This window comes from Corallococcus silvisoli (genome assembly GCF_009909145.1).
In the GTDB taxonomy this organism is placed as follows: Bacteria; Myxococcota; Myxococcia; order Myxococcales; family Myxococcaceae; genus Corallococcus; species Corallococcus silvisoli.
This window is the reverse complement of the sequence record NZ_JAAAPJ010000017.1, coordinates 57,672-248,097: the sequence shown is the minus strand read 5'-3', so window position 1 is coordinate 248,097 and position 190,426 is coordinate 57,672. Positions and strand designations below refer to the sequence as shown.

164 protein-coding genes (1 of these 164 running past the window's edge) are annotated in these 190,426 nt (G+C 69.3%); 104 read left to right on the top strand and 60 right to left on the bottom strand.

Annotation, left to right across the window (positions count from 1 at the left end; translation table 11 throughout):
- From GTY96_RS29705 to rplQ, 31 genes are all read left to right on the top strand, one after another.
- The coding region (locus tag GTY96_RS29705) for an EF-Tu C-terminal domain-related protein (protein WP_455423666.1) at nt 1-135 on the top strand (135 nt) is incomplete at its 5' end.
- 193 nt (nt 136-328) lie between these two features.
- The gene (gene rpsJ / locus GTY96_RS29700; RefSeq protein ID WP_002633608.1) at nt 329-637 is read left to right on the top strand and encodes a 30S ribosomal protein S10; all 309 of its coding nucleotides are present in this window, start codon (nt 329-331) and stop codon (nt 635-637) included.
- 51 nt (nt 638-688) lie between these two features.
- Nucleotides 689-1,312: a 50S ribosomal protein L4 gene (gene rplD / locus GTY96_RS29695; protein WP_143905909.1), complete on the top strand. Its 624-nt coding sequence runs from the start codon at nt 689-691 to the stop codon at nt 1,310-1,312.
- Nucleotides 1,309-1,602, top strand: coding sequence for a 50S ribosomal protein L23 (locus tag GTY96_RS29690; RefSeq protein WP_120523548.1), 294 nt, complete (start codon nt 1,309-1,311; stop codon nt 1,600-1,602). Before rplD ends, GTY96_RS29690 begins: the two co-directional genes overlap by 4 nt.
- 40 nt (nt 1,603-1,642) lie before the next feature.
- Nucleotides 1,643-2,488 (top strand): 50S ribosomal protein L2, encoded by an 846-nt coding sequence (gene rplB / locus GTY96_RS29685; protein WP_143905911.1) that lies wholly within the window; start codon nt 1,643-1,645, stop codon nt 2,486-2,488.
- A gap of 13 nt (nt 2,489-2,501) precedes the next feature.
- Nucleotides 2,502-2,789, top strand: coding sequence for a 30S ribosomal protein S19 (gene rpsS, locus GTY96_RS29680; RefSeq protein ID WP_014395864.1), 288 nt, complete (start codon nt 2,502-2,504; stop codon nt 2,787-2,789).
- A 35-nt stretch (nt 2,790-2,824) separates the two neighbouring features.
- On the top strand, nt 2,825-3,169 hold the full coding sequence (rplV, locus tag GTY96_RS29675) for a 50S ribosomal protein L22 (RefSeq protein WP_014395865.1): 345 nt from the start codon (nt 2,825-2,827) through the stop codon (nt 3,167-3,169).
- Between the two features lie 41 nt (nt 3,170-3,210).
- Nucleotides 3,211-3,873 (top strand): 30S ribosomal protein S3, encoded by a 663-nt coding sequence (rpsC, locus tag GTY96_RS29670; RefSeq protein ID WP_120523546.1) that lies wholly within the window; start codon nt 3,211-3,213, stop codon nt 3,871-3,873.
- Between the two features lie 63 nt (nt 3,874-3,936).
- Nucleotides 3,937-4,356, top strand: coding sequence for a 50S ribosomal protein L16 (gene rplP, locus GTY96_RS29665; RefSeq protein WP_014395867.1), 420 nt, complete (start codon nt 3,937-3,939; stop codon nt 4,354-4,356).
- 74 nt (nt 4,357-4,430) lie between these two features.
- Nucleotides 4,431-4,637, top strand: coding sequence for a 50S ribosomal protein L29 (rpmC, locus tag GTY96_RS29660; RefSeq protein ID WP_014395868.1), 207 nt, complete (start codon nt 4,431-4,433; stop codon nt 4,635-4,637).
- 83 nt (nt 4,638-4,720) lie between these two features.
- Nucleotides 4,721-5,047: a 30S ribosomal protein S17 gene (gene rpsQ / locus GTY96_RS29655; protein WP_169821648.1), complete on the top strand. Its 327-nt coding sequence runs from the start codon at nt 4,721-4,723 to the stop codon at nt 5,045-5,047.
- 65 nt (nt 5,048-5,112) lie between these two features.
- On the top strand, nt 5,113-5,481 hold the full coding sequence (gene rplN, locus GTY96_RS29650) for a 50S ribosomal protein L14 (protein ID WP_014395870.1): 369 nt from the start codon (nt 5,113-5,115) through the stop codon (nt 5,479-5,481).
- 42 nt (nt 5,482-5,523) lie between these two features.
- Nucleotides 5,524-5,853, top strand: a complete 330-nt coding sequence (gene rplX, locus GTY96_RS29645) for a 50S ribosomal protein L24 (RefSeq protein ID WP_120523543.1) — start codon at nt 5,524-5,526, stop codon at nt 5,851-5,853.
- Between the two features lie 176 nt (nt 5,854-6,029).
- The gene (gene rplE, locus GTY96_RS29640) at nt 6,030-6,683 is read left to right on the top strand and encodes a 50S ribosomal protein L5 (RefSeq protein ID WP_143905913.1); all 654 of its coding nucleotides are present in this window, start codon (nt 6,030-6,032) and stop codon (nt 6,681-6,683) included.
- A gap of 26 nt (nt 6,684-6,709) precedes the next feature.
- A complete protein-coding gene (locus GTY96_RS29635) occupies nt 6,710-6,895 on the top strand; it encodes a type Z 30S ribosomal protein S14 (protein ID WP_014395873.1) in 186 nt (61 codons plus the stop codon).
- A 169-nt stretch (nt 6,896-7,064) separates the two neighbouring features.
- Entirely contained in the window at nt 7,065-7,463 is a 399-nt protein-coding gene (gene rpsH, locus GTY96_RS29630) for a 30S ribosomal protein S8 (protein ID WP_143905915.1), read from the top strand.
- A gap of 64 nt (nt 7,464-7,527) precedes the next feature.
- Nucleotides 7,528-8,094, top strand: a complete 567-nt coding sequence (gene rplF / locus GTY96_RS29625; protein WP_143905917.1) for a 50S ribosomal protein L6 — start codon at nt 7,528-7,530, stop codon at nt 8,092-8,094.
- A gap of 108 nt (nt 8,095-8,202) precedes the next feature.
- Nucleotides 8,203-8,559, top strand: a complete 357-nt coding sequence (rplR, locus tag GTY96_RS29620) for a 50S ribosomal protein L18 (RefSeq protein ID WP_143905919.1) — start codon at nt 8,203-8,205, stop codon at nt 8,557-8,559.
- 22 nt (nt 8,560-8,581) lie between these two features.
- Nucleotides 8,582-9,103 carry a 30S ribosomal protein S5 gene (rpsE, locus tag GTY96_RS29615; RefSeq protein WP_014395877.1) on the top strand — a complete coding sequence of 174 codons (522 nt, stop codon included), beginning with the start codon at nt 8,582-8,584 and terminating at the stop codon, nt 9,101-9,103.
- A 3-nt stretch (nt 9,104-9,106) separates the two neighbouring features.
- Entirely contained in the window at nt 9,107-9,376 is a 270-nt protein-coding gene (gene rpmD / locus GTY96_RS29610; RefSeq protein ID WP_161666487.1) for a 50S ribosomal protein L30, read from the top strand.
- 16 nt (nt 9,377-9,392) lie between these two features.
- Complete coding sequence (rplO, locus tag GTY96_RS29605) at nt 9,393-9,920, top strand: 50S ribosomal protein L15 (RefSeq protein ID WP_143905923.1); 528 nt, start codon at nt 9,393-9,395, stop codon at nt 9,918-9,920.
- 131 nt (nt 9,921-10,051) lie between these two features.
- On the top strand, nt 10,052-11,398 hold the full coding sequence (gene secY, locus GTY96_RS29600; protein ID WP_143905925.1) for a preprotein translocase subunit SecY: 1,347 nt from the start codon (nt 10,052-10,054) through the stop codon (nt 11,396-11,398).
- Nucleotides 11,399-11,488: 90 nt separating this feature from the next.
- Nucleotides 11,489-12,139, top strand: a complete 651-nt coding sequence (locus GTY96_RS29595; RefSeq protein ID WP_143905927.1) for an adenylate kinase — start codon at nt 11,489-11,491, stop codon at nt 12,137-12,139.
- A gap of 87 nt (nt 12,140-12,226) precedes the next feature.
- On the top strand, nt 12,227-12,985 hold the full coding sequence (map, locus tag GTY96_RS29590) for a type I methionyl aminopeptidase (protein ID WP_161666486.1): 759 nt from the start codon (nt 12,227-12,229) through the stop codon (nt 12,983-12,985).
- A 149-nt stretch (nt 12,986-13,134) separates the two neighbouring features.
- The gene (infA, locus tag GTY96_RS29585; RefSeq protein ID WP_002614803.1) at nt 13,135-13,353 is read left to right on the top strand and encodes a translation initiation factor IF-1; all 219 of its coding nucleotides are present in this window, start codon (nt 13,135-13,137) and stop codon (nt 13,351-13,353) included.
- A 67-nt stretch (nt 13,354-13,420) separates the two neighbouring features.
- Nucleotides 13,421-13,537: a 50S ribosomal protein L36 gene (rpmJ, locus tag GTY96_RS29580; RefSeq protein ID WP_002633586.1), complete on the top strand. Its 117-nt coding sequence runs from the start codon at nt 13,421-13,423 to the stop codon at nt 13,535-13,537.
- A gap of 57 nt (nt 13,538-13,594) precedes the next feature.
- Nucleotides 13,595-13,978 (top strand): 30S ribosomal protein S13, encoded by a 384-nt coding sequence (gene rpsM / locus GTY96_RS29575; protein WP_014395883.1) that lies wholly within the window; start codon nt 13,595-13,597, stop codon nt 13,976-13,978.
- A gap of 72 nt (nt 13,979-14,050) precedes the next feature.
- On the top strand, nt 14,051-14,491 hold the full coding sequence (rpsK, locus tag GTY96_RS29570) for a 30S ribosomal protein S11 (protein ID WP_120523531.1): 441 nt from the start codon (nt 14,051-14,053) through the stop codon (nt 14,489-14,491).
- 69 nt (nt 14,492-14,560) lie between these two features.
- On the top strand, nt 14,561-15,187 hold the full coding sequence (gene rpsD / locus GTY96_RS29565; RefSeq protein WP_120523530.1) for a 30S ribosomal protein S4: 627 nt from the start codon (nt 14,561-14,563) through the stop codon (nt 15,185-15,187).
- A gap of 203 nt (nt 15,188-15,390) precedes the next feature.
- Nucleotides 15,391-16,413: a DNA-directed RNA polymerase subunit alpha gene (locus GTY96_RS29560; RefSeq protein WP_120523529.1), complete on the top strand. Its 1,023-nt coding sequence runs from the start codon at nt 15,391-15,393 to the stop codon at nt 16,411-16,413.
- A 189-nt stretch (nt 16,414-16,602) separates the two neighbouring features.
- Nucleotides 16,603-17,019 carry a 50S ribosomal protein L17 gene (gene rplQ, locus GTY96_RS29555; protein ID WP_143905930.1) on the top strand — a complete coding sequence of 139 codons (417 nt, stop codon included), beginning with the start codon at nt 16,603-16,605 and terminating at the stop codon, nt 17,017-17,019.
- A gap of 135 nt (nt 17,020-17,154) precedes the next feature.
- On the opposite strand, the gene GTY96_RS29550 is transcribed toward rplQ, so the two are convergent.
- From GTY96_RS29550 to GTY96_RS29540, 3 genes are all read right to left on the bottom strand, one after another.
- The gene (locus GTY96_RS29550) at nt 17,155-17,715 is read right to left on the bottom strand and encodes a hypothetical protein (RefSeq protein ID WP_235685959.1); all 561 of its coding nucleotides are present in this window, start codon (nt 17,713-17,715) and stop codon (nt 17,155-17,157) included.
- Nucleotides 17,716-17,847: 132 nt separating this feature from the next.
- A complete protein-coding gene (locus GTY96_RS29545; protein ID WP_235685974.1) occupies nt 17,848-19,233 on the bottom strand; it encodes a tetratricopeptide repeat protein in 1,386 nt (461 codons plus the stop codon).
- A gap of 16 nt (nt 19,234-19,249) precedes the next feature.
- Entirely contained in the window at nt 19,250-20,050 is an 801-nt protein-coding gene (locus GTY96_RS29540) for a lysophospholipid acyltransferase family protein (RefSeq protein WP_186002081.1), read from the bottom strand.
- 214 nt (nt 20,051-20,264) lie between these two features.
- On the opposite strand from GTY96_RS29540, the gene GTY96_RS29535 reads away from it, so the two are divergent.
- The 3 genes from GTY96_RS29535 to GTY96_RS29525 are packed head-to-tail and all read left to right on the top strand — an operon-like array spanning nt 20,265 to nt 23,843.
- Complete coding sequence (locus GTY96_RS29535; RefSeq protein WP_143905933.1) at nt 20,265-20,879, top strand: deoxynucleoside kinase; 615 nt, start codon at nt 20,265-20,267, stop codon at nt 20,877-20,879.
- Nucleotides 20,876-22,051 carry a DUF2314 domain-containing protein gene (locus GTY96_RS29530; protein WP_143905935.1) on the top strand — a complete coding sequence of 392 codons (1,176 nt, stop codon included), beginning with the start codon at nt 20,876-20,878 and terminating at the stop codon, nt 22,049-22,051. The genes GTY96_RS29535 and GTY96_RS29530 overlap by 4 nt, the downstream gene beginning before the upstream one ends.
- Nucleotides 22,052-22,103: 52 nt before the next feature.
- Nucleotides 22,104-23,843, top strand: coding sequence for an FHA domain-containing protein (locus tag GTY96_RS29525; RefSeq protein WP_161666484.1), 1,740 nt, complete (start codon nt 22,104-22,106; stop codon nt 23,841-23,843).
- Here the strand turns inward: GTY96_RS29525 and GTY96_RS29520 are convergent.
- The gene (locus GTY96_RS29520) at nt 23,840-24,766 is read right to left on the bottom strand and encodes a DMT family transporter (RefSeq protein WP_143905939.1); all 927 of its coding nucleotides are present in this window, start codon (nt 24,764-24,766) and stop codon (nt 23,840-23,842) included. The two genes, GTY96_RS29525 and GTY96_RS29520, sit on opposite strands and share 4 nt — an antisense overlap.
- A 173-nt stretch (nt 24,767-24,939) precedes the next feature.
- On the opposite strand from GTY96_RS29520, the gene GTY96_RS29515 reads away from it, so the two are divergent.
- Complete coding sequence (locus GTY96_RS29515) at nt 24,940-25,857, top strand: pseudouridine-5'-phosphate glycosidase (protein ID WP_161666483.1); 918 nt, start codon at nt 24,940-24,942, stop codon at nt 25,855-25,857.
- A gap of 14 nt (nt 25,858-25,871) precedes the next feature.
- Here GTY96_RS29515 and GTY96_RS29510 read toward each other — a convergent pair whose 3' ends face one another.
- On the bottom strand, nt 25,872-26,366 hold the full coding sequence (locus tag GTY96_RS29510; RefSeq protein ID WP_143905943.1) for a GAF domain-containing protein: 495 nt from the start codon (nt 26,364-26,366) through the stop codon (nt 25,872-25,874).
- A gap of 69 nt (nt 26,367-26,435) precedes the next feature.
- Between GTY96_RS29510 and GTY96_RS29505 the strand changes: the two genes are divergently transcribed.
- The gene (locus GTY96_RS29505) at nt 26,436-27,167 is read left to right on the top strand and encodes an SIR2 family NAD-dependent protein deacylase (RefSeq protein WP_143905945.1); all 732 of its coding nucleotides are present in this window, start codon (nt 26,436-26,438) and stop codon (nt 27,165-27,167) included.
- Nucleotides 27,168-27,199: 32 nt separating this feature from the next.
- On the opposite strand, the gene GTY96_RS29500 is transcribed toward GTY96_RS29505, so the two are convergent.
- Complete coding sequence (locus tag GTY96_RS29500) at nt 27,200-28,450, bottom strand: hypothetical protein (protein ID WP_235685958.1); 1,251 nt, start codon at nt 28,448-28,450, stop codon at nt 27,200-27,202.
- 446 nt (nt 28,451-28,896) lie between these two features.
- Here GTY96_RS29500 and GTY96_RS29495 point away from each other — a divergent pair, with 446 nt between their 5' ends.
- Complete coding sequence (locus GTY96_RS29495; protein WP_161666482.1) at nt 28,897-31,986, top strand: poly(A) polymerase; 3,090 nt, start codon at nt 28,897-28,899, stop codon at nt 31,984-31,986.
- A 10-nt stretch (nt 31,987-31,996) separates the two neighbouring features.
- On the opposite strand, the gene GTY96_RS29490 is transcribed toward GTY96_RS29495, so the two are convergent.
- Nucleotides 31,997-33,175, bottom strand: a complete 1,179-nt coding sequence (locus GTY96_RS29490; RefSeq protein WP_328701049.1) for a DUF6068 family protein — start codon at nt 33,173-33,175, stop codon at nt 31,997-31,999.
- Nucleotides 33,176-33,557: 382 nt separating this feature from the next.
- Between GTY96_RS29490 and GTY96_RS29485 the strand changes: the two genes are divergently transcribed.
- Together GTY96_RS29485 and GTY96_RS29480 are read left to right on the top strand one after the other, a co-directional pair.
- Nucleotides 33,558-34,328, top strand: coding sequence for a zinc-dependent metalloprotease (locus GTY96_RS29485; protein WP_161666480.1), 771 nt, complete (start codon nt 33,558-33,560; stop codon nt 34,326-34,328).
- A gap of 1 nt (nt 34,329) precedes the next feature.
- A complete protein-coding gene (locus GTY96_RS29480) occupies nt 34,330-35,127 on the top strand; it encodes a trypsin-like serine peptidase (protein WP_161666479.1) in 798 nt (265 codons plus the stop codon).
- A 179-nt stretch (nt 35,128-35,306) separates the two neighbouring features.
- On the opposite strand, the gene GTY96_RS29475 is transcribed toward GTY96_RS29480, so the two are convergent.
- The 3 genes from GTY96_RS29475 to GTY96_RS29465 all read right to left on the bottom strand — a co-directional run bounded on the left by GTY96_RS29475 (nt 35,307) and on the right by GTY96_RS29465 (nt 38,581).
- Entirely contained in the window at nt 35,307-36,614 is a 1,308-nt protein-coding gene (locus GTY96_RS29475; RefSeq protein WP_235685956.1) for a glycerophosphodiester phosphodiesterase family protein, read from the bottom strand.
- Nucleotides 36,615-36,790: 176 nt separating this feature from the next.
- Entirely contained in the window at nt 36,791-37,795 is a 1,005-nt protein-coding gene (locus GTY96_RS29470; protein WP_161666478.1) for a hypothetical protein, read from the bottom strand.
- A 114-nt stretch (nt 37,796-37,909) separates the two neighbouring features.
- Nucleotides 37,910-38,581, bottom strand: a complete 672-nt coding sequence (locus GTY96_RS29465; RefSeq protein WP_255442710.1) for a TetR/AcrR family transcriptional regulator — start codon at nt 38,579-38,581, stop codon at nt 37,910-37,912.
- A 59-nt stretch (nt 38,582-38,640) separates the two neighbouring features.
- Between GTY96_RS29465 and GTY96_RS29460 the strand changes: the two genes are divergently transcribed.
- The 5 genes from GTY96_RS29460 to GTY96_RS29440 are packed head-to-tail and all read left to right on the top strand — an operon-like array spanning nt 38,641 to nt 46,064.
- On the top strand, nt 38,641-40,335 hold the full coding sequence (locus GTY96_RS29460) for an acyclic terpene utilization AtuA family protein (protein ID WP_143905961.1): 1,695 nt from the start codon (nt 38,641-38,643) through the stop codon (nt 40,333-40,335).
- Nucleotides 40,336-40,364: 29 nt separating this feature from the next.
- Complete coding sequence (locus GTY96_RS29455; protein WP_161666477.1) at nt 40,365-41,531, top strand: acyl-CoA dehydrogenase family protein; 1,167 nt, start codon at nt 40,365-40,367, stop codon at nt 41,529-41,531.
- 12 nt (nt 41,532-41,543) lie between these two features.
- A complete protein-coding gene (locus tag GTY96_RS29450) occupies nt 41,544-42,422 on the top strand; it encodes an SDR family oxidoreductase (RefSeq protein WP_143905965.1) in 879 nt (292 codons plus the stop codon).
- Nucleotide 42,423: 1 nt separating this feature from the next.
- Nucleotides 42,424-44,040 (top strand): acyl-CoA carboxylase subunit beta, encoded by a 1,617-nt coding sequence (locus GTY96_RS29445; protein ID WP_161666476.1) that lies wholly within the window; start codon nt 42,424-42,426, stop codon nt 44,038-44,040.
- Between the two features lie 11 nt (nt 44,041-44,051).
- Nucleotides 44,052-46,064 (top strand): acetyl/propionyl/methylcrotonyl-CoA carboxylase subunit alpha, encoded by a 2,013-nt coding sequence (locus tag GTY96_RS29440; protein ID WP_161666475.1) that lies wholly within the window; start codon nt 44,052-44,054, stop codon nt 46,062-46,064.
- A gap of 305 nt (nt 46,065-46,369) precedes the next feature.
- Here the strand turns inward: GTY96_RS29440 and GTY96_RS29435 are convergent, their stop codons facing one another.
- Both GTY96_RS29435 and GTY96_RS29430 read right to left on the bottom strand, forming a co-directional pair.
- Nucleotides 46,370-47,959: an amidohydrolase family protein gene (locus GTY96_RS29435; protein WP_143905971.1), complete on the bottom strand. Its 1,590-nt coding sequence runs from the start codon at nt 47,957-47,959 to the stop codon at nt 46,370-46,372.
- A gap of 146 nt (nt 47,960-48,105) precedes the next feature.
- Nucleotides 48,106-49,533, bottom strand: coding sequence for a hypothetical protein (locus GTY96_RS29430; protein WP_161666474.1), 1,428 nt, complete (start codon nt 49,531-49,533; stop codon nt 48,106-48,108).
- A 219-nt stretch (nt 49,534-49,752) separates the two neighbouring features.
- Here GTY96_RS29430 and GTY96_RS29425 point away from each other — a divergent pair, with 219 nt between their 5' ends.
- From GTY96_RS29425 to GTY96_RS29415, 3 genes are all read left to right on the top strand, one after another.
- Nucleotides 49,753-50,310, top strand: a complete 558-nt coding sequence (locus GTY96_RS29425) for a biotin transporter BioY (protein ID WP_255442711.1) — start codon at nt 49,753-49,755, stop codon at nt 50,308-50,310.
- 182 nt (nt 50,311-50,492) lie between these two features.
- Nucleotides 50,493-51,755, top strand: a complete 1,263-nt coding sequence (locus GTY96_RS29420) for a PQQ-dependent sugar dehydrogenase (protein WP_186002082.1) — start codon at nt 50,493-50,495, stop codon at nt 51,753-51,755.
- 151 nt (nt 51,756-51,906) lie between these two features.
- Nucleotides 51,907-54,591 carry a galactose oxidase-like domain-containing protein gene (locus GTY96_RS29415; protein WP_235685955.1) on the top strand — a complete coding sequence of 895 codons (2,685 nt, stop codon included), beginning with the start codon at nt 51,907-51,909 and terminating at the stop codon, nt 54,589-54,591.
- A gap of 73 nt (nt 54,592-54,664) precedes the next feature.
- On the opposite strand, the gene GTY96_RS29410 is transcribed toward GTY96_RS29415, so the two are convergent.
- Nucleotides 54,665-55,816: a TIGR03118 family protein gene (locus GTY96_RS29410; protein ID WP_161666472.1), complete on the bottom strand. Its 1,152-nt coding sequence runs from the start codon at nt 55,814-55,816 to the stop codon at nt 54,665-54,667.
- Between the two features lie 402 nt (nt 55,817-56,218).
- Between GTY96_RS29410 and GTY96_RS29405 the strand changes: the two genes are divergently transcribed.
- Nucleotides 56,219-57,727 (top strand): EGF domain-containing protein, encoded by a 1,509-nt coding sequence (locus GTY96_RS29405; protein ID WP_161666471.1) that lies wholly within the window; start codon nt 56,219-56,221, stop codon nt 57,725-57,727.
- A gap of 93 nt (nt 57,728-57,820) precedes the next feature.
- Here the strand turns inward: GTY96_RS29405 and GTY96_RS29400 are convergent, their stop codons facing one another.
- Nucleotides 57,821-60,247, bottom strand: coding sequence for a PAS domain S-box protein (locus GTY96_RS29400; protein ID WP_201756502.1), 2,427 nt, complete (start codon nt 60,245-60,247; stop codon nt 57,821-57,823).
- Between the two features lie 254 nt (nt 60,248-60,501).
- On the opposite strand from GTY96_RS29400, the gene GTY96_RS29395 reads away from it, so the two are divergent.
- Complete coding sequence (locus GTY96_RS29395) at nt 60,502-61,638, top strand: hypothetical protein (RefSeq protein ID WP_161666469.1); 1,137 nt, start codon at nt 60,502-60,504, stop codon at nt 61,636-61,638.
- Nucleotides 61,639-61,674: 36 nt separating this feature from the next.
- Here the strand turns inward: GTY96_RS29395 and GTY96_RS29390 are convergent, their stop codons facing one another.
- Nucleotides 61,675-62,919, bottom strand: a complete 1,245-nt coding sequence (locus tag GTY96_RS29390; protein WP_143905985.1) for a hypothetical protein — start codon at nt 62,917-62,919, stop codon at nt 61,675-61,677.
- Between the two features lie 133 nt (nt 62,920-63,052).
- Between GTY96_RS29390 and GTY96_RS29385 the strand changes: the two genes are divergently transcribed.
- The 5 genes from GTY96_RS29385 to GTY96_RS29365 all read left to right on the top strand — a co-directional run bounded on the left by GTY96_RS29385 (nt 63,053) and on the right by GTY96_RS29365 (nt 68,882).
- Nucleotides 63,053-64,840: a Vps62-related protein gene (locus GTY96_RS29385; RefSeq protein ID WP_161666468.1), complete on the top strand. Its 1,788-nt coding sequence runs from the start codon at nt 63,053-63,055 to the stop codon at nt 64,838-64,840.
- A 356-nt stretch (nt 64,841-65,196) separates the two neighbouring features.
- Nucleotides 65,197-66,396, top strand: coding sequence for a class I SAM-dependent methyltransferase (locus tag GTY96_RS29380; RefSeq protein WP_143905989.1), 1,200 nt, complete (start codon nt 65,197-65,199; stop codon nt 66,394-66,396).
- Nucleotides 66,393-67,268, top strand: a complete 876-nt coding sequence (locus GTY96_RS29375; protein ID WP_161666467.1) for a fatty acid desaturase CarF family protein — start codon at nt 66,393-66,395, stop codon at nt 67,266-67,268. The genes GTY96_RS29380 and GTY96_RS29375 overlap by 4 nt, the downstream gene beginning before the upstream one ends.
- Nucleotides 67,265-67,699, top strand: coding sequence for a PaaI family thioesterase (locus GTY96_RS29370; protein ID WP_161666466.1), 435 nt, complete (start codon nt 67,265-67,267; stop codon nt 67,697-67,699). Before GTY96_RS29375 ends, GTY96_RS29370 begins: the two co-directional genes overlap by 4 nt.
- A gap of 4 nt (nt 67,700-67,703) precedes the next feature.
- Nucleotides 67,704-68,882 (top strand): fatty acid desaturase, encoded by a 1,179-nt coding sequence (locus GTY96_RS29365; protein ID WP_161666465.1) that lies wholly within the window; start codon nt 67,704-67,706, stop codon nt 68,880-68,882.
- A gap of 11 nt (nt 68,883-68,893) precedes the next feature.
- On the opposite strand, the gene GTY96_RS29360 is transcribed toward GTY96_RS29365, so the two are convergent.
- Entirely contained in the window at nt 68,894-69,343 is a 450-nt protein-coding gene (locus GTY96_RS29360; protein ID WP_161666464.1) for a hypothetical protein, read from the bottom strand.
- A gap of 101 nt (nt 69,344-69,444) precedes the next feature.
- Nucleotides 69,445-70,515 (bottom strand): hypothetical protein, encoded by a 1,071-nt coding sequence (locus GTY96_RS29355; protein WP_161666463.1) that lies wholly within the window; start codon nt 70,513-70,515, stop codon nt 69,445-69,447.
- Between the two features lie 377 nt (nt 70,516-70,892).
- Between GTY96_RS29355 and GTY96_RS29350 the strand changes: the two genes are divergently transcribed.
- Nucleotides 70,893-72,200, top strand: a complete 1,308-nt coding sequence (locus GTY96_RS29350; protein ID WP_161666462.1) for a hypothetical protein — start codon at nt 70,893-70,895, stop codon at nt 72,198-72,200.
- A gap of 164 nt (nt 72,201-72,364) precedes the next feature.
- Nucleotides 72,365-73,276 carry an RluA family pseudouridine synthase gene (locus GTY96_RS29345; RefSeq protein ID WP_328701046.1) on the top strand — a complete coding sequence of 304 codons (912 nt, stop codon included), beginning with the start codon at nt 72,365-72,367 and terminating at the stop codon, nt 73,274-73,276.
- Nucleotides 73,277-74,196: 920 nt separating this feature from the next.
- Here GTY96_RS29345 and GTY96_RS29340 read toward each other — a convergent pair.
- The 7 genes from GTY96_RS29340 to GTY96_RS29310 form a co-directional block, all read right to left on the bottom strand.
- Nucleotides 74,197-75,603: a cytochrome c peroxidase gene (locus tag GTY96_RS29340; RefSeq protein ID WP_235685953.1), complete on the bottom strand. Its 1,407-nt coding sequence runs from the start codon at nt 75,601-75,603 to the stop codon at nt 74,197-74,199.
- A gap of 977 nt (nt 75,604-76,580) precedes the next feature.
- On the bottom strand, nt 76,581-78,719 hold the full coding sequence (locus GTY96_RS29335) for a caspase family protein (RefSeq protein ID WP_186002085.1): 2,139 nt from the start codon (nt 78,717-78,719) through the stop codon (nt 76,581-76,583).
- Nucleotides 78,720-78,826: 107 nt separating this feature from the next.
- Nucleotides 78,827-79,750: a hypothetical protein gene (locus GTY96_RS29330; protein ID WP_161666460.1), complete on the bottom strand. Its 924-nt coding sequence runs from the start codon at nt 79,748-79,750 to the stop codon at nt 78,827-78,829.
- 1 nt (nt 79,751) lies between these two features.
- Nucleotides 79,752-82,472, bottom strand: coding sequence for a TonB family protein (locus tag GTY96_RS29325; RefSeq protein WP_161666459.1), 2,721 nt, complete (start codon nt 82,470-82,472; stop codon nt 79,752-79,754).
- 49 nt (nt 82,473-82,521) lie between these two features.
- Nucleotides 82,522-83,316, bottom strand: a complete 795-nt coding sequence (locus tag GTY96_RS29320) for an energy transducer TonB (RefSeq protein WP_161666458.1) — start codon at nt 83,314-83,316, stop codon at nt 82,522-82,524.
- A gap of 10 nt (nt 83,317-83,326) precedes the next feature.
- The gene (locus GTY96_RS29315; protein WP_143906014.1) at nt 83,327-83,755 is read right to left on the bottom strand and encodes an ExbD/TolR family protein; all 429 of its coding nucleotides are present in this window, start codon (nt 83,753-83,755) and stop codon (nt 83,327-83,329) included.
- Nucleotides 83,756-83,757: 2 nt separating this feature from the next.
- Nucleotides 83,758-84,429: a MotA/TolQ/ExbB proton channel family protein gene (locus GTY96_RS29310; RefSeq protein WP_143906016.1), complete on the bottom strand. Its 672-nt coding sequence runs from the start codon at nt 84,427-84,429 to the stop codon at nt 83,758-83,760.
- A 341-nt stretch (nt 84,430-84,770) separates the two neighbouring features.
- Here GTY96_RS29310 and GTY96_RS29305 point away from each other — a divergent pair, with 341 nt between their 5' ends.
- From GTY96_RS29305 to GTY96_RS29295, 3 genes are all read left to right on the top strand, one after another.
- Entirely contained in the window at nt 84,771-86,207 is a 1,437-nt protein-coding gene (locus GTY96_RS29305; RefSeq protein WP_235685952.1) for an aldehyde dehydrogenase family protein, read from the top strand.
- 274 nt (nt 86,208-86,481) lie between these two features.
- Complete coding sequence (locus GTY96_RS29300; protein WP_161666456.1) at nt 86,482-87,333, top strand: endonuclease/exonuclease/phosphatase family protein; 852 nt, start codon at nt 86,482-86,484, stop codon at nt 87,331-87,333.
- Nucleotides 87,334-87,371: 38 nt separating this feature from the next.
- The gene (locus tag GTY96_RS29295) at nt 87,372-88,001 is read left to right on the top strand and encodes a hypothetical protein (protein WP_235685951.1); all 630 of its coding nucleotides are present in this window, start codon (nt 87,372-87,374) and stop codon (nt 87,999-88,001) included.
- Nucleotides 88,002-88,022: 21 nt separating this feature from the next.
- Here the strand turns inward: GTY96_RS29295 and GTY96_RS29290 are convergent, their stop codons facing one another.
- The 3 genes from GTY96_RS29290 to GTY96_RS29280 all read right to left on the bottom strand — a co-directional run bounded on the left by GTY96_RS29290 (nt 88,023) and on the right by GTY96_RS29280 (nt 91,806).
- A complete protein-coding gene (locus GTY96_RS29290; protein ID WP_235685950.1) occupies nt 88,023-89,648 on the bottom strand; it encodes a hypothetical protein in 1,626 nt (541 codons plus the stop codon).
- 91 nt (nt 89,649-89,739) lie between these two features.
- Entirely contained in the window at nt 89,740-90,159 is a 420-nt protein-coding gene (locus GTY96_RS29285; RefSeq protein WP_143906024.1) for a BrxA/BrxB family bacilliredoxin, read from the bottom strand.
- Between the two features lie 141 nt (nt 90,160-90,300).
- Nucleotides 90,301-91,806: an FAD-dependent monooxygenase gene (locus GTY96_RS29280; protein ID WP_161666455.1), complete on the bottom strand. Its 1,506-nt coding sequence runs from the start codon at nt 91,804-91,806 to the stop codon at nt 90,301-90,303.
- A gap of 62 nt (nt 91,807-91,868) precedes the next feature.
- On the opposite strand from GTY96_RS29280, the gene GTY96_RS29275 reads away from it, so the two are divergent.
- Complete coding sequence (locus tag GTY96_RS29275; RefSeq protein ID WP_143906028.1) at nt 91,869-92,534, top strand: TetR family transcriptional regulator; 666 nt, start codon at nt 91,869-91,871, stop codon at nt 92,532-92,534.
- Nucleotides 92,535-92,634: 100 nt separating this feature from the next.
- Here the strand turns inward: GTY96_RS29275 and GTY96_RS29270 are convergent, their stop codons facing one another.
- The 5 genes from GTY96_RS29270 to GTY96_RS29250 form a co-directional block, all read right to left on the bottom strand.
- Entirely contained in the window at nt 92,635-92,916 is a 282-nt protein-coding gene (locus GTY96_RS29270) for a hypothetical protein (RefSeq protein WP_143906030.1), read from the bottom strand.
- Nucleotides 92,917-93,602: 686 nt separating this feature from the next.
- Complete coding sequence (locus GTY96_RS29265; RefSeq protein WP_161666454.1) at nt 93,603-94,103, bottom strand: hypothetical protein; 501 nt, start codon at nt 94,101-94,103, stop codon at nt 93,603-93,605.
- A 26-nt stretch (nt 94,104-94,129) separates the two neighbouring features.
- On the bottom strand, nt 94,130-95,296 hold the full coding sequence (locus GTY96_RS29260) for a LamG domain-containing protein (RefSeq protein ID WP_143906036.1): 1,167 nt from the start codon (nt 95,294-95,296) through the stop codon (nt 94,130-94,132).
- Nucleotides 95,297-95,517: 221 nt separating this feature from the next.
- Nucleotides 95,518-95,820: a hypothetical protein gene (locus GTY96_RS29255; protein ID WP_143906038.1), complete on the bottom strand. Its 303-nt coding sequence runs from the start codon at nt 95,818-95,820 to the stop codon at nt 95,518-95,520.
- A gap of 227 nt (nt 95,821-96,047) precedes the next feature.
- Complete coding sequence (locus GTY96_RS29250) at nt 96,048-97,814, bottom strand: serine/threonine protein kinase (protein ID WP_143906039.1); 1,767 nt, start codon at nt 97,812-97,814, stop codon at nt 96,048-96,050.
- A gap of 123 nt (nt 97,815-97,937) precedes the next feature.
- Here GTY96_RS29250 and GTY96_RS29245 point away from each other — a divergent pair, with 123 nt between their 5' ends.
- A complete protein-coding gene (locus GTY96_RS29245) occupies nt 97,938-99,899 on the top strand; it encodes an ABC-F family ATP-binding cassette domain-containing protein (protein WP_161666453.1) in 1,962 nt (653 codons plus the stop codon).
- 5 nt (nt 99,900-99,904) lie between these two features.
- Here the strand turns inward: GTY96_RS29245 and gspC are convergent, their stop codons facing one another.
- From gspC to GTY96_RS29225, 4 genes are all read right to left on the bottom strand, one after another.
- Nucleotides 99,905-100,768: a type II secretion system protein GspC gene (gene gspC / locus GTY96_RS29240; RefSeq protein WP_328701044.1), complete on the bottom strand. Its 864-nt coding sequence runs from the start codon at nt 100,766-100,768 to the stop codon at nt 99,905-99,907.
- Between the two features lie 186 nt (nt 100,769-100,954).
- Nucleotides 100,955-102,496, bottom strand: a complete 1,542-nt coding sequence (locus GTY96_RS29235; RefSeq protein ID WP_161666451.1) for a M35 family metallo-endopeptidase — start codon at nt 102,494-102,496, stop codon at nt 100,955-100,957.
- 137 nt (nt 102,497-102,633) lie between these two features.
- Nucleotides 102,634-103,335 carry a TFIIB-type zinc ribbon-containing protein gene (locus GTY96_RS29230; RefSeq protein WP_235685969.1) on the bottom strand — a complete coding sequence of 234 codons (702 nt, stop codon included), beginning with the start codon at nt 103,333-103,335 and terminating at the stop codon, nt 102,634-102,636.
- Nucleotides 103,336-103,398: 63 nt separating this feature from the next.
- Entirely contained in the window at nt 103,399-105,645 is a 2,247-nt protein-coding gene (locus GTY96_RS29225) for a GAF domain-containing sensor histidine kinase (RefSeq protein ID WP_143906044.1), read from the bottom strand.
- Nucleotides 105,646-105,755: 110 nt separating this feature from the next.
- Between GTY96_RS29225 and GTY96_RS29220 the strand changes: the two genes are divergently transcribed.
- The 10 genes from GTY96_RS29220 to GTY96_RS29175 all read left to right on the top strand — a co-directional run bounded on the left by GTY96_RS29220 (nt 105,756) and on the right by GTY96_RS29175 (nt 117,472).
- Complete coding sequence (locus tag GTY96_RS29220; protein WP_161666450.1) at nt 105,756-108,227, top strand: transglycosylase SLT domain-containing protein; 2,472 nt, start codon at nt 105,756-105,758, stop codon at nt 108,225-108,227.
- Between the two features lie 177 nt (nt 108,228-108,404).
- Nucleotides 108,405-109,550, top strand: coding sequence for an oxygen-binding di-iron domain-containing protein (locus GTY96_RS29215; RefSeq protein ID WP_143908990.1), 1,146 nt, complete (start codon nt 108,405-108,407; stop codon nt 109,548-109,550).
- A gap of 12 nt (nt 109,551-109,562) precedes the next feature.
- The gene (locus tag GTY96_RS29210) at nt 109,563-110,585 is read left to right on the top strand and encodes a serine/threonine-protein kinase (protein ID WP_143908992.1); all 1,023 of its coding nucleotides are present in this window, start codon (nt 109,563-109,565) and stop codon (nt 110,583-110,585) included.
- A gap of 27 nt (nt 110,586-110,612) precedes the next feature.
- Nucleotides 110,613-110,993, top strand: coding sequence for a VOC family protein (locus GTY96_RS29205; RefSeq protein WP_143908994.1), 381 nt, complete (start codon nt 110,613-110,615; stop codon nt 110,991-110,993).
- Between the two features lie 127 nt (nt 110,994-111,120).
- Nucleotides 111,121-112,515 carry an L-seryl-tRNA(Sec) selenium transferase gene (gene selA / locus GTY96_RS29200; RefSeq protein WP_161666449.1) on the top strand — a complete coding sequence of 465 codons (1,395 nt, stop codon included), beginning with the start codon at nt 111,121-111,123 and terminating at the stop codon, nt 112,513-112,515.
- On the top strand, nt 112,512-113,105 hold the full coding sequence (locus tag GTY96_RS29195) for an HNH endonuclease (protein ID WP_143908998.1): 594 nt from the start codon (nt 112,512-112,514) through the stop codon (nt 113,103-113,105). Before selA ends, GTY96_RS29195 begins: the two co-directional genes overlap by 4 nt.
- A gap of 119 nt (nt 113,106-113,224) precedes the next feature.
- A complete protein-coding gene (locus tag GTY96_RS29190) occupies nt 113,225-114,280 on the top strand; it encodes a MinD/ParA family ATP-binding protein (RefSeq protein ID WP_235685949.1) in 1,056 nt (351 codons plus the stop codon).
- Entirely contained in the window at nt 114,277-116,112 is a 1,836-nt protein-coding gene (locus GTY96_RS29185; protein ID WP_161666448.1) for a helix-turn-helix domain-containing protein, read from the top strand. The genes GTY96_RS29190 and GTY96_RS29185 overlap by 4 nt, the downstream gene beginning before the upstream one ends.
- Nucleotides 116,113-116,189: 77 nt before the next feature.
- Entirely contained in the window at nt 116,190-116,453 is a 264-nt protein-coding gene (locus tag GTY96_RS29180) for a hypothetical protein (protein ID WP_120526362.1), read from the top strand.
- Nucleotides 116,454-116,464: 11 nt separating this feature from the next.
- Entirely contained in the window at nt 116,465-117,472 is a 1,008-nt protein-coding gene (locus GTY96_RS29175; protein ID WP_143909002.1) for an RluA family pseudouridine synthase, read from the top strand.
- Here GTY96_RS29175 and GTY96_RS29170 read toward each other — a convergent pair.
- Both GTY96_RS29170 and GTY96_RS29165 read right to left on the bottom strand, forming a co-directional pair.
- Nucleotides 117,453-118,763 (bottom strand): HD-GYP domain-containing protein, encoded by a 1,311-nt coding sequence (locus GTY96_RS29170; protein WP_143909004.1) that lies wholly within the window; start codon nt 118,761-118,763, stop codon nt 117,453-117,455. The two genes, GTY96_RS29175 and GTY96_RS29170, sit on opposite strands and share 20 nt — an antisense overlap.
- Nucleotides 118,764-118,767: 4 nt before the next feature.
- On the bottom strand, nt 118,768-120,534 hold the full coding sequence (locus GTY96_RS29165) for a HEAT repeat domain-containing protein (protein ID WP_143909006.1): 1,767 nt from the start codon (nt 120,532-120,534) through the stop codon (nt 118,768-118,770).
- 200 nt (nt 120,535-120,734) lie between these two features.
- Between GTY96_RS29165 and GTY96_RS29160 the strand changes: the two genes are divergently transcribed.
- A complete protein-coding gene (locus tag GTY96_RS29160; protein WP_143909009.1) occupies nt 120,735-121,064 on the top strand; it encodes a hypothetical protein in 330 nt (109 codons plus the stop codon).
- Nucleotides 121,065-121,120: 56 nt separating this feature from the next.
- On the opposite strand, the gene GTY96_RS29155 is transcribed toward GTY96_RS29160, so the two are convergent.
- The 7 genes from GTY96_RS29155 to GTY96_RS29125 all read right to left on the bottom strand — a co-directional run bounded on the left by GTY96_RS29155 (nt 121,121) and on the right by GTY96_RS29125 (nt 130,519).
- On the bottom strand, nt 121,121-123,586 hold the full coding sequence (locus tag GTY96_RS29155; protein WP_143909011.1) for an OPT family oligopeptide transporter: 2,466 nt from the start codon (nt 123,584-123,586) through the stop codon (nt 121,121-121,123).
- Between the two features lie 187 nt (nt 123,587-123,773).
- A complete protein-coding gene (locus GTY96_RS29150; RefSeq protein WP_014396039.1) occupies nt 123,774-124,661 on the bottom strand; it encodes an RNA polymerase factor sigma-32 in 888 nt (295 codons plus the stop codon).
- A 421-nt stretch (nt 124,662-125,082) separates the two neighbouring features.
- Nucleotides 125,083-127,152, bottom strand: coding sequence for a transglutaminase TgpA family protein (locus GTY96_RS29145; RefSeq protein ID WP_161666447.1), 2,070 nt, complete (start codon nt 127,150-127,152; stop codon nt 125,083-125,085).
- Entirely contained in the window at nt 127,149-128,117 is a 969-nt protein-coding gene (locus GTY96_RS29140; RefSeq protein WP_161666446.1) for a DUF58 domain-containing protein, read from the bottom strand. The genes GTY96_RS29145 and GTY96_RS29140 overlap by 4 nt, the downstream gene beginning before the upstream one ends.
- A complete protein-coding gene (locus GTY96_RS29135; RefSeq protein WP_143909018.1) occupies nt 128,114-129,094 on the bottom strand; it encodes an AAA family ATPase in 981 nt (326 codons plus the stop codon). Before GTY96_RS29135 ends, GTY96_RS29140 begins: the two co-directional genes overlap by 4 nt.
- Nucleotides 129,095-129,235: 141 nt before the next feature.
- Entirely contained in the window at nt 129,236-129,559 is a 324-nt protein-coding gene (locus GTY96_RS29130) for an STAS domain-containing protein (RefSeq protein WP_143909020.1), read from the bottom strand.
- A gap of 222 nt (nt 129,560-129,781) precedes the next feature.
- Nucleotides 129,782-130,519: a lytic transglycosylase domain-containing protein gene (locus GTY96_RS29125; RefSeq protein WP_143909022.1), complete on the bottom strand. Its 738-nt coding sequence runs from the start codon at nt 130,517-130,519 to the stop codon at nt 129,782-129,784.
- A 291-nt stretch (nt 130,520-130,810) separates the two neighbouring features.
- Here GTY96_RS29125 and GTY96_RS29120 point away from each other — a divergent pair, with 291 nt between their 5' ends.
- From GTY96_RS29120 to cglE, 14 genes are all read left to right on the top strand, one after another.
- Nucleotides 130,811-130,969 (top strand): lmo0937 family membrane protein, encoded by a 159-nt coding sequence (locus tag GTY96_RS29120; RefSeq protein WP_143909024.1) that lies wholly within the window; start codon nt 130,811-130,813, stop codon nt 130,967-130,969.
- Entirely contained in the window at nt 130,966-131,535 is a 570-nt protein-coding gene (locus tag GTY96_RS29115) for a hypothetical protein (RefSeq protein ID WP_255443003.1), read from the top strand. The genes GTY96_RS29120 and GTY96_RS29115 overlap by 4 nt, the downstream gene beginning before the upstream one ends.
- A 53-nt stretch (nt 131,536-131,588) precedes the next feature.
- Nucleotides 131,589-132,677 (top strand): HupE/UreJ family protein, encoded by a 1,089-nt coding sequence (locus GTY96_RS29110; RefSeq protein WP_235685948.1) that lies wholly within the window; start codon nt 131,589-131,591, stop codon nt 132,675-132,677.
- A gap of 55 nt (nt 132,678-132,732) precedes the next feature.
- Entirely contained in the window at nt 132,733-133,203 is a 471-nt protein-coding gene (locus tag GTY96_RS29105) for a hypothetical protein (protein WP_143909026.1), read from the top strand.
- A gap of 71 nt (nt 133,204-133,274) precedes the next feature.
- Complete coding sequence (locus GTY96_RS29100) at nt 133,275-134,045, top strand: hypothetical protein (RefSeq protein ID WP_143909028.1); 771 nt, start codon at nt 133,275-133,277, stop codon at nt 134,043-134,045.
- A gap of 143 nt (nt 134,046-134,188) precedes the next feature.
- Complete coding sequence (gene rplC / locus GTY96_RS29095) at nt 134,189-134,857, top strand: 50S ribosomal protein L3 (RefSeq protein ID WP_143909030.1); 669 nt, start codon at nt 134,189-134,191, stop codon at nt 134,855-134,857.
- A 325-nt stretch (nt 134,858-135,182) separates the two neighbouring features.
- A complete protein-coding gene (locus tag GTY96_RS29090) occupies nt 135,183-136,001 on the top strand; it encodes an outer membrane beta-barrel domain-containing protein (RefSeq protein ID WP_161666445.1) in 819 nt (272 codons plus the stop codon).
- 8 nt (nt 136,002-136,009) lie between these two features.
- Nucleotides 136,010-137,230 (top strand): outer membrane beta-barrel domain-containing protein, encoded by a 1,221-nt coding sequence (locus tag GTY96_RS29085; protein ID WP_161666444.1) that lies wholly within the window; start codon nt 136,010-136,012, stop codon nt 137,228-137,230.
- A 2-nt stretch (nt 137,231-137,232) separates the two neighbouring features.
- On the top strand, nt 137,233-138,771 hold the full coding sequence (locus tag GTY96_RS29080) for a tetratricopeptide repeat protein (protein ID WP_143909036.1): 1,539 nt from the start codon (nt 137,233-137,235) through the stop codon (nt 138,769-138,771).
- Nucleotides 138,772-139,036: 265 nt separating this feature from the next.
- The gene (locus GTY96_RS29075) at nt 139,037-142,690 is read left to right on the top strand and encodes a tetratricopeptide repeat protein (protein ID WP_161666443.1); all 3,654 of its coding nucleotides are present in this window, start codon (nt 139,037-139,039) and stop codon (nt 142,688-142,690) included.
- The gene (locus tag GTY96_RS29070) at nt 142,687-144,129 is read left to right on the top strand and encodes a tetratricopeptide repeat protein (RefSeq protein WP_143909040.1); all 1,443 of its coding nucleotides are present in this window, start codon (nt 142,687-142,689) and stop codon (nt 144,127-144,129) included. Before GTY96_RS29075 ends, GTY96_RS29070 begins: the two co-directional genes overlap by 4 nt.
- A 158-nt stretch (nt 144,130-144,287) precedes the next feature.
- Complete coding sequence (locus GTY96_RS29065; protein ID WP_161666442.1) at nt 144,288-144,572, top strand: hypothetical protein; 285 nt, start codon at nt 144,288-144,290, stop codon at nt 144,570-144,572.
- 56 nt (nt 144,573-144,628) lie between these two features.
- A complete protein-coding gene (locus tag GTY96_RS29060) occupies nt 144,629-146,677 on the top strand; it encodes a TonB family protein (protein WP_161666441.1) in 2,049 nt (682 codons plus the stop codon).
- A gap of 164 nt (nt 146,678-146,841) precedes the next feature.
- Entirely contained in the window at nt 146,842-147,441 is a 600-nt protein-coding gene (gene cglE / locus GTY96_RS29055) for an adventurous gliding motility protein CglE (RefSeq protein ID WP_143909082.1), read from the top strand.
- Between the two features lie 22 nt (nt 147,442-147,463).
- On the opposite strand, the gene GTY96_RS29050 is transcribed toward cglE, so the two are convergent.
- Nucleotides 147,464-148,306 (bottom strand): AraC family transcriptional regulator, encoded by an 843-nt coding sequence (locus tag GTY96_RS29050; protein WP_161666440.1) that lies wholly within the window; start codon nt 148,304-148,306, stop codon nt 147,464-147,466.
- A gap of 254 nt (nt 148,307-148,560) precedes the next feature.
- Between GTY96_RS29050 and GTY96_RS29045 the strand changes: the two genes are divergently transcribed.
- Both GTY96_RS29045 and GTY96_RS29040 read left to right on the top strand, forming a co-directional pair.
- The gene (locus tag GTY96_RS29045) at nt 148,561-149,361 is read left to right on the top strand and encodes a hypothetical protein (protein ID WP_143909048.1); all 801 of its coding nucleotides are present in this window, start codon (nt 148,561-148,563) and stop codon (nt 149,359-149,361) included.
- Between the two features lie 6 nt (nt 149,362-149,367).
- The gene (locus GTY96_RS29040) at nt 149,368-150,633 is read left to right on the top strand and encodes a PKD domain-containing protein (RefSeq protein ID WP_161666439.1); all 1,266 of its coding nucleotides are present in this window, start codon (nt 149,368-149,370) and stop codon (nt 150,631-150,633) included.
- A 69-nt stretch (nt 150,634-150,702) separates the two neighbouring features.
- Here the strand turns inward: GTY96_RS29040 and typA are convergent, their stop codons facing one another.
- From typA to GTY96_RS29025, 3 genes are all read right to left on the bottom strand, one after another.
- Nucleotides 150,703-152,553, bottom strand: coding sequence for a translational GTPase TypA (typA, locus tag GTY96_RS29035; protein WP_143909052.1), 1,851 nt, complete (start codon nt 152,551-152,553; stop codon nt 150,703-150,705).
- 165 nt (nt 152,554-152,718) lie between these two features.
- Nucleotides 152,719-153,639, bottom strand: a complete 921-nt coding sequence (locus tag GTY96_RS29030) for an alpha/beta fold hydrolase (protein WP_143909054.1) — start codon at nt 153,637-153,639, stop codon at nt 152,719-152,721.
- Nucleotides 153,636-155,225, bottom strand: coding sequence for a sigma 54-interacting transcriptional regulator (locus GTY96_RS29025; RefSeq protein ID WP_161666438.1), 1,590 nt, complete (start codon nt 155,223-155,225; stop codon nt 153,636-153,638). The genes GTY96_RS29030 and GTY96_RS29025 overlap by 4 nt, the downstream gene beginning before the upstream one ends.
- A gap of 113 nt (nt 155,226-155,338) precedes the next feature.
- Here GTY96_RS29025 and GTY96_RS29020 point away from each other — a divergent pair, with 113 nt between their 5' ends.
- The 5 genes from GTY96_RS29020 to GTY96_RS29000 all read left to right on the top strand — a co-directional run bounded on the left by GTY96_RS29020 (nt 155,339) and on the right by GTY96_RS29000 (nt 159,785).
- Nucleotides 155,339-156,334, top strand: a complete 996-nt coding sequence (locus tag GTY96_RS29020; RefSeq protein WP_143909059.1) for a cation diffusion facilitator family transporter — start codon at nt 155,339-155,341, stop codon at nt 156,332-156,334.
- Nucleotides 156,335-156,380: 46 nt separating this feature from the next.
- Complete coding sequence (locus tag GTY96_RS29015) at nt 156,381-157,424, top strand: hypothetical protein (protein ID WP_143909061.1); 1,044 nt, start codon at nt 156,381-156,383, stop codon at nt 157,422-157,424.
- Nucleotides 157,425-157,434: 10 nt separating this feature from the next.
- Nucleotides 157,435-157,992 carry a 16S rRNA (guanine(966)-N(2))-methyltransferase RsmD gene (gene rsmD / locus GTY96_RS29010; protein WP_143909063.1) on the top strand — a complete coding sequence of 186 codons (558 nt, stop codon included), beginning with the start codon at nt 157,435-157,437 and terminating at the stop codon, nt 157,990-157,992.
- 47 nt (nt 157,993-158,039) lie between these two features.
- Nucleotides 158,040-158,522, top strand: a complete 483-nt coding sequence (gene coaD / locus GTY96_RS29005; RefSeq protein ID WP_143909065.1) for a pantetheine-phosphate adenylyltransferase — start codon at nt 158,040-158,042, stop codon at nt 158,520-158,522.
- A 69-nt stretch (nt 158,523-158,591) separates the two neighbouring features.
- Complete coding sequence (locus GTY96_RS29000; RefSeq protein WP_161666437.1) at nt 158,592-159,785, top strand: pyridoxal phosphate-dependent aminotransferase; 1,194 nt, start codon at nt 158,592-158,594, stop codon at nt 159,783-159,785.
- A gap of 60 nt (nt 159,786-159,845) precedes the next feature.
- On the opposite strand, the gene GTY96_RS28995 is transcribed toward GTY96_RS29000, so the two are convergent.
- Nucleotides 159,846-160,649, bottom strand: coding sequence for a hypothetical protein (locus tag GTY96_RS28995; protein WP_161666436.1), 804 nt, complete (start codon nt 160,647-160,649; stop codon nt 159,846-159,848).
- Nucleotides 160,650-160,788: 139 nt separating this feature from the next.
- Here GTY96_RS28995 and carB point away from each other — a divergent pair, with 139 nt between their 5' ends.
- The 4 genes from carB (at nt 160,789) to GTY96_RS28975 (ending at nt 168,101) form a co-directional block, all read left to right on the top strand.
- Nucleotides 160,789-164,040, top strand: a complete 3,252-nt coding sequence (carB, locus tag GTY96_RS28990) for a carbamoyl-phosphate synthase large subunit (RefSeq protein WP_161666435.1) — start codon at nt 160,789-160,791, stop codon at nt 164,038-164,040.
- Between the two features lie 559 nt (nt 164,041-164,599).
- Nucleotides 164,600-164,893 (top strand): hypothetical protein, encoded by a 294-nt coding sequence (locus GTY96_RS28985; RefSeq protein ID WP_161666434.1) that lies wholly within the window; start codon nt 164,600-164,602, stop codon nt 164,891-164,893.
- Nucleotides 164,894-165,125: 232 nt separating this feature from the next.
- On the top strand, nt 165,126-167,135 hold the full coding sequence (locus GTY96_RS28980; protein WP_161666433.1) for a rhomboid family intramembrane serine protease: 2,010 nt from the start codon (nt 165,126-165,128) through the stop codon (nt 167,133-167,135).
- 303 nt (nt 167,136-167,438) lie between these two features.
- A complete protein-coding gene (locus tag GTY96_RS28975) occupies nt 167,439-168,101 on the top strand; it encodes a pentapeptide repeat-containing protein (protein WP_161666432.1) in 663 nt (220 codons plus the stop codon).
- A gap of 23 nt (nt 168,102-168,124) precedes the next feature.
- Here GTY96_RS28975 and GTY96_RS28970 read toward each other — a convergent pair whose 3' ends face one another.
- Genes GTY96_RS28970 through tssK form a run of 9 tightly spaced genes read right to left on the bottom strand, consistent with a single transcriptional unit; the run spans nt 168,125 to nt 183,481 of the window.
- A complete protein-coding gene (locus GTY96_RS28970) occupies nt 168,125-169,978 on the bottom strand; it encodes a lipase family protein (protein ID WP_161666431.1) in 1,854 nt (617 codons plus the stop codon).
- Nucleotides 169,979-170,003: 25 nt separating this feature from the next.
- The gene (locus tag GTY96_RS28965; protein ID WP_161666430.1) at nt 170,004-170,990 is read right to left on the bottom strand and encodes a hypothetical protein; all 987 of its coding nucleotides are present in this window, start codon (nt 170,988-170,990) and stop codon (nt 170,004-170,006) included.
- A 46-nt stretch (nt 170,991-171,036) separates the two neighbouring features.
- On the bottom strand, nt 171,037-176,409 hold the full coding sequence (locus GTY96_RS28960) for a choice-of-anchor D domain-containing protein (protein WP_161666429.1): 5,373 nt from the start codon (nt 176,407-176,409) through the stop codon (nt 171,037-171,039).
- Between the two features lie 8 nt (nt 176,410-176,417).
- The gene (locus GTY96_RS28955) at nt 176,418-176,936 is read right to left on the bottom strand and encodes a hypothetical protein (RefSeq protein ID WP_161666428.1); all 519 of its coding nucleotides are present in this window, start codon (nt 176,934-176,936) and stop codon (nt 176,418-176,420) included.
- Nucleotides 176,933-180,631, bottom strand: a complete 3,699-nt coding sequence (locus GTY96_RS38430; protein WP_161666427.1) for a type VI secretion system membrane subunit TssM — start codon at nt 180,629-180,631, stop codon at nt 176,933-176,935. The genes GTY96_RS28955 and GTY96_RS38430 overlap by 4 nt, the downstream gene beginning before the upstream one ends.
- Before the next feature lie 3 nt (nt 180,632-180,634).
- Complete coding sequence (locus tag GTY96_RS28945; protein WP_143904820.1) at nt 180,635-180,958, bottom strand: hypothetical protein; 324 nt, start codon at nt 180,956-180,958, stop codon at nt 180,635-180,637.
- Complete coding sequence (locus GTY96_RS28940; protein ID WP_143904821.1) at nt 180,955-181,593, bottom strand: DotU family type IV/VI secretion system protein; 639 nt, start codon at nt 181,591-181,593, stop codon at nt 180,955-180,957. The genes GTY96_RS28945 and GTY96_RS28940 overlap by 4 nt, the downstream gene beginning before the upstream one ends.
- Before the next feature lie 9 nt (nt 181,594-181,602).
- Nucleotides 181,603-182,202 carry a hypothetical protein gene (locus tag GTY96_RS28935; RefSeq protein WP_143904822.1) on the bottom strand — a complete coding sequence of 200 codons (600 nt, stop codon included), beginning with the start codon at nt 182,200-182,202 and terminating at the stop codon, nt 181,603-181,605.
- Nucleotides 182,203-182,227: 25 nt separating this feature from the next.
- Nucleotides 182,228-183,481 carry a type VI secretion system baseplate subunit TssK gene (tssK, locus tag GTY96_RS28930; RefSeq protein ID WP_143904823.1) on the bottom strand — a complete coding sequence of 418 codons (1,254 nt, stop codon included), beginning with the start codon at nt 183,479-183,481 and terminating at the stop codon, nt 182,228-182,230.
- Nucleotides 183,482-183,787: 306 nt separating this feature from the next.
- On the opposite strand from tssK, the gene tssB reads away from it, so the two are divergent.
- The 3 genes from tssB to GTY96_RS28915 are packed head-to-tail and all read left to right on the top strand — an operon-like array spanning nt 183,788 to nt 186,606.
- Nucleotides 183,788-184,351, top strand: coding sequence for a type VI secretion system contractile sheath small subunit (tssB, locus tag GTY96_RS28925; protein WP_143904824.1), 564 nt, complete (start codon nt 183,788-183,790; stop codon nt 184,349-184,351).
- 51 nt (nt 184,352-184,402) lie between these two features.
- Nucleotides 184,403-185,926 (top strand): type VI secretion system contractile sheath large subunit, encoded by a 1,524-nt coding sequence (gene tssC / locus GTY96_RS28920; protein ID WP_143904825.1) that lies wholly within the window; start codon nt 184,403-184,405, stop codon nt 185,924-185,926.
- 32 nt (nt 185,927-185,958) lie between these two features.
- On the top strand, nt 185,959-186,606 hold the full coding sequence (locus GTY96_RS28915; RefSeq protein WP_143904826.1) for a hypothetical protein: 648 nt from the start codon (nt 185,959-185,961) through the stop codon (nt 186,604-186,606).
- A gap of 48 nt (nt 186,607-186,654) precedes the next feature.
- On the opposite strand, the gene GTY96_RS28910 is transcribed toward GTY96_RS28915, so the two are convergent.
- The gene (locus GTY96_RS28910; RefSeq protein ID WP_143904827.1) at nt 186,655-187,254 is read right to left on the bottom strand and encodes a hypothetical protein; all 600 of its coding nucleotides are present in this window, start codon (nt 187,252-187,254) and stop codon (nt 186,655-186,657) included.
- Nucleotides 187,255-187,308: 54 nt separating this feature from the next.
- Between GTY96_RS28910 and GTY96_RS37315 the strand changes: the two genes are divergently transcribed.
- The 4 genes in view from GTY96_RS37315 to GTY96_RS28890 are tightly spaced (at most 13 nt apart) and all read left to right on the top strand, a layout consistent with a single transcriptional unit that may run on beyond the window.
- Nucleotides 187,309-188,274 carry a type VI secretion system protein IglI family protein gene (locus GTY96_RS37315; RefSeq protein WP_186002027.1) on the top strand — a complete coding sequence of 322 codons (966 nt, stop codon included), beginning with the start codon at nt 187,309-187,311 and terminating at the stop codon, nt 188,272-188,274.
- Nucleotides 188,275-188,287: 13 nt separating this feature from the next.
- Entirely contained in the window at nt 188,288-189,232 is a 945-nt protein-coding gene (locus GTY96_RS28900) for a type VI secretion system baseplate subunit TssG (protein ID WP_161666426.1), read from the top strand.
- Between the two features lie 12 nt (nt 189,233-189,244).
- Complete coding sequence (locus GTY96_RS38425) at nt 189,245-189,631, top strand: GPW/gp25 family protein (protein ID WP_143904829.1); 387 nt, start codon at nt 189,245-189,247, stop codon at nt 189,629-189,631.
- A protein-coding gene (locus tag GTY96_RS28890; protein ID WP_143904830.1) for a hypothetical protein crosses the window boundary here: on the top strand, nt 189,628-190,426 show its beginning. 836 nt of this gene lie beyond the right edge of the window; only the first 799 of its 1,635 coding nucleotides appear in the window; the start codon lies at nt 189,628-189,630; its stop codon lies off the right edge, out of view. Before GTY96_RS38425 ends, GTY96_RS28890 begins: the two co-directional genes overlap by 4 nt.

Sequence of the window (190,426 nt, the reverse complement as noted above, 5' to 3'; positions counted from 1 at the left end):
GTCATGCCGGGCGACAACATCGCCATCGAGGTGGAGCTGATCACCCCGGTCGCGATGGAGAAGGAGCTCCGGTTCGCTGTTCGTGAAGGCGGCCGCACGGTGGGCGCGGGCGTCGTGGCTGAAATCATCGCGTAGCTCTCAGGCCACCGGCTCTCCGGAGGGCCCTTTGGGGGTCGTTCCGGGGAGCAGGTGGAAATCCAGTTGCAACCCCTGGGGTGTGGTGGTACACACCGCGCCCCTTCGTTCCGAAGAAACGGTTCTCTGAAATCCAGGCGTTGACGGGCGTACCGCCTCACGGTTCAGAGGTCGTTCAAAGAGGTTCTTGCGAATGGCGACACAGAAGATCCGCATCCGGCTGAAGGCGTACGACTCGAAGCTCCTGGACCAGAGTGCTGGGGAGATCGTCGAGACGGCCAAGCGCACGGGCGCCAAGGTGGCCGGTCCGATCCCCCTGCCGACGCGCATCAACAAGTTCACCGTGTTGCGTTCGCCGCACGTGGACAAGAAGAGCCGCGAGCAGTTTGAGATCCGCACGCACAAGCGCCTGCTCGATATCCTCGAGCCGACCCAGCAGACGCTGGACGCGCTGATGAAGCTGGATCTGTCTGCCGGCGTTGACGTCGAGATCAAGTCCTAGGAAGCGGGATGGCGTCGGAGTGGTTTCACTCTGACCCCCGAGGAAAGTGCCATGGCGAAGTTTGACGTAGTCGACCTGGATTTGAAGAAGGTGTCGGAGATCGAGCTCTCCGACGAGATCTTCGCTGCCGAGCAGAACAATCACCTGTTCTACGAAGTGGCCAAGATGCAGCAGATCAACCGGCGCCGCGGCACGGTCGGGGTGAAGAACACCTCGCTCGTCAGCGGTGGCGGCAAGAAGCCCTGGAAGCAGAAGGGCACCGGCCGCGCCCGTCAGGGCTCGATCCGCGCTTCCCACTGGGTGGGCGGCGGCAAGGCGATGGCCCCCAAGGCCCGTGACTACTTCTACCGGCCGCCCCGCAAGGTCCGCCGCGGTGCCCTGCGCGCCGTGCTGTCCCTGCGCGCCAAGGAGAAGCAGCTCATCATCCTGGACGGCTTCAAGCTGGACGCCCCGAAGTCGAAGCAGGCCTTCGAGGTGCTCACCCGGCGCCTGAAGCTCCAGAACGCGCTGGTCGTCGACGAGCGCGGTAACACCAACCTGCACCGCAGCGTGCGCAACCTGGCGAAGTTCGACGTGCTGCCGCCCGAGGGCTTCAACCTCGAGTCCGTGCTCAAGCACTCGCACCTCGTCCTGACTTCCGCCGCCGCGAAGGCGCTCGAGGGGTCCCTGTCATGAACCTGAACGACGTCATCAAGGGCCCGCTCATCACGGAGAAGCTGGACAAGGCCCGGGAGAAGTTCCGCCAGTACTCGTTCATCGTGGACCGCAAGGCCACGAAGCACGACGTGTCCCGCGCGGTCCAGTCCCTGTTCAAGGTCACGGTGGAGGGTGTTCGCACCAACATCGTGCGTGGCAAGACGAAGCGGGTGGGCAAGAGCATCGGCCAGCGCCCCAACTTCAAGAAGGCGGTCGTCACCCTCAAGGAAGGTGACAAGATCGAACTCTTCGAAGGGGGGGCGGTCTGACGCCACTGGCGACAGATCAGCCTGAGACGAGGAACACACCATGGGCATCAAGAAGTACAAGCCGACCAGCGCCGCCCGCCGTCTGATGACGGTGTCCGACTTCGCGGACATCACCAAGGACTCGCCGGAGAAGTCTCTCACCGAGCCGCTCAAGCGCTCCGGTGGCCGCAACGTCCACGGCCACATCACCCGTCGTCACCAGGGTGGTGGGCACAAGCGTCGTTACCGCACCATCGACTTCAAGCGCCGGGACAAGGATGGCGTGCCGGCCAAGGTCGTCGCGGTCGAGTACGACCCGAACCGCACCGCCAACATCGCCCTCCTGCACTACGCGGACGGCGAGAAGCGCTACATCCTGGCCCCCGTGGGCCTGAGCGTGGGCGACACCGTGTTCGCCGGCGCCACCGCCGACATCCGGCCGGGCAACAGCCTTCCGCTGCAGAACATCCCGGTGGGTACGGTCATCCACAACGTGGAGCTGAAGCCGGGCCGTGGCGCCCAGGTCATCCGCTCCGCGGGCACCTCCGGCCAGCTGATGGCGAAGGAGGAGCGCTACGCCCAGGTCCGTATGCCCTCGGGCGCCGTGCGCAAGGTGCTCATCGAGTGCCGCGCCACCGTGGGTCAGGTGGGCAACATCGAGCACGAAATCATCCGTATCGGCAAGGCGGGTAAGAGCCGCTGGCTGGGCATTCGTCCCACCGTCCGCGGTCTGGCGATGAACCCTGTTGACCACCCGCACGGCGGTGGTGAGGGTAAGTCCGGCCAGGGTAACCCGCACCCGGTGTCTCCGTGGGGCAAGAAGACCAAGGGCCTCACCACGCGCACCAACAAGCGCACCGACAAGTTCATCGTGAGCGGCCGCCGCCAGGGCGCGCGCAGCCAGTAAGAGGATTTGAAACATGGCTCGTTCGATCAAGAAGGGTCCGTTCGTTGACGATCACCTCCTCAAGAAGATCGAGGGGATGATCGCCGCGAACAAGAAGGCGGTCGTCAAGACCTGGTCCCGGCGCTCCACGATTCTCCCTGAGTTCGTGGGTCACACCTTCGCCGTTCACAACGGCAAGAAGTTCATTCCGGTGTTCGTCACGGAGAACATGGTGGGCCACAAGCTCGGCGAGTTCGCCCCGACGCGTACCTTCGGTGGGCACTCGGCGGAGAAGAAGGTCGCCAAGGCCCCGGGCAAGTAGCCCGCACGCACGCCTGAGAGCCTGAGGAGATGACCATGGAGTCGACTGCACATCTGCGTCACCTGCGCATGAGCCCGCGCAAGCTGTCCCTCGTCGCGGCGCTCATCCGGGGCAAGCCTGTCGAGGCCGCCCTGAACATCCTGAAGTTCACCCCGCGCGCTGCCGCGCGGCCGGTGGAGAAGCTCATCAAGAGCGCCGTCGCTAACGCGACGGACCTGTCCAAGGGGCAGGTCGACGTGGATACCCTCTACGTCAAGACCATCTCCGTGGACCAGGCCGCCACCCAGCGCCGGTTCATGCCGCGCGCCATGGGGCGCGCGACGCCCATCCAGAAGAAGTCTGCCCACGTCCACGTCGTGCTGGCCGAGGCCAAGAAGTAGGACCCGTCGGGCCCCGCCCGGACGCACCAAGGAGAATCAGTTTGGGACAGAAAGTACATCCGATCGGGTTCCGGCTCGGCGTCATCAAGACCTGGGACTCCAAGTGGTTCGAGCACAAGAACTACGCCCAGTGGCTCCACGAAGACATTCGCATCCGCGAGTTCGTGAAGAAGTCGCTGAACCACGCGGGCGTCTCGAAGGTGGAGATTGAGCGCGCCGCCAACAAGGTGAAGGTCAACGTCCACACCGCGCGTCCGGGCATCGTCATCGGCAAGCGCGGCGCTGGCATCGAGACCGTCAAGAAGGACCTGCAGCAGTTCACCAAGAACGAGGTCTTCCTGAACATCGTCGAGGTCCGCAAGGCCGAGACCGACGCGCAGCTCGTGGCGGAGAACATCGCCACGCAGCTCGAGCGCCGCATCGCCTTCCGCCGCGCCATGAAGAAGGCGCTGCAGACCGCGATGAAGTTCGGGGCCAAGGGCATCCGCGTCGCCTGCTCGGGCCGTCTGGGTGGCGCCGAGATGGCCCGCTACGAGTGGTACCGCGAGGGCCGCGTGCCCCTGCACACCCTCCGCGCGGACATCGACTTCGGCTTCGCCGAGGCCAAGACGACCTACGGCAAGATTGGCTGCAAGGTCTGGATCTGCAAGGGCGAGGTCCTCCCGGGCAAGGGTGGCCAGGCCCCCATGCCCACCAACCGGTAAGACGCCCCCTGCGGGGCGGGTCTAAAAGCCCGCCCTGCACGCGAGGCACGAAGGACTGCGACGATGCTTCAGCCTGCTCGAACCAAATACCGAAAGATGCAGAAGGGCCGCATGTTCGGCTCGGCCCACCGCGGCAGCGACCTCACCTACGGTGAGTTCGGCCTGGTGAGCCTCCAGCCGGGCTGGATCACCTCGCGCCAGATCGAGGCGGCTCGTATCGCGATGACCCGTCACGTGAAGCGCGGCGGCAAGATCTGGATCCGGATCTTCCCGGACAAGCCCATCACGAAGAAGCCCGCCGAAACCCGTATGGGTACCGGTAAGGGCGGCGTGGAGTACTACGTCGCGGTGGTGAAGCCGGGACGCGTCCTCTACGAGATGGAGGGCATGACGCAGGAGATCGCCACCGGTGCGCTGAAGCTGGCGCAGGCGAAGCTGCCGGTGCTCACCAAGATCGTGCGCCGCAGCGAGCTCTCGCTGTAGTCACGCACCGCCGGGACGGGCGCTCCACCTGGTGACAGGGGAGGGCGCCCGCATCCCGCGCCGAGGAGACCAAGATGGCGACTGCGAAGGAACTGAAGGAACTGTCGACGGACGACCTGCAGAATCGCGCGAAGGAGCTGCGCGACACGCTGGTCCAGGATCGGCTCAAGCGTCGGACCGGCTCGCTGGACAGCCCCGCCGAGGGCGTGCAGCACCGCCGCGATCTGGCCCGCATCCTCACCGTCCTGGGGGAGAAGGCCCGGGCGGCCAAGGCGGGGTAGTTGTAGAAGTGCATCCGCGGGCATCCGGGCTCACCCGGGTGTCCGTGGCCATCCGGGCAGAGGGCCCGGGTGCATGACAGACAGTGAGAACCAACATGGCTGAAGCGACCGAAACGCCCGCTGCCGAGACCTCCACCCGGGGTCGTCCCAAGACCCGCGTGGGCATCGTCACCTCCAACAAGATGCAGAAGACGGTGGTCGTCACCGTCCAGCGTCGTGCTCCCCACCCGAAGTACGGGAAGATCATGAGCCTGCGCGAGAAGTACAAGGCGCACGTCGAGGATCACGACTACCCGAAGAAGGTCACCATCAACGAAGGTGACCGGGTGCGCATCGCCGAGACCAAGCCCGCTTCGAAGGACAAGCGTTGGCGCGTGGTCGAGGTGTTGGAGAAGAGCAAGAACGTCTAGGTAGGCCACACCGCGTCCGTGCGCCATGAAGCGCGTGGACGGGTTCGAGCAAGAGGAGACTTCACATGATTCAGATGCAGAGTGTGCTCGATGTGGCCGACAACTCGGGCGCCAAGAAGGTGTTTTGCATCAAGGTTCTCGGCGGCTCCAAGCGCAAGTACGCCTCCATCGGCGACGTGATCGTCGTGTCGATCCGCGAGGCCCTGCCCAACTCCAAGGTGAAGAAGGGTGACGTCGCGAAGGCCGTCATCGTCCGCACCCGTCGCGAGGTGGGTCGTGCGGATGGCAGCTACATCAAGTTCGACGGCAACTCGGCGGTCCTCATCAACAAGGACCTGGAGCCCATCGGGACGCGCATCTTTGGGCCGGTCGCCCGTGAGCTGCGTGCCCGCAAGTTCATGAAGATCATCTCGCTGGCGCCCGAGGTCCTCTAAGAGGACGCAGGCCTGACGGCGAACAGCCAGAGTGAGGAAGCCATGCAGAAGCTGAAAGTCGGTGACACGATCCAGGTCATCTCCGGGTCCGAGCGCTCGGAGAAGACGCCGGCGACGAAGCGCGGCAAGGTGCTGAAGGTTGACCGCGAGGCGGGCCGGGTGACGGTCGAAGGCCTGCGCCTGGTCAAGCGCCACATGCGCAAGACGCCGCAGAGCCCCGAGGGCGGCATCATCGAGAAGCCGGGCACCATCGCGCTCTCGAACGTCCAGGTGGTGTGCGCCAAGTGTGACAAGCCGACCCGCGTCGGCATCCGCAAGGAGGGGGAGTCCTCCAAGCGGTTCTGCAAGCAGTGTGACGCCCTGATTGACTAGGGGTCCAGGTTCGGGCATGTATGCGCGCCCCTTGCCCCACCCAGTGGTGGGGCAAGCGGGCGTGCACGTCCAGAGGGCTGAAATGGTTGAGCCCTCCGGGTGTTTCCACGTTCTAGACGCAGGACTGATCGGACGCGCTGGGTCCATGACGGCGCCCCGAAGCAGGGGAATGACAGATGGCTGACGAGAAGAAGGCCGAGCAGAAGGAAAAGAAGAGCAAGAAGCGCGGCAAGGAAGAAGCCAAGAAGGTTGGCTTCGCCGCGAACATCGAGGAGGGCCTGAAGGCCCGCTCGGCGCGCCTCAAGGACCGCTTCCGTGCTGAAGGCGTCCCCGCGCTCATGAAGGAACTGGGGCTCAAGAACCCCATGGAAGTGCCGCGGCTGGAGAAGATCGTCGTCAACATGGGTCTGGGCGAGGCGCTCGCCAACAACAAGATCCTGGAGTCGGCGGTGGACCAGCTGGCTGCCATCACCGGTCAGAAGCCGGTCGTGACGCGCGCGCGCAAGTCCATCGCGAACTTCAAGCTGCGCCAGGGCCAGGCCATCGGTGCCGCGGTCACGCTGCGCGGCGACCGCATGTTCGAGTTCATGGACCGCCTCATCACCGTCGCGCTGCCGCGCGTGCGTGACTTCAAGGGCGTGTCCCCGAAGGCTTTTGACGGGAAGGGCAACTACACGCTCGGCGTGCGCGAGCAGATCATCTTCCCTGAAATCAACTACGATCAGATCGAGAAGGTGAAGGGGCTCAACATCAGCTTCGTCACCACCGCCCCGAACGACGAGCAGGGACTGGCGCTGATGCGTCACTTCGGCATGCCGTTCCGTCAGTAGGACCGAGCCCAGGACTCCCATCGATCATGGCCAAGCTCTCCAAGATTGCCCAGGCGAAGCGCAAGCTGAAGTTCCCCGTGCGTCAGTACAACCGCTGCGGTCTGTGCGGTCGTCCTCGCGCCTTCCTGCGCAAGTTCAAGATGTGCCGCATCTGCCTGCGCCACCGCGCGCTGCGCGGTGAGATCACCGGCGTCACCAAGTCGTCCTGGTAGACGCTGGATCCGGGACGCTGTCCCTGCCTTGAAGAGGGCAGGGCGGCGGCTCCGCTGAAGTAGAAGGGAAGTGGCAGTCACCGCGAACCCCCGGGATGGGCCCGGCAGGCGTGGTGGTTGCGAACGCGGGTCACCCGGAAGGGGACGCCGCTTTGCTTGAAGGTGCTTCATGCCGGTCAATGATCCCGTCGGCGACATGCTGACCCGCCTGCGCAACGCCTCGCGTGCGCGGCACGACAAGGTCGTCATCCCCCACTCGAAGCTCAAGGTGGAGATCATCAAGGTCCTCAAGGACGAGGGCTACATCGGGGATTTCGCCATTCACGAGGTCGCGCCGCAGAACGAGATCACCGTTCAGCTGAAGTACGGCCCGGATCGCAGCCCCGCCATCACCGGCCTGCGCCGCGTGTCCAAGCCCGGCCTGCGCCGCTATGTCGCGGTTCGCGACATCCAGCCGGTGCTCGGCGGCATGGGCATCTCCATTCTCTCCACCTCGCGCGGCATCCTGGTGGACACCGAGGCCCGGAAGCAGAAGGTCGGCGGCGAGCTGCTCTGCACGGTCTACTAGCCAGGAGCCCGGGTGAAGCGCCCCGCGAGGAGCGCGCCCCGAGCGACGACAGCACGAGGCAATCATGAGTCGGATTGGAAAACTGGCGATCAAGCTTGGCGACAAGACGAAGGTGAACGTCGCCAACCAGCAGGTCAACTTCGATGGGCCCAAGGGCAAGCTGTCCGTCAAGCTCCCCGCCAAGGTGAAGGTGGAGGTGAAGGACGGCCAGGTGACGGTGCAGCGCGAGGATGACTCTCGCGAGGCCCGCAGCCTCCACGGCCTGACGCGCACCATCCTCGCGAACGCCGCGAAGGGTGTGTCCACGGGCTTCGAGAAGCGCCTGGACATCCGCGGCGTCGGTTTCCGCGCGGAAGTGAAGGGCAAGGCCATCCACTTCTCGCTCGGCTACTCCCACCCGGTGGTGTTCAACCTGCCGGAGGGCGTGACGGCGGAAGTCGACAAGACCTCCCGTACCGAGGACAGCCTTCCCACGGTGGGGCTCACGCTCCGCTCGGCGGACAAGGAAGTCCTGGGCGCCACGGCGGTCAACATCCGCTCGCTGCGTCCGCCGGAGCCCTACAAGGGCAAGGGCATCAAGTACGCCGAGGAGCGCATCCGTCGCAAGGAGGGCAAGACCGGTACGACCTAGTCGTCGCCGCGTCTTCGCCGAGCATTCAACCCCGCCGGGCCTTGATGCCTGGCGGACTCATCCGGCGGCGGAAGGCCGCATCGCCGCCGGACGGAAAAGGAAGCAGCCATGTCCAAGACTGTCGATCAGCGCCTCAAGAGGAAGAACCGCATCCGCAAGAAGCTCTCGGGAACCACCGAGCGCCCGCGGCTTACGGTGTACAAGAGCCTCAAGCACATCTACGCGCAGGTGGTGGACGACTCCACCGGCCGCACGCTGGCGTATGCGTCGTCCCTGTCCAAGGAGCTGAAGGGCAAGGACGAGGGCGACAAGAAGGCCGACGCGAAGCGCGTGGGCTCCCTCATCGCGGAGAAGTGCAAGGCCGCCAACGTCGATGCGGTGGTGTTCGACCGCAACGGCTTCCCCTACCATGGGCGCATCGCTGCCGTGGCTGACGCCGCGCGCGAGGCCGGCCTGAAGTTCTAGGTACCAGAAAGGAATTCCTCAAGTGGCAACTCCGATCAATCCGAACGATCTGGACCTGACCGACCGCGTGGTGAACATCAACCGCGTGGCCAAGGTGGTGAAGGGTGGCCGCCGTTTCTCGTTCGCCGCGCTCGTCGTGGTGGGCGATGGCAACGGGCACGTGGGCGTGGGCCTGGGCAAGGCCAACGAAGTCCCCGAGGCCATCCGCAAGGGCGGCGAGAACGCGAAGAAGAACCTGTTCCGCGTTCCGCGCATGGGTCACACCATTCCGCATGAGATCCTGGGGCACTTCGGTGCCGGCTGGGTGCTCCTGAAGCCGGCCAGCGAAGGTACGGGCGTCATCGCCGGTGGTGCGGTGCGCGCGGTCCTGGAGGCGGCGGGCATCCGCAACATCCTGACCAAGAGCCAGGGGTCGCGGAATCCGCACAACGTGCTGAAGGCCACGGTCGCGGGCCTGAAGCTCCTGCGCAGCGCGGAGCAGGTCGCTCGGCTGCGTGGCAAGGACGTCGAGACCCAGAAGCTCGCGGGCGAGGCGAGGGGCTAAGTCATGGCGCTCAAGGTTAAGCTGACGAAGAGCTTCTCGGGTTCTTCCGAGGACATGCTGGCCACCATCAAGGGCCTCGGTCTGAAGAAGTTCGGCGACGAGCGGCTGTTGAAGGACACCCCGGCGGTGCGCGGCATGGTGTTCAAGGTGAAGCACCTGGTCTCCCTGGAGACGGTCAGCCAGGAGGCCCCGGCGCCCAAGCGCCGCAAGCCCCGGAAGATTGTCGCCCGGGACCGCGCCCTGGAGCGCCTGGCCGCCAAGGCCCAGGCCTGAGGAACGAGGATCCAACATGAGCATCCTGACAAACCTGAAGCGTCCCCAGGGCTCCTGGCACCGCAAGAAGCGCGTTGGCCGTGGCCAGGGTAGCGGCCTGGGCAAGACGGCCGGTCGCGGTGGCAAGGGCCAGAAGGCCCGCTCTGGCAACATGCGGTTCGAGGGCTTCGAAGGCGGTCAGAGCCCGCTGCAGCGTCGCCTGCCGAAGTTCGGCTTCAATCCGCCCAACCGCACCACCTACGCGGTGGTGAACCTGGGCGACCTGGAGCACCTGTTCGACGCGGGTGCCACGGTGGACGAGGCCGCGCTGAAGGATGCGGGCCTGGTCAAGGGCCGTTATGACGGCGTGAAGGTTCTGGCCCACGGGGAGCTCGCCAAGAAGCTCACCGTGCGCGTGAACAAGGTGTCCGCGGCGGCTCGCGAGAACATCGAGAAGGCGGGCGGCTCGGTGGAAGAGCTTCCGCTGGTGGCGCACAAGCCGGAGTCGGCCTCCAAGGCCCACGCCGGCAAGGGCGTCAAGGCTCCTCGCCAGCCCCGGGCGTAGGCGTGAACGGCGCGCATCACGGCGATGTGGTGCGCGCCCCCAGCCTTGTGTAGGCTTCCGCGCCCCTTTCCGGAACCGGAGAGGGGCGTTTGTTGTTGCTGGCAGAACCTCTTGAAGAGGATGGCATTACCGTGGCCTTGAACGCCTTCGCCAACGTCTTCCGCATCGCGGAGCTGCGCAGCCGGCTTGCGTACACGCTCGTGCTGCTGTCCGTCTACCGTATCGGCATCTTCATCAACACGCCGGGCGTGGACCGCTCCGCGATGAACGCGTTCATGGACGCCCAGAAACAATCGGGCGGCCTGGTGTCGCTGTTCAATCTCTTCTCCGGCGGCGCGCTGGAGCAGATGTCCATTTTCGGTCTGGGCATCATGCCGTACGTGAGCGCCTCCATCATCATCCAGCTCCTGGCGGTGGTGGTGCCCAGCCTGGAGCGCCTGCAGAAGGAAGGCGCCGCGGGCCGCCAGAAGATCAACCAATACACGCGCTATGGCAGCATCGTGCTGTCGGTCGTGCAGGGCGTGGGCATCTCGCGGTGGCTGGCCTCGCTGGGCCGCTCGGACGCGGGGCAGGGCGGCTTCAACCAGGTCGTCGTGCCCAACGACAACGTCTGGTTCACCTTCATGACGGTGGTCAGCCTGACGGCGGGCACGGCCTTCATCATGTGGCTGGGTGAGCGCATCACCGAGCGCGGCATCGGCAACGGCATCTCGCTCATCATCTTCGCGGGCATCGTGGCGCGAGTGCTGCCCGGCGCGAAGACGCTCCTGGACCTGACGACGCAGGAAGTGGTGAACGTGGCGGCGGTGCTGGGCCTGCTGTTCTTCATGCTCCTCATCATCGGGGTGGTGGTCTACGTGGAGCGGGGCATGCGGCGTGTGCCCATCCAGTACGCCAAGCGCATGGCGGGCCGGCGCATGTTCGCGGGCCAGGCGACCTACTTCCCCATGAAGGTGAACGCCTCGGGCGTGATTCCCCCCATCTTCGCCGGCGCGGTGCTGTCGTTCCCCGCGACGCTGGGCGCGTGGTTCCCGTTCCTGCAGGGCTTCCAGCGCAGCATCGAGGGCAACCTCTGGGTCTACAACGGGCTCTTCGTGCTGCTGGTGGTGTTCTTCTCCTACTTCTACACGGCGTTGACCTTCCGGCCGGATGACGTGGCGGACAACATCAAGAAGCAGGGCGGCTACATCCCGGGCATTCGTCCGGGCCGCCAGACGGCGGAGTTCATCGAGCGCGTGCTCAACCGCCTCACGTTCGGTGGCGCCATCTACCTGGCCATCATCTGCGTGATTCCGTCGGTCATCAGCAGCGTGCTGGGTGTGCGCTTCACCTTCGGTGGCACGGCGCTGCTCATCGTGGTGGGTGTGGCGCTGGACACGGTGCAGCAGATCGAGGGTCACCTCATCAGCCGCAACTACGAAGGCTTCGCGGGTCCGCGCGGTCCGCGCATCCGCGGTCGGGTTCGTGTGGCGGCCTGACGTGGATCGGTAGTGTTCCGGGCGCCTCTCCCCAATGGTGGGGAGGGGCGCCTCGTCGTTCAAGGGTGGACGCAGGTGCAAAGGAGCGACATGAACCTCATCCTCTTGGGGCCGCCGAACGCCGGGAAGGGAACCCAGGCGAAGAAGCTCTACGCGGACTTCCAGATCCCGCAGATCTCCACCGGGGACATTCTGCGCAAGGCCGTGAAGGATGGCACGCCGCTGGGCAAGGTGGCGGGTCCCTTGATGGCCGCGGGACAGTATGTTCCCGACGACGTCGTCATCGGCATCGTGGAGGAGCGGCTGAAGGAGCCGGACGTGGCCAAGGGCTTCGTCCTGGACGGCTTCCCGCGCACCCCGGGCCAGGCGGACGCGCTGGACCAGATGCTCACCCGGTTGGGCCGCCAACTGGATGCGGTGGTCTCGCTGGAGGTGCCGCACTCGACGCTCGTGGAGCGTGGGTCGGGCCGCCGCGTGTGCCCCAATGACGGGTCCGTGTACCACGTCACCCAGAGCCCCCCGAAGCGCGCGGGTCTCTGCGACAAGTGCGGTGCCGAGCTCGTCCAGCGCGACGACGACAAGCCCGACGTCATCGAGCGGCGCCTGCAGAAGTACGACGCGGAGACGTCACCGCTGAAGGACTTCTACGGGAAGAAGGGGCTGCTCAAGAGCGTGGATGGCGTGGGTTCTCCCGAGGGCATCTACGAGGAGATCAAGAAGGCCGCTGGCCGTCCTGCCTGAGTCCGCGGCAGGCCGCGGGACAGGGGCGGTGCGGACTGCCGCCCCTCCGGTCGCGAGTTCCCGAAGCAGCAGACCGGCAGGGGGCGCATGAATCCGCTGGAGATCAAGAGCCCGGATGAGATCGCCCTGATGCGGGAAGCGGGGCGGATCGTCTGTGAGATACTGGACGCATTGGAGAAGGCCGTGGCGCCTGGGGTGTCCACCTGGGAGCTCGACGCGCTGGCGGAGAAGCTGATCGCTCAGAAGGGGGCCCGGCCGGCGTTCAAGGGCTACCACGGCTTCCCGGCCGTCCTCTGTGCTTCGGTGAACCACGAGGTCGTCCACGGCCTCCCCGACCGGAAGCGCCGGTTGGTGGACGGCGACCTGCTGAAGCTGGACTTCGGGGTGGCTTACCGGGGCTATTTCGGGGACTCGGCGCGGACAGTGACGGTGGGGAAGGTGGCTCCCGAAGCCCAGGCCCTGGTGGATGCCACCCGGCAGTCCCTGGAGAAGGCCATCCGGGTGATGCGGCCGGGCAACCGGATTGGCGACATTGGTCATGCCGTGCAGAGCCACGTGGAGGCCCGGGGCTTCTCCGTGGTCCGGGATTTCGTGGGACACGGCATCGGACGGAAGCTGCATGAACCCCCTCAGGTGCCCAACTACGGACAGGCAGGGGCGGGGATGAAGCTGCGGCCGGGCATGGTCCTGGCGGTGGAACCGATGGTGAACCTGGGGACGGCGGACGTGGAGGTGCTGGAGGACGAGTGGACGGCCGTCACCGTGGACGGCAAGTTGTCCGCGCACTTCGAGCACACCATCCTGATCTCCGAGCGGGGACCGGAAGTCTTGACTCGGTGCTCCTGAGGGCCCAAGACCCGGGGTGAAATAGGGTGATGTCAGAGGGTGTTGATAGAGGTCCAGATTTCAGATCGCGCGGCGCTTGCTACTTACGGACCAAAGTGTTATCCCGCCGCGCTTCCAGAAGGTTCGTGGTCCGGGAAGAAGGTTGACGCTTGCCGAAGGATGATTCCATCGAAGTCGAGGGGACCGTTATGGAGCCCCTACCGAACGCGATGTTCCGCGTGGTGCTGGACAACGGCCACAAGGTCCTCGCGCACATCTCGGGCAAGATGCGGATGCACTTCATCCGTATCCTCCCGGGCGACAAGGTGAAGGTCGAGTTGTCGCCGTATGACCTGACCCGTGGACGGATCACGTACCGGGCCAAGTAATTCGGGCCGGCCGCCTGTGCGGTCCGGCTGTTGTGCTTTTCTCCGCTGAAGGAAGGAAGTTCGCTCCATGAAGGTTCGGGCGTCCGTCAAGAAGATCTGCGACAAGTGCAAGGTTGTCCGCCGTAAGGGTATCGTGCGCGTCATTTGCGCTTCCAACCCCCGGCACAAGCAGCGCCAGGGCTGAGAGTCCCCAGGGACTCTCTAAGCCTCAGACCAACTCCACAACGAAGGAAGACCGAAGATGGCTCGTATCGCCGGCATCGATCTGCCGCCCAACAAGCGTGCGGTGATCTCGCTCCAGTACATCTACGGGATCGGTAACAAGACCGCGCACGACATCATCGAGGCGGCGGGCATCGATCTCACCACCCGGACCAAGGACCTCACCGAGGACCAGGCTCGAAAGATCCGCGAGATCATCGAGGCCAACTACAAGGTCGAGGGTGACCTCCGGCGCGAAGTGACCATGAACATCAAGCGGTTGATGGACCTGGGTTGCTACCGGGGCCTGCGTCACCGCAAGGGTCTTCCGGTCCGCGGTCAGCGCACCCACACCAACGCGCGTACCCGCAAGGGTCCCAAGCGCGGCATCGTTCGCGCGAAGCCGGCCGCTCCGGCCCGCTAAACCCTCTGGCGCCCGCCGCCTCATCGCTGAGGCGCGGGCGTTGATCACCTACTCCCAGGAGCAGCGATTCACATGGCTGACGAGATCAATACCGCCGCGGCGCCGGCCGGTGCCGAGGGTGGCGAGACCCCTGCGGCGAAGAAGAACAAGCGCAAGGGCAAGAAGAACATCCTCAACGGCGTGGTCCACATCCAGTCCACGTTCAACAACACCATCATCACGATCACGGACGTGTCCGGGAACGTGATCTCCTGGTCGTCGGCCGGGGCGCGCGGCTTCAAGGGCAGCCGCAAGTCCACGCCGTTCGCGGCGCAGGTGGCCGCTGGCGACGCCGCGGCGAAGGCGATGGAGCACGGCCTGAAGACCGTGACGGTGTTCGTGAAGGGCCCGGGCGCGGGCCGTGAGTCGGCTCTGCGCGCGCTGGCCGCCGCCGGTCTGAAGATCAGCCTCATCCGCGACGTGACGCCCATCCCGCACAACGGCTGCCGTCAGCCCAAGCGCCGCCGCGTCTAATCACCGCTTCGGGCCGGGGCCTCGCGTCTTCGCGGGCCCGGCTCCAGACCATCTGCAAGGAGAGTTTCCGTGGCTCGTTATACCGCGAGCGCCTGCCGTATCTGCCGGCGCGAGAACCTGAAGATGTACCTCAAGGGCGACCGTTGCTATACGGACAAGTGCGCCATCGAGCGCCGCCCCTATCCCCCCGGTCAGCACGGCCAGGGCCGCGTGAAGTTCTCCGGCTACGGCGTGCAGCTGCGCGAGAAGCAGAAGGTCAAGCGCATGTACGGCCTGCTCGAGAACCAGTTCCGCGGGTACTACCACCGCGCGTCCGCGGCTAAGGGCAAGACGGGTGAGAACCTGCTGCAGCAGCTGGAGCTCCGCCTGGACAACGTGGTGTTCCGCATGGGTTTCGCGGACACGCGCAACGAGGCGCGCCAGCTGGTGCGTCACGGTCACTTCCAGGTCAACGGTCGCCGGGTGAACATCCCGTCGTTCTCCGTGAAGCCGGGCAGCGCCGTGGAAGTGGTGGAGAAGAGCCGCAAGGTGCTGCGCATCTCCGAGGCGCTGGAGACCGTGGATCGCCGTGGCGTTCCGCAGTGGATCGACCTGGACAAGAAGGCGTTCAAGGGCACGGTGAAGACAGTCCCGAACCGCGAGGACCTGACCATGCCGATCCAGGAGCAGCTGATCGTCGAGTTGTACTCGAAGTAGTCCTGGGTGCCGGGCCCGCTTCGCGCGGGCTCCTCCCGCAGTGGACGCCCTGGCCGACGAGGCCGGGGCGTCGTTGCTTTGTCGTCTGGAGGGCGCGTCCTGCGCGCACCGGGCGGCGGTGTTACGCAGTTCCCCGCGTGCCCGTCCTCCCGCCACTTTGGCGGGGATGTGGGTGATGGCGCACGCTCCGAGGAGCAGTCCCCATGGCCGACACGTTTGTTGCGAAGAACTGGCGCGACCTCATCAAGCCGCGCCGCATGGAAGTGGACCAGGACTCGCTGAGCCCCACGTACGGCAAGTTCGTGGCGGAGCCGCTGGAGCGCGGCTTCGGGACGACGCTGGGCAACTCGCTGCGGCGGGTGCTGCTGTCGTCGCTGCAGGGCGCGGCCATCACCTCCGTGAAGATTGAAGGCGTGGACCACGAGTTCACGACCATCCCCGAGGTGGCCGAGGACGTCACGGACGTCGTGTTGAACCTGAAGGAGGTCCTCCTCCGGATGCACACGAACGAGACGAAGACGCTTCGCATCGAGGTGGAAGGGCCCAAGGAAGTGAAGGCGGGCGACCTCATCGCGGACCAGGACGTGGAGATCCTCAACCCGGGTCACCACATCTGCACCGTGTCCGAGGGTGGCAAGGTGCGCATGGAGCTGACGTGCCGCCGCGGCCGGGGCTACGTGCCGGCGTCCACCAACAAGGTGGCGGGCGCGCCCATCGGGACCATCCCCATCGACTCGCTGTTCTCGCCCATCCGCAAGGTGAACTACCAGGTCACCAACGCGCGCGTCGGCCAGGTCACGGACTTCGACAAGCTGTCGCTCGAGGTCTGGACGGACGGCTCCGTGGTGCCGCAGGACGCGGTGGCGTACGCGGCGAAGATCATCAAGGAGCAGCTCACGGTGTTCGTGAACTTCGACGAGACCGAGGAGCCGGTCGTCGCCGAGGCGCCGAAGGAAGAGGCGAAGCTCAACGAGAACCTGTTCCGTTCGGTGGACGAGCTGGAGCTGTCGGTGCGTTCGGCCAACTGCCTGCAGCAGGCGAACATCAAGTCCATCGGTGACCTGGTTCAGCGCACCGAAGCGGAGATGCTCAAGACGAAGAACTTCGGCCGCAAGTCCTTGAAGGAGATCAAGGAGATCCTCGCGGAGATGGGGCTCTCGCTGGGCATGAAGCTGGAGAACTGGCCGCCGAAGAACGCGCCGGCTCCCGCCGCTCCGAAGGCCTAGCCTTCCCGTTGTCCCCGCAGCACCTGCCTCGCATCCCACCGACACGGCTTCACGGTGGCGCGAGGCAGGGGGCCCTGGTACACAGGGCCCGATTCAACGGCGGCCCCTGGTGTCGGGGCCGTCCTTCCCACCCGGTACCTGATACGGCCGGAGTGGTGGGGTTCTCATCAGAGGCCCCGGAGCACGCGCATGCGCCACAAGGTCGGACAAAGGAAGCTGCACCGCACCACGAGCCACCGGCTCGCGATGCTCAACAACATGGTCACGTCGCTCCTGGAGCACGGGGCCATCCGCACCACCGTTCCCAAGGCGAAGGAAGTCCGTCCGCTGGCGGAGCGCATCATCACGCTGGCCAAGCGCGGTGGGCTGTCCAACGTGCGCCTTGCTGCTCGCACCGTGAAGGACCGCACGGTCCTCCAGAAGGTGTTCAGCGAGTACAAGGAGCGTTACGCCGCCCGTCCGGGTGGCTACACCCGCATCGTGCGCCTGGGCTTCCGTCGGGGCGACGCCGCGGAGATGGCCCTCATCGAGCTGGTGGATCGGCCCGCGAAGGCTCCGGCCGCCGCTGAGACCGAGGCTCCCGCCGAGGCGAAGTCCGAGGGTTGAGCCGTTCCCCTGAGCGGGCCTCTCCTGTGGGGGAGGCCCGGTCGGGCTGAAGCAGCACCCAGGGCGCCTTCCCGCAGGGGATGGCGCCCTTCGTGTTTCCTGGGGCCGCAGGAGGCCCCTAGGTGGAAGCCGGGGCTACTTCTTCGGCGCGAGCAGCCGCTGCCACTCCTCCTGGAGGGAGGGCGTGAGGTCGGCGTTGTCGCTTGGGCTTCGCATCTTCAGCGACTGGAAGCGCAGGTCCGCCGGCGCGGTGACGCCGTCCGCGCCCAGCAGCTGCTTGGGGGTGATGGTGACGAAGTTCCCCGGCTGCACCTCCGCCACCGCCGCCCGGTACTGCTCGTTCACGATGATGGTGACGTCGCGCCAGACGTCCTTGCTCTCGTTCCAGATGGTCACGGAGGGCCGGTCCAGCTTGTCGCTGAGCACCAGGCGCGCGTCCATGTCACCTGTCTCCAGCGAGCGTCCGGGACATGCGATGGCGAAACTGGCGACGGACAGCACCACCCAGCCCGCGACGATGCCGGCCTTGTACTTGAAGAAGCGGTTGCTCGCGCGGAAGTCCGCCAGCTGCTCCTTGAGGATGGAGAAGGTGTTGAGCAGGACGTTGGAGGTCTCCGCCGCGACGCGCTTGCCCAGCGGGCCCTCCACCTTCGGCTTCTCCAAGGGGGCCGTGCGCGCGGCGCTCACGGCGCGCATGCCAGAACTCGTGGCCGCGCGGGGCTGGGGGCCGGGATTGGACGGCGCCCTGGGCTGCGAGGTGCTCGGGGGGGCGGGTTTGCGTGCGTCGCTCATCGGAAGCGGAGTGTAGAAGGCGCGGTGCTCCGGTGGCTACTGGCCCTTGAGGACCTGCAGCGCCTTGCTGGCCACCGCGTTGTCGGGCTGGGTCTCCAGCACCTTGCCCAGCCAGCGCTCCGCCTCGTTCGCGGCCTTCTGGCGCTCCTCGGGGCGGCGGGCCTTCTGGGCCTCGTCGGTGTAGAGCAGACCCAGGCGGAGGGCGAACTCGGTGTTCTCCGGGTCCTTCTCCGCCACGATCTTCAGCTCCCGCTGCGCGGCCGCGAAGTCACCTTCCAACTGGTAAACGAGCGACAGCTTGCCCCGGGCGGGCGCCGAGTCCGGCTGCAGCGTCACCGCCACCCGGAAGGCGTCCTTCGCGGTGGCCAGCTCGCGGGCGTCGAGGCGCAGGTCACCCAGGCGGAACCAGGCGAGATCCAACAGCGGGTTGAGCGCCACGGCCTTCTCGAAGGCGGCGCGCGCCGCGTCCGTGCGCTGGCGCGATATGTACAGCTCGCCCAGGTAGAGCTGGTTCTTGCCGTCCCGGGGGGCGCGTTCGATGGCCTGCTTGAACTCGTCCACGGCGCGGCCGGCGTCGTCCAGGCGCTGGTAGGCCAGCCCCAGCAGGGCGTGCACCACCGCCAGGTCCGGGTAGTCGTGGAGGATCTCCTCGAAGGCGATGAGCGCATGCTGGGGCGCGTCCAGCTCGTGCAGGTAGCGCATGCCCTCCTCGAGCTTCGCGCTCGCCACCTTGGGGAAGTCCTGGAAGGGGTCCGCCAGCTGGTTCATCAGCGCGCGCGCGGTAGCGACCTCCCCCTGGGTGGGGTTGCCGCGCACGACGGTGCCCAGGGCCTCCACGGCGCCCGGTGCATCTCCGGTGCGGGCCAGGGCCTTGGCGAGCGGCAGCTTCCAGCCCGCGCGCTCCGGGGCCAGCTCCGCGGCCTTGCGCAGCGGGCCCAGCGCGGCGGCGTACTGCTCCGACTCCAGGCGCGCGACGCCCAGCCGGTAGTGGAACTCAGCGGTGGTGGGGGACATGACGATGGCGCGCTCGAAGGCCGCCACCGTGGGGGCGCCCGCGTCCCGTGCCCTCGAGAAGAGCGTCAGGCCCAGCATGTACTGGTCCACCGCCCGCTCGTTCTTGGCGATGGCCTGGCGCAGCTCCTCCGTCCAGGCGTCCGCGTGGCCCGCCTTCACCTGGGCCTCCGTGAGGGCCCGGGCCACGTCCACGTCGTCCGGCGTCCGCGCGTGCAGCTGCCTCAGGAGCGTCACCGCCTCCTCCGGCTGGTTCCCATCCAGGTAGGCGCGGGCCTGGGCCTGGGGCGACAGCGCGGGGGCCGAGGCGTTGCCGTGGCCGCAGCCAGTGGCGAGCAGTCCCAGTCCGAGCCCCAGGAGGACGGCGGAGGCGCGGCGGAGCTTGGAGAGGCGCTTCAGGGGCGGCGTCAGCAGGGGCACGGGGAGCTCAGGAGGCCTTGGAGGAGATGGAGGCGTCGTGCCGCGCGGCGCCCTCGCGGTGGGGCGCGGCGACGGCCAGGTCCGGGTCGCCGCCCTTGCCGCCCAGGGAGAGGCTGTCGGCGAGGATCTGCGCGCGGACGGCGCGAGCCAGGCCCTCCCGGTCATTGTCCGCGAAGCCGGTGGTGTCGATGGGGCGGCCAATCTTCACGCGCACCGGGCCCGGCCTGATGTTCCACGAGTTCTTGGGCATGACGGTGGAGGTGCCCTCGATGGTGACGGGGCAGATGGGGACCCGCGCCTTGAGCGCGAGCGCGAAGGGGCCCTTCTTGAAGGGCAGCACGCTGCCGTCCTCGGAGCGCGTGCCCTCCGGGTACAGGAAGATGCTGGTGCCCGAGCGGATCTTCCGGGCGGCTTTCTCCAGCGAGGCGATGGCGGAGGAGCGGTCCCCTCGGTCGATGAAGATGTGGCCCGCCAGCCAGAGATACCAGCCGATGAGGGGCACGAAGCGCAGCTGGCTCTTGGCGACGAAGCGGAAGTCCACCGCCACGGCCACGAAGTGCGCCGGGATGTCCAGCGTGGACTGGTGGTTGCCCACGTAGATGGTGGGCCGCTTCGGATCCACGTTCTCCCCGCCGATGACCTCCAGCTGCGCGCCACCGGCCCACAACAGGACGGGCGACCAGAGCGTCCGGACGACCCACACGGAGCGCGAGGAGTTGAGCGTCACCAGCATGGCGAGGATGGCGAGGGGGAAACAGACCGCCGACCACACCGTGACCACGACAATGCACCACAGCTTGCGCAGCATGCGTCGCCTTTCCTCCTACCGGGGGGCTCGAGCGCCGGACAGGCCCCGGGGGTGCCTCCCACCGGTCGGGCAGCAGCCAGGCAGCGCGGCGACGGCGGCGGCGCGGGCTCCTGGACGTGCGGACCGGGGCGGGGGCATGCACTTTATCTACCATGGCTCCCCTCGCCATTGTTTCTGGTGAATGCCGCTCGCTGGGGTTACAAGCAAGGGTGGCGTGGCCAGGAAAAAGTTCATCGCCATCGCGGGCAACATCGGGGCCGGAAAGACGGAGCTCACGTCCTTCCTGTGCCGGAAGTACGGCCTCACGCCGTCCTTCGAGCCCAATGACCAGAACCCCTATCTCGCGGATTTCTACAAGGACATGAAGACGTGGGCGTTCCGCTCGCAGCTCTTCTTCCTGACGCACAAGTTCCGCCTGCAGCGGGAACTGGAGCGCACGCCGGGCACGGTGCTCCAGGATCGCACGCTCTACGAGGACGCGGAGATCTTCGCCAAGAACCTCCACCGGCAGCGGCTCATCGACAAGCGCGACTGGGGGACCTACTGGGAGCTGTATCAGACCCTGTCCCAGTCGCTCACGCCGCCGGACCTGATGATCTACCTGCGGTGTCCGGTGGCCACGCTCAAGGAGCGCATCCGCCTGCGGGGCCGGTCCATGGAGAAGGACATCCCGACCGCGTACCTCAAGCGCCTCAACGCCCTCTACGAGGAGTGGTTCGAGGGCTACTCGCTGTCGCCGGTGCTGGTGCTGGGGACGGACAAGCTGGACTACCTCACCAACCTGGTGGACCGCGTGGACCTGTTCCGGCAGATCGAGAAGCACCTGTGAAGGAGGTCTACGTCCTGGCCACCGAGCCGCCGGAGCCGCCATCGCTGGAGACCCTGCGGGCGGCGTTCGCGACGGACGAGGTGGAGTTCGTGCCGCACGAGGGCGCCTGGGGCTTCACCGTGCGCGCGGATGGTTCGGAAGTGAAGGTGGTGCTCAAGCCCCTGAGCGACGGCCGTCCGCGCGTGAACCCGGAGCTGTTCAGCGGCAGCCCGGAGGCCTTCGCGCGCGTGGAGAAGGCCCAGGCCTGCTACGCCTTCCTGCTGGAGCCGGGGGGCACGCAGCCCACGCTGCCCGTCTTCGAGGCGCTGTGGACCGTGCGCACGCTGATGGAGCAGACGCAGGGCGTGCTCGTGGACGTGACGGCGTTCAAGCTGCACGAACCCGAGGACGTGGTCGAAATCACCGAGCTGGACTTCGACATCCGCGACCACGTGCACCTGCACGCGATTGAACTGGCCGAGGGTGAGACTCCACTGTGGGTGCACTCGCACGGCATGGAGAAGTTCGGCGCACGCGACGTGGAGATCTTCCACCTGGGCGAGGGCGACCTGCTGGCCGCGGAGAGCTTCCTTCACGAGCTGTGCACGGACCTGGCGTTCGCGCAGGGGCCGGCGCTGCGCGCGGAGGTGTCCACCAGCGAGGGTCAGAGCTTCACGCTGGTGCCGTCCGAGGAGGCTCGCGCCAACCTGCTGGGCGTGCCGCTGGACGCCTTCGAGGGCCACGAGGGGCTGTTCCTCACCGTGGTGTCGCCGCTGGGTCGGCACAACACGGCGGAGTTGCTGGCGACGTACCGGGAGCGGTTCGCCAAGGAGCCCGCGGAGCAGACCCAGGCCATGCACGAGGAGGCGCAGGCGCTGCTGCCGGCGTTCCTGGCGCGCTTCCAGCGCAAGGGGTTGATGGAGCCCCTGACGTTCCTGGTGCGCGCCCCCTTCGAGACGCACCCGGAGGGCGAGGTGGTGGTGGAGAACCTGTGGCTGGAGGCGGTGGCCCGGGATGAGGGATCCGTGGTGGGCCGCCTGGTCGATGGCGCGGTGCACACCACGGAGTGGCGCAAGGGCGCCCACGTGGAGGTCGAGGAGAAGCAGATCAACGCCCTGGCCATCGCCCGGGAAGGCCGCGCGCTCAACGAAGGCGAGCTGCGGGCCCTGCTGACCGCCGAACGCCCCATGTAGCCGCCCGCGTCTTGCGGGCGCCCCGAGGGGCGCTGCTAGGCTTGCGGTCCGCATGCCGGCACTCCTGCTGCTCACGGGCCCGTCCGCGGGGCGCCGGTACGACGTCGTCTCTCAGCTGACCCTCGGGCGCAGCCCCTCGTGTGACATCCCGCTGGAAGACGACCAGGTGTCGCGCCGGCACGCGCAGGTGTTCCTGGACACGCTCGCGGGGCAGGTGCGGCTGCGCGACCTGGGCTCCACCAACGGCACGCTGCTCAACGGCCAGCGGCTGGCGCTCCAGGAAGAGGCGGTGCTGCGGCCGGGCGACCGGATGCGCGTGGGCGGCACCATCGCGGTGTTCGAGCCGCCGCCGGTGTCCATCGTCGACGAGCCCTCCGGCGCGTCCGCCCAGGAGCCACCGGGACACGTCCCCATCGAAGAGGTGCTGCCGCACGTGGGCGCGGCCGCGGCGATGTACTCGGCGGGGACGGCGTTGCTGGGGGCCACCAGCGAGGCGATGGTGCTTCGGCGCCTGGCGGAGGAGACCGCGCACGCGCTCAACGCGGATCGCTCCGCGGCGCTGTTGAGCGGACCGGAGGGGCTGCGCACGGCGGCGGTGTCCGGGGCCGCGTCCGTGGAGGTGCCTCGCGCGCTGTTGCAGGTCGCGCTGGAGCGCAAGGAGCTGGGACGCACGGACACGGCGATGTGCTCGCCGCTGGTGGCGTCGGGTGGCATGCCCTTCGGCGTGCTGTACGTGGAGCGCGAGGAGTCGCCGTTCACCGAGGGCGAGGGCCAGCTGCTCGCGTCGCTGGGGCGCCTGGGAGGCGAGGCCTATACGGCGGTGCGCTCGCGTGGCGAGGCGGAGGCCGCGGAGCTCCCGTGGGTGGCGCCGCTGGGCACCTCCCGCGGGTTTCGCGGCGTGCTGGACGAGGCGCGGCGGGCGGCGGGCAGTGCCGCGCCGGTGGTCCTCCATGGCGAGCCGGGGACGGGCAAGGCGCTGCTGTCGCACCATCTCCATGGCCGTTCACCGCGCGCGCTGGGGCCCTGGGTGGTGGTGGAGTGCCGCCAGCCCCTGGAGGCGGTGGAGGTGGCGCTCTTCGGCCGCGCCGGGGCGCCCGGACAGCCTCCGGTGACGTCCGCGGTGCTGCGCGCGGATGCGGGCACGCTGCTCTTGCGCCACGTCGATGCACTCCCGAAGCCCGCGGCGGAGCGGCTGGCGCGGATGCTCGCTCGGCGTGCGGCGCCGGCCCGGCAGGGAGGCGAGGAGCCCGTGGATGTGCGGATCGTCGCGACCAGCGCCGCGCCGGTGTCCCGGCTGATGGCCCGAGGGGAGTTCGACGCCGCGCTCGCGCGGGGGCTCGCGGGCTTCGAGATGGAGGTTCCTCCGTTGCGCGAGCGCCGAGGCGATGTGCCGGTGTTGCTGGAGCACTTCGCGTTGCGTGGCGCCCGGCAATGCGGGCGGGAGGCGCCGGTGCTGGGACCGGAGGCCCGGCGCCTGCTGGCGGAGTACCCGTGGCCGCAGAACGTGCGCGAGCTGGAGCTGGTCGCGGAGCGGCTGGGGCGCGTCTACGCGGCGGGGCACGTGGGCATCCCGCAGCTTCCGCCGGAGGTCCGCGAGGGCGCGGTGGGGCGGGCGCCGCGCACGCTGCAGGAGCAGGTGGCCCGGCTGGAGCGCGACGCCATCGCGGAGGCGCTGCGCGAGTCCGGCTGGAAGAAGGTCCGCGCGGCGGAGCTCCTGGGCATCAGCCGGCCCACGCTCGACCGGAAGATGGAGGAGTACGGGCTGACGCTGGAGCGGGGGGGCCGAGGTTAGGCCTTGGTGATGGCCGCGTCCTTGCGGCGGCTGAGCAGCACGCCCGCGAGGATGAGCGCCGTTCCGAGCGCCTGGAGCAGGGTGGGGCGCTCGCCCCGGACGGCCCAGGCGGTGAGGGCCGCGACCACGGGGATGCCGGTGCCGTAGAGCGTCGTGCGGTTGGTGCCCACCTGCTGCACGCTGCGGAACCAGACGAAGTACGCGAGCACCAGCGGCACCAGCGCCGAATACACGAGCGCCAGCCAGCCCGCGGCGCTCACTCGGGATGCGTCCATCGCGATGACCTGGGAGGCCCCCGCCAGCACCACGCCCGGCGCTCCCGTGAGCATGGTGATGGCGGTGATGCGCAGCGGGGAGACCTCCGCGCCCACCGCTCGCGTCCCCACCGTGTAGATGGACCAGCACAGCGAGCTTCCGACGATCAGCGCGTTGCCCGTCCACGTCGCCGCGCCCAGGTCCGGGCCCCGCGCTCCCACCACCAGCAGCGTCCCCACCACCGCGAGCGAGAGCCCGATCACGACCGGGCGCCGCAGCCGTTCGATGCCCAGCGCCGCGCCCAGGGCCGCCGTCACCACCGGGCTCACCGCGGTGAGCATGCCGCTGTTGGCCGCGGTCGTCCGCGCGAGGCCTTCGATGAAGCACAGCTGGTACAGCGTGTTGCCCACGAACCCCAGCGCGGTGAGTCGCAGGAACACTTTCCACGGCAGCGGCTTGTGACCCTCCACCGCCCAGAGCACTCCGCCCATCGCGAGCGCCGCGAGCGCGAAGCGCAACGCCATGAAGGCCCGGGGCGGCATGCCGTCCAGTGCGTCCTTCACGAGGGTGTAGTTGGTCCCCCAGATGACGACCACGGCGATCATCGCCAGGTCGGAGGCGGACAGGAGACGGGCAGGCGCTGCGACCGCGGGCGACGAGGTGCTCACGGCCGCGGGGCATAGGGCGGCGCGACTCCGGATGCAACCGGCGGGGCTGCAACGAAGGGAGAGGAGCCGGGCGGGCGCGGAGCTCCTGCCCCTGGCTCGGGCGGAGACCCTGGCGACGTTTCCCCACGCCCGCGCTTGTCCGGGCGCCCCGCCCATGGCGTAAATGCCTGCCCATGGACTTCCGCTATTCGGACGAGGTGCGGCGCGCGAAGGACTCCGGGCAGCCGCTGGTGGCGCTGGAGACGAGCGTCGTCGCGCAAGGCCTGCCGTACCCCAACAACCTGGCCGCGGCTCGCGCCTGCGAGGAGGCGGTGCGCCGCGCGGGCGCCGTGCCCGCGCCCATCGCCGTCGTGGATGGCGAGGTGTGGATCGGCCTGGAGGACGCGACGCTGCGCCGGCTGGCCGAGGGCAAGGAGAAGCTGCTCAAGCTGGGCTCGCGCGACCTGGCCGTGGCGGTGGCCACGCGCGCCAGCGGCGGCACCACCGTGAGCGCCACCTGCGAGCTGGCCGCGGCGGCGGGCATCCGCGTCTTCTCCACGGGCGGCATCGGCGGCGTGCACCGCGGGGCCTCCGAGCACTGGGACATCTCCCAGGACATCGCCGCGCTGTCGCGCTACCCCGTCGCCGTGGTCTGCGCCGGCGCCAAGTCCGTGTTGGATCTGCCCAAGACGATGGAGCTGCTGGAGACGGCGGGTGTGCCCGTCATCGGCGTGGGCACCCACGAGCTCCCGTCCTTCTACAGCCGCGAGTCCGGCCTCTCGCTGGAGCACCGCGCGGATGACGCGGAGGCCGCCGCGCGCATCGCGCACGCTCGCTTCGAGACGCTGGGCCAGGGCGGAGTGCTCTACACCGTGCCGCCGCCGGTGGAGGCCGCGCTGCCGCGCAATGACGTGGAGCTGCACATCGCCTCGGCGCTCGCGGACGCGGAGCGGCAGGGCGTGCGTGGCAAGGCCGTGACGCCGTTCCTGCTGGGGGAGATGGCGAAGCGCACGGGCGGCAAGAGCCTCCAGACGAACCTGGCGCTGCTGGAGAACAACGCGCGCTTCGCGGGGGCGCTGGCCGCGGCCTACGCCCGGCTCGCGAAGCGCTGAGGTCCGAGCCCTGCTCAGGATGCGCGGTGCTGGAACCAGGTCATCAGGTCCTCCAGCGCCGCGCGGTCCACGTCGTCGAAGGTGTTCTTGTGCTCGGAGTCGATGTCGAGCACGGCGAGCAGCTCGCGGTCGCGGCCGTACACCGGCACGACGATCTCCGACGCGGAGCGGCCGTCGCAGGTGATGTGGCCCGGGAAGGCGTGCACGTCCGGCACCACCACCGTCTCACCCTTGGCGGCGGACGTGCCGCACACGCCCTTGCCGAAGGTGATCTCCAGGCACCCGAGCGTCCCCTGGTAGGGGCCCACGCGCAGCAGCTTTCCGGGCGTCACCACCCGGTAGAAGCCGGTCCACAGGTGGCCGAAGGCGTTGTGCAAGAGGCAGCTCATCGTCGCCATCGCGCAGATGTCGTCGTCCACGCCTTCGAGGATGGCGAGGGCGTGCGTTTTCAACTCGGCGTACGCGTCGGTCTTGGGCTGACCGCGCAGATCCAGGGTGACTTCCGCCATGATGGGGACCTCGGTGGGGATTTCCCGCCCCTTCTAACAACCCTGGTGCCGGATGGCACAGGAGGCTGTGTGGAACCGCTCGTCCTGGATTCGCGAACCCGCCTGCTCGTGCTCACCGGCGCCGGAGTCTCCGCTGAAAGCGGTGTCCCCACCTTCCGGGGCATGAACGGCCTGTGGGAGAACCACCCCGTGGAGGCGGTGGCGTCTCCCCAGGGCTTCGAGGCGAACCCCGCGCTCGTGTGGCGCTTCTATTCACAGCGCCGCTCGGGCGCGGCGGACGTGAAGCCCAACCCGGGTCACGACGCGCTGGTGCGCTGGGAAGCGCACCTGGGAGACCGCTTCCTGCTGGCCACCCAGAACGTGGACGGACTGCATACGCGCGCGGGCAGCCAGCGCGTGGTGGACATGCACGGCAACCTCTTCCGCACGAAGTGCGCGGACTGCCGGCGGGCGCCCTTCGCGGACACCACCGTGCATCCGTCGGGCACGGTGCCTGTGTGCGATAGCTGCGGTGGGCGCTTGCGGCCTGACATCGTCTGGTTCGGCGAGTCGCTGGCCTCCGCGGACCTGGAGCGCATCGGGGAGTTCATCACGCGCGCTGACGGCACCCGCCTGGTGTTCCTGGCCGCGGGCACCTCCGGCGCGGTGTGGCCCGCGGCGGGCATCGTGGACGAGGTGCGCGCCGCGCGAGGGGACACGTGGCTCGTCAACTACGAGTCCGCCGCCAACACGGAGCGCTTCCACCACTTCGTGCAGGGCCTGAGCGGCGAGGTGCTGCCCGCGCTGGCGAAGCTCTCCTGAGAAAGGCGCTTCGCCAGGCGCGGTGCCCGGGCCTACGGGCCTCGGAGGACGGTCAGCCCCTGGTTGGTGAGGACGAGCAGCATGCTCGGCGTCACGGTGGGCTCGTAGACGAGCTGCAGGACGCGTTGCCCGGCGACCTGCTTCACGGGGCTCAGCGTCGTGCCATCTGGCTCCAGCCGCCAGAGGCCCGCGCCATTCGTGCCGATGTAGAGCGCCCCATCGTCCGTCGCCTTGAGGGCCTGGATGTGATTCGTCGGCAGCCCCGCGAGCTTCGACCAGCTCCCTGTCGAGCGCGACTTCAGCGTCATCGCCCAGACGCCGAACTCCGCGCTCCCCAGGTAGTAGCGGCCGGAGGCGCTCTGCTCGAAGGCACGCCAGTAGTCATCGGAGGCCAGCCCGTTGATGAGTTCATTGAAGCTCTTGAACTTCCAGGGCGTGGGGCCCTCCCAGGTGTTCTCGCGGTCCCACTCCTCCAGCTTGGGGCTGGGCGCGAGGATCCCGACCATCTGCTCGTTGGCGACGAGGACGTCGCCATTCGGCGCGATGCCCAGTCCGTGCATCGGCGGGCATTGCAGCGATCCCCATTCCGAACCGTTCTCGTAGAGGTACCAGCCCGGGTGGCGGTGGCTGTTGTAGGTGAGCCCCTGGATGCGGGTCACGCCGTGGTTGGTCGTGATGTAGAGGTCCCCGCGATCCCGACCGCGCGTCACCCGGGCGCAGCTGATGACGGTGCGGTCCTCCTCGTAGTGGAAGTCATTGGTGTTGTGGATGCCCAGCTGCCGGCCCGCGTTCGCAGCGCCGGTGGTGCGCCAGATGTGCTCCTCGAGCTTGACGGTCCCATCCGGCTGGAGGCGGACCGCATCGAGGTCTCCCTTCTGGTACTCGGCGAAGCGCTCCGGCGAGTAGCCCGCCTGGCCTGGGCTGGGGATGTACGTGCGCTGCGTGATTCCCTCCGCGCGCTTCATCTCGTTGGCCAGGTAGCCCACGTAGGCGCGCCCGGCTTCGCCGCCGCAGATGACCGTCGAGTCGATGGCGAGCGAATCCGGGCCGAACGGCTTGCTCGCTTGACCGATGCCGCGGGTCCACGTGGGGGCGGAGTCGCCGGGGCGCAGGACGCCAATGCGGGTGCCGTCGAGCAGCCAGAGGTTCAGCCCTTCATCGAGCCCGACGCTCCTCGGCGTGCCAACGCCAAACGAGCGCGAGTAGTCGAGCACCGCATCCACGGGCCACGGCCCCGCATCGGCGGTGGCGCCGCCGTCGGGCGAGGACCCGCCGTCGGGCAAGTCGCCGGCATCGGGCGTCGTGCCCCCATCGTCCTCCGGTGGGAACGTGCCCCCATCCGGAGAGGAATCCGGAGGGGGAGGGGAGGGAACTTCGTTTCCATCGGAGGGAGGGGGCGCCGGGTCATCACCCGGCTCGATTGTCCGGTCCTGGTTGGTGCAACCCACTGACAACAAAGAGAGGACCGCCAGCCCCGCTCCCACCACGCCTATGCGAATGCCCATCCTGCGTTCCTCCGTTGGCGGAGGCTCATGGCAAATCCTGGGCCGGGCCCTCGCGTGCCGCACGGCGCGGGGCCAAGGGCCACACGCCTCATGCCGTGGACTGTCAGCTGTGCGCGGGCCGTAGCGTCAGCGGCGGCGCGTGCTCGGCCCTTCTTGGGGTGCGCGGCATTGCATCCCGGGACACGGGCGTGTCATCCGGGTCCCCGCGCCCACGGAGCCTCGCCATGTCACAGGACCGATTCACGACCAGCCGCGAGGTGTATCACCGCATCCGGTGGGACCCCCGGCTCGATGCCCGCGAGTTCGTCGTCGGCTACGACGCGCATCGCGGAGCGCTGGAGGAGATGCCCTTCGAGGCGTTCGTCCCCGATGGGGAGATCCCCTGGCACCGCGTCTGGTACTTCAAGCGCGGCCGTCAGGTGGTGTGGGACCGCAAGGCGCGCGTCGACCTGCTGAGCAACACCGGCACCGCCGAGGAGCCCACGCCATCCCAGCCCCTCGCGGTTCCCGGCTTCTCGCCGCTGTCCGCGTGGCGCTACGACGCGCGCTCGGGCTCATGGTCCGAGGCCCCCCGCGACACGGGCCATGCGCTCACCCCGTCCGCGTCGCTCACCGTCGCCACCTTCAACGTCCTCTTCGACCTGTACGACGCGGAGCTGCTGGCGACCGAGCGCAGGACCCCGGCGACCCTCGCGCTGCTGCGGGACACCGACGCGGATGTCATCGCACTCCAGGAGGTCACCCCTCCCTTTCTCAGGGCACTGCTCGCCGAACCCTGGGTGCGCGAACACTACTGGCTGACGGAGGGCCCCGGCGCGACCACCGTGGTTCCGTATGGCCAGGTCCTGCTGTCGCGCATCCCGCTCGCCTCCGTCTGGCAGCGCGGCTTCTCCCGGGACAAACGCCTCGTCGCCGCCGAGCTCCGCTTCTCCGACGCCACGCTGTGGGTGGCCACGCCGCACCTGACGAGCAACCGGGACGCCTCCGGCGCCGCCGCGCGCACCGTCCAGGTGCAGGCCCTCCTCGACTGGGCCCGTGCACTGGAGGGCACGAGCCCTTCCGAGTCCCCGGACCTGATGCTGGCCGGTGACTTCAACTTTGGCGATGGCGCTCCCGAAGCGGAGGCCTTCGCGCGCGCGGGCTTCTTGGACGCGTGGTCCGCGCTGCGGCCTTCGGAAGCGGGGGAGACCTTCAACCCCCGGCTGAACCCGCTGGCGGCGCTCACCACCGTTTCGGGGCGGCTCCAGCGGTTGGACCGAATCCTGGTGGCGTCGCCGTCGGGCCGGTTCGCTCCGGAGGCCATCGGCCTCTTCGGGGAAGCGCCCGTGAAGGGGCCGCCCGCACCAACGGGGGAACCCCTCTTCGCTTCCGACCACTTCGGCGTGCGCTGCGTCCTGCGCCGCGAAGCGGTGGCCTCTCCGTTGACGCTCGCCTCGCCGTCCTCGGCGGCGCGGGTCCACCACACGGCCCTGGTGCTCATCCCTCCCGAGGAGGCGTGGGCCCCCATCCAGGCGCTGCGCAAGAAGCACGACGCGAAGTTCCAGCGGTGGATGCCCCACATCACGCTGTTCCACCCCTTCGTTCCCGAGGAGGATTTCGAGACGGCGGAGGCGCTCCTCGTGGACGCCCTCCACGGCTTCGAACCCTTCGACGTGATGCTCTCCGCGTTCGACCGCTTCGAGCACCGCGCCAACGCGACGGCGTGGCTTCGGCCGGACGATCAGCCAGCGGGCGCCCTCACGGCCCTGCACGCGAGGCTCGTCGCGGCCCTCCCCGAATGCGCGTCGCCTGCCCTTGTCGGCTTCACGCCCCACCTCTCCGTGGGCCAGCTCGCGCTCACGGAGGATGGGGAGGTCGCCCGGACGCTCGCCATGTGGCAGCGGAGCTGGAGGCCGCTGAGGTTCCGCGTGGGGGAGCTGTGTCTCGTCCGGCGGAAGGGGGACACTCCCTTTGAAGTCGTCCGGCGCATCCCTCTGACGGGCCGCGCGCCTCGGACGCATGGGACCCTCCCAGCGCATGACGACCGTTCCCTGCGAGAGGTGCTGGCCTCGCTCGGCGCCGTCGATTCACGGGAGGGACACGCCGCGAGGACCTCGGCGGTGGAACAGCTGCGCGGGCACTGCGAGCGGGTGGGAGCCTCACTGCATCCCTATGGCTCGTATCTGCTGGACACGGACGGCGTGGGCAGTGACGTGGATGCGGTCGCCATCGGCCCGGCGACGCTGTCTCGCGAGGACTTCGCGCGAGCACTCCTCCAGGAACTGGCCACGTCCCCTTCAGCCCCCGCTCGCTATGTGGCGGACGCCGCCATCCCCTTGGTGAAGCTGTGCCTGGACGGCGTGAGCTTCGATCTGGCCTATGCGAGCCGTCCCGCGGGCGTGCCTCCCGAAGCACCCCTGACGTTGCTGGAGCGTCATGGCTCCCAGCTCGACGTCGCGGGGCTTCGCTCCATCCTGGGGTTGGCGGACACGCTGGGACTGCGCGCCGCCGTCGCCCCGGAGGGTGGACGGACCGACCGGTTCCCGTCCCTGGTTCGAGCGGTCAAGGCCTGGGCCCGGGCCCGGGGCATCTACTCGCATGCCCTGGGGTATCTCGGCGGGTTGTCGTGGACGCTGCTCGCGGCCTGGGCCTGCACCCGCGCGCCCTCGGACGCCGTGACCTCCGACGCGTCGCTGCTCGCGCACTTCTTCGAGACCTTCGCGGCCTGGCCGTGGCCCCAGCCCGTGACGCTCACGCCCGAGACAGCGCGCTACCACCCCGAAGGCAAGCGCGACCTCCTGCCCGTCATTGCTCCAGCGCTTCCGGCTCGAAACACCGCGCGCAACGTGTCGCGCTCCACGTTCCGCGTCCTGCGGGAGGAGCTGCTCCGCGCCCGCGAACTCGTGGCCAGCGCCCGCGCCTCGCGCACCGCCTCCGCGTGGGCCGCGCTCTTCCAGCCCCTGGACGCGGAACACGACCTGCCGACATTCCTGCGGCTGTCCGTCGACGCCCCCACCCCCGAGGCCCGCGAGGCAGTCGCGGGTTGGGTCCTGGGTCATCTCACGGCCCTGGTGTACCGGCTGGAAGGAGACCGGCGCCTCTTCGTGCGTCCGCTCCAGCCGCCGCGGGCCGGAGGAACCTTGCTCATCGGGCTGGAGGTCCACGAGGCTCGGGACGGGGATGCCTTGTCCTGGCAGCCGCACGGCCCGCTATTCACGGCCGTGGAGGCGTTTCGCGGGGCCTTCCACGAATGGGTGAACAGCCCCGACGGCGCCGCGCTTCACGTCGACCTCGTGCGTGGCGACCCGCCGCGCGCTTCGAGGCCGACGTCCTGAGGGACTTGCGTCACTTCGGGCTCACGAGCCACGAGCCCCACCGCACGAGCCGCGTGCCGCCCTCCGACTCACGCTTGCCTCCGGCGACCACGCGCTCGGTGCCGCTGGCGAGCGGCTGGAAGCGCGCCTCGTAGGGCAGGCCCGCGAGTCCCGGGGCCCACGGCTCGGCCGCGTAGGTCTCGGAGAAGACGCGCTGGACGCCCTCGACGTTCTCGCTGCTCTGCGCGATGAGCGCGGGCACGCTGTGGCCCTCCGCGGTGAAGGTGCCTCGCGTGGAGGACGCCGCGGCGGGAGGCCAGTCCCCGGAGGCCAGCGCCTCCGAGGGCAGGTTCAGCAGGAGCTCCTCGAGCGCCTCCGGCTCCGCCTGCGAGAAGTCCGCGCAGGGGGCGGCCTGGGCGCCGTCGACGGGGCCCTCCGTCCGCAGCAGGTAGCCACGCTCCGCGGCGAAGCACACGCGCTGCACACCCGGCGCGGGGCCCACGTCCACATCCCGCTCGTAGTAGGCGCCCGGGCCCAGGGGCCGCTCCAGCGCCGGCACCGGGGCGCTGGCCTCGGCCGAGCCCTCGCGGAACTCGCGCAGCGTCAGCTCGACTCCGCCCGGGATGCGGAAGCCCGCCGACACGGTGCTCGCGTCAATCAACCCGTGGGTGAGGTAGAGCGGGCCCGGTACGTTGGCGTAGACGCGCGTGCGCAAGGGGCCGTCGAACGAGCGCTGGTCGGTGACGTAGCGCACGGCCTCCCAGGTGCGGCCCGCGCTGGAGGTCTTCTCGGCGGTGGCCTGGCCTCCATGGGGCACGTCGAACGGGCGCGTCGCCTCCGCGCGCACGGGGAGGAGGAGGTCGGTCGCCAGCCGCGGCTGGGCCAGCGGCTTGCCGGACGCGTCCGTGAACGCCACGCGCACCCAGACCCAGGGCTGCCGCACCGCCACCACCTCCAGCGTCAGCTGGCCGGCCACGGTGCGCGCGGTGCCGCCACCCCGGGGCTCGGGGCCATGCGTCGCGGAGAAGGCATAGGTGACGCGGTCGCCCACGCGGGCGCGGCTCCAGGCGTCATCGGCCGCGAGGGACGCGGGCTCCTGGGTTCGCGTGTCCGTGGGAGAGGGGGCACTGGACTTCGTGCTCTCGCAGCCCGGGAGGAACGACAGGGTCGCGCTCAGCAGCGCGGCGAAGGGGAGGGCGGTAGGGCGCATTGGCATCGAAGACGGGATACACCGGGAGCCCATTCACGCCCATTCGCTCGTCGGCGCCGCGTCCTCTCCCCGTGTTCACGGGTGAATACGACCCCAGGGTCAGTGACTGAATCAAAGACACCACTGTCCGGAAATTGTGAGATTCAGTCTTAGGCTTGAAAACCACTGTAACGGCAACCTCTTGGAACCATGGACGTCACGTGACTTTACTCTTACATTCTTGAAATCTGGAGTGTCGGTGCTCCATGAATTCCTGGAAGGGTCGCCAATCCCCTCTGGCGTGTCGCATGGCCCGACAGTTGCTCTGTCGCCGGGCAAGCTGTCCGTGGCTGACGGGAAGGTCAGGCGGCAGCGGATCTCCCCCGAACCAGAGGAACGACGAATGTTCAAGAAGGCGGCAGTCCTCGTTGCGAGCTGTGGCGCGCTGTTGTCTGGCTGCGGTACCGACCTGGAGAGCGAGAACCAGGAGATTGTCTCCAACCTGGTGCAGGCGGGCTTCCCGGCCAACGACATCATGGTCGTTGATGGTGCCGTGTACGTGGGCCGCGACGCCCAGGTGTCCCTCGAGGCGTCCCGCGAGATGCTCCAGCCCGGCAAGGAGAGCGCCGAGCAGTACCGGACGACCAACCTGGTCAGCACCAGCGTGAAGAAGATCTGCATCAACCCCACGTCCACGTTCAACACCTACACCCGCCTGAGCCAGGGCCTCGATCTGGCGATCGGCAACTACAACAGCCTGGGCCTCACGTTCACCATGGCGCGCGGCCCGACCACGGGTTGCAACGCGAACATCACCGCGACCATCACGTCGGGCGCCGGCGGCTCCTCGGGCTTCCCCTCGGGCGGCCTGCCCTACGGCACCATCAACATCGGCACCGGCCTGCAGAGCTACAGCGTTGACGTGAACGAGCACGTCATCACGCACGAGATCGGCCACACGATCGGCTTCCGTCACTCGGACTACTACAACCGCGCCATCAGCTGTGGTGGCTCCGCCTCCAACGAGGGCACCGCGGGCGTGGGCGCCATCCTCATCTCGGGCACGCCGAGCACGGCCACGGTCGGCGGTTCGATCATGAACTCCTGCTTCCGGTCCACCGAGACCGGCGAGTGGACCAGCTCCGACATCACCGCGCTGACCACCATCTACTGAGATGCGCTCCAGGCCCCCAGGGATGTCCATGTCGCACTGGGGGCCGCTTCTCGCGGGCACCTCCTTCCTGGGCCTCGCGGCCTGTGGAACGGGGGGGCCCGGGGATCCTCCGGGCACCGGCCTCGTCGAGGTTCCCTCCGTCTGCGCGAGCGTGAAGAAGCCGGAGGTGCGCGGCCTCTCTCAGTGCGGCCCGCTCCGCGAATTCATCCCCATCAACCGCTACCAGGGCGAGTTCTCCGACGTCGTCCAGGACCGCGAGGACGCGGTCGTGCTGATTGACGGGCGCTGCACTGGAACCTTGATTGAAGCAAGCGCGGGTCCCGTGGTCGTGACCGCCGGGCACTGTGCCAGGCTCGGCGACCGGGCGCTGCTGGTCTTCAACTTCGAGGAGGCCCCCGACGGCGACCCGCTGGTCACCGAGGGCACCGTCATCGAGCAGTCGCTCGAACCCGACTATGCGCTCATCCAGTTGGATGTGCTGCCCGCGGTCAGGCCCGTCCTGCTGACGACCCGGCCCACCGAGCGGCTGGCCATCATCCAGCATCCCCGCGGCTTGCCCAAGGTCATCGCCGAAGGCCGCTTCGTGGCTTCATGTGACCGGCAGCTCTACTACTCGGACCTGGACACCCTGGTCGGGAGCTCCGGCGCGGGCGTGCTCAACCGCCAGGGCTACCTGCTGGGCATCCACACGGACGGCGACTGCGACTCCTTCGGCCGCGGGACCAACCGGGGTTGGACCCTGGAGTCGATTGTCGAAGCGTCCTCGTACCTTCAGCGCGACGACATCGCCGAACGCTGAGCGGATGCGGGCCTTGGGCCGCCCCGGTGTTCGCGGTTGTCCCGGAGGCAACACGCCACTCCCTCCGCGGGCTCCACCTTGTTCCACCCGGTCCGTGGGGCTGCTCGTCCTGTTCGCGCGAAGACCCGGAGCGGGCGGCCCGTGAAGGCCGGCCCGCCCGGGCATCGCCGTTCGCGAGGTTAGAGCCCCATGCAGTTCGCGTAGTACGTCACCGTGCCGGGCCAGTCGCTGAAGACGCCGATGACTCCGACGTGCCGGGCGAGCACGTCGAGCGCGACCAGCATGTCGCCATCGTTGTTGATGGCCGGAGCGACGGACTGGAAGTAGAAGCCGCCGCCATTCTTCAGCAGGCCGTCGCGCTCGAACGACCAGGTGATGATGTCCAGGCCCGCCGCCCGCGCCGCCTTCGCATACGCGGACGGGACGATCTTCCCCTGCGCGTCCAGCGTGAGCAGCACGTAGATGGGCGGCGCGATGACCTTCACGCCCGAGTCCACCAGCTCGTCCATGCTGGGGACCCAGGTGGTCGGGTTGTTCGGGTCGAAGCGGGTGCCGGGGATCTCATAGCGGCCATCGAGGTACACCGCCTGCTTGCCGAACCGGGGCTCGTGCTGGATCCAATACAGCACGTCGTCGCGGTCGAAGGACTGCGGCCAGACATCGCTCGGGGAGACCCGGGCCTGCTTGTACTCGTCGATCATCTGCTGCGCGTACTGCTGCTGCGTGTACTCGCCCTGGAAGGGCATGGGGACGCTGGGGGCCTTGAGCTCGGGGGTGAACTTCGTGCCCAGCTTCTTGAACAGCTCGATGCTCTCCCGGTGGGAGAGGACGGTGCCGCAGGTGGCGTACAGATCCGTGCGCCACTTCGCCGTGCCGTCCAGGTACTGGGCGACGGTGGTCGCGGCAGGGTTGGCGGCATCCATCTTTCCGCAGAGCTGCTTGAACTCGGCGAGCGTGATGTCGCTGGTGCAGCAGAGCGCCGACGCGGGGCGCCCCACCGCCGGGTTCGCCGGCTGGAAGGGCTGCGTGCACTTCGCCGCCAGGGAGGGGATGGAGAGGATGTTCGTGGTGGTGTGGAGGTCACACTGCGAATGGCGGCACACGAGCTGCCGGTCCTTCGTGAAGGTCACGTCGCACTCGAGGATGCCGGCGCCCATGCGGGCCGCGGCCTCGTAGGACTCCTTCGTATGTTCGGGGAACTGGAGCGGAGCGCCCCGGTGGCCGATGGAGAACTCCGTCTTGGAGAACGGGCCCTCGGAGCATTGCTGGAGCTTCCACTTGAGGGGGCTCTCGTCCATGTCCTCGACCAGGTAGTACGGGCGGGGTCCTACCTGGACGTTGAGCCGGCGCGAACTCCCGCGTCCGGAGGACTCCGAACTCCGCCCGACCGCCGCGGAGTCATCATCCCTGGCGAAGGCGATGGAGGGGACGGCAAGACAACTGGCGATGGTCACGACGGCGAGTGACATCAACCTCGTCGGGGTCATGGGCGCGCGGCTCCTGACAGGAGTTCGGGGGAGTGAAACCGCGCGCACCTTGCACCGGGGGGCTGTTCCTCTGCGTCACGAGTCGGACACGTTTTACAGGCAAAGCGGTTACGACATTTTCGGCAAGGAAAGCCTGATTGGGGCAGGGGCCTCGACCGTGAGGTCAGGGACTCGCGCTAGCGGACCTGTCCCTGGCTGTTGGCGATTCCCGAGGCGCGCAGCGCGGTGACCAGGGAGGTCTTCCCGTCCACGAGCGTGACGGGGATCCGCTGGCCGCCCATGGGGACGGAGCCCAGCCCCGCGATGCCCGTTGGCAGCTTGAGGCCGCTGGGCCGGGCACCCTCGAGCTGCATCATCTTGTCGAAGGTCGCCTGGGACGTGCAGACCATCCCCTTCAGGTTGTTGGTGAGGGGGACCTTCTGCCAGTGGAGCTGCTCGTTCTGCTCCTTGGGGGCCGTGCCCGCCACGGTCCGGTTGAAGTTGTCGTTGCGGGACGCCTCGGACTGCTTCCCCCAGAGGGGCTTCGTGCGCTGGAGCGGGTTTCCATCCTTCGCGAGCTGAGCCTGGTCGTGCTTCGTCGCGCCCGGCACGAGCCCCATGTTGTCCGTGGAGGAGGCGCGCCAGGAGTGGCCGGGCCTGGTCAGCACCTCGGGGCTGAGGATCATCTGCACCTTGTCGTCGTTGCTGCCGACGCCGAGGCCCTTGGACGGCCAGTCCTTCTGCTCGGTGCCCACCGCGCGGGTGTAGACCGCGAGGGCGCCTCCGCCGTTCTTGTCGGCAGGCCGGCTGTACTTCGCCTCGGGGCCCAGCCGGTTGTAGGCGGAGCGGAGCTGACGGCCACGGAGCGCGCTGTCGACGAACTCCGGGCTGATGCCGTGGGTGAGGCAGGAGGCCTGCTCCAGGTTGAGCGCGGGCGCATCCTTCTTGTTCGGAGCCATCGCGGGGGCTGCGCCCTGCGTGAAGCCGACAGCGTGGGAGGGAGGCTGGGCGTGGTGGGCACCGGCCACCGGCGTGGAGAAGGCGCTCGTCCCCTGGTGGGTGTTCGTCCCGGTCGCCTGGTTTGGCGCGGCCGTGTTCGTCGCGGGCGGGATGACCGCCGGCGCGGGCCGCGGCGCCTCCGACCGGGCTTTGACGAGGTGGGTGGGCGGCGGGTTGATAGGCTTTGGGATCCGGGTCGGCATGGCGGCTCTCCATCTCCAATCGGTGGACGCCAGCAATGCCTATCACCCCGTCCGCTCAAGGACGAGACGACGGGCGGGCCCATGTGTGTGCTGCCCTACAGCTCGCATCGCGCCTCAGCCGGCCTGGGGGGAGCGCTTGGGCGTGAGCTGTGCTTCGAGCGTCCGCGCCCAGTGGGCAATCACCTTGCGGCGCCGGGCGGTATCGTCGTGGAGCAGGTTCGCGAGCGCCAGACCGCGCAGAAGGTCGAGCGTCGCGCGCACCGCCTCACGGACGTCGCGGTCTCGCTCATCGAGGCCGAGCAGCTCGACGGTGATCCGGTGCACCTCCCGGCCGACGTGCGTCTCGAGCGGCAGCAGCATCGCCTTCAGCTCCTCATCCGCCACGGCCGCCACCCAGAGGTGCGTCGCGGCCGTGAAGAGCGGACCGGCGTAGACGTCATGCAGCAGGTTCAACAGGGGCTCGATGCGTCGCCGGCTCTCCGGCAGGCCCTTCGCGCGTCGCGCGAGCTCTTCAATCTGCTGGTGGAAGACGTGCTCGACGGCCGCCGCGACGAGGGCCGTCCGCGTCGGGAAGTGGTGCTGACAGGCGCCCCGCGACACCCCCGCCCGCTCGGCGATGGCGCCGGTCGTCGCCCCGGCCCAGCCCTTCTCCACGAGCACCTCGATGGCGGCCGTCATCAGCTTCTGCCGCGTCACCCGGCTGCGCTCCTGCTCCTGCCTCGTCGTGCCGCTGGCCGTGCCGCTCATGTCCCCACCCTGTTGCGCGGCCTGGAAAAAAGCAATCACGATTGCTTTCTTTCGGAGCGAGGGGTACAGACTCAACACCCACGGTCACGGGAGGAACGATGGACGCTCGCTCGTTGCGCATCGGCAATGCATCCGGCTTCTACGGCGACCGCTTCTCCGCGTTCCAGGAGATGCTGGAGGGGGGGCCGCTGGACGTCCTCACCGGCGACTACCTGGCGGAGCTGACGATGCTCATCCTGGGCCGCGACCGGCTGAAGAACCCGGCGGGCGGCTACGCCAGGACGTTCCTGCGCCAGCTGGAGCAGACGCTGGGCCTCGCGGTCGAGAAGAAGGTCCGCATCGTCGCGAACGCGGGCGGCCTCAACCCGGCGGGGCTCGCGGCCGACCTGCGTGCGCTCGCCGCGAAGCTGGGCCTGGCCGTCCGCGTCGCGCACGTCGAAGGGGATGACCTGGTCGGGCGCGCGGAGGAGCTGGGGTTCGACCAGCCCCTCACGGCGAACGCGTACCTGGGGGGCTGGGGCATCGCGGCGTGCCTGGACGCGGGCGCGGAGGTCGTCGTCACGGGGCGTGTGACGGATGCCTCGCTCGTGGTCGGCCCCGCGGCCTCGCACTTCGGCTGGAAGCGCCATGACTGGGATCGGCTCGCGGGCGCCATGGCCGCCGGCCACGTCCTGGAGTGTGGAGCCCAGGCGACCGGCGGCAACTTCGCGTCCTTCAGCGAGTTCGACGCGCGCCTGCCCGGCTTCCCGCTCGCGGAGATCTTCGCGGACGGCTCCAGCATCATCACCAAGCACCCAGGCTGCGGTGGCGCCGTCACCGTCGACACCGTCAAGGCCCAGCTCGTCTACGAGATCACCGGCGCCCGCTATGCCGGACCCGACGCCACCGCGCGCTTCGACACCATCGCGGTCGAGTCCGCGGGCCCGGACCGGGTGCGCCTGTCGGGCGTGCGCGGTGAGCCGCCTCCTCCTGACGTCAAGGTGTGCCTCAACCGGCTGGGGGGCTTCCGCAGCGAGGCCAGCTTCGTGCTCGTCGGACTGGACATCGAGGAGAAGGCCGCGCGCGTGCGTGCGCAGCTGGAGGCCACGCTCGACCCGCGGCCGGCCGAGCTCGTCTACACGCTCGCGCGCACCGACCACGCCGACGCACCCACGGAGGAGCAGGCCGCCGCGACGCTGCGGGTCGCCGTGAAGGATGCCGACGCGAAGGTCGTGGGCCGCCACTTCAGCAGCGCCGTGGTGGAGCTCGCGCTGTCCAGCTACCCCGGCTTCTTCCTGCCCACGCTGCCCGGCGACGGCGCTCCCTTTGGCGTCTACACGCCGGCCTTCGTCGATGCGCGGAAGGTGCCGCATGTCGCGGTGCTCCCGGATGGGGCGCGCGTCGACGTGGCGCCGCCAAACGAGACGCGCGGGCTCGAAGCGGCCCCCGTGCCGGCGCTGCCGGCGCCACTGGCCCCGGGGCCCACCCGCCGCGTGCCGCTCGGTCAGGTGGCCCTGGCCCGCAGCGGGGACAAGGGCGGGGACGCGAACATCGGCGTGTGGGTCCGCACGGAGGCGGCCTGGCACTGGCTCGTGCATGCCCTCACGGAGGAGCGGCTGCGGGAGCTGTTGCCGGAGACGCGCGGGCTCACCGTCCACCGGCACGTGCTCCCGAACCTGCGCGCCCTGAACTTCGTCGTCGAGGGCCTGCTCGGAGAGGGCGTCTCGTCGTCCACCCGCTTCGATCCGCAGGGCAAGGCGCTTGGCGAGTGGCTGCGCGCGCGCCACGTCGACGTACCCGAAACGCTTCTCTGACCCTTCTCCCGCGCGCACCGAGGAAACCCATGCCGCAGACCCAGGAACACCGCGCCATCCGCCAGACCGTCCGCAAGTTCGTCGAACAGGAGCTGAACCCGCACGTCGATGCCTGGGAGGCCGCGGAGATCTTCCCGGCGCGAGAGGTGTTCGGGAAGCTGGGGGAGCTGGGGCTGCTCGGCATCACCAAGCCGGCGGAGTTCGGCGGGCTGGGGCTCGACGCATCGTTCTCGGTCGCCTTCGCCGAAGAGCTGGGCCACTGCACCTGCGGCGCGCTGCCCATGGCGATCGGCGTCGTCACCGACATGGCGACGCCCGCGCTCGCCCGCTTCGGCAGCGATGCGCTGCGGCGGGAGTTCCTGGCGCCGACGCTCGCTGGCGAGCGCGTCTGCTCCATCGCGGTGAGCGAGCCCGGCGCGGGCTCCGACGTCGCGGCGGTGACCACCACCGCGCGCCGCGACGGTGACGACTACGTCATCGACGGCAGCAAGATGTGGATCACCAACGGCATGCAGGCGGACTGGATCTGCCTGCTCGCCAACACGGGTGACGGGCCGGCGCACGCGAACAAGTCGCTCATCATCGTGCCAATGGACAGCCCCGGCATCACGCGCTCGAAGATCCGCAAGCTGGGCATGTGGGCCTCCGACACGGCGCAGCTCTTCTTCGACGGCGTGCGCGTGCCGGTGCGCTTCCGCGTCGGCGACGAGGGGCGCGGCTTCGTGATGCAGATGCAGCAGTTCCAGGAGGAGCGGCTCTTCGTGGCGGCCAGCACCCTGGCCACCTTCGACCGGCTCATCGCGCAGACGGCCGACTACACGCGGCAGCGCAAGGCCTTCGGACAGTCGATCCTCGACAACCAGACCGTGCACTTCAAGCTCGCGGAACTCCAGACGGAGGTCGAGGCGCTCCGAGCCCTCATCTACCGGACCGTCGACCTGTACATCGAGAACAAGGACGACCCGGAGGTCGTGAAGCTCGCTTCGATGTGCAAGCTCAAGTCGGGCCGGCTCGCCCGGGAGCTCGCGGATGGGTGCCTTCAGTTCTGGGGCGGCATGGGCTTCACCTGGGACAACGACGTCGCGCGGGCCTACCGCGACCTGCGCCTCGGCTCCATTGGCGGCGGAGCCGACGAGGTGATGCTGGGGATCATCAGCAAGGCCATGGGCACCCTGCCGCGCAAGGCGCGGGGCTGAGGAGAACGCACGATGGGATACCGTTCAGTCTTCGCCCCGGATGCCTTCGCGGGCCGCACCATCCTCGTCACCGGCGCTGGAAGTGGCATCGGGCGGTGCACGGCGCATGAGCTCGCTTCGCTCGGCGCGCACGTCGTCCTCGTCGGCCGCAAGCCGGAGAAGCTTGCTCGCGTCGCCGGAGAGCTCTCCGCCGAAGGCCATGCGTCCACGCAGCACGCCGTCGACATCCGCGACGAGGCCGCGGTGCGCGCGATGGTGGCCGCCGTCGTCGAGGCTCGCGGCCGGATCCACGGGCTGGTGAACAACGCGGGCGGCCAGTTCCCCTCGCCGCTCTCGCAGATCTCCAAGAAGGGCTTCGAGGCGGTCGTCGCGACGAACCTCACCGGGGGCTTCCTGGTCGCGCGCGAGGTCTTCACGCAGTCCATGAGCGAGCATGGCGGCGCCATCGTGAACATGCTTGCGGACGCCTGGAACGGCATGCCGGGCATGGGGCACTCGGGCGCGGCGCGCGCCGGCATGTTCAACCTCACGCAGACCGCCGCCGTCGAGTGGGCCTCCTCCGGGGTCCGCGTGAACGCCGTGGCGCCCGGCTGGGTCGCCTCCAGTGGCCTCGACACGTACGAGGACCCGGGGGTCCGCGCGCTCATCCCCCTGCTGCGTCGGCAGGTCCCCCTGCACCGGCTCGCCACCGAGGCGGAGGTGAGCGGCGCCATCGTGTTCCTCCTCTCCGACGTGGCGGCGTTCATCACCGGCGAGGTCATCCGCATCGACGGGGGCGCGTCCTGCAACACGAAGGTGTTCCCGCTGGAAGAGCACTCGAAGTCGAAGCCGTATGACGGTTTCCACCTCGCCGCCGCGCCGAGCATCCTCGACGGCCCGAAGGAGCAGTGACGTGCCGACGCTCGTCTCCCGCATCGACCCGGCCTCCGCCACCTTCACCTCGCAGCGCAAGGAGCTGCTCGACCGGGTGGCCGAGCTGCGCGCCATCGAGCAGAAGTCGCGCGACACCGAACAGCTGGCTCGCGAGAAGTTCAAGCAGCGCGGGCAGGTCCTGCCGCGGGAGCGCCTGGCGCTCCTGCTCGACCGGGGCTCGCCCTTCCTCGAGCTCTCCACGCTCTGTGGCTACAAGCACCACGACGACAGCGACGGCTCGCTGGCCGGGGGCAACACCGTCATTGGCATCGGCTTCGTCTCCGGTGTGCGCTGCCTCGTGTTCGTCAGCAACTCCGCGGTGAAGGGGGGCACCGCGACGCCCTGGGGTGTCCAGAAGGCGCTGCGCGCGCAGGAGATCGCGCTCGAGAACCGGCTGCCGGTCGTGTCGCTCGTGGAGAGCGGCGGCGCGAACCTGCTCTACCAGCAGGAGATCTTCATCCCGGGCGGGGAGACCTTCTACAACCAGGCGAAGCTGTCCGCGGCGGGCATCCCTCAGGTCACGGTCGTCCACGGCTCCAGCACGGCCGGGGGCGCGTACATCCCGGGGCTCTCCGACCACGTCGTCATGGTCCGGGGGAAGGCGAAGGTGTTCCTGGCCGGCCCGCCGCTGCTGCTCGCGGCCACGGGCGAGGTCGCCACGGACGAGGAGCTGGGCGGCGCGGAGATGCACGCGACCGTGGCTGGCACCGCGGACCACCTCGCCGAGGACGACGCCGACGGCATCCGCATCGCGCGGGAGATCGTCGCGTCGCTCGGATGGAATGACGCACAACCCCCGCCCACGCGCTCCTCCTTCGAGCCTCCCCGCTACGCGGCGGAGGAGCTCTGCGGCGTCGTGCCCGGCGACCACCGGCGGCCCTACGACTGCCGCGAGGTCATCGCGCGGCTCGTGGATGGTTCGGACTTCGCCCCCTTCAAGGACGACTACGACGCGCTCACCGTGTGCGGCTGGGCGCGCATCGAGGGCCGGGCGATGGGCATCATCGGCAACAACGGGCCCATCACGCCGAGGGGCGCGACGAAGGCGGGGCAGTTCATCCAGCTCTGCTGCCAGGCGCGGACGCCCATCGTCTACCTCCAGAACACGACCGGCTACATGGTGGGCACCCAGTCGGAGCAGGGGGGCATCGTGAAGCACGGCGCGAAGATGTTGCAGGCCGTCGCCAACGCGACCGTGCCCCAGGTCACGATCCTGCTGGGCGGTGCTTTCGGCGCGGGCAACTACGGGATGTGTGGCCGGGCCTTCCACCCGCGCTTCATCTTCGCCTGGCCGAACGCGCGCACGGCGGTGATGGGCGGCGAGCAGGCCGCGAAGGTGCTGTCCATCGTCTCCGCCGAGAAGGCCCGGCGCGCGGGCCAGCCTTTCGACGAGGAGGCGATGCGCGAGTTCTCGCGGCCGCTCGTGGAGCAGTTCGAGCGCGAGTCGGATGCCTTCAACTGCAGCGCGCGACTGTTCGATGACGGCGTCATCGACCCTCGGGACACGCGGCGGGTGCTGGGGTTCGTCCTGGCCACGTGCGAGGAGTCCTCGCGCCGCGCGCTCTCACCCAACACCTTCGGCGTCGCCCGGTTGTAGGGAAGGGAACCATGAAGCGCATTCACAAGGTGCTGGTGGCGAACCGGGGAGAGATCGCCGTGCGCGTGCTGCGGACGTGCCGCCGGCTCGGCCTGCGCACGGTCGCCGTCTTCTCCGACGCGGACCGGGACGCCCCCCACGTGCGGCTCGCCGACGAGGCGGTGCGCCTGGGGCCCGCGCCCGTGCGGGAGTCGTATCTCTCCATCGAGCGGGTGCTCGCCGCGGCGAAGGCGTCCGGGGCCAACGCCATCCACCCCGGCTACGGCTTCCTCTCCGAGAACGAGGACTTCGCGCGCGCGTGCGCGGAGGCGGGCCTCGTGTTCATCGGGCCGCCCGCGGAGGCCATCGAGCTGATGGGGAACAAGCGGCAGGCGAAGCTGCGCATGCAGGCCGCCGACGTGCCGTGCATTCCCGGCTACGAAGCGGCCCGCCCCGGCGAATCGCTCGACGACGAGGCCCTGGTCCGCGAGGGCCAGCGCATCGGCTTCCCGGTCATGGTGAAGGCGGCGGCGGGCGGCGGTGGGCGCGGCATGCGCCTCGTCCGCGAGCCGGGGGCGCTGCTGGACGCCATCCGCTCCGCGCGCTCGGAAGCCACGAACGCCTTCGGCAACGGCGAGCTCATCCTGGAGCGGGCCATCGAGGGGGCGCGCCACGTCGAGGTGCAGGTCTTCGCGGACGCGCACGGCAACGCGGTGCACCTGGGGGAGCGGGACTGCTCCATCCAGCGGCGTCACCAGAAGGTGGTCGAGGAGAGTCCGTCTCCGGCCGTCACGGCGGCGCTGCGCGAGCGCATGGGGGCCGTGGCGGTGCAGGCGGCCCGCGCCATCGGCTATCGCGGCGCAGGCACCATCGAGTTCCTGCTCGCGCCGAACGGCGACTTCTTCTTCATGGAGATGAACACCCGCCTCCAGGTCGAGCACCCGGTGACGGAGCTCGTGACGGGGTTGGACCTGGTGGAGTGGCAGCTGCGGGTCGCCGACGGCGATGCGCTCCCGCTGACGCAGCCGGAAGTGACCTTCCGTGGCCATGCCATCGAGGTGCGCCTGTGCGCGGAGGATCCCGCCAACGGGTTCTTTCCCCAGACGGGGCGGCTGCTCGCGTGGGTTCCCCCGGCGGGGGAGGGCGTCCGCGTCGACCACGGCGTCCGCGAAGGCCAGGACATCACGCCGTTCTACGACTCCATGCAGGCGAAGCTCATCGCGCATGGGCCGGACCGCGAGACGGCGCGTGAACGGCTGGCCGCGGCCCTGCGGGAGCTGACGGCCTTCGGCGTCACGACGAATGGAACCTTCCTCCAGCACATCCTGGCGCATGAGGTGTTCCGCTCCGGCCGGTACGACACGGGCTTCGTCGGCGCGCACATGCCCCCGGAGACGCTGCGCGCGCAGGGACAGGCGTCCTCGGAGGAGCAGGCCGTCCTGGCCTCCTTGCTCTTCCACGACGACGCGATGGCGCTCGCGGAGCGCGGAGGCTTCGACGCGACGCTCGCGGGCTGGAGCAGCTCCCAGGCCCTGCCGGTGCCGGTCGTGTTGAATGACGGGGCAGGGGAGTTCCGCGCTTCGGTGCGGCCTGTCGCGCCAGAGCAGTACGAGGTCCGCGTCGGCGATGCCGGCGTCACGCTCGCCCTGCGCTGGCTCTCCGCCGGAAGCGCCGAGGTCGAAGTGGCGGGGAGGCGCCGCGCGCTCGGGTACCGGCGCGCGGGAGGCACCTTGTGGTGCTCGCTCGATGGCGTCACGCGCCATCTCCGCGACGTCTCCTTCCGGCCCCCCTCCGAGCGCGAGCGGGCCAGCGATGGCCGCCTGCGCGCGCCGATGGACGGCCGCATCATCCGGGTGAGCGCCGAGGTCGGCGCGACCGTGAAGCGGGGCGACGTGCTGGTGGTGCTCGAAGCGATGAAGATGGAGTCGTCGCTCGTCGCGCCGACCGATGGCGTCGTCACGGCGCTGAACGTCACGGTCGGGGCGCAGGTGCCCGCACGTCACGTCGTCGCGGTGGTCTCGCCGGAAGGAAACGAGGCCGCGTGACGAGAAGCCCGCTGCCCCGGCCTGGCGCGGGACTCTCTGGAAGGCCCACCCGGCTCACCCCCACGCCCTGACGGGCGGAGCGGCGCGCACGATGCCTCCGACCCAGGAGGAGACATCATTCATCGTTCGGCCCTTCGCTGGCCGGAGCGGACAGCGCTCGTCGGCGGAGCGCTGGAGTCTCGGCACTTCGAGGACGTGGGCAGGGGAGGGGAGCGGCGAGGGGCGTCCCTCGCGAGCTCCAGGCCCGGCCCGCTCCTGGGGCCACTGCCTTCGCGCCCCCGGAGTGGAGGCGCGAAGGCGCTGCCTTACGGGGCGATGCCGCGCTCGAAGGTGGCCAGCTGGAGCTCCAGCTTCCACTGCAACGCGGCGCGCTTGTTGGCGGCGAGGAAGCTCTCGCAACGGGCGGAGGCCGTGCCCTGCTCCGGCTTGTCGGCGACGCAGGCCTCCACGGTCTTGGTGAAGGTGTCCCGGGCGGCCCAGAGGCTGTCGCCCTCAGCGAACGCGTGCTCCAGGCTGGCGCGCGCCATCTGCTTGAGCGTCTTGTAGTCGAGCCGCTGGTCGGTGGCGGCGGCGACGTACTCCTGGGTGATGTCGCCGCGCAGGATGCCCGAGTCGTCGGTCGACAGGGCGACCGGCACGTTGTTCTTCAGGTACGCGGCCAGCGGGTGCGCCTCACCCGACATGCCCAGCAGCACGCGGTTGGAGGTCAGGCAGATCTCCACCATCACGCCCGCGTCGTGCATGTCACGCAGCAGGTCCGCGGCGCCGTCACCGGCCGTCTCGCCCAGCACGTCCGCGCCGTGGCCGATGCGCTCCGCGTGGGCCTTCTCCACGGCCTCCCGGATGTGGAAGTTCAGGTGCTGCTGGTCCTGCGCCGTGAGCACCGCCGGGATGAGCTCCCCGGCGTGCAGCGAGACGTGGACCAGCTTGCGGCCGACCTCCTGGTCGTTGAAGTCGTCGAGCGTGCCCAGGGCGAACATCTCATCCTGGTAGAAGGCCAGGGAGTTGGCGTTCTCCTCCGGCGACACGAGGTTCACGCCGACGATCTCAGGCACCTTCTGGGCCAGCTCATAGGCATACACCCACTGCCCGAAGACGTTCGTCCGGTCCGCGGTGCGGTTGGCGGAGACGATGAGGCGCACCTCCACGCCGCAGCCCGGGTCTGGCTGGGCCGTATCGCAGCCCATCAGGAGGCGGGCGCCCTTCAGCGTGTTCGCGATGCTGGTGGTCTGCGCCGTCAGCGCGCTCTGGAAGTCCGGCAGCGCGATGAGCTGCTGACGCTTGGCCAGCAGGGTCGGCTTGTCCCAGACGTCCGTGGACGTGAAGAGCGGCGTGGCCAGGCTGCCACCCCGGCCCGCGCCAAAGCCTTGCATCAGCTCCACGTAGATCTGGTGGTGCTTGCCCGCGCGCGACAGGATGTCCGCGTAGCTGTCGTCATTGCGGGAGTCGAGCTGCACGGCGCCGTACTTGCCGAAGGCGTCGAAGAAGTGCTGGTGCGCGGCGAGCAGGGGTCCGGGGTGGTTCTCCATGGACCAGGCGCTCATCACGGCGTCGCGGAGGGCGCGGTCGCTCTCCGTCTGGGAAAGGGGCACCGAGCCGGCCGCGCACGGGTTGCTGGCGACGTAGGTCGTCGTGTCCACGCAGGCGCCGTCCTCCGCGCCCCACGCGATCAGCTTCTCGGTGGTGATGGCGCCGGAGGTGTGGCTGTGCAGGTCTCCGCCCTTGGGCATGTCGAACAGGAAGGTCCCGAGCGCCGTGGCGTCGCCGCGCAGCGACTCCATGTGCTCATTGACCCGCTCCTCTCGCGTCTTCTCAACAGGCGGGAGGGGATCCTCTTCACTGCAAGCGCTCAGGCCGAGCGCGGCGACGATGGCGAAAGTGGAAAACCGGATCATGGCGGAAGTGGCAATCCTTGTGAGGGTGCGGGGGCGCTCCGTACAGGTTGCCAAGGAGAACGTGAAGATATTTTCTGCTCTATCCAATTTTTCTCGAATGCGTATGAGAATGGATTCAAGAGAGACCCAGGTCCAGTTGCGTCAGGTCAGCGCTTGCCCAGGAGGCCCGAAGGGCTCCACTCCAGGACCTTCAAGTCGAACCCGGCCTGCCGCTTCCCGGCGATCCAGTCCTCCAGCGCGCTCCGCGCCGAGGCCTCGTCGCCGAAGCGCTCTTGCGAACCGTCGCGGGTGATCAGGGTCGCCCCTTGCACGATGGCGGACGTGTACTCCGCCTTGGGCCCGCCGTGCTTCGCGAACTCCCGTTCGAGCGGCCCCCGGCCGGGAATCTCAGACGTGACGCGCAGGAAGTCTCCCTCGTAGCGGGCCTCCAGCCGTCGCAGCTCGAGCACGGCCGCGTCGGCGGTGCCGAAGGCGAAGCGGAACGTCCTCATCGACCCGTTGTTGGTGCCCGCGTGCAGTTGGATGACGGCGCCGAAGCGCTCGAGCTCCAGGAAGAGGTCGCCCCGCTTGCGCCAGAAGGTGGCGCGCTCCGAGGCGCGTTGCTTCACGTCGAGGGCTGGCGGCGCGTCCTTCCCGAAGAACTGCTTGCCGTCGAAGATCTGCAGGGGGAAGTTGCCCGGGCTCAGCAGCCACACCTCGCCGGTCTTCCGCTGCGCGTAGATGACATGCTTCGCCCGTGCCTTCTTCGACGCCTGGGCCGCGATCCCTTCGATGTCGAGGCCCTCCAGCTCTTCGGCGGTGGGGGCGTCCGGCTCGCGCGTCTGCCGGGGCTGGGGCGCGTCCGTGAAGGCAGGCTCGCTTCGTCGGATGCGCTCGAAGAGTGCGTCGTGGTGGATCTCTCCAAGGTCCAGGTCCCAGAGCGCGGGGAGGAGGAAGGTGGACGCGAGCGAGGCGGCGTCGTCCCCGGAGCGTCCATTCTCCAGGTGATGCTCGGCGTGGACCTGCCCGTAACAGGCCACCTCGTGATCATTCTCATCGAGGAAGCGCGTGCTGAGGTCGCCCGCCACCACGAGGCTGTCGTCGTTGTAGACGCCCTGGATGACATCCCGGACCTGGAGGTCCCCGAGGACCAGGACGTTGCCCGACGTCTGGAGCCCCCACGCTGAACAACGGCCGAGGACCACGAGGGTCGAGTCCGGCCCTTGGTCCTCCAGGACGCCCGCGACCTCCAGGTCGCCGAGCACGATGAGAGGGCGGGTGACGAGCAGCGAGCCAGGCGCCCGCGCGTTGCCCGTGACGACCCGGGTCTCCGAGACGGAACCGTCGAGCACCGCGTCCTCGGGCGCCAGGACCTCGCGCAGCACCAGGGCCGCGAGGCCAACGGGCGAGAGGGGACCGGGGCAGAGCGCCTGGATGAGCGACGCGGGCGTCAGCGAATCCTCCTCGTCAAAGACCTGGGCGAGCGATTCGACCGTGGGCTCGCCATGGTGCGAGAGCGCGTCGAGGACGGCCCCGTCAAGGCGGGTGAGGGTGGCCTCCGCGCGGGGAAGAAACTCGGTCTGGGTCAGAGGCATGCGCGCATCCTAGCTGCGCGAAACACAGTCAGGGCGTCCCCCGTGCGGTGCTTCTTGTCCCGGAGGGGCCACGGACGCCTCACTGGCGGGGTCTCGCGCCTTGCAACGGACCTCGTCCTCGCTGAGCATCGGTCCGTGTTTTCACTTCCCCCGGCGTCGTCACGCGACTCGAGCGCGAGCGCCAGTCCTCCACCCCCTCGCGTCCTGGCCGACGCCTTCGTGCGCACGCGCGTTCACGAGGGCGCGCTCGTGCTTGGCGCGGCGCTCTGCACCGCGGTGCTCGCGCAGGTCGCCATCGCGGTGCCGGGCTCACCGGTGCCCATCACGGGACAGACGCTCGCGGTCGTGCTCACGGCCGCGGCGCTCGGGCCCGGGCGAGGCATGGCCGCGCAGCTCGTCTATCTCCTGCTGGGGGCGGTGGGTCTGCCGTTCTACGCGAAGGCGGCCAGCGGTTGGGGCTCGCTCGTCGGACCGACGGGGGGCTACCTGGTGGCCTTCCTGCCCGCGGCCTGGCTCGTGGGCCTCGCCGCGCGCCGCGGGCTCGACCGGCGGCCGTGGACGGCGGTGGCCGTCTTCCTCGTGGGGCAGCTCGTCATCCTGTGCATCGGCATGGGCTGGCTCCAGGTGGCGGCCTCGCTCGATCTCGCGACCGCCTTCCACAAGGGCTTCCTGCCCTTCGTTCCAGGAGGGGTGCTCAAGGCCGCCATCGCCGCGCTGAGCACGTCCCTCGCATGGCGGCTCGCACGGGCTCGCGCTTCTCGCGCCATGGCTCGGTGAACCCAGGTCCAGGGCGCGCTCTTGACAGTGAACACTGTCGGGGAGCGCCCCCTCCCTCCAGGGCGGCTCCCCGGCTCGCGCGTGTTCGGACACGCACAGCGGCATGAGGCCTTGGGCCGCGCGTCGCGCTCGCGGTGATTAGCTGCCGCGCGATCCACCAGCCGCCCCCAGAGGAGAGCCCCATGCGCCTGCGCGCCGCCCTGATGACCCTTGCCTTCATGTCCCTCCTGTCCTTCGCGGGGCCAGCGCGAGGACAGGAGTCCGTGGCGCCCACGGACCCGAGCGGCGCTCCGGTCCCGGGTCCAGCCGAGGGCGCCTCGCCACAAGCCTCTCCCACGGCGTCCCAGTTCCCCCCGGCCTTCCCCGGCCAGACGAACGCCCCCGCCGTCACGTCACAGACCCGCTATCAGGTCACGGAGGTGGCCTCGGGCTTCAACTACCCCTGGGCCGTCGCCTTCCTGCCCGACCGGCGGATGCTGGTGACGGAGAAGCACACCGGCAACCTCTTCATCGTCACGCCCGAGGGCGTGAAGTCCCCGCCCATCGCCGGCCTGCCCCCCGTGGATGGCAGGGATCAAGGCGGCCTGCTGGACGTGGAGGTCTCGCCCGACTTCGCCACGAGCCGCCTCATCTTCTGGACCTATTACGAGCCTCGCGCGGCCGGCAACGGGCTCGCGGTGGGGCGCGGGAAGCTCAAGGAAGGCGCACAGCCCCGCATTGAAGCCTTGCGGATCATCTTCCGCATGAAGCCCACGCTCGACTCGACGATGCACGCGGGGGGGCGCCTGGTGTTCCATCCCGACGGCACCTTGTTCGTCACCCTGGGGGAGCGCTCCATCCTCCCGGGCCGCGTCCAGGCTCGAAAGCTGAACAGCCACTTCGGGAAGACGGTCCGCATCAACCCTGACGGCACGGTGCCCGCGAACAACCCCTTCGTGAATCGCAGCGACGCACGGCCGGAGATCTACTCCCTGGGCCACCGCAACGTCCTGGCCGCCGCGCTCGACAGCCAGAACCGCCTCTGGGAGGTGGAGATGGGGCCGCTTGGCGGCGACGAGCTCAACCTCATTGGCGCGGGCAAGGACTATGGCTGGCCCACCATCGGTTACGGCAGGGAGTACTCCGGCGCGCCCATCCATCAGAGCGCCCAGGGCCCGGGCATGGAGCAGCCGGTCTACTTCTGGGATCCGGTCATCGCTCCCTCCGGGATGACCATCTACTCCGGGAACCTCTTCCCGGAGTGGAAGGGCAACTTCTTCATTGGCGGGCTGGCCGGTCACGCCCTGGTGCGGCTGGTGATGAAGAACGACCGGGTGCAAGGCGAGGAGCGGATGCACCCCGCGGGGAACGCCCGCATCCGCGACGTCGTGCAGGGCCCCGAAGGCGCGCTCTATCTGCTCACGGACGATCCGAACGGCCGACTGCTCAAGATCACGCCGCGCTGAACGTCCTCCGCCGCGTCACTGTCCGCCCGGCGTCGTTGCTCCTGCCTGGAGAGCCGATGGTGTACGCAGTGCGCTTGTCTACGATGGCTCGCACTCGCAACCAATACACGGGGGGTGGACTGTGCTGTTCCGTGCGTGGCGTTTCGCAGTCATGGCTGTATGGGCATTCACGGCGACGGCCGGGGCACAGTCCCTGGACCCGGCGGTCGCGGGTCAATGGACGCCCGTCCAGAACTGGCCCTATTCCGCGGTGCACACCCACCTGCTGCCAACCGGCAAGGTGATGTTCTTCTCCGAGTTCGCGGACGGTGACAACCCGACGCTGTGGGACCCGCAGACCAACGTCATCACGGCCCTCCCCAAGGCGGGCTACAACATCTTCTGCGCGGGGCATGCCTTCCTGCCGGACGGCCGCCTGCTCGTGGCGGGGGGGCACATCACGGACGACTCGGGGCTCCCCTACGCCACCATCTTCAACCCCTTCACCAACACCTGGACGCGGCTGCCGAACATGAACGCCGGCCGCTGGTACCCCACCGTCACCACGCTCCCCAACGGGGAGATGCTGGTCATCGGAGGCGCCAAGGAGGACACGAGCAAGAACCTGATTCCCCAGGTCTGGCAGCCGTCGAAGAACGCGTGGCGCAACCTGACCGGCGCGAGCCTCGAGCTCATGTACTACCCGTGGATGTTCGCCGCGCCCAACGGCAAACAGTTGATGGCGGGCTACTGGAAGCCCGCGCGCTTCCTGTCCACCGACGGCACGGGTTCGTGGACCACCGGGCCTCGCACCCAGTACGCGAACAGCCGCAACGCGGGGAGCGCGGCCATGTATGACGAGGGGAAGGTCATCATCACCGGCGGTGACAATCCCCCGACGAACAACGTGGAGGTCATCGACCTCAACGCGGCGAATCCCGTCTGGCGCACGGTGGCCCCCATGAAATACGTGCGCCGCCAGCACAACTCCACGCTCCTTCCCGACGGGACCGTGCTCGTCACCGGCGGCCACAGCGGCCCGGGGGTCGACAACCCCCGGTTCCCCCGCTTCGAAACCGAGCTGTGGAACCCCACCACCGAGACCTGGTCCGAGCTCGCTCCCAGCTCCGCCTATCGCGGGTATCACTCCACGACCCTGCTCCTGCCGGATGGGCGGGTGCTCTCCGCGGGCAGCCGCGGCATCCGCACCATGCAGGTGTTCTCTCCGCCGTATCTCTTCAAGGGCACCCGACCCACCATCACCGCCGCGCCCGCGTCCGTGGCCTACGGCGAGAAGTTCCAGGTCACGACGCCCAACGCCGCGGCCATCTCCAAGGTGTCCTGGATCCGGCTGGGCTCCGTCACCCACGCGTTCGATGAGAACCAGCGCTTCCAGTGGCTGAAGTTCACGGCCGGCAACGGCGTGCTCACCGTCACCGCGCCCACCAGCGCGAACGGGGCCCCGCCGGGCCACTACATGCTGTTCCTGCTCAACGCCAATCGCGTCCCCTCGGTGTCGAAGATCATCCGCATTGGCGGAGGCACCTCGACGTCGGACCCCACGGACCCGCCGCCCAACTCCGGGTTCACCGCGGTGGCCTTCGGCGCGGAGTGGAAGTACGACGACCGCAACGTGGACCCGGGGCCCGGATGGACCTCGCCCACCTTCGATGATTCCTCCTGGAAGAAGGGGCCGGGGCAGCTCGGCTACGGCGACGGTGACGAGGCGACGGTGCTGACCGCGACGACGCCGCGCCAGCCCAGCGTGTATTTCCGCCACAAGTTCATGCTGCACGGCATGGTGGACGCGGCCACGCTCAAGGTGCTGTATGACGATGGCGTCGTGGTCTGGCTCAACGGCACCCAGGTGTTCTCCAAGCTGGTGGACAACATCGCGCACAGCGCCTACGCCCAGGGCTCCAGCGTCGACAACGCGATCAGCGAAGGCCCCATCCCCGGCGCTCGCTTCGTGATGGGGGAGAACACGCTGGCCGTCATGGTGAAACAGGCGAACGCGACATCCAGCGACATCTCCTTCGACCTGGAGCTCAAGGTCGTCACCGAGGAGGATGCCCACTCCTCGCTCCTCCTGGAGAGCCCCAACGGCGGAGAGACGCTGCGCCCTGGAAACGTCCAGACGCTGCAATGGATGACCCACGGCGCGGGCATCAACACCGTGCAGCTCCAGTTCTCGCCCAACAACGGGAAGGACTGGACGACCGTCAAGACGGGCATCCCCAACACCGGCTTCTATGACTGGACGGTGCCGCATACGGAGACGTCCGCGGGCCTGCTGCGGATCGCGGACTCGGCGCGGTCGGACGTCTCCGACCAGACCGACGGGGTCTTCACCATCTCCGCGAGCCCGAAGTTCCAGGCCATCGCCTTCGGTGAGTACTGGAAGTTCGATGACCGCAACGTGGACCCAGGCAGCGCCTGGACGTCGCTGGCCTTCAACGACAGCGCGTGGCGTTCGGGCCCTGGCAAGCTTGGCTACGGGGTGGGGGACGAGCACACGATGCTCAACAAGACGAACCCCAGTCAGCCGACCCTGTACTTCCGCAAGAAGCTCACCCTGGTGGACGCCATCCGCTCCGCCAGCATCCGCGTGACGCATGACGATGGCGTGGCGATCTGGGTGAACGGAAAGCCCGTGTACTCCCGGTACATGGACAACGGCTTCGCCCACGGGGTCTTCGCGAGTGGCATCTTGAAGGACCCCATCACCAGCACGGCCACCTTCGACGGCGCTCCCTTCGTGGTGGGCGAGAACATCATCGCGGTGATGGTGAAGCAGGCGAACGGGGAGTCACACGACGCGGCGTTCGACCTGGAGCTGAACCTGGAGGCGAAGTAGCAACGCCGGATGCGCCCGGGACGTGACTCCCCGGGCGCATCCGCTGGACTCCCCCCTGACGCGACCGCGCGGCTCAGCGCTTGGGACGGAAGGGGACGCGGGTCGAGGTCGTGGTGGTCACGTCGAGGCGACCGTACAGGCCGTGGCTCTCCATCCCCGGGCCCGCCGTGAAGAACAGCGTGTCGATGGGCTGGTTCTGGAGGCCATTGCCGAAGCTGAGCGCCCAGAGACCATCAATCGCGATCGGCTTCCCGCTGCTGTCCTGGAGCTGGGCGTCGAAGGTCCCCGTCGCGGCGTCGAAGGCGTTGATGGTCCCGTCGCCGAAGTTGCCCACCAGCAGGCGCCCGGCGAACCGCCCGAAGCTGGCCGGCGCCACGGCCATGCCCCACGGCGCGTTCAGGTTGCCCGCGGAGACCAGGCGGCGGATCAGGTTGCCGTTCGGGTCGAAGACGTTGACGTAGCCCAGGCCCGCGCCCGACACGTTGTCACGCATCTGCTCGTCCTGCTGCGCGTAGCTCACGTAGAGGTCGCCGTTGATGTTCTGGATGCCGAACGGCGCGAAGCCGGCGGGCAGGTTCGGGTCGGTGAAGTTTCCGCCGAGCGTGGCCGGCGCGAACGTGTTGTCGAACACATCCACCTGCCCGTTGTGGAAGTCGGTCGCGTAGAGATAGGACGCCGTGCCGTTGTTCGCCACGGCGACGCCCTTGTAGACCGAGTTCTTCCCGGAGTTGTCCACCGTGAGGATGGCGTTGGCCGGAGCGGCCAGCGGCGACCAGGCCGCCACGATGCCCTGCTCCGTCACGAAGATGAAGCGGGCAGCCCCACTGGCGGTCCCCTGGGAGACCACGAAACCATCGGAGCCGTTGTAGGCGACGCCGGTGGGGCTCGAGGGCGCCGTGGCGCCCGTGGGCACCGGGATGGTGACCACGAGCGGCTGCGCGTTCCCATCGCCGTCATAGAGCGTCGCCACGCCCGTCCCGTTGTCGGCCACCCACGCCACGCCGAACGGATTGAAGGCGAGCCCCCAGCTGTTGATCAGATTGGGATCGGTGTGGTCCGCGGCGGCGGCACCGTCGGAGACGAGGTTCTTCTGGGTATAGGCGTTGGGAAGGTCAGTGGGTGCCTGGGCGTACGCCGCTCCAGGAAGTCCCACGACGGCAAGCGACAGCCCCAGCACATACCCGCCATACCGCAGCCCCAGTTCGCGAATCGACGTTGTCCTCATGGTTCCCCCCTCGAGATGTCGTGCTGCTGCGAACTTCTCTTCTGGTTGAAAGCTGAGAAGGGTGGGCCCACGCCGCAATCGGCCCTGTTGCGCCGAGAAATGATTGCCAGTGCGTATTGCCCACCACTCAACGCGCTGAAGGGGGGTCGAAGCCCGCTCCGAAACACATTCCGGCGCGCGCCGTATCAGGGGGCCTTCATGTCCAGGTGGGGTGTCGCCTGGAATTCTCCGCGGCGATACCTGACGCAATGCCTGTCGGATGGCGGACCCGTTTCAGGTCAGCCCGGCTCGCCCTCGATGCATGGTTGGTTATTCGTGCATTCCATGGATGCCGGCGGTCCCTGCGACAAAAGGTATTTCGCCGGGCCGCCGGCTCGCGAGTCGAGCGGAATGGAGCGGAACATGAAGGTGAATCGAGTGGCCACGGTGTGGCGTTTACTAAGTGCGGCGCTGGCGTGCGCGGTCCTGAGCGCGTGCGGAACCGGTCCCGAAGAGAAGGAGTCCTCCACCGACAAAGCGGTGGCGGATTCGGAAGAGTCCCTGTCGCAGCGGGCGGTGGCGGATCCGTACGCGGACGCGGTGATCGCCAGCGGCGTCATTGGCGTCCTCAATCCGAATAACGCCGTTGGCCCGCCGGATGGACAGACGGCCAACTTCCTGGCCGTGCTGGGCGGCGCGCTGACGCTGGACATGGGCGCGGGAGAAGAGGGCACCGGGCCGCTGCGCATCTACTACCGGGGGCTTTCGCTGGCGGTGGTCGCGCAGGTGGACTTCCTGCGCGCGGACATGAGCGTCATCAGCACGGGGCAGGCGAACCTCGTCGAGCTGGGCCTCGGCACCTATACGGCGCTCGTCCCCTATACCAGCACCACCCCGTACCGCTACGTGAGGCTGCGGGGCGGTATCGCCGCCCTCTACAACGTGGACGCCGTGGAGGCGACCGGGCCGCTCTGTGGTGACGGGAAGGTGAGCCCCGGCGAGCAATGTGACGACGGTAACCGCACGTCGGGCGATGGCTGTAGCAGCACCTGCTCGGTGGAGTCTGGCTATACCTGCACGGGGCAGCCCAGCGTCTGCACGGACATCAACGAGTGCACCAACGGCACCGCGCAGTGCTCCACGAACGCGACGTGCACGAACACCCCGGGCAGCTACTCCTGCACGTGCAAGGCCGGCTACACGGGCAACGGAAAGACCTGCACGGACATCAACGAGTGCACCAACGGCACCGCGCAGTGCTCCGTGAACGCGACCTGCACGAACACCGCGGGCAGCTACACCTGCGCGTGCAAGGTGGGCTACACGGGCAACGGGAAGACCTGCACGGACATCAACGAGTGCACCAACGGGACCCACACCTGTCTGCCGAGCCAGCGGTGTGTGAACCAGCCGGGCGGCTTCGACTGCATCCCCGGCAGCTGCCCGCCTCCTCAGGTGAAGTGCGGCTCGCTGTGCGTGAACGCGTTCACGGACACGCGCAACTGCGGCTGCTGCGGCAACACCTGCGCCGCGGGGAAGAGCTGCTCGTCAGGGGTCTGCGGTGCCGGCTTCACCGTGGAGATCAACGCGACGTGGTCTCGTGACAGTGACGAGGACCTGGTGGTGCGGGCGCCCACGGGCGAGATCATCGTCTACGACAACCGCGGCATCGACCCGAACGCCCTGGAGCATCGCGGCGCGCTGCCCGAGGGGGGGGCGCCTCCGAGCGGCACCTATGACGTCTGCATCAAGACCGCGAGCGTCCCGCTGATGCCCAACAGCTTGAGCCCGGCCCCGTACACCGCGACGCTGAAGCGGCCGGGCCAGGGGGACCGTCTGATGACCGGTGTGGTCGTCGACGCCGAGGCGGGAATCGACTGCCGTCCGGGTGATCCTTCCTACATCGGGTCCATCACCCCGGCCGGAAACTAGACGGGCGCTCTCGCTTCGAGAGCGCCATGCCGTGGCTGGGGCCGGACCTCCGGCTCCAGCCGCGGTGAACAGCGTCGTCCTCCAGGTCCGCGCTCAATGCTCCGGGGGGAATGGCGGTAGATCGACGATGAACTTCGCACCCAGGCCGGGCGCGCTCTCCACGAAGATGCGGCCGCCGTGCGCGTCGATGATCTGTCGCGTGATGAAGAGCCCCAGCCCCAGGCCTCCATAGTTGCGCGAGGCCGCGCGCTCGAAGCGCTCGAAGATGCGGCCCTGGGCCTCCGGTGGGATGCCCATGCCGTGGTCCTCGATGCTCAGCCGCGCCCTCCCCGCGTGGAGCACCACCTCCATCCGGATGGGGCGCCCCGCGCCATACTTCATCGCGTTCGTCAGCAGGTTGAGCATGACCTGCTCCAGGCGCAGCCGGTCCCACCGCCCCCACACCGGCGTCGGGGCCACCAGCTCGAAGGCGCAGCCGGTCTTCTCGAACTGCTCGGTCAGGTGGCTGACCACGTCGCGCGTCACCGCCACCAGGTCCATCTCCTCCAGCCGCAGATCCAGCCGCCGCTCGTTGATCCGCGACACGTCGAGCAGGTGATCCACCAGATGCGACAGGCGCATCAGCTGGTCCTCGAAGACCTCCAGCATCCTGGACACCCTCTCCACGGGCAGCGGTCCCGGGCGCGAGAGGGTGGACTCCATCTGCTGCACGCGCAGCTTCATGGAGGTCAGCGGGGTCTTCAGCTCATGGGAGGCGATGGACAGGAACTCATCCCGCGCGCGGATGGACTCCTGCGCTGACGTGTAGAGCTGGGCGTTGTCGATGGCGAAGGCCGCTCGACGGCCGAGCTCCTCCGCCAGCGCCAGCTCCGCTGGCGAGTACGCGTGCCCCGGCCGGGTGGAGATGAGGTACAGCGCGCCCAGGGTCCGGCCTCGGGCCTGGAGGGGGACACCGAGCGACGGCCGGCCCTGGAGCGTCTGGATCGCCGCCCACCGCTCCTGCGTCAGGGCGGTTGGATCCAGCAGACCCTTCGACGCTCCCAAGGCCTCGGACCTCCCCGTGGACAGGACCCACGCCGGGCCGTGCGGGGAGCCCGAGGCAGGCGGGTGGCGCTGGAGGAACTCCCGGACGTCCCTGGCGCGAGCCGGCACGCTGTCCGCCACCGCCACGGGTTGCAGGGACGCCCCTTCGGTCCGCACGAAGACGACACACAGGTTCGCGAGGTTGGGCACCGCCTGCTCGGCGACGCGCTGAAGCGTGGTCTCGTAGTCCAGCGAGGTCACCAGCTCCCGGCTCGCCTCGGCCAGGAAGCGCTGTGACGCCTCCATCCGCTTCTGCTCGGTGATGTCGGTGGCGATTCCACAGAGCGCATAGGCCTTCCCGCTGGAGTCGAGGAGCGGGAACTTCTGCGTGAGGTGGATGTGGGGCCCATCATCCTGGGGGATCTGCTCCTCCCTCTCCACGGAGGACACGGTCCGGAAGGCGTCCTCGTTGGTCTGGTGCAGGGCTTCGGCTGTCTCTCGGGGGAAGACGTCGAACACGGTGCGCCCGGCGACCTCCTGACGGCTTCGGTGGAACAGCCGCTCCCACTGGCGGTTCACGAAGATGTAGCGCTCCTGCGTATCCAGCAGGAAGAACACCGTGGGCGCGTTGTCCAGGATGGCCCGCAGCCGCATGTCGCTCTCGCGCAGCGCCTCCTCCGCGCGCTTCCGCTCGGTCACGTCGATGAGCACCGCGAGCGAACGGGCCACGCCGCCGGCGGGGTCCCGCTCCGCGATGGCGGACAAGAGGACGTCGATGGGTTGCCCGTCCTTTCGCACGATCTGGTACGGCACGTCCCGGCAGAAGCCCGTCCGGAAGTAGTCGGGGAGGATGACCTCGCTGGCGTAGCGCCGGGACTCCGGCGTCAGGAACTCCACCGAGTCCCGCCCGATGACCTCCGCGCGCTCATAGCCCAAGGTGTCCAGCCAGTAGTCGCTGACGCTGATGATCCGCCCCTCGCGGTCGATGGAGTGCATCATCACGGGGGTGTTGTTGTAGAGGGAGCGGTACTTCTCCTCGCCGGCGCGCATCGCATCCTCCGCCCCCTTGAGGTCGGTGATGTCGTTGAAGACGGCGACCCCCCCGTGAAGCACGCCCTCCTCGTCGAGGACCGGGCTGGAGCTCACGAGCAGCCAGGCCCCCGCCGGCCTCGCGGCGTTGCGCACGAAGACCTCCGTGCGGCTCACGGACTCGCCCCGGATGGCACGGGCGATGGGCAGGCGCTCGGAGGGATAGCGCGTGACCTGATCCGGCAGATAGAGGCCGTAGCGCTCCGACCACTGGCTGACGGGCACGTCCGGGGGGCCCATGCCCAGGATGTGTTCCGCCGCCGGGTTCATGAACACGAACCGCTGGTGCTCGTCCGCCACGATCACCCCTTCGCCCATGCTGGCGAAGACGGATTCAAGGACGCGGCTGTGCCTCGAAGGAGTCCCATCTGGGGTCGGAGGTGATGGGCTGTCGTGCAGGCGAGCCATGGGTCGGGGCAGGGGAGGAGCGTCCCCACTTCGAGGAGAGCCCCCTCTTCCCTCAATGATGGTGGCTCCCTCCTTGCCGCCAAGCCGTCCGCCAGGCGTCATCGCCCCGGCTGTCGCTTGGCCGCGCGCTGCTGGGCCCGATGCAGGGGAGGGGGCCGCACCTGCGCGCGGCCTCCTCGAAGCCCTCGGCGGCGGCCAGGCCCGCTCGTCTCCGGCGCATCGCCGCTCTACACTGCCGGCCTCCTGGAGGCTGGATGCACTCGAAGAGACTTCACCGGTCGCGCGCGACCGCGGTGTTCTCGCTGGCCGCGGGGGTCGTGCTGGCCTGCGCGGCGGGCTGCTCGGGCGATGACGGGGCGGACGTGGACGTGCCCAACCCGTTGACCAACCCCAAGGACGGTCCGCCCGCTGGAAATCCGAACGCGGAGGCCACGTGCGGCGTGCCCGCCGAGGCAGGCCTCGCTGATGTCTCCAGGCCCACCACCGTCGTCGGGACGGGGACGCCCGCGAGCTGTACCTCCGACGCCTTCGTCGAAGCCGTGGCCCGGGGAGGCGTCATCACCTTCGACTGTGGACCCGAGCCCGTCACCCTCACGCTGGACAGGACCGCGAAGGTCTTCAACGACAAGGGGCCGGACATCGTCATCGACGGCAAGGGGCTGGTGACGCTCAGCGGCGCGGGCAAGCACCGCATCCTGTACATGAACACCTGCGACTCGAATCAGGTGTGGACGACCTCCCACTGCCAGAACCAGGACCACCCACGGCTGACGCTCCAGAACCTCACGTTCGTGGACGCCAGCTCCAAGAGCGAGAAGGAGTTCGACGGAGGCGGGGCGGTCTGGGTGCGGGGAGGGCGGGTGAAGGTCATCAACTCCCGCTTCTTCAACAACGCCTGCGCCGACGCCGGGCCCGACGTCGGAGGCGGCGCGCTCCGGGTGTTCAGCCAGTACGACGGGCTGCCTGTCTACGTGGTGAACACGACCTTCGGAGGCAAGCAGGGCTACGGCGGGGTCTGCTCCAACGGCGGCGGCATCAGCAGCATCGGGGTGTCGTGGACGGTCATCAACAGCCTGTTCTCCTACAACCGGGCCATCGGCAACGGCGCGAATCCCGCCAGCCCGGGCACTCCGGGCGGGGGCAGCGGCGGGGCCATCTACAACGACGGCAACACGATGACGCTGTCCCTCTGCGGCACGCGGATCGAGCACAACGAAGTCAACGCCCACGGCAGCGCCATCTTCTTCGTCAGCAACGACCACTCGGGCGACATCCGCATCGACCGCTCGGTCATCCAGCACAACGTGGGGGGCTCCTGGTACGCGACCTATCCCCAGATATCGAACCACCCGGATACGCCCATCAAGGTCACCAACTCCACGATCGAGTGACGGGCACGCCCCCCGCGCCGGGGGCGCCTCACCGCGTCAGAGGTTGCTCTCGTCGGTGTCGGGGTCGAGGCGGACCAGGTAGGGCGGGACGGTCCACTTCATGGCCTGCTCGACGTCCCCCTGCCGGCTCTTGCCGAAGAGCATGACGCGGGAGAGCGCCATGCCGCTGATGAGGCCCTTGTTCTTGAGGATGGCCTTGCGGAACTCGACGATGGTGTCCTTGAGGTGGGTGGTGTTGGGGCGCGACGCGATCAGCGCGTTCAGCATGCCCGCGGCGAGCATTCCCTTCTCGACCAGCGCGGAGAGCGCCTCCATGTACCCGTCGTATTCCTCCTTCGTGAGCAGGGGCCGGCGGCGGATCTTCTTGAGGAAGCGGAGCTTCGGGATCATCGGATCGGACTGATCGCGCAGCAGGCTGCCCATGAGCGGCACCTCGCCGTTCGGGTCGTTGTGGAAATAGGTCTGCGTGAGGTCCATGTCTCCCAGGGAGATGTCGACATCCATGTGGATGCCTCCCACGAAGTTGAGGTAAAGCAGCCGCGCGAGGTCGGAGAAGTACTTGACCTCATCCCAGTTGCGCTGCACCGCGGCGCCCCCGACGAGCGTCGCGAGCTCCGAGAGCCAGTTGCTGGAGTCGTCGAGCTTTTCGATGGGCACCACCCGGAAGCCCGCCAGCTCCAACCTGCGCCGTTGGTTGGTGCGCGTCGGCCGCTTGTCCACGGGCTTCGGAGGGCGCTTCGAGAAGATGAAGATGCCCTCGGTCTTCTTGATCTCCCCGTCGAGGTGTCCATCCAGCACCCGCTCGACTTCGGCGGAGTACCACAGGTAGCAGGTCCAACCCGCCTGCTTGGCCCGCGCGCCGTCGGAGACCAGGTCGTCGACGACCGCCGGGCTCATCGGTCCGCCCGTCCAGAAGCGATGGATGTTCTTCGGGATCGCGTGCTGCGTGCCCATGGGCGACTTGAGGAGCCGCGAGATGATCAGCGCCTCGTCCGACTGGCTCGGATTCCAATACGTCCGGTCCTCCATGCCGCTCAGGATTCCCCGACGTGGCGTCGACGACACCTCCGTCAGCGAAACCGAGGTGCTGGTGGAGCGGAGCGACCTCTTGACGTCGAAGAGGGGGATGATCGTCTCGCCGACCGGCGGCCCCGAGGCGCCGTGAATCAGGCAGATCCCCAACGTGCAGAGCTCGCACGTGTCGCGCACCCACTCGCGGAGCAGCGCCTGACTTCGATGCCCGGGGTCGTGACAGATTCCCAGATCACAGAACGTACACATGGTCCGCGCCCTCGTGCGGTGGTCGAGCGGTGGACTCTCGCACTTCCCGCTCGGGATGGAAGCCCCCACGCGGAGCGGCGGAGGTCCCCTCCGACGGGGTAGGGTCCTGGGTTCCTCATTTCCCAAGGTTTCCATGACCTTCCGGCAATGCTTCCTCGCGCTCGCCGCGACCACGTTCCTGACGAGTCCAGCCCAGGCCAACACCGTGTATGGCGCCTGGCAGGGGTCGGGTGGGCAGAGCGCGTCCAGTCCGGGCAACCGGGCGTTCCTACTGGAGGTGTCGGCCGCATCCCCGCCCATGACCTTCACGCTGACGTCCTCCGTGGACGCATGGCTGTACCTGCTGGACGCGAACGGCACGGTGCTGGCCCAGGACGACAATGGAGCGGGCGGCACGGACTCGCGGCTGGCCGTCTCGCTGCCGTCGGGGAGCTACAAGCTGGTCGCGGCGACCGCGCTTTCGGGGCAGAGCGCGGAGTTCACCCTGAGCGCGGACGCGGCGGTGTTGCGCCATCCCAAGGCGCTGGAGGTCCAACCCACGAGCCGGTTCTCGTGGATCTACGATGATCACGGCACCGGGGCGAAGACCGACATCTCCGTCTGGTGTCCGGACCTCTCCCAGTCGCCGGGGTTCTTCTCGTTGGGGGATGTCGCGATGCCCAAGCGGGGGCAGGCTCCCGCGACCACGTTCGTGGTGCGGGGCGAGGGCGACCTGCTGGCGCGGCCGTCCAACTACAACCGGACCTGGACCGACGCCGGCTCGGGAGGAACGCACGACGTCTCCTTCTGGGAGCCGGTCGCGCCCGCGGGCTACACCTGCCTGGGCCACGTCGCGGTGCTGGGCTACTCCAAGCCCTCCACGGACCTCATCCGCTGCGTGAGGAGCGAGTACGTGCTCGCCGCCAACCCGGCCTGGGTCTGGGACGACAGCGGCTCTGGCGCGAAGGAAGACATCGGGGTGTGGCAGGCGGTGGCGCGCGACCATCGGGGCCTGCCCGCCTCCACCTTCATCTCCCGTCCCAGCCACGGCGACACGGGGGGAAGCCGCTACTGGGTGCTCAACAAGAGCGCCACGTCCAACGCGGAGCTGCGGGGGCTGCCGGTGGATGCGTGGACGGTGGCGGCCTTCGCGCCGCGCGTGTGGCTGCACCCGGACGAGGCCTACTTCCCGTCCTCCACGGAGTTCCATCTGGCCAACGTCCACGAGGAGAACGGCCACCTGGTGACGAACCAGGCGCTGGGCTGTGATTCCTGCACGGATCCGCGGTTCCTTGACGGGCAGCGTCCCAACCAGACGCCGGTCCCGGTCTACGCGCAGATCATCCCGCGCACCCAGGGAGGCCAGCCGACGAACGTGACGGACGTGCTGTATTGGACCTTCTACCCCTACAACAATGGCAAGCGGGTGTGCATTGGCTGGTATTCCCCCTGGGGGTGCGTGGGGGGCTATTCCACCTTTGGCAACCACGTGGGGGACTGGGAACACCTCACGGTGCGCTTCGTCGACGGGCGCCCCGCGCAGGTCTACCTGAGCCAGCACGCCAATGGTCAGACCTTCGCGTTCGGGGACAAGCCGGTCTTCCTCACCGGTTGGCATCCGGAGGTCTTCTCCGCCCAGGGTTCCCACGGGCTCTACCCAGACGCGGCCCGCCACATCTACGAAACCCTCTTCAACGGGGACTTCCTGGCGGACGACACCGGGGCCGGGCTCGCGTGGGACACCTGGAACCGCATCGTGGCCATCCCCTGGCAGCCGGCGGGCAGCTACACGGGCTCGCTGTCCTGGATGAACCTCACGGCGTACTGGGGCAACCCGGAGGGCGGCTGTGACAACCCCACGGGCTACTGCGTGAACAGCGGTGGTCCCTCGGCGCTGAGGAACCGGGCGGTATCTCAGCCGGAGTACATGACCCTGGAATAGCGCACAGGCTCCCGAGGCGGATGCGGCGCCGCTCAAGGACTCCCAGAATCTTGATCTGAGCGGTGCAAGCAGTCCCCCTTCCTTGTCAGACAGGGCGGCTACGACCCTGGTCCTGGATGCTTGACAAATTTCTGCCATTCTATTCCACTTCAATCAAGAACAAACCCGTGTAAGGGCATGGGGCGGCCCAGACTGTGAATGGCAAGCATCGCGCGTCAGCGCGCGGCTTCCGCCACGGGCATGCCCTTGCGACGACCCTGCAGTCATCCAGGAGGCTTCTCTTGACCACCACCGTCGGAGTGAAAGGCAGCGCGCCAGAGCTGTCGTCAAAACCCTCGGCAATCAATGAGCAAAGAGTGCGCGGCTTCTGGTCGGAGCTGGAGGTGCGCTACGGGAAGCTCCAGGCCACGGGCAGACCGCTGCGCCCGCTGGCCATCCGTTTGCCCAACGGGAGCGAACGGGTCTTCGGTGGTAGCGCCCCTCCTGTGTGCGTCGTGGATTTGAAGTCCGAGGCGGCCTTCGAGGCGTTCGCCTCCATGGACGAACTCACCATTGGCGAAGCGTACATGGCGGGTGACATCAGCGCGACCGGCGACATCCTCGAGCTCTTCAAGCTCCGGGACATCATGACCGACCGGCGCCCGCTCCAGTACGTCTGGACCAACCACGTCCGGCCCAGGCTCTTCGGTCAGGTCAAGGGTGACGTCGAGTTCATCGGCAGCCACTACGACGAACCCCCTGAGTTCTTCGAGCTGTGGTTGGACAAGGACATCCGCAGCTACTCCCACGGCTTCTTCGAGCGCGACGACGAGGCGCTCGAGGTCGGCATGAAGCGCAAGTTCCAGTATGCGATCGATGCCATCGGAGCCAAGCCTGGAGACCGCGTGCTGGACATTGGCGGAGGGTGGGGGTCTTTCGTCCAGTATGCCGGCGAGCAAGGCATCCACGTCCACTCCGTGACCATCTCGGATGAGTCAGAGGCCTACATCCGCAAGGTCATCGCCAACCGGGGCCTGTCGAACTGCCGGGTCGACAAGGTCCACCTCCTGGAGTTCTCGGCCAGGCCTTTCGACGGCATCGTCAACCTTGGCGTCACCGAGCACCTGCCGGACTACAAGCGCACCATCGCCAAGTATTGCGAGCTGCTGGCGCCGGGAGGACGCATCTACCTGGACGCTTACTCTGGCGACAAGTTCGGCATGAGCACCTTCGTGATGAAGTGGGTCTTCCAGAGCAACACCTCGCCCCTGTGCCTCCCCGACTACCTGAAGGAGGTCGAGCGCAGCAGCCTGGAGCTGCTCCAGGTCCAGAGCGACCGGCACAACTACTTCCTGAGCTGCAAGAAATGGGCGGAGAACCTGGACGCCCATCGTGAGGAGATCAGCGCCCGCTGGGGGGAGTTCCTCTGGCGGCGGTTCCACCTCTACCTGTGGTCCTCGGCGTTCGCCTTCCAGGACGGCATCCTCGGCGCGCATCGCCTCGTGATGGAGCAGTCGAAGGACTCGCATGGCCGCGCCATGCGCAATCCCAACGGGCAGCGGAGACGGCTTGTATGAAGGCCCCCCTGTCGGCGGCAGGTGAGCCGGACATCGAGGTCCTGAGCGAACAGCGCTCGGGATACCCTCGGGCCACGCCGCTCGGCTGGGACAACATCCTGTTCCATTTCGTCGGCGCCGCCGCGCTCCTCGGGCTGCTCGGCTGGGCGTCCTGGTGGTTGGCGCGGGCGGTGTTCGAGCTGGGCCTCGCGGCCGCCCTGCTCGCGCTCGGGCTGGGCACCGTGGTCGGCCTGTTCGTCGCCGACCTGCTCTCAGGGATCGCCCACTGGGCGTTCGACACCTGGTTCGACGAGCACCATCCGATCTTCCACCGGATGGTGCTCGTTGTCCGGGAGCACCACATCGCCCCTCAGGAGATGTTTCGCTACCCCTTCTACAACGACACGGGGCAGCTCTCCGTCATCGCGCTCCTGCTCACGGCGCCGGTCCTGCTCCCGGTCACCCTGTGGGCGCCCGCGTCGGTGCCCGCGGTCGCGGGGGTCTGGGCCTGCGTGCTCTTCGCGGTCTGCTTCGTGTTCATGCTGGAGTTCCACAAGAGCGGCCACCGTCGGCCCGTCCGCGGTGTCACCCGCGTGCTCCAGGGCTGTCACCTGCTGCTCAGTCCCCGACATCACTGGCAGCACCACTCCGGCGCCTACGACACGCACTATTGCCTCATCAACGGCTGGGCCGACCACGTCATGGACGCCATGGGAGGCTGGCGTACCCTCGAGCGCGTCATTCAGCGTTGGACCGGCGCGGTCCCCCGCTCGAACGACGACGTGTGGCTGGAGACCTGGTTGCCGCCCCGGCGCAGGGCCTTGTGGTCCGAGGCGAGGGGCGACAAGAGTGATGTGGGGCGCGTGACTTCGACGCGCAAGGAGAGTCCATGACGAGGGCATTGACGGTGCGGAACTACGTTGACCAATGGCTGTCTGGGGAGGCCTCCCCGCCACCGGTCGTCGAGTTGATTGGCATTCGTCTGATCGGCTACACCGAAGGGGAGGGCAAGGCCGCGCTCCCGGCGGGCAAACGCCATCACAACGCCATGGGCACGGTCCACGGCGGAGTGCTCTGCGACCTCGCGGATGTCGCCATTGGCGGCGCGGTGGTCTCGACCCTGAATGAGGGCGAGAGCTTCACCACCCTGGGCCTCCAGATTGAGTACTACCACGGGGTGGTGGAGTCGCTGCTGACCGCCACGGCGAAGGTCGTCAAGCGGGGCTCGTCGGTCGTCTTCTGTTCGTGCCGCATCGAGGACGCGGAGGGGAACCACGTCGCGCAGATGAACTCCACGTGCCTCATCCGGAAGCCGAGGAGCTAGGGTCATGGATGGATCGAGACTCGCCGGCGCGAGGACGCTGCTCGGGTTGGCCGTTGACGTCGCGCTGCGCGGTCTCTATCCGCTCCTGGCCCTGGGCGCCGTGTGGGGCGTCCTCCTCTGGGGCCCCTGGCCCTCCGCCGTGGGCTTCTTCGCGGTGTTCCACGTGCTGAGATACGCGGAGCAGCACTTCGGTGCCGCCCGGCCGCTGCCGCCCGAGCGACGGCTGCGGCGGACCCGCCTGCTGGCCCACCCGGAGGACATCCACGTCGTCGTCTACATGCTGCTGTACTGGGCCGGGCTCGCCAGCGCCTTCGCCATCTACCTGGGCCCGGAGAGCGGAGCCTGGACCCCGGCCGACCGCGTGGGGTTCTGTCTGGCGGCGGGCCTCTGGCTGGGATTGGCTGGCGCCGTGAATACCGGCATCAACTATCACAGCCATACCCACCGCGGCATCTTCAAGAGCCGCTGGCTCAACCGCTGGGTGGGGCGCGTGTGGACGATTCCGGGCGGCTTCCCGGCCTTCTTCTGGAGCTACAAACATCTGGTCGTGCACCACAAGCACCTGCATGAGCAGGCCGATTGGGTCCAGCCGAAGCGTGCGGAAGACGGCCGCTACGAGAACCTCTATCGGTACATCCTGCTCTACTGGCCCTGGCGCTGGGCGCGTCACTTCTACGTCGACTTCTCCAGGGCGAAGCCCGCGGTGCGACGCAGGGCGATTCGGGAGCTGGTGTTCTTCCTGGTCTGCTGGTCCCTCCCTTTCTTCGTTGACGTGACGCTGGGCCTGGGCATCTGGTTCTTCCACCAGTGGGTGAGCAACGTCGGGGTCATGGGGCCTGGCATGTATGCCCAGCACGCGGGGGGGACGAACGAGCGGCGGCTCAGCCACTCCAACACCTTCCTGTGCGCGTTCTTCAACAAGACCATGTTCAACGCCGGCTTCCACATCGAGCACACCGCGCGCCCCGGCGTGCACTGGAGTGAGCTGCCCGCGCTGCATGAGTCCATGAAGGACGAGCTGATCGCAGACGGGGCGCATGTCCTGCCCTACGGAATCTTCAAGGGCGCGGGGTTGCTGAGCTCCGTGTTCAACCCCGACGCTGGCTATGAGCAGTTCATGCGGGGCGAGCCGGACAGCGGTCGCCCGGAGGAGTCCCCCCGCGTGATGGGCAGCGCGGGGTAGCCGCGCGGGTGTCAGCGCCGCGCCGTGGCCGGGCGCGCCTGAGGAAGCGCCCTCACGAGCACCCAGGTGATGACGAACCCTCCCAGGGGCTGCTCGACCAGCAGGTGCCAGGAGAGGTCCAGGGCAATCCCCACCGGCGTCGCCTCCCGCACGGCGAAGATCATCACGGACATGGGCGCCACCGCGACCATGCCCATCACAAACCCGAATCGCAGCCCGGCGAGCCCGACGCGTTGGTCCGGAGCAGGGCGGGGCGCGACCCAGGCCATGGAGAGCCCCAGCAGCAGATACCCCAGGAAGAGCAGCGGCACGCTCACCTGGGAGAAGCCGTTCCCTGGAAAGAGGTTCTGGACGTAGAACTCGGAGAGCAGCAGGTGATGCCACCCGAAGGCGGCGATCCACATGGCCAGGGTGCCCGCGCCTCCCGCCAGCAGGGTGCTCCGGTAGTCAGCGGCAATCATCGTGGTCGGGTCCGTTCCACCAAAGGAAGACGTGGACCCGAGCGTGGCAGATTCCCCGCACCGCAACCAGTCCTGCGCGCGCGGGCGTGACGGCAGGGGCTCTACTCCTCCTTGTCCTTGAGCCGCAGGGTGTCCGCCTCTTCATACATCTGGACCAGCGCCTTGGCGGCCCCCGTCGGGTCGCCATCGATGTATGCGTACATCCCTTGCAGCGCTTCGAGCAAGGAGTGGCGATCCGGGGTCAGGATTCCGCCGCGAATCCACGAAGCGTCGTTCAAGTACTTGTCGAGCCAGTGCATGGCCACGCTGTAGCCGACGAACATCCGCTCGTTCTGATCCAGCCCGAGGGTCTCGCAGAACTTGAGCACCTTCATGATGGTCGCGGAGGCCCCAAACATGGTCGTTGGCGCGTAGTAGTCCTTCTCCCCGTATTTGACGACGGCGTGCCTGTCCCACGGAGAGATCCGGATGAGGGCGCTGTGGATGAAGTCCCCCACGCCGGTCGGGAACGAGAAGGTCGTGGCCAGCTGACCGACCTTCCACGTGAAGCGAGACAGCTCCTCATTCGTCTTGGACTTCATGCGCTGCTCTTTTTTGTTGTTCTCCTTGAAATGCTTCCGGATGTCGTCCTTGTACGACTCAGCGCAGATGATGAAGGATCCGCCCAGCAGGCAGATCGCCTGATCCGTCCAGCCCATCTCCAGCCCGACATTCTTCTTCACGAGCGCGAAGGCCTGGTCGGGAGTGTGCGTCCGCTTGGAGGAGTCGAACACCGCCAGCGTCCCGCTGTATGGGTGGATCTTCGACGTCGGGTGCTTGTCGATGTAGTCTTCGAGGACGGTGTATGCCTTCGTGAGCGCCGTGGACGTTGTCTCGACGGATTTCTTGAGCTGGGTATCCAGTGCGATCCGGTCCCACGTCCACTTGCGAATGACGTGCTTGGCGGTTCTGGGCCACGGGAAGACATCCCATTGGGACCGCATGTCGAATTTGTCGACGTCTGACTTGAGGATGAGGCTGTTCTTCTCCGAGCTTGACAGTCTTCCGTAGTGGCCCCGGTATCGCGTCGTGTAGACAAAGGCGAGGAAGTAGAGCCCCAGCAGAAAGAGGCCGCCGGCGCCGGGGATGCCCGAGAGCCAGGCCATGACGAGCAACAGGAAGTACTTGAACATGGTCGCACCGACGAACGCGCTTGGGGGGAGGGAAGGCTTGCGGGCCAGCCGAGGATGAACCCATGGGCGTTTGTTTGAGTCAATTCCCCAAGGGGATGCATGTGTTTCACGGGTCCCGGGAGGTTGGGTCCGCTGTGAACCCCTGGGGAGATGAGACGTCCCGGAGGGCCGGGGCTCCTGCCGGTCGGGGACTCTGTTCGGTGGCTCGCGCTCGCGCCTGCCCAGCCCTGTGAGCGCACGCTGGGCGGCATGCGTCAACACCCGCGCTGGACCGGGGCCCCGTACCTGAGAAGGGCCTGCGTCTCCATCCATCCGCCTCGTGCGGCAGGGACTCTCCGCACCTGCCGTTCCACCCGTAGCACTCGAGAGGTCACTCAATGAGCCAGGAACAGTTCTCCGCGCAGGGGCAGCAGCTGTTTGGCGAAGCCCTCAAGGCCCGCATCGTCGACACCGTGCACGAGCGCGTCGTGTCCGGACTGGAGGAGCGGATCGGCATGGAGCTTCGCGACCGCGTCGGCGACGCGGTCCGCAGCGCGTTGAGTGAGCGGATGATGAACATGCATCCGGGGAGCGGTGGGGGGCAGCCGTTCGACGCGGACCTGCTCGCGGAGGCCGTCCATCACCGCCTCACCGACATCATCCGTGACCGCGTCCAGAGCGGCGTGCATGAGCGCGCTCGCGAGGTGCTCCGGGAGCGGATGGGAGAGGCGCTGCGGGGGGCCCTGTCCGAGAACTGGATGAGCATCCAGCAGGGCCACGGGCAGTTCGACACCCACCGCATCGCGGAGCGCGTGCGCACCCGGCTGGAGGACTCCCTGCGCGACAAGATCGGCTCCGTCGTGCGCGAGCGCGTCCGCGACGTCATGCGTGAGCGGCTGGGCGAGGCGCTGCGCACCGCGATGATGGAGAGGAGGATGGGCATGGAGGGCTTCGCGCCGATGGACCCCGAGCGCATCGCCGAGGCCATCCGCGTCCAGCTCGCCGACAGCGTGTCCGAGCGGATCCACGCCATCGTGCGCGAGCGCGTCCGCGACGCGCTGAAGGAGCGCATGGGGGACGCCCTCCGCTCCGCGCTGTTCGAGCGCAGGATGCAGGGCTTCGGGCAGATCGACCCGGAGCGCATCGCGGAAACCCTCCGCGAGCGCGTCGCGGACAGCATCCGCGAGCGTGTCCAGAACGGCCTGCGTGAGCGCGTGCGCGACGTGCTGCGCGAGCGCCTGGGCGACGAGCTGCGCACCCGGATGGGCGAGCGCCACATGGGCTTCCAGCCGCAGGGCTTCGCGCCGATGGACCCCGAGCGCATCGCCGATGTGCTCCGGGCGCGTCTCGTCGAGACCCTCCACGAGCGGCTGGCCAGCAACCTCCGTGAGCACCTCCAGGACGTGCTGAGGGATCGGCTGGGGGACGCCATCCGCGAGTCCATGGGCTCCATGGGTCCGATGGGGCAGATGGGCCCGATGGGCCCGATGGGGCCCACGATGCGCGGCGGGTTCGGTGAGCCGCACATGGGGGGCTTCCATTCTCACGGCCCCGTCCAGGTCGACACCGAGAGCATCGTGGCCGCGGTCCGCGAGCGCGTGGGCGAGGACCTTCGGGAGCGCATGGCCGACGTCGTCCGTGAGCGCGTCAGCGAGGCGGTGCGCAAGGAGCTGAAGAACGGCGTCGTCACCCAGCCCCTGGCCTGACGGGCGCCGCATTCAGGGGCGGGCAACGGCCCCATGGACGGAGGCCCTGGATTTCCGCGTTCGCGGAGGTCCGGGGTCCTCTTCCGTGAGGAGCGCTGGGGTCGCCGGTCCGGCGGGAAGGCGATAGGGGGGATGCGCCCTGGGGGGCCTGATAGGGTGCGCGGGTGACGCCCAAGACCGGCCTGAATGACGGCTATGTGTACCGCGAGCGGATTGGGGCCGCCGCCGGGCGCAGTGTGCTTGCCTACCTCACGGACACGTACCGGCACTCCACCGAAGCGGAGTGGCGCGCCCGCTTCCTGCGCGGTGAGGTGCAACTGGACGGTGTCACGGCGACCGGCGCTGAGCTGCTCCGCGCCCGCCAGGAGCTGTGCTGGCACCGCCCCCCGTGGCAGGAGGCGGAGACGCCGGACAGCTTCGAGCTGGTGCACGAGGACGAGGCCCTGCTCGCGGTCATCAAGCCGAGTGGGTTGCCGACGATCCCCTCGGGCGGCTTCCTCAAGAACACGCTGCTCGCGTTCGTGAGGAGGCGCTGGCCGGAGGCGTCGGCGCTGCACCGCCTGGGGCGGGCGACGTCGGGGCTCGTGCTCTTCTCCCGCACGCACGAGGCGGCCGCGCGCCTCTCCCACGGCTGGCGCGAGGGCGACGTGGAGAAGCGCTACCGCGCGCTTTCAGAGGGAGTCGCGACCCAGGAGCACTACGACATCCGCGCGCCCATCGGGTTGGTGCCGCATCCCCAGCTGGGCGCGGTTCACGGGGCGAACCCCCAGGGCAAGGCATCCAGCAGCAGCGCCCGGGTGCTGGAGCGGCGTGCCAGCCAGACGCTCTTCGAGGTGCACATCCACACGGGGCGTCCCGAGCAGATCCGCATCCACCTGGCGTTCATCGGCCACCCGCTCGCCGGAGACCCGCTGTTCGCCGTGGGGGGGCTGCCGCGTGAGCACTCGCCCGGCCTGCCCGGAGACGGCGGCTACCTGCTCCACGCGGAGACGCTGGCCTTCACACACCCGCTGTCGGGGGAGCGCCTGCGGTTGCACGCGCCGCCGCCCCCAGGGCTGAGGAACGCTGGGAACTGACGGCTGACGGCGTCCAGCGCATGTCTGCACGGCCGCCTGCGCGCGAAGCCCGGCGACAAGGGCTTCTGCAGCTCCGCCACCAACGGGTTGCCGCGGTCGCGCACGAACAGCCGGCCCTCCACGTCCTCCGCCACCGTCAGCCGGGTGCCCGGTCGCGCAGGTCGGTGAGCACCGGGTCGCCACTTCAGGCGAGAATGACCTGGATAATCCAGCAGCCCCTTTCTGCAATGCCAAAGGTCCCTTGGATGCTTCACGGAACCTGTGCTCGGCCAGGGATGACGTTGATGCGCTTGAAGTGCCTTGTGTGATGGCTTTGAGCCGAGACGCCAGCGAGGGCTGCCTCCTCCACCAGCGGCATCTGGAGGCGGATGAAGTGCTTTGCTCGCTCCAATCACAGGGCGATGAGATTCGTATGCGGAGCGAGGCCGGTGGCAGCGCTGAACGAACAGATGACCTGTGTCTCGGAGACTCCCACCTCGGCAGCCAACTCCGCGAGGCTGATGCTTTCCGAGAGTCTGTCGTGGAGGAGTTGCCTGACCCTCGATACGGTCCTGGAGGCAGGCAAGCGTCGTGAGTTCACCGAGGTTGCGGCATGTCGCGTGAGTAGTTCGCGGAGGAACATGCGCGTGCGGCTCGCTCGCTCCAGCAGAGCCTCGGCGCCTTGAGAGGCGCGATGGAGGGCTTCGAGCTGTCGATACAGTGAGCCGTCCAGCAGCACATGCCCATTGAATGATGGGGTCGCCCTGTGGGTTCCGAGTGCGCGAAGGACCCGCGTTGGGGAGGGGTAGAACATTCGCTAGCGCCAGCCACTTGCGACGCCGCCGCGTCCTGCCGTGTCCGCCTACTCCCCAGAGGGGAACCACACGAAGTGCGTGAGCGCCGCGGACCCGTGCGGCTCCCATTCGTGGCGCGGCCCGCTGTTAGAGTCGCTGGAGGAACCGGAGCAGTTCCTGTTTCTGCGTAGGACTGAAGGACTCGGGGGGGCTGCCGGGAGTCTCCGGCGGATGAACGGGCGGCAGGTTCAGGGGGGCTGTGACGGGCAGGACGAACTGGCTGTAGAGGTCGATGACGTCCTCGAGGTTCTCGGCGCTGTTGTCGTGAAAGTAGGGCGCCGTCCGCGCGACGCCACGCAGCGTGGGGATGTCGAAGGCTTCGAAGTCCAGGGGGTTGCCGGTGATGAGCGCCCGGCCTGGATCCGTGGTGAACCACTGAGGGAAGAGGTTGGGCCCGACGATGGGCGCGCCACTCTCATCCAGCGCGGGAGTGGGATCGTACGGCTCCCCGCTGGCCGTCACCGGGATGGGCGGAAGGTCGGTCACCTGCTGCTGGCGTGTGCCGTCCGCATAGAAGCGGAATCGGTAGCGAGGCAGCTCGACGTCCGCGTTGAACAGCGCGGGGAGCAGACCCATCTGCCCCAGGTAGGAGAGGCTTGCGAACCCGATGTTCAGGATGTCCGGTGGTGAGCGCGGCTCCAGCACCGGCACGGGGCCCACCCCGGGGACATGGGTGAACAGGACATTGCCATCAGGTCGGGTCACCGGGAACTGGGAGGCGGCCTCCCGCATGGCCGGCGTTGAAATCCGGCTCAGCGTCGGGCCGCCATGGCAGGGCTCGCAGCCGACCTTGAAGACCTCGCGGCCCCGTCGCTCCTCGGGCGTGAGCCACATGAAGTCCTCGGGCAGAGGAATCTGAGCAAGCGGGACCCCAGCGTTGCTCAAGTCCGAGACGAACCGAGCGCGTGCCGACGTGAACTCGCCGCGCTGGAAGTCCGCCACCTGGCGAAGCTGCGCGCGAGGGATGGAGCCTCCCTCGCTGTGGCTCGTGATGGCGGATTGGGCCTGATCCTCCAGGTTCGACTCGCGGCCGTCGAACTGGAAGAACGGTCCGGTGAGGGCGACGTCCAGGATGCTCGGAACGCCTCTCCAGACGGCGACCTTCCGGTCCGGTGGCGTGATGACGTGACCCTGCGCGTCGATGACGTCCATGTTGGCGGGGAGGGGGAGGACGACTCGGATGAGGCCCTTTTTCAGGTGCTCATAGGTGGGCACCGCCGCGTTCGGGTCATCCGCGTCGATGCGATTGAACAGCGGATCCGTCGGATTCGAAACGAGACGGCCTTGGACGTTCCCCGGCCGCAGGGCCGTACTCTCGTCGAGCACATGGCATGTGGCGCAGGAGCGTCCATTGGTGTTCGGGAAGGCCTGGCTGAACAGCCGTTTGCCGGTGGCGCCGGACTGTAAGGGTGCCTCGAGCCCGGTCGTCTCGGGGGCAACGCTCTTCGCGAGGTCGACCGTGTCCTGCTCCGGGGCTGCTGGGGTGCAATGCATCAGTCCGCCCAGTGCGAAAGCACTGGCGAGAGATGCAACGAAGCGCGTCGGGAGCATGGGAATGTCTCCGGTGAGAGGGTTTCCCACGAAACACCCGTGGCCTTCGCAGGAGTTACTCGGTTGTCGTCGTCCGGTCCGGAACTCGATGTGCCCGTGTAGGCACCCCAGGAGCTGCCCACGCTCGCGAGGTTGGCGCCGAGCGCCACCTGGAGCCGCACCTCGGGGGGCGCCTTGAGGGGGATGCGCGACGGGGCATCGTCCTCCGGCTCCGCGTGGGCGAGTTCATCATCCAGGGGTCTGCGGAGGTGTTTCACCGGACGAAGGCCGTGCCGCATGAGCAGGACTTGAAACTTGAATCAAACCCAGCCGGTTGTTTGACGGGCGGCCCCACCTGCTGCCCAGCAGAACGCGTGTCTCGAGCAGTTCCACGCCGACGGGCCACCGCGTGGCGGCGCGAGGAGCCGGAGTCCATTCCGCCGCCGCGCGAGCCTGGGGCGTCAGGTCCAGGCTGGAGCGATACTCCTCCCCTGACTTCCACAAGGGGAAGCCCGCGCAAGGCGGACTCCCAGGAGCAGGGGCGGTCCGGTTCGTGGGGGCGGTTGCCGCGCAAGCGTCGAACCGTGACCGCGGCATCGAGCCCAGCAGGGACAGATCGCGCGCGTCGCCTCGGACCTGCCACTCCCACCTCTGGAGTCGCGGGAGCCATGCGTATGGCCGAGGCAGCGAGGCCGCGAAGGGCGCTCCCGGAGTGGAGACCTGACGGAAGGCGAGGAGCGCCTCCGCCGGATCCTGGGGCCAGACCTGGACATCCCGCAGGGTGGCCTGCACTTCCACGTCCTCGGGGCCCAGGCGGACCGCCCGTTCAACCTCGCGGGGCGCCGCCGGACACCCGCGGAGGAGCAGGGCGAGCACCACGGCCACGCATCGAGGGACGTGCCCTCATCCCCATGACCGTCGTCGAAGGGCTTGAAGGGGCTTCAGATGCGAACTCCCAGGATGAAGCCGGGCCAGAGCCGGTCCGGCTCCGGGCCCGAGCCCACGACGAACTGGGGCAGATAGCTGACGCCCCGGTCCTCGTCCTCGCGGGGGGCGTCGTAGTGGTTCACGGTCAGGCCGCCGAAGAGGGCGAACCTCCGTCGCAGCTCCCAGGCCGCGGTGACTCGCAGGCGGTACAGGTGATTGCTGGGGGCGCCGCCGAAGAAGTTCCGCTGCCAGCTTCCGTAGGACACATCCGTGTCGAGCGAATAGCGCTCCTCGTCGTCCAGCGGGAAGTGCACCCCCATGCCCACCATCGTGAAGAGGCGGAAGCTCCCCGCCCACGACGTGCCCAGGGCGCTGGTCGCGAGCACATACACGCGCTGGCTGCCGTACTTGATGCCCACGCTCACCGGGTGCGTGTCGTCGGTGGAGAGCTCCACCGCCAGGCGCCCGCGCTTGACGATGCTCAACAGGCCAATGGGGACCGTCACGTCATCCGCGATGTTGAGGAGGCCCAGCTGGAGCCCCCGCACGACGCCGCCCACGTTCACCAGCCCCACCTGCGTGCCGGTCACGTCGTCGGACAGGTTCAAGAGTCCAACCTGCAGGCCCGTCATCCGCTGCGCGACGTTGACGCCCAGGGCGCCCTGCATGCCGGTGAGCTCCGCCTCCACCCGGTTGGCGGCCGCGGAGAGCTGGACCCCGCGGTACGCGCCCCGCGCGCTGTTGACCAGCCCCGCGACCTGCATGCCCTGGGCATCCTCGAACGCGAGGTTGGCGCCGAGCGCCACCTGGAGCCCCCGGAGCTCGCCTCCCGCCATGTTGGCGAGCCCCGAGACCTGGACCCCCTGCGTCGTTCCGTCCACCCAGCCCAGGCCACCCGCGAGCCCCACGCCACGAAGCTCCCCGGAGCGCACCGCGAGCACGCCGAGCGCCACGGTGTTGGCGCTGCGCCCCGGTGTCAGCGCCGAGGTGGACAGCGGGGGCAGGAGCGACAGGTTGAGCGGCACGCGGGGCGCGTCGTCCATCCTCGACGCGACCTCGGGGGCGGAGCCTCCTCGCGACGCCGTGCGGATCAGCGTGACGGGGACGAAGTCGTCCGCGCGCAGCACGCCGCCACCCTTGGAGGTCACCGTCAGCTCGGCCTCGAAGCGCCGCGCGCGCTGCTCCAGCACGGCGTGGTAGCGGCCCGCCTCCAGGCCCAGCACGAGGCGCCGGCCCGCGGACTTCTGCAGCTCCGCCACCAGCTGGTTGCCCCAGTTGCGCACGAACAGCCGGCCCTCCACGTCCTCCGCCACCGTCAGCCGGGTGCCGCGGTCGCGCAGGTCGGTGAGCACCAGGTCGCCGCTGCCCGCGAGCTGGATGTCGTACTCCGCGTGCTGCGCGCCTCCCTGGGAGCGCTCCGTGCGCGCGAGCGTTTCGTGGAACGCGAACTGGTAGGCCTCGTGCAGCGTGACGCGCCCGTCGCCGCTGGTGTCCGCCGCGCCGCGCAGCCCGGTCACCAGGAAGTGGGTGAAGAAGGAAGCGCCGATGCTGTCCGACTCCTGGGCCACCTCGTCCGCGGAGCTGGAGGCGAGGTACGCATGGCCCCGCACCCGCGTGGACAGGTCCTCCATGAACGCGGCCCTCTTGACGCCTCCCTTCGAGCGGGTGAGCGCTCCCGAGCCGCACGAGTCGAGGATGGCCAGCCGCACGTCCACCGGCACCTCGCCCATCAGGCGCCGCAGCTCCTCGTAGGACAGGCGCTCGCCCCGGGGCAGCAGCCCCTCCGAGTCCGAGTGCCCGGAGTAGTACAGCACCAGCTCACGCCGCACGCCGTCCTCGGGGACTCCGTCCGCCAGGGTCCGCATGCGCGCGAGCGCCGCCACCAGGTCCTCGCGGCTCGCCTCCAACAGCAGCACCGCGTCCGTGGGGGCGACGCCTCCCAGGTCCCCCAGCACCCGCGACATGGCGAGCGCGTCCGTGCCCGCGTAGCGCAACCGCTCACGCCCGGTGCCGCCCTCGCTGGAGCCGACGATGAGCGCGAAGCGGCGCAGGGTGGCCTTGCCCTCGTCGTCTGGAGGCGCCGCGTCCGCCACGCATACCGCCAGCAGACACGCGCACACGGCCATGAACGTGGCCCCGTGGCTTCCTCCCATCCCCCATGTCCTGGCGCCCATCGTCGTATCCCAGACCCCCACGCCACTCCGGCCGAGCCGCGCGGAGGACCCTGCATATCGCTTCTCGCGGCCCGAGCGTGAGTCCGTCAGGGCGCCCAGCGCGCCCGCCGGCTCACCCAGGACTGGCCGCCGCGTCCGTCGCGCACCACCGCCCAGAAGAGGACCTCCCTCGCCTCACCGCCTTCTTCGGGGGGCTCCCACTCCGTGCGGTGCTTGCCCGCTTCCCCTCCGGGGTTCGCGCCGCCCGTCTCTTCGACGTTGAACTTCCCGAACGACGCGTGCCAGGACACCTTCCAGGCCTCGGTGAGGTGCACCGCCTCCTGGCGCAGCCCCGGCACCACGTAGGCCTCCTGCCGGTCCGTCAGGTCGTCCAGCGTCACCACGAAGGGACCCAGGCCGCGCGGCTCGGGGACGCTCTCCGCGGTCCAGGGCACCCCGTCCAGGTTCAGGCCCGGGAGCACCGGGTTCTGGTTGGCCTTCATGCCTGGCACCAGGGGGCACGAGAACACCATCAGCTTCTGCGCGTACACCTGCTCACCGCCCGCGGTCGCGTGGAGCACCAGGGGCATGCGCAGGCCGCCCAGGCCCTGGTACGGGTCCTTCTGGCGGACGCGCTCCAGCAGCGGCGTGCCATCCGCCACGCGGGCGTCACCCGGGTGGAGGGGAAGCGACAGCTCTCCCTCCTGCGTGGAGCCCTGGGCCAGCAGCACGCGCTGGGCGCCGTCCGCGCAGGTCTCGTCGTTGACGTCGGCGCAGGCCCAGAGCGTGTAGTCGATGGCGCGCCCCTCGCCGGCGGGGTCCACCATCAGGGCGCGGAACGTCACGGGCGCGGTGAGCGCCGCCTCGGTCTCCGGCGAGGTGTCGCACGCGGGGGCCATCAGCTCCGGCGGCTCCATGGCGAGGCCGAGCACGCGGAAGTCGTGCACGTGCGAGGGCGTGTCCTCGGGGTCCACGCAGGCGACGGCGCACAGGGCCAGCAGGAGGCTGGCGTGCAGGTGCAGGGTCTTCATGTCAGAAGCTGCCTTTCACGCCCAGGACGGGGAGGATGGGGATGCCCGGTATGTCGTACTGCTTGCGGAAGCGGTAGTCGTCGAAGGTGAACTCGACGTTCTTGGCGGCGTAGATGTTCTGCACGTCCAGGTAGCCGGTGAGCGTCCAGTTCGCGAAGCGCCAGCTCTTGTCCACGCGCAGGTCCAGCTGGTGGAAGGCCGCGGTGCGCGTGGAGAAATACGAGCCCCACGTGGGCTGGAAGCTGTTGCCGTCCGCGCCGTAGATGTCCGCGGAGTGCATGAGCGGCGTCGTCGGTCGGCCCGCGGTGTAGCGGAAGCGCCCGCCCAGCTCCCACCCGTTGCCCAACTGGTAGCCCGAAACCAGCGTGAGGATGTGCGTCTGATCCCACGGGCTCAGGCCGTAGGCGGTGTCGCCCACCTGCGAGCCGCCGAAGCCGCCCCCCAGGTCCGGCGGCAGGGCGCCCGCGCGGCCGTCCTCGGCGTGGCTGAGCGTATAGGACACCCACCCCTGCCAACGGTCGTTCGCGTGGGCCCGCTCCTTCTTCAGCATCACCTCCACGCCGTAGGCCCGCCCGATGCCGTTGTTGCTGAAGCGCTGCTGCAGCAGGCCGCCCCCCGCCTGGGACACGATGGCCCCGGGCGAGACGACGTTGAGGTAGCGCCGGTTGAAGAAGCCCGTCACGTCCGCGTGGAGGGCGTCCATGAAGCGGTGCTCGACGCCCAGGCTGGCCTGGAAGGCGCGCTCGTAGCCCAGGGCCGGGTTGCCATAGGGCAGCGGCAGGAACTGGAAGGTGCTCGCGGGCTGGCTGTAGAGGCCCGCGGAGCCCTTGATGGCGGTGCGCTCACCGGCCGCGTACTTGAGCCACAGCCGCGGATCCAACGCGACGTTGCGCGTGCCGCCCACCCGCTGGAAGTTCGCGCGGACGCCCGGCGTGACGGTGAACGGGCCCGCCTTCACGTCGCCTTCCAGGAAGAGCGCGCCGTCGAAGCCGTTGATGCTGCGGTTCTCGTGGATGAGCTCCGCCTGGGGCTCCGCGCCGGGGAAGGGCACGTACTCGAAGCCGCCGGGAGCGGGCGCCTCCGCGTCCACGGTCGCGTGCTCGAAGTACACGTCCATGCCGGTGCGCAGCGTGAACGCGCGCGACAGCTCCAGGGCCAGCGTCTCACGCGCGCCCAGGGAGGAGACGCGATCGTGCTCCAGATAGCTGCCCATCGAGATGTCGAAGGTGTCCAGGCCCACGTAGGGCGTGAACACGGATGTCAGCGGCCCATCGCGGTAGGTCCAATCTCCCTTGATGCGGTGGAAGTTGGTGTGCGTGCCGAGCGTGATCTGCTGGGCCTGCGACTCACCGGAGGACACCAGCGTGAGCCGGTCATCCGCGCCGAACGCCATCACGTAGCCCGTGCTGCGCCCCCCCGTCGACGAGGGAGCCGCTTCGCCCGGCTTGCTCCGCGCGCCGAAGTCCACGCGCAGCTGGTAGTCCCAGTAGCGCGGCGCCACGGTGAGGGTGCGGCCCTCCTCCTTGGGGAGCACGGCGGGCAGGAGCGCGTCGATGTACGAGCGCCGGGCCGCGGCCGCCACGCTGACGCCCTCGGTCACGGGCGCCTCCAGGAAGAAGCCCGCGTCCAGCAGGTCCACCTTCACCGAGCCGTGCAGCGTGTCGGTGGCGCCCTTGCGCGTGGTGACGTCCACCACGCCGCCCACCGCGCGGCCGTACTGGGTTCCGTAGCCGCCCGGGTAGAAGTCCAGCGAGTCGAGCAGCTCGCCATTGACCACCGACGGGCCGCCCAGCAGGTGGAAGAGGAGCGGGATGCGGACCCCGTCCATCAGGGTGGCCGTCTGGCCGGGGTTGGAGCCGCGCACCAGCAGCTCGCCGGAGATGAAGGGCGCGCGGGCCACGCCGGGCAGGGTCTGGATGACGCGGATGGGGTCGCCGAAGGTGCCGGGCGTCTTCTGCGCCTCCTCACGGGAGACGGTGCGCCGGACGACCTCCTTCTTGGGGCGCTCGGAGCGCACGACCGTCTCGAACGCGCCGCCGGTGGGCACCAGGTAGAAGACGACCTCCGTCGTCTCATGGGGCTTGAGCGTTTCGGTCGTCTGGTAGCGCGCGAAGCCGGAGGCGATCACTCGCACCGCGCACTCGCCCGGTGACACCTGGAGCGTGAAGCGGCCCTCCGCGTCGGTGACGGCCTCGGGGGCTTCCGGGTCATCCCCGCAGCGGACGGTGGCGCCCGCCACTCGCGAACGGCTGCCGCGTGAGATGAGCGTGCCCGTGAGCGTGGCCGGCGCTGGCGCCGCTTCGGGCGTGCCGGGCTCCGGGGGCGGCGGGGCGGAGAGGGTGAAGTGGTAGACGTACTCGACCTGCACCGGGGCCGGGACGCCGTCGACCTCCGCGGGCGTGAAGACGAACTGGCGCACGGCGGCGAGCGCGGCCTCGTCGAAGCCGTGGCCCACCGGTTCGGCGAGCGTCACGTCGGAGAGGGTGCCGTCCGCGGCGATGGTGATGAGCATCCGCACGTCGGCGGTGAGGCCCTGGGCGGCGGCCTCCGGCGGGTAGGCCGCCTCCACGGACTTGACGAGCGCGGGCTCCTTCGTGAGGCGCGGCGCGGGTGCCGCCGGTGACTCCTGTTGCGCGGGTGGGGGCTGCTGCGCGGGCGACGGCGTGCCCGCCAGCAGCGAGGCGGCGAGGAGCACTCCTCGGGCATTCCTGTTCGAGGGCATGGTGGAATCGGCGCTGCGGGAGACGGGGTGGGACCGAGCGTGCCGGTGCTCAGTCGAGAAGGAACGTGTAGGCGTACTTCAGCTCGGTGGAGACGGCCTCTCCACCCTTGAAGGCCGGAGTGAAGCGGAAGCGGCGGATGGCGTCGCGGGCTGCCTCGTCCAGACCGGAGCCCGGCCCCGACAGCACGCGCACGTTCACGACACGGCCCTCCGTGTCGATGGTGAGCGCGAGCGTCACCGTGCCCTCGACGCCGGCGCGGCGGGCTTCCTCGGGGTAGGGGATCTTCACCTCGCTGGCGAGCTGGGGCTCGCGGTCCACCTGGTAGATGGGCGTGTACTTCGGCGCACCGTAGCCCTTCACGTCCTTGGGCGCGACGGCCTTGTCCCCGGTCTTCCCGTACAGCGTGTTGCCCACGGGGGCCGCGAAGCCTCCGCCCGCGGTGGTGGAGGACAGCGAGAGGCCCACCACCAGCGGTGCGGTCTTCGTGGGCGCGGGCGTGTCGTTGGGCGGTGGGGGCGCGGCGTCGGGAGGCGGCGGTGGGCGCGCGGCCTCGGCGACCTTCACGGGAGGAGGCGGCACGGGACGGGCCCGGGGTGGGGGAGGCGCGGGCTTCGGCGCTTCCTTCACTTCGGGTGGGGGCGGAGGGGGCGGCTTCGCGACCTCCACCATCACCAGCTCCACGGGCGGTCGCGGCGCGGGGCGCGCGTCCCGGTGGGAGTGGAGGACGGCCAGCGCGCCGCCATGCAGCGCGAGCGAGCCGGCCATGAAGGCCAGCAGCCACGCGCCGCTGCCGCGCCGGGGCAGGCGCGCCGGTCCGCTGATGTCGAGAACGCTCTGGCTCATGCGGTCACCGTCAGGGAGAAGAGGACGGAGGCGCCACGTCCTTCTCGATGTTGAGGGCGAACTTCGCGATGCCCTGGCCCTTCACCACGTCGATGAGCCGCATCACGCGCCCATACGCGATGGACTGGTCGGCGCTGATGATGGCGCGCGTGTCCTTGTCCTTGGCGACGGCCTCCGTCACGCGGCGGGACAGGTCCGCGTCCGTCACCTCCGCGCCGTCGAAGTAGAGCTTGCCCTCCTTGTCGAGCACGACGTTGACCAGGCCCTGCACCGTCTCTCCTCCGTTGGCGGCGCGGGGCAGATCCACCTCCACCGTCTCTCGGACGATGAAGTTCGCGGTGACCATGAAGATGATGAGGAGCACCAGCACCACGTCCACCAGCGGGGTGACGTTGATGCCGGAGATCTCCTCGTCGCTGTCGGAAGCGCCGCCGGCCATGGTCAGCGAGCCTCCGCGCGCAGGCTGCCCACGAGCGCGTGGCCCAGGGCCTGGGTGCGGCTGGTGAGCGTCTTGAGCTGGCGGTTGAAGACGTTGAAGGCCACCACGGCCGGGATGGCGACCGCGAGGCCCACCGCGGTGGCGACGAGCGCCTCGGAGATGCCGGCCATCACCGTCTGCTGCATGGCGCCGCCCTTGGCGGTGAGCGACCCCAGGTCATTGAAGGCCTTGATGATGCCGAGCACCGTCCCGAACAGGCCGATGAACGGGGCGTTGTTGCCCAGCGTGCCCAGGAACGAGAGGAAGCGCTCGTACTGGGGGCGCTCACGGGCGACGGTGGAGGCGATGACCTGCTCCACGGTGTCTGCGCCCTGGGCCGCGGAGGCCAGGGCCTCTCGGATGACGGCGGCCTCCATTCCCCGGTGACGCGCCGCCGCCACTCGGACCGCCTCCAGTTCGCCGCGCGCGAGCCGCACCGCCAGCAGCTCCGAGTCGGGGAGCCGGTTGCGCGCGAAGTAGACGGCGCGCTCCAGCATGACGGCGATGGACAGCACGGACAGGACGACAAGGACCCACAGCACCCACTCGGCGCTGGTGAGCGTCACCCCCAGCAGCTTGCCGCTGAGCCACCCCAGGTGCTCGGCGGGAACCTGCGCGGGTACGAACAAAGACATGGTGAATTCCCCTCAGGAAATGCTGCGCGCGAAGGGAACACCGCACCCGCAAGGAAGTGTCACCGGGAACACTTTCGAGGCCGCGCGGGCGGCGCTTCCGGGGCATCCCATCCCCGGCGCCGGGCCCTGAGCACCGTCCCGACGGGCCCTCGGCTCCCCGCCCAGACAGATGGGGCGCGCATGACGATATTCAGCCCATGCCGCGGCTCGTCATGGGCCGGGTTTTCCCTGATTCGGAGTGAATCCGACGCGCGAGGAGGTGCGCACCCGTGCTGAATACCGAACTCGTTGCCGAGCCCCTTCTTCATCTTGAGATCCGACGCCTGCTGGCCCAAGCCCGGATGGCTGTCCCGGAAGCCTTCGACGCCCAGGGCCGGCTGCTCTCGCCCATCGCGGGCGGCTGGGCCCGGCCGCCCGCATGGTTCAACGCCGTCTCGCCCATCGACGGAAGTGTCATCGCGGAGCTGCCGCTGCTGGGCGCCGCCCAGGTCGCCGAGGGCGTCGAGCAGGCAGCGGCGGAGTTCGCGCCCTGGGCGGCCCGTCCGCTCGAGGAGCGCGCCCGGGCCGTCGTGAAGGCGGTGGCGTTGCTCCAGTCGCACCGGGACCTGCTCGTCCGCATCCTGGCGTGGGACATCGGCAAGACGCTGCCCACGGCCTACAACGACGTGGACCGGTGTCTGGCGGGCATCGAGTGGTACCTGGAGCGGATGGGCCCGATGCTCGACGGCCGCGAGCCGCTCGGCCTGGTGTCGAACATCGCGTCCTGGAACTACCCCTTCTCCGTGCTGCTGCTCAACGTGCTCGTGCAGTCGCTCGCGGGCAACTCGGTCATCGCGAAGATTCCGACCCAGGGCGGCGGGGTGTCACTCACCATCGCCTTCGCGCTGCTGCGTCGCGCGGGCCTTCCGGTCTCGCTCGTCGGCGGGCGCGGCAGGGATCTCTCCGAGGCGTTGGTGGGGCACGCGCGCATCGCGGGCGTCGCCTTCATCGGCGGGCGGGCCAACGGCGCCGAGGTCCACCGGCGCCTGCGCGCCACGGACAAGCGCTATGCGCTGGAGATGGAGGGTGTGAACGCCTATGCGATCACGCACTTCACGGACTGGGATTCGCTCGGGAGGCAGATCCGCGCGGGCTTCGACTTCGGCAAGCAGCGTTGCACCGCCTACACCCGCTGGGTCGTCGAACGGTCGCTCGTCCCGAAGTTCGTCCGGACGTATGTCGACACGGTCTCGACGTTGCGTGTCGGCAACCCGGTCCTGGGCGCGCACGTGGACTTCGGGCCCCTCATCTCGCCCAGCAAGGCCGAGGAGCTCCGGACCCTCATCGCCGAGGCGCGCGAGCTGGGCACGGCGGTGCTGCATCAGGGGGCGCTCGCGGAGGACGCCTTCACCGCGCGGCAGGAGCGCGGCGCGTATCTCCCGCCCGTCCTGCTCTTCGGCATCCCGCGCGACAGCGAGCTCTACCTGCGCGAGCCCTTCGGCCCCGTCGACGTCCTGGTGTCGGTGGACTCCGAGGAGGAGCTGATCCGCGAGGCCAACGTCTCCAACGGCGCGCTCGTGGCTTCGGTGGCGACGGATGACCCCGAGCTCGCCGAGCGCATCGCGGGGCGGCTCCACGCCTACAAGGTCGGCATCAACGCGCTGCGCTCGCGAGGCGACCGCGAGGAGTCCTTCGGCGGCAAGGGGGGCTCGTGGGCGGGCGCCTTCGTTGGCGGCACCCATCTGGTGCGTGCCTTCACGGGGGGCCCTCATCCCATGGAAGGCAACTGGCCGGACTGAGTCATCCCTCGCGTCGCGAGGCGCCGTCCCCCCAGCGTCGAGACGCGGGGGGACGGCGTGCGCTCCTCTTTCGGCACTTCCCCCAGTCGAGGGAGCGGCGAATTCGTTGATGCCGCCGCGAATGGAATCTTCGGTGTTTTTCACCGTTCGTGTGCGCAATGAGTCAGTCATTGCGGTTCAGCCCGGCGAGGGCGTCCTCGCGGAGCAGGGGCCTTGTGCCCCAGAGGGCGGCTGGTAGCTCGGTAGGGGCGCGGCCCGCGGAAGTCCCAGGGCCATGAGCCCCCCCTGGCGGAAGGGCCCGCGCGTCGCGCCGTCGTGGGCGCTCCTCATCCTCGCGCTCCTGACCGGGTGCCCGATCGCGGAGAACTACAGCGACGCGGACGGGCCGAGATACAGCGGCGACTATCGGCCTGTCGACGCCGTCCCCGCGGCGCCTCCTGCTTCGCTCACTGTCGTGACGTTCAACCTCGCGTTCGCCGAGCACGTCACGGAGGCCATCACAGCCCTCTCGAGATCTCCGCTCGTCGAGGCGGACGTGATCCTGATGCAGGAGATGGACGCGCCCTCCGTGGACAGGATCGCGAAGGAGCTGGGGCTGGCCTATGTCTACTATCCCGCCTCCGTGCAGGTGGATGGCGATGACTTCGGGAACGCCATCTTGAGCCGGTGGCCGATCAGCGCGGATCGGAAGATCAACCTCCCGCATGATGACCCATACCATCAGCAGCACCGTGCCGCCGTCGTCGGGACGCTGGACATCCAAGGGACCCCCGTCCAGGTGGTCTCCGTGCACAACGCCACGCCCATCGTCGGGCTGGGCGGACGGCTTGATCAGGCGGAGACGATCATCAACGCGGTGGATGGCGCGGAGCCGTTGCAAGTCATCGCCGGCGACTTCAACACGTCCGACCCGGGAAGCCTCACGCAGACCGTGAAGCTGTTCTCGGGGCGGGGGTTCCAATGGGCCTCGGGAGGCGTGGGGGACACCGTGGACTCCGCCATCGGGGGCCTGCCGCTCGATTCGGTGTTCACCCGGGGGCTCTCTCCCGTGGATCGCGGCGTGGACAGGCGTCCCGCTGGGAGTGATCACCATCCGGTCTGGGTGCGCTTCGCGTGGCCCCCATGACGCCACGGCGTGCCATGCGGGCCCTGGGAGCGAGCGGGATGCTCCTCCTGACCTCCGGCTGTCTGAGCGGAGCGAGGAACCTTGGTGCGGCGACGACGCCTGTCGGGACGACCGAGATCGGCGTTTCATTGAACGGGCTCGCCTTCGAGCGAGGCCGGGAACGGGCGTATCTGCCCAACCCCGAGCTCACCTTCCGCAAGGGGGCCGGCGAGAACTGGGACTGGGGCGGTCGCCTCACCCTCCTGGGGCTGGAGCTGGGGACGCGGCATCGGCTCCTCGAGCGGTCGCCCTGGACGTTCTCGGTCGCCCCGAGCGCGGGAGTCTGGTTCGTGCCCGTGACCAACAACTCCACGGAGCCGGTCAACTTCCGTCTCGGGGCGCAGGCGCTGCTCGACTATCGGCTCAGTCGAACGGTGACCCTCACGGGGGGCGCCTCGCTGATGGGGGCCTTCGCGGGGCCGCTCACCGTCTTTCAAGGCAGATTCAACGGCTCGCACCTGCTGGCCTCACCGGGCGGTTCGCTGGGCGTCGCGTTCCGCCTGAAGCCGTCCGTGGAGCTGCGTGTCGAGGGCGGTCTCGAGTTTCCGTTCGAGCTGAGCGAGGGCCGGCGTCAGCCGACCGGCCATGCCGGACTGACGCTCCGCTGGGGACGCACCGACCGTCGGTGACGGCCCGCGCCCGGCGGGTGCTCAGGGTGCGGCGGTTGGCGACGACCGCCAGATGCGCACCGTGACGGAGGAGAACACCTCGACGCTCTTCCCGGCCTCCTGGACGAAGCTGCTCGTGTAGCCCACCGGCTTGACGAAGAGGCCGGTCACTTCGCGCTCATTGGTGGATTTGGCGCTGAACCGCGCCATCTGCATCGTCCCCATGGCCATGCCCGTGCAGCCCACGCAGGTGGGCGCGCGGTACACGAACACCGTCCCGCCCTCGATCTGATTCGAGCCATTGGTGCGCGGCTTCGGCACGGCGATGAACAGCCGCTGTTCGCCGCCGGGAAGCTCCCAGACCGCGCCCAGCGGGAGGTTGCTGGTGCTGTCGGCGTTGGTTCCCACCGGGCGAAGGGTGACGTCGATGGAGCCACCGTTGTCGATGGCCGAGTTGACCTTGACCAGCTCCTCCTTCTTCGTCCACCCCAGCCAGTGGAGCTGCGGGAGGTTGTAGTTGTCCGACGCATTGGTGCCCATGTACGTGCTCGAGTCACCGGACGAGGTGATCTTGCCCGTCGTGAAATCCCGCACGTCGCCGTGCTTGAGGCCGAGGACGTGACCGGTCTCGTGGGCGTAGTCTCGGAACAGGTTGCCTTTGAGGAAGACGCTGCGCGAGCCGGCGTTCGAGGTGGAGCACATGCCGCTGGGCAGCATGAACACGGTCACGAAAGCGTTCGAGCTGACCTTCTGGCTGGCCTGGCTCTTCGCCGTCTTGCAGTTGGCGCTCGTCACCTGCACGGTCTGCGAGCCGATGATCTCCAGGCTCACCTGGTTTCGAGACGCGACGGAGAAGTAATCCGACAGGTCGCGGATGCTGTCCCGGATGGTCGCCAACGAGGGCGTGGTCCTGCCATCGAGCGTCATGCGGACGACCCTGACGGTGTTCTTCTGATTGATGGCGCCCAGCCTGTTGTTGAAGTTCGTGACACACGTCGACTCCGCCTCGCCGCAGTCGTAGCGGTGCGCCGAGGGTGGCGCCTCGACGTCCTGGATCCGGAACGAGCGCACCTGGTCGTTCGCGTTCGCGCCGCTCTCGAAAGAGGTCTCGCAGAGGTTCGTGTCGGTTTCGACGGTGACCGAGTCGCCGGTGCAGTCCGCGCCCGCATGGAGCGTCACGGCCTTGCCGATGGGCACGTCGACATAGGAGGCACCCGCGGCTCCCTTGAGCGTGTAGCAGCCGTTGGAGCCAGCCTCTTGAATCACCGGGGAGCTGCTGCCACAGCTCTCGCGCACGCGGACGAGCGGAGGGCGAGGGGTGATGAGCTGCTCGCGCAGCGCGGTCCAGTTGTCCGCCGTGCAGTTTCCGGACTGAACCTCATCGAGGAAGACGCCGTCCTCGAGCTCCGGGTGCTCGTAGGTCTGGCACGTCTCCCACAGCTCGCTCCAGTGTTCCCAGTCGCAGGTCCCGGCGTTGGCGTACGTCGCGATACATGAGAGCGACGCGTCGAGCGAGGGGGAGACGACCGCCTGGCTGGACGACGCGACGGACACCTCGGTGCCGGTGCCGTCAGGCTGTTCGTGGGTGGGTGGCTCCCCGTCGACTCCATTGCACCCTGACATCAGTGCTCCGCACAGCAGGACGACCGTCATGGAAAACTTCCGCATGTTTCTCCCTCTCGCGGCTCGAGGCCGCGCGTCACGGCTGGCCCGGCAAGCCCCGTCTCGCTCGGGACGGGGCTTGCCGGAGATAAGCGGTCTACGTGCAGTATTCCTCGAACACGCCGATGAGGTCGTTCGCCACCTGGTCGGCGGATCTGCCTTCGATGCGATGCCTTGGCACGAAGTAGACGAGCTCGCCGTCCTTGAAGATCGCTATCGAAGGAGAGGACGGGGGGATGTCTGGGAAATAGCCACGCGCGCGCGCCGTGGCTTCAAGGTCGTGCTCATCGAAGACCGTCCCCAGCCGGGTCGGCTTGACCTTGTTCTCGAGCGCCATGCGAACGGCGGGGCGCGCCATGCCCGCCGCGGCGCCGGTCACCGAGTTCACGACCAGGAGCGCCGTGCCAGTCGGGTTCTTCATCCAGGCGTCGACCTGCGCCGGGGTCACCAGGTCTTCAAAGCCGATGCTGGTGAGCTCCTCTTTCATCGGTTTGATCAACAGGGGACTGTATGGCATTGACTGCCTCCAGATACGTGAGAGTGCGCGACCCGGCTCCATGCTTGACCGTCAAGCCCTTCGAGTGTGCCCCGCACCTCATATCATGTGGCAATCGGGAATTAATGCATGTCGTGAAGTAGTGGACGAGGCGGAGAACCCTCAGGGCGCCGAGAACCAGCGCTCCAGGGCGGGGCGCAGTCCGCCGTCGCGTCCGGCCCACGCGATACAGCCATCGGGGCGTATCAACATCGAGCGCGCCCCGGGGGCCTTCACCCCGCGCACGCGCGATGCCCACGCGGCCCCTTGAGTGGCGGCCACGCCATCGCCATCGACGAGGAGCCCCCGGCCGTCGCGCATCAGCGAGAACAGGCGTGTGGCCCCTCCGTCAATCGTCAGTTCGAGGTCGGCGACGAAGCGCCCGACGAGCGGATCGTCGTCGCCGAGGTCGTAGCGCAGGGTGACGCTGCTCATCAGCTCGCCGAAGTAGCGGTTGACGTCGGGGTGGGTGGTCATCAAGTCGGCCACGATCCGCCGCATCGCGGTCGTCTGCGGGTCGGGGCGCATGAGCGCGATCTGGGCGAGCGTGTTTTCGAGCGCGCGCGCCGCCATCGGGTGGCACTCGGCGGTGTAGGTGTCGAGCAGGCCGTCGGGGGCGCGCCCCTGCACCGTGGCGGCCAGCTTCCAGCCGAGGTTGACCGCGTCGACCAGACCGACGTTCAGTCCCTGTCCTCCGAAGGGTGGGTGGACGTGAGCGGCGTCGCCCGCCAACAGCACGCGACCCCGCCGGTAGCTCGACGCCTGGCGCGCGTTGTCGGTGAAGCGCGTCGCCGAGTGCAGGGCGGTGATGCGCACGTCGGCCCCGCTGACGCGCCGCAGGCTTCGCTCCACCTCGGCGGCCGTCACGGGGGTCTCGCGGTCGGCGGGCGGCCCGTCGAACTCGATGAGGCCCACGCGCCCTGGCGTCGGACCGTAGGACATCATCCCCACCGCGGTGCGCCGCCAGCCGAGCGGCAGGAGGCGCTCGGGGTGATCGAACTCGGCGAGGGCCTGATGACCGGTGAGGGTCGGGGCCGTCCCGGGGAAGTCGAAGCCGGCTTGCTTGCGCACCGTGCTCCGGCCTCCATCGCAGCCCACCAGGAACGCCGCCTCGAGCTGGCGCGACCCTCCGGGGCTTCGTGCCTCGACCTTCACCCGCTCACCGGTGTCGTCGAACGACTCGACGGTGTGCTCGCGCCAGACCTCGACCCCGAGTGAGGCAGCGTGCTCGGCCAGGATGCGCTCGAGTGACTGTTGCTGGACCCCGCGCATCCTCCGGCCGGGCTCGCGTTGCAGGGTCTGGTCGATCAGGCGCAGTCCCGCGAAGTGTCCCCCCACGCGGCGGATGCCACCCGCTGGCGGGCCGTCCCGCACCCCCAGCGACTTCTTCATCGCGTTCATCCCCTCGACCGCGGCGGCCTCCTCGGCGTCGAGCGCCGGTCCGAGCCCCCGCCGTTCGAGCGCCTCGCTGGCCAGCGCCCCGATGCCTCCCGCCTTGATCGTCGAATCGGGCTCGGCGCGCCGCTCGAGCACCACCACCCGTACCCCCCTCAGTGCCAGCTCGCTCGCCAGCATCAACCCCGTGGGCCCCGCTCCCGCCACCAGCACGTCCACCGTGTCCTTGTCCATGCCGGCGAAGGTGTCAGAATTTTGTACCGGATACAAATTCGTATTCGACCTACAGTTGCTCCATGTCCGAATCCGACCGCCGACCGAGCGACCCGGCCGCCAAACCCGAGGGGCTGCGTGAGCGCAAGAAGAGGGCGACGCGCCAGCTCATCTCGAACATCGCCACGAAGCTCTTCACCGAGCGCGGCTTCGAGCACGTGACCATCGACGACGTGGCGGCCGCGTCCAACGTGTCGAAGATGACGGTGTTCAACTACTTTCCCCGCAAGGAGGATCTCTTCTTCGACCGGAGCGACGAGGCGCAGACGCTCGTGCGCGACGCGCTCGCCAGCCGCGGTCGCCGCTCCCCGGTGGCGGCGCTGCGAGCGTTGGTTCACGAGCTGGTCGAGCAGCAACACGCGTTCGTGAAGGTGACCCCTGTCGTCTCCGGCTTCTGGAAGGTCGTGGCCGACAGCCCCGCGCTCCGGGCCTACACCCGCGAGCTGACCGAGGAGCTGGAGCGCGACATCGGCAGGCTGCTCGCCGAGAGCGTGGGGGCACCGGTCGGCGATCCCATCGCGCGTTTGGTCGCCGCGCTGCTGGTCGGGGCCTACCGCGTGGCCTTCCGCGAGGCCCTGCGCGGCAAGCGCTCAGGCAGTGCCGCCGCCAACCGCGAGGTGTTCGTCGAGCTGATGGACCGCGGCTTCACCGCCGCCAGCGCCGCGGCCCGTGGCAGCCCGTACGTGTGACCGCGCCCCAAGGCAATCGCTGCCCGTGGCTGATGCGAGCCGCGGGGATGAGGGGGCTGGGGGCCGGGGGCTCCCGGGAGGGGGAGTCCCACGTCGCCGCTCAGAAGGTGACGCCCAGACGCAGGACGTCGAGGTTGAGGTCCACGATGCGTCCACTCCTGCGTGTGTCGCCCCAGGGCAGAAGGTACTGCCCCCCGATGTCCAGCTCCTTGCGCCGCTGGTTCCAGCTGTACCCCGCGCCCGCGCCGATCAGCGCGGCGAGATAGGCGCCCGAGCGCGCGGTCGTCTTCCGGTATCCCAGGTCGAGGCCCAGGGTGAGCTGCCCTCCCGTGATGCTTCGGTCCGCGGGGGCTCCTACGTTGGCCTCATCCCTGTCCGTCATGGTGCTCACCATCCCGCTCAGCTTTGGCTGGATGAAGAAGCCGTCCCCCCGCGCGCGTGGCCACGGTGTCCAGGCCACACCGGTGGAGACCGTGAGGGCCCGCATCGTGCCGCAGCGGGGGACCGGATCAGTGCAGGGGCGGCGCGAGAATCTGGGCGTGACTTCAATGACGAGGTCCGTCCGGTCCGACACCTGGAGATTCATGCCGACCGGGAGCGCCAGATGAAGCAAGCCGGCCACGAGGGGGCCCGACATCATGAGCGAGCCGTGGACCACGGGCGATATCCAGAGCGCATGGGCGGGTCGCACGCCCACGGAGCGCCGCTGCTCCGTCGCCTCCGGGGCCTGTGCCCGTGCCTGGGTCGTACTGAGAAGAAGGAGGACTGAAATCAGAATCGCGTTGTTCAAGCGCATGTCTCCGACCGCGGGAACTCCCTCCTGGAGCAAGGGGTGTTCCAGGCGCTGTCGGGAGCACCGCTCAGAGGGAGTTCCACGCCGCGCATGACATGGCTGTCAGGGTTTCCGCGTCGGAGGACAAGACACGGAAGTCACGGCGTTGCCTGTCCAATCCATTCTCATCGGGTGATAGCGACCGCGAGGAACGGCCAGGATGTCCATGTCGCATCCCCCGGGGGACCGCGGGCCCTGGAGTGGGGAGGGCCCGCGGTCGTGGGACCGCGCCGGGGTTACTTCGCGGTGCGGATGACCGACAGCTCGACGTCGCCAATCACCTGCTGCTTACGGCCCAGGTCGAGCAGCCACGCTTCGAGTCCCGCGGCGTCGCGGGACACCGTGCCCGACGCGGGCGCGAGGGCCGCCTGGTCGGGGGCTGCCTTCTCCCGCAGGACATCGCCCTTCAGCACCAGCGGCGCGCTGCCCCGGCTCGCGTCACCCAGACGCTCGATCTGGATGCCCGTGTAGCCCAGGACGGCGGGGGACTCGGCCACCGAGGTACGCTGCCCGTTCGCCTGCGCCCGGGCGAGCTGTTCCTCGATGGCGCGCACCTGGGCGGGGTCGGTCACGAGCACGCTCGGGTTGGGGCGGCCCGAGTACAGCAGGAAGGTCACACGCAGCCCCTGCTGGGGCTGCTCGGCCTGGAGGTCCGACGCGGAGGCCGTCAGCGACCCGGCGACACCCAGTCCCAGCACACCGCACACGACGAACGCACGAAACGAAAGACGCGACATGGAAGGTTCTCCGTGGAAAGGGGGGACTAGTTGATGAACTCGTGGCCGTAGCCTTCGGCGATGTCCGACCAGAGCATGAAGAAGCCGCAGAACTGGGTGTAAGGGCCACGGTTGGCGGTGCGAGGATCCGTGATGACCTGGCCCGCGTTGTCCAGGTTCGTCGCGCGCGTCCCGCCCGGCTTGTGGGACCAGGTGCCGTTCTCGTCGAGTCGGTACCAGTGGTAGTCGTAGCCCGGGGCCACCACCAGCGCGGCGCTCGTCTTGAAGTTGAGGAAGCTGCTCGGATAGTCGGGGATGGGCTCCAGGCCGTCATTGATGGCGGCCTGCCGCACCAGGGCGCAATCCATGTACGACGCCTGCGCGCCGGTGGCCCGGCCCGGCTGGGCGAACGTGTTGGTGGCCTTGTTGTTGGCGTAGTTGTAGCAGTTGTTCTGGCCCTGCCGGCTGTTGTCATTCCAGTAGGACGGCGTGTAGTAGGGCCGTCCCGGGTTCAGCACGTTCCAGATTTCGTAGTTGGGCAGGGCGCGGTTGAAGACGAACACCTCATCCAGGCGGTCGGAGAACCGATACCAGGCGCTGTCCTTGTGGCCGCCGATGTAGAACGGGTTGTTGGTGTTGTTGATGTTGCCCATCTTGGGCGTGGCCAGGCCGGCGTCGTACCCATCGACGTAGAAGGAGATGTTCACTGGCCACGAGGTGCGGTTGACGCTCACCGCCACGTGATGCCAGCGATTGGGCACCAGATAGGGTGACGAAGTGTAGTTGAGCCAGCCCGTCTCGTCCGCCAACTGGAGCAGCAGCTTGTTGCCTTCGGTGACCGCGAACGAATAGCCGCGCCCGTCGGTGCCCCGGTTGTCGATGATGGTCTTGTTGTAGCGGCTGGTGTCCGACATGCGGATCCACGCCGTCAAGGTGAAGCTGCCGGTGCCGAAGTTCAGGTAGGGCGAGTTGGCCACCTGGAGGTACCGGTCACCCACCAGATCCATGCCGTTGTCCCACCAGCCCCAGGACTGCACCTTCGAGCCCACGACCGTCGCGGTCTGTCCCAAGCCACTCGTATCAAGGGCCCGCTCGGGGAAGAATGGCGACGTGATGGTGCTCTTCCATTCGCCGACCAGGCCATTGGTGACCCGGTTGGGCACGGCCTCGCTCGTCGCGACGGGCGCGATGACCACGAGGGCGGCGCTCAACATCCACGTGAATCCTTTCACACTGACTCCTTTGACGGGGGAAAGAGGTGAGCGCCGACATAGTAGATCAGCCTGACAAACATGCCCACCAGGGCTGCCACGCCGTGGCCCTCCGCTTGACGTGTCTGGCTTGAGGTGGACTCCGAGCGCGTCACGAAGCGCTCCATCTACCTCCAGCCTTCTCTCCAGTTGCCTGCGATTCGTCCCTGGGTTCCTTGGCACTGCTATTTGATCTTGCAGTTGCCGCTCGCGCAAACGCCTCTCACCCTGAAAAAGAGCGGGCGCTCAAGACGCCAGCGGTGGCACACAGCGCCGTCGTCCAGGGTGATGCGTCTTGTCTTGCCGTCGCTCCCCTTGCACTGGAGGTTGGAGCAGATCCCAAGGTCCGTCAGCTCTCCGCCAGGGATGAATTCGACGCCGCCTTGTCCTCGACAAGCAGCATCGGCGGCCCTCCGCCACTCAATGCCCACGTCTTCGGCCCTCGCGATGCCTGGCGAGAGGGCCAGCAAGACCGCCGCGACTGCCATGGGACGCGCATTCATTGACTCACTCCTGAGGAGGGATCGATGACTGTGATGCATCCACAGTACCCGACCCTCAAGGAATGCGTTGCGCCGCTCGCGGCGGGCGCCTCCCTCTTGACCCCATCCCCTGGAGCGCAGGGGGGCGGGGGAGGTCGAACGCGGACCTCGCGCATCGTGGCTCGGGGCGGTCCCGGACCCGAGTCGTACGTCGGGCCGGCCTGGACCCGCGCCTACTCGAAGACGCCGATGCCCGGGTCGCTGCCGTTGGGCTTCGGGGGCTTCGTGGGCCGGGTCGGGGCCGCGGTGCGCACCGGCTCCAGCCGCACGTTCACGTGCTGATCCGCCGTGTCCGCGAGCCGGCTGTAGTCCAGCGTCCGTTCCTCATCCTGGTGCCCGCCGAGCCGGAAGCGCAGCACGGAGGCCTTCGAGCGGGGCAGCACCAGCTTCGTGGGCGTGGTGCCGATCTGCGCCTCGCCGTCGTAGATGGCCGCGCCGGACGGCGTGGAGGTGAACTCCACCGTCACGTCCTGGGGCCGGGCGGCCGGCTGGGGCGTCGTCGGCGCCGGGTCCTGCACCCGCGTGGGAGGCGGCTCCACGGGCGCCTTCGGGGTCGTCGCCGCCACGGGGGGCGGCGTCACGGGCGCCTCATTGCCACCGCCGCGAGTCATCACCACGGCCACGCCCGCGCCGATGAGCAGCAGCGGTACGGCGATGATCGCGGCCTTCACCCCCCCCGACATGCCCTGGGGTGGCGGCGGGGCCTCGGGCTCCGCGCGGGGGGCGGGCGGACGGGCGCGGTTGGCGGGGGAGAGCGGCGGGTTGGCCGCGCTGGTCGTGGCCCGCGGCGCGGCCTGCGCTCCGGCGGGCGTGGTGCCCCGAGGCTGCGAGGCCAGCCCCACGCGTGAGCCCGTCTTCGCCGCGCCCGTTCCCGGAGCACGGCCCGCACGGCTGCCGGAGCCCAGCTTGCTGCCGGAGCCCGCGCGGCTGCTGGAGCCCGCGCCCGGACGGCTGCGGCTGCCGGTGCCCCGCTCGGCGCCGGGGGCACCCCCCGTGGGATGGGCGTCCAGCTCCTCCTGTGACAGGCCCTCCACCGCGTCGAGCAGCGAGTCAATGAACTCCTGCGCGTTCTGGTAGCGGTCCTCCTTCTCCGGCGCGAGCGCCTTGGCGAAGAAGGCGTCCAGCTCCGGCGGCACCGGCGCTCCCTGGCGCTTGCTGTTCACCGGCGGGACTGGCTGGGTGAGCGAGGCGGTGAGCGCCTTGCGCACGGTGTTCGCGCCGTAGGGCGAGCTGCCCGTGAGGCAGAAGTAGAGCACGCCCGCCATGGAGTACAGGTCGGAGCGCTGGTCCACGGACTCGCCACCAGCCTGCTCGGGCGGCATGTACTGCGGGGTGCCCAGCACCTGGCCGGTGGAGGTGAGCTGCTCCTCCTCGTCCTGCTCCAGGGCCTTCACCAGGCCGAAGTCCAGCACCTTGACGAAGTCCTTCCCGTCGAGCGCCTGGACCATGATGTTGTGGGGCTTCAGGTCGCGGTGGACGCAGCCCTCCTCGTGCGCGTGCGCGAGCCCCAGCGTGGCCTGCTCCAGCAGGTTCACCGCGCGGCGGAGGGTCATGGGGCCCTCGCGCTTCACCAGCTCCTTGAGGCTTTCGCCCTTGAGGAGCTCCATCACGTAGTAGCAGGTGCCGTCCGCGGCCCGGCCGAAGTCGAAGATGGTGATGACGTTCGGGTGGCGCAGGCGGCTGGCGATCTCCGCCTCGCGGCGGAAGCGCTCGAAGAACTGGGGCGCCGCGGCCAGCGACGGGTTGAGCGTCTTCACCGCCACGGGGCGCTGCACGGACGTCTGCGTGGCCCGGAAGACCATGCCCATGCCGCCCTGGCCCAGGACGCTTTCAATCTTGTAGCGGCCGTCCAGGACCTGGCCCAGCAGTTGGAGACTCTGCGCCGCGCACAGGTGGTCGAGTCCGTCGGTACTTCCGCAGTGGGGGCAGGGGGCGGCCATGGGTGGCGGGAGTATAGGCAAGCCCTGGCTAACGCCCAACCGGGGAGATGTGCCCCCTGGGCGGTCAGGCAGGCATCAGGACCGTTCCCGTGGGGCTCCCCGGCTGGTATCTCCCCCTCCGCCATGAGCCTCGTCATCGCCCAGGACATCAGCCTCGCCTACGGAAAGAAGGTCCTCTTCGATGAGGACAATTTCACACTCGGTCCCAGGGACCGGGTGGGCCTGGTGGGGGCGAACGGGACGGGGAAGTCCTCCCTGATGAAGATCATCGCCGGGGCGAGCCTGCCGGACGGGGGGACCGTCCAGTACAGCCGCCGGGCCCGGGCGGGCTACCTGCCCCAGGAGATCGCCGGCCTGCCGGAGGGGACGGTGGTGGAGGCGGTGATGAGCACCGTGCCCGGCCGGGATGCGCTGGAGTCGCGCCTGAAGGACACGGAGGCCGCGCTCGCCCAGGCCACGGACGAGGAGGAGCAGCTGGAGCTGGCCCAGACCCTGGCGGACCTCCACGCGGAGCTGGACGACTTCGAGAACCGCTACGGCAAGCACCACGCGGAGCGCATCCTCAAGGGCCTGGGCTTCAAGGACGCGGACCTGTCCAAGCCCACCCAGGCGCTGTCGGGCGGCTGGCGCATGCGGGCCGCGCTCGCGGGGTTGCTGCTCCAGGACCCGGACCTGCTGCTCCTGGACGAGCCCACCAACCACCTGGATGTGCCCACGCTCGCCTGGTTCGACGGGTTCCTGCGCCGCTCCAACAAGGCGATGGTGCTCATCTCCCACGACCGCGACTTCCTCAACCGGCAGATCAACCGGGTGGTGTCGCTGGAGATGGAGGGCGTGCGCGAGTACGCCGGCAACTACGAGGACTACAAGCGCCAGCGCGCGGAGGAGATGGTGCTCCTGCAGGCGCGCGCGGAGAAGGTGGAGCAGCGCCGCGCGGAGCTCCAGGGCTTCATCGACCGGTTCGGCGCCAAGGCCACCAAGGCGAAGCAGGCGCAGAGCCGCGCCAAGATGCTGGCCAAGCTGGAGAAGGTCCAGGTCCTGGAAGAGCGCCAGACGATGAAGTTCCGCTTCCCGGAAGTGGAGCGCAGCGGCCGGGACGTGGTGCTGATGGAGGGCATCACCAAGCGCTATGGCGCGCTCACCGTCTACAACGGGCTGGACGCGCGCCTGGAGCGGGGCCAGCGCATCGCGGTGGTCGGCGCCAACGGCGCGGGCAAGACGACGCTCCTAAAGATGGTGGCGGGGGAGCTGGCGCCGGACAGCGGGAAGGTGACGCTGGGGCACAACGTGGTGGTGGGCTATTACGCGCAGCACCACGCGGACAAGCTGGACCGCCACAACACCATCATCGAAGAGGTGCGCCCGCTGGCCGCGGACAAGCCGGAGAGCTACGTGCGCGGCGTGCTGGGGGCGTTCCTCTTCAGCGGCGATGACGTGGAGAAGCCCATCGGCGTGCTGAGCGGAGGCGAGCGCGCGCGCGTGGCGCTGGCGAAGCTGCTCCTGGTGCCGTCCAACTTCCTGCTGATGGACGAGCCGACGAACCACCTGGACCTGGACTCGTCGGAGATGCTGATTGAAGCGCTGAAGCTGTACGGCGGCACGCTCCTGTTCGTGAGCCACAACCGCAGCTTCATCAACGGCCTGTGCACGCACGTCTGGGAGGTGGCGGACGGCAAGCTCACGTCGCACCCGGGCAACCTGGACGAATACCTCTACCACCAGGAGCAGGCGCGGCTGGCGGCGGAGGGCGCGGAGTCCGGCGCGTCGAACGGGAAGGGCGCCGCGGCGGGCAGTGGCCCGGTGTCGGAGAAGGAGCGCAAGCGGCTGGAGGCGGAGGCGCGCCAGCGCCGCTCGGTGGTGGAGGGCCCCATCAAGAAGGAGATCGCGAAGCTGGAGGAGCGCATCGCGAAGGTGGAGGCCGAGCAGAAGGACCGCGAGGGGCAGCTGGCGGACCCGGTGCTCTACAACGACTTCGCCCGGGCGAAGCCGCTGATGGACGCGCACCGCGCGGGCAAGGAGGAGCTGGAAGACCTCTATGCCCGGTGGGAGCTCGCGCAGGAGAAGCTGGCGGCGGCGCAGGCGTAGCGGGGCTACTGGACGTCGAAGACCCTCCGGGCGGGGGCGCCCCCGCGCTCGAGCTGAAGCTCGATGCGCCGCGCGTCGCGCAGCTTCGTGAAGGCCTCCAGCGCCTTGTCGGGGCTGTCCAGGTCCAGGCCGTTGATGCGCTGGAGCACGTCTCCATTGCGCAGCCCGAGCCGGGAGTAGAGCGAGCCGTCCTGGATGGAGAAGAGCTTGAAGCCCACGGCGCGGCCGTCGCGGAAGGCGGGCACGATGCGGGCCTGCATCGACAGTTCATTCAAGTGCGTGATCGCCTCGGTGACGTCCTCACGGGGAATCGAATAGGTGTCCGTGCCCGTCTCCCGGATGCCCCGGCCCAGGCCGGAGCCTCCTGGCATCACCGCACCCGGATGGACATTCACAGGCACGGGGGCCACGGTCGCTGAGCCGTCGATGTATTCGACCCGTCCGTCCACCATGAGCAGGATGCGCTCCCGCTCGATGGCGAAGACGCGGGCGCCCTGGATGATGTCGCTGACCATCAGGCTGTGCGCGCTGCCGCCTGGCAGCTCATGGACCGAAGCCATGGACCACCGGGGATCCTGCGCCACCAGGGTCCCGAGCAGGCGAAGGCCCATCATGCTCCGGGAAAGGGCCAGGGGCTGGGCCGGAGCCGTGGGTATCTCGTCGCGGAGGGAGAGGCCCGTCAGCCGCGCGAGCTGGTTCGCCTCCAGTGCCGCCACCGTGGGGCCGCTCGTGGGCCTGTGCGCCGCGGGCGGTGTCTCGCGGGGGCCAGGGGTTACGACCGCCTCGAATCCTTGATTCACGATCAGCGCCGCCGCCAGGGCGCAGGAAAAGACAATCAAGACGAACAGTCCCTGAAGGGACCTGTGCACTCCACGGTTCACCGAAGCCTCCCAGGTTGGAACCCGGAGGCCCAAGAGCAAGACCAGGGCCAGTGGGCTCCTGCCTCTGGAGGGGGAGTCAGGAGCCCACGGGCCCCGGTGCCGTGAAGGACCCCTTGTCACGCGGCGCCGTGCGGGCCGGGACAAGGCGTCAAGACACGATGTCCGGTGCCATCGTCAGTGGCTGTAATAGAACGACGAACCCCACACGGAGGCCGTCCGGCTGGCGGGCGCCGTCCCGAGATAGCAATGCTCGCTGTCGAAGCTGCCCATGGGGCAGTGGGGCGTGGGCGTGATGTAGAGGTTGTTCGCGAACTTGAACGGCGTCGAACCCCAGGGCAGCGGCATGACGAAGCAGTTGGCCCCGTCGAACGACGACGGCGCGGGGCAGGCATTGCCCGGTCCCGGCGTCAGATACAGATTCCCCGACCAGACGAAGTAGGTGGTGCTCCAGGACGGGTAGGGGAGGACGTAGCAGTTCGCCGTGTCGTACGACGACGGTGCCGGGCATGAGGTGCCGGGCACGGCGTTGATGTAGTAGCTGTTGTTGTAGACGAACGGTCCCGAGCCTGCGGGCACCGTCATCACGTAACAGTTCACCCCGTCCCAGGTCGCGGAGATCGGCGCGCCCGTATGGGAGGTGACGGTCGGGGCACAGGGGTTGTAGGGACTGTACGGCGTGGCTTCCGCGAAATATTCGTGGGAGTCCGCGTTCCTGACGGCATTGCCAGGGTTCGAGAGAGCAAGGCTCGCCGCGGCCGTGTGTCCATAGGCCAGGTCATCCGTCTCGGCGACCACCCGGAAGTGGCTGACTTCATGAACCAGCGTTCCCGCCTTCGAATCCGTCCCTGTCATCGGCGCGGACCAGAACGCAGGGCAGAGGTGGATCTTGTATTCCTTCTTGGGGCGGACGAAGGCGTAGACGCCGGACTTGTTGCAGTTGCAGTAGTACTGGAAGGAGGCGTTGTCCACGGCGTTCCGGATCTTCCGGAAGTGCTCGCGGACGGTGCTGTAGCGAGAGGAGTCGTTGGCGCCGAACCAGGTGGTGTAGCGGGACGTCACGGTCCCGGCCACCAGATAGTCATAGGCGTCATCCGCGTAGTTGAGCGCATGCTCCCGGGCATTGATGAGGTCGTTCTTCTCCGAGGTGCTGCACGACTTGAACTTCCCATTGGTGCCGTCGACGATCTTGGTGACCGGCTCCTCGTCGTCCGCGTCATCCGGATCGAGCGGGGGCTCGCGACCCTCGATGTCGAGCAAGAGGACGTTGGAGAACGCCTCGAGCGATGCTCCGCCCTTGCTGGTTCCCTGGCTGAGGACTTCGGTCCGGTACTGGACCGCATACGTCCCCGAGCCGGAGAGGTCGTAGTTGTCCCAGAGCGAGGCGATGCCCGAGACGCTCTCTCCTGGCTTGAGGGTCAGGAAGTCCCGGTCGGAGGGGACCACGCGCTTGTAGAGCCGGCCAATGTATTCCACCGGCTTCCTGTCCCGGGAGACGGAGAGGATGTCGGCCTCAATCCCTTCCACCACGGGGGTCTGGTAGTTGAGGATCCGCACCGGGCTGTCGGAGATGTTCGTGAAGGTGACGACCAGGTCGACGGGCATGTCCGCCGGATACTTCGTCGTCTTGGAGGCGAGCTTGATCTCAATGGCCTCCTTGGCGTTCGCGTGGATGGGAATGAAGACAAGCGCGGCCAAGATGAGACATGTCAGTTTCATGCAGCTTCCCTGGGTGGGTGTTCTTGCCCGGACAGGGTGCACCAGCCTGGGTGAAATATTCAATGTGACAAAGGCGTCGTGCGAGGCGCTGATTTGTAACCAGAACCGTTACAGGCGCGGCCTCTCGTGACGCGTGTCTATTTGAAGATCTTCGACAGCAACCACACGACAGCGGACTCGGCGGCGCTGTTGTTGAGGTGCCGGGCGCGGCGGCCATAGGTTTCGCTGGGCCGGGCCTTGGTCAGCTCGTCCGTGTACGGGGCGGAGCCCTCCGGCGCGCAGCTGCCGCAGAACAGGCGCTCCTCCCAGACGAAGCCGTAGCGCGGGTCGATGCGCCTCCCGCACGTCACGCAGGCGGGCACGTCGCCCAGGTGCACCTTGGGCAGCAGGCTCAGCCCCCGCGGGTCGTCGTACTCGTGCTCGAAGTCCACGGGGCCCGGCATCGGCTCCCGGCGGGGCTCGGGCTCCGCCGCCTTCTGGAGCCGGGCCAGCTCCTCCGAGTCCAGCGCCACGCCCCGGCACTTCACGCAGACGTCCACCGCGACGTCCCGGAGGTCGACGGCGGGGAGGGGCGCGCCGCCGCACGTAGGGCAGGTCGGCGCCTGACGCCCGCAGGAAGGACAGCCGGGGACGTACTGGAGGGACGCCTCGCACCCCTTGCACCGCCCGGGCTTCCCCTTGGCCTGCTCGAAGACGGACTCCAGCGTGGGGCCACCGATGAGCTTCGCCAGCATCTCCGCTTCGAGCCAGGCGGCGCCGCACGCTCCACACTCGTCACGCACCACGCCCCGGGCGTAGGTGCTGCGCATCGTCGTCTGACAGAAGGGGCACGCCCGCATGGAGGGCACCAGCCTACCGGGTCTTCTTCGGAAACGGGACCCGGAGGCCCCCTGGCGCGTGACTCAGCCCGCGCGGCGGCGCTTTTCCTTCTTCGGCTTCGGCTCCGGGGGCTTCGCGGGGGCGGGGGCGGGCTCGCGCAGCTCCTCGGGGACGGGCAGGGCGGACTGGGAGGGGCGGGTGGGGGGCGCGGGCGTGCCCTCCGGCAGCGCGCCTTCCACCGGCTCCGACGGCAGCGCCGGCAGCCGGATGACGAACGTGGTGCCTTCGCTCATCTTGCTCTGCACGCTGATGCTGCCGCCGTGGTTCTTCACGATGCGCTGGCAGATGGCCAGCCCCAGGCCCGTGCCCTTCTGCTTCGTCGTGAAGAAGGGGATGAAGATGTGCGGCTGCTGATCCGCCGGGATGCCCGGCCCGTTGTCGGAGACGCGCACCTCCACGAACTCGCCGGCCGCGCTGCGGAAGTCCCCGAAGCGCTCCGGCTTCTCCGTGCGCACCGTGATGCAGCCCTTCTGGGGCCCCAGCGCCTGCACGGCGTTCTGCACCAGGTTGATCAACACCTGCTTGAGCTGCTCCGCGTCACCCTCCGTGCGCGGCAGGCGCAGGTCCAGCTCCACCGCCAGCTCCGCGGTGGCCGGCATGTCGTTCTGGATGAGCCGCATCGTGCGCGTCACCACCTCGTTGAGGTCGGTGGGCCCGAAGTTCTGCTTCAGCGGACGCGAGTAGTCGAGGAACGCCGTCACCACGCCGTTGAGCCGGTTGACCTCCTCCACGATGACGTCCAGGAACTCGCCGTCCTCGCCCGGCAGGCGCTTGGGGTCCAGGCACTGCGCCGCGCCCTTGATGGCGCCCAGCGGGTTGCGGATCTCATGCGCGAGGCCCGCCGCCATCTCACCCAGCGCGGCCAGGCGGTCGCGCTCGCGGATCTTCTCGTACAGCTTGGAGTTCTCCAGCACCGTCGCCATCCGCTCGGAGACCTCCAGGATGAGGGCGATCTCGTCGGACGCGTACGCCTCCGGGACCCGCTCGTCCCAGAGGTTCAGGAAGCCGATCACGCGGTCATTGCCCATCAGCGGGACGCTGATGCCGGCCTTCATCTGGAGCAGCGCGGCGCGCGTGTCATTGAGCCGCTTCAGCTCGTCGCGGAAGCGCTTGCCCTCCACCGCCTGCACCCGCATCACGGAGATGCGCCGCTCGATGTTCTCCAGCAGCACCGCCTTCTGCCCGCTGGCCACCGCGAACAGCACGCCGCGCGCGGCGGCCGTGTCCAGCAGCGCCACCGGCAGCGGGCCCCGCGAATCCAGCAGCCGGTAGCCGGGCCGGTCCTCCGCCATCAGGTACACCGACGCGTGCGTCACGCGCCCCGTCTCGTGCAGGGCATCCAGCACCACGCGCGCCAGCTCCGAGATCTCGATGACGGACGCCATCCGCACGCGCAGCGCGCCCAGCGTGCCCAGCAGGGCGAAGCGCTCGCGGAAGAAGATGCGCACCACCATCTCCTCCACCTTGGTGCGCAGCGGATCCAACAGGATGAGGATGACGAACGCGGCCACCACCGTGTTGAAGACGAACAGCGACGTGTTCTCGTCCACCCACGCGGTGAGCACCGTGAAGACCGCCGCCAGGATGATGGCCAGCACCGTCTGCGAGGCGATCTTCCCCAGCAGCTCGTGCAGGTCCATCAGCCGCAGCCGCAGCAGCGTCTGCGCGAGGAAGAACAGGTAGAGCGTCGCGAAGACGGGCCCCAGCGTGGGGAACGGGATGTCGAAGCGGCTCAGGAAGTCCAGGCCGTTGAAGAGCACCGCCGCGCCCGCGCCAATGGCCAGGTACGCCAGCCGGAACTGCTCGATGCGCGATTCCGTCGTGCGCACCCGGTGCACCAGCAGCGACACGGACGTGAACAGGGTGCCCAGCACCCAGGTCCCCATCGCCACCCGGGCCCATGTTTTGTCCGCCAACGGAGTGACGGCGACCGTGAGCCCCAGCACGGCGGACAGGAGGGCGAGCCGCCGGCCGACCAGGTGGGCGCCCTTGCTGACCCCCAAGAACTCAAGGAAGAAGGAGACCGCCGCTCCAGGGACCAGGGAGACGACGGCGATGGTGGCCCCGAGGGCGATGCGGGACACCCAGGGGTAGTCCTGGGCGGGGAAGATGCTGTGGAAGAAGAGGCTGAGGTAGTACCCGGCGACCGTCAGGGTGAAGACGGAGTAGAGGGTGAGGACCCGGGGCCGCCCGGGGCGCAACAACATGGACACGCCCAGCGCCAGGCCGATGATGGATGCAAGCAGTGCGCTCTGGGTGCGGATATCCATGTGCAGGCGGACAGTCTAACCTCTGTCGGGGGCTGGAAATTTTCCATCCATCCCCAGTTGTCCTCGGGCGTGCCCGAGCGCATCACCCAGGGTCCCCGAGGCCCCCGCGAATGAAAGTGTCCCTCCAGCATCTGGCCCTCCTCGCCTCCGCGACGCTCCTGTCGGCGCAGGCTCCCGCCCCTTCCGACGCCTCCACCGCCCCGGTGACGCCGGCCGCCACGGCACCGGCCCCCACGCCCGTGGGGCCCAAGGGCCTCCTGGGCGCGGCGTCCACGGAGGAGACGGATCAGGCCCCCGCGTCGCGCACGGACAGCGCGCCGTCGGAGGCGCAGCTGACGCCGCCGCCGGACGCGGACAAGGCGCCGCTGCCGGGGGGCTACGTGCAGGTCTTCAACCCGGCCTTCCCGGGGCTCGTGCCGCCCACGCCGGTGGTGCACCGCGGGCGCCGCTATGGGCTGGAGGACCTGGCGCCGTACTTCGCCGACGGGAAGAAGCGGGACGCGAAGGACGCGTTCGACAAGGGGCAGTACACCCGGGCGCGCGCGCTGCTGGAGGCCGAGGGTGACAGCCCGCCGGTGCGCTACCTGCGCGCGCTGTCGGCGGTGCGCGCCGGGGACGACAAGGCGGCGGCGGTGGAGATGGCGGCGCTGGCCAACGACTACCCGGCGCTGAGGGACCGCTGCCTCACGCACGCGGGCGTGGCGCTGGAGTCCCAGGGCCAGCTGGACGCTGCGGCGGAGAGCTTCAAGCAGGTGCCGGAGGGCTCGCGGATGTACGTGGACGCGCGCCTGGGGCTGGCGCGGGTGCTGCGCAAGAAGAAGGACTACGACGGCGCGATGGCGGCGCTCACGCCCCTCACCCAGCGCACGATGACGGGCTGGGGCCGCAACGTGGGCGCGGAGGCGCTGATCGCGACGGCGGACCTGGCGGTGGAGAAGAAGGACAAGGCCGCCGAGCGCGCCGCGCTGTGGCGCCTGTGGGCGAGCCAGCCCCTGTCGCCCATCGTCAAGCAGGTGGAGAAGCGCCTCAAGGGCCAGACGCCGCCGGTGGAGGCGAAGGTGGGCCGCGCGGAGGCGCTGATCGAGGCGCACCGCAACAAGCAGGGCATGGCCATCCTGGAGCCGATGCTGGCGACGATGAAGCTGCCGGACGCGCTCGCGTGCCGGGCGCACTTCGCCTTCGGCAAGGGGCAGCGCAAGGAGCGCCAGCACACGCGCGCCATCCAGGTGCTCACGCCGGTGGTGGACCAGTGCAAGGACCGCGACCTGCTGGCCCGCGCGCTGTACGTGCTGGGCTCGTCGCGCTCCATCGTGGATCAGCAGCGCGGGACGGAGACGTACGAGCGGCTGGCGCGCGAGTTCCCGGACCACTCGTTCGCGGACGACGCGCTCTTCTACGCGGCGGACCTGTACGTGAAGACGAACCGCCCCCAGGACGCGATGGCGCGCCTGGACGAGGTAGCGCGGCTGTACCCCAAGGGTGACTTCCTGGGCGAGGCGCTCTTCAAGGCGTTCTGGGTGGCGCGCACGTCGAAGGTGGAGGACGGCGGCTTCGCCTTCCTGGACCGCATCGAGGAGCAGTTCGCCAACGCGGACGAGTCCTACGACGTGGAGCGCGCGCGCTACTGGCGGGCGCGCACGCTGGAGGAGCGCGGCAACATCCAGGGCGCCGCGGAGCTGATGGAGGCGCTCGCGGTGGAGCACCCGGCCACGTACTACGGCCTGATGGCGCGCTCGAAGCTGGGCGAGCTGGACGCGAAGCGGCTGGAGCGCGCCTCGTCGAAGATCTTCGACGTGCCGGAGTCCGCCAGCCCCTGGCCGATGTTCGCGGGCCCCATGGGCGAGGATCCGCACTTCCGCGCGGGCGTGGAGCTGCTTCGCCTGGGCTTCGCGGACTCCGTGTCGTCGGAGCTGATGCTGGTGAACCGCTCGAGCCAGCCGCCGGAGTCCATGCGGCTGCTGGTGATGGTGCTGTCGCAGTCCGGGGACATGCGGTCGGCGCACGCCATCGCGCGGCTCGCGCTGCGCAAGGACCTGAGCGGGCGCATCACCGCGCAGACGCGGCCGGTGTGGGAGGTGGCCTATCCCAACGCCTTCCGCGACCTCATCGAGAAGCACACCGTGCCCGCGGGCGTGGAGCCGGACCTGCTCCAGGCGCTGATGCGCGAGGAGAGCGCGTTGGACCCCAAGGCCCTGTCCTGGGCCGGCGCGCTGGGCCTCACGCAGCTGATGCCGTCCACGGCGAAGGGCGTGGCGCGCGACCTCAAGGTGAAGCACTTCACCGTGGACTCGCTGCTCCAGCCGGAGCTGAACATCCGCTTCGGCGCGCACTACCTGGGCGGTCTCATCAAGCAGTTCAAGGGCCACACGCCCTACGCGGTCGGCAGCTACAACGCGGGCTCCGGCGCGGTGAACCGCTGGCGCGCGGCCAGCCCGGACCTGCCGCTGGACGCGTGGGTGGAGGAGATCCCCATCGCGGAGACGCGCGGCTACATCAAGCGCGTGCTGCGCTCGTACAACACCTACCAGCTCCTCTATGGCCGCGTGCCCAAGGTGCCGGTGATGCCCAGCGCCTCGCGCTAGCGCAAGCCTCGCCGACGCCTGAATCCGGTCATTCTCCGTTGACCGGCGGGTGGGCAGCGAGAAGCGGGGCTCATGCCCTCCGGTCCGTCACCACTGGAAGGGGCTCGGGAGGAGCGAGGGGGCTGATACTGTCGGTGGGCCGTTCCACCCCCTCGTTTGCGTGAAGGACAACACGCCATGAGCCACACCGACGCCCCCGCCCCGCAGATAGACCTCAACCGCACCGCCGTGGAGATCGCCCCCGAGACCTTCTGGGTCGGGAAGCGCGAGCCCGGCGGCATCTTCTTCGCCAATCCCTACCTGCGGCGCTTTCGCGGCACGGACGCGCGCACGAAGAAGGCCGCGGAGTTCAATCTCCTCATCGACCCCGGGTCGAGCAGCGACTTCTCCACCATCCACACCAAGGTGGTGTCGCTGATTGGCGGGATGGACCGGCTGTCCGCGCTCTTCATCAACCACCAGGATCCGGACGTGGGCTCGTCGGCGAACATCATCTCCGCGCGCTACTCGCCGCGCGCGAGCATCCTGTGCTCCGAGGACACCTGGCGGCTCATCGTCCACTTCAACCTGCCGCGCAACCGCTTCATCCCGACGGAGAAGTTCTCCCAGGGGCTGAGCGTGCCCACCGGGCACCGGTTGTTGCCGGTGCCGTCGCCCTTCTGCCACTTCCGGGGGGCGGTGATGCTCTACGACCCGCAGACGCGGGTGCTCTTCACGGGCGACCTCTTCGGCGGCCTCACGGACAGCAAGGCCCAGGGCCTGTGGGCGGACGAGTCCGACTGGACGGGCATCCGGGCGTTCCACCAAATCTACATGCCGGTGAACTCGGCGTTGGTGCGCGCGGTGGCGGCCATCCGGAAGCTGACGCCCGCGGTGGAGATGATCGCCCCCCAGCACGGCCGCGTCATCCGGGGCAAGCTCGTGCAGCAGTTCCTGGAGCGCATGGAGCGGCTGCAGGTGGGCCTGGACATCATCGACGAGGCGCAGGACCGCACGCACCTGCAGGCGTGGAACTCGGTGGTGGACCGGGTGCTGACGCTGGCGCGCGGCTACCTGGGGGACTCGGTGGAGGCGAAGCTCACCGCGAGCGACCAGCTGTCGGACACGGCGAAGTTCAATGGCAAGCGGCTGGAGGTGAGCCGGATGGGCAAGTGGACGCTGGAGCACGTGGTGGAATTGCTCTGCCAGGGCGAGCCCACGGAGATCTCCGGCCCCATCATGGTGGAGGCCACCATCGCCGCCGCCGAGTACAACCTGCCCACGCCCCACCTGGACATCGAGGGCGCGGGCGCACCGGCCCCCGTCTCGCTGTTGGAGTCGTGAGGGGAGGGCGGGGTGCATTCCAAGGACGATGACGCAGGAGCCGTGGCGTACCTGGGCCCGGACGCGCTGCGGGAGCAGGCCCCGGCCGGGGACGGCCTGGAGCCGACCTTGCCCCAGGTGCGGACGCCCGTGTCTCCAGGGGGCACGCTGATCCAGGGCGCGGTGACGCCGCAGCCCGCGCCGGTGAACCGGGGGCTCGTCCCCGGGCAGGTGGTGGCGGGCCGCTACCGGGTGGAGAAGTGGCTGGGCGTGGGGGGGACGTCGGCGGTGTACCAGGCGCTGGACCTGAAGAACCAGCAGCGCCTGGCGCTCAAGGTGCTAGCGGTGCCGCACGCGGACGAGGCCCTGGTCACGCGCTTCCGCCAGGAGGTGGAGCACGCCAAGGCGTTGGAGCACATCAACATCCTGCATGTCTTCGACGTGGGCATGGATGGCGACCGGCACTACCTGACGGTGGAGCTGCTGGAGGGCAGCGACCTGCGGCAGGTGATGCTGGAGGGGCGCCCCACGCTCGCCAATGCCTTGCGGTGGTTGATGCACGCCTCGGTGGCGCTGGAGCACGCGCACGCGCGCGGGGTGCTGCACCGGGACGTGAAGCCGGGCAACCTGTTCATCACGCGCACGGGCGTGTTGAAGCTGATGGACTTCGGGCTCGCCAAGAGCGCGCACGTGATGGGCAACACGGCGCAGGGAGCGACGCTGGGGACTCCGGAGTACATGGCGCCCGAGCAGGTCACGGGCGCGGCCGTGTCACCGGCCACGGACCTGTATGCTCTGGGCGTGGTGGCGTACGAGCTGCTCACGGGGCGGCTTCCGTTCCGCCATGCCCAGCCCGTGCCGCTGATGCTCATGCACGTGCAGGAGACGCCTGTTCCCCTGCGGAAGGTGCGTCCGGAGCTGCCGGAGGCGTTCGAGCGGATTGTGTTGAAGTTGATGCGCAAGCGGCCCGAGGAGCGCCAGGGGAGCGCGACCGTGCTGCGCAGTGAACTGGCGGGGTTGTGGCCCCTGGTGCTCAATCACACCCGCGAAGTATAGGGAGGGGTCTCGGCAAGGAGCCCCTCCATGTCTGTCCGGTTCAACCACACCATCATCGCCGCGAAGGACAAGGTGGCGTCCGCGCATTTCCTGGCGGAGCTGCTGGGGCTCCCCGAGCCCCAGCCCTTCGGACACTTCCAGGTGGTCAAGCTGTCGGACGGGGCATCGCTCGACTTCGCCAACAGCGAGGAGGAGATTCGCTCGCAGCACTATGCCTTCCTCGTCTCGGAGGAGGTGTTCGATTCGCTGATCGCGAAGATCCGCGACCGGAAGCTCCAGCACTGGGCCGACCCGCGCGGTCAGCGCGTGAATGAGATCAACACCCATGACGGCGGGCGCGGCGTGTATTTCCAGGACCCGTCCGGGCACTTCATGGAGGCCATCACGGTGCCGTACGGTGGTTGGTGACGGATTGTTTGTCTGGGATTGAGGGCGCCCGCTGCTGTCGCCGCCGCCTCGATGTCGCCATCAATTCGTGACATCGAGGGCCCGGTCGCAGCCCGTCGCGGGTGGAAATCAGGTAGGCTGCCGGGACATGGGCGCTGCGTCGAACCCTTCGGAAGGAAAGAACGCGCTGCTTCGCGGCCTTCCCTCCATCGAGCAACTGCTGCGGCGGCCGTCGCTGGAGCCCCGACTCGCGAACCTCCCCCATGCCCGCGCGGTCGCGGCCCTGCGGCTCGCCGTCGAACGCGTGCGCTCCCGGCTCCTCGCCGGTGACTCGCGCCCCTTCGAGGACGCGGACGTGGAAGCCGCCCTCACGTCCCTGGCCACGCCGAACCTGCGGCCGGTGCTCAACGCGACCGGCGTCGTGCTCCACACGAACCTGGGCCGCGCGCCGCTCGCGCCCGAGGCCGTGGAGGCCGTCGTCGCCGTGGCGCGGGGCTACTCCAACCTGGAATACGACCTGGACGAAGGCGAACGCGGCAGCCGCTATGCCCCGCTCGTCGGCCTGCTGCGCGCGCTCACGGGCGCGGAGGATGCCATCGTCGTCAACAACTGCGCGGGGGCCGTGTTGCTCGTCCTCGCGGCGCTTGCCTCGGGCCGCGAGTGCGTCGTCTCTCGCGGAGAGCTCGTCGAAATTGGCGGCGGCTTTCGCATCCCGGACGTCATGCGCCAGTCCGGCGCGAAGCTCGTGGAGGTGGGCACCACGAACCGCACCCGCCGCGCGGACTACGCCAACGCGCTGGGCCCGGACACGGGCCTCATCGTGAAGGTCCACCGCTCCAACTTCGCGCTCGTCGGCTTCACGGAAGAGGCCTCGCTCGCGGAGCTGACGGACCTGGGCCGCTCCCGGGGCGTGCCCGTGTTCCAGGACCTGGGCTCCGGCGCGCTGGTGCCCCTGTCCGGTCCTGGCCTCACACCCGAACCCACCGTCGCCCAGGCCATCAGCGCCGGGGCGGAGGTCGTCGCCTTCTCCGGAGACAAGCTCCTGGGGGGGCCCCAGGCCGGTGTCATCGTCGGCCGGGCGGACCTGCTCCAGCGCATCAAGTCCCACCCGCTCACACGTGCCTTGCGTGTCGACAAGATGACGGTCGCGGCCCTGGAGGCGACGCTCGCGCTCTATCGGGACGGCCGCCCGGGCGCGGTCCCCACCCAAGGCCTGCTCACCCAGCAACCAGCGGTCTTGCAGGCCCGCGCACAGCGGCTGGCGGCCCTGCTCGCGGCACGCGGCGTCGAGGGCCGGGTGCTGTCGGTGGATGGACAGGTGGGAGGCGGAGCCATGCCGCTGTCCCGGTTGCCTTCCTACGCTTGCAGCCTCACCGTAGGAGCGCCGAAACTATTCCTGGAACGCCTGCGCGAAGGCGAGGTGCCGGTTATTGGCAGGATTGCGGATGACGAGATCGTTCTCGACGTCCGATGTCTCTCAGAGGAGGACCTGGGGCAGGTCGCGCAGGCTGTGGCGGCCGCCCATTCGGGAAGCCAGCCATGATCAACAGCGCCGTGCTCGTTTTAAACCGGTACTACCAACCGGTTCACGTGACGTCGGTTAAACGGGCTTTTTCCCTGCTGTATCAGGGCGTCGCCAAGGCCATCGACGAGCAGTACCGCTTGTATGAGTTCGAGGACTGGGCCGCGCTCAGCGCCACCCAGGACAGCATCACCACCATCGACCGCACCATCCGCGTCCCCCGAGTGCTCGTGCTGGGTGCGTATGATCACCTGCCGCGCGCCAAGGTGCGCTTCTCGCGCCTCAACATCTACGCGCGCGACAACGACACCTGCCAGTACTGCGCGAAGCAGCTGCCCCGCAGCGACCTCAACCTGGATCACGTCAACCCGCGCACCCAGGGCGGCAAGACGACGTGGGAGAACGTCGTGTGCTCCTGCGTGCCCTGCAATCTGAAGAAGGGTGGACGCACGCCGGAGCAGGCCGGGATGCGGCTGCTCAAGAAGCCCGTGCGCCCGCGCTGGACGCCGCTGTTCCGCGGGGCCGTCCGCAAGGTCACATACCGTGAGTGGCTGCCGTTCCTGCACCTCGCGGACCTGTCGTACTGGAACGTCGAGCTGCTCGACGAGTGAGTGTCACCGGCCGTCCCCCCGGCCGCCTGCCCCCAGAGCCTCCTGGCGAAGGGGGGCCGGCGGCCGTGGGACGGCCGTGAAATGGCGGGGTGTCGACTCGGGCGGTAGGACGGGCTTTGATGCGAGCCTTCGTGAAGCCCGCCCCTTCGTCGCCAGCGGTCCCTGCCTTGCTCACCAGTGCGTCGCCGCGTGCCGTGGGGGCCCCGGCGACGGGCGTGTCGCCCGCGGGGCCCGCGGGCCTGACGCGGCGGGCGCGCTCGCGGCGGATCATCGCGGTGGGCGGCGGCAAGGGCGGCATCGGCAAGTCGATGGTGTCCGCGAACCTGGGCGTCGCGCTCGCGCAAGCCGGCCACAAGGTGCTGCTCGTGGACGCGGACCTGGGCGGGGCCAACCTGCACACCTGCCTGGGCGTGGGGCCTCCGGAGGCCACGCTGTCGGACTTCCTTCGGCGCGGGAAGGCGGACCTCGAGGACGTGATGGTCGCCACGGGCGTGCCGGGCCTGTCGTTGATCGCCGGCGCGCAGGACTCGCTGGACGCGGCGAACCTCAAGTATGCCCAGAAGCAGAAGCTGCTGCGCACGCTGCTGTCGCAGACGGCGGACTACCTCATCCTGGACCTGGGCGCGGGCACCAGCTTCAACACGCTCGACTTCTTCCTGATCGCGGATCACGGCCTGCTGGTGGTGCTGCCGGAGCCCACGTCCGTGGAGAACGCGTACCGCTTCGTCAAGGCGGCCTTCTTCCGGAAGCTCCAGCAGACGGAGGCGCGCTACGGCATCCAGGACCTCGTCGAGGGCGCGCTGTCCACGCGCGAGGGGGCGCTCCGGACGCTGCACGACGTGGTCGAGCAGGTGCGGCGCAAGGCCCCGTCGGACGCGGAGCGGCTGGAGCGGGAGCTGGCGGCGTTCCGGGTGCGGCTGGTCGTGAACCAGGCGCGCACCGACGCGGACGCGAACGTGGGCGCCGCGATGGTGTCCGCGTGGAAGAAGTTCTTTGGCATCGACATGGATGATCTGGGCGCCCTGCGCTACGACGACGAGGCGTGGCGCGCGGTGCGCAAGCGCAAGCCGGTGCTCATCGAGCGGCCCGACTCGCCCGTGTCCCAGGGCCTCCAGCGCATCGCCGCGCGGCTGCTCTCTCTCGACGGCCTTTCCCCCGAGTCCGCCATTCCATGAAGCCCTTCGCGCAGCAGACCTACTACGAAATCCTGGAGGTGCCGCCCACGGCCTCCGACGCGGAGATCCGCGCGGCCCACCAGCGCCTGATGGAGCTGTATTCGCCCGACTCCATCGCGGTGTACGCGCTGGGGGATCCGGATCAGGTGGAGGCGCTGCGTGCGCAGATGACCGAAGCGATGGAGATGCTCACCGACGCGGACCTGCGCGTCGAATATGACCGCTCCATCGGGCTGTCCACGGATCAGCTCGCGAAGGCCGCCGCCGCGGTGGGGGCCCCGGACAAGGTGGATTCGGCCACGCGGGTCGCGGAGGCCCTGGCGACCGCCGCCGCGGCGCTCGCCAAGGCCGCGGGGGCCGTGGATGCTGAGAGGCTGGAGGCGGAGTCGCGGCTGAAGGCCGCGTCGTCCGTGAACGAGGATGCGGTGGAGGCGCCGCGCGCGAGCGGTACGCCCGGAAAGAGCGAGGATCGGATGCGCGGTGAGGAGTCGAAGCGGCAGGAGTCCTCGGGGATGGACGCGCCGGGCGCGGCCCCCGAACCGGTGATGGTGGGAGGCGTGGCGGTGGTGGAGGCCTTCCGGGCCTCGTTCACCCGGAGCCTGTCGTTCGTCTACGTCCCCGCGGGGCCGCTGCGCGGACAGGGCAAGGGGGCCGTCACCGAAGGCCTGGGGGCGTCACCAGGCCCCACCGTGGAGGCGAAGGAGTCGGTGGCCGCCGAGCCCGCGAGCGAAGCGGCGTCCGCGTCGAGGCCTGCCGCCGCGCCGGCCGAAGCCGCGACCGTGGCGCCACCGGACCCCGCGCCGAAGTCGGGCGAGGCTGCTTCGGGGGGCGGGACCTCCGCCGCGTCCGCGCCAGACTCCCAGGGCCCCTCCGCGAACACCGCCGGAGCCTCGGCCGTGGAGCAATCCAGCGCCACGGCCTCGGCGCCCTCCCGGGCCGAGCAGGACGCGGCGCCCGCACCGTCGGCGGGTGCGGACCTCACCGCCCCCGCGTCAGGGGAGCACGCGGGGGCGTCCGTCGAGGCCGCTGCTCCAGCGTCCGTGGCCTCCACGTCGGACGGCGCGGTGGCTCCGGGAGTGGATGCTCCGAAGGTCGCCACCGCCGTTTCGGACCGCGAGCCGACCCCGGAGGCCGGTGCTCCGGACCGCGCCGAAGCGGCTTCCTCGGAAGCCAGCTCGGTGTCTCCGGAGGCCGGCGCCGCGAGCCCCCTCGCCCCGGCGGTCCCGGATGAGGCCGCCCGGACGGCGGCCGTGGACAGCGCCTCGGTCGCGACGACGACCCAGGGTGAGTCGTCTCCGAACCCCGCTCCGACCCCGGACGCGACGCCCAGCGCGTTGGCCCGGACCCCGGCCACCGGGGCTTCGCGCGCCGCCGTGCGACCGCTGACGTCACGCCCCATCGACTCTCGGCCCGCCACGGGACCTGGCGCATCGAAGAGCCCCACCGTCCGGAAGCTCGGGGACGCCCAGGTGCTGGCGCAGGATTCGGCCATCGCGACGGCGGAGTCCGCGCTGGCGCAGGTGGCCGCCAAGGTGCGCGAGGCGCGGCCTCGGGGCGTGGACATCCCCGCGGACGCCGAGTTCAACGGCGAACTGCTCCGCCGCGTCCGCGAGGCCCGGGGCCTGTCCATCCAGCAGCTCGCCGACCGCACCCGCATCTCCGTGCGTCACCTGGAGAACGTGGAGGCGGACCGCTACACCGCGCTGCCCACCACCGTGTACCTGCGCGGCATCCTCATGAACCTCGCCCGCGAGCTGGGCCTGGACCCCCTGCGCGTGTCCAAGAGCTATCTGGCGCTGTTCTCAGAGAAACCCGCCAGGTCGGGCCGCTGACGCCGAGGCGGCCGGGCACCCTCCCATGCAACCGGAAAAGTTGACTCGCACGGGGTGGGTGCCTAAGTAGTGGCACGATGACGGAAGAGGAAAAGGTCAAGGCGATGCGACTCGCCCGCGCGATCGCCTCCGATATTTCGCTCTACAACGAGCAGAAGATCATCAAGGGCATCGAGCAGGACAACCTTTTCGAGGTCCTCAAGGAGGAACTGGAAGAGGGGCGCGCGCTCTACAAGAGCCGCGTGAGCGCTGAAATCAGCACCCAGGCGAACTTCTTCGAGCGCGCCATCAACGACATCGTGTTGCGCTCCAAGGCGCACGTGAAGTCGAAGATCTGGTAGCTCCTTCCGCCGTGGCCTCACCCGACACGCGCGAGCACCGCGCCCTCCCCGAAGCCAGGGGCGAGCGCCTGGACCAATACCTCGCGCGCGCGTTCCCGGACCTCACGCGCTCCCGGCTCCAGGGCCTCATCGCGGACGGCCATGTGCTGTCCGACGGCAAGCCGGGCAAGGTCGCCCAGCGCCTGCGTGGGGGCGAGCTCCTCACCGTCCACATCCCCGCGCCCGTCGCCGCCATTCCCCAGGCCGAGGCGCTGCCCGTGTCCGTGCTGCACGAGGACCGCGACCTCGTCGTCGTGGACAAGGCCGCCGGCATGGTGGTGCACCCGGGCGCGGGCCACGCCTCCGGGACGCTGGTCAACGCCCTCCTGCACCGCGTGAAGGACCTGGCGGGCGTGGGCGGCGAGCTGCGCCCCGGCATCGTCCACCGGCTGGACAAGGACACCACCGGCTGCCTCGTCGTCGCCAAGCACGAGAAGGCCCTGGTGGCCCTCCAGAAGGCCTTCAAGACGCGCGAAGTGCAGAAGACGTACCTCGCGCTGGTGCACGGCGTGCCGCCCGCGGAGGGGCGCATCGAGACGCTCTATGGCCGTCACCCCATCCACCGCCAGCGCTTCACCGGCAAGGTGAAGGAGGGCAAGCCCGCCATCACCGTGTTCCGCGTGCGCGAGGCGTTCGAGGGCGCGGCGCTGGTGGAGGTGGACCTGCTCACTGGCCGCACGCATCAGATCCGCGTCCACCTGGCGGAGGCCGGACACCCGCTGCTGTGCGACGCGCTCTATGGCGGCGGCCGCAAGGCGAAGGGCGCGGTGGAGAAGGCGCAGGAGGCGCTGGGCCGTCAGGCGCTGCACGCGTGGCGCCTGGCCTTCGAGCACCCGCGCACGCACAAGGCGCTGACGCTGGAGGCGCCCCTGCCGGAGGACTTCACCAAGGCCCTGGGCCTGCTGCGCGAGGCCGGCCTTCCGGCGGGGCCGCCCGCCCCGAAGAAGCCGGCCCCGAAGGCTAGAGTCCGGAAACGCTGAGCTGCTGCTGGCGGCGGGAGAGGACCTTGATGGGCTGGATGGCCATCACCCGCATGAAGACGGACAGCAGCTCCGGGTCGAACTTCTGGCGCATCTCCGTCCACATCAGCATCAGCGCCACCTCCGGGCCGTACGCGTCCCGGTACGGCCGGCGCGAGGTGAGCGCGTCGTAGGCGTCGCAGATGGCGATGACCTTCGCGTACACCCCCAGGTTCGTCTTGGGGATGATCATCTGGATGTTGCCGCGCGCGTCGCGCACCGCGGTGCCGTAGTCCGTCTTGTGCTCGAACGTCGTCACCACGCGAAGCAGCGTGGAGCGGCTGAAGCCCTTCTCCAGCAGGATGTTGCGCACGCTGATGAGCGGCGCGCGGGCCACCGTCGTCTTCTCATCCGCGGTGAGCGCCCCGCGCTTGGTGGACAGCTCCTCCGGCAGCGTCGTCATGCCCGCGTCGTGGAAGAGCGCGATGTAGCCCAGGTCGCGCAGCTGCGGCTTCGTGAGGCCCAGCTCGGCGCCGAACACGATGCACATCAGCGCCACGTTGACCTGGTGGTAGACGAGGTAGTCCTCCTCGCGCTTCTGCGTCGTCATCCCCAGGAAGTGGGTGCGCTGATCGAAGGAGATGTCCACGAAGTCCTGCACCAGCCGCAGCGCCCGCGAGGAGCCAATGGGCTTCCCCGCGCGCACGGACTCCAGGTACTTCTGAAGGAAGAACACGGCACGCGCGTACACGGTCATCGCGTACTTCTTGCGGTCGACCTTCTGGTCGCCCGGCGTGTCCATGTCCTTGTTCATCTTCTCCTTGAGCTTGGAGAACTTGGCCACGCGCATGTTGAGGAGCTTGCGCCCCTGCAGCCCGTCCTCTTCCGCCGCGGTGGACTGCTCCTTGCTGAAGATCCAGACGAAGTTCTTCAGCTCCTGCACCGTGACGGGCTTGGTCAGCGTGATGCCGCCCACGTCCTTGGCGCGCATCTCCGACAGCAGGTAGCGCTGGTTCTCGATGGAGTTGAGGTCCACCTTCACCAGCATGCCGTTCAGGTAGTACGAGTCCTTGACGCCCGTCAGCTCCAGCCGGCCTTCCTTGCCGATGATCTGGTTGATGATGTCCTGGAGCTGGTGCAGCGGCTTCTCGAAGACCGCGTTCTCCGGGTCATACATCTTCACCGAGCGCACGAGCATGTAGAGGCCCGCGAGCATGGAGCGCGACAGGCCCTGGAGCTTCTCGTTGTGCTCGCGCCCGTACTCCCCCAGGTTCTCGTCCTGGGTCTGATTGATCTTCAGGTTGTCGGCCATGGTGTCAGCTCGCCTCTTCCGGAAGCGCCGAGTCCCCGAACAGGGCCTTGCGCGTCTGGTACATCGCCTTGCGGGCCGCGGTGAGGATCTCCACGGGCTGCGTCTTGTCCTCCACCACGGCCTGCAGCAACTTGTAGGACTGGATGGAGCCCGCGCCCCCCAGGCCGGTGACGGCCAGCAGCTTGTCCTCCATCACCCGCCGCTTGTTGAGCAGCGACGGCTTCACCGTCAGCAGCTGCTGCATCATGGACAGCGCGGCGGGGAGGTTCGTCGCCCCGATGGCCGCGTAGATGGCGGACTTCTCATCCGACGTCTTCTTGTCCCAGCCGGAGTCGCGCACCAGCTTCACCAGGTCCGTGAACGCGCGGTCGCGGTCGAACTCCGGCAGCAGCTTCGCGGCCAGCATGCGCACCTGGGAGACGCCGTCGGTGAGCGCTTCCTGGATGATGCGCCGGGCCTCGGCCGTGCGGCCGCGCCCGATGATCTGCATCACCTCCAGCTTCACCACCAGGTTGGGGCTCTTCATGACCTGGGAGAACATCTTCACCCGCTCCGGGTGGTTGCTCTTCTCCAGGATGTAGACCATGTCGCGCACCGTCTGGGGCCGGTCCGACAGCAGGCGCGCCACGAACGGCTCCGGCAGCTCGCGCGCGAAGGTGCCCAGCACGTCGCCCAGGATCGAACGGTTCTCCGGCAGCTCGATGGACTCCAGCACGTTGAGCAGCGGCAGCACCGAGTCCACGCCCAGCGCCTGCAGGTAGCGCGTCACGTCCTGGGGGTTCTTCGCGCGCGTCGTCTTGAGCGACTCGCCCAGCCGCGTGAGGCGCTGCTCCTCGCCCATCTTGTGGAGGAAGGACTGGAGCATGCGCCCCAGCTCCTCGCCGCCCTCGCGCTGGGAGAGCGCGCGCAGCTTGAGGACGATCTGGTTCACCGTGCCGAAGTCGTCCTGCAGCAGGAGCATGTCCAGCAGCTGCAGGAAGATCTCCTCCAGCAGCGCCACGTCGTCCACGCCGCCTTCCACCACCTGGAACACCGCGCCCACCAGCTTGGGGAACAGGCGCGCGTTCTCCTCCTCCGTGATCTCCCGCTGCAGCCGGGCCTTCAGGTCATCCGTGGCGTGCCGGCCGCCCACGACGAGGCCGCGGATCTGCTCCACGCCGTCCAGCTTCGCGTCCAGGTCCTCCGCGGACACGCGCGCGAAGCGCAGGAAGTCATCCGAGTTCGTCTGGAGGCGGGAGTAGAGGTAGCCCACCACCTTGTCCACCTCCACCTGGACCTCGTCCTCGGAGGCGCCCTCCATGGAGAAGCCCTCCACCACCACGTACTCCACCTGCTGCATGCCCGCGCGCCACAGCTGCGCGAGCACGTCGTCCGCGCCGCGCTCCGGCTCCGACAGCGCGATGAGCGTGAGCGTGACCAGCTCCTCCAGCGGCAGGCCCGGCCGGAAGATGAGCTGGCGGATGCCGTCGCGGAAGAACTTGTAGGGGAGCGGCGACTCTTCCGAGAAGAGCGGCTCGTTGTAGAGCATGAAGTTCTGCTGCTCCACCTTCAGCGAGAGCGGTCCGAACTTCTCCGTGTACGCGGAGATGGACTCCAGCGCCTTCGAGAGGAACTCCGGGAAGCGCGCCTCGTTGTGGCGGTACATGCCGATCTGCTTGATGCCCTTGAGCAGGTGGAACGCGAACGTGCGCGCCAGCTCCACCTTCTCGCGGACCTCCGGTGACTGCTCCGCCTCCGCGTTGGCGTCCGTGACTTTCTGGGGCTGTGCCATGAAACCTGGAAGAATCCGGATGGGGCGGAAGGCCCCGGTTGAGGGGCCTTCGATTGTACTCCCGTCCCGGGCCGGGTCCCAATCCGAGAACCGCCCAGAATCCAGGGGGTTGAAGTGACACCTGAACAACACGGGACAGGCTGGCGGGGAATCCCCGGTGTGTTAGGCAAGGGGCCCCTTCGAGCCTGGAGTCCCCGCCGATGAAGCGATTGGCCGCGTCCGCCCTCGTCCTGGCGTCCCTGACAGGGTGCTTCCGCATGAGCGTGCGCAGCCCGGCGCCGCGCGACGGGGCCCCGGAAGGGCAGCTGGGCGCGAGCTTCGTGGCGGGCCTGACGACGTCCAACGTGGCCGCGGCGGAGTGCCGGCATGGCCTGTCGCGGGTGGACGTGTACTGGCCGTGGTGGAGCCCGTTCGTCTACGTCTTCACGTTCGGCGTCGTGGCGCCGCTGCGCGCCGAGTACGTCTGCGCGAAGGAGCCGGACGCGAGCGGCGGCGACCCGAGCGTGCCGCCGTCGATGCCCGCGCTGTAGCGCCCCCCTCCCCGCGCGGTGAGGCGAGCGGGGGAGGGTGGCCGTGACGGGGGGCGTCAGTGCGACGGCGGCGGGGCCTCGGCGCCGCTCTTGCCCTTGAGGGCGGAGCGGAAGAGGACCGCGGTGAGGACGGTGAAGAACGCCAGGCCCCAGACGTTGGACCACGTCGGGTGCGCCAGCTCGCTCTCGCCCACGGCGTTGAGGAACGCGCCGAACGCGCCCTCGTGCCCGAAGAGGGCGGGCAGGTTGATGGCGCGCGTCCAGGCGCCGTCGCTGGCGATCTCCAGGAACGCGATGAGCACGCCCGCGATGGAGCCGCCCGCGATGTAGCCGGACGACATCAGCGTGCCGGGGGAGAACTCCGACTCCGCCGCGCTGCCGCCGCGCAGCTTGTCCACGAAGTGGCGCACCATGCCGCCCACGAAGATGGGGGCGCTGCTGCTGATGGGCAGGTACACGCCCACCGCGAAGGGCAGCGAGGACACGCCGCACAGCTCCAGCATCAGCGCGATGAAGACGCCCAGGAGCACCAGGTCCCAGGGCAGCCGCTGCGTGAGGATGCCGTCGATGATGAGCGCGAACAGCTGCGCCTTGGGCGCCGAGTAGCGGGTGAGCGTCTGGCCCTCGTACTCGCTGATGCGGCCGCCGATGCCCGGGTCCACCACGTACTGGATGCCGCCCTGATCATCCACCAGGTAGCGCCCGGCGGGCACGGGCGTGTCCGCGCCGCGCACGAAGCCTTCCCGGTAGACGCGGTCCGGCCCGGCGGTGACGGCGCCCGCGTCGGACAGCTTCAGCGACGGGCCGTTGGCCGGCGACAGCGTGAGGCCCGCGAGCTCCTGGGCGGGCACCGGGCGCCAGCTGCGCAGCTCCAGCGCGCCGTCCGCAGGCACCATGTCCAGGCGCTCCGCCCACAGCGAGCGCTTGAGCTGCGCGGGCGTCATGCCGCGCTGGGAGAGCGCGTCCTGGCTCACCGCCCAGCGGTAGGTGTGCTGGGTGCGCGTGGTGTCCGTCAGCTCCGTCACCTGCACGCCCGGGTGGGCCTCCGGGATGACCGCGGTGGCGCCCTGGTTGAGCAGCACCAGCACCAGGCCGATGAACATCGCGCTGGTCAGCACGCCCACGAAGAGGGCGATCTGCTGGCGCTTGGGCGTGCCGCCCACGAGGAACGCCGTCTTCAGGTCCTGCGCGGTGGTGCCGCCGTTGGACGCCGCGATGCCCACGATGGCCGCCGTGGTGAGCGCCATGAAGCGGTCCGGCGACGACGTCCAGCCGAACAGCAGGTACACGAGGCAGGTCACCAGCAGCGTCGCCACCACCATGCCGGAGATGGGGTTGGAGGAGCTGCCAATCTCACCGGTGATGCGCGCGCTCACCGTCACGAAGAAGAAGCCGAAGATGACGATGAGGATGGCGGAGATGAAGTTCACGTGCAGCGGGGGCGCCAGCCAGATGGCCAGGATGAGCAGCGCGCTGCCCACCAGCACCACCGTGATGGGCAGGTCCTGGTCCGTGCGCAGCACCGTGGGCAGCTGCCCCTGCGTGCGCGACGCGCGCAGCGTCTCCACGCTGCGCTTGAAGGCGCCCACGATGGTGGGCAGGGAGCGGATGAGGCTGATGAGGCCGCCCGTCGCCACCGCGCCCGCGCCGATGTAGAGCACGTACGCGTTGCGGATCTGATCCGGCGACATGTCCCGGATGAGCATCCCGTTGTGCACGAGCAGCGGCGTCTCCATGCCGCTGCCGAAGAAGGACACCATCGGGATGAGGATGAGGTAGCTGAGCACGCCGCCCGCGAAGGTGATGGACGCGACGCGCGGCCCGATGATGTAGCCCACGCCCAACAGCTCCGGGGACACCTCCGTGGAGAGCGTCGCGGCCTTGAGCCCCTTGATGGGCGTGCCGATGGCCTCCTTGAAGAGCTTCATCCCGGAGTAGGCGAACTTGTAGACGCCGCCGATGATGAAACCCAGGATGACCGTGCGCGCGTTGGTGCCGCCCTGCTCACCGACAATCAGCACGTCCGCGCTCGCGGTGCCCTCCGGGTAGGTGAGCTTGCCGTGCTCCTGGACGATGAGGCCCTGGCGCAGGGGAATCATCATCAACACGCCCAGCACGCCGCCCAGGGCCGCGGTGAGGAACGCGTGCGTGAGGCTGATGTCGTAGCCCAGGATGAGCAGCGCCGGCAGCGCCGCCGCCACGCCGAATGCCAGCGACTCACCCGCGGAGCCCGTCGTCTGGACGATGGTGTTCTCCAGGATGCTGGAGCGCCCCAGGGCCCGGAAGATGGCGATGGAGAGCACCGCCACCGGGATGGACGCGGACACCGTGAGGCCGACCTTGATGGCCAGGTACACGGACGACGCCGCGAACACGATGCCCAGCACCGACCCGAGCACCAGGCCGCGGATCGTCAGCTCCGCGGGCGACTGCTGCGGGGACACATAGGGTTTGTGCGGGGCGCCATGCGCTTCCGCGAGGGGGACGCGATCATCGACGACCGGCGGGGAACCGTGGGACAAGCAGCCACACTCCTGACAGGGAATCCGGCGTCCCTTCTAGCAGGGTCTCCGCCGCCGCGCGAAAACAGCCGGGACTTTGAAACGGTCGCCCGCCCTCCAGAAAAGGGCGACGCCCCGCGCGCCCTGTGAAGGGCGGCGGGGCGTGGAGTCACAGGGACCGCGTGGCTGTGTTCGACGGCGGCGCGCGTCAACCCTGGGCGGCGAGCGTCTCCGGATCCACCTCCGCCATCAGGGCGGCCAGCTCCGACTTGAGCTTGTCCTTGGCGCGGATCTCCAGCTGTCGGGCGCGCTCGCGGGAGAAGCCAAAGTGCTCGCCCAGCTCCTTGAGCGTCATGGGGCGCTCGTTCATCACGCGCTGCTCGATGATGAAGCGCTCCCGTGGATCCAACCGCATGAGGGCCGTGCGCACGCGGTTGTTGATGAGGCCCGCCTCCTCCTTGTCCGCGAACTCGTCGTCCTGCGGCGCCGCGGCGCTCACCACGAAGTCCACGTGGCTGTTGCCCCCGTCCTCGCCCATGGGGGCGTCCAGGGAGAGGTCGCGCCCGCCCATGCGCTGCTCCATCTCCCGGACCTCGCCTGGCTTCACATGGAGCTTGCGGGCAATCTCATCCACGTTCACCACGGCCTCGCCGCTGCCCAGCTTCTCCAGCTCGCGGCGCGTGCGCGCCAGACTGAAGAACAGCTTGCGCTGCGCCTGGGTGGTTCCAAGCTTCACCAGCGACCAGCTCTTGAGGATGTAGTTCTGGATGTACGCGCGGATCCACCACACCGCGTAGGAGATGAGGCGGATGCCCTTGTCCGGGTCGAACTTCTGCACCGCCTTCATCAGGCCGATATTCCCCTCCTGGATGAGGTCGGACATCTTGATGCCATAGGAGCGGTACTCGTAGGAGACCTTCACCACGAAGCGCAGGTTGCTCGTCACCAGGCGGTGGCCCGCCGCCAGGTCCCCCTTGATGAACCGCCGCGCCAGCTCCTGCTCCTCCTCCACCTTCAGCAGCGAGTACTGGTTGATCTCCGAGAGGTACATCGCGAGGGAGCCGGAGTTGGATGATTGCTCGGTCGAAGCCTGCATGGATGGATTCTCCAAATCGGGCCTCCTGACGGCGCGGAGGCGCGTGAGAGGTGCCCTGGGTTCAGGTCCCACAACTTGACGTGTCAGCCCTGAGCAACCGGGATGCCAACCAGGGGTTGGATGTATTCGCGTGTGTCTCCAAGGGGTTGGAAAACGCAGGTGGATGGCTCCGAGGAGCCGCCTGTAACCGTTACCCGGACACCAGAGGAAATTCGCGGCTCTGGGTGGGTAGAAAGTGCACGTCTCCCAGCCCTCGAGCACGCCTCGCCATGGCGCCCGTGAATGGGGGGCCGTTGAAAGGCTTAATGGCGTCGCACGCCAGGGTGGGGAGACATTTCGTTACCCCGCCCGGGTGTTCCTGGGGAGGGCGGGCGACCAGCGGAGGAAGGCCGCTTCCTGCCAGAGGGCACTTCCGTTCCGCTCAGGAAGCGCGGGCGGTAGGGCTTGATTGGCCGTCTGGTTTCACGGCGCGGCGTGCGGCTTCCGCTTCCAGAGCGCGGCGGAGCGTGGCGAGCAGGTGCTCGGCCTCTCCCTCGCGCAGGGCCCGGCGGCCGAAGCGCGCTTCCAGGTAGCGGCGGGTGAGGGGCGTCAGGGCCAGGGCCAGCGGGTGTCCGTCGCGGGCCAGGCGCGTGGTCAGGTCCTCCAGCGCCTCGTGTTCGAAGCGCGGGACGTGGGCGCGCTGGAGCAGCGCCTCCACGCGGTCCAGCAAGCGCGTGGCCTCCAGGGCAGGAGCGCGGCTCGTCCAGCGAGAGGCGAAGCGGCTGGCGCGCCAGACGACGAAGGCCACGACGGCGGCCGTCACCCACGCGCGGGGCGGAGGCAGGCGGCTCGAGCCCGGATTCTCGGCGGACCCAGCGGGGCGGCGGGGCGGGCGCACCAGGGCGCTCGCCAGTTCGAACTGATCGCGGAACGAGTAGTCGACGACGGAGTTGCGCCAGCGCGCCTCCACGGCCTCATAGAGGGCGAGCAGCCGCTCCAGGAGCACGGGCCCCTGGCTGGTCCGATTCGACGGGGGCGTGGCGTCCACCGTGATGAAGCCGCGCCCCGGGACGAGCACATGCGTCCACGCGTGCGCGTCCCCCGCGCGCACCAGGTAGCCGCCGTCCACGCGCGTTCCACCGTAGAAGCCGGTGGCCAGCCGCGCAGGGATGCCCTGCGTGCGCAGCAGCACCGTCAGCGCGGTGGCGAAGTGTTCGCAATGCCCCGCCTTGCGCACGAAGAGGAAGTCGCCCAGCGGATCCTCCGGCATGCCTCCCTGCTCCAGCGTGTACGCGTAGTCGCGCTGCAGGAAGCTGGCGAGCTTGCGCGCCGCGGCCAGCGGCTCCTTCTCTCCCGCGAGCACCCGCGACGCGAGCTGGCCCACGCGCGGATCCAGGTGCTCGGGCAGCGCCAGGAGCTGATCCTTCTCCGGCTGGAGCAGGGCCGTGGACAGGTCCGCCTTGCCGTCCGGGGGCAGGCTGTAGGCCTCGTAGGTGTACGAGGGGGCGGTGATGGTGAAGCGCACCTCGCCGCCGCCGTGCAACTGCACAGGGCTGCTCCGCGTCCCCGTGGGCGTGTGGGCCAGGGCGTTGCCCAGCCGCGACGGCGTCTCCAGCGCGATGAGCGTGCGGCTGCCGTAGGCGGGCAGCAGCTCGATGCGCTGGTGCACCAGCGTGTCGCTGGCGGGGCGCAGGGTGATCTGCCGCTCGGTCTGCTGGGCGCCGGCGACGTTCGTCCACTCCAGCCCGTCGAAGGTGTCGTAGGTGCGGCCCACCCAATAGGCGTCCAGCGCGTCCCGGCCCGGGTCGGGGGCGAGCTGGGCACGCAGCACCACGCGCGGGTTGCTCTTGATGGTGCCCGCGCCGCCCAGCCGCACGGTGTTGGAGAAGCCCGCGGTGCTGACCGCGCCCAGGCCCGGTGCCGACCGCGGCCCCACCATGGCCCAGTTGAGGCGGGGGAAGAGGACGAAGAAGGCCACCGCGCCGGCGACCGCGAAGGTCACGCCGCCCGACAGGGGCCGCAGCACCGCGCGCACGGGCACGGGTTCGCCGTCCGGCACCGCCGCCTCCACCACGCCCAGCGCCAGCGACAGGCTGGCCAGGACCCCGAAGGCGATGAGGCACAGCGCGTACGTCATGTCGCCCGACAGCGCCGCGCCGCCGGCCACCATCAACAGGCCCGTCAGGTGCGTCTGGCCCTCGGCGGCGGCGTCCGGCGTGGACAGCATCCGCTGCGCGGCGATGAGGCCCGCGAAGGAGCACGCGGCCACCACCGCGTTCATCGCGCCGGACATCAGCTGCATGCCCAGCAGGACTGCCGCGACCAGCAGCCCCAGCGCGGACAGGCGCGCATGGCGCGCGACCAGCCGCACGTCGCACAGCGCCAGCACCAGCGCGCCGAGGAACACCCCCAGCGCCCACACGGGGAGCTGCCCGGACACGGCCATCGCGCCGAAGGCCGCACCCGCCGCCAGGTCGCGCAGGACGAGCCGCAGCCGCAAGGGACGCCTCACGCCGCCTCCCGGGAGTCCGTGTCCTCGAAGCCCACCCACGCGAGCGCCTGGAGGATGCGCCGCTCCTGCCCGCCCCCCGCCGCCGGACGCAGGGTGCGCTCCGGAAGCTGGAGCCCCACTTCATTCCCCGCTTCCAGGAGCTGGTGGGCCTGGTAGGCGACCTCCTCGCAGCGGCGCTCCAGCGCGTCGCCCGTGAGGCCCGTCTCCAGCGAGAGCTTCCAGATGCGGCGCTCCTCGCGCTCGCGCTCCACCTTCAGCAGGCGACCCGCCGAGGCGCTCTTCAGCCAATGGATGCGCCGCGCGTCCTCGTTCGGAGTGAGCTCGCGCAGCCCCGCGACGTCGCCGGTGCCGTCCAGGTGGCGCGGGCTGCCCGCCTCGCCCCGGGGGCCGGACTCGGCGGGCCCCGGCTCCTTGCAGGCGTAGCCCCGGCGTGGGTAGACGAGCAGCGTGCCCTCCAGGAAGAACACCCGCGTCTTGGCGAACAGGCCCAGGGGCCACGTCGTGGTGACGCGCACCCCGGACAGGCGCACCGGGCCCCGGTGCGGCGCGGCCAGGTCCGCCCTCACGACGCACTCCTGCCCCGGGGGCAGGTGCCCCAGCCGGCCGGTGCCGGTGAGCGGGGACAGGTCCTCGGAGAACGTCAGCGCGAAGCCGTGGCCCGCCTTGCGCGACACCGCCCAGCGGTAGGCGAAGGGCTCCCGGGCGAAGGCCGCGTCCGCGCCCACCCGGCGCACCGTGAGGTCGCGCAGGCAGCGCTCCGACAGCACGCCGGACACCACCACCATGCTGAGCAGCAGGCCCAGCAGCAGGTACAGCAGGTTGTTGCCGGTGTTGAGCGCGCCCAGCCCCACGCCGAACGTCACCACCAGGTACGTGCGGCCCGTCTTCGTCACCGACAGCGTGCGCGGGGGACGGAAGAAGGCGCGCAGCCGGGCCCGGAAGGGGGGGCGGGCGGAGGCCTTCACCGGGGCGCCGCCACCTTGCGCGCCAGCTCCTCCACCAGGTGCGCCGCCTCGTCCCTCGCGGACACGCCCTGGACCGCGCTCCGGAGGAGCACCCGGTGCGCCCAGCAGGGCACCAGCATCGCGCGGACGTCGCCGGGGGTGACGAAGTCCCGCCCCTCCCACAGGGCCTGGGCGCGCGCGGCGGCCCCCAGCGCCAGCACCGCTCGCGTGGAGGCTCCGCGCTCCAGGTCGCCGTGCTCGCGGGTGGCCCGCGCCAGCCGCACCACGTAGTCCGCGACCGCCCCGTCCAGTTGCACCTCCTGGGCGAAGGCGCGCAGCGACGCCAGCTCTTCCGGCCCCGTCACCGCCTCCACCGACGGCAGCGGGGACGCGGCGCCGCGCGTGGTGAGCAGGCGCGCCTCCACGTCCGCCGCCGGGTGGCCCAGGGACAGCCGCACGAGGAAGCGATCCAGCTGCGAGTCCGGCAGGGGGTAGGTGCCGGAGAAGTCCACCGGGTTCTGGGTGGCCACCACGGTGAAGGGGGAGGGCAGGGGGTGCGTCTGCCCGTCCATCGACACCTGGCCCTGGGCCATGCCCTCCAGGAGCGCGGACTGGGTGCGCGGGGGCGCCCGGTTGAGCTCGTCCGCCAGCACCAGCTGACGGAACAGGGGGCCGGGACGGAAGGAGAAGGTGGCCGTCTGTGCGTGGAACACCTGCGCGCCCAGGATGTCCGCGGGCAGCAGGTCCGCGGTGAACTGGATGCGGGAGAAGGACAGGGCGCACGCGCGGGCCAGCGCCTCCGCCAGTGTCGTCTTCCCCACACCTGGCATGTCCTCCAGGAGCAGGTGCCCTCCCGCGACCACGCAGGTGACGACGCGCCGCACCTCGTCGGTCTTTCCCTGCACGGCGCGGCCAAGCTGGGCGGCGAGCCGCTCCATCACCGCGCGTGCGGAAACAGGGGTGGGAACAGGACCGAGGACGCGGGCGGGCTGGGTCATCCTGGGCGCGGACTCTAGCCCAGGCGACCGCACGGCGGCACCCCTCCAGTCCACCCGCGGTCCACTCCGGATGCCCGCCTGCCTTGGGGGCGCGGGCACTGCCGGGGATGCGCGCGGCCTGGGGACTTCACCTGCGCGGACTCAGGCCGACAGGATGTCCTCGGGCGTGTAGTACGCCCGGTGGGGCGAAGGTGATGACACCACGCCGAAGTAGCGGAACATCCGCTCGTGGTGGGTGGCCAGCCCGCGCAGCTGCACCGCGTTCTGCTTCAGGCCGTGGGTCAGGACGCCCACCGCGCTGTCCTTGAACTCGCGCAGGTGCGCGAAGTCCAGGACCACCTCGCTCTGGGCCAGGGCCTGGAGCGACACGCGCAGCTCCTGCGCCGTCCTCCCGTCCAACGTCCCCTCCAGGCGCAGGGTGACACGACCCGCCGCCTCCTCCCGATGAATCTGAAGCCCCGTCATGTTCCGCGCTCCCGCTGAGGTGTGCACGTGTGTGCCGCCTGTGATGGTCATTGGCGGCTGAGGCACGGCCCGGACCCCTGGGGGAGTTCGGGATTCCCACGGCGTCATGGGGGTGCACAGCCGGAGGCGAACAGTGCACCTTCACGGGCCAAGGGGGCAGTGGCAGGCGCGCAACTTCCGCTCGAGTGTTGTCGAGCGGGCGAAGCGCGTGTCACGCAGCGGTCAACCCTTGCGGTCGTTCGTCGGCTGCTCGGCACGCAGGCTCACCGCGTGCTCCTGCTGGGCCTTCAGCTTGCGGAACTCCTTCACGACCTTGGCGGGGTAGCCGGCCATGAACTTCACCCGGTTCGCCTTCTTGGCCAGGATGCGCTTGGCCAGCCCGGGGCCCGCGTTGTAGGCGACGAGCGCGCCCTCGACGGAGCCGAAGCGGCCGATCAGGTCCGCCAGGTAGGCGGTGCCCAGGTTCACGTTGGTCTCGAAGTCGAACAGGTTGGTGTGGCGGCCCAGCTGGTAGCCCGCCTTGTCCGCCAGGTACTTGCCCGTGTCGGGCATCACCTGCATGAGGCCCATGGCGCCCACGCCGGACACCGCGTAGTTGTTGAACGAGGATTCGCAGCGGATCAGCGCCACCACCAGCAGCGGATCCAGGTTGTTGCGCTCCGCTTCACGGACGATGGAGACCGCCAGCCGCCGCTGCTGCCGCTCGGGGAGCCCGGAGGCGCGCACGGCCTCGGCCACACCCAGCTGCTCCGCGCGGAGGTAGTCGGCCTCGTCTTCGTACACCTGCAGTCGGGCCAGCGCCGCCTTGAGCTGCGCGTCCTTGCGCGCCAGCTCCTCCCTCAGGGCCGTCACGTCCGGCGCCTCGCCCCGCGCACCCGCCAGCACCTGCACCGGAAAGGCCCCGGCACCCGTCCCCACCAACACCGCCGCCGCCGCCATCGCCACCGTCCAACCCCGCATCTCGCCCTCCCCTGGCGCCCCGCCGCCCGCGCCCGCTGACTCGCCCACACCCAGAGGCTAAGCAGGCAACGTGCCAGCGTACGTTGCGTCCGCCCGCTGCCTCACGGATCCTTAAGAGAGGGTCTGAAACGGGGCGCGGCGCGTCTCCCGGTGTCCGGAAAAAATGCCCGGGCTGGGAAGTTTGTTGCCCAACCTGACCCTGCAGAAAGCGCCACCTGTTGCCGAGGGGCCTCCTCGTTCCTAGCTTGCGCCCGGTCTGATTCATGGGCCCTGTGTGGCGGGAGGCGTGGCGTGTACTGGACCATGGGCATCATCTTGCTGGTGTTGTGGGGGATGGGGCTGATCACCGGCTCGACGGAGGGGCACTGGGTGCACCTGCTGCTGGTGTTCTCGCTCATCGCGTTCGTGCTGGGCGTCGCGTCGCTGGGGCGCAGGCGGGGGCTGGCGTGAACCCGCCGGAGCTGGACATGGCGTGGCTGGAGTTGCCGCGAGACAAGGCGGGCTTCGTGCGGCGCGAGTGTCCCCGCTGCCAGCGCGCCTTCAAGACGCGGCCCAGCCGCCACGACGCGGGGATGCTGCAGCGGCTGCTGGCAGGCTACTTCCCCTTCGAGAACCTGCACGAGGCGTACACCGCGGAGGAGCTGCCCGCGTGGCACTGCCTGTACTGCGGCCACCGCGCGCTCCCGGACGCGTGGCTCACGCCGGATCAATCCGCGCACGTGGAGCAGATGGCGCGCGCGTGGGCGAACCACGTGCGGTACGAGCAGCTGGCGTACGTGCAGCGCACGCTGTCGCAGAACCCGCGGCCCACCTTCGTGTCGGTGGCGCCGGAGCCGCTGCCCCGGCCGCTGCCTCCGGACGAGGAGGTGCTGCGCACGCTCCCCCTGGTCTGCTGCGGTGAGGAGGTGCAGGCGTCGTGGGACTGGGACGCGCCCCTCATCTGTCCGCGCTGCGGCGCGCACCACGGCGGGCTTTCGGGCCGGCGTCAGGTGCGCCTGGAGTTCGTGAACGAGTAGCCCGCACCCGGAGGTGGACGGGGGGGCGCGCGGAGGGCAGGCTGCCGCGCGCGATGAAGCTGGCCCCCGCCGTCCGGGTGGTGTTCATGGCCCTGGTCCTGCTGGGGCCGGGCGCCGCGTCCGCCCATGCCGACGATCTCCTCTCCGCGCGGGTCGCCCGCGAGGCCGCGTCCCCGGAGCGCGTTCGGGAGACGCTCACCCTGACGCCGGACACGCTGCGCCTGCTGCTGCCCGGCCTTCCGCCCGCCCGCCCGGACGTGGACCGTGCGCCGTCCGCCGTGCTCCAGGCCCCGCGCCCGGAGGTGGAGGCACGGATCTGGAGCCGGCTCCCGCTGTCCGCGGACGGGGCGCCCTGCGTGCTCCAGTCCTCGGAGGTGGCATGGGATGACGCCAACGGCACGGCGGTGCTCGCCGCGGAGTTCACCTGCCCGCCGGGACGCCTCCGTCAGACGTTCGGCGTGCTGGACGCGCTGCCTCCGGGCTACCGGCTGATCCGCGCGGGCGGTGGAGCCGAAGGCGGGTTCGCGGGCGCGGACTTCGCGGATCGGGAGCATCCCACGCTGGACATGGAGGGCGCGGGCGGGGCGGCGGAGGGCTTCGCCGGTTGGGTGGGCGAGGGCGTCCGCCACATCCTGGGAGGTGTGGATCACCTGCTGTTCCTCCTGGCGGTGCTGCTGGTGGGCGGCTCGTTCCGGCGCATCCTGGTGCTGGTGACGTCGTTCACGCTGGCGCACTCGCTGACGCTGGGGCTCACGGCGCTGGGCGTCTTCACGCTGTCCGCGCGCGGCACGCGGTGGGCCGAGGCCGCGATCGCCGCGTCCATCCTCTATGTGGCGCTGGAGAACCTGCTCTTGCGCCGGCACGCGCACCGCGCGGGGACCACCTTCCTGTTCGGCCTGGTCCATGGGCTGGGCTTCGCGAGCGTGCTCGGCGGCTACGGGCTGGGCGACGCGGTGGTGCCCGCCCTGGCCGGCTTCAACCTGGGCGTGGAGATGGGGCAGGCCGCGGTGGTGGCCCTGCTGGTGCCGGTGCTGCGCATCCTCCAGCGGAGGCCCCGGCTGCACTCGAGGGTGGTGGGCCTGTCATCCATGTGCCTCGCGGGAGTCGGGCTTTATTGGATGGTTGCTCGCGCGGTCGGTTGAATTACCCCTCCTGCGTTCCTAGCTTGCGTCTGACGAGGGTGGGGGAGGGACGCTGATGGGTGCGAGGCATACACGGCTGGCCGCCGCACTGGCCGCCGCGTGGGAGGCGGAAGTGGTGTCGGCCCGGCGCATGACGGGGTTGGCGGAGCGCATGACCGACGCACGGGTTCGGGCACGGCTGATGGTGCTGGCCGCGTTCTGCCGAGCCCATGCGTCGCGGCTGCTGGCCCGCCTGGCGGCGCTGGGGCGGGGCCCGCTGCCGGTGCCTCCGGAGGAGATCGACCTGGATCCGGACACGGTGCTGGAGCTGCGCCGCGAGGGGGCCTTCGCCCGTGCGTCGGCCGCTCGCTATGAGACGACCGCGGAGATGGCGCGCCAGCACGCGGACCTGTCGTCCGCGTGGGTGTGCGAGCTCAACCGGACCGAGGAGCAGGACCGCGCCCGGGAGCTGCTCGCCCTGGCGGAGGGGGCCCTGGCGGCGGTGCGGCGGGAATCCCAGGTGGTGGCGGCCCCCGCGGACTCCTGAAAACGGGGCCGGGCGCGCGGGACGCGCTCGGCCGGTGACAGTCCCGGCGTCTTGGGCGTATGAATCCGCCCATGGCGAAGGAGAGCTACAACGATCTCATCTTCCAGCTCGGCGACCTGGCCCGGGACGTCCTCCCGGGCAAGCCGAACTGCCCCCGCTCCATGGAACGCGTCTACCGCGCCGAAGAGGTGCTGGAGGCGCGCCGGGACGAACTGGCGGCGCTGGAAGCGGAGATGAACGACGAGGACGTGGCGTACCAGGACTTCCTGGCGCAACACGAGGACGACTGCGCGGCCCAGAAGGAGATCACCGGCCGCTTCCAGCGGGCCGTGACGGCGGTGGAGGGCAAGGTGAAGGGCCTGCGCAAGACGCTGGCCACCCGCCGCGCCGACCTGCGCTACGCCATCGTGGGCCTGAAGAAGCTGGAGGTGAAGCTCGCGGACCTGGAGATGACCACCCAGGACCCCGCGAAGCTGGACGCCGCCAAGCAGAACCTCAAGAAGAACCGCATCGCCCAGATGCGCCTGGCCCGCGAGGTGGAGGACTGGGAGGCCCAGCTGGCCACCGCCCTCACGCCCACCCCCGGCCAGCCCGGCGCCGCCGGCATCCTGGCGCACAAGCGCCTGATCGAGCTGGAGGACGCCGCCGAGGAGCAGAAGAGCGGGCACGACACCCGCATGGCGGAGCTGGATCAGTCCATCGCGGCCAAGGAGGAGGAGATCAAGGGCGCGGAAGATTATCTGGATCAAGCCCTGTTCCTCCTCGGCGAAGAGGTGTATGCCCAGCGCATCGCGGAGAGGCAGCTGGAGCCTTTCTACAAGCGGCTGGACGTCGCGCAGTAAAGAGGCCGCTCACCCTTGGTGCTTGACGTGAGGGGCGTGTTTGCTATCTTGCGCCGCTTCCTGGCGGCCGCGGGGACGCGTGTAGGCCAGTTCATTGATTTCATTGGGCTTTCGGCGCCACGGGCGCTCGCTGTGAGGACGACGTGAAGGGTCTGATTGGCAAGAAGATCGGCATGACCCAGGTGTTCAACGACGAGGGCAACCTCGTTCCGGTGACGGTCATCGACGTCAACACCTGTCTGGTGGTCGGCAAGCGCACCCCGGAGAAGGATCAGTACTCCGCGGTGACCGTGGGCTTCGGCGAGGTTCGCGAGAAGGTCCTGAACAAGCCGCAGCTCGGCTTCTTCAAGAAGGCCAGCGCCACGCCGCGCCGCCACCTGCGTGAGTTCCGGGTCACGGCCGAGGAGGCCGCCGGTTTCAACGTGGGCGACGCCATCAAGGCGGACCTGTTCTCCAAGGGCGAGCTGGTGGATGTCACCGGCGTGACCAAGGGTCGCGGCTTCTCCGGCGTCATGCGCCGCTGGAGCTTCAAGGGTTCGCAGACCAAGACGCACGGTACGCACGAGTACCAGCGTCACCCGGGCGCCATCGGTCAGCGTAAGACGCCGGGCCGTACGTACCCGAACAAGAAGATGCCGGGTCACTACGGCGTCGACCGCGTCACCACGCAGAACCTGACCGTGGTGGACGTGGACGTGGAGAAGGGCCTGGTGCTCGTGAAGGGCGCGGTGGCCGGCCACAACGACGGCATCGTCATCGTGCGCCCCAGCATCAAGGTGGCCATGCGCGCGCAGCACAAGGCCGCGCGCTAGTCCTTCCGCAGCTGACGCCGGGGCGCTTCACCGCGCCCCGCTGACGCCCCGCTTCCGGCACCCTCGGGTTCCGGGCGGGGCGTTCGTCGTTTCCAGTGCGTCGCGCGTGCGCGGGCCCCGCGGGAGGCCCCGCATCCCCGTGGAAACGTTGAGTGCTGGTCGCCCTGGCGGCAAAGGGCGAAAACTTTACCGACTGTCGCTGGGATCCGCTTGCGGCGAAGGGGCGCCGTGCTCACATGGCTCTCCTACGCCGGTGCCTCGCCGTCGCGGTTGACGGGACGCGACCGGATCACCCAACGGCCCACCCCCGGGCCGGGCAGGAGATATGAAAGCACGCACGCTTCGCGTCTTCGCCGCGCTGAGCCTCTCGCTGACGGCGCTCGGCGCCGCCGCCCAGGAAGACGGCGTCCTGGATTCGGCGGTCGTCCGCAACCGGCTCTACACGCCCGCGGGCCACCCGGAGCTGTCCCTGTCCGTGGGCCTGCCGGTGCAGACGCACCTGACGGCGCACTACTTCTTCGACCTGGGGCTGGCCTACAACCTGTTCGACACGTTCGCGCTGGAGGTCCGCGCGGGCTACGCGGCCAGCCGCCACACGGGCCTGGCGCGCTCCATCTCCGAGTCCTTCCTGGACCGCGAGGACAAGCGCGTCACGGACGAGCTGGAAGACCTCTGGCAGATGAACCTGCACGGCGTCGCTGGCGTGCGGTGGGCTCCCATCTACGGGAAGATCAGCCTCGTCGCGGACATCCCGGTGCACTTCCAGACGTACCTCTGGGCGGGCGGTGGCTTTGGCAACCTGAAGCGCCAGTCCGTCATCCAGTGCACCCAGGTGGTGGATCGGGCCGCGGGCGTCTGTGACAACCGCACGTCCGTGGACGACCGGGGCAGCGCGACGGAGAACTTCTGGGTGAAGGAGTCGCGCGTGGCGCCGTTGGTGTCCGCCGCGCTGGGCTTCCGCTTCTTCATCCAGGAGCACCACGGCATCCGGCTGGAGCTGCGCGACTGGATCTTCAAGGACAGCTACCGCGTGAACCTCCTGCGTGACGACTGGGAGGCCGGAAGGCCCACCGGTGAACCCGCGAGCAGCCCGGGCCTCACGCACCTGGTGCAGTTCGACCTTGGCTACACCTACTCCTTCTGACCCTCCCTATGCGACCCTTCCGTTCCATCGCGCTCCTCGTCGCCGCGGTGCCTGCCCTTGCGTTCGCGCAAGGCGCGGCCCCAGCGCAGCCGCCGGCGGCTCCGGGCCCGGATGCGACCGCGCCGGCCTCTCCGTCACCCGCGGAACCTCCGGAGCGCGCGCGCACCCAGCGCGAGGCGCCCGCGGTGCCCCAGTCGGCACCGGAATCCACCCAGGCTCCGGCGCGCGCCGCCCCCGTCACCGACGAGGATGACGCGGACGGCACGCCCTCTCCCCGGCCCCAGGCTCCGGCCGCCAGCGGCCCCACGTCCGGCACCGCGCCCGCGGATGCGCCGGTGCTGGACACCGATGAGGCTCCGCGCACCACGGACGCGCAGCAGCAGCGGCTGGTGAATGGCGCGCCGCTCTACAACCCGAACGTCAACGTCCACATCGTCCAGAAGAAGCGCTTCGCGGACGAGGGCAAGCACGAGCTGGCGCTGTACCCCGCCGTGGTGCAGGTGAACGGCAAGTTCACCAACCACGTGGGCACCGCGCTCCACTACGTCTACCACCTGCAGGAGAACTTCGCCCTCCAGGTGGGGGGCCAGTACAACTGGTACTCCGACGAGAGTGGCTTCAACCTGGAGCTCATCGACAAGGTGCGCGAGCAGGCCCAGGCCGCGTCATCGCTGCTGCTCCAGTGGGGCGCGCACGCGGGCGTGGAGGTCACGCCGCTCTACGGCAAGTTCGCCTTCTTCAACAACTCGCTGGCGCAGTTCAGCGTGGTGCTGAGCGGTGGCGCGGGCATTGGCAAGACGCGCCACCTCATCCGCCCGGCGGTCGCCAACGAGGTGGACGGCACGACGTACCAGGTGCCCGCGCGCTTCGGCGACACCGGCAACAAGTTCCTGGGAGAGGTGGGCGGCGGCTTCCGCGTGCAGTTCGGCAAGTCCTACGCCATCCGCCTGGAGGTGCGCGACCTCATCTACACCGCGCGCGTGGACAAGGTGGACGGGTGCAACCTGTCGGACTTCGAGGCGCTGGAGGCCGCGCGCGCCGCCAACCAGCCCTTCGACGGCCTGGCGCTGAGCGGCAGCTGCAAGGTGGCGAAGTTCGATGGCGTGGACCCGAAGACGAAGAAGAACTACCGCGAGGACATCATCCTCGGGAGGGACCTCGTCGCCGAGCCTTCGTCGGACGTCCTCAACAACGTCAGCTTCTATGCTGGCTTCTCGGTGCTCTTCTAACCATGTCCCGACTGCTTCGACTCCTTGTCGTCCTCGGGCCCCTCTGCCTGCCCGCCGCCGCCTTCGCCCAGCAGGACGTGGGCGCCTACAACCGCGCGCTGTCCGCGTTCAACGCGGGCCAGTTCGACACCGCCGCCCCCCTCTTCGCGCAGCTCGCCGAGGGGGCGGACACGGACCTGAAGGGCAAGGCCGAGTACTACCTGGCGCAGACCTTCGCGAAGAAGGACCTGCCCGTCGCGGCCTTCATCTCCTACGCGGCCATCGTCAACGCCGGCCCCAAGCACCCCTCGTACCTCAAGGCCATCGAGGGGCTGGTGGACATGCAGCAGCGGCTGGATGAGCAGAACCTCATCCCCAGCATCCTCAACCAGGCCTACTCCGACGAGGTGCGAGACCAGTGGGTCACGCTGCCCAAGGAGGTGCTCGCGCGCATCAACTACCTGGTGGGCACCGCCAGCCAGCGACGCATGCGCTTCGAGGAGGCGCGCGCGCTGCTGGAGGCCGTGCCTCCCGACAGCCGCGTCTACGCCAAGGCCCGCTACCTGCTGGGCATCGTGCTCGCGGATCCGCGCTTCCCGGGCCGTCCCGGGGAAGGGGAGGCGCTGGACCAGGAGGCCCTCGCCGCGTTCCAGGCCGTGCTCTCCACGAAGGAGCCGCAGGTGGACCTGCGGGAGACGCGCGAGCTGGCGCTCCTGGGCCTGGGGCGCGTGCACTACCGTCGGGGCGAGTACGCGGACGCGGTGAAGGCGTACGAAGGCGTGCCCCGCTACGCGCGCTTCTGGGATCAGGCGTTGTTCGAGAACGGCTTCGCCCGCTTCCAGAACGAGGACTTCGGCGGCGCGCTGGGCAGCCTCCAGGCGCTGCACGCGCCCCAGTTCGAGGGCGCCTTCCAGCCGGAGTCGTGGATCCTCAAGTCCACCGTCTATTACTACTCGTGCCTCTACGACGAGGTGAAGACGACGCTCGCCGCGTTCGACGAGCGCTACGGCCCCATGGCCAAGCAGCTGGAGCCCTTCACCGGAGACGACCTGCCGCCCGTGCAGGCCTTCAACCTGGTGGCGTCGGAGAACCGCCGCCTGCCGCGCGCGGTGTACCTGTGGATCCGCAACAACGAGCGCATCCGGGAGGTGATGCGGACCCTCACCCGCGTGGACGAGGAGAAGCGCGCCATCAGCGAAGGGCCGTGGCGTGGCACCCCGTTCGCCGCGCAGACCGTGGCGTCGCTGGAGGACGTGCGCGGCACCCTGCTGCAGGTGGGCGGCACGCTCGCGAAGAACCGCATCCAGGAGGCCGCGGACAACCTCCGCACGTTCTCCGACCAGGCGGAGATCATCCGCGTCCAGACGGCGCTCGATGAGAAGGACCTCTTCTCCGCGGGCGTGGACCAGAAGGCGCTGCTCTCGCGGCAGTCGCTCTACCGTCCGAAGATGCCGGGCGCGTCGTGGAACTACTGGCGCTTCCAGGGCGAGTTCTGGATCGACGAGATCGGCTACTACCAGTACACGCTCAAGCGCGGCTGCCCCGCCCGTCAGGAGAAGTAGCGACGAGGTGGGAGCCGGGTGCACCCGGCCTCCCCAGGCAGTACCCCCGAGGCCCCTTCCCCGTGACGCAGGTCGCGGAGGATGGGGCCTTTTTTCAGCGTGTTGAGTCCTGGAAGGTGCCCCCGCGTGATGGCGTACGCCGGGGCACAAGGCATGTTCCGGGCCACTTCTCAATCTGGGTACCCGCGTCTACTTTCCGTCGTCCCTCCCCGGTTGGGCAGAAGTTTGCCCAGGGTTGGCGAGGCGCGGTTCTCCAGGAGCTCGCATGAAGGTGGTTCTTCGGTTCGGTGCACTGGCGGTGGGCGTCGCGCTCGCGGCCGGTGGGGTGGGGGAGGCGGCGGAGCCGACAGCTCCGCCGCGCAAGGCGGCGACGAAGAAGTCCTCTTCGACGGCGAAGGCCGGGAGCAAGAAGGGCGAGGCCGCCACCCAGAAGGACAAGGCGGACGCCAAGAAGGCGGAGCTGCCACCCGGCGTCGCGCCCCAGGACATGCGCAAGGGCCCGGCGCGGGTGAAGCCCGCCACGGCCAAGTTCGCGGATGTGCCGCGCATCGCGGACTCCAAGCGCGAAGCGCTCGCGGACAAGAAGCGCGACGAGGCCATCGAAGGCTTCAAGCGCCTCATCCCCAAGCTCCAGGAGACCTCCACGCAGCGGGCGGAGATGCAGTACCGCCTGTCGGAGCTCTACTGGGAGAAGTCCAAGTACCTCTACCAGTTGGAGATGGAGAAGTTCCTCGCGGCGGAGAAGGCCTATGACGCGGCGGTGGCGCGCGGCGACAAGGCCTCCGCGCCGGAGCAGGACCACCGCGAGTCCGAGCGCTACCGCGCGGAGACGATGCGCATCTACGAGGACATCCTCCGCGACTATCCGCAGTACCCGGCCCGCGACGAGGTGCTCTTCTCGCTGGGCTACAACCTCTACGAGCTCAACCGCCGCGAGGACGCGGTGGCGCGCTACGAGGAGCTGATCCGCGACTTCCCCAAGTCGCAGTTCGTCCCGGACGCGTACATCCAGCTGGGCAACCACTACTTCGAGAACAACAAGCTGGCCCCCGCGAAGGTCAACTACGAGAAGGCGCGCGACTCGGGCGTGCCGAAGATCTACGCCTACGCGACCTACAAGCTGTCCTGGTGTGACTTCAACGCGGGCGACCTGGACGCGGGCCTCAAGAAGCTGCACGAGGTGGTGGACTACGCGGGCCAGCGCGGCGAGGAGCTGGGCGACCTGCGCACCGAGGCGCTCAACGACCTGACGGTCTTCTACGTCCAGTTGGATCAGCCCAAGGAGGCGCTCGCCTACTTCAAGCAGAAGGCCCCGCCGAAGCGCCAGGGCCGGCTGCTCGCGAAGACGGCCGCGGGCCTGGTGGACGCGGGCCACTTCGACAGCGCCATCCTGGTGTACCGCACCCTCATCGACGACGCGCCCATGGGCACGAACGCGCCGGAGTACCAGCAGGCGGTGGTGCGCGCCTATGAAGGCCTGCGTCAGCGCCAGCAGGTCCGCAAGGAGATGAAGCGGATGGTGGACCTCTACCGCCCGGGCGGCGAGTGGTGGACCACCAACGCGGGCAACGCGGGCGTGCTGCGCAACGCCTTCAGCGTCACCGAAGAGGCGATGCGCGTGATGGTCACGGAGTACCACCAGGAGGCGCAGAAGACGCGCCAGGTGGAGACCTACCGGCTCGCGCGCGACATCTACAAGCAGTACGTGGACGCGTTCGCGTCCAGCGACAACCCGGAGTTCGTCGCGGACTCCGCCTTCAACATCCGCTTCTTCTACGCGGAGATCCTCTGGGCCCTGGAGGAGTGGCAGGCCGCCGCGGCCGAGTACGACGCCGTCGTGGCCTTCAAGATCCCGGACCGCGACTCCGCGCGCGAGGTCTCCAACGAGGCCTACCGCAAGTCCGCCGCGTACAACGCGGTGCTCGCCTACGACAAGCTCGTCAAGATCGAGCGCGGCCAGCTCTCCAAGAGCGACCTGAAGGACGGCCAGAAGGTCGACGAGAAGAAGGACAAGGGCGACGTCGCCAAGCAGAAGCTCGTCAAGCGCGACGCCAAGGAGCAGGAGGAGCAGCCGCTCACGAAGTTCGAGGACCGGCTGGTCGCCGCGTGCGACACGTACAACTCCCTCTACCCGGGCAACCAGGATGAGATCGACCTGCGCTATCAGGCGGCCGTCATCCTCTACGACCGCGCGCACTTCGTGGACGCGGCCCACCGCTTCGGGGAGATCATCGAGAAGTTCCCGGAGGAGCGCCGCTCGCGCGACGCCGCGGACCTGACGATGTACGTGCTGGAGAGCCGCGAGGAGTGGCAGGAGCTCAACACGCTGTCGCGCAAGTTCCTGGGCAACAAGAAGCTGTCCAAGCCCGGCTCCGACTTCGCCCAGCGCGTGGCCCGCGTGGTGGAGGGCAGCCAGTACAAGTACGTGGATGAGGTCGTCTACAAGCAGGAGAAGAACCCGGCGAAGGCCGCCGAGGCGTTCCTCTCCTTCGTGACGGAGTTCCCCAAGTCGGAGAACGCGGACCGCGCGCTCACCTACGCGATGGTCATCGCGCAGGAGGCGGGAGAGGTGGACAAGGGCATCACCGCCGGCGAGCGCGTCCTCAAGGAGTACCCGAACAGCAACTTCGAGCTGCAGACGCGCTACACGCTGTCCGGCCTCTACGAGAAGGTCGCCGAGTTCAAGAAGGCCGCGGCCATGTCCGATTCCTTCGTGGCCGCCTACGACGATGCGATGAAGGCCCGCGAGGCCTCGTCGAAGCGCGCCTCGGAGAAGAAGCCCAAGGCGGGCGCGGTGGCGAAGAAGGACACGCCGGGGGCCGCGGAGGACGCGGACTCCAAGCGCGAGCAGCGGGCCGCCGAGCGCAAGGCGCAGGTGGACTCGGCGGGCGCGTGGGTGGCGGACGCCCTCTTCAACGCGGGCGTCTGGTACGACGGCCTGGGCGAGTCCCAGAAGGCCGTCACCGCGTGGAACACCTACCTGGCGCGCTTCAAGGACCGCAAGGACGTGCCGCAGGTGGCCTTCTCCATGGGCCTCGTGTGGGAGAAGGAGAAGAAGTGGGGCGACGCGGCCCGCGCCTTCAGCCGCTTCGTGGAGGACTACGGCCGGGATTCACGCACCGCCGCGGGTCAGCCGTACCTGGCCCGGTACCACGAGCTGCTGGCGTACCAGAAGCTGCGGGACGTGCGCGGCCAGGAGAAGGCGCAGGACGAGCTGTTGCGCGGCTGGACCAAGCTGGCGGAGGGCGTCCGCAAGGACCCCGCGGTGCTCAACGCGTACGGCCACGCGCGCTTCCTGGCGCTGGAGCCCACGTGGAAGCGCTTCTCGGACATCAAGTTCACGCGCGTCTCCACCATCCGCCGCGACCTGACGGCCAAGCAGCGGGAGATGCAGCGCGTGGAGAAGGAATACGCGGCGGTGCTCGCGACGGGGTCCGGCGAGTGGGGCATCGCGGCGCTCACCCGCATCGGCCTGGCGTACGCGGACTTCGCTCGCAACATCATGGACTCGCCGGATCCCTCCGGCCTGGATGATGATCAGCTCAGCATGTATCGCGGCGAGCTGGAGACGCTGGCGCTGCCGCTGGAGGACAAGTCCAGCGAGGCGCTGGAGAAGGGCCTCCAGAAGGCCTACGAGCTGGGCATCTACAGCGAGTGGACGCTGGCCGCGCAGGACCAGCTCAACCGCTTCCGCCCGGGCGTCTACGCCCAGGTGAAGCCGGTGACGTACCGGGGCAGCAGTGATTCGCGCGTCGCCGCTGGCGTGCTGAAGGACCTCAACGGCCCCATCAGCGCCTCCGCGGAGCCGAAGCCCCAGACGCCGGCCACCCCGGCGGGCCAGGCGCCGGCCGCGGCGCGGGAAGGGGCGGAGGGCTCGACGTCCGAACCCACCGCGCTGCTCGAGGGGGGGCGGCCGTGAAGACGAACCACCGCGGCGACATTCGCAGCCAGTTCGAGGGGACGGGGACGACGGGGATGAACGGGTTTCGCACCAGAGGCATGTTCCTGGCGGGGGCCTTCGCCTTCGCCTTCACCACCGCGTGCGCCACGGGCCCCAAGCCCGTTCCTGTCGCGATGAACGCGGTGGAGAAGCCCGCCGCCGTGGTGCCCACCGCGCCCGTGCCTCCGCTGGCGGACAAGGGGGACGCCAACGCGCTGTTCGCGGAGGCGCTGAAGGCCTACGAGGCCGGCGACCTGGACACCGCTCGCAAGGGCTTCGAGGGGGTCGTGTCGAAGGAGCCCAAGGCGCTCAACGCGCAGTTCAACCTGGGCGTCATCGCGGAGAAGCAGGGCCGCCCGGCGGACGCCCGCGCGGCGTACGAGAAGGTCCTCTTCCTGGACCCCGCCCACACTCCGTCGGTGATGAACCTGGGCCTGATGCACCGGCACGAGGGGCAGTTGGACGAAGCCATCGCGCTCTACTCCAAGGCGCTCCAGGCGCCCGGCCACGAACACGACGAGCCCGTGCTCAACGCGCTGGCCGCGACGTACCGGCTCTCGGGGAAGCTGGACGAGGCGGAGGCCACCGGCCGGCGCGTGCTCGCGCGCAGCAAGGACAACCCGGAGGCGTACAAGACGCTGGCGCTGGTGGCGTACGACCGGGGGCAGTACCGCCTGGCGGAGCTGCTCATCGTCAACGCCCGCAAGGTCGCGCAGGACGACCCGGCCATCTCCAACACGCTGGGGATGATCTACCTGAAGATGGAGGACCGCCCGCGCGCGCTCGCCCAGTTCCAGAAGGCCGTGTCGCTGGATGACGCGTTCGCCCCCGGGCACCTCAACCTGGGCGCGCTGGCGCTGAGCTACCGCGACTACGCGGGCGCCGAGCGGGCCTTCACCAAGGCCCTGGCCCTGGAGCCCGACGGACTGGAGGGCCAGCTGTATCTGGCCTATGCGCTGGACGGCCAGAAGGGGGTGGATCCGAAGAAGGGCGTGGCCGCGGGCGAGGCGTTCGAGAAGGTGCTCGCGCGCTCCGCGGACCGGCCGGAGGCGGTGTGCGGCGCGGGCTGGGCGTACTCGGCGGACCGCTCGGGCTTCGAGAAGGCCATCGCGTTCCTCGACCGCTGCAAGGAGCTGTCCGCCACGTCGGCGCAGGACAAGCAGCTCATCACCGCCAAGGTGCAGGGCCTGCAGAACATGCTGAAGAACCCGCCCGCGGCCCCCGCGGCCACGGCGGGCGCGGAGGGCGAGCCCAAGAAGGACGCCGCCGCCACCGGGGGCGCGGGCTCGTCCGTGATGAACCAGCTGCCCCAGGACACCAGCGCGCCCGAGCAGGCGCCAGCGGACGGCGCCGAGGCGGCCGCTCCCCATCCGTCGAACAGCGAACAGGCGGCGCCCCCGGCTGCTCCAACGCCCTGAAGAAACAACAGTCGCCCTGGCTGGGAGGACGAGAACTTTCTTCTCTCCTCCAGCCCCCCGCGTGCAAGCGGCCGGGCGGCTCCCATAGAATCCAGGGGCTTGGAGTTGGTGCGAGCCCTGCATTGGAAATCGCGAAGCGGGCCAACGGGAGACTGCACATGAAGCGACTGCTGGCAGCGGTGATGATGGTGGGGGGGCTGGGCGCCGGCCCGGCGCTCGCTCAGGACCAGGGCAAGGACTCGGTGAAGGTCATCCAGGAAGAGGACCGCACCGTGTATCGCAAGAAGACAGTGATTGATTTCACGGACGTGGCGGTGGAGGGCGAGCTCACCAAGCCGGAAGGCTCCTACGTGCTCAACCGCAAGAAGACGGATTTCCAAAGCCTCATCAAGGTCCGGGAGAACTTCGACCCGGAACTGCAGAAGTCGGCGGACAATCTCTAGACGGCTCAGGCGGCGTTGAACGTTTTCGGGACGGGAAGGGAAGAAGGAAGAACTTCATGGCGGCGGCGAGAAAAAACGGTTTGACGCTTCGGATCACCACCCCGGACGGCTCCATCCAGGAGACGGTTTCGGAGGCGGAGAGTGTCATCGTGGGGTCGGGCGCCCAGGCGGCGGTGAAGATTCAGGATCCGCGGGTGTCCAACCTCCACGTGATGCTGAAGGTGGACCACGATGGCTCGGTGATGGCCATCGACCTGGGCAGCGAGGCTGGCACGCAGGTCTCCGGACAGAAGCTCGTCATCCCCACGGCCCTCAAGCCGGGGGACGTGCTCACGGTGGGCACGTCGCGAGTGGAGGTCCTCTTCGGTGACGCGCCCCGGCCGGTGGCTCCAGCCGCGGCGGTGGCGCAGCCCGGCATGTTCCAGCAGCGTCCGGTGATGCCACCGTCCCAGGCCCCACAGGCGGCGCCTCCGGTGCGGCGGGACGCGCCTGCGCCTCCCCGGGCTCAAATGAGCGCGGCCCCCGCGTCCAACGTGGTGGGCACGGTGGGGACGCCGCGCTCCGCTGCTTCGGGCGCGATGGGCACCCAGGTGGCCACGAACGTGGCGCCCACCCCGGTGTTCGGCCCTCCGGCGCCTCCGGCGGCGGCGCGCAGGCAGACACCCCCGGCGGTGGCCGCGGCGCGCAGGCCGCAGCCTCCTCCGCACTTGCAGGAGCCCTTGCCGAGGGACGCGCAGCCCACGCCGGACGCGAAGGTGCTCCAGGTGTCGCTGCTCTGGGGCGACCAGATGCTGGAGGTCCAGCACTTCAAGGACGGCGTCCCGGTCACCATCGGCGAGGGCAAGAAGAACGCCTTCCATGTGTTCGTGCCGCAGGTGGGCGCGCGCCACGTGCTCGCGGTGAGCAAGGGCGACAAGCTGGAGCTGCGCGCTCCGGCGGGCTCGGGCGTGTTCGTCACCAACAACGGGGACGTGCGCACGAAGGACGCGCTGCGCGCCGCGGGCCAGCTGGACGCGGCCTCCGCGGAGCAGGAGCAGCGCTTCACCCTGGGCCTGCATGACCGCGCGGAGGTGTCGCTGGGCACCGTCGCGTTCGTGATGCGCTACGTGAAGCCGTCTCCGGCCATCCTGGCGACGTCGCTTTCGGATCGCGACTTCGGCTTCTTCAAGATCGCCTCCATCTGCATCCTGGCGGCGGCGGCCTTCGTCACCGCGATGCTGCTGACGCCGCACACGGAGACGAAGTCCGCGGACGACGTCTTCGAATCCCAGCAGCGCGTGGCCAAGTTCCTCATCGCCCCGGAGAAGAAGGTGGAGGCGAAGAAGCTCCAGCTCTCCGGCGTGGAGGAGGGGGCCAAGGCCAAGGACGAGGAGGGCAAGTTCGGCAAGCAGGAGGCGAAGCAGGAGGAGGCCGCGCCCTCCAAGCCGGGCACGCCGGTGGTGGACAAGTCGAAGAAGGAGAAGGACCGCCAGATGGTGGGCAAGGTCGGCCTGCTGGGCGCGCTCAAGGGCATGAGGGGCGGCGCGTCGGACGTGTTCGGTCCGGGCGGCATTGGCACCGGCATCAACGACTCGCTGGGCGGCCTCAAGGGCGGCGCGGCCATGGGTGACGCGCACGGCGTGGGCGGCCTGGGCTCGCGTGGCACCGGCAACGGCGGTGGTGGCACGGCGCTGGGCATCGGCGGCCTGGGCACCCAGGGCAACGGCCGGGGCACGGGCGGCTCGGGTGGCATCGACCTGGGCGGTCGCGGCAAGTCCGTGACCAAGGTCATCCCCGGCAAGACGACGGTGATTGGCGGCCTGGACAAGGACGTCATCGCGAAGGTCATCCGGCGGCACCAGAACGAGATCAAGTACTGCTACGAGTCGGAGCTGAACAAGAACCCGGCGCTGGCCGGCAAGGTGGCGGTGGCCTTCACCATCGACCCGGCGGGCGCGGTGGCGGACGCCAGCGTGTCGGAGTCCACGCTGGGCAGCAGCCCCGCGGAGCAGTGCATGATCTCCCGCATCCGCCGCTGGAAGTTCCCGGAGCCCAAGGGCGGCGGCGTGGTGAACGTGACGTACCCCTGGCTGTTCTCGCCCTCGGGCGCGGACGCGGCCGAGTAGCGCGGGCCGGAAGCCGTCGAGTGGAAGACCCAAGTGGCGTGGACGCAACGGTCCACGCCATTTTCATTTTTCCCCGCTGCCGTTTCGTGCGCGGCATCACTACTGTCCGTCCGTTGCTCCTCGGCGTGCGAGGGAGCAGGAGGGCAACCGTGACGGGAGGAGTCGTGAGGAAGTCGCTGCTGTTGGCCGCGCTCGCGCTGGCGACGCCGGCCCTGGGGGCCACTCCGCCGGAGGGCGTGGAGTTCCAGCCGCGCCAGGGGTTCTTCACCGAGACCGACGTCGGTGTGTTCTTCACGCTGGGCGGCGCGAACAACTACTCCAACGCGCAGACCTACCTGCAGCTGGGCATCGGCTACGACCTGACGGAGCGGCTGTCGCTGGGGGCCCACTTCGCGCTGGGCGCCTCCGCGCAGAACTGCTTCGCGGGGTTCCTTCCGGACTCCAACGTGTGCGCGCTGTCGGACAACTTCACGGTGGCCTTCGGCGACCTGACGGCCGCCTACCACGTGAGGCTGGCCAACCGCTTCTACCTGACGCCCAAGCTGGCCGCGGGCTACACGCGGTTGGATCCGACGCCGGTGGATCCCGACAAGGGCGACCCGGGCCGCTCCATCAACGCCTTCAACGCGGGCGTGGGCGTGGGCGTGGAGTACGCGACGTCCCTCGACCACTTCTCGGTGGGGGCGGACTTCCTCGCGCGCTACATCATCGGGCCGAACATCGCGACGTTCGCGCTGTTCCCGCGCGTGAAGTACACGTTCTGAGCGCCCGCCCGGGACCGCCACCTCACGGGGTGCGCGGCGCCGGTGGGACGGGGCCAGGCGCGCGCCGGGCGTACTCGGCGGGCGGGCAGCCCACGACCCGGCGGAAGTCGCGGATGAAGTGCGCTTGATCGAAGTAGCCCAGCTCCAGCGCCAGTCCCGCCAGGTCTGGCGGAGGCGTTTCGCGCAGCCGCTCGGCGGCCTCGTGCAGCCGGTAGCGCTGGATGACCCACTTGGGGCTCACGCCCACGTAGCGGTTGAACAGCCGCTGCAGCGTGCGCAGGCCCGGGCCTCCGGAGAGGAGCAGGTCCTCCACCTTCGTCACCGTGCGGTCCTGCTGGATGCGCGTGAGCAGCCCCCACACCCGCTCCACGTTCGGATCCTCCGCGGGCCTGCGCGCACGCAGGAAGGCCTCCGCCAGCGCGATGCGTTCGCGGTCCGCGTCGAGGGTGACGTTCGTGGCGAGGATGGCCACCTCCAGTTCACGCGCCTCCGGACCCAGCAGCTGGGCCGGCGCCACGGTGCGACCGGTGAGGACGGACACGGGGGTCTTCAGGAAGGGGAAGAAGCCCCCGGGCCGGAACTTGATGCCGAACACGCCGCCCAGCCCCTGCAGGAGGATGCTGAAGCGCCCGGAGTGCGGGCCGCCGATGCGCGACGTGCCGTCCTGGAAGGCCCAGTGCACGGCCGGATGAGGGAGGTTCTGCTGGAGGAACGGGGGCTGTTCCCGCAGGTCCCAGCGCACGGCCCAGAAATGCTCGACCCAGGGGCGCAGGTCCTCCGAGGCGAGGACGCGCATGTGCTCGAAGTGCCTCGGATCCGGACGGGGATACAGCAGGCCCCGGGGGCTGCCAGCGTTCGACTCCACGGGGTTCCACCTCCTTGCCCGGACCGGTGTCATCACGTCCGGCGGTCGGATGCTAGCGGGTCCATTCCGCTCGGCGCATGCGGGCCGCACCGGCGGTGGGAGCAGGGGCACCGCGCCGCGAAGCACGGCGCGGACGTGCTCGATTCGCGCATCGACTGACGGCGGACACGAGGCACGACTCCGGGCCGGATTCAGTCCCCTCTCGCGTGTGCGCACCCTGGATCGGTCCCTCGACGACCTTGCCAGGTGTGTTCATGACTCCTGTTGTCCGTCCCCGCGCGGGTGCGCTGGTGCTGGCGCTGGTGGTGTCCCTGCTGTCCACCCCCTCGCTCGCGCAAGGCATCACGCTTCCGTATGGGGACACGTGTTGGGGCACCGGGGCGGACGCGGACGGCGACGGGCTGAACGACGACTGCGAGCTCCAGGTGGCGGCCGCCTTCATGCCGTCGCTGTGGATTGCCCGGAACGAGCGGGGCGCGGGCCGCCGGCCGTACTTCGCGGTGAAGTCCCAGTCCTTCGCCCTGCGCACGCTGCGCATCTTCTACATGGATGCCCTCTACGAGGACCAAGGGGTGCTCGGCGGTCTGGTGGACGCGCATGACGGCGACAGCGAGTTCCAGGTGCTGGAGGTGCACTTCTCCGACGGGAGGTGGCTCCTGGATGCCGCGTTCCTGTCCGCGCACCTGGAGACGTTCTGTGACTCCTCCGCCTGGTACGGCTATGCGCAGCTGGAATACGCCTCCGTGTTCCGGGGCGCGCCGCGCATCTACATGGCCCGGGACAAGCACGGCACGTACAACACCCTGTCGTCGTGCGACCGGGGCGGCTGCTACGTGGACGACTGTTCCCAGGGGAAGCAGGAGGCGCTGGATCCGGGCAACCGGCTCGTTGCTCGCAACGTGGGCTCCACGGGCGCGCCGTTGATCAACGCCGTCACCTTCAACGGCCAGACGGAGCGGCTGTTGGATGACGTGGAGTTCAAGGGCTGGGACAACCAGTGGTACCGGCCCAACTCCACGCCGTATCGCGGGCGGCTCGTCCGCTTCGGCTTCTAGCGCGCCATGCGTTCCACTCCGCCCCTGAAGGAGCCGGGCCTGCGCCCCCGCACGCGCATGGTGCTCGCGGCCGGTGGCGTGGTCGCGGGGAGCCTCCTGCTCGCGGGCCTGGATGCGCCCGACGGCACCGTCGCCGGACCGTCACCGACCCTCCCGTTCGAGGTGGAGGCCCCGGACGCGCCTCCCGCACCGCCCGGCTCCGAAACCCCGCGCCTGTCCCTCGCCGTGCCCGTGCTCGCCGATGGAGGCACGGCGGAGGACGCCCGGCTCGCCCGGGTCCTGGGGGAGGTCTGGGAGCCCGTGGCCTCGTCGGCCTTCATCGAGCAACTCGACACGGAGCGTCCCTGGGTCTGCGCGGGGGACACCGTTGGCGTCCTCGCCAGGGTGGGGGGGCGCCGGGAGCCGGGCATGGTGACGCGCTGGGTCTGGCCCACGCAGGAGGGCCGCGCCGCGCTCCAGCCAGGGCCGGGGCTGGACTGGCCCGCGCCGTCGACGCCGGGGCTCTACCCGGTGCGCTTCCAGCTCTGCCGCGACCTTGGAGGCCGCCGCGTCGGGGTGCTGGCGGAGCGCACGGTGCTCCTGGACGTGCGGGCCTGCGAGCCCGACGCCGGGCGGGAGTCGCCGCGCATCCGCGCGCGGCAGGACGGTCCGGCGACCTTCACCTTCGAGGTCCAGACGCCGCGAGGAGCGCCCTCCCTCACCGGGTACATCTGGGATTTGGGGGACGGCGCCCTGGAGGAGACATCCGGGCCCCGGCTTGAACACAGCTATGCGCTGGCGCCCTCCGAGGGCATGGATCCGCGCGGCTTCACGGTGCGCGTGCGGGATCGGACGGCGCCGGACGCGGACCCGGACGTGGAGGTGGCCTGGGCCGCCACGGCCTTCGTGAGCGTCCGTCCGGCGGCGCTCCCGGAGCTGCCTCCGCGCGTGGAGCTGAGGGTGTCCCGGTGGCGGCCGGAGAAGGGGGGCGGCGGCTGGCGCAGCGAGGTCTCCGTCGTCATCCCGCGGGGCGCGGAGGCCGTCACGTGGACCGAGGTCGAGCGCATCCTCGTGCGGGTGGACCGCCAGCGGTTGTCCACCCGGATGCCCTGGGAGCGCGCGCTCGTCGTCGAGGAGTCGCTGGAGCGCGGCGGCTTCCGAGGCACGGTGGCGGTGCACCCGGAGGAGGTGACGCCCGACATCCAGCAGGTGCTGGACGTCCTGCATGGCCGCGACGCGCGCGGCGAGGACGTGGTGGTGTCCTGGGCCTCGTTCAAGCAGGACCTGCCCTGAACGAAGAAGAGGCCGTCCCCGGGTCAGGGAACGGCCTCCTCGAACCTTCTCAGCGGAGCCGTGAAGCCCTCACTCCGCCTCGCTGCGCTCTTCGCGCTTGCGGTCGCGCTCGGCGCGGTAGCGCTCGCCGACGGCCAGCGCCTTCTTGCGCATGCGCACGGACTTGGGCGTCACCTCGACGAGCTCGTCGTCGGCGATCCACTCCAGGGCCTTCTCCAGCCCCATCTCGCGCGGCGGGACGAGGATGACGTTCTCGTCGCGGCCGGCGGCGCGGATGTTGGTGAGCTTCTTCTCGCGGCAGCAGTTGACGTTGAGCTCGGACGGGTGCGCGTTCTCGCCGATGATCATCCCCTCGTACACGGTGGTGCCCGCGCCCACGAAGAGCTGGCCGCGCTCCTGGATGCTGAACAGCGCGTAGGGCACGGTGTCGCCCAGGCGGTCGGAGACCATGGCGCCGTTGGCGCGCTTGGGGATGTAGCCGAACCACGGCTCGAAGCCGTCGAACTGGCTGCTCATGATGCCCTCACCGCGCGTGATGGTGAGGAACTCCGAGCGGAACCCGATGAGGCCGCGCGCGGGGATGCGGAACTGGAGGCGGGTGCGGCCCGAGCCCAGCGGCGCCATGTCCGTCATGCGGCCCTTGCGGGGCCCCAGGCGCTCCGTCACCACGCCCACGCTGTTCTCCGGCACGTCGCAGAAGAGCAGCTCCATGGGCTCGTGGACCTGGCCGTCCACCGTCTTGGTGATGGGCTCCGGGTTGGAGGCCGTGAGCTCGTAGCCCTCGCGGCGCATGTTCTCGATGATGACCGCCAGCGCCAGTTCGCCACGGCCCACCACGCGGAACGCGTCCGGGGTCGCGGTGTCCTCCACGCGCACGGCCACGTTGCGGTACGCCTCGCGGTACAGGCGCTCACGCAGGTTGCGGGAGGTGACGAACTTGCCCTCCTTGCCCGCGAGCGGCCCGTCGTTGACCTTGAAGATCATCATCATCGTGGGCTCATCCACGGTGATGCGCGGCAGCGCCACGGGCTTCTCGAAGTCCGCGATGGTGTCGCCGATGGAGATCTCCTCGATGCCCGCGATGGAGACGATCTCACCCGGGCCCGCGTCCGCGATCTCCGCGCGCTTCAGGCCGGAGAAGCCGTACAGCTTCACGACCTTGCCCTGCTGGATCTTCCCGCCCTCGCGGACGATGGACACCGGCATGTTCGGCGTGATGCGGCCCGCCTGCACGCGGCCCACCGCCAGACGGCCGACGTAGTCGTCGTAGTCCAGGTTGGCCACCAGCAGCTGGAGCGTCGTCTGGTCCACCGGCGGCGCGGGCGGGGGCGGGATGTGCTTGATGATGGCGTCGTACAGCGGCTCCAGCGTCTTGCCCGGCACCTCCAGCGACGTGGAGGCCTGACCCTGGCGCGCGATGGTGTAGAGGACGGGCATCTCCAGCTGCTGCTCGTCCGCTCCCAGGTCGATGTAGAGCGAGTACACCAGGTCCAGCACGTCCTTGGCCCGGGCGTCCTGGCGGTCGATCTTGTTGATGACCAGCACCGTCTTCAGGCCCATGGCCAGCGCCTTGCTGAGCACGAAGCGCGTCTGGGGCAGGGGGCCTTCGGCCGCGTCCACCAGCAGGATGACGCCATCGACCAAGCGCAGGCCGCGCTCCACCTCGCCACCGAAGTCGGCGTGGCCCGGGGTGTCGATGATGTTGATCTGCATCCCCTTGTAGGAGACCGCGGTGTTCTTCGCGAGGATGGTGATGCCCTTCTCGCGCTCGAGGTCGTTCGAGTCCATGACCCGTTCGGCCACGTGCTCGTTGGAGCGGAAGGTACCGGCCTGCCGGAGCAGGTGGTCGACGAGGGTGGTCTTGCCGTGGTCGACGTGAGCGACAATGGCGACGTTGCGGATGTTTTCGCGAGAGATCATGCGGACCAACTGACAGAAAGAAGGTGCGAGGAGACACGCCCAGAACGGGGAGTCTCAATCCCACCGGAACCCGGAAGGCGGGGGCTTATATGCCGGGGGCTTCCCGCCTGCAATGAACGCGGGTGTCCAGCAGGCAGACAATCAAGCCGCTCGCCCGCTCGGCGCTTATCCCACCTGCGGGCCTTGTTCCGCGTTCGTGACACCCAGCCGCTCCCTCAGGAAGCGCTCCACGCGCAGTTCCACCAAGCCTGGAACCTCCAATGGGGCGGTGTGGGTGCCCTCGGAAATCATCAGGAGCTCGGAGGCCGGGATGCGCTCGGCCATCTTCCGGGACAGCCAGCCGGGGGTGAAGCGGTCCTTCTCGCCCGCCACGACCAGGGTGGGCACGTCCACGTGCTCCAGGTGGTCCTCCGCCGTGTGGTTCGCCAGTGAATCCAGGGTACGCACGAATACGACGGGGTCCATCCGGGCCAGGTGGGAGAAGTAGGGCGCCAGGTCGTTGCGCGCGATGAGCTCCGGGTTCATCTCCAGGCGGATGGCCAGCTGGATGACCCACTCGGTGGTGAGGGCCCCGTGCACGATGCGGGAGGTGTGACGGGGGAAGCGCTCCACCGCGGCGCGCAGGGTGGGGAACAGGCGCTTGAGCAGGGTGGAGTCGTGGAAGGTGTCCAGCGGCATGCCGTAGCTGCCACACACCAGCACCAGCCCCTCCACGCGGCGGGCGTAGCGGCGGTGGAACTCCAGGGCCACCTGCACGCCCATGGAGTGGCCGAAGAGGACGGCCTTCTCCATCCCCGCGGCGTCCATCACCCGCGCCAGGTCGTCGCAGGTGTAGGCCATGCCGATGCGGGTGCGGTCCGTGGGGACCGAGCTCTTGCCATGGCCCCGGTAGTGCCAGCGCAGCACCCGGTGGCGCCGGGCCAGATAGGGCAGCAGGTACTTCCACGCGAACCCGTCGCAGCCCAGGCCGTCGCACAGCACCATGGCGGGCGAGTGGTCTCCCCGGACCTGGAAGTAGAGGTCCGCCCCGTCGGGCACCCGCAGCGTGTCCTGGCGGAAGGAGGTCGTCCGCCCGTGGGCGCTCATGCCTCCACCTCGTCCGCGTCCAGGCCCTCGGGGAGGCCCTTGTCCAGCCCGTAGCGGGCGATCTTCAGGATGAGGTTGGAGCGGCTGATGCCCAGCTCGCGCGACAGCCGGCTCTTGTTGTAGCGGGTGCGCACCAGCCCCTGGTGGATCATCTCCTTCTCCAGCGACTCCACCGCCTCGTGCAGCTTGCCGTGCGCGCGCGGGGCGATGAAGGGCCCGCCGCCGGGGACGACGGTGTCGCGGATGCGGCTGGAGAGCAGCTCCGCGGGGATGACCTCCAGCTCGCCCCCCAGCACCAGCAGCCGCTCGATCTCGTTCTCCAGCTCGCGGATGTTCCCGGGCCACGCGTACGCGCCCAGGATGCCCAGGGCCTCCGGGGCGAGGCCCCGCGCGCGCTGGCCCTCGCGGTGGTGCTTGCGCAGGAAGTGGTCGATGAGGACGGGCAGGTCGTCCTTGCGCTCGCGCAGCGGGGGCAGCTGCAGGCGGATGACGTTGATGCGGTAGAAGAGGTCCTCCCGGAACTCGCCGCGCTTCACCAGTTCGCCCAGGTCCTTGTGGGTGGCGGCGATGACGCGCACGTCGACCTCGCGGGACTGGGTGCCGCCCACGGGCAGGAAGGTGCCCTCCTGGAGCACGCGCAGCAGCTTGACCTGGAGGGCCGGGGACATGTCGCCCACCTCGTCGAGGAAGAAGGTGCCCTGGTCCGCGACCTCGAAGAGGCCCTTCTTGTCCTTGAGCGCGCCGGTGAAGGAGCCCCGGGTGTGGCCGAAGAGGGCGCTCTCCAACAGGTTGTCGTTGAAGGCGGAGCAGTTCTGCACGACGAACGGCTTGTCCTTGCGCGGGCCGTTGTGGTGGATGGCGCGCGCCACCAGCTCCTTGCCCGTGCCGGACTCGCCGTTGATGAGGACGGTGGAGTCGGAGTGGGCCACCTTCTCCATCAGGCGGAACACCTCGTTCATCGCCCCGGAGCGCCCGATGATTTTTTCGAAGCGGTAGCGGTTGGACAGCTCGGAGGCCATGGACTGGATGGTCTCCTCCTTGCGAGTGAGCTCCACCTCCTGGTTGGCGATCTCCGTCACCGCGAACTCCAGGAGGTCCGACAGCTTGCTCAGCTCCGAGCCGTCCAGCACCGGCACGCGCTCCGCCGCGCCCTCCAGGTCCGGCAGCGCCCCCGGCGCGATGTCGCGCATCTTCGACAGCAGCACCTGTCCGTCCCCGGGCGTGAGCGGCTGCCGGGCGAAGCCCTCCACGAAGAGGAAGCCCTCGTAGTCGTTGCGGATGTAGAGCGGAGCTCCCACGATGGACAGGCGCAGGTGGCAGTCGTGGAAGAGCGAGCGGCGCAGGTTCTTGGCCGCCTTGAACTTCTCGTGCAGCACCCGCACCGACTGGGCACACCGCCGCATCCCCTCCCGAGCCCCCAGCGAGTGGCGGCAGAAGTCGTTGGGCGGCGGGATGAAGTCCCCGCGCTGCCAGTCGTGCACCAGCCCGTTGCGATCCGCGAACGACAGCTCCACCTGCCACCACTTGCGGATGACATCCCTCAACATGACAATGGTGTGCAGATTCTGATGCTTCTCGAAGTCCATCCCCGCGGTCCTCGCCCTGTTCTGGAACAGGACAATGGATCTACGGGGTTGTCTGAAATCAATCCAGCGGCTCTTGTCCGAATGACGGCGCTGTTCGCATACCCTGGTTCCCTGTGAGCGCACCCCCACATACACACAGCAGGGCAGGGCACGACGCCTCGGACGGTCATGACCATTCCCACCATGGGCACTCGCATGGGCACGGCCATTCGCACGGGCCCCGGAAGGGGGGGCTGGCGGAGGAGCGGCGCAAGGACCGGCGGCGGCTGCTGTTCGCGCTGGGGCTGACGGCCACCATCATGGTGGCGGAGGCGGTGGGAGGCTTCCTCACCAACTCGCTGGCGCTGCTCTCCGACGCCGGGCACATGCTGACGGACGTGTCCGCGATGATCCTGAGCCTGCTGGCGCTGTGGTTCGCCGGGCGGCCCGCGGACCTGAAGAAGACGTACGGCTACTACCGGATGGAGATCCTGAGCGCGCTGCTCAACGGGGTGCTGCTGCTGCTCATCACCGCCTTCATCCTGATGGAGGCCTGGCAGCGCGTGCGCACGCCGGCGCCGGTGGAGCTGGGGCCCATGGCGCTGGTGGCGGGCGTCGGCCTGGTCGCGAACCTGGCGGCGCTGGCCTTCCTGCACCAGACGCACTCCATGAACGTGCGCGGCGCGTTCCTGCACGTGCTGGGGGACACCCTGTCGTCGGTGGGCGTGCTGGTGGGCGCGGGCGTGATGTGGTGGACGGGCTGGTACGTGGTGGACCCCATCATCTCCGTGCTCATCTCCGTCATCATCGTCGTGGGCGCGATCCGCCTGGTGAAGGACGCGGTGGACGTGCTGCTGGAGGCGGTGCCCGCGCACGTGGACCTGGAGCAGGTGCGCACGCTCATGGGGAAGGTGCCGGGGGTCCAGGCGGTGCATGACCTGCACGTGTGGACCATCTCCAGCGGGATGTACGCGCTGTCGGCGCACCTGGTGGTGGCGGACCCCATGGTCTGCAACAACGACGACATCCTGTCGGCCGTGAAGCACGACCTCTTCGACCGCTTCGGCATCGACCACACCACCATCCAGATCGAGAGCGAGTCCTACGCCCACCTGGGCGAGGTGCACTGACGCTGCTTGCGAAAGGCGCGCGGGGCGGGGATCCTCGGCGGCTCCTATGAGCGTGCTGGACAAGGTGTTGTCGCTGCGGCCGGGCAACGTGGTGGCCCGGGTGGGCCCGGGCTCCCGGGTGCCCTTCCTGGATCCGCGCGAGTTGCTGCGGGCGCTGGAGTCCACGCCCACGGCGCTCGCGTGCCTGCCCGTGCTGGCCAAGGGCGCGCTGCCCGGCCTGCTGGGCGCGGCGCGGGCGGAGGACGCGGTGCTGGGGCTGGCGTGTCCGCACCCGCTGGCGGACCGGGGCGCTCCCGAGCGCTTCGTGCAGGCGGTGCACGCCGCCGCCCGGGAGGCGGAGCACACCCGGCCCCTGTTCCTCCAGGCCGGCCCCGTGCGGGTGAACTCCACGGACGCGGATGTGCTGGACGCGCTCCAGGACGGGCTCTTCCGGGTGGTGGACGCGGGCTTCGCGCTGGTGTCCCTGGACCTGTCGCGCCTCACCTCCTACGAGGCGGTGGAGGCGGTGAACGCGCTGGTGGGCCCGCTGAAGGAGCGCGAGCTCTCACTGGAGGTCTCCCCGCCCCAGGTGTCCGCGGGCGGGCTCCTGGACGCGTGCGGCACGCTGCTGGAGGGGCTCGCCCAGTGGCGGGTGCCGCCGCGCTTCCTGCGCGTGTCGGAGGCCCAGCTGGGGGAGGGCGAGGTGGACGTGGCGCTGCTGCGGCGGGTGGTGGAGGTGGCCGCGGAGAAGGGCGTGGCGGTGGCGGTGGGAGACGTGTCGGCGGGGCCCTCGCGCGGGGTCTCCAGCTACGTGGCCGTGGGCGTGCGCAAGGTGGACCGGGGAGGCCCGTTCGGGCCCCTGGCCCTGCGCGCCTTCGCGCCGGAGGTTCGCGAGCAGGTGGTGGCGCGGGCCCAGGCGGCGGGCATGCCGGCCGGGGAGCTCCTGTCGGTGCTGGAGGAGGGCCTGCCGCCCCTGACGCCCGCCTCGCGCGAGACGCTGGAGGCGCTGTCCTTCACGGAGGCCACGGAGGTGCTGTCGGCGCTGGGGGCGCACCGGTCGGCTGGGGTGGCGATGGCGTTCCTCGCGAAGGCGGGCGGGGACCTGGGCTAGAAGGGCGCCCATGCGCATCGTTGCAGGCAGCGCGAAGGGCCGGGCCCTGACAGGGCCCAAGCCGTCGTCCGGACACATCCGCCCCACGGCGGACCGGGTCCGTGAAACCATCTTCAACATGCTGGGCCAGTTCCTGGACGGCCAGGCGGTGCTGGACCTGTACGCGGGCACCGGCGCGCTGGGGCTGGAGGCCCTGTCGCGAGGCGCGGGCAGGCTGGTGCTGGTGGATCAGGACCGCGAGGCGCTGGCCCTGTGCCGCAAGAACACCGACGCGCTGGGCTTCGCGGCCCAGGTGTCCATCCTGGCGCAGCCCGTGGCCCGCGCGGTGGAGGCGCTGGGCAAGCAGGGGGAGCGCTTCGAGCTCGTCTTCGCGGATCCGCCCTACGCGGCGCGCGTGGTGGAGACGGTGCTGGAGGCGGTGGTGGCCGCGGGCGTCGTGGCGCCGGGGGGCACGGTGGTGGTGGAGCACGACAAGCGGGAAGCGGCCCCGGACGCCCATGCGGGGCTCGGCCGGGAGGACCAGCGCCGGTTCGGCGATACCCTGGTGAGCTTCTACCGGGCGCCGTGACGTGCCCTTGACCCGCCCCGTGGGCCGGCCGAGACTCCCCGACACCCATGCCGGTTGCCATCTATCCTGGTTCGTTTGATCCGCTCACCAACGGGCACCTGAGCCTCATCCAGCGCAGCCTGAAGATGTTCGACCGGCTCATCGTCGCCATCGCGGTGAACCCGAAGAAGACGCCCCTCTTCAGCCAGGAGGAGCGCATCGAGCTCATCCGCGACGCGGTGAAGGATCCCCGGGTGGAGGTGGATTCCTTCCACGGCCTGCTCGTGGACTACGTGCACCAGCGCAACGTGAGCGTCGTCATCCGGGGGCTGCGCGCGGTGTCGGACTTCGAATACGAGTTCCAGCTGGCGAACATGAACCGCAAGCTGGCGCCGGACATCGACACGGTCTTCATGATGACGGGGGAGGACTACTTCTACATCTCCTCGCAGCTGGTCCGGGAGGTCGCGACCTTCGGAGGGAACGTGGAGGGGCTCGTCCCCCCGAACGTCTACGCGGGCCTGAAGAAGAAGTTCGGTCCCAAGCCCTAAGGCAGGCGGGCAACGCAGCGCGGCCGAAGGGCTTGTCCGCTCCGGGACTTCCGCGCTACGCATCAAGGCATGAAACTCGCCCGCCGGCTGCAAGCCATCAAGCCTTCCGCCACCCTGGCCCTCAACGCGCGCGCCAAGGCGCTCGCCGCGAAGGGGGAGGACGTGGTGGTGCTCGCCGCCGGCGAGCCGGACTTCGACACGCCGGAGTTCGTGAAGCAGGCGGCCATCGAAGCGCTCCGCTCGGGCTTCACCAAGTACACGGCCACCGCGGGCATGCCGGAGCTGCGTGAGGCCATCTGCCGCAAGCTGGAGAAGGACAACGGGCTGAAGTACGCGCCGGATCAGGTGGTGGTGACGGCGGGTGGCAAGCAGTCGCTCTACAACTGCTTCCAGGCGCTGCTGGATGAAGGCGACGAGGTCCTCGTCTTCGCGCCGTACTGGGTGAGCTACCCGGACATGGTGCACCTGGCGGGCGGCACGCCGGTCATCGTCCCCACGCGCGAGGAGGACGGCTACGCGCCGGACCCCGCGGCCATCCGCCGCGCGCTCACCCCCCGCACGCGCGCCATCGTGCTCAACAGCCCGGCCAACCCCACGGGCGCGGTGTACTCGCGCGCCACGCTGGAGGGCATCGCGGACGCGGTGCGCGGCCACGACTGCCTCCTCATCACCGACGACATGTACGAGAAGCTCCTCTACACGGGGGAGGCGTTCCTCAACATCGGCAACGTGGCGCCGGACCTGGTGCCCCGGCTCGTCGTGTCCAACGGCCTGTCCAAGTCCTACGCGATGACGGGCTGGCGGTTGGGCTACGCGGCGGGGCCCAAGGCGCTCATCTCCGGCATGCAGCTGGTGCAGGACCAGTCCACCTCCAACGCGTCCTCCATCACCCAGAAGGCGGCGCTGGCGGCGCTCAACGGCCCGCCCGATACCATCACCGCGATGGTGAACGAGTACCGCGAGCGCAGGGACCTGTTCGTCGCGGGGCTCAACGCCATCGACGGCATCCGCTGCCGAATGCCGGAGGGGGCCTTCTACGCGATGGCGGACGTGCGCGCGCTCCTGGGCCGCTCGTACAAGGGCACGCCGCTCACCAGCTCGCTCCAGCTCTCCGAGGTCCTGCTCAACGACTTCCTCGTGGCGGCGGTGCCGGGTGATCCGTTCGGGGCCCCGGGCTACATCCGCATGAGCTTCGTCACCTCGCGGGAGGTGCTCCAGAAGGGCCTCAAGCGGCTGCGTGAGTTCGTCGCGGCGCTGAGCTGATCCGCGGTGCGCGCGTAGGGGGGATGGGCGGGGATGCCCATCCGCCCGTCTCGTCCGGCATCAGTCGGTGTAGGCGAAGGCGCGCCAGCTCAGGTCCTGGCTGCCGCGGAAGAGGAAGATGGCCGCGTGGCCGGACAGGTTGCCCACGGCGGCCCAGGTGTCCTTGAGCGCGCGCGGGTCCAGCCCCAGGCGCGCGGGCGGCTTGCCGTACTTCTTCTCCATCTCCGCGATGGGCAGCACTTCGATGTCGTAGAGCGTGATGAGGTCCGTGCGCCGCGCGCGCAGCTGCTTGACCCAGACCTGCACCAGCTCCTCGGGCGTGTTGTAGCGCTTGTCCTCGAGCTGGAACGGGTACGCCAGCTCCGCCGAGGCGTTGCGCACGTCGCCCGTCAGCAGGCTCTGGAAGAGGAAGCGCGCCTCCTGCTGGATGATCGCCCGCGCCATTCCCTCGGGGGACAGCTCCTCCTCCGTGGGCCGTGAGCCCTCGCGGCCCGGGGCCAGCTGGGCGCCCGCGCTGGACGGCGTGGGGGGCAGGGCCGGGGCCCGGGTCGTGGCGGGAGCGGGCGCCGGGGGCGTGACCGCGGTGGCTGGCGGCGGCGTGGGGGCGGCGGCTGGAGGCGTGGCGGCGGCTGGAGGCGTGGCGGCGGCTGTTGGCGCCTTGCGCTGGGGAGGAGGCGGCGCGGCGGGCGCTGGCGCGGGCTCGCCGGCGGGTTTCTCCGCGGGGGCCTGGATGGCCGCCGGAGGAGGTGCGGCCGCGGGGGTTGGGGCAGGCGCTTCAGGGGCGGGCGGAGTGGCCGGAGCGGTGTCCTGGGCGAGGGCGGGCGCGGAGAAGAGGACGAGCAGGGCCAGGGGCCAGCGACGCATGGAACCTCCGGAAGGAAGCGCGGGAGCGTAGCAGAGGACCCGGAGCGGGTCCCCGACCGAGCGGGCGCCGGACAGGATACTCGGATGCCACAACGCACCGCGTGCATGTGGCGGCGGACGTTGGTATGGGGGGCGCCCGATGCCCAAGCGTACCGATATCCGGAAGGTTCTCGTGATTGGCTCGGGCCCGATTGTCATCGGGCAGGCCGTCGAGTTCGACTACTCAGGCACCCAGGCGATCAAGGCGCTTCGGGACGAGGGCGTGGAGGTGGTGCTGCTCAACAGCAACCCCGCCACGGTGATGACGGACCCTGAGTTCGCCCACCGTACCTACATTGAACCCATCACCGTGGAGGCGGCGGAGAAGATCCTCGCCGCCGAGCGCCCTGACTCCCTGCTGCCGACGATGGGCGGGCAGACGGCGCTCAACCTGGCGAAGGCGCTCGCCGAGCGGGGCATCCTGGAGAAGTACGGGGTGCGGCTCATCGGCGCGTCGCTGGAGGCCATCAACAAGGCGGAGGACCGTCAGCTCTTCAAGGCGGCCATGCAGAAGATTGGCGTCGCGCTGCCCAAGAGCGGCTACGCGACGACGCTCACGGACGCGATGGCGCTGGTGGAGGAGATCGGCTTCCCGGCCATCATCCGTCCCTCCTTCACGCTGGGTGGAACGGGCGGTGGCATCGCGTACAACCGCGAGGAGTTCGAGGCCATCTGCCGCTCCGGCCTGAAGGCGAGCCCCACCTCCACCATCCTCGTGGAGGAGAGCGTCCTCGGGTGGAAGGAGTACGAGCTGGAGGTGGTCCGCGACTCCGCGGACAACGTCATCATCATCTGCTCCATCGAGAACCTGGATCCGATGGGCGTGCACACCGGTGACTCCATCACCGTGGCGCCCGCGCAGACCCTGACGGACCGCGAGTATCAGCGCATGCGTCAGGCGTCGCTGGCCATCATCCGCGAGATTGGCGTCGACACGGGCGGCTCGAACATCCAGTTCGGCATCCACCCGCGGGACGGGCGGATGGTCGTCATCGAAATGAACCCGCGCGTGTCTCGCTCCAGCGCGCTGGCGTCCAAGGCGACGGGCTACCCCATCGCGAAGGTCGCCGCGAAGCTGGCGCTGGGCTACACGCTGGACGAGCTGCGCAACGACATCACCCGCGACACGCCGGCCTCCTTCGAGCCGACGCTGGACTATGTGGTGGTGAAGGTGCCGCGCTTCAACTTCGAGAAGTTCCCGAAGGCGGACCGCACGCTGACGACGAGCATGCGTTCGGTGGGCGAGGTGATGGCGATTGGCCGCACCTTCCCCGAGGCGTACATGAAGGCGCTGCGCTCCATGGAGCTGGGGCGGGTGGGCCTGGAGTCGCCGGAGCTGCCGCAGGAGAAGGAAGAGCGGGAGAAGGTGCTGCGCGAGGGCCTGCGCGTTCCCCGTCCGGAGCGCCCGTGGTTCGTGGCGCAGGCGTTCCGCGAGGGGATGACGGTGGAGCAGGTCCACCAGCTGTCCGCCATCGACCCGTGGTTCCTGCGGCACATCGAGGCGCTGGTGCACGAGGCGCAGTCGCTGGCGGACATCGGCCGGTTGGATCACCTGGCGGACGACGTCCTTCGGCAGGCGAAGGCGCACGGCTTCTCCGACAAGTACCTGGGCAACCTGATGGGCTACCCGGAGGCGGAGGTGCGGGCGCACCGGCACGCGCGCGGCATCCGGCCGGTGTTCAAGCGGGTGGACACCTGCGCCGCGGAGTTCGAGGCGTACACGCCCTACCTGTACTCCACGTACGAGGAAGAGGACGAGGCGCCCCCCACGGACCGGCAGAAGGTGCTCATCCTGGGCAGCGGCCCCATCCGCATCGGCCAGGGCATCGAGTTCGACTATGCGTGCGTGCACGCGGCCTTCGCGCTGCGCGAGGCCGGGTACGAGACGGTGATGGTCAACTGCAACCCGGAGACGGTGTCCACGGACTACGACACGTCTGACCGCCTCTACTTCGAGCCGCTGACGATCGAGGACGTGCTGGAGGTGTCCCAGCGCGAGAAGCCGGTGGGCGCCATCGTGCAGTTCGGCGGCCAGACGCCGCTGCGCCTGAGCGTACCGTTGGAGCTCGCGGGCCTGCCCATCCTGGGCACGTCGCCGGAGGCCATCGACCGGGCGGAGGACCGCGAGAAGTTCTCGAAGCTGATCGAGAAGCTGGGCCTGCGGCAGCCGGAGAACGGGGTGGCGCGCAGCCACGCGGAGGCCTTCAAGGTGGCCGAGCGGATTGGCTACCCGGTGATGGTGCGGCCTTCGTACGTGTTGGGCGGCCGGGCGATGGAGACGGTCTACGACGCGTCGAGCCTGGAGCGCTACATGCGCGAGGCGGTGAGCGCGTCGCCGGAGCACCCGGTGCTCATCGACCGCTTCCTGAAGGACGCCATCGAGGTGGACCTGGACCTGGTCGCGGACCGCACGGGGCAGGTGCTGATTGGCGGCGTGCTGGAGCACATCCAGGAGGCGGGGGTGCACTCGGGTGACGCGGCGGCGACGCTGCCGCCGCACTCGCTGTCGCCGGACCTGGTGGAGCGGATGAAGGACCAGGCCATCTCCATGGCGCGCGAGCTGGGCGTGGTGGGGCTGATGAACGTGCAGTTCGCCATCCAGGGGAAGAACATCTACATCCTGGAAGTGAACCCGCGCGCGAGCCGCACGGTGCCGTTCATCTCCAAGGCGACGGGCATGCCGATGGCGAAGATCGCGGCGCTCTGCATGGTGGGCAAGACGCTGAAGGAGCTGGGCCGCACGGAGGAGCCGGAGTTCAAGCACGTGGCGGTGAAGGAGAGCGTCTTCCCGTTCGCGCGCTTCGCCGGGGTGGACGTGATCCTGGGCCCGGAGATGAAGTCGACGGGCGAGGTGATGGGGATCGCGGAGGACTACGCGTCCGCGTTCGCGAAGAGCCAGCTGGCGGCCGGGGTGAAGCTGCCCAAGGCGGGGCGGGTGTTCATCTCCGTGAAGGACGAGGACAAGCCGGCGGTGGTGGACCTGGCGCGGCGGCTGCGGTCGCTGGGCTTCAGCCTGACGGCGACGGCGGGGACGCACGACTACCTGCAGACGAAGGGCATCGAGTCGCAGCGGGTGCAGAAGGTGAAGGAAGGCCGGCCGAACATCGTCGACAAGATTGTCGACGGGGAGATCGTGCTGGTCATCAACACCACCTTCGGCAAGCAGGAGATCTCGGACAGCTTCTCCATTCGCCGTGAGTCGTTGATGCACTCGGTGCCGTACTACACGACGGTGCAGGCGGCGCGCATGGCGGTGGGGGCGCTGGAGTCGCTGAAGCGCTCGGACCTCGCGGTGAAGCCGCTGCAGGACTACCTGTACGGCGAGAACGGCGTTCCTCCAGCGCGCCGGTAGGGCAGGGCGCCTCTGGGGCGCCGCCGTGGAGGCGGCGCCCCACTGCTTGTCGATGCGCCTGACGGACCCTCAGGAGCAACAGCGGCGGAGGAGTTACTCCCGTCTCTCCACTGCAATCCGACGGCATACCGATACCTTCTCTGAGTTCTCGCCTGTTCGAAGGGCGCAATGCGTTCGGCCTCTGTCAATTCTCGATGGGGGCTCCACGGATGGGGCGTTGTCTTATCGGTGGGTTCATCCCGAATGGGATGACCGAACAGCTCACGCTTGGCGTGTATGTGCCCTTCGGAGAGGAGCGCGGGTTCCGGATCGCGAATTCGCCGCGAGCGTCTGTCAATCCAGGCGCTGCGGGAGCGTGACGGCGCCAGGGCGATGGATGGCAGCGGGGGCCGTCCTACGCCTACAGTGGATCAAGTCCCAACCGCGCAAGCGTGCCGTCTCGATGAGAGAGTCATGGGTGCTGCCACGATGCGGGAGTCCGCAAGGTTGGATGGCGTGCAGATTGTGGAGTTGATGTCGGGTGTGTTGCTTGTGTCTTGTTTGTTGGACTGGGGGTTGAATGAAAAAGCTTGAGATTGTGGATGATTCACATCTGGAGCGAATGACGGAGTTCATTCGAGAGAAGTCGGCCTTGATTCTCGAGCACAGGTTTTATCGGATGGGCAGGTCGCCGGAGGCGTTTGTTTTCTACTTCGCCGATGACTTGGTGGAGTACATCAAGGAGAAAGGCCGGCCGGGAGATCGCTTCTACTATTGGGCGTTCGAGACGGTGTGCACGGATGATGCAATGGAATTCGCGGCCGTCGTTCCAGATGCATCTGGGGCTCCTCCTCCGGGAGAGAGCAGCTTTTGATTCTTTCGGTTGGGGGCTGAGGGGCGACTGCTGTCTGGCGACGGGTTTCAACGGCGCCTGATGGTGGTCGTCCAGCAGCGGTGTTTCGTCGAGGAGGACTTCTTTTTTGAGGTCCGCGGTGCCCAGGGGACGCGACCGATTCGTATGAAGGGGCGGCAGGTCGCGAGGGGAATGGTTCCCTGTCAGGATGCGTCATGGGTGGGGGTCCCGCCCGTTGGGGTGAGTTTCCTTCATGATGTTCTTCCTTCCACTGGGCGTGGATGGCGCGACGTTGGATCGTCGCCCCTGGGTGTCCGTCTCCATCGCGGCGGTCTGTGTCGTCGCCTTCTTCGTGACCTGGGTGGTTCCAGCGAACCCGACGGGCGTGAGCGAGCGTGAGCTCGTCGAGCTGATTCGGGAAACCGCCGAACACCCCCAACTGGAGCTGGCCCCGGGCTGCAACGCCCTGCTCAGTGAGCAGGGCAAGGAGCTGATCACCCAGCTGCGCTCCCGGGCGAAGGCTCCGAGCCCGCGCGTGGACGTCGCGGCGCTCCAGGCGCGGCTCGACGCCCACTGTCAGCAGGTCCTGGAGCGCAAGGATTCGCACCTGCTCCAGCGCCTGGGGCTGGTGCCCGCACGGGGCGTGCTTCAATGGGGCTGGCTGACGTACATGTTCCTGCACCTCGGCTGGATGCACCTGCTGGGGAACATGCTGTTCTTCTATGTCGTGGGGCTGCTGCTCGAGGACGTCTGGGGGCGGCCGCTGTTCGCCGGCTTCTACGTCGCGGGCGGACTGGTGGCGGCGATGGCCCACTTCACGCTCGATCCCCGCTCGGAGACGTTGATGGTCGGCGCCTCCGGTGCGGTGGCCGCCTGCATGGGCGCATTCTGTCTGCGCTTCGCCACGCGCAAGGTCCGCGTGGGCTACCTCATCTGGCTGCTGCGCATCTGGCGCGGCACCTTCGGCGTCCCCGGGTGGGCCTGGGCGGGGCTGTGGTTCGGCAACGAAGTGCTCGATTTCGTCCTCTGGGGGAACAACACGGGCGTCGCGGTGATGGCCCACATCGGCGGGTTTGTCTTTGGCTTCTGCGCGGCCAGTGCGCTGCGCATCACCCATCTGGAGGAGCGCTTCGTCGCACCCGCCATCGCCGCGCGCGAGGGGGGCTGGGTCGCGGATCCTCGCCTGGTGGAGGCCCAGAGCTCGCTCGAGAACGGCGACCGCGAGAAGGCGCGCGCGGGCATCCTCCGTGTGCTGGGGGGCCAGCCCGACAACACGGAGGCATTGCTCACGCTGGGGCGGATGGAGCTGGAGGACGGCAAGGATGCGTCCGGTGCCGCGAAGGTGGAGAAGGCGCTCCAGTTGCTCGTGGCTCGCGAGACACCCGAGCCCATCTGGCAGGCCGTGGAGTTGCTCGGCCCGCTGCTTCCCTTGGATCGCCTGCGTCCCGGAGTCGCATGGCGGGTCGCGCAGGTGCTGGAAGTGGAGGGCGCCTCCTTCTCCGCCCTCCGCATGGCCGAACCCCTGTACGCCGTGGCTGGCAAGGGCAGCGGCATCATGGCGGTACGGGCCTTGATTCGCGCGGCGGAGTTGCGTCTTGCGGGCCGTGAGGAGCCGGCGCGGGCACTCGAATATCTGTCGCGGGCGAAGGTGCTGGCGACCGGCGATGCTTCGGCATTGGCGGAGCGCGTGGGGCAGCTCGAGTCGGAGGTCACTCGGATGGAGGCGCGGCTGAGGGACCGCGGCATCACTCTGGACACGGAGGCTGCCACACCGAGAGCACGCGCCATCGCGGCCCAAGCGCCCGCGATGCCCGGAGGCTCGACGATGCCTCCTCGCATCATCCCCTGTCGCATCCTCAGCCTGTCCGACAAGGCATTGATGGTGGAGGCCCGCGGCGGTCAGCGCAGGTCGCTGTCCGTCACCGAGATCCTGGCCGTGGCCGTGGGCATGTTGCCGGCAGCCGTCCCCGAGGGCGCCGCCCCCCGGCAGACAGTGCTCACCGACCTCGTGGTGTCGTGGGGCGACACGACCCAAGGCCCGACCGTGCTGCGCGTCCCGGCCGCCGGGCTCGGGCTTCCGGAGCGGTATCCCGGTGTCTCTCCGCGCGAGGCCTATGCGCGTTTCCTGTCGGAGCTGCTGGAGCACACGAACGCCAGCGCCATGCCCGACGCGCCGACGCTGGCCGAAGGTCGCTATCCGCGCTTCGACAGCGAAGGCCGGCTCACGCATCACTATTACGGCCAGGGGCCCGCGGACGCGTAGCCGGCCGACGGTCCTTCGCGGACCTCTCCCGTCAACACCTGCTCATGGACGAACCGCGCGGCCCCCGCGGCCCCCGCTTCTGTTCAGCACCGTCCTCCACATGGTATCTCCGGGGGTTCCTGGCGTGCCCGTGCTGGCGCCAGCTCCGGTCGCCACCGAGACGAGCGCTGCCTCCGGCGCGAAGGGGTTGTGATGACGTCGGCTTCGACTCCCCACTGGCGGTCCTCCGTCCCCCGGCTCGTGATGCTCCTGACCCTTTCAGGGGGCCTGCTCACGGGATGCGAGAGCGAGCAGGAGAAGGTCGTGCGCAGGCTCCTCGAGACCCGGGCCTGCAACGGCTGTCAGCTCACGGGCGCGCGGCTGGAAGGGGCGGCGTTGCCTGGAGCCCAACTCCGGCAAGCCAGGCTCAGAGAGGCGCGGCTCGCTCAAGCGAATCTCCGTGGCGCGGACCTGACCGGCGCGTCCCTGACCTCCACCGACCTGCGCAGGGCCGACCTCCAAGGCGCACGCTTCGATGGCGCCTACTTGACGGGCGCCCAGCTCCAGGATGCCAACCTGGAAGGCGCCGATCTTCGCTCCGCATTCGCCTTGGACGGGGCGGACTTCCAAGGCGCCAACCTTCGGGGGGCCCAGCTGGCCGGGAGCAAGTTCTTTGGCCCCGCGGGCCCCTATCAGCGCACGGAGCAGACCCACGCCTATTCCGTGCCCAGCGGTGGGGCGAACCTGCAGCGCGCGGACCTCCGGTCGGCCGACTTGAGTGAGGCCGTCCTCTCCTACTGCAACTTGCAAGGCGCCCGCTTCCAGGGAGCCCACCTGCGCGACGCCTCACTGGAAGGCGCGGATCTGCGCGGTGCCGAACTCCTCGAAACCGACCTTCGAGGCGTCCAACTGGAGCATGCGACCTGGGTGGATGGCACCCGCTGCGGCCCCGGCTCCGTCGGCCGGTGTGTTCCCCTCAAGCCCTGAGCGGGGCGCCTGCCGCGAGCCGCTCAGCGCTTCTTGCTCGTGATCTGTCCCTCAATCACGGACCGGACCTTGGGATAGAGCTCTTGCCGGCTGACGGAGTGTGAGACCCGCATGAAGTAGTCCATCGTTCCGTAGGTCACGGCTGGCTTGAACTCCAGCTTCGCGGGGGCTCGGGGGAATGGCTCGAGGGCCTTGTTGGGGATGGGCAGGCGCGTCTGGTTGAGAGGAAACGGCTGCAACGGGGAGAAGAGGGGAGTGACCTCCATCTTTCCAACGCTGCGCTCCTTGAGGACGGTGACAAAGGACTCAACCGCGCCGCACAGCTCGGCGAGTGACGCGACAACGGGGATGCTCGCCAGGTGACTCGCCTCGCGTAACAGGTTGATGGGCGAGAGAGGAGTGATGACAGGAAGGTCCGGAAGGAACCGCTCCACCTTCAGGCTGACCGTCACCCACTCCAGGATGACCCGGAGGTTGTGCACGGTCTTCCCCCAGTCGGAGACGAGGTTCTGCACCAGGCCCACGTTGGCCGCGAGGGTGAAGATCAGATCCATCAGATCCGTCTGCGCCGAGTACTTGTCGTACCGGATCTCACTGGTCTCCAATCGGCCGACAAAACGTTTGTAGGTCGCTTCGAGTTGAAACTGGCTGTAGGGGTCCGCCGCGGTGATGTCGACATCCGTGAGGCTGGCGCTGAACGGCGTCGCCTTGAGCTGGGCCCGGGGAGAGGTGCCCGTGTTGTCGAAGGATTCAATCTGATACTTCAGGATGCCGGCGATCAAGTCACACAGGGGGCCGCTCAGGGTCTTGACGTCCACCCGCATGAACTGGGCAAGGGCCTTCAGGAACGTGGAGACATGCAGGTCGTCGAAGAGGCCGTCGAGAGGGTATTTCCCGCTCTTCTTGCGGTCCTTGAGCGCCTTCATCAGGGGCGAAAGGCTCTTTTCGAGCTTGTCCAGTTCACCGATGAAGCGGCCGGCCAGGAGCTCGGGCAGGATGGCTCGCTTCGTGGCCGCCTTGCCTTGGAGCTCGATCGCGACGGGGAAATCAAAGGGCTTGCTGAGTGTGCGGATGATTTCGCGGAGCCTGGCGAAGATGCCGTTGATCTTCTCCAAGAGCTGGATGCAGTGGTCGTAGAGCTTCCCTGCTTTGTCGGAGGCCATCAGGAGCTTCAGATTGATTCGCCACGAATCATCCGCGTCCCTGGGGCGCGTGGACTTGATGGCGTCCTTGAGGAGCTGGCCGTCGAAGTGGATGTCGGCCAACAGCTGGGTGACCTGCTCGAACCCCGCCTTCTCCAGCGCGTCGTGGAATGGCAGCAGCGAGAAGTCAGCGACAACCCGTTGGGTCAGGTCGTATTGATTGTGGACGTTGACGATCTTGCATTCTTCGTGGAACACGCCCGTGTCCACCTGATGCTGTCGCTGGAAGAAGGGCGTCGAGAGGTAGGTGACGCTGCGAATCTTCCAGGTGCGCGGCCAGACCTTGGCTGCCTGTCGCGTCAGCTCGTTGATGACGTTCCCGCCATGTGAGTGGCCGATGAAATGGAACGCGACCTCCTGCTTGAGGAACTTCTTGTAGTAGGCGACTTGTCCCTCGGCCCCACAGAGGCGATTGGCCAGATAGGTTCCAGCGACGCGCCGGTTCGACGCGCCGTTGTCTCCAGACCAGCCATGCGCCGTGAAGATGTGGACGTTGGTGTATCGCTGGCGCAGGGCCTCGATGTCCTTGCGGAGTCCGGGGTTCTCTCCCCAGTACCAGTCCGGATCCGTGAGGGGCTTGGTGTTCTGATAGCTGGCGGAGTGGGAGCGGGTGTCGGTGTTGGTCGGGTCCGTCGTCCCGCTCACCAGCACGATGATATTGGGGATGTCTCGCATGCGTGGTCCCTCGGGTCGGTACGGATCACCAACTGCCGCTGGAGCCCGCCCCGCCAGACCTGCCGCCACCGCCGCCGACTCCCTTGCCCTCGCCGTTCGTGAGCACCTGGCTCTTCAACGCCGGGTGCAGCGTCAGCAGGTTCTGGACCCACTTCTTGGCGTAGAGGTCCCCGGGCTTCTCGAACTCCGCCTGTCGGCGGTAGACGCCGCGCCAGGTGGCCTGGCTGTCCCAGAGGCTGCTCCCGTCATCCGTCATGTAGCTCTTGGGATGCCCGACGTTCAGTCGGAAGCCCCTGGCCTGGACGTAGTTGGCCAGGAGGATGCTCCAGATGGAGACAATCGCTTTCCGGATGTCGATGAGGAGGTCTCCCCCTGCCTCCATCAGCTCATACAGGAGCATCGAATAGCGTTCGACCGCGGCGGACTCCAGGTAGAAGAGCGGTGGAGGCGCCCCGCTGTAGGCCTTGAACTTTCCGCCCTCGTTCTTGCCAATGAGGACCCCAGGCGTCCAGCCGGGCATGCCGGGTTCGACGAGCCCGAAGACCCAGGAGCGGCGCCCCGCGAGGAAGTGATACTGGTTGAGCCGGTTGAAGACCTCTCCCAGGAGGGGCGACATCGTGGACGTCAGGTAGTCCGCGCGCTCCGCGAAGTTGCGCTTGAGCGTCTGCGCCGCGAAGCCCTTGTTCGCGTTCTGCCAGAGGACGTGGACCCAGTCGCTGTGAATGTCGGGCAGGTTGATGCCCAACCTCTCCGACCTGAAGTCGAGCACGAACCGGAGCGTCTTGTTCAGCTCGAACTTCTTGGTGGACCAGGCCACCGTGGCCTTGTTCTCGGTCAATCCCTTTTCGACGCCGTTGAAGTACCGGGGGAAGTCCTTGATGAAGTCCGCCACGAGCAGGGGCACCGCGTTCCGGCCGTCCCCCTCCAGCCCGGGGATGCTGAAGTGGATCCGGAACTGATTCACATGGAAGTCGCCGGTACCTCCGGCGATATTGAGTTCTGTGAAGTCCATGGTCCTCCCTTCGGAGTGATGCGACAGGCGTCAGGAATTGAAACGGTCAGCTCCGCGCGCGCCTCGCTTGCCGGCCGAGCCCCAGCCCCAGCAGCAGCAACAGCGCCAGCGCCGCGGCTCCATCTCCGCTGGTTCCACAGGCGCAGCCACCGCCAGTGCCTCCCAGGGTCCGGGCCTGCCCCTTCAGCGTGAGCGCGGCCTCCGCGGTCGTCTCTCCCCGGAGGCGCAGCCGCAGCGTGCCCTCCGCGGGGCCGCCCACCTGGCCGCGGAAGGTGATGCCCACCGTCGCCTGGGCTCCCGGCGCCAGCTCCGCGTCCAGCGCGCTGGCGTCGATCTCGAACGAGGGGTTGGTGTTCTCCACCACGCTCAGCCGCGCGGGCGACGCGGACTGGTTGGTGAGCGTCACGCTGCGCGGCGCGCTGGTGCCCCCGATGTCCACCCAGCCCATGTCCAGCTCCATCGGCTCGATGGTCAGGAAGCTGGCGACCGTCACCCCGGACAAGGCGACCAGCGCCGCGCGCTCCTGGTCCTTCGTGCCCAGGACCAGCGTCGCCTTCGCCGCGCCAATCTGTGACGTGTCGTACTTGAGCTCCAGCGTCAACGAGTCGCCTTGCGCCAACACGCGCCCGTCCGCGCCCAGCGTGGGAGACACCACCACGAAGTGCGTGGCCTGCGGCCCTTCCAACTTGGGCGGCAGCAGGATCAGCTCCTGCGTGCTGTCGTTGGTGAGCGCCACCTTCGTCGTCACCGGCTCCGCCTGCTTGACGGTGCCGAAGTCCAGCGTGCGGCTGAGCGAACGGAACACCGTGGAGAGCCCGCGGCCCGACAGCGCCACCTGCGCCACGGGCGACTCCAGGTCGCTCGTCACCACGGTCAGCGCGGCCTTGGACGTGACGTCCGGCCGAGGCACGAACTTGATGAACAGGTCCTTCGCCTCCTGCGCCGCCAGCGTGAAGGGCAACGTGGGCGCGGACTCCACGCTGAAGTGCGACGGCTCCGAGTTCTCCGACACCCCGATGATCTCCAGGCCCTGCACCTTCAACGGCTGGAGTGATTCGTTGGTGAGCCGCACCGAACGCACCGCCGACGCGGAGGACTCGGCCACCCGCGCTCCGAACTCCAGCGTGGGCGTGGAGAGGCTGAGCTGGTTCGTCCGGCCTCGGCCGCCCAGCGTCACCAGCAGGGTGCTGGCGTGGCTGTCGTCGGAGGTGATGCGCAGGACCGCGTTGAAGCGCCGCTGCGCGTCCGGGTGGAACTGGAGCGACAGGTCCATGCTTCCCCCTGGCACCAGCCGCACCGGCATGGGCGGCTTCTGGAGGACGAACGCCCTGGCGTCCTCTCCATCCAGGATGATGTCCTGCACGGTGAGCATGCCCGCCTCCGTGCCCGCGTCCGACGCCCCGAGCGGCGCCACGTGGGTCAGCCGCAGGCCGATGAACTCGGAGGTGGTGTTCACCCGCGTGCCGCCGAAGTCGAGCGACCCATCGAAGGCCACCGCGTCCCGGCGGGTCACATCCAACTGCGCCGACGTGGCGGTGCCCTGGAGGGTGAGGGTGATGGGGTCCTGCGAGGCCGTGCCGCCCACGCGCAGCGTGGCCAGCAGCGTCCGGGGACCTCCCGTCGACCCCTGGGGCCGGAAGCGCAGCGTGAGCGGGGTGCTGCCACCGGCGGGCACCACCAGCGGGAGGTTCTGCGCGGAGAACTCCGAGCTCCCCGCCGCGAAGTCCACCGACACCTGCGCGGAGGTGATGCCGGTGTTGGTCACCGTCACCGATTGATCCGAGTACGAGCCGAAGTTCACCGGCCCGAAGTTCACCGAGCTGGTCGGCAGTGACACGCTGCCCACGCCCTCGACCGCCAACTGCACGGTGTTGGGGGTCGTCTCCGCGTTGCTCACGATCGTGAGCACGCTGGTGATGTTGCCCCGCGCGGAGGGCTTCGCCGACACGAGGAACGTATGCGCGTCACCGGGCAGCACCGTGAAGCCGGAGAGGGCGGACGGGCAGCCGTCGGTCTGCGTCCCATCATCCGGACGCAGGCAGAAGTCGCCGGGGACCGTCACGGAGTAGACGACCAGCGGCGCCTTGCCGTCGTTCTTCACCACCAGGGGCTGGCGCGGCCCCTCGATGCCCAGGGCCTGGGGGGCGAAGCGGGGACTCGTGCCGCCCGGCAGCACCAGCAACGGCACCGTGCCCCGGCCCGAGACGACGATGGGCAGGTCGGTGGTCTGGTCGGAGTTGCTGAGCACGTGCAGGGTGGCGCTCACGTCCTGCGCCGTCTCCGGCCGGAAGGTGACGTCGAGCTGGGTGGTGGCGTCCCGCGCGAGGTTGATGGGGAACTGGCCGTTGTTCAGCTTCGCCGTGAAGGGGCCGCTGCCCGTCACGTTGTTCACGGTGAGCTGCGCGGAGCCCGTGTTGCGCAGCACGATGGACCTGGTGCTCGTGCCCAGCCGGGGCACCTCGCCGAAGACGAGCTGGTTGTTGCTCAGGTCCAGCTTCGCGAAGGCGCCCACGCCGGAGAGCTGCCGGGAGAGCGCGAGCGCTCCAGGTGACTTCTTCAGCCGGATCTCCAGCTGCGAGGAGAAGGACCCGGTGGCCGTCGGGTTGAAGGTGAGGTCGATGCGGCGCGTGGCTCCCACCGGGATGATGGTGTCCGGCCACTGGTCCACGGTCGCGCGGAAGTAGGTGTCCGGCACGGTGCTCACGCTCAGCAGATCGATGGGCACCTGACCGGAGTTGGTGATGACGAGCGAGCGCAGGCTCGTCGCGCCTGGCAGCGTGGCGGGGAAGTCGACGGCGTCGGTCGGCGCGGACATCTGTGCGTCCGCGCCCCGGCCCGTCAGCACGAAGCTGCGCGTGGTCGTGACGCCCGTCGTGACGCCCTGGTAGACGATCTCCAGCGTGTCCTCGTGCTGCTTGCCCACCACCGTCGGCCGGAAGGTGATGTTGAAGGGCTGGGGGCGCTCCTCACCGCGACCGATGATTGGCTCGGAGCCCGTGATGGGATCCACGGAGAAGGCCGAGCCGGCGGGCAGGACGCGCGCCGCCGTGACCTTGAGGCCCTCCGAGGCCTGGATCAGGTTGCGCAGGGTGAGCTGGCCATTGACGTGCGCCTGGTCGACCTGCCGGGCCCCGAAGCTGATGGCGTCCACGCCGAAGATGGCGATGGGACCCGCGGAGGTGCCCTTGACGATGAGCGTGCGCGGCAGGACCTTGTCGTCGGTGGTGAAGAAGCGCAGCCGCGTCTCCAGCGCTCCCACGTCCGTGGGACGGAAGCGGATCTTCACGGTGGCGGTCTGGTTCGGCTGCACCGTCTGGGGCAGGAAGTCGACCACCTGGAAGTGCGCGTCGCTGTCCGGGGTGATCTTCGACAGGAAGAGGGCCTGGTTGCCGGTGTTGCGCAACGTCAGGTCGGACGTCTGCTCGCCGCCAGGGGCCACGTTCGGGAACACCAGGGGGTCCACCAGCAGCGTCAGCTCGGGCGCGAGCGCCCGGCCGGTGATGGCCACCGAGGCCACGGCGACGGTGGCGTCCGTCTGGAACTGGAGCGTGCGGGGGAAGGACTCGCCCCAGGCGCTCGCGGCGAACGTCACCGTCAGCAGGGCGCTGCTGCGCGCCGCGATGGTCAGCCCCGAGGCGGGAATGCCCGCGAGCGTGTAGGGCGCCAGCGACTCCGGTGGGACCGGGAACACCTTCACGGGCCAGTTGGTGGAGTTGGTGAGCGTGACCTGCCGTGTGGGGGCCGCCTCGCCTACGATGGCGTCGCCGAAGGGCAGCGACGCCGGGCTGACCGTCAGGGACGTCTTGCGCGCCGTTCCACTCAGCGCGACGTCAGACGGGCAAGCCGTGGACGGGGATGTGCCAAAGGTGAGCAGACCCTGCAGGGCGCCGCTCTCACCGATGCCGGGATTGAAGGTGATCAGGATCTCCCGTCCCGCCGAGTTCGGTGCCAGCGTGAACGCCGTGGCGGGGTTCAGCGAGAAGGCATTGCTGCCCGTCAGCGTGGGCGTCACCGTCAGCGCGACGTTGCCCGAGTTGGTGACCGTCACCCGGCGCAGCTCGCTGGTCGCGTCACCGGACTCCTGTTCGGCGAAGTCGAACGACCTCGGGGACACGTCCATGCAGGCCGTCCCCGGCGTCGTCGTGCCCGTCAGGGCCACCTGCGGCGCGGGCAGGGTCGCGTCATTGCTGGTGAAGGAGAGGGTTCCGGAGGCGCTGCCTGCCTGGGTCGGACGGAACGTCAACGTCAGGCGTTGGGTCTCCCCGGAGGCGAGGTTGAAGGCGGACGAGGGGTCCACACGGAAGGGGGCGCCCGGGGACATCGTCAGCGCGGACACCTGGAGTGTCGTGTCGCCGCTGTTGCGGACCGTGACCTCCTGCGTGGCGCTGTCGGTGCCCACCGCGGTCTGGGGGAAGGACAACGTGTCGCGGCTGAGGATGAGCTTCGCCGGCAGCTGGCCCTCGCCGCTGAGCCAGGCGAAGGGTGGGGTGGGGCACATGGAGCTGGACGCCAGGGTGAGCGCACCCGTGAAGGTGCCCCGGCTGGCGGGCGTGAAGGTCACGGTCAGCGGCTTCGACGCTCCCGCGGCGATGGTCAGCGGCGCGTTGGGCACGCTGAAGGGCGCGGTGGCGGAGGGAACCTCGGAGAACGACTCGTTGCCCAGGTTGATCACCGTCACCTGGCGCGTCGTCGGCGTGTTCACCAACTGAGGCCCGAACGCCACGGACGACTGCCCGAGCACGAGCAGCGGCCCGGTGCCCTGACCGTCGAGCGTTATCGGGAGCGACTGACGCTCCGGATCATCCGTGTAGAGCGTCAGCGTCCCGTGGAAGGCCCCGGGCTGAGGGGGAACGAAGCTCACCCGCACGTCCAGCCGGTTCGTGCTGCCCTGGGGCATGGCAGGCACGGTGCAGGGCAGGGCGCACAGGGTGTTCGATGTGGTGTACAGCCCCAGGAAGGTGAAGCCCCCGCTGATCGTCGCGTGGAGGATCTTGCGCGTCTTCGTGGAGGGGTTGCGCAGCGAGACCGCGCTCGAACCCGAATTGCACGAGGCCTGCGGGCCGAAGTTGATGGAGGAGTCCGACAGGGTCAGCGGGAACTCCTGCACCTCAGGACCTGCGTCGCCGAGTCCCGCGTCGCCGAGTCCCGCGTCGCCGAGTCCCGCGTCACCGAGGCCCGCGTCACCGAGCCCCGCGTCACCGAGGCCCGCGTCGCCGAGTCCCGCGTCACCGAGGCCCGCGTCGCCGAGTCCCGCGTCGGTGGAGCCGGCGTCGCCTCCGTCGGCGGGCCCGGCGTCGCCCCCGTCTTCAGGGTCCAGGTTGTAACGCCCGAAGGCGATACGCGGTTCGTCTTCGCTCTCGCGGCCACAGGCGGAGAGCACGCACAGCGAGGCCGTGAGGAGGAGCAGGAGCCGTTTCATGGGCGACCTCAGTTCTTGGCGGTGAGCGCCGGTGCCTTGGCGCCGGAGGCAGGGGGCGCCTTGGGGGCGGTGGGGGCTTCAGGCGGCTTCGGTGCACCGTCGCCGTCAGGTTGGCGCGGCTCCGCTGGCTGGGTTCCGGTGCGGATGCGCCCTTCGAGCAACTCGATGTCCAGCGAGCCGGGCGCGGGCGCGTTGACGAACTGCTGCCACGTCCCGTCAGGCGCGGTGAACAGGAACGACACCGCCACTGGCGCGTTGTCCGGCAGCGGGACCTTCATGCGCTGGAGCGTGCCCGGATAGATGAGCGCCGACAGCAGCACGTCCGCGTCCGGCTGGAAGACGCGCGCGGACACTTCGCCATAGGACTCGATGGCGAACTGCTTGGGGTCCACCTTGCGCACCAGCATGTAGAGCGGCCGCCCCTGGTTGGTCCCCGAAGGGGCCTTCACGCTCAGATGGAGCGTGCTCGGCTGGCACGCGGCCAGGAGGCACAGCGCCGCCGGAAGACAGATCGCCCAGGGTTTCATCGCGGCACCTCGCGGAACGGGATCCAGGGCTCACCCTTGAGCCCGAAGCGGAGGTCCATCGCCCCGTCCGTGGCCGCGCTCCCGCGTGCGCGCAGCGACCACTGACGGTGCTGGTCCTCCGTGGCCTGTGAAGACTCCAGCAACCGGAAGCAGCTCCACGCCGAGCGCGACTTCTCCAGCGACGCGTACTGCACTGACTGGTCCGCGGGCGCGCGCACCTCCACCATCAGCGACGCCGTCTGCTGATCCCACCAGGCCAGGGGGAACTCCTGCCACGACGGGCTCTGGTTGTAGGCCAGGAAGGTCGTCTTGCCGCACTTGAGCGAGCCCAGCGTCACGAAGCTGCCCGGCGTGGGCGCCTTGGGCAGCGGCAGCGGCATCACCTGCAGCAGCAGCGGCCGTGGCCGTCCTTCCGTGTCCCACAACACGCGGGCCAGCCGGGACAGCCGTCCCAGCGTGGGCAACACGCCCGCGGGCAGCGCGAGCCGCGACTGGAGCGCGCCGCGCGGCACCCACTCCGAGCCGCGCTCCTCGCACACCGGCGCCAGCACCCGCGTGACGAACTCCCAGAAGGCGCCGTCCTGCCGGCGCAGGACCTCCAGGTCGCCTGGGTCCACCTCCTGCGTCGCGTCCGCCGTGAACGGGTAGCGCCCCAGGAGCGGGCGCAGGAAGCGCCCGGAGGCGTCCTCCCACTGGCGCTCCAGGGTCCGTTCGATCTCCCGCTGCCCCAGCTCGCGCACCGCGAGGAACGGCTGGCGGAAGGGCTGGCGCAGCTCACCGATGAGCCCCTGTTGATCCAGCCACGCGTCCACCTTGTGCAGGTAGGACGCCTCGTCCTCCAGCATCATCGCGAACGCCAGACGCCCCAGCGGCGTCAGGAGCTCCGGCAGGCGCGCGGCGCCGGTGTTGGGCGCTGGAGGGGTGGCCGGGCCGCCGGTGAGCGACGCGGTCGCCCCCGGGGGCACCGCGCCCGGACGCGGCACCGCGTTCAGCTCGTCCGACATCTGGGCCACCAGCGCGCGGTAGGGATTGAGCGCCGCGTAGTTGCCGCTCTCGTCCGGCTTCATCACCGTGGCGATGGGCTTGAACGGCGCCACCGCGTTGCGCAGCGATTCGTAGAAGGGGCCCTCCAGGGGCTCCAGCGCCACGCCCTGGGCCACGTCGCGCAGCATGTCCACCAGCTCCGAGGAGGGCTGGGTGAGGCGCGCCAGCTCCTCCGCCAGGAGCGCGGGCACCAGCGCCTGGAAGCGGTAGGTGGACACGCGCTGGAACAGGCGGTTGCGGTACTGGAACGCGAACTGGTTCACCTTGCGGCGCACGTGCTCCTGGCGCTGCGACACCTCCTCCACCGGCAGCCCCGAGCCCTTGATGCGCTGGGTGAACTCATCCACCATCGGGCGCAGCCGCGTATCGAACTCCAGCCGGTCCGCCGCGAGCCCCGCGCCTCCACGCGCCGCGACCCCGTCCTCGCCCGCCGCCACCGCGCCGAAGGGCAGTCGCCCCGTCTTCTCGTGGTAGCGCAGCAGCGCCTGGTGCAGCAGCCGCGAGCCGTCCTTGGGACGGAACTCGAAGGTGCTCTGGAGCACGGGCACCTGGAGCACCGCCGGCCCGTTGCCCGGCAGCCACAGGCCGTCGCGGACCAGCAGCTCCGCCACGCTCATCTTCTGCACCGCCTTCACGCCCAGGTAGGCCTCCTCCTCCATGCGCAGCACGTTGGAGAGCACCTCGCGGTGGTCGTTCATCCACGCCACCGTCTTGAGCGTGGAGGGGATGCCCCGGAAGCGGCTGGTGTCCACCCGCGCCTCGGAGGCGGCCAGGAGCTCCAGCGCGCGCGGCAGGCTGCTGAAGCGCGCGCTGTCGTCCAGCAGTGACTGGAGCCGCCGGCGCTCGTCCTGGATGGCCTCCAGGTCCGCGTCCAGACGCTCCAGGTCGTGCGGCTCCACGGAGCGGTTCTGCAGCAGGTCCTGCAGCCGCCGCAGGTGCGACTGCCACGGGGCCAGCTGCGCCTCCAGGGTGAGCGGCTCCGGGAACGGCCAGCGGGCCCAGTCCGCCTCGGGCGTGTCCGGCGCCTTCCAGGGCGGATCGCTCATGAGGACGTAGTCGGCCACCAGCGGCTCGCTCAGGCCCACCGCCGACACCCAGGAGCGCGCCGCGTCCAGGGTCGCGCCATCCGCCGCGGGCGCCGGTCCACTGGCCTCCGGGATGAAGCTCCAGGTGGGGCGGGTGCGCAGGCTCGCCAGCACGAGCTGCCCCAGCGCCTCGTCCCGTGAGCCGTGCAGCGTGGCCAGCAGGTAGACGACCTGCTCCGGCCGGCACGTGTCCGGCTGGCGGTGGCACTTCTCCAGCGCGGGCCGGATGTGCGCCTCGCGGATGCCCCGCGCCAGACGCTGGCGAAGATCCTCGCGCGCGCCCGTGAAGCTGTAGCGCAGGAGCGGCCAGGTGCTCATGGCCCGCCACAGCGTGTCCAGCGACTGGCCCGCCGCGAGCACCTGATCCTGCGCCACGGCCCCGGACACCTCCTGGCCCTGGTCGCGCATGCGCTGCACCGTCTCCTCGAAGCGCTGCACGCGCGTGCTCGCCTGCCCCAGCCGCCACGCGAAGTGCCCGTAGGCGATCCCCAGGGGCAGCGCGCACGCCAGCCCCAGCAGCACCGCGCGGCGCAGGTGCGTGTGCAGGTAGCGCTCGCGCACGGCGCGCGCCGTGCTGGCCTCGGCGGACACGGACAGCACGTCCGGGTCGCGCGTCTGCGCGTCCGCGGAGGACAGCGACACGGTGGAGAGCTTGGGGGCGTACGCCAGCGTCTGGCCCTCCATCAGCGCCGTCACGAAGCGCGCCAGCGCTTCGAAGGGCGCGTGCCCCTCCGAGTAGAAGCGCTCCAGCCGCTCGAAGGACTCCACCGGCAGCGCCGTCAGGCCCAGCGCCAGGTACTGCTCGTGCGTCTTGAGCAGCGTGGACAGCTTGCCCTCCTCACCGACCGGGGGCAGCGTGAAGCGCAGCGGTACGTGGTGCGCGCGCAGCAGCCGCGCGAAGTCCCCGTAGCCCTCCCGCTCATCCAGGTGGGTGAGGCACACGCGCGTCTCCAGCGCGCCCTCGCGCACCTCCGACAGGAGGTTGAGCTTGCCGCGCAGCAGCTGGGCCGCCCGGCGCACCTCGTCCGGCGGCGTCTCCGCCAGCCAGCGCGCGTCCAACACCAGCACCGCCAGCGCTTGCTGGCCGTGGCCGAAGGTGTCCTTCCACAGCCGGCGGAGGGCCTCGCGAGCCTCGGGCGTCTCGTCCTCCAGCAACTGCGCGGACACCTCCTGCGCCACGACGTCCGCGCCCAGGTACACCTGGAGCAGCGAGTCCGTGAGGAGGCTGGGCAGGAACTGCCGCGCCTGCCGCTTCCAGTCCAGGTCCAGCTCGATGAGCCGCGACTTGCCCGCGCCCGCGGGCCCCAGCACCACCACGCCCGGCAGGTCCGTCACCGCCACCCGGTGCCGCAACGGCAGCCCGGCGAGGAACTTCTGGCGGACCTGACGCAGGCGGTTGCGCGCCAGGGGCAGGGGGGCGGCGGGCGCGGCCGAGGCCGCGGCCTTGCGCTTGGCACGCCAGGCGAGGAACAGCGGAACGCCCAGCGCCAGGAGCGCCAGGGCCAGCAGCACCCAGGGCTTCCACGCGGGGGGGATGAACGCCGTCAGCTTCTTGATGACCTCCATGGCTCAGCGCTCCCCCCAACCCGTGACGTCCTTGGCCCGGCCCGCGCGGTGCAGTGCCTCCAGGATGTCTTCCAGCGTGTCCAACGTGCCGGCGAACGCCGCGCAGGCCTGCTGCTGTGCTTCTGGCGCCAGCCGCGGATCCGCGGGGCCCGGCAGGAGCGCGGCCAGTCCCTGGCCAAGCTCTTCCAGCAGGGGTCCCATGCCGCGGCGTCCGGGCCCGAAGCGCGCGTCGATGAGGCGGCACAGCTCCTGGAGCACGGCCGGCGCGGACTCGAGGCCCGGCGCGGCGGGGGCGCCCGGAGCGGGGCGTGGGGGCGCGGTCGTCACCGGGTCACCCACCACAGCACGGCCTGCAGCCCCAGCACGCTGGCGGCGCTGATGGCGTAGTAGCGGGCGGGAAACGCGTAGAGCAGCGGCCCGGAGCCGTCTCCGGGCGCCGAGGGCGCGGGCAGGGGCGGGGGCGTCACGATGCGCGCCGCCAGCCGCTCCTGGTACTCGCGCAGCTTCGCGGTGTGGCCCAGGTAGCGGCCGCCGAAGCCCGCGGTGATGCAGAAGTGCAGCATCTCGAAGAGGAGCGCGGGGGAACCCGGCTCGTCCAGCCGCTGATCCGCGAGCGCATAGAAGGCCTCGCCGCCGCCGTCCTCGCCGAAGAGGCGGTACTGCAGCAGCGGCCACAGGGGCTGCTCCGCGTCCGCGAGCCGCAGGAGGACCCGCTCGTCCACCAGGTACGTGAAGGGCTTGAGCGCGTCCTGCACTTCCTCCTCCCGCGCGTGCGCACCCAGGCCCGCGCGCAGCCGCTCCACCACTTCCAGGAGCTGCTCCTGGAGCGTCCGCAGCCCCTCGCGGCCCACCAGCCCCGAGGCCGCGCCCGAGCCGGGCACCACGGAGGGCAGCCACGTCTCCAGCACGGCCTGGGCCTGCCGGTACTGCGTGAAGACGACCTGCCAGTGCTCCAGCTTCATCGCGCCCCCTCAACCCACGTTCACCATGGAGCCGCCCACGGTCGTCATGCCGCCCTTCAGCTCCGCCATCGCGTCCGACTTGAGCGCCAGCTGCACCTCCGCGGCCACCTTCACCTGGGGAGCCGCCACCACCACGTCCTTGGTGCCGTCCATCTTGACGGTGGGCGCCTTCAGCGAGACCGCGCCGGTCTTGCCCTCCACCTTGACCTCGGAGCCCTCCACGCTGAACGCCTTCGCGGCCTTGAGCGACACCGCCTTGTCGGAGCTGAGCGACGCGTCCGCCGCCGCCTTCTGCGTCAGCTTGTCCTCGGTGGTGAGCGTGAAGGCCTTCTTGCTCTCCAGCGCGAACGTGTCGTCGCTCTTCCACGAAGACGCCTTCGACGAGGTGACCTCGATGGTCTCCGCCTTCAGCACGAACGACTTGCACGTCACGGTGACGCTGTCCTGCTTCTGCACGACGGTGCTCGTCGCGTCATTGCCCTTCACCTCCAGGGTGATGGCCTCGCCATCCATCGTCACCGTCTGGAGGATCTTCCCGTCCTTGTCCTCGGTGGTGAGGATGAGGCCCTTCTCCTTGTCCATCTCGATGGTGCAGATGAGCTTGCCCATGTGCGCCGTCCCCCTTGGAAAACGCTCAGGCCCGACGCCAGTAGAGGAGCACCTGGGCGCCCTCCAGCGCAGGGGTGGCGAAGAAGGTGAGGCCGTCCTCCCGCTGGGCGGACTGCCATTCCTCGCTCTGGTGTGTCAGCTGATACCAGTCGATGTCCGCGTCGAAGGAATGGGGAAAGGAGGGGTAGGCCACGTGCCGGTACGGCACGCCCTTGAGGGCCTGGCGGCGCACCGCCGGCAGGCGCAGCGGGCTGGCGATCTTCACGCCCTCCATGGACCGGGGCCGGTCGCGCTCCTGGCGGCGCACCAGCAGGTAGAAGTCATCCGGCGGCGGTGTCTCCCGGGGCAGCGGCGTCAGCCGGAAGTGGCCATCCTGGAATTCAAAGGCGCGGTAGGACAGGGGGCTTGCCTGCGGACGGAAGCCTCGCGTGAGCAATTCCATCCACCGCGCGAGCCCAGGGCCCGGTGCGTCATGTTCATACGCGGGCAGCGCGTCGTCCGGCTCCGCCTCCAGGTAGCAGCAGGTCTCGAAATACAGCCGCCGCAGCGCCTGCATCAGGTGGTAGGGCGGCGGCTGCACGCCGTGGCGCATGTCCTGGCGCAGCACCTGGAGCCCCCGCACCTCGCAGAGCGCCCGCCGCGCGCTGGCCAGCCGATCCCCGCGCACCAGGCCTTCCCGCAGGGAGGTCCGCAGCTGTCCCTGGGCCTGCTGGAGCAGCCCGTCCAGCTGCTCGAACAGCGGCGTGAGGAAGGGATGGGGCCCTACCCGTAGCAGCGGGGGCAGGTGCGTGCCCGACAGGACCCAGGGCCCCTCCGCGTTCCGCGTGAAGACCGCCAGCGCCAGGCTGCTCACGGCGTCGTCCACCACCGACTCCAGGGACAGACACAGCCGCCGCACCGCGCGCACCACCGGGGGCGCCTCCTCGCCCGGCCCAGGCGTTTCCTCCCGGGGCTCCACGACGGCCAGCAGGTGCAGATACACCGTCAGCTTCGTGCGGCCCGACTCCTCCAGCGACAGCGGCGTCACCTCCGCGTTGCCCGGCACCTCCACCAGGTGTCCACCCGGGAGGACGGCGCTCAGCTCCTCCAGCGCCACGGTGCCCTTGTCCAGGAGCACGTCGTTGAATCGCAGCGCCCCCACGCCCACCACCGGCAGCCCCGCGAGCCCCGCGTAACGCCGGGCCTCTGTCGACAGGGATTCTTCCTGGGCGCGGAAGTGCTCCGGCAGCAGGGTCTGCCCTTCCTGCCACAGGACTCGCGCGAGGGTGTCTGGGTTCATGGCAGGGAAGGAAACGGCTTGCGCGCCGAGCGGGCATCCGGAGGGAGCGATACAAAATCAGCCCGGATGAAAAATATTTAAAAAAGCTACAGGCTCAAAGCCCGCGGCGTCAAGCCACCCCCGGGAATCCACCGTGTCTGGTTTCATGCCCTTTGGGGATGGAGACATCATGGGTTGGGTCTTTCTTGTCTCCCGGGTGAAACGGAGCCCAGCGTGTCAGGTCATATGTCCAGGGTGTATTGATTTTATGTATTCGTATGGTTTATCAATTCCTGTACAAACGGCGGTTCCGTTCCGGGGGCACCCATGGCCATCACCGACGAAATTCCCAGATCACGCATCACGCTGACCTACCGCACCCAGGTGAATGGCACCCGGGCGGACAAGGCGCTTCCGTTCCGGCTGCTGGTGATGGGGGACTTCTCCCGGGGCACCTCCGCTGACCGCAAGAAGGACCTGGATCAGCGGGAGATCCGCAACCTGGACGGCAAGAACCTGAACCAGGTCATCCAGAACATGGGGATGACGCTGAACTTCAGCGTGCCCAACCGCGTGGACAAGAAGGACCCCGTGGACGGCTCGGCGCCCGCGCCGCTGGAGGTCAACATCAAGCTGGACTCGATGAAGTCCTTCAGCCCGGTGGAGGTGGCTCGCCAGGTGCCGAAGATCAACGCGCTGCTCACGCTGCGCAAGCTGTTGCTGGAGCTCCAGGGCAACCTGGACAACCGCAAGGAGTTCCGCCAGCTGGTGCGCCAGCTGGCGCAGAACCCGCAGGCCGTGGCGAAGCTGAAGACGGAGCTGGCCGCGTTCCAGTCGCTGGGCCTGCCCAAGAAGCTGGCCGCGACGAACCCCACGCCTCCGACGACGTGATGCCGGGCACAAGCCCTTCCCCACGACCTTCCTGAACGAGAGCCATCCGCCATGCCCACCGCCAACACCCCGTCGTCCACCACCGCCACGACGACCGCCGTGGCCGACCCGCCCCTGGACATCCCGTTGTTCCTCTCCAGCGTCCGGCTGGGCGCCGCGCCGCCCGCGCGCGACCCCGCCACCCAGACGGACCTGATGCTGGTCCCCGACGACGCCACCCCCGAGGAGCGCTTCGTCTCCAGTCTGGCGGCCATGGTCTACAACATGGACACCGACGAGGGCCGCTTCGACAAGCAGACGGTGCAGGAGCTGGTGGGCACCATCGACACGCTGGTCGCGGATCAGCTGAACGCCGTGCTGCACGCGCCGGAGTTCCAGGAGGTGGAGGCGCAGTGGACGGCGCTCGCGGACCTGGTGCGCAACACCAACTTCAAGGCCAACATCGAGCTGAGCCTGCTGGACGTCTCCAAGGAGGAGGCGTACTCGGACCTGGAGACGAACGCGGCGGACGTCGCCGGTTCGGAGTTCTTCAAGAAGCTCTACGTCGCTGAGTACGACCAGTACGGCGGTGCCCCGTACGGCGCGCTGGTGGGCCTCTTCGAGTTCGCCAACACGCCGCAGGACATGCTGTGGCTCAAGACGATGGGGAAGATCGCCGCGGCCAGCCACGCGCCGTTCGTGGCCTCCGTGTCCCCGCGCTTCTTCGGCTGCGACAGCATGCGGGAGGTGGCCCAGCTGCGGGACGTGGCCAGCCTGCTGGACTCGCCCAAGTACTCCGCCTGGAACGCGCTGCGCGAAACGGACGAGGCCTCCTACGTGGGGCTCACGCTGCCGCGCTACATCGTCCGGCCCCCCTACAACCCGGAGACCTATCCCGCCCCGGGCATGACCTTCACGGAGGCCGTGAAGGGGGACAAGGAGGAGGAATACCTCTGGGGCAACGCGGCCATGCTGTTCGCCCGCAACCTGGTGCGCTCGTTCGAGACGTCCGGCTGGTGCCAGCACATCCGGGGCCCCCGCGGCGGCGGCCTGGTGGCGGGCCTGCCCGTGCACCTGACGCACCTGCGCGGCGAGGAGGAGATGAAGCTGCCCGTGGAGATGTCCATCCCGGACTTCCGCGAGCTGGAGCTGGCCAATGGCGGCTTCATCCCGCTCATCCACAAGAAGGGCTCCGCGGAGGCCGTCTTCTTCAGCGTCCAGTCCCTCAAGCGTGCCCAGGTGTTCGAGGACCCGAAGGACTCGGAGAACTCGCAGCTGGTCACCAACCTGGCCTACACGTACTCCATCAGCCGCATCGCGCACTACGTGAAGGCCATCATGCGCGAGAACATCGGCAGCACCGCGGGTGCGCAGTACATGCAGCAGCAGATCGAGCGCTGGATCTCCCGCTACGTCACCACGCTGGTGAATCCGGACGACCTCACGCTGCGCTACTACCCGTTCAAGGCCTACAACCTGACCGTGGCGGAAGTGCCCGGCAAGGTGGGCTGGTTCCACTGCAACCTCTCCGTCCTCCCGCACATCCAGTTCGAAGGCATGAACGTGGATCTCCGCGTGGATGCGCGGCTCGGCTGACAAACCCCGCATCAAACAGGAGGACATGAACCATGGGTGATGGACCGCTTGGCATTTCGTGTGACTGGCAGGACACCATCCAGCAGCGCCCCCAGAAGAACAACCCGGTGGGCTACCTGCTGGACATCAAGGGACTGGGCAGGGATGACGGCTCGTTCCCCAAGGGCACCAGCCTCTTCTATACGCCGTTCGACGGTGAGCCCGCGTACAGCGAGGTCAAGGTGGAGGCCGTGGGCGCCAAGAAGGCCGTGCGCTGCGTGGGCCTCATCACCCGGCTCAGCTGGGACGGCGGAAAGCTGGACCCCATCGACTTCACGGTGCTGATCTCCCCGGAGAACAAGCCGGACTTCACCGGGGTCACCAACACGGAGCTGAAGCGGCTCGCGTTCTGGATCTGCGAGTGGGACAGCGCCGCGGGCAAGTGGTACGAGAAGTGCTACCCGCTGGGCGACGAGTCCGGCGGGCCCGCGAACGCGCTGGCCGGGAAGATCAACCAGAAGGGCAGCGAGGTGATGTTCACCGTGGGTGAGCCGGAGTCGGTGGGCGTCACCGACATCAAGTTCTGCCACCTCACGTTCCAGGTCATCCCGGACAAGAAGCACCTGTGCAACTTCCACTACGGCCACAACGTGGAAGCCAAGGACGTGTACAGCTGGGGCTACCGCGAAGGCAGCTCATAGTCGGTGCCGGGGCGGGGAGGGCGTGCGCCGCTCCCCGTTTCCACCGCGTCACCCGGCGGTGCCCCACCGGGTGACGCGGCGCTCCTGGGAGTTGGTGGCGAACTCCAGCGTGGTGCTCTTCTTCGGCGCGGGGACCACCTTGAATTCGAAGCGGTAGAAGCGCACGTCCACGCCGCCCGACAGCGTGACGGGCTGATTGTCCAGGAACACCCGGGGTGCGCCATTCACCGTGTCGATGAGGGCCTCGGCCGTCCGCGGGCTCTTCAGGTGGGCGGCTTCGAACCACTGGTCGCCGTCCTCGTCGAAGGAGACGATGGCCCACGCCAGCTTCAGGCGCAGGTTCTCCAGCGGATTCGAGAAGTGGTTGAGCACGTTGGCCGCCGTGGTCCGGCCTACGTACACCCGGAAGTCCAGGGGGCCGGAAGGGCCGTCCATGGTCAGCTTCTCAATGAGGCCAATGCATTTCACCGTGGGCCCGAAGTCCCCCACCTTGGGCGAGGACAGCGCCAGGTCCTTCTGGAGGTTGAGCCCCCCGCAGCCGTTCCATTCCAGCAGATAGCCCAGCGAGCCACGAAAGCCGGGCCGGTACTGGAAGCCGGTGCGCCAGTTGCATTGGATCTCCAGCAGGTCGGGCTTCTCGAGGGTCATGGCTGTCTGTCCTTGGTAATGAAAGACATGTAACATGAAGTGGAAAGACAGACCATGAGAGACCTGAGCCTGTGCCTGCGCCCGCTCCAGGGCGGCCCGATGGAGCGCCTGGAGGCGCACGACTCGCGCTTCCTGGCGGTGGCGGACCTGGTGCAGCAGGAGTCCTACGCGGAGGCCGCGGACGCCATCGAGGCCCTGGACCGCGAGGGGCTTCATGAGGTGCGGCTCGCGGCCTACTACCTCTTCGCGGCGCTCCGCGAAGAGGGGCTGTCGCGGCTGCCAGAGGTGCTGGAGACGCTGCTGGAGCTGTCGCGGGCGGTGGCGCCCCCGGAGTCGGCCGGAGCCAAGGCCACCAAGCCAGTGGTGTTGTTCGACAAGGCGCTGACGTGGCTGTTCCAGACGCTGCTGAGCGCGCTTCGCTACCACCACGGAAAGAAGGACGCGGGCTGGGAGGCGTGGACGAAGGGCTTCACGGACGGCCGGCGCCGCGACACCCTGCGCGGCATCCAGGCGCTGCAGGCGCAGCTGGAGGCTCCGGGCTACCGCGGTGGAGCCCAGGGGCTCGCGGGCCTGGGGCAGTGGCTGAAGGAGACGCAGGAGCGCGCCGCCGCGCCCGCGCCTCCGGCGGAGCCCGCGCGCCCCGCGGCTCCCGCGAAGGGCCGGGCCGCGAAGGCCGCCGCGCCCGCCCCCGCGCCGTTCCCGCGCACGGTGGGGCCGCTGCAGCTGCGCGGGTCGGCGCACCTGCTGGAGCTGTGCGACAAGCTCAAGGCCTTCGAGGTCCTGGTGGCGCGGGGCGACTTCCAGAAGGCGGCGCTGGTGAGCGACGACGTGCTCCGGACGCTGGAGGACTTCGATCCCCGGCGCTATCTGCCGGAGCTGTTCTCCACCTTCGGGGGCCTGCTCAACCGGCACGTGTCGGACATCCAGGAGCACTGGGAGCGCAAGGACTCGATGGAGTGGCGCACGCTGTCGCAGTTCTACCAGGTGGACCTGGCCGCGTTCGTGGGGCCTGGCGAATGAGGCGGTCCCGGTCATGAGCGGCGCGACGCCGCTGCTGTCCGCGCTGGAGCGGCGCATCCGCGCTCGGGCGAAGGACTTCGACCTGGGGCCGCTGCTGCGGCTGCTGGAGTCGGAGGGCTACGGGCGCGAGCGGATCCTCTTCGAGAGCAACCCGGAGCCGGTGGCGTCGGCGTCGCTGGTGGAGGCGGTGACGTTCCACACCTCCCCGGTGCGGCGCGTGGTGGTGACGCTCAACCTGGGCCTGCTGGGCACGCCGGGCCTGTTGCCCAGCTACTTCCTCCAGGTGGCCGAGCAGCTGCCGGAGCCCGAGCCGTTCCTCGACTTCATCCGCTTCTTCGACCACCGACTGCTGACGGCGCTGGTGGACGCGCTGCACCCGGAGCGGGACGTGGGGCTCGTGGGGGACTGGGAGCGCACGAAGGGGTTCTACCTGCGCATGGTGGGCGTGGACTCGCCGGCGACGCTCCAATGGCTGTTCCAGCAGGTGTTCCCGGAGCTGCGCGTGACGTGCGTGCGCCGTGCCTTCCGCACGCGCTTCTCCGGCATGCGCCCCACCTTCGGGCCCACGCCACTGGACGGCACCGGCATCCTGGGCAACGCCTATGCGACGGACGTGGGCGGCTTCCAGGTGGAGCTCTTCGCGGACGAGGAGGCGGACCTGCGCGGCCGCAACTGGCCCCCGCTGGTGCGCCACCGCTTCCACCGGCACGTGCTGCCGCTGCTCGTGCCCGCGCGCATGCAACTGGAGGTCCTCTTGACGGTGCGCGCCCACGGGCGGGCGGCGCGGCTGGGGCCCACGGGTTCGCTGGGCTACGAGCGGCTGCCGGGCGCGGAAGGCCAGCCGCTGCGGCAGCTCATCTACCTGGGCGACACGGCCGTGCCGGTGGCGGCGCCCGCGCGTCCGGAAGGCGAGCGCCAGGGCATGGCCATGGGCACGCCGAAGGCCGCGAGACGTTAAGGGGGACGGACCATGGGCTTTCTGCACCGGAAGTTCCTGGGGGTGACGGAGACGCCGCGCGAGGCGGTGCTGCGCAACCTGGGCCACCTGCTCCAGGCCAAGCTGGGCGCGGCGTCCGTGCTGCCCGGCTTCGGCCTCACGGAGACGGGCTTCCGCTCGGACGCGGAGCGGCTGGCGGGCCTGGGCGCGGAGATCCGGGAGACGCTGTCGCGCTACGAGCCGCGCGTGGAGGTGCTGGAGATCGACGAGGACCCGGCGCAGACCGAGGGCGCGCCCGGGCTGGTGGTGCACCTGGTGCTGCGGGACACCGGGGAGCCGGTGGACCTGCTGCTGGATCCCGCGTCGCGCCGGCTGCGCGAGCGGCCTGCTGACGCGGCGCCACGGGAGGACGAGGCATGAAGTTCACGGAGCCGCTGAAGGTGTCGCTGGAGCTCAAGGCGGGGGACAAGGACTTCTCCATCCCCGCGGGCAGCCTCAAGCGCCTGTCGGTGAAGGCGTGGTCGCACGGCTTCGAGGCGCGGGTGGAGTGGTGGGTGCGGAGCCGTGAGAGCGCGGACGAGGACACGCTGTTCACCCCTTTCACCGACTCCAAGCCCCTGACGGCGACGCTGAGCATCGAGCGCCGCTACGGGGCGAAGGCGGAGGGGCGCGACGGGCCGGAGGCGAAGCCCCTGAAGTTCGTGGGGCGGGTGGAGGCGCGCCACGTGCGCGAGCGCACCCTGGCGAACGTGAAGGACGCCCCCGTGATGCAGCGGCGCTACCGCATCCGGCTGGTGGACCCCGCGGCGATGCTGTGGCGCCGCCACTTCCCCAGCGGCGTGTGGGTGGACAAGTCGCTCCAGGAGGTCATCCAGGCGAACACGCCCAAGGGGCTGGACGTGGCCTGCGAGTGGGAGTCGGCGAAGACGAAGCATCCCTTGCACGCGCTGGGGCTGGGCGCGGACGAGGACGGCGGGGCCAGCTTCCTCGACTTCCTGCACTGGGTGCAGGCGCGGCGCGACGCGGGCCTCTTCCTGGACCCGGCGACGGGCAAGTACACGCTCGCGGACGCGAAGCCCGAGGGCGGCGAGGCGCTGGCGCTGGCGCGCGACGAGGTGAAGCAGGTGGACCTGCGCTACCCGGAGCCCCGTCGCGACGCGCTGTCGGTGCTCAACAGCTACGTGGACGCCGGCACGCCGCGCAAGGCGGTGGAGA

Coding starts and splice junctions, on each gene's coding strand:
- rpsJ (WP_002633608.1), top strand. CDS start 329: ATGGCGACACAGAAGATCCGCATCCGGCTGAAGGCGTACGACTCGAAG.
- rplD (WP_143905909.1), top strand. CDS start 689: ATGGCGAAGTTTGACGTAGTCGACCTGGATTTGAAGAAGGTGTCGGAG.
- GTY96_RS29690 (WP_120523548.1), top strand. CDS start 1,309: ATGAACCTGAACGACGTCATCAAGGGCCCGCTCATCACGGAGAAGCTG.
- rplB (WP_143905911.1), top strand. CDS start 1,643: ATGGGCATCAAGAAGTACAAGCCGACCAGCGCCGCCCGCCGTCTGATG.
- rpsS (WP_014395864.1), top strand. CDS start 2,502: ATGGCTCGTTCGATCAAGAAGGGTCCGTTCGTTGACGATCACCTCCTC.
- rplV (WP_014395865.1), top strand. CDS start 2,825: ATGGAGTCGACTGCACATCTGCGTCACCTGCGCATGAGCCCGCGCAAG.
- rplP (WP_014395867.1), top strand. CDS start 3,937: ATGCTTCAGCCTGCTCGAACCAAATACCGAAAGATGCAGAAGGGCCGC.
- rpmC (WP_014395868.1), top strand. CDS start 4,431: ATGGCGACTGCGAAGGAACTGAAGGAACTGTCGACGGACGACCTGCAG.
- rplN (WP_014395870.1), top strand. CDS start 5,113: ATGATTCAGATGCAGAGTGTGCTCGATGTGGCCGACAACTCGGGCGCC.
- rplX (WP_120523543.1), top strand. CDS start 5,524: ATGCAGAAGCTGAAAGTCGGTGACACGATCCAGGTCATCTCCGGGTCC.
- rplE (WP_143905913.1), top strand. CDS start 6,030: ATGGCTGACGAGAAGAAGGCCGAGCAGAAGGAAAAGAAGAGCAAGAAG.
- GTY96_RS29635 (WP_014395873.1), top strand. CDS start 6,710: ATGGCCAAGCTCTCCAAGATTGCCCAGGCGAAGCGCAAGCTGAAGTTC.
- rpsH (WP_143905915.1), top strand. CDS start 7,065: ATGCCGGTCAATGATCCCGTCGGCGACATGCTGACCCGCCTGCGCAAC.
- rplF (WP_143905917.1), top strand. CDS start 7,528: ATGAGTCGGATTGGAAAACTGGCGATCAAGCTTGGCGACAAGACGAAG.
- rplR (WP_143905919.1), top strand. CDS start 8,203: ATGTCCAAGACTGTCGATCAGCGCCTCAAGAGGAAGAACCGCATCCGC.
- rpmD (WP_161666487.1), top strand. CDS start 9,107: ATGGCGCTCAAGGTTAAGCTGACGAAGAGCTTCTCGGGTTCTTCCGAG.
- rplO (WP_143905923.1), top strand. CDS start 9,393: ATGAGCATCCTGACAAACCTGAAGCGTCCCCAGGGCTCCTGGCACCGC.
- GTY96_RS29595 (WP_143905927.1), top strand. CDS start 11,489: ATGAACCTCATCCTCTTGGGGCCGCCGAACGCCGGGAAGGGAACCCAG.
- map (WP_161666486.1), top strand. CDS start 12,227: ATGAATCCGCTGGAGATCAAGAGCCCGGATGAGATCGCCCTGATGCGG.
- rpmJ (WP_002633586.1), top strand. CDS start 13,421: ATGAAGGTTCGGGCGTCCGTCAAGAAGATCTGCGACAAGTGCAAGGTT.
- rpsM (WP_014395883.1), top strand. CDS start 13,595: ATGGCTCGTATCGCCGGCATCGATCTGCCGCCCAACAAGCGTGCGGTG.
- rpsK (WP_120523531.1), top strand. CDS start 14,051: ATGGCTGACGAGATCAATACCGCCGCGGCGCCGGCCGGTGCCGAGGGT.
- GTY96_RS29560 (WP_120523529.1), top strand. CDS start 15,391: ATGGCCGACACGTTTGTTGCGAAGAACTGGCGCGACCTCATCAAGCCG.
- rplQ (WP_143905930.1), top strand. CDS start 16,603: ATGCGCCACAAGGTCGGACAAAGGAAGCTGCACCGCACCACGAGCCAC.
- GTY96_RS29550 (WP_235685959.1), bottom strand. CDS start 17,715: ATGCGCGCCGTGAGCGCCGCGCGCACGGCCCCCTTGGAGAAGCCGAAG.
- GTY96_RS29540 (WP_186002081.1), bottom strand. CDS start 20,050: ATGCTGCGCAAGCTGTGGTGCATTGTCGTGGTCACGGTGTGGTCGGCG.
- GTY96_RS29525 (WP_161666484.1), top strand. CDS start 22,104: ATGCCGGCACTCCTGCTGCTCACGGGCCCGTCCGCGGGGCGCCGGTAC.
- GTY96_RS29515 (WP_161666483.1), top strand. CDS start 24,940: ATGGACTTCCGCTATTCGGACGAGGTGCGGCGCGCGAAGGACTCCGGG.
- GTY96_RS29510 (WP_143905943.1), bottom strand. CDS start 26,366: ATGGCGGAAGTCACCCTGGATCTGCGCGGTCAGCCCAAGACCGACGCG.
- GTY96_RS29495 (WP_161666482.1), top strand. CDS start 28,897: ATGTCACAGGACCGATTCACGACCAGCCGCGAGGTGTATCACCGCATC.
- GTY96_RS29490 (WP_328701049.1), bottom strand. CDS start 33,175: ATGCGCCCTACCGCCCTCCCCTTCGCCGCGCTGCTGAGCGCGACCCTG.
- GTY96_RS29485 (WP_161666480.1), top strand. CDS start 33,558: ATGTTCAAGAAGGCGGCAGTCCTCGTTGCGAGCTGTGGCGCGCTGTTG.
- GTY96_RS29480 (WP_161666479.1), top strand. CDS start 34,330: ATGCGCTCCAGGCCCCCAGGGATGTCCATGTCGCACTGGGGGCCGCTT.
- GTY96_RS29475 (WP_235685956.1), bottom strand. CDS start 36,614: ATGACCCCGACGAGGTTGATGTCACTCGCCGTCGTGACCATCGCCAGT.
- GTY96_RS29470 (WP_161666478.1), bottom strand. CDS start 37,795: ATGCCGACCCGGATCCCAAAGCCTATCAACCCGCCGCCCACCCACCTC.
- GTY96_RS29460 (WP_143905961.1), top strand. CDS start 38,641: ATGGACGCTCGCTCGTTGCGCATCGGCAATGCATCCGGCTTCTACGGC.
- GTY96_RS29455 (WP_161666477.1), top strand. CDS start 40,365: ATGCCGCAGACCCAGGAACACCGCGCCATCCGCCAGACCGTCCGCAAG.
- GTY96_RS29450 (WP_143905965.1), top strand. CDS start 41,544: ATGGGATACCGTTCAGTCTTCGCCCCGGATGCCTTCGCGGGCCGCACC.
- GTY96_RS29440 (WP_161666475.1), top strand. CDS start 44,052: ATGAAGCGCATTCACAAGGTGCTGGTGGCGAACCGGGGAGAGATCGCC.
- GTY96_RS29435 (WP_143905971.1), bottom strand. CDS start 47,959: ATGATCCGGTTTTCCACTTTCGCCATCGTCGCCGCGCTCGGCCTGAGC.
- GTY96_RS29430 (WP_161666474.1), bottom strand. CDS start 49,533: ATGCCTCTGACCCAGACCGAGTTTCTTCCCCGCGCGGAGGCCACCCTC.
- GTY96_RS29420 (WP_186002082.1), top strand. CDS start 50,493: ATGCGCCTGCGCGCCGCCCTGATGACCCTTGCCTTCATGTCCCTCCTG.
- GTY96_RS29415 (WP_235685955.1), top strand. CDS start 51,907: ATGGCTGTATGGGCATTCACGGCGACGGCCGGGGCACAGTCCCTGGAC.
- GTY96_RS29410 (WP_161666472.1), bottom strand. CDS start 55,816: ATGAGGACAACGTCGATTCGCGAACTGGGGCTGCGGTATGGCGGGTAT.
- GTY96_RS29405 (WP_161666471.1), top strand. CDS start 56,219: ATGAAGGTGAATCGAGTGGCCACGGTGTGGCGTTTACTAAGTGCGGCG.
- GTY96_RS29400 (WP_201756502.1), bottom strand. CDS start 60,247: ATGGCTCGCCTGCACGACAGCCCATCACCTCCGACCCCAGATGGGACT.
- GTY96_RS29395 (WP_161666469.1), top strand. CDS start 60,502: ATGCACTCGAAGAGACTTCACCGGTCGCGCGCGACCGCGGTGTTCTCG.
- GTY96_RS29390 (WP_143905985.1), bottom strand. CDS start 62,919: ATGTGTACGTTCTGTGATCTGGGAATCTGTCACGACCCCGGGCATCGA.
- GTY96_RS29385 (WP_161666468.1), top strand. CDS start 63,053: ATGACCTTCCGGCAATGCTTCCTCGCGCTCGCCGCGACCACGTTCCTG.
- GTY96_RS29375 (WP_161666467.1), top strand. CDS start 66,393: ATGAAGGCCCCCCTGTCGGCGGCAGGTGAGCCGGACATCGAGGTCCTG.
- GTY96_RS29370 (WP_161666466.1), top strand. CDS start 67,265: ATGACGAGGGCATTGACGGTGCGGAACTACGTTGACCAATGGCTGTCT.
- GTY96_RS29365 (WP_161666465.1), top strand. CDS start 67,704: ATGGATGGATCGAGACTCGCCGGCGCGAGGACGCTGCTCGGGTTGGCC.
- GTY96_RS29360 (WP_161666464.1), bottom strand. CDS start 69,343: ATGATTGCCGCTGACTACCGGAGCACCCTGCTGGCGGGAGGCGCGGGC.
- GTY96_RS29355 (WP_161666463.1), bottom strand. CDS start 70,515: ATGTTCAAGTACTTCCTGTTGCTCGTCATGGCCTGGCTCTCGGGCATC.
- GTY96_RS29350 (WP_161666462.1), top strand. CDS start 70,893: ATGAGCCAGGAACAGTTCTCCGCGCAGGGGCAGCAGCTGTTTGGCGAA.
- GTY96_RS29340 (WP_235685953.1), bottom strand. CDS start 75,603: ATGCATTGCACCCCAGCAGCCCCGGAGCAGGACACGGTCGACCTCGCG.
- GTY96_RS29335 (WP_186002085.1), bottom strand. CDS start 78,719: ATGGGAGGAAGCCACGGGGCCACGTTCATGGCCGTGTGCGCGTGTCTG.
- GTY96_RS29330 (WP_161666460.1), bottom strand. CDS start 79,750: ATGAAGACCCTGCACCTGCACGCCAGCCTCCTGCTGGCCCTGTGCGCC.
- GTY96_RS29325 (WP_161666459.1), bottom strand. CDS start 82,472: ATGCCCTCGAACAGGAATGCCCGAGGAGTGCTCCTCGCCGCCTCGCTG.
- GTY96_RS29320 (WP_161666458.1), bottom strand. CDS start 83,316: ATGAGCCAGAGCGTTCTCGACATCAGCGGACCGGCGCGCCTGCCCCGG.
- GTY96_RS29315 (WP_143906014.1), bottom strand. CDS start 83,755: ATGGCCGGCGGCGCTTCCGACAGCGACGAGGAGATCTCCGGCATCAAC.
- GTY96_RS29310 (WP_143906016.1), bottom strand. CDS start 84,429: ATGTCTTTGTTCGTACCCGCGCAGGTTCCCGCCGAGCACCTGGGGTGG.
- GTY96_RS29305 (WP_235685952.1), top strand. CDS start 84,771: ATGGCTGTCCCGGAAGCCTTCGACGCCCAGGGCCGGCTGCTCTCGCCC.
- GTY96_RS29300 (WP_161666456.1), top strand. CDS start 86,482: ATGAGCCCCCCCTGGCGGAAGGGCCCGCGCGTCGCGCCGTCGTGGGCG.
- GTY96_RS29295 (WP_235685951.1), top strand. CDS start 87,372: ATGCTCCTCCTGACCTCCGGCTGTCTGAGCGGAGCGAGGAACCTTGGT.
- GTY96_RS29290 (WP_235685950.1), bottom strand. CDS start 89,648: ATGCGGAAGTTTTCCATGACGGTCGTCCTGCTGTGCGGAGCACTGATG.
- GTY96_RS29285 (WP_143906024.1), bottom strand. CDS start 90,159: ATGCCATACAGTCCCCTGTTGATCAAACCGATGAAAGAGGAGCTCACC.
- GTY96_RS29280 (WP_161666455.1), bottom strand. CDS start 91,806: ATGGACAAGGACACGGTGGACGTGCTGGTGGCGGGAGCGGGGCCCACG.
- GTY96_RS29275 (WP_143906028.1), top strand. CDS start 91,869: ATGTCCGAATCCGACCGCCGACCGAGCGACCCGGCCGCCAAACCCGAG.
- GTY96_RS29270 (WP_143906030.1), bottom strand. CDS start 92,916: ATGACGGACAGGGATGAGGCCAACGTAGGAGCCCCCGCGGACCGAAGC.
- GTY96_RS29265 (WP_161666454.1), bottom strand. CDS start 94,103: ATGTCGCGTCTTTCGTTTCGTGCGTTCGTCGTGTGCGGTGTGCTGGGA.
- GTY96_RS29260 (WP_143906036.1), bottom strand. CDS start 95,296: ATGTTGAGCGCCGCCCTCGTGGTCATCGCGCCCGTCGCGACGAGCGAG.
- GTY96_RS29255 (WP_143906038.1), bottom strand. CDS start 95,820: ATGGCAGTCGCGGCGGTCTTGCTGGCCCTCTCGCCAGGCATCGCGAGG.
- GTY96_RS29250 (WP_143906039.1), bottom strand. CDS start 97,814: ATGGCCGCCCCCTGCCCCCACTGCGGAAGTACCGACGGACTCGACCAC.
- GTY96_RS29245 (WP_161666453.1), top strand. CDS start 97,938: ATGAGCCTCGTCATCGCCCAGGACATCAGCCTCGCCTACGGAAAGAAG.
- GTY96_RS29235 (WP_161666451.1), bottom strand. CDS start 102,496: ATGAAACTGACATGTCTCATCTTGGCCGCGCTTGTCTTCATTCCCATC.
- GTY96_RS29230 (WP_235685969.1), bottom strand. CDS start 103,335: ATGCGGGCGTGCCCCTTCTGTCAGACGACGATGCGCAGCACCTACGCC.
- GTY96_RS29225 (WP_143906044.1), bottom strand. CDS start 105,645: ATGGATATCCGCACCCAGAGCGCACTGCTTGCATCCATCATCGGCCTG.
- GTY96_RS29220 (WP_161666450.1), top strand. CDS start 105,756: ATGAAAGTGTCCCTCCAGCATCTGGCCCTCCTCGCCTCCGCGACGCTC.
- GTY96_RS29215 (WP_143908990.1), top strand. CDS start 108,405: ATGAGCCACACCGACGCCCCCGCCCCGCAGATAGACCTCAACCGCACC.
- GTY96_RS29205 (WP_143908994.1), top strand. CDS start 110,613: ATGTCTGTCCGGTTCAACCACACCATCATCGCCGCGAAGGACAAGGTG.
- selA (WP_161666449.1), top strand. CDS start 111,121: ATGGGCGCTGCGTCGAACCCTTCGGAAGGAAAGAACGCGCTGCTTCGC.
- GTY96_RS29195 (WP_143908998.1), top strand. CDS start 112,512: ATGATCAACAGCGCCGTGCTCGTTTTAAACCGGTACTACCAACCGGTT.
- GTY96_RS29190 (WP_235685949.1), top strand. CDS start 113,225: ATGCGAGCCTTCGTGAAGCCCGCCCCTTCGTCGCCAGCGGTCCCTGCC.
- GTY96_RS29185 (WP_161666448.1), top strand. CDS start 114,277: ATGAAGCCCTTCGCGCAGCAGACCTACTACGAAATCCTGGAGGTGCCG.
- GTY96_RS29180 (WP_120526362.1), top strand. CDS start 116,190: ATGACGGAAGAGGAAAAGGTCAAGGCGATGCGACTCGCCCGCGCGATC.
- GTY96_RS29170 (WP_143909004.1), bottom strand. CDS start 118,763: ATGGCCGACAACCTGAAGATCAATCAGACCCAGGACGAGAACCTGGGG.
- GTY96_RS29165 (WP_143909006.1), bottom strand. CDS start 120,534: ATGGCACAGCCCCAGAAAGTCACGGACGCCAACGCGGAGGCGGAGCAG.
- GTY96_RS29160 (WP_143909009.1), top strand. CDS start 120,735: ATGAAGCGATTGGCCGCGTCCGCCCTCGTCCTGGCGTCCCTGACAGGG.
- GTY96_RS29150 (WP_014396039.1), bottom strand. CDS start 124,661: ATGCAGGCTTCGACCGAGCAATCATCCAACTCCGGCTCCCTCGCGATG.
- GTY96_RS29135 (WP_143909018.1), bottom strand. CDS start 129,094: ATGACCCAGCCCGCCCGCGTCCTCGGTCCTGTTCCCACCCCTGTTTCC.
- GTY96_RS29130 (WP_143909020.1), bottom strand. CDS start 129,559: ATGACGGGGCTTCAGATTCATCGGGAGGAGGCGGCGGGTCGTGTCACC.
- GTY96_RS29125 (WP_143909022.1), bottom strand. CDS start 130,519: ATGCGGGGTTGGACGGTGGCGATGGCGGCGGCGGCGGTGTTGGTGGGG.
- GTY96_RS29110 (WP_235685948.1), top strand. CDS start 131,589: ATGAAGCTGGCCCCCGCCGTCCGGGTGGTGTTCATGGCCCTGGTCCTG.
- GTY96_RS29105 (WP_143909026.1), top strand. CDS start 132,733: ATGGGTGCGAGGCATACACGGCTGGCCGCCGCACTGGCCGCCGCGTGG.
- GTY96_RS29100 (WP_143909028.1), top strand. CDS start 133,275: ATGGCGAAGGAGAGCTACAACGATCTCATCTTCCAGCTCGGCGACCTG.
- GTY96_RS29090 (WP_161666445.1), top strand. CDS start 135,183: ATGAAAGCACGCACGCTTCGCGTCTTCGCCGCGCTGAGCCTCTCGCTG.
- GTY96_RS29085 (WP_161666444.1), top strand. CDS start 136,010: ATGCGACCCTTCCGTTCCATCGCGCTCCTCGTCGCCGCGGTGCCTGCC.
- GTY96_RS29080 (WP_143909036.1), top strand. CDS start 137,233: ATGTCCCGACTGCTTCGACTCCTTGTCGTCCTCGGGCCCCTCTGCCTG.
- GTY96_RS29075 (WP_161666443.1), top strand. CDS start 139,037: ATGAAGGTGGTTCTTCGGTTCGGTGCACTGGCGGTGGGCGTCGCGCTC.
- GTY96_RS29065 (WP_161666442.1), top strand. CDS start 144,288: ATGAAGCGACTGCTGGCAGCGGTGATGATGGTGGGGGGGCTGGGCGCC.
- GTY96_RS29060 (WP_161666441.1), top strand. CDS start 144,629: ATGGCGGCGGCGAGAAAAAACGGTTTGACGCTTCGGATCACCACCCCG.
- GTY96_RS29045 (WP_143909048.1), top strand. CDS start 148,561: ATGACTCCTGTTGTCCGTCCCCGCGCGGGTGCGCTGGTGCTGGCGCTG.
- GTY96_RS29040 (WP_161666439.1), top strand. CDS start 149,368: ATGCGTTCCACTCCGCCCCTGAAGGAGCCGGGCCTGCGCCCCCGCACG.
- typA (WP_143909052.1), bottom strand. CDS start 152,553: ATGATCTCTCGCGAAAACATCCGCAACGTCGCCATTGTCGCTCACGTC.
- GTY96_RS29030 (WP_143909054.1), bottom strand. CDS start 153,639: ATGAGCGCCCACGGGCGGACGACCTCCTTCCGCCAGGACACGCTGCGG.
- GTY96_RS29025 (WP_161666438.1), bottom strand. CDS start 155,225: ATGGACTTCGAGAAGCATCAGAATCTGCACACCATTGTCATGTTGAGG.
- GTY96_RS29015 (WP_143909061.1), top strand. CDS start 156,381: ATGAGCGTGCTGGACAAGGTGTTGTCGCTGCGGCCGGGCAACGTGGTG.
- rsmD (WP_143909063.1), top strand. CDS start 157,435: ATGCGCATCGTTGCAGGCAGCGCGAAGGGCCGGGCCCTGACAGGGCCC.
- coaD (WP_143909065.1), top strand. CDS start 158,040: ATGCCGGTTGCCATCTATCCTGGTTCGTTTGATCCGCTCACCAACGGG.
- GTY96_RS29000 (WP_161666437.1), top strand. CDS start 158,592: ATGAAACTCGCCCGCCGGCTGCAAGCCATCAAGCCTTCCGCCACCCTG.
- GTY96_RS28995 (WP_161666436.1), bottom strand. CDS start 160,649: ATGCGTCGCTGGCCCCTGGCCCTGCTCGTCCTCTTCTCCGCGCCCGCC.
- carB (WP_161666435.1), top strand. CDS start 160,789: ATGCCCAAGCGTACCGATATCCGGAAGGTTCTCGTGATTGGCTCGGGC.
- GTY96_RS28985 (WP_161666434.1), top strand. CDS start 164,600: ATGAAAAAGCTTGAGATTGTGGATGATTCACATCTGGAGCGAATGACG.
- GTY96_RS28980 (WP_161666433.1), top strand. CDS start 165,126: ATGATGTTCTTCCTTCCACTGGGCGTGGATGGCGCGACGTTGGATCGT.
- GTY96_RS28970 (WP_161666431.1), bottom strand. CDS start 169,978: ATGCGAGACATCCCCAATATCATCGTGCTGGTGAGCGGGACGACGGAC.
- GTY96_RS28965 (WP_161666430.1), bottom strand. CDS start 170,990: ATGGACTTCACAGAACTCAATATCGCCGGAGGTACCGGCGACTTCCAT.
- GTY96_RS28960 (WP_161666429.1), bottom strand. CDS start 176,409: ATGAAACGGCTCCTGCTCCTCCTCACGGCCTCGCTGTGCGTGCTCTCC.
- GTY96_RS28955 (WP_161666428.1), bottom strand. CDS start 176,936: ATGAAACCCTGGGCGATCTGTCTTCCGGCGGCGCTGTGCCTCCTGGCC.
- GTY96_RS38430 (WP_161666427.1), bottom strand. CDS start 180,631: ATGGAGGTCATCAAGAAGCTGACGGCGTTCATCCCCCCCGCGTGGAAG.
- GTY96_RS28940 (WP_143904821.1), bottom strand. CDS start 181,593: ATGAAGCTGGAGCACTGGCAGGTCGTCTTCACGCAGTACCGGCAGGCC.
- GTY96_RS28935 (WP_143904822.1), bottom strand. CDS start 182,202: ATGGGCAAGCTCATCTGCACCATCGAGATGGACAAGGAGAAGGGCCTC.
- tssK (WP_143904823.1), bottom strand. CDS start 183,481: ATGAACCCAGACACCCTCGCGCGAGTCCTGTGGCAGGAAGGGCAGACC.
- tssB (WP_143904824.1), top strand. CDS start 183,788: ATGGCCATCACCGACGAAATTCCCAGATCACGCATCACGCTGACCTAC.
- tssC (WP_143904825.1), top strand. CDS start 184,403: ATGCCCACCGCCAACACCCCGTCGTCCACCACCGCCACGACGACCGCC.
- GTY96_RS28915 (WP_143904826.1), top strand. CDS start 185,959: ATGGGTGATGGACCGCTTGGCATTTCGTGTGACTGGCAGGACACCATC.
- GTY96_RS28910 (WP_143904827.1), bottom strand. CDS start 187,254: ATGACCCTCGAGAAGCCCGACCTGCTGGAGATCCAATGCAACTGGCGC.
- GTY96_RS37315 (WP_186002027.1), top strand. CDS start 187,309: ATGAGAGACCTGAGCCTGTGCCTGCGCCCGCTCCAGGGCGGCCCGATG.
- GTY96_RS28900 (WP_161666426.1), top strand. CDS start 188,288: ATGAGCGGCGCGACGCCGCTGCTGTCCGCGCTGGAGCGGCGCATCCGC.
- GTY96_RS38425 (WP_143904829.1), top strand. CDS start 189,245: ATGGGCTTTCTGCACCGGAAGTTCCTGGGGGTGACGGAGACGCCGCGC.